216 protein-coding genes, 1 tRNA gene and 4 pseudogenes (2 of these 221 cut by a window edge) are annotated in these 226,026 nt (G+C 68.5%); 101 read left to right on the forward strand and 120 right to left on the reverse strand.

Annotated elements, in window-relative coordinates:
• Positions 1 to 9,641: the beginning of a non-ribosomal peptide synthase/polyketide synthase gene (locus ABTV10_RS22960; protein WP_499030766.1), read on the reverse strand. The gene continues 14,776 nt to the left of window position 1, outside the view; only the first 9,641 of its 24,417 coding nucleotides appear in the window; its start codon is at positions 9,639 to 9,641; its stop codon lies beyond the left edge, outside the window.
• A 225-nt stretch (positions 9,642 to 9,866) separates the two neighbouring features.
• Here ABTV10_RS22960 and ABTV10_RS22965 point away from each other — a divergent pair, with 225 nt between their 5' ends.
• The 7 genes from ABTV10_RS22965 (at position 9,867) to ABTV10_RS22995 (ending at position 17,389) form a co-directional block, all read left to right on the forward strand.
• The gene (locus ABTV10_RS22965) at positions 9,867 to 10,613 is read left to right on the forward strand and encodes a TetR family transcriptional regulator (RefSeq protein WP_433607898.1); all 747 of its coding nucleotides are present in this window, start codon (positions 9,867 to 9,869) and stop codon (positions 10,611 to 10,613) included.
• Positions 10,614 to 10,818: 205 nt separating this feature from the next.
• The gene (locus tag ABTV10_RS22970) at positions 10,819 to 11,976 is read left to right on the forward strand and encodes an acyl-CoA dehydrogenase (RefSeq protein ID WP_433607900.1); all 1,158 of its coding nucleotides are present in this window, start codon (positions 10,819 to 10,821) and stop codon (positions 11,974 to 11,976) included.
• Between the two features lie 99 nt (positions 11,977 to 12,075).
• Positions 12,076 to 12,255, forward strand: coding sequence for a hypothetical protein (locus ABTV10_RS22975; protein WP_433607902.1), 180 nt, complete (start codon positions 12,076 to 12,078; stop codon positions 12,253 to 12,255).
• Between the two features lie 150 nt (positions 12,256 to 12,405).
• Positions 12,406 to 13,254 carry a 3-hydroxybutyryl-CoA dehydrogenase gene (locus tag ABTV10_RS22980; RefSeq protein ID WP_433607904.1) on the forward strand — a complete coding sequence of 283 codons (849 nt, stop codon included), beginning with the start codon at positions 12,406 to 12,408 and terminating at the stop codon, positions 13,252 to 13,254.
• A 194-nt stretch (positions 13,255 to 13,448) separates the two neighbouring features.
• Positions 13,449 to 14,366, forward strand: a complete 918-nt coding sequence (locus ABTV10_RS22985; protein WP_499030770.1) for a LysR family transcriptional regulator — start codon at positions 13,449 to 13,451, stop codon at positions 14,364 to 14,366.
• Between the two features lie 125 nt (positions 14,367 to 14,491).
• Entirely contained in the window at positions 14,492 to 15,838 is a 1,347-nt protein-coding gene (locus tag ABTV10_RS22990; RefSeq protein WP_499030772.1) for an MFS transporter, read from the forward strand.
• A 63-nt stretch (positions 15,839 to 15,901) separates the two neighbouring features.
• Positions 15,902 to 17,389, forward strand: coding sequence for an amidase (locus ABTV10_RS22995; protein ID WP_433607910.1), 1,488 nt, complete (start codon positions 15,902 to 15,904; stop codon positions 17,387 to 17,389).
• A gap of 105 nt (positions 17,390 to 17,494) precedes the next feature.
• On the opposite strand, the gene ABTV10_RS23000 is transcribed toward ABTV10_RS22995, so the two are convergent.
• The 3 genes from ABTV10_RS23000 to ABTV10_RS23010 all read right to left on the reverse strand — a co-directional run bounded on the left by ABTV10_RS23000 (position 17,495) and on the right by ABTV10_RS23010 (position 19,626).
• Complete coding sequence (locus tag ABTV10_RS23000; protein WP_031937808.1) at positions 17,495 to 17,623, reverse strand: hypothetical protein; 129 nt, start codon at positions 17,621 to 17,623, stop codon at positions 17,495 to 17,497.
• Positions 17,624 to 17,810: 187 nt separating this feature from the next.
• Positions 17,811 to 18,518, reverse strand: coding sequence for a hypothetical protein (locus ABTV10_RS23005; protein ID WP_499030776.1), 708 nt, complete (start codon positions 18,516 to 18,518; stop codon positions 17,811 to 17,813).
• Positions 18,519 to 18,660: 142 nt separating this feature from the next.
• Positions 18,661 to 19,626, reverse strand: a complete 966-nt coding sequence (locus ABTV10_RS23010) for a CbrC family protein (protein WP_499030779.1) — start codon at positions 19,624 to 19,626, stop codon at positions 18,661 to 18,663.
• A gap of 315 nt (positions 19,627 to 19,941) precedes the next feature.
• On the opposite strand from ABTV10_RS23010, the gene ABTV10_RS23015 reads away from it, so the two are divergent.
• On the forward strand, positions 19,942 to 20,451 hold the full coding sequence (locus tag ABTV10_RS23015) for a hypothetical protein (RefSeq protein WP_499030782.1): 510 nt from the start codon (positions 19,942 to 19,944) through the stop codon (positions 20,449 to 20,451).
• A gap of 267 nt (positions 20,452 to 20,718) precedes the next feature.
• On the opposite strand, the gene ABTV10_RS23020 is transcribed toward ABTV10_RS23015, so the two are convergent.
• The gene (locus ABTV10_RS23020) at positions 20,719 to 20,856 is read right to left on the reverse strand and encodes a hypothetical protein (RefSeq protein ID WP_499030784.1); all 138 of its coding nucleotides are present in this window, start codon (positions 20,854 to 20,856) and stop codon (positions 20,719 to 20,721) included.
• A gap of 219 nt (positions 20,857 to 21,075) precedes the next feature.
• Between ABTV10_RS23020 and ABTV10_RS23025 the strand changes: the two genes are divergently transcribed.
• Entirely contained in the window at positions 21,076 to 21,900 is an 825-nt protein-coding gene (locus ABTV10_RS23025; RefSeq protein ID WP_499030786.1) for a CPBP family intramembrane glutamic endopeptidase, read from the forward strand.
• Here ABTV10_RS23025 and ABTV10_RS23030 read toward each other — a convergent pair.
• Positions 21,851 to 22,552 (reverse strand): response regulator, encoded by a 702-nt coding sequence (locus ABTV10_RS23030; protein ID WP_499030789.1) that lies wholly within the window; start codon positions 22,550 to 22,552, stop codon positions 21,851 to 21,853. The two genes, ABTV10_RS23025 and ABTV10_RS23030, sit on opposite strands and share 50 nt — an antisense overlap.
• Complete coding sequence (locus ABTV10_RS23035; RefSeq protein ID WP_499030791.1) at positions 22,549 to 23,808, reverse strand: sensor histidine kinase; 1,260 nt, start codon at positions 23,806 to 23,808, stop codon at positions 22,549 to 22,551. Before ABTV10_RS23035 ends, ABTV10_RS23030 begins: the two co-directional genes overlap by 4 nt.
• Before the next feature lie 197 nt (positions 23,809 to 24,005).
• On the opposite strand from ABTV10_RS23035, the gene ABTV10_RS23040 reads away from it, so the two are divergent.
• Together ABTV10_RS23040 and ABTV10_RS23045 are read left to right on the forward strand one after the other, a co-directional pair.
• Positions 24,006 to 24,530, forward strand: a complete 525-nt coding sequence (locus ABTV10_RS23040; protein WP_433607926.1) for a PadR family transcriptional regulator — start codon at positions 24,006 to 24,008, stop codon at positions 24,528 to 24,530.
• The gene (locus tag ABTV10_RS23045) at positions 24,523 to 25,581 is read left to right on the forward strand and encodes a BtrH N-terminal domain-containing protein (protein WP_499030794.1); all 1,059 of its coding nucleotides are present in this window, start codon (positions 24,523 to 24,525) and stop codon (positions 25,579 to 25,581) included. The genes ABTV10_RS23040 and ABTV10_RS23045 overlap by 8 nt, the downstream gene beginning before the upstream one ends.
• A gap of 1,092 nt (positions 25,582 to 26,673) precedes the next feature.
• On the opposite strand, the gene ABTV10_RS23050 is transcribed toward ABTV10_RS23045, so the two are convergent.
• Positions 26,674 to 27,666 carry an NAD-dependent epimerase/dehydratase family protein gene (locus tag ABTV10_RS23050; protein ID WP_499030796.1) on the reverse strand — a complete coding sequence of 331 codons (993 nt, stop codon included), beginning with the start codon at positions 27,664 to 27,666 and terminating at the stop codon, positions 26,674 to 26,676.
• A gap of 44 nt (positions 27,667 to 27,710) precedes the next feature.
• Here ABTV10_RS23050 and ABTV10_RS23055 point away from each other — a divergent pair, with 44 nt between their 5' ends.
• Positions 27,711 to 28,352, forward strand: a complete 642-nt coding sequence (locus ABTV10_RS23055) for a ScbR family autoregulator-binding transcription factor (protein ID WP_499030799.1) — start codon at positions 27,711 to 27,713, stop codon at positions 28,350 to 28,352.
• On the opposite strand, the gene ABTV10_RS23060 is transcribed toward ABTV10_RS23055, so the two are convergent.
• Positions 28,322 to 29,287, reverse strand: coding sequence for a ScbA/BarX family gamma-butyrolactone biosynthesis protein (locus ABTV10_RS23060; RefSeq protein WP_499030801.1), 966 nt, complete (start codon positions 29,285 to 29,287; stop codon positions 28,322 to 28,324). The genes ABTV10_RS23055 and ABTV10_RS23060 overlap by 31 nt on opposite strands.
• Positions 29,288 to 29,732: 445 nt before the next feature.
• Here ABTV10_RS23060 and ABTV10_RS23065 point away from each other — a divergent pair, with 445 nt between their 5' ends.
• From ABTV10_RS23065 to ABTV10_RS23075, 3 genes are all read left to right on the forward strand, one after another.
• Positions 29,733 to 29,942, forward strand: coding sequence for a hypothetical protein (locus ABTV10_RS23065; protein WP_433607933.1), 210 nt, complete (start codon positions 29,733 to 29,735; stop codon positions 29,940 to 29,942).
• A 346-nt stretch (positions 29,943 to 30,288) separates the two neighbouring features.
• Complete coding sequence (locus ABTV10_RS23070) at positions 30,289 to 30,717, forward strand: hypothetical protein (protein ID WP_499030804.1); 429 nt, start codon at positions 30,289 to 30,291, stop codon at positions 30,715 to 30,717.
• A 64-nt stretch (positions 30,718 to 30,781) separates the two neighbouring features.
• Complete coding sequence (locus ABTV10_RS23075) at positions 30,782 to 31,195, forward strand: hypothetical protein (RefSeq protein WP_433607937.1); 414 nt, start codon at positions 30,782 to 30,784, stop codon at positions 31,193 to 31,195.
• A gap of 104 nt (positions 31,196 to 31,299) precedes the next feature.
• Here ABTV10_RS23075 and ABTV10_RS23080 read toward each other — a convergent pair whose 3' ends face one another.
• The 4 genes from ABTV10_RS23080 to ABTV10_RS23095 form a co-directional block, all read right to left on the reverse strand.
• Positions 31,300 to 31,521, reverse strand: coding sequence for a hypothetical protein (locus ABTV10_RS23080; RefSeq protein ID WP_499030808.1), 222 nt, complete (start codon positions 31,519 to 31,521; stop codon positions 31,300 to 31,302).
• A 2-nt stretch (positions 31,522 to 31,523) separates the two neighbouring features.
• Complete coding sequence (locus tag ABTV10_RS23085; protein WP_499030810.1) at positions 31,524 to 32,672, reverse strand: 3-ketosteroid-9-alpha-monooxygenase, oxygenase component; 1,149 nt, start codon at positions 32,670 to 32,672, stop codon at positions 31,524 to 31,526.
• 131 nt (positions 32,673 to 32,803) lie between these two features.
• Positions 32,804 to 33,598: an RsiV family protein gene (locus tag ABTV10_RS23090; protein ID WP_499030812.1), complete on the reverse strand. Its 795-nt coding sequence runs from the start codon at positions 33,596 to 33,598 to the stop codon at positions 32,804 to 32,806.
• Between the two features lie 66 nt (positions 33,599 to 33,664).
• Positions 33,665 to 34,180: a WKL family lipoprotein gene (locus ABTV10_RS23095; protein ID WP_433607945.1), complete on the reverse strand. Its 516-nt coding sequence runs from the start codon at positions 34,178 to 34,180 to the stop codon at positions 33,665 to 33,667.
• A 229-nt stretch (positions 34,181 to 34,409) separates the two neighbouring features.
• Here ABTV10_RS23095 and ABTV10_RS23100 point away from each other — a divergent pair, with 229 nt between their 5' ends.
• Both ABTV10_RS23100 and ABTV10_RS23105 read left to right on the forward strand, forming a co-directional pair.
• Positions 34,410 to 35,663 (forward strand): acyl-CoA dehydrogenase family protein, encoded by a 1,254-nt coding sequence (locus ABTV10_RS23100; RefSeq protein WP_499030816.1) that lies wholly within the window; start codon positions 34,410 to 34,412, stop codon positions 35,661 to 35,663.
• Positions 35,660 to 37,123 carry an MFS transporter gene (locus ABTV10_RS23105; protein ID WP_499030819.1) on the forward strand — a complete coding sequence of 488 codons (1,464 nt, stop codon included), beginning with the start codon at positions 35,660 to 35,662 and terminating at the stop codon, positions 37,121 to 37,123. The genes ABTV10_RS23100 and ABTV10_RS23105 overlap by 4 nt, the downstream gene beginning before the upstream one ends.
• A gap of 7 nt (positions 37,124 to 37,130) precedes the next feature.
• On the opposite strand, the gene ABTV10_RS23110 is transcribed toward ABTV10_RS23105, so the two are convergent.
• From ABTV10_RS23110 to ABTV10_RS23145, 8 genes are all read right to left on the reverse strand, one after another.
• On the reverse strand, positions 37,131 to 38,549 hold the full coding sequence (locus ABTV10_RS23110; RefSeq protein WP_499030822.1) for an amidase: 1,419 nt from the start codon (positions 38,547 to 38,549) through the stop codon (positions 37,131 to 37,133).
• Positions 38,550 to 38,648: 99 nt separating this feature from the next.
• Positions 38,649 to 39,638, reverse strand: coding sequence for an ABC transporter ATP-binding protein (locus tag ABTV10_RS23115; protein WP_499030824.1), 990 nt, complete (start codon positions 39,636 to 39,638; stop codon positions 38,649 to 38,651).
• Positions 39,638 to 40,711 (reverse strand): ABC transporter ATP-binding protein, encoded by a 1,074-nt coding sequence (locus ABTV10_RS23120; RefSeq protein WP_433607955.1) that lies wholly within the window; start codon positions 40,709 to 40,711, stop codon positions 39,638 to 39,640. Before ABTV10_RS23120 ends, ABTV10_RS23115 begins: the two co-directional genes overlap by 1 nt.
• The gene (locus tag ABTV10_RS23125) at positions 40,708 to 41,814 is read right to left on the reverse strand and encodes an ABC transporter permease (protein ID WP_433607957.1); all 1,107 of its coding nucleotides are present in this window, start codon (positions 41,812 to 41,814) and stop codon (positions 40,708 to 40,710) included. Before ABTV10_RS23125 ends, ABTV10_RS23120 begins: the two co-directional genes overlap by 4 nt.
• Positions 41,807 to 42,760 carry an ABC transporter permease gene (locus ABTV10_RS23130; RefSeq protein WP_499030829.1) on the reverse strand — a complete coding sequence of 318 codons (954 nt, stop codon included), beginning with the start codon at positions 42,758 to 42,760 and terminating at the stop codon, positions 41,807 to 41,809. Before ABTV10_RS23130 ends, ABTV10_RS23125 begins: the two co-directional genes overlap by 8 nt.
• Before the next feature lie 66 nt (positions 42,761 to 42,826).
• Positions 42,827 to 44,437, reverse strand: coding sequence for an ABC transporter substrate-binding protein (locus ABTV10_RS23135; RefSeq protein ID WP_499030832.1), 1,611 nt, complete (start codon positions 44,435 to 44,437; stop codon positions 42,827 to 42,829).
• On the reverse strand, positions 44,434 to 45,024 hold the full coding sequence (locus ABTV10_RS23140) for an amidohydrolase family protein (protein WP_499030834.1): 591 nt from the start codon (positions 45,022 to 45,024) through the stop codon (positions 44,434 to 44,436). Before ABTV10_RS23140 ends, ABTV10_RS23135 begins: the two co-directional genes overlap by 4 nt.
• Before the next feature lie 332 nt (positions 45,025 to 45,356).
• Positions 45,357 to 45,707: a GntR family transcriptional regulator gene (locus tag ABTV10_RS23145; RefSeq protein ID WP_499030837.1), complete on the reverse strand. Its 351-nt coding sequence runs from the start codon at positions 45,705 to 45,707 to the stop codon at positions 45,357 to 45,359.
• Positions 45,708 to 46,222: 515 nt separating this feature from the next.
• Here ABTV10_RS23145 and ABTV10_RS23150 point away from each other — a divergent pair.
• Together ABTV10_RS23150 and ilvD are read left to right on the forward strand one after the other, a co-directional pair.
• Positions 46,223 to 47,827, forward strand: a complete 1,605-nt coding sequence (locus ABTV10_RS23150) for an ABC transporter substrate-binding protein (RefSeq protein WP_499030839.1) — start codon at positions 46,223 to 46,225, stop codon at positions 47,825 to 47,827.
• A 466-nt stretch (positions 47,828 to 48,293) separates the two neighbouring features.
• Positions 48,294 to 50,000 (forward strand): dihydroxy-acid dehydratase, encoded by a 1,707-nt coding sequence (gene ilvD / locus ABTV10_RS23155; RefSeq protein ID WP_433607969.1) that lies wholly within the window; start codon positions 48,294 to 48,296, stop codon positions 49,998 to 50,000.
• A 24-nt stretch (positions 50,001 to 50,024) separates the two neighbouring features.
• Here ilvD and ABTV10_RS23160 read toward each other — a convergent pair whose 3' ends face one another.
• Complete coding sequence (locus ABTV10_RS23160; protein ID WP_499030842.1) at positions 50,025 to 50,714, reverse strand: S1 family peptidase; 690 nt, start codon at positions 50,712 to 50,714, stop codon at positions 50,025 to 50,027.
• A 151-nt stretch (positions 50,715 to 50,865) separates the two neighbouring features.
• Positions 50,866 to 51,630 (reverse strand): DUF6319 family protein, encoded by a 765-nt coding sequence (locus tag ABTV10_RS23165; protein WP_499030844.1) that lies wholly within the window; start codon positions 51,628 to 51,630, stop codon positions 50,866 to 50,868.
• Positions 51,631 to 51,773: 143 nt separating this feature from the next.
• Between ABTV10_RS23165 and ABTV10_RS23170 the strand changes: the two genes are divergently transcribed.
• Positions 51,774 to 52,190: a hypothetical protein gene (locus tag ABTV10_RS23170; RefSeq protein WP_499030846.1), complete on the forward strand. Its 417-nt coding sequence runs from the start codon at positions 51,774 to 51,776 to the stop codon at positions 52,188 to 52,190.
• A gap of 66 nt (positions 52,191 to 52,256) precedes the next feature.
• On the opposite strand, the gene ABTV10_RS23175 is transcribed toward ABTV10_RS23170, so the two are convergent.
• The gene (locus ABTV10_RS23175) at positions 52,257 to 52,976 is read right to left on the reverse strand and encodes a TetR family transcriptional regulator (protein WP_499030848.1); all 720 of its coding nucleotides are present in this window, start codon (positions 52,974 to 52,976) and stop codon (positions 52,257 to 52,259) included.
• Between the two features lie 73 nt (positions 52,977 to 53,049).
• Here ABTV10_RS23175 and ABTV10_RS23180 point away from each other — a divergent pair, with 73 nt between their 5' ends.
• Positions 53,050 to 54,615, forward strand: coding sequence for an MFS transporter (locus tag ABTV10_RS23180; protein ID WP_499030850.1), 1,566 nt, complete (start codon positions 53,050 to 53,052; stop codon positions 54,613 to 54,615).
• A gap of 39 nt (positions 54,616 to 54,654) precedes the next feature.
• On the opposite strand, the gene casG (ABTV10_RS23185) is transcribed toward ABTV10_RS23180, so the two are convergent.
• Positions 54,655 to 56,298, reverse strand: coding sequence for a steroid-24-oyl-CoA synthetase (gene casG, locus ABTV10_RS23185; protein ID WP_499030852.1), 1,644 nt, complete (start codon positions 56,296 to 56,298; stop codon positions 54,655 to 54,657).
• A gap of 49 nt (positions 56,299 to 56,347) precedes the next feature.
• The gene (locus tag ABTV10_RS23190) at positions 56,348 to 57,496 is read right to left on the reverse strand and encodes a steroid 3-ketoacyl-CoA thiolase (RefSeq protein WP_499030854.1); all 1,149 of its coding nucleotides are present in this window, start codon (positions 57,494 to 57,496) and stop codon (positions 56,348 to 56,350) included.
• 356 nt (positions 57,497 to 57,852) lie between these two features.
• Between ABTV10_RS23190 and ABTV10_RS23195 the strand changes: the two genes are divergently transcribed.
• Complete coding sequence (locus ABTV10_RS23195; protein WP_499030856.1) at positions 57,853 to 58,770, forward strand: AurF N-oxygenase family protein; 918 nt, start codon at positions 57,853 to 57,855, stop codon at positions 58,768 to 58,770.
• 44 nt (positions 58,771 to 58,814) lie between these two features.
• Here the strand turns inward: ABTV10_RS23195 and ABTV10_RS23200 are convergent, their stop codons facing one another.
• Both ABTV10_RS23200 and ABTV10_RS23205 read right to left on the reverse strand, forming a co-directional pair.
• On the reverse strand, positions 58,815 to 58,952 hold the full coding sequence (locus ABTV10_RS23200; protein ID WP_499030859.1) for a hypothetical protein: 138 nt from the start codon (positions 58,950 to 58,952) through the stop codon (positions 58,815 to 58,817).
• 17 nt (positions 58,953 to 58,969) lie between these two features.
• On the reverse strand, positions 58,970 to 59,731 hold the full coding sequence (locus ABTV10_RS23205) for an SDR family NAD(P)-dependent oxidoreductase (protein ID WP_499030862.1): 762 nt from the start codon (positions 59,729 to 59,731) through the stop codon (positions 58,970 to 58,972).
• 183 nt (positions 59,732 to 59,914) lie between these two features.
• Between ABTV10_RS23205 and ABTV10_RS23210 the strand changes: the two genes are divergently transcribed.
• Positions 59,915 to 60,691, forward strand: a complete 777-nt coding sequence (locus ABTV10_RS23210) for an SDR family oxidoreductase (protein WP_499030865.1) — start codon at positions 59,915 to 59,917, stop codon at positions 60,689 to 60,691.
• A gap of 113 nt (positions 60,692 to 60,804) precedes the next feature.
• Here ABTV10_RS23210 and ABTV10_RS23215 read toward each other — a convergent pair whose 3' ends face one another.
• From ABTV10_RS23215 to casI, 8 genes are all read right to left on the reverse strand, one after another.
• Positions 60,805 to 61,647: a MaoC/PaaZ C-terminal domain-containing protein gene (locus ABTV10_RS23215; RefSeq protein ID WP_499030868.1), complete on the reverse strand. Its 843-nt coding sequence runs from the start codon at positions 61,645 to 61,647 to the stop codon at positions 60,805 to 60,807.
• 43 nt (positions 61,648 to 61,690) lie between these two features.
• On the reverse strand, positions 61,691 to 62,869 hold the full coding sequence (locus ABTV10_RS23220) for a lipid-transfer protein (protein ID WP_499030870.1): 1,179 nt from the start codon (positions 62,867 to 62,869) through the stop codon (positions 61,691 to 61,693).
• Positions 62,869 to 63,318 carry a MaoC family dehydratase gene (locus tag ABTV10_RS23225; protein ID WP_499030872.1) on the reverse strand — a complete coding sequence of 150 codons (450 nt, stop codon included), beginning with the start codon at positions 63,316 to 63,318 and terminating at the stop codon, positions 62,869 to 62,871. The genes ABTV10_RS23220 and ABTV10_RS23225 overlap by 1 nt, the downstream gene beginning before the upstream one ends.
• A complete protein-coding gene (locus ABTV10_RS23230) occupies positions 63,315 to 64,427 on the reverse strand; it encodes an acyl-CoA dehydrogenase family protein (RefSeq protein ID WP_499030875.1) in 1,113 nt (370 codons plus the stop codon). Before ABTV10_RS23230 ends, ABTV10_RS23225 begins: the two co-directional genes overlap by 4 nt.
• Positions 64,427 to 65,482, reverse strand: coding sequence for a bifunctional MaoC family dehydratase N-terminal/OB-fold nucleic acid binding domain-containing protein (locus ABTV10_RS23235; protein WP_499030878.1), 1,056 nt, complete (start codon positions 65,480 to 65,482; stop codon positions 64,427 to 64,429). Before ABTV10_RS23235 ends, ABTV10_RS23230 begins: the two co-directional genes overlap by 1 nt.
• Positions 65,479 to 66,645 carry an acyl-CoA dehydrogenase family protein gene (locus ABTV10_RS23240; RefSeq protein ID WP_499030880.1) on the reverse strand — a complete coding sequence of 389 codons (1,167 nt, stop codon included), beginning with the start codon at positions 66,643 to 66,645 and terminating at the stop codon, positions 65,479 to 65,481. The genes ABTV10_RS23235 and ABTV10_RS23240 overlap by 4 nt, the downstream gene beginning before the upstream one ends.
• Positions 66,646 to 66,911: 266 nt before the next feature.
• Positions 66,912 to 67,757 carry an SDR family oxidoreductase gene (locus ABTV10_RS23245; RefSeq protein ID WP_499030883.1) on the reverse strand — a complete coding sequence of 282 codons (846 nt, stop codon included), beginning with the start codon at positions 67,755 to 67,757 and terminating at the stop codon, positions 66,912 to 66,914.
• A 1-nt stretch (position 67,758) separates the two neighbouring features.
• Positions 67,759 to 69,423, reverse strand: coding sequence for a steroid-22-oyl-CoA synthetase (gene casI, locus ABTV10_RS23250; protein ID WP_499030885.1), 1,665 nt, complete (start codon positions 69,421 to 69,423; stop codon positions 67,759 to 67,761).
• 342 nt (positions 69,424 to 69,765) lie between these two features.
• On the opposite strand from casI, the gene casG (ABTV10_RS23255) reads away from it, so the two are divergent.
• From casG (ABTV10_RS23255) to ABTV10_RS23285, 7 genes are all read left to right on the forward strand, one after another.
• Entirely contained in the window at positions 69,766 to 71,430 is a 1,665-nt protein-coding gene (casG, locus tag ABTV10_RS23255; RefSeq protein ID WP_499030888.1) for a steroid-24-oyl-CoA synthetase, read from the forward strand.
• Positions 71,430 to 71,912 (forward strand): nuclear transport factor 2 family protein, encoded by a 483-nt coding sequence (locus ABTV10_RS23260; RefSeq protein WP_499030890.1) that lies wholly within the window; start codon positions 71,430 to 71,432, stop codon positions 71,910 to 71,912. The genes casG (ABTV10_RS23255) and ABTV10_RS23260 overlap by 1 nt, the downstream gene beginning before the upstream one ends.
• A gap of 43 nt (positions 71,913 to 71,955) precedes the next feature.
• Positions 71,956 to 72,324, forward strand: coding sequence for an EthD domain-containing protein (locus tag ABTV10_RS23265; protein ID WP_499030893.1), 369 nt, complete (start codon positions 71,956 to 71,958; stop codon positions 72,322 to 72,324).
• Positions 72,325 to 72,342: 18 nt separating this feature from the next.
• Complete coding sequence (locus ABTV10_RS23270; RefSeq protein WP_499030895.1) at positions 72,343 to 73,266, forward strand: TIGR03619 family F420-dependent LLM class oxidoreductase; 924 nt, start codon at positions 72,343 to 72,345, stop codon at positions 73,264 to 73,266.
• Complete coding sequence (locus tag ABTV10_RS23275) at positions 73,263 to 73,781, forward strand: nuclear transport factor 2 family protein (RefSeq protein ID WP_499030897.1); 519 nt, start codon at positions 73,263 to 73,265, stop codon at positions 73,779 to 73,781. The genes ABTV10_RS23270 and ABTV10_RS23275 overlap by 4 nt, the downstream gene beginning before the upstream one ends.
• Before the next feature lie 142 nt (positions 73,782 to 73,923).
• Positions 73,924 to 75,171, forward strand: a complete 1,248-nt coding sequence (locus tag ABTV10_RS23280) for a phytanoyl-CoA dioxygenase family protein (RefSeq protein WP_499030900.1) — start codon at positions 73,924 to 73,926, stop codon at positions 75,169 to 75,171.
• Between the two features lie 36 nt (positions 75,172 to 75,207).
• Complete coding sequence (locus tag ABTV10_RS23285) at positions 75,208 to 75,936, forward strand: helix-turn-helix domain-containing protein (RefSeq protein WP_499030902.1); 729 nt, start codon at positions 75,208 to 75,210, stop codon at positions 75,934 to 75,936.
• Here ABTV10_RS23285 and ABTV10_RS23290 read toward each other — a convergent pair.
• Positions 75,873 to 76,262, reverse strand: a complete 390-nt coding sequence (locus ABTV10_RS23290) for a VOC family protein (RefSeq protein ID WP_499030905.1) — start codon at positions 76,260 to 76,262, stop codon at positions 75,873 to 75,875. The two genes, ABTV10_RS23285 and ABTV10_RS23290, sit on opposite strands and share 64 nt — an antisense overlap.
• Positions 76,263 to 76,444: 182 nt before the next feature.
• On the opposite strand from ABTV10_RS23290, the gene ABTV10_RS23295 reads away from it, so the two are divergent.
• Complete coding sequence (locus ABTV10_RS23295; protein WP_499030907.1) at positions 76,445 to 77,221, forward strand: hypothetical protein; 777 nt, start codon at positions 76,445 to 76,447, stop codon at positions 77,219 to 77,221.
• 116 nt (positions 77,222 to 77,337) lie between these two features.
• A complete protein-coding gene (locus tag ABTV10_RS23300) occupies positions 77,338 to 77,760 on the forward strand; it encodes a hypothetical protein (RefSeq protein WP_499030909.1) in 423 nt (140 codons plus the stop codon).
• Positions 77,761 to 77,789: 29 nt separating this feature from the next.
• On the opposite strand, the gene ABTV10_RS23305 is transcribed toward ABTV10_RS23300, so the two are convergent.
• The 10 genes and pseudogenes from ABTV10_RS23305 to ABTV10_RS23350 form a co-directional block, all read right to left on the reverse strand.
• Positions 77,790 to 78,578 carry an SDR family NAD(P)-dependent oxidoreductase gene (locus ABTV10_RS23305; protein ID WP_499030911.1) on the reverse strand — a complete coding sequence of 263 codons (789 nt, stop codon included), beginning with the start codon at positions 78,576 to 78,578 and terminating at the stop codon, positions 77,790 to 77,792.
• Between the two features lie 79 nt (positions 78,579 to 78,657).
• The gene (locus ABTV10_RS23310) at positions 78,658 to 79,512 is read right to left on the reverse strand and encodes an IS3 family transposase (RefSeq protein WP_499028888.1); all 855 of its coding nucleotides are present in this window, start codon (positions 79,510 to 79,512) and stop codon (positions 78,658 to 78,660) included.
• Positions 79,509 to 79,838: a transposase gene (locus tag ABTV10_RS23315; protein WP_499035126.1), complete on the reverse strand. Its 330-nt coding sequence runs from the start codon at positions 79,836 to 79,838 to the stop codon at positions 79,509 to 79,511. Before ABTV10_RS23315 ends, ABTV10_RS23310 begins: the two co-directional genes overlap by 4 nt.
• A gap of 33 nt (positions 79,839 to 79,871) precedes the next feature.
• Positions 79,872 to 80,000: pseudogene (locus ABTV10_RS23320) on the reverse strand (hypothetical protein); the annotation flags it as partial.
• Between the two features lie 107 nt (positions 80,001 to 80,107).
• Complete coding sequence (locus tag ABTV10_RS23325; RefSeq protein WP_499030913.1) at positions 80,108 to 80,758, reverse strand: PaaI family thioesterase; 651 nt, start codon at positions 80,756 to 80,758, stop codon at positions 80,108 to 80,110.
• The gene (locus ABTV10_RS23330; protein ID WP_499030915.1) at positions 80,755 to 81,627 is read right to left on the reverse strand and encodes a MaoC/PaaZ C-terminal domain-containing protein; all 873 of its coding nucleotides are present in this window, start codon (positions 81,625 to 81,627) and stop codon (positions 80,755 to 80,757) included. Before ABTV10_RS23330 ends, ABTV10_RS23325 begins: the two co-directional genes overlap by 4 nt.
• Entirely contained in the window at positions 81,627 to 82,835 is a 1,209-nt protein-coding gene (locus ABTV10_RS23335) for a lipid-transfer protein (protein WP_499030917.1), read from the reverse strand. Before ABTV10_RS23335 ends, ABTV10_RS23330 begins: the two co-directional genes overlap by 1 nt.
• Before the next feature lie 11 nt (positions 82,836 to 82,846).
• The gene (locus tag ABTV10_RS23340; RefSeq protein WP_499030919.1) at positions 82,847 to 85,042 is read right to left on the reverse strand and encodes an acyl-CoA dehydrogenase family protein; all 2,196 of its coding nucleotides are present in this window, start codon (positions 85,040 to 85,042) and stop codon (positions 82,847 to 82,849) included.
• 43 nt (positions 85,043 to 85,085) lie between these two features.
• On the reverse strand, positions 85,086 to 86,249 hold the full coding sequence (locus ABTV10_RS23345) for a steroid 3-ketoacyl-CoA thiolase (protein ID WP_499030922.1): 1,164 nt from the start codon (positions 86,247 to 86,249) through the stop codon (positions 85,086 to 85,088).
• 204 nt (positions 86,250 to 86,453) lie between these two features.
• Positions 86,454 to 87,092, reverse strand: a complete 639-nt coding sequence (locus tag ABTV10_RS23350; RefSeq protein ID WP_433608034.1) for a TetR/AcrR family transcriptional regulator — start codon at positions 87,090 to 87,092, stop codon at positions 86,454 to 86,456.
• A 191-nt stretch (positions 87,093 to 87,283) separates the two neighbouring features.
• On the opposite strand from ABTV10_RS23350, the gene ABTV10_RS23355 reads away from it, so the two are divergent.
• On the forward strand, positions 87,284 to 88,852 hold the full coding sequence (locus tag ABTV10_RS23355; protein ID WP_499030925.1) for an FAD-dependent oxidoreductase: 1,569 nt from the start codon (positions 87,284 to 87,286) through the stop codon (positions 88,850 to 88,852).
• 26 nt (positions 88,853 to 88,878) lie between these two features.
• Here the strand turns inward: ABTV10_RS23355 and hsaA are convergent, their stop codons facing one another.
• The gene (gene hsaA / locus ABTV10_RS23360; protein WP_499030928.1) at positions 88,879 to 90,045 is read right to left on the reverse strand and encodes a 3-hydroxy-9,10-secoandrosta-1,3,5(10)-triene-9,17-dione monooxygenase oxygenase subunit; all 1,167 of its coding nucleotides are present in this window, start codon (positions 90,043 to 90,045) and stop codon (positions 88,879 to 88,881) included.
• 306 nt (positions 90,046 to 90,351) lie between these two features.
• Between hsaA and ABTV10_RS23365 the strand changes: the two genes are divergently transcribed.
• The 5 genes and pseudogenes from ABTV10_RS23365 to ABTV10_RS23385 all read left to right on the forward strand — a co-directional run.
• The gene (locus ABTV10_RS23365) at positions 90,352 to 91,506 is read left to right on the forward strand and encodes a 3-ketosteroid-9-alpha-monooxygenase, oxygenase component (RefSeq protein WP_499030930.1); all 1,155 of its coding nucleotides are present in this window, start codon (positions 90,352 to 90,354) and stop codon (positions 91,504 to 91,506) included.
• Between the two features lie 16 nt (positions 91,507 to 91,522).
• Positions 91,523 to 91,750: a hypothetical protein gene (locus tag ABTV10_RS23370; protein ID WP_499030932.1), complete on the forward strand. Its 228-nt coding sequence runs from the start codon at positions 91,523 to 91,525 to the stop codon at positions 91,748 to 91,750.
• A 28-nt stretch (positions 91,751 to 91,778) separates the two neighbouring features.
• Positions 91,779 to 92,570: an SDR family NAD(P)-dependent oxidoreductase gene (locus ABTV10_RS23375; protein WP_499030934.1), complete on the forward strand. Its 792-nt coding sequence runs from the start codon at positions 91,779 to 91,781 to the stop codon at positions 92,568 to 92,570.
• Between the two features lie 82 nt (positions 92,571 to 92,652).
• Entirely contained in the window at positions 92,653 to 92,793 is a 141-nt protein-coding gene (locus ABTV10_RS23380; protein WP_499030937.1) for a hypothetical protein, read from the forward strand.
• Positions 92,787 to 92,894: pseudogene (locus tag ABTV10_RS23385) on the forward strand (hypothetical protein); the annotation flags it as partial. The gene ABTV10_RS23380 and the pseudogene ABTV10_RS23385, both read left to right, overlap by 7 nt.
• 81 nt (positions 92,895 to 92,975) lie before the next feature.
• Here the strand turns inward: ABTV10_RS23385 and ABTV10_RS23390 are convergent.
• A complete protein-coding gene (locus ABTV10_RS23390) occupies positions 92,976 to 93,800 on the reverse strand; it encodes a DUF72 domain-containing protein (protein ID WP_499030940.1) in 825 nt (274 codons plus the stop codon).
• A 114-nt stretch (positions 93,801 to 93,914) separates the two neighbouring features.
• Here ABTV10_RS23390 and ABTV10_RS23395 point away from each other — a divergent pair, with 114 nt between their 5' ends.
• The gene (locus ABTV10_RS23395) at positions 93,915 to 95,078 is read left to right on the forward strand and encodes an alpha/beta hydrolase (RefSeq protein WP_499030942.1); all 1,164 of its coding nucleotides are present in this window, start codon (positions 93,915 to 93,917) and stop codon (positions 95,076 to 95,078) included.
• Between the two features lie 86 nt (positions 95,079 to 95,164).
• Here ABTV10_RS23395 and bphC read toward each other — a convergent pair whose 3' ends face one another.
• The 5 genes from bphC to ABTV10_RS23420 all read right to left on the reverse strand — a co-directional run bounded on the left by bphC (position 95,165) and on the right by ABTV10_RS23420 (position 100,276).
• Positions 95,165 to 96,070, reverse strand: a complete 906-nt coding sequence (gene bphC / locus ABTV10_RS23400; protein WP_499030946.1) for a biphenyl-2,3-diol 1,2-dioxygenase — start codon at positions 96,068 to 96,070, stop codon at positions 95,165 to 95,167.
• A gap of 40 nt (positions 96,071 to 96,110) precedes the next feature.
• Positions 96,111 to 97,283, reverse strand: coding sequence for an acyl-CoA dehydrogenase family protein (locus tag ABTV10_RS23405; RefSeq protein ID WP_499030948.1), 1,173 nt, complete (start codon positions 97,281 to 97,283; stop codon positions 96,111 to 96,113).
• Between the two features lie 40 nt (positions 97,284 to 97,323).
• Positions 97,324 to 97,524, reverse strand: a complete 201-nt coding sequence (locus ABTV10_RS23410) for a hypothetical protein (protein ID WP_499030951.1) — start codon at positions 97,522 to 97,524, stop codon at positions 97,324 to 97,326.
• 182 nt (positions 97,525 to 97,706) lie between these two features.
• Positions 97,707 to 99,398 carry an FAD-binding protein gene (locus ABTV10_RS23415; RefSeq protein ID WP_499030954.1) on the reverse strand — a complete coding sequence of 564 codons (1,692 nt, stop codon included), beginning with the start codon at positions 99,396 to 99,398 and terminating at the stop codon, positions 97,707 to 97,709.
• An 11-nt stretch (positions 99,399 to 99,409) separates the two neighbouring features.
• A complete protein-coding gene (locus ABTV10_RS23420; RefSeq protein ID WP_499030957.1) occupies positions 99,410 to 100,276 on the reverse strand; it encodes an alpha/beta fold hydrolase in 867 nt (288 codons plus the stop codon).
• 248 nt (positions 100,277 to 100,524) lie between these two features.
• Between ABTV10_RS23420 and ABTV10_RS23425 the strand changes: the two genes are divergently transcribed.
• Positions 100,525 to 101,064, forward strand: coding sequence for a flavin reductase family protein (locus ABTV10_RS23425; RefSeq protein ID WP_499030960.1), 540 nt, complete (start codon positions 100,525 to 100,527; stop codon positions 101,062 to 101,064).
• Between the two features lie 151 nt (positions 101,065 to 101,215).
• Here the strand turns inward: ABTV10_RS23425 and ABTV10_RS23430 are convergent, their stop codons facing one another.
• A complete protein-coding gene (locus ABTV10_RS23430; protein ID WP_499030962.1) occupies positions 101,216 to 102,109 on the reverse strand; it encodes an IclR family transcriptional regulator in 894 nt (297 codons plus the stop codon).
• A gap of 286 nt (positions 102,110 to 102,395) precedes the next feature.
• Here ABTV10_RS23430 and ABTV10_RS23435 point away from each other — a divergent pair, with 286 nt between their 5' ends.
• The gene (locus ABTV10_RS23435) at positions 102,396 to 103,277 is read left to right on the forward strand and encodes a TIGR03619 family F420-dependent LLM class oxidoreductase (protein WP_499030965.1); all 882 of its coding nucleotides are present in this window, start codon (positions 102,396 to 102,398) and stop codon (positions 103,275 to 103,277) included.
• Between the two features lie 50 nt (positions 103,278 to 103,327).
• Positions 103,328 to 103,825: a nuclear transport factor 2 family protein gene (locus tag ABTV10_RS23440; protein ID WP_499030968.1), complete on the forward strand. Its 498-nt coding sequence runs from the start codon at positions 103,328 to 103,330 to the stop codon at positions 103,823 to 103,825.
• A gap of 66 nt (positions 103,826 to 103,891) precedes the next feature.
• Here the strand turns inward: ABTV10_RS23440 and ABTV10_RS23445 are convergent, their stop codons facing one another.
• Entirely contained in the window at positions 103,892 to 105,508 is a 1,617-nt protein-coding gene (locus ABTV10_RS23445; RefSeq protein ID WP_499030971.1) for an acyl-CoA synthetase, read from the reverse strand.
• A 283-nt stretch (positions 105,509 to 105,791) separates the two neighbouring features.
• Here ABTV10_RS23445 and ABTV10_RS23450 point away from each other — a divergent pair, with 283 nt between their 5' ends.
• From ABTV10_RS23450 to ABTV10_RS23465, 4 genes are all read left to right on the forward strand, one after another.
• Complete coding sequence (locus tag ABTV10_RS23450; protein WP_433608072.1) at positions 105,792 to 106,733, forward strand: 3-oxoacyl-ACP reductase; 942 nt, start codon at positions 105,792 to 105,794, stop codon at positions 106,731 to 106,733.
• Positions 106,734 to 106,753: 20 nt separating this feature from the next.
• On the forward strand, positions 106,754 to 107,506 hold the full coding sequence (locus ABTV10_RS23455) for an SDR family NAD(P)-dependent oxidoreductase (RefSeq protein WP_499030974.1): 753 nt from the start codon (positions 106,754 to 106,756) through the stop codon (positions 107,504 to 107,506).
• A gap of 232 nt (positions 107,507 to 107,738) precedes the next feature.
• The gene (locus ABTV10_RS23460; RefSeq protein WP_499030977.1) at positions 107,739 to 109,280 is read left to right on the forward strand and encodes a GMC family oxidoreductase N-terminal domain-containing protein; all 1,542 of its coding nucleotides are present in this window, start codon (positions 107,739 to 107,741) and stop codon (positions 109,278 to 109,280) included.
• 184 nt (positions 109,281 to 109,464) lie between these two features.
• On the forward strand, positions 109,465 to 110,205 hold the full coding sequence (locus tag ABTV10_RS23465) for a VOC family protein (RefSeq protein WP_499030980.1): 741 nt from the start codon (positions 109,465 to 109,467) through the stop codon (positions 110,203 to 110,205).
• Between the two features lie 7 nt (positions 110,206 to 110,212).
• On the opposite strand, the gene ABTV10_RS23470 is transcribed toward ABTV10_RS23465, so the two are convergent.
• Positions 110,213 to 111,124 (reverse strand): amidohydrolase family protein, encoded by a 912-nt coding sequence (locus ABTV10_RS23470; RefSeq protein WP_499030983.1) that lies wholly within the window; start codon positions 111,122 to 111,124, stop codon positions 110,213 to 110,215.
• Between the two features lie 170 nt (positions 111,125 to 111,294).
• On the opposite strand from ABTV10_RS23470, the gene ABTV10_RS23475 reads away from it, so the two are divergent.
• A complete protein-coding gene (locus ABTV10_RS23475) occupies positions 111,295 to 112,434 on the forward strand; it encodes an NADH:flavin oxidoreductase (protein WP_499030986.1) in 1,140 nt (379 codons plus the stop codon).
• Positions 112,435 to 112,547: 113 nt separating this feature from the next.
• Complete coding sequence (locus ABTV10_RS23480) at positions 112,548 to 113,000, forward strand: DUF7832 domain-containing protein (RefSeq protein ID WP_433608082.1); 453 nt, start codon at positions 112,548 to 112,550, stop codon at positions 112,998 to 113,000.
• Positions 113,001 to 113,003: 3 nt separating this feature from the next.
• Here the strand turns inward: ABTV10_RS23480 and ABTV10_RS23485 are convergent, their stop codons facing one another.
• A complete protein-coding gene (locus tag ABTV10_RS23485) occupies positions 113,004 to 113,534 on the reverse strand; it encodes a ribonuclease H family protein (RefSeq protein ID WP_499030988.1) in 531 nt (176 codons plus the stop codon).
• A gap of 73 nt (positions 113,535 to 113,607) precedes the next feature.
• On the opposite strand from ABTV10_RS23485, the gene ABTV10_RS23490 reads away from it, so the two are divergent.
• Positions 113,608 to 114,540 (forward strand): DNA-3-methyladenine glycosylase family protein, encoded by a 933-nt coding sequence (locus ABTV10_RS23490; protein WP_499030991.1) that lies wholly within the window; start codon positions 113,608 to 113,610, stop codon positions 114,538 to 114,540.
• Positions 114,541 to 114,643: 103 nt separating this feature from the next.
• Here the strand turns inward: ABTV10_RS23490 and ABTV10_RS23495 are convergent, their stop codons facing one another.
• From ABTV10_RS23495 to ABTV10_RS23505, 3 genes are read right to left on the reverse strand one after another with little or no spacing between them, the layout of a single operon-like run.
• Positions 114,644 to 115,441, reverse strand: a complete 798-nt coding sequence (locus ABTV10_RS23495) for an SDR family NAD(P)-dependent oxidoreductase (RefSeq protein ID WP_499030994.1) — start codon at positions 115,439 to 115,441, stop codon at positions 114,644 to 114,646.
• Positions 115,434 to 116,477: a 2,3-butanediol dehydrogenase gene (locus tag ABTV10_RS23500; RefSeq protein WP_499030997.1), complete on the reverse strand. Its 1,044-nt coding sequence runs from the start codon at positions 116,475 to 116,477 to the stop codon at positions 115,434 to 115,436. Before ABTV10_RS23500 ends, ABTV10_RS23495 begins: the two co-directional genes overlap by 8 nt.
• Positions 116,474 to 117,640 (reverse strand): LLM class flavin-dependent oxidoreductase, encoded by a 1,167-nt coding sequence (locus ABTV10_RS23505; RefSeq protein WP_499030999.1) that lies wholly within the window; start codon positions 117,638 to 117,640, stop codon positions 116,474 to 116,476. The genes ABTV10_RS23500 and ABTV10_RS23505 overlap by 4 nt, the downstream gene beginning before the upstream one ends.
• 141 nt (positions 117,641 to 117,781) lie before the next feature.
• Between ABTV10_RS23505 and ABTV10_RS23510 the strand changes: the two genes are divergently transcribed.
• The gene (locus ABTV10_RS23510) at positions 117,782 to 118,558 is read left to right on the forward strand and encodes a helix-turn-helix transcriptional regulator (protein ID WP_499031001.1); all 777 of its coding nucleotides are present in this window, start codon (positions 117,782 to 117,784) and stop codon (positions 118,556 to 118,558) included.
• On the opposite strand, the gene fabG is transcribed toward ABTV10_RS23510, so the two are convergent.
• Both fabG and ABTV10_RS23520 read right to left on the reverse strand, forming a co-directional pair.
• On the reverse strand, positions 118,531 to 119,292 hold the full coding sequence (gene fabG / locus ABTV10_RS23515) for a 3-oxoacyl-ACP reductase FabG (protein ID WP_499031003.1): 762 nt from the start codon (positions 119,290 to 119,292) through the stop codon (positions 118,531 to 118,533). The two genes, ABTV10_RS23510 and fabG, sit on opposite strands and share 28 nt — an antisense overlap.
• A gap of 57 nt (positions 119,293 to 119,349) precedes the next feature.
• Positions 119,350 to 119,805 (reverse strand): DUF8021 domain-containing protein, encoded by a 456-nt coding sequence (locus ABTV10_RS23520; RefSeq protein WP_499031005.1) that lies wholly within the window; start codon positions 119,803 to 119,805, stop codon positions 119,350 to 119,352.
• Between the two features lie 249 nt (positions 119,806 to 120,054).
• On the opposite strand from ABTV10_RS23520, the gene ABTV10_RS23525 reads away from it, so the two are divergent.
• From ABTV10_RS23525 to ABTV10_RS23545, 5 genes are all read left to right on the forward strand, one after another.
• Positions 120,055 to 121,500: an aldehyde dehydrogenase family protein gene (locus ABTV10_RS23525; RefSeq protein WP_499031007.1), complete on the forward strand. Its 1,446-nt coding sequence runs from the start codon at positions 120,055 to 120,057 to the stop codon at positions 121,498 to 121,500.
• A gap of 66 nt (positions 121,501 to 121,566) precedes the next feature.
• A complete protein-coding gene (locus ABTV10_RS23530) occupies positions 121,567 to 122,019 on the forward strand; it encodes a nuclear transport factor 2 family protein (protein ID WP_499031009.1) in 453 nt (150 codons plus the stop codon).
• Positions 122,020 to 122,274: 255 nt separating this feature from the next.
• Positions 122,275 to 122,787 carry a nuclear transport factor 2 family protein gene (locus tag ABTV10_RS23535; protein WP_499031011.1) on the forward strand — a complete coding sequence of 171 codons (513 nt, stop codon included), beginning with the start codon at positions 122,275 to 122,277 and terminating at the stop codon, positions 122,785 to 122,787.
• The gene (locus ABTV10_RS23540; RefSeq protein WP_499031013.1) at positions 122,780 to 123,304 is read left to right on the forward strand and encodes a nuclear transport factor 2 family protein; all 525 of its coding nucleotides are present in this window, start codon (positions 122,780 to 122,782) and stop codon (positions 123,302 to 123,304) included. Before ABTV10_RS23535 ends, ABTV10_RS23540 begins: the two co-directional genes overlap by 8 nt.
• Positions 123,301 to 124,449 carry an oxidoreductase gene (locus tag ABTV10_RS23545; RefSeq protein WP_499031015.1) on the forward strand — a complete coding sequence of 383 codons (1,149 nt, stop codon included), beginning with the start codon at positions 123,301 to 123,303 and terminating at the stop codon, positions 124,447 to 124,449. Before ABTV10_RS23540 ends, ABTV10_RS23545 begins: the two co-directional genes overlap by 4 nt.
• 49 nt (positions 124,450 to 124,498) lie before the next feature.
• Here the strand turns inward: ABTV10_RS23545 and ABTV10_RS23550 are convergent, their stop codons facing one another.
• Genes ABTV10_RS23550 through ABTV10_RS23565 form a run of 4 tightly spaced genes read right to left on the reverse strand, consistent with a single transcriptional unit; the run spans position 124,499 to position 128,488 of the window.
• Positions 124,499 to 125,536, reverse strand: a complete 1,038-nt coding sequence (locus ABTV10_RS23550; protein WP_499031017.1) for an NAD(P)-dependent alcohol dehydrogenase — start codon at positions 125,534 to 125,536, stop codon at positions 124,499 to 124,501.
• On the reverse strand, positions 125,514 to 126,470 hold the full coding sequence (locus tag ABTV10_RS23555; RefSeq protein WP_499031019.1) for an alpha/beta hydrolase: 957 nt from the start codon (positions 126,468 to 126,470) through the stop codon (positions 125,514 to 125,516). Before ABTV10_RS23555 ends, ABTV10_RS23550 begins: the two co-directional genes overlap by 23 nt.
• The gene (locus tag ABTV10_RS23560) at positions 126,467 to 127,087 is read right to left on the reverse strand and encodes a TetR/AcrR family transcriptional regulator (RefSeq protein WP_499031021.1); all 621 of its coding nucleotides are present in this window, start codon (positions 127,085 to 127,087) and stop codon (positions 126,467 to 126,469) included. The genes ABTV10_RS23555 and ABTV10_RS23560 overlap by 4 nt, the downstream gene beginning before the upstream one ends.
• Before the next feature lie 57 nt (positions 127,088 to 127,144).
• Positions 127,145 to 128,488: a flavin-containing monooxygenase gene (locus tag ABTV10_RS23565; protein ID WP_499031023.1), complete on the reverse strand. Its 1,344-nt coding sequence runs from the start codon at positions 128,486 to 128,488 to the stop codon at positions 127,145 to 127,147.
• Positions 128,489 to 128,860: 372 nt separating this feature from the next.
• Between ABTV10_RS23565 and ABTV10_RS23570 the strand changes: the two genes are divergently transcribed.
• Positions 128,861 to 129,535 carry a TetR/AcrR family transcriptional regulator gene (locus ABTV10_RS23570; protein WP_499031025.1) on the forward strand — a complete coding sequence of 225 codons (675 nt, stop codon included), beginning with the start codon at positions 128,861 to 128,863 and terminating at the stop codon, positions 129,533 to 129,535.
• Here the strand turns inward: ABTV10_RS23570 and ABTV10_RS23575 are convergent.
• From ABTV10_RS23575 to ABTV10_RS23600, 6 genes are all read right to left on the reverse strand, one after another.
• Positions 129,532 to 130,182 carry a CoA transferase subunit B gene (locus ABTV10_RS23575; protein ID WP_499031028.1) on the reverse strand — a complete coding sequence of 217 codons (651 nt, stop codon included), beginning with the start codon at positions 130,180 to 130,182 and terminating at the stop codon, positions 129,532 to 129,534. The two genes, ABTV10_RS23570 and ABTV10_RS23575, sit on opposite strands and share 4 nt — an antisense overlap.
• On the reverse strand, positions 130,179 to 130,925 hold the full coding sequence (locus tag ABTV10_RS23580; protein ID WP_499031030.1) for a CoA transferase subunit A: 747 nt from the start codon (positions 130,923 to 130,925) through the stop codon (positions 130,179 to 130,181). The genes ABTV10_RS23575 and ABTV10_RS23580 overlap by 4 nt, the downstream gene beginning before the upstream one ends.
• Positions 130,922 to 132,106 carry a fumarylacetoacetase gene (gene fahA, locus ABTV10_RS23585; protein ID WP_499031032.1) on the reverse strand — a complete coding sequence of 395 codons (1,185 nt, stop codon included), beginning with the start codon at positions 132,104 to 132,106 and terminating at the stop codon, positions 130,922 to 130,924. The genes ABTV10_RS23580 and fahA overlap by 4 nt, the downstream gene beginning before the upstream one ends.
• The gene (locus ABTV10_RS23590) at positions 132,103 to 133,014 is read right to left on the reverse strand and encodes a hypothetical protein (RefSeq protein WP_499031035.1); all 912 of its coding nucleotides are present in this window, start codon (positions 133,012 to 133,014) and stop codon (positions 132,103 to 132,105) included. The genes fahA and ABTV10_RS23590 overlap by 4 nt, the downstream gene beginning before the upstream one ends.
• Positions 133,011 to 134,210 (reverse strand): homogentisate 1,2-dioxygenase, encoded by a 1,200-nt coding sequence (locus tag ABTV10_RS23595; RefSeq protein WP_499031037.1) that lies wholly within the window; start codon positions 134,208 to 134,210, stop codon positions 133,011 to 133,013. The genes ABTV10_RS23590 and ABTV10_RS23595 overlap by 4 nt, the downstream gene beginning before the upstream one ends.
• 266 nt (positions 134,211 to 134,476) lie before the next feature.
• The gene (locus tag ABTV10_RS23600) at positions 134,477 to 135,046 is read right to left on the reverse strand and encodes a MarR family winged helix-turn-helix transcriptional regulator (protein WP_433608128.1); all 570 of its coding nucleotides are present in this window, start codon (positions 135,044 to 135,046) and stop codon (positions 134,477 to 134,479) included.
• Between the two features lie 247 nt (positions 135,047 to 135,293).
• Here ABTV10_RS23600 and ABTV10_RS23605 point away from each other — a divergent pair, with 247 nt between their 5' ends.
• The 5 genes and pseudogenes from ABTV10_RS23605 to ABTV10_RS23625 all read left to right on the forward strand — a co-directional run bounded on the left by ABTV10_RS23605 (position 135,294) and on the right by ABTV10_RS23625 (position 142,155).
• Positions 135,294 to 135,977, forward strand: a complete 684-nt coding sequence (locus tag ABTV10_RS23605) for an IclR family transcriptional regulator (RefSeq protein WP_433608130.1) — start codon at positions 135,294 to 135,296, stop codon at positions 135,975 to 135,977.
• 296 nt (positions 135,978 to 136,273) lie between these two features.
• Positions 136,274 to 138,583, forward strand: coding sequence for a cytochrome P450/oxidoreductase (locus ABTV10_RS23610; RefSeq protein ID WP_499031040.1), 2,310 nt, complete (start codon positions 136,274 to 136,276; stop codon positions 138,581 to 138,583).
• 42 nt (positions 138,584 to 138,625) lie between these two features.
• Positions 138,626 to 139,972 carry an MFS transporter gene (locus ABTV10_RS23615; protein WP_433608132.1) on the forward strand — a complete coding sequence of 449 codons (1,347 nt, stop codon included), beginning with the start codon at positions 138,626 to 138,628 and terminating at the stop codon, positions 139,970 to 139,972.
• 128 nt (positions 139,973 to 140,100) lie between these two features.
• Positions 140,101 to 140,862, forward strand: coding sequence for an alpha/beta fold hydrolase (locus ABTV10_RS23620; RefSeq protein WP_499031043.1), 762 nt, complete (start codon positions 140,101 to 140,103; stop codon positions 140,860 to 140,862).
• 154 nt (positions 140,863 to 141,016) lie between these two features.
• Positions 141,017 to 142,155 (forward strand): annotated as a pseudogene (locus tag ABTV10_RS23625) (IS30 family transposase).
• A 61-nt stretch (positions 142,156 to 142,216) separates the two neighbouring features.
• On the opposite strand, the gene ABTV10_RS23630 reads toward ABTV10_RS23625, so the two are convergent.
• The 4 genes from ABTV10_RS23630 to ABTV10_RS23645 form a co-directional block, all read right to left on the reverse strand.
• Entirely contained in the window at positions 142,217 to 142,969 is a 753-nt protein-coding gene (locus ABTV10_RS23630) for a hypothetical protein (protein WP_499031046.1), read from the reverse strand.
• Positions 142,966 to 143,922 (reverse strand): ABC transporter ATP-binding protein, encoded by a 957-nt coding sequence (locus tag ABTV10_RS23635; RefSeq protein WP_499031048.1) that lies wholly within the window; start codon positions 143,920 to 143,922, stop codon positions 142,966 to 142,968. The genes ABTV10_RS23630 and ABTV10_RS23635 overlap by 4 nt, the downstream gene beginning before the upstream one ends.
• Before the next feature lie 208 nt (positions 143,923 to 144,130).
• Complete coding sequence (locus tag ABTV10_RS23640; protein ID WP_499031051.1) at positions 144,131 to 145,696, reverse strand: flotillin family protein; 1,566 nt, start codon at positions 145,694 to 145,696, stop codon at positions 144,131 to 144,133.
• A gap of 41 nt (positions 145,697 to 145,737) precedes the next feature.
• Positions 145,738 to 146,256: an NfeD family protein gene (locus tag ABTV10_RS23645; RefSeq protein ID WP_499031053.1), complete on the reverse strand. Its 519-nt coding sequence runs from the start codon at positions 146,254 to 146,256 to the stop codon at positions 145,738 to 145,740.
• A 382-nt stretch (positions 146,257 to 146,638) separates the two neighbouring features.
• Here ABTV10_RS23645 and ABTV10_RS23650 point away from each other — a divergent pair, with 382 nt between their 5' ends.
• From ABTV10_RS23650 to ABTV10_RS23665, 4 genes are all read left to right on the forward strand, one after another.
• Positions 146,639 to 147,034, forward strand: coding sequence for a hypothetical protein (locus ABTV10_RS23650; RefSeq protein ID WP_499031055.1), 396 nt, complete (start codon positions 146,639 to 146,641; stop codon positions 147,032 to 147,034).
• Positions 147,035 to 147,662: 628 nt separating this feature from the next.
• Positions 147,663 to 148,436, forward strand: a complete 774-nt coding sequence (gene lepB, locus ABTV10_RS23655; protein ID WP_499031057.1) for a signal peptidase I — start codon at positions 147,663 to 147,665, stop codon at positions 148,434 to 148,436.
• Positions 148,437 to 148,508: 72 nt separating this feature from the next.
• Positions 148,509 to 149,078: an RNA polymerase sigma factor gene (locus tag ABTV10_RS23660; RefSeq protein WP_499031059.1), complete on the forward strand. Its 570-nt coding sequence runs from the start codon at positions 148,509 to 148,511 to the stop codon at positions 149,076 to 149,078.
• On the forward strand, positions 149,075 to 149,806 hold the full coding sequence (locus ABTV10_RS23665) for a hypothetical protein (RefSeq protein ID WP_499031061.1): 732 nt from the start codon (positions 149,075 to 149,077) through the stop codon (positions 149,804 to 149,806). Before ABTV10_RS23660 ends, ABTV10_RS23665 begins: the two co-directional genes overlap by 4 nt.
• A 19-nt stretch (positions 149,807 to 149,825) precedes the next feature.
• On the opposite strand, the gene ABTV10_RS23670 is transcribed toward ABTV10_RS23665, so the two are convergent.
• The 6 genes from ABTV10_RS23670 to ABTV10_RS23695 form a co-directional block, all read right to left on the reverse strand.
• On the reverse strand, positions 149,826 to 150,314 hold the full coding sequence (locus ABTV10_RS23670; RefSeq protein WP_499031063.1) for a nuclear transport factor 2 family protein: 489 nt from the start codon (positions 150,312 to 150,314) through the stop codon (positions 149,826 to 149,828).
• A 65-nt stretch (positions 150,315 to 150,379) separates the two neighbouring features.
• Entirely contained in the window at positions 150,380 to 151,729 is a 1,350-nt protein-coding gene (locus ABTV10_RS23675; RefSeq protein ID WP_433608148.1) for an MFS transporter, read from the reverse strand.
• A gap of 42 nt (positions 151,730 to 151,771) precedes the next feature.
• Positions 151,772 to 153,241: an FAD-dependent oxidoreductase gene (locus tag ABTV10_RS23680; protein ID WP_499031066.1), complete on the reverse strand. Its 1,470-nt coding sequence runs from the start codon at positions 153,239 to 153,241 to the stop codon at positions 151,772 to 151,774.
• Entirely contained in the window at positions 153,238 to 154,023 is a 786-nt protein-coding gene (locus ABTV10_RS23685) for an SDR family NAD(P)-dependent oxidoreductase (RefSeq protein ID WP_499031069.1), read from the reverse strand. Before ABTV10_RS23685 ends, ABTV10_RS23680 begins: the two co-directional genes overlap by 4 nt.
• The gene (locus tag ABTV10_RS23690; protein WP_499031072.1) at positions 154,016 to 154,852 is read right to left on the reverse strand and encodes an SDR family NAD(P)-dependent oxidoreductase; all 837 of its coding nucleotides are present in this window, start codon (positions 154,850 to 154,852) and stop codon (positions 154,016 to 154,018) included. The genes ABTV10_RS23685 and ABTV10_RS23690 overlap by 8 nt, the downstream gene beginning before the upstream one ends.
• Before the next feature lie 70 nt (positions 154,853 to 154,922).
• Entirely contained in the window at positions 154,923 to 155,396 is a 474-nt protein-coding gene (locus ABTV10_RS23695) for a nuclear transport factor 2 family protein (RefSeq protein WP_499031074.1), read from the reverse strand.
• Positions 155,397 to 155,534: 138 nt separating this feature from the next.
• Here ABTV10_RS23695 and ABTV10_RS23700 point away from each other — a divergent pair, with 138 nt between their 5' ends.
• The 5 genes from ABTV10_RS23700 (at position 155,535) to ABTV10_RS23720 (ending at position 160,989) form a co-directional block, all read left to right on the forward strand.
• Positions 155,535 to 156,275 carry an IclR family transcriptional regulator gene (locus tag ABTV10_RS23700; protein WP_499031076.1) on the forward strand — a complete coding sequence of 247 codons (741 nt, stop codon included), beginning with the start codon at positions 155,535 to 155,537 and terminating at the stop codon, positions 156,273 to 156,275.
• 14 nt (positions 156,276 to 156,289) lie between these two features.
• Positions 156,290 to 156,802 (forward strand): GyrI-like domain-containing protein, encoded by a 513-nt coding sequence (locus ABTV10_RS23705; protein ID WP_499031078.1) that lies wholly within the window; start codon positions 156,290 to 156,292, stop codon positions 156,800 to 156,802.
• Between the two features lie 164 nt (positions 156,803 to 156,966).
• Positions 156,967 to 158,928, forward strand: a complete 1,962-nt coding sequence (locus tag ABTV10_RS23710; protein WP_499031080.1) for an acyl-CoA dehydrogenase family protein — start codon at positions 156,967 to 156,969, stop codon at positions 158,926 to 158,928.
• A gap of 33 nt (positions 158,929 to 158,961) precedes the next feature.
• The gene (locus ABTV10_RS23715) at positions 158,962 to 160,509 is read left to right on the forward strand and encodes a bifunctional 3'-5' exonuclease/DNA polymerase (protein ID WP_499031083.1); all 1,548 of its coding nucleotides are present in this window, start codon (positions 158,962 to 158,964) and stop codon (positions 160,507 to 160,509) included.
• Positions 160,510 to 160,776: 267 nt separating this feature from the next.
• Positions 160,777 to 160,989: a hypothetical protein gene (locus ABTV10_RS23720; protein ID WP_499031085.1), complete on the forward strand. Its 213-nt coding sequence runs from the start codon at positions 160,777 to 160,779 to the stop codon at positions 160,987 to 160,989.
• 15 nt (positions 160,990 to 161,004) lie between these two features.
• Here the strand turns inward: ABTV10_RS23720 and ABTV10_RS23725 are convergent, their stop codons facing one another.
• The 3 genes from ABTV10_RS23725 to ABTV10_RS23735 all read right to left on the reverse strand — a co-directional run bounded on the left by ABTV10_RS23725 (position 161,005) and on the right by ABTV10_RS23735 (position 164,494).
• Positions 161,005 to 161,757 carry an ANTAR domain-containing protein gene (locus tag ABTV10_RS23725; RefSeq protein ID WP_499031088.1) on the reverse strand — a complete coding sequence of 251 codons (753 nt, stop codon included), beginning with the start codon at positions 161,755 to 161,757 and terminating at the stop codon, positions 161,005 to 161,007.
• 84 nt (positions 161,758 to 161,841) lie between these two features.
• Complete coding sequence (locus ABTV10_RS23730; RefSeq protein ID WP_499031090.1) at positions 161,842 to 163,155, reverse strand: hemolysin family protein; 1,314 nt, start codon at positions 163,153 to 163,155, stop codon at positions 161,842 to 161,844.
• A gap of 112 nt (positions 163,156 to 163,267) precedes the next feature.
• On the reverse strand, positions 163,268 to 164,494 hold the full coding sequence (locus ABTV10_RS23735) for an erythromycin esterase family protein (RefSeq protein ID WP_499031092.1): 1,227 nt from the start codon (positions 164,492 to 164,494) through the stop codon (positions 163,268 to 163,270).
• A 76-nt stretch (positions 164,495 to 164,570) separates the two neighbouring features.
• Between ABTV10_RS23735 and ABTV10_RS23740 the strand changes: the two genes are divergently transcribed.
• The 3 genes from ABTV10_RS23740 to ABTV10_RS23750 all read left to right on the forward strand — a co-directional run bounded on the left by ABTV10_RS23740 (position 164,571) and on the right by ABTV10_RS23750 (position 169,288).
• The gene (locus tag ABTV10_RS23740; protein ID WP_499031094.1) at positions 164,571 to 165,302 is read left to right on the forward strand and encodes a MerR family transcriptional regulator; all 732 of its coding nucleotides are present in this window, start codon (positions 164,571 to 164,573) and stop codon (positions 165,300 to 165,302) included.
• Positions 165,303 to 165,405: 103 nt separating this feature from the next.
• Positions 165,406 to 167,634 (forward strand): MMPL family transporter, encoded by a 2,229-nt coding sequence (locus ABTV10_RS23745; protein WP_499031096.1) that lies wholly within the window; start codon positions 165,406 to 165,408, stop codon positions 167,632 to 167,634.
• Between the two features lie 139 nt (positions 167,635 to 167,773).
• Complete coding sequence (locus tag ABTV10_RS23750; RefSeq protein WP_499031098.1) at positions 167,774 to 169,288, forward strand: catalase; 1,515 nt, start codon at positions 167,774 to 167,776, stop codon at positions 169,286 to 169,288.
• A gap of 4 nt (positions 169,289 to 169,292) precedes the next feature.
• On the opposite strand, the gene ABTV10_RS23755 is transcribed toward ABTV10_RS23750, so the two are convergent.
• The 7 genes from ABTV10_RS23755 to ABTV10_RS23785 are packed head-to-tail and all read right to left on the reverse strand — an operon-like array spanning position 169,293 to position 173,443.
• Positions 169,293 to 170,159, reverse strand: coding sequence for a DNA-3-methyladenine glycosylase family protein (locus ABTV10_RS23755; protein ID WP_499031100.1), 867 nt, complete (start codon positions 170,157 to 170,159; stop codon positions 169,293 to 169,295).
• Positions 170,156 to 170,821 (reverse strand): alpha-ketoglutarate-dependent dioxygenase AlkB family protein, encoded by a 666-nt coding sequence (locus tag ABTV10_RS23760; protein ID WP_499031103.1) that lies wholly within the window; start codon positions 170,819 to 170,821, stop codon positions 170,156 to 170,158. Before ABTV10_RS23760 ends, ABTV10_RS23755 begins: the two co-directional genes overlap by 4 nt.
• Positions 170,822 to 171,103, reverse strand: a complete 282-nt coding sequence (locus ABTV10_RS23765; protein ID WP_499031105.1) for a metal-binding protein — start codon at positions 171,101 to 171,103, stop codon at positions 170,822 to 170,824.
• Positions 171,093 to 171,761 (reverse strand): 2OG-Fe(II) oxygenase, encoded by a 669-nt coding sequence (locus ABTV10_RS23770; protein WP_499035234.1) that lies wholly within the window; start codon positions 171,759 to 171,761, stop codon positions 171,093 to 171,095. Before ABTV10_RS23770 ends, ABTV10_RS23765 begins: the two co-directional genes overlap by 11 nt.
• A 41-nt stretch (positions 171,762 to 171,802) precedes the next feature.
• On the reverse strand, positions 171,803 to 172,390 hold the full coding sequence (locus ABTV10_RS23775) for a methylated-DNA--[protein]-cysteine S-methyltransferase (RefSeq protein ID WP_499031108.1): 588 nt from the start codon (positions 172,388 to 172,390) through the stop codon (positions 171,803 to 171,805).
• Positions 172,387 to 172,893 (reverse strand): RNA polymerase sigma factor, encoded by a 507-nt coding sequence (locus ABTV10_RS23780; protein WP_499031110.1) that lies wholly within the window; start codon positions 172,891 to 172,893, stop codon positions 172,387 to 172,389. Before ABTV10_RS23780 ends, ABTV10_RS23775 begins: the two co-directional genes overlap by 4 nt.
• Before the next feature lie 46 nt (positions 172,894 to 172,939).
• Positions 172,940 to 173,443: a methylated-DNA--[protein]-cysteine S-methyltransferase gene (locus tag ABTV10_RS23785; RefSeq protein WP_499031111.1), complete on the reverse strand. Its 504-nt coding sequence runs from the start codon at positions 173,441 to 173,443 to the stop codon at positions 172,940 to 172,942.
• Positions 173,444 to 173,569: 126 nt separating this feature from the next.
• Between ABTV10_RS23785 and ABTV10_RS23790 the strand changes: the two genes are divergently transcribed.
• A complete protein-coding gene (locus tag ABTV10_RS23790; RefSeq protein ID WP_499031114.1) occupies positions 173,570 to 174,073 on the forward strand; it encodes an SRPBCC family protein in 504 nt (167 codons plus the stop codon).
• Between the two features lie 1,431 nt (positions 174,074 to 175,504).
• Positions 175,505 to 175,846, forward strand: coding sequence for an Lsr2 dimerization domain-containing protein (locus ABTV10_RS23795; protein WP_499035235.1), 342 nt, complete (start codon positions 175,505 to 175,507; stop codon positions 175,844 to 175,846).
• 144 nt (positions 175,847 to 175,990) lie between these two features.
• Here ABTV10_RS23795 and ABTV10_RS23800 read toward each other — a convergent pair whose 3' ends face one another.
• From ABTV10_RS23800 to ABTV10_RS23830, 7 genes and pseudogenes are all read right to left on the reverse strand, one after another.
• Positions 175,991 to 176,407 (reverse strand): polysaccharide deacetylase family protein, encoded by a 417-nt coding sequence (locus tag ABTV10_RS23800; RefSeq protein ID WP_499031115.1) that lies wholly within the window; start codon positions 176,405 to 176,407, stop codon positions 175,991 to 175,993.
• 13 nt (positions 176,408 to 176,420) lie between these two features.
• A pseudogene (locus ABTV10_RS23805) lies at positions 176,421 to 176,804 on the reverse strand (polysaccharide deacetylase family protein); the annotation flags it as partial.
• Between the two features lie 62 nt (positions 176,805 to 176,866).
• Positions 176,867 to 177,433, reverse strand: a complete 567-nt coding sequence (locus tag ABTV10_RS23810) for an Lrp/AsnC family transcriptional regulator (protein ID WP_499031116.1) — start codon at positions 177,431 to 177,433, stop codon at positions 176,867 to 176,869.
• On the reverse strand, positions 177,394 to 178,245 hold the full coding sequence (locus ABTV10_RS23815; protein WP_499031118.1) for a universal stress protein: 852 nt from the start codon (positions 178,243 to 178,245) through the stop codon (positions 177,394 to 177,396). Before ABTV10_RS23815 ends, ABTV10_RS23810 begins: the two co-directional genes overlap by 40 nt.
• A gap of 114 nt (positions 178,246 to 178,359) precedes the next feature.
• A complete protein-coding gene (locus tag ABTV10_RS23820) occupies positions 178,360 to 179,817 on the reverse strand; it encodes a wax ester/triacylglycerol synthase domain-containing protein (protein WP_499031120.1) in 1,458 nt (485 codons plus the stop codon).
• A gap of 448 nt (positions 179,818 to 180,265) precedes the next feature.
• A complete protein-coding gene (locus ABTV10_RS23825; RefSeq protein WP_499031123.1) occupies positions 180,266 to 180,463 on the reverse strand; it encodes a hypothetical protein in 198 nt (65 codons plus the stop codon).
• Positions 180,464 to 181,592: 1,129 nt separating this feature from the next.
• Positions 181,593 to 182,096: a hypothetical protein gene (locus ABTV10_RS23830; protein ID WP_499031126.1), complete on the reverse strand. Its 504-nt coding sequence runs from the start codon at positions 182,094 to 182,096 to the stop codon at positions 181,593 to 181,595.
• Between the two features lie 777 nt (positions 182,097 to 182,873).
• Between ABTV10_RS23830 and ABTV10_RS23835 the strand changes: the two genes are divergently transcribed.
• Positions 182,874 to 183,818, forward strand: a complete 945-nt coding sequence (locus ABTV10_RS23835; protein ID WP_499031128.1) for a ScbA/BarX family gamma-butyrolactone biosynthesis protein — start codon at positions 182,874 to 182,876, stop codon at positions 183,816 to 183,818.
• Here ABTV10_RS23835 and ABTV10_RS23840 read toward each other — a convergent pair.
• Positions 183,788 to 184,429: a ScbR family autoregulator-binding transcription factor gene (locus ABTV10_RS23840; RefSeq protein ID WP_499031130.1), complete on the reverse strand. Its 642-nt coding sequence runs from the start codon at positions 184,427 to 184,429 to the stop codon at positions 183,788 to 183,790. The two genes, ABTV10_RS23835 and ABTV10_RS23840, sit on opposite strands and share 31 nt — an antisense overlap.
• 74 nt (positions 184,430 to 184,503) lie before the next feature.
• Between ABTV10_RS23840 and ABTV10_RS23845 the strand changes: the two genes are divergently transcribed.
• Both ABTV10_RS23845 and hppD read left to right on the forward strand, forming a co-directional pair.
• Positions 184,504 to 185,415, forward strand: coding sequence for an NAD-dependent epimerase/dehydratase family protein (locus tag ABTV10_RS23845; protein WP_499031133.1), 912 nt, complete (start codon positions 184,504 to 184,506; stop codon positions 185,413 to 185,415).
• A 271-nt stretch (positions 185,416 to 185,686) separates the two neighbouring features.
• Positions 185,687 to 186,862 carry a 4-hydroxyphenylpyruvate dioxygenase gene (hppD, locus tag ABTV10_RS23850; protein WP_499031135.1) on the forward strand — a complete coding sequence of 392 codons (1,176 nt, stop codon included), beginning with the start codon at positions 185,687 to 185,689 and terminating at the stop codon, positions 186,860 to 186,862.
• Positions 186,863 to 186,886: 24 nt separating this feature from the next.
• Here hppD and ABTV10_RS23855 read toward each other — a convergent pair whose 3' ends face one another.
• On the reverse strand, positions 186,887 to 187,699 hold the full coding sequence (locus tag ABTV10_RS23855) for a mycofactocin-coupled SDR family oxidoreductase (RefSeq protein ID WP_499031138.1): 813 nt from the start codon (positions 187,697 to 187,699) through the stop codon (positions 186,887 to 186,889).
• 155 nt (positions 187,700 to 187,854) lie between these two features.
• Between ABTV10_RS23855 and ABTV10_RS23860 the strand changes: the two genes are divergently transcribed.
• From ABTV10_RS23860 to ABTV10_RS23875, 4 genes are all read left to right on the forward strand, one after another.
• Positions 187,855 to 187,928 (forward strand) — tRNA-Met (locus ABTV10_RS23860).
• A gap of 189 nt (positions 187,929 to 188,117) precedes the next feature.
• A complete protein-coding gene (locus tag ABTV10_RS23865; protein ID WP_499031141.1) occupies positions 188,118 to 188,591 on the forward strand; it encodes a DUF309 domain-containing protein in 474 nt (157 codons plus the stop codon).
• A gap of 17 nt (positions 188,592 to 188,608) precedes the next feature.
• Complete coding sequence (locus tag ABTV10_RS23870; protein ID WP_433608219.1) at positions 188,609 to 189,253, forward strand: LON peptidase substrate-binding domain-containing protein; 645 nt, start codon at positions 188,609 to 188,611, stop codon at positions 189,251 to 189,253.
• A gap of 64 nt (positions 189,254 to 189,317) precedes the next feature.
• Positions 189,318 to 189,764 (forward strand): SRPBCC family protein, encoded by a 447-nt coding sequence (locus ABTV10_RS23875; RefSeq protein ID WP_433608221.1) that lies wholly within the window; start codon positions 189,318 to 189,320, stop codon positions 189,762 to 189,764.
• A gap of 6 nt (positions 189,765 to 189,770) precedes the next feature.
• Here ABTV10_RS23875 and ABTV10_RS23880 read toward each other — a convergent pair whose 3' ends face one another.
• Together ABTV10_RS23880 and ABTV10_RS23885 are read right to left on the reverse strand one after the other, a co-directional pair.
• The gene (locus tag ABTV10_RS23880; protein ID WP_499031145.1) at positions 189,771 to 190,745 is read right to left on the reverse strand and encodes an alpha/beta hydrolase; all 975 of its coding nucleotides are present in this window, start codon (positions 190,743 to 190,745) and stop codon (positions 189,771 to 189,773) included.
• Positions 190,746 to 190,837: 92 nt separating this feature from the next.
• On the reverse strand, positions 190,838 to 191,482 hold the full coding sequence (locus tag ABTV10_RS23885) for a TetR/AcrR family transcriptional regulator (RefSeq protein ID WP_499031147.1): 645 nt from the start codon (positions 191,480 to 191,482) through the stop codon (positions 190,838 to 190,840).
• A 301-nt stretch (positions 191,483 to 191,783) separates the two neighbouring features.
• On the opposite strand from ABTV10_RS23885, the gene ABTV10_RS23890 reads away from it, so the two are divergent.
• Positions 191,784 to 192,794 carry a tyrosine-protein phosphatase gene (locus tag ABTV10_RS23890; RefSeq protein WP_433608228.1) on the forward strand — a complete coding sequence of 337 codons (1,011 nt, stop codon included), beginning with the start codon at positions 191,784 to 191,786 and terminating at the stop codon, positions 192,792 to 192,794.
• Positions 192,795 to 192,859: 65 nt separating this feature from the next.
• On the opposite strand, the gene ABTV10_RS23895 is transcribed toward ABTV10_RS23890, so the two are convergent.
• Positions 192,860 to 194,005 carry an alkaline phosphatase family protein gene (locus tag ABTV10_RS23895; RefSeq protein ID WP_433608230.1) on the reverse strand — a complete coding sequence of 382 codons (1,146 nt, stop codon included), beginning with the start codon at positions 194,003 to 194,005 and terminating at the stop codon, positions 192,860 to 192,862.
• A 118-nt stretch (positions 194,006 to 194,123) separates the two neighbouring features.
• Here ABTV10_RS23895 and ABTV10_RS23900 point away from each other — a divergent pair, with 118 nt between their 5' ends.
• Together ABTV10_RS23900 and ABTV10_RS23905 are read left to right on the forward strand one after the other, a co-directional pair.
• Positions 194,124 to 195,131: an NAD(P)H-dependent glycerol-3-phosphate dehydrogenase gene (locus ABTV10_RS23900; protein ID WP_433608232.1), complete on the forward strand. Its 1,008-nt coding sequence runs from the start codon at positions 194,124 to 194,126 to the stop codon at positions 195,129 to 195,131.
• Positions 195,132 to 195,229: 98 nt separating this feature from the next.
• Positions 195,230 to 196,714, forward strand: a complete 1,485-nt coding sequence (locus ABTV10_RS23905; protein ID WP_433608234.1) for a flavin-containing monooxygenase — start codon at positions 195,230 to 195,232, stop codon at positions 196,712 to 196,714.
• Positions 196,715 to 196,762: 48 nt separating this feature from the next.
• On the opposite strand, the gene ABTV10_RS23910 is transcribed toward ABTV10_RS23905, so the two are convergent.
• From ABTV10_RS23910 to ABTV10_RS23920, 3 genes are read right to left on the reverse strand one after another with little or no spacing between them, the layout of a single operon-like run.
• Positions 196,763 to 197,578, reverse strand: coding sequence for a mycofactocin-coupled SDR family oxidoreductase (locus ABTV10_RS23910; RefSeq protein ID WP_433608236.1), 816 nt, complete (start codon positions 197,576 to 197,578; stop codon positions 196,763 to 196,765).
• A complete protein-coding gene (locus tag ABTV10_RS23915; RefSeq protein ID WP_433608238.1) occupies positions 197,575 to 199,107 on the reverse strand; it encodes a flavin-containing monooxygenase in 1,533 nt (510 codons plus the stop codon). Before ABTV10_RS23915 ends, ABTV10_RS23910 begins: the two co-directional genes overlap by 4 nt.
• 13 nt (positions 199,108 to 199,120) lie before the next feature.
• Positions 199,121 to 199,729, reverse strand: coding sequence for a TetR/AcrR family transcriptional regulator (locus ABTV10_RS23920; RefSeq protein ID WP_433608240.1), 609 nt, complete (start codon positions 199,727 to 199,729; stop codon positions 199,121 to 199,123).
• Positions 199,730 to 199,910: 181 nt separating this feature from the next.
• Here ABTV10_RS23920 and aztD point away from each other — a divergent pair, with 181 nt between their 5' ends.
• The 3 genes from aztD (at position 199,911) to ABTV10_RS23935 (ending at position 202,453) form a co-directional block, all read left to right on the forward strand.
• Positions 199,911 to 201,173: a zinc metallochaperone AztD gene (gene aztD / locus ABTV10_RS23925; protein WP_433608242.1), complete on the forward strand. Its 1,263-nt coding sequence runs from the start codon at positions 199,911 to 199,913 to the stop codon at positions 201,171 to 201,173.
• 163 nt (positions 201,174 to 201,336) lie between these two features.
• Positions 201,337 to 201,816, forward strand: coding sequence for an alpha-isopropylmalate synthase regulatory domain-containing protein (locus ABTV10_RS23930; protein WP_433608244.1), 480 nt, complete (start codon positions 201,337 to 201,339; stop codon positions 201,814 to 201,816).
• 16 nt (positions 201,817 to 201,832) lie between these two features.
• The gene (locus tag ABTV10_RS23935; protein WP_433608246.1) at positions 201,833 to 202,453 is read left to right on the forward strand and encodes a lipocalin family protein; all 621 of its coding nucleotides are present in this window, start codon (positions 201,833 to 201,835) and stop codon (positions 202,451 to 202,453) included.
• Between the two features lie 40 nt (positions 202,454 to 202,493).
• Here ABTV10_RS23935 and ABTV10_RS23940 read toward each other — a convergent pair whose 3' ends face one another.
• Both ABTV10_RS23940 and ABTV10_RS23945 read right to left on the reverse strand, forming a co-directional pair.
• Positions 202,494 to 203,000 (reverse strand): hypothetical protein, encoded by a 507-nt coding sequence (locus ABTV10_RS23940; protein WP_433764846.1) that lies wholly within the window; start codon positions 202,998 to 203,000, stop codon positions 202,494 to 202,496.
• Between the two features lie 152 nt (positions 203,001 to 203,152).
• Positions 203,153 to 204,643, reverse strand: a complete 1,491-nt coding sequence (locus tag ABTV10_RS23945) for an SDR family oxidoreductase (protein WP_433608250.1) — start codon at positions 204,641 to 204,643, stop codon at positions 203,153 to 203,155.
• 21 nt (positions 204,644 to 204,664) lie between these two features.
• Between ABTV10_RS23945 and ABTV10_RS23950 the strand changes: the two genes are divergently transcribed.
• Complete coding sequence (locus ABTV10_RS23950) at positions 204,665 to 205,318, forward strand: alpha/beta hydrolase family protein (RefSeq protein ID WP_433608252.1); 654 nt, start codon at positions 204,665 to 204,667, stop codon at positions 205,316 to 205,318.
• Here ABTV10_RS23950 and ABTV10_RS23955 read toward each other — a convergent pair.
• Positions 205,308 to 206,774: a glycoside hydrolase family 183 protein gene (locus ABTV10_RS23955; RefSeq protein ID WP_433608254.1), complete on the reverse strand. Its 1,467-nt coding sequence runs from the start codon at positions 206,772 to 206,774 to the stop codon at positions 205,308 to 205,310. The genes ABTV10_RS23950 and ABTV10_RS23955 overlap by 11 nt on opposite strands.
• Positions 206,775 to 206,875: 101 nt before the next feature.
• Positions 206,876 to 207,709, reverse strand: coding sequence for a mycofactocin-coupled SDR family oxidoreductase (locus tag ABTV10_RS23960; RefSeq protein ID WP_433608256.1), 834 nt, complete (start codon positions 207,707 to 207,709; stop codon positions 206,876 to 206,878).
• Positions 207,710 to 207,894: 185 nt separating this feature from the next.
• On the opposite strand from ABTV10_RS23960, the gene ABTV10_RS23965 reads away from it, so the two are divergent.
• Positions 207,895 to 209,013: a baeRF11 domain-containing protein gene (locus ABTV10_RS23965; RefSeq protein WP_433608258.1), complete on the forward strand. Its 1,119-nt coding sequence runs from the start codon at positions 207,895 to 207,897 to the stop codon at positions 209,011 to 209,013.
• 13 nt (positions 209,014 to 209,026) lie between these two features.
• Here the strand turns inward: ABTV10_RS23965 and ABTV10_RS23970 are convergent, their stop codons facing one another.
• A complete protein-coding gene (locus ABTV10_RS23970) occupies positions 209,027 to 209,776 on the reverse strand; it encodes a Clp protease N-terminal domain-containing protein (protein ID WP_433608260.1) in 750 nt (249 codons plus the stop codon).
• A 111-nt stretch (positions 209,777 to 209,887) separates the two neighbouring features.
• Between ABTV10_RS23970 and ABTV10_RS23975 the strand changes: the two genes are divergently transcribed.
• Positions 209,888 to 210,757, forward strand: coding sequence for an LLM class flavin-dependent oxidoreductase (locus ABTV10_RS23975; protein ID WP_499031157.1), 870 nt, complete (start codon positions 209,888 to 209,890; stop codon positions 210,755 to 210,757).
• A gap of 67 nt (positions 210,758 to 210,824) precedes the next feature.
• On the opposite strand, the gene ABTV10_RS23980 is transcribed toward ABTV10_RS23975, so the two are convergent.
• Together ABTV10_RS23980 and ABTV10_RS23985 are read right to left on the reverse strand one after the other, a co-directional pair.
• Positions 210,825 to 211,226, reverse strand: coding sequence for an RNHCP domain-containing protein (locus tag ABTV10_RS23980; RefSeq protein WP_499031159.1), 402 nt, complete (start codon positions 211,224 to 211,226; stop codon positions 210,825 to 210,827).
• 9 nt (positions 211,227 to 211,235) lie between these two features.
• A complete protein-coding gene (locus tag ABTV10_RS23985; RefSeq protein WP_499031162.1) occupies positions 211,236 to 211,571 on the reverse strand; it encodes an RNHCP domain-containing protein in 336 nt (111 codons plus the stop codon).
• 413 nt (positions 211,572 to 211,984) lie between these two features.
• On the opposite strand from ABTV10_RS23985, the gene ABTV10_RS23990 reads away from it, so the two are divergent.
• Genes ABTV10_RS23990 through ABTV10_RS24000 form a run of 3 tightly spaced genes read left to right on the forward strand, consistent with a single transcriptional unit; the run spans position 211,985 to position 213,250 of the window.
• A complete protein-coding gene (locus ABTV10_RS23990) occupies positions 211,985 to 212,452 on the forward strand; it encodes an SRPBCC family protein (protein WP_433608266.1) in 468 nt (155 codons plus the stop codon).
• Complete coding sequence (locus ABTV10_RS23995) at positions 212,449 to 212,787, forward strand: ArsR/SmtB family transcription factor (protein WP_433608268.1); 339 nt, start codon at positions 212,449 to 212,451, stop codon at positions 212,785 to 212,787. The genes ABTV10_RS23990 and ABTV10_RS23995 overlap by 4 nt, the downstream gene beginning before the upstream one ends.
• Before the next feature lie 19 nt (positions 212,788 to 212,806).
• The gene (locus ABTV10_RS24000; RefSeq protein WP_433608270.1) at positions 212,807 to 213,250 is read left to right on the forward strand and encodes an SRPBCC family protein; all 444 of its coding nucleotides are present in this window, start codon (positions 212,807 to 212,809) and stop codon (positions 213,248 to 213,250) included.
• Here the strand turns inward: ABTV10_RS24000 and ABTV10_RS24005 are convergent.
• Positions 213,228 to 214,481 (reverse strand): MFS transporter, encoded by a 1,254-nt coding sequence (locus ABTV10_RS24005; protein WP_499031166.1) that lies wholly within the window; start codon positions 214,479 to 214,481, stop codon positions 213,228 to 213,230. The genes ABTV10_RS24000 and ABTV10_RS24005 overlap by 23 nt on opposite strands.
• Here ABTV10_RS24005 and ABTV10_RS24010 point away from each other — a divergent pair.
• Entirely contained in the window at positions 214,471 to 214,881 is a 411-nt protein-coding gene (locus tag ABTV10_RS24010; RefSeq protein WP_499031168.1) for a MerR family transcriptional regulator, read from the forward strand. The two genes, ABTV10_RS24005 and ABTV10_RS24010, sit on opposite strands and share 11 nt — an antisense overlap.
• Positions 214,882 to 214,911: 30 nt before the next feature.
• Here the strand turns inward: ABTV10_RS24010 and ABTV10_RS24015 are convergent, their stop codons facing one another.
• The gene (locus ABTV10_RS24015) at positions 214,912 to 215,502 is read right to left on the reverse strand and encodes a TetR/AcrR family transcriptional regulator (protein WP_433608276.1); all 591 of its coding nucleotides are present in this window, start codon (positions 215,500 to 215,502) and stop codon (positions 214,912 to 214,914) included.
• Between the two features lie 105 nt (positions 215,503 to 215,607).
• On the opposite strand from ABTV10_RS24015, the gene ABTV10_RS24020 reads away from it, so the two are divergent.
• The 4 genes from ABTV10_RS24020 (at position 215,608) to ABTV10_RS24035 (ending at position 219,486) form a co-directional block, all read left to right on the forward strand.
• On the forward strand, positions 215,608 to 216,426 hold the full coding sequence (locus tag ABTV10_RS24020) for an enoyl-CoA hydratase/isomerase family protein (protein WP_433608277.1): 819 nt from the start codon (positions 215,608 to 215,610) through the stop codon (positions 216,424 to 216,426).
• On the forward strand, positions 216,423 to 217,193 hold the full coding sequence (locus ABTV10_RS24025) for an SDR family NAD(P)-dependent oxidoreductase (RefSeq protein ID WP_433608279.1): 771 nt from the start codon (positions 216,423 to 216,425) through the stop codon (positions 217,191 to 217,193). Before ABTV10_RS24020 ends, ABTV10_RS24025 begins: the two co-directional genes overlap by 4 nt.
• Before the next feature lie 114 nt (positions 217,194 to 217,307).
• On the forward strand, positions 217,308 to 218,096 hold the full coding sequence (locus ABTV10_RS24030) for an SDR family NAD(P)-dependent oxidoreductase (protein ID WP_433608281.1): 789 nt from the start codon (positions 217,308 to 217,310) through the stop codon (positions 218,094 to 218,096).
• Between the two features lie 91 nt (positions 218,097 to 218,187).
• Entirely contained in the window at positions 218,188 to 219,486 is a 1,299-nt protein-coding gene (locus ABTV10_RS24035; protein ID WP_499035236.1) for an MFS transporter, read from the forward strand.
• Here the strand turns inward: ABTV10_RS24035 and ABTV10_RS24040 are convergent.
• Both ABTV10_RS24040 and ABTV10_RS24045 read right to left on the reverse strand, forming a co-directional pair.
• Complete coding sequence (locus ABTV10_RS24040) at positions 219,483 to 220,412, reverse strand: NADP-dependent oxidoreductase (protein ID WP_433608285.1); 930 nt, start codon at positions 220,410 to 220,412, stop codon at positions 219,483 to 219,485. The two genes, ABTV10_RS24035 and ABTV10_RS24040, sit on opposite strands and share 4 nt — an antisense overlap.
• 53 nt (positions 220,413 to 220,465) lie before the next feature.
• Positions 220,466 to 221,617 (reverse strand): 3-ketosteroid-9-alpha-monooxygenase, oxygenase component, encoded by a 1,152-nt coding sequence (locus tag ABTV10_RS24045; RefSeq protein ID WP_433608287.1) that lies wholly within the window; start codon positions 221,615 to 221,617, stop codon positions 220,466 to 220,468.
• A gap of 272 nt (positions 221,618 to 221,889) precedes the next feature.
• Here ABTV10_RS24045 and ABTV10_RS24050 point away from each other — a divergent pair, with 272 nt between their 5' ends.
• Entirely contained in the window at positions 221,890 to 222,702 is an 813-nt protein-coding gene (locus ABTV10_RS24050; RefSeq protein WP_433608289.1) for an alpha/beta fold hydrolase, read from the forward strand.
• Positions 222,703 to 222,729: 27 nt separating this feature from the next.
• On the opposite strand, the gene ABTV10_RS24055 is transcribed toward ABTV10_RS24050, so the two are convergent.
• Positions 222,730 to 223,695, reverse strand: coding sequence for a DUF2889 domain-containing protein (locus ABTV10_RS24055; protein WP_499031174.1), 966 nt, complete (start codon positions 223,693 to 223,695; stop codon positions 222,730 to 222,732).
• Between the two features lie 191 nt (positions 223,696 to 223,886).
• Between ABTV10_RS24055 and ABTV10_RS24060 the strand changes: the two genes are divergently transcribed.
• Positions 223,887 to 226,026, forward strand: partial view of a helix-turn-helix transcriptional regulator gene (locus tag ABTV10_RS24060; RefSeq protein ID WP_499031176.1) — the 5' portion only. The gene runs 458 nt beyond the window's last position; the window shows 2,140 of its 2,598 coding nt (coding positions 1–2,140); it begins with the start codon at positions 223,887 to 223,889; its stop codon lies off the right edge, out of view.

The raw sequence follows: 226,026 nt of genomic DNA on the forward strand, positions 1-226,026 counted from the left end.
ACGAGCTGCACCACGTACGCGTCCGGCGCGTCCGCCGCCAGGTGCGCGTGGAACAGCAGGCCCGCCTGCAGCGGGCTCACCGGCCACACGTCCACCACGCCGCGCCGGCCCGCCGACAGCGCGTCGATCCCACGCTGGTCGAGGCGGACCAGATCCAGATCCGACGGCGTCAGCCCACCGGCCCCGGGGGTGCGCGCGTACGCCGCGAGTCCGTGCAGCGCATCGAGCCACAGGTCCGCGAGCCTGGCGACGTCGGATCGGTCGAGCACCCCCGTCGGGTACGTCCACGACGCCTGTAGCACCGCGCCGCGCACACCCACGGCGATCTCGACGACCGCGGTCACCGGCATGTCCGGAGGCCGGGTGAGGCCGAGGCCGGCGGCGGTCACCGGCATCCACGGCCGGGAGTCTGCGGGGGCACCGTCGTCCACGGTGAGCCGACCGAGATAGTTCAGCATGATCTGCGGTGACGCCCGCAGCCGGCGCCCCTCGTCGCCGTCGAGTTCGGTGAGCAGCCCGTACCCGATGCCGTGGTCGGGGGCGGCCCGCAGGTGTTCCTTGACGAGCTTGACGGCGATACCCGCGGCGGGACCGCCGGCGCAGGCGTCGTCGAGATCGATCCGCGACAGGTCCGGCCGCACCGGCTGAATCGTGGTGAACCAGCCCACCGTTCGGCTCAGATCGGCGCCGGGGACGGCATCCTCCTCGCGTCCGTGGCCCTCGATTCCGAGCAGCACGGGACCGTCGCCGCGGCCACGTTCGGCACACCACCGCGCGACCGCAGTCGCGAGCGCGGTGAGCAGGACGTCCTGGGCGGTGCCGCGGATCGCGGCGGGAAGACTCGTCACCAGCGCCGTCGTGGCCGAGGCCGGGGCGTCGACCCGGATCGCCTCCGTCGTCGCGTGCACGTCGCGGTCCAAATCCAGTGCCCGCCGCCCGACGGGCGGGTCGGTTCCGGCGACGACGCCCTCCCACAGCGGCAGTTCCCCGGTCCTGTTCCGCGCGGCGTCGCGGAGGGCGTGCGCCCACCGCCGCATCGACGTGCCGACCGGTTCCACCTCGGGGATCCGTCCCTCGGCCGCCGCGGCCCAGGCCGCCGCGAGGTCGGGCACGAGCACCCGCCAGGACACCCCGTCGATCACGGTGTGGTGGACCACGATCAGCAGTCGCCCGGCGCCGTCCGGCCTGGCGAACCACACGAGCCGGACCATGCGGGCCGCCGCGGGGTCCAGTCGGTCGGCCGCCGCCTCCAGTTCCGCGGCGGCGCGGCGGTCGAACCCTCCGTCGAAGGTCCGCACCGCACATCGGGTGACGACGTCGCGCGCGTCGACGGCGCCCGGCGCGAGAACCTCCATCCGCCATCCTGATTCGCCGTCCGCCAGCCGGGCGCGCAGCATGTCGTGCCGGTCCAGGAGCGCCTGCACCGCGACCACGAGGTCCCGCTCCCGGACGCCGACGGGCAGCTCCAGCAGCACGGACTGAGCGAAACGATCGATCCGTCGGCCCGCACGCCGCACCAGCCACGCGAGGATCGGGGTCAGCGGTACCTCCCCCACCCCGCCACCGTCGAGCTCCGGAAGTATCTCGGCCGCTTCCTCGTTCGAGGCCGCGACGGCCGCCAGTGCGGCGACGGTGCGGCGGTCGAACACGTCGCGGGGAGTCACGGACAACCCGGCCGCCTTCGCACGCGCCACCAGTTGGATCGACATGATGCTGTCGCCGCCGAGGTCGAAGAACGAGTCCTCCACGCCGACCGTCTCCAGCCCCAGCACGTCCGCGAACACACCCGCCAGCGTCCGTTCGGCCGGCGTGACCGGGCGCCGAGTGATCGATACCTCGGCGCCGACGTCCGGTTCCGGCAGCGCCGCACGATCGAGCTTGCCGTGCACGGTCATCGGAATCCGCGAGAGCACCGTGATGTGGCCCGGCACCATGTACGACGGCAATCGCGCCGCCGCCGCCTCGTGGAGGTCCGCGGTGTCGACGTCGGCGCCGGCGGCCGGGACGACGTACGCGACCAAGCGATCACCGAGCCGGCCCACCCGGCGAACGTCGGCGACGGCGTGCCCGACGTCGGGGTGCTGCGTCAACACCGCCTCGATCTCGCCGAGTTCGATCCGGTAGCCGTGGAGCTTGACCTGCCGGTCGCCGCGCCCGAGGTACTCGAGCGTGCCGACGTCGGTCCACCGCACCCGATCGCCGGTGCGGTACAGGCGCTCCCCCGGGCTCCCGCTCGGATCGGCCACGAACCGGGACGCGGTCAGCGACGGCCGGCGATGGTAGCCCCGGGCCAGCCCGGGACCGGCGAGGTACAGCTCACCGGGGGTACCGACCGGAACGGGCCGAAGCCGGTCGTCGAGCACCAGCGCGTGGAACCCCCGGATCGGGCCGCCGATCGTCACCGCGGCCCCCGGCACCAACGCGGCACTGGTCGTCCCGATGACGGTGGTCTCGGTCGGCCCGTAGGCGTTGAGCATCTCCCGGCCCGGCGCCCAGCGGGCGACGACGTCGGGCGGCAGCGTTTCGCCGGCGGCGAGCACGCACGCGAGGTCGTCGAGGCGGGCGGACTCGTCGTCGGCCGACACCGTCGGCGTCATTGCGAACGCCGTCGGCGTCATGGTGCAGTGCGTCACCCGCTCGGACGCCAGCAGCGCACGCAACTCCTCGCCGCCGTACACGGTGGGTGGGGCGATCACCATCGTCGCGCCCACACCGACCGCGAGTAGCAGTTCGAGGATCGACACGTCGAAGCTGGGTGAGGTGAGCTGGAGTATCCGGGACTCGGGTGTGGTCCGGCATCGCTCGTGCAGGTCCGCGGCAAACTCGGCGAGTCCCCGGTGGGTGACGGCGACGCCCTTCGGGACACCGGTGGATCCCGACGTGTAGATCAGGTAGGCGACGTCGTCGGGGCGGAGCGGCGCGGTGCGGTCGTCGTCGCGGATCGGATGGCCGGAAGAAACTGCGGTGGACGGATACTCGTCGACCAGCCACCACGGGACGGTGTCGACGAACGAGCCGCGCCGCTCCGCCGTCGTGAGCCCCAGCCCCGCCCCGGAGTCACGCAGCATCAGCTCGATCCGGTCGGGCGGGTGCGCCGGGTCCACGGGCAGGAAGGCGGCTCCTGCCTTCGCGGTGGCCCACACACCGGTGAGGTACTCGGGGCATCGCGGCATCCCCAGCGCCACCACCGATCCCGGGCCGATCCCCACGTCGATCAGCCTGCGGGCCAGCGCATCGGAGGCCCGGTCCAGGTCGCCGTAGGTGACGTCGGTGCCCGCGTACCGGAGGGCGGGCCGCAGCGGATCCGATGCGGCGGCCTCGACGAGCAGATCCGCCAGCGTGCGCGGGGCGATCCCCGGATCCCCCCGCACGGGAAACAGCGCCGCCCGTTCGTCCCGGTCCAGGATGTCGATGTCGGCGACCAGCGTGTCCGGGGAGGCCGTCGCAGCCCGCAGGATCCGGACGAGGCGATCGGCGAACCGCCGGACCGTCGTCGCCTCGAACAGGTCCGTCGCGAAGACCAGCCCGGCCGACATCCCGGCGGCCGAGCCGTCGTCGTCGAACTCCTCGGCCACGCTCACGCGCAGGTCGAAGGCGGCGACCTCGTCCGCGCTCTCGAACGGCCGCACCCGCAGGCCGGGCAGCTCGAGATCCGGACGCGCGACGGTGCGGAACTCGAGCAGCACCTGGAACAGCGGCGAATGCGCCGTCGACCGTGGCGGATCCACCGCCTCCACGATTCGTTCGAAGGGCACCTCGGCGTGCATGAAGGCGCCGAGGTCGGTGTCCCGGACCCGGTCCAGCAGGCCCGCGAACGAACACCCACGGGTGTCGCAGCGCAGCACGAGCGTGTTGACGAACATGCCGACCAGGTCGTCGAGCGCCGCCGAGCCGCGGCCCGCGATCGGGGTGCCGATTGCGATGTCGGTGCTCCCGCTGAGCCGCGACAAGAGCACCGCGAGCGCCGCGTGCATCACCATGAACACACTCACGCCCCGCTCGCGGCCGAGCCGGACGATGCGATCGTGCAACTCCGCCGGCACCGCGAACTCGACCCGATCGCCGCGCTGCGAGCGCACGTCCGGGCGGGGGCGGTCGGTAGGCAGCTCGAGCACCTCCGGCAGCCCGGCCAGCGTCTCGGTCCAGTAGTGCAGCTGTCGCGCCGACGGAGCGTCCGGATCCGCCGGTTCGCCGAGCCAGTCACGTTGCCACAGTGCGTAATCCGCATACTGGACGTCGAGCGCGGACCATGCCGGCGGCGCACCGCCGAGCCGCGCCACGTACGCCGCGGCGAGGTCGCGTGTGAGCGGGGTCAGGGAGAACCCGTCCGCCAGGATGTGGTGGAGGACCACCGTGAGCACGTGCTCGGTGCCGTCGAGCCGGAACAGGCAGGCCCGCAGCGGAATCCCTGCGGTCACGTCGAACCCCCGGGCCATCAGTGCGCGCATGCGGCGGAGCAGTTCCGCCTCGTCCTCGACGTCGACGACGTCGAGGACGGCGTCCTCCCGCCCCACGGGCACCACCTCCTGCCGCGGGCCGGCGATGTCGAGGGGGTAGACGGTGCGGAGGGACTCGTGCCGCGCGACGACGTCCGCGAGCGCCGCGTGCAGGGCGTGCTCGTCGAGTTCGCCGGACAGTCGCACCGACACGGAGATGTTGTACGCGGGCGAGGCGGTGTCGAACTGGTTGATGAACCAGATGCGTTGCTGCGACGGCGAGAGTGGAATGCGTTCGGGCCGTCGCCGCGCGACGAGTGGCGGCCGTGCAGGCCGGCCGGTCACGGCGGCGCGACGCGCGAGACCCGCCACGGTGGGCTCGTCGAAGACGTCCCGGATACCGAGCCCGACGCCGAGCACGTCGCCGACCCTCGCGGCCAGCTGCGCCGCGACCAGCGAGTTGCCGCCCAGCGCGAAGAAGTCGTCGCCGGCGCCGACGTGGTCGAGGCCGAGCAGCTCCCCCACCGTCGCGGCCACCGCCTCCTCGATCGGGTCGCTCGGTGCGCCCCGCGGTCGCTCCCCCGCCTCCGGCACCGGCAGGGCAGCGCGGTCGAGTTTGCCGTGGACCGTGGTCGGCAGCCCGTCGAGCACGACGATCGACGACGGCACCATGTAGCTCGGAAGCACCTGCGCCGCAGCCTCCCTCACCGCAGTCCGATCCACCGATCGGGAGTCGGGCACCACGTAGCCGAGGATCCGGATGCCGATCGGGCCTTCGTCGGCGGTCGCGACGGCGGACGCCACCCCCGGTGCCGCGGTCAGCGCGGCCTCCACCTCCCCGAGTTCCACTCGGTACCCGCGTATCTGCACCTGGAAGTCGGATCGTCCGGCGAAGCGCAGCGTGCCGGCCGCCGTCCACGTTCCCAGGTCGCCGGTGCGGTACATGCGGCCGCCGGGATCGACGGGATCGGCCACGAAGCGGGTGGAGGTGAGCCCGGGGCGGTCGAGGTACCCGCGCGACACCTGCGCACCGGAGACGTACAGCTCCCCCGTCACGCCCGGCGGCACCGGGTGCAGCCGGGCATCGAGCACCCGCACCGCCAGCCCCGGGACGGGGGTGCCGATCGATCCGGCCGGGGCACGCGCGATCGTCTCCGGGTCCAGTCGATCGTGGGTCACGTGGACGCAGGTCTCGGTGATCCCGTACATGTTCGTCAGCCGCGTGGCCGACGCCGGATGCCGCTCGAACCACCAGGAAAGATCCGCCGGGTCCAGCGCCTCGCCTCCGAGGATGACGTGCCGCAACGCCGGGAGTCGATCGGCCTCCGCCAGCTGCCGGAAGGCACTCGGGGTCTGGTCGAGGACCGTCACCCGCTCACCACGCAACAGCTGCAGGAAGTCGCGGGGAGAGCGGGCGGTGTCGTGGTCGACGAGGACGACGGTGCCGCCGTGCAGCAGGCCACCCCACAGCTCCCACACCGCGAAGTCGAACGCGTACGAGTGGAACATCGTCCACACGTCCGATGCGTCGAAACCGAACAGCGGCAGCGTGCGGTCCAGCAGCGTCACGACGCTCCGGTGCGACACCGCCACGCCCTTCGGCCGCCCGGTCGATCCGGACGTGTAGATCACGTAGGCAATCGAATCGGGCCGCAGCGGCGGTCGATCGGCGGCGGTCACCGCGCCGGCCGACCGTGCCGCGACCGCGGCGGCGACCACCGGGTCGTCGATGTCCACCACTGGAACGTCGAGCGCCGTCGACGCCAGCCGCCGCGCGCCCGCCGCGTCGGCCAGCACACACGCGGGCGACGAATCGCCGAGCACCAACGAGATCCGCTCGTCGGGGTAGTCCACGTCCACCGGGACGTACGCGGCGCCCGCGCCGACCACCGCGGCGAGCGCGACCGGCAGATCCGTCGTCCGTGTCATCGCGACCGCGACCCGGCTCTCGGGTCCGACGCCGCGCTCGATCAGCCACCGGGACAGCCGGTTCGACCGCTCGACCAGAGTCCGGTACGTCAACCGCTCCGACCCGGCCACCACCGCGGTCGCCTCGGGGCGGCGGGCGGACGCCCGCGCCAGCCGGTCCGCCAGTGTGGCGGGGACACCGACACGGTCGGCGTGCGCCGCGGACAGTGCACGCTCCGCGGCGTCGGTGACCGGGATGTCGCCGACCACGGCGTCGCCGTCCGCCGCGACCGTCGTCAGGATCCGCTCGAACCGCCGGGCGAACCGGGCGACGGTGTCCCGGTCGAAGAGATCGGTGGCGAAGTGCAGGGCGACCGACAGGCCGGCGGGCTCACCCGCCGGGTCGACGCGCTCACGCACGCTCAGCTGCAGTTCGAACTTGACGACGTTCGAATCCACTTCGCTCACTTCGGCGTCCAGCCCGGGGAGTTCCACCGACGTGGTCTCGGTGTTCTGCAGCTCGAGGAGCACCTGGACGAGCGGGGCGTGCGCGGGCGAACGTTCGGTCGCCAACGCCTCGACGAGCCGTTCGAACGGCAGCTCGGTGTGGGCCAGCGCCTGCAGGTCGGTCTCGCGCACGCGGACGAGCAGGTCGACGAACGACGCCCCGGGATCGACGTCCGTGCGCAGGACCAGGGTGTTGACGAACATGCCCACCAGGTCGTCCAGCTCGGGCGACGCCCGGCCGCCGACCGGGGTACCGATCGCGACGTCGCGGCCGGCTCCGAGCCGGGCCAGCAGGACGGCGAATGCGGTGTGCAGCACCATGAACAGCGTGCAGTCGCGGGCACGGGCGAGGTCGACGAGCCTGCGGTGGACGTCGGGACCGATCGTGAACGGGACCGTCGCACCCGCCGGCGACATCGTGGGCGGGCGCGGGCGGTCGAGCGGCAACGCGATCACCGGCGGAAGGTCGGCCAGTTGCGACGCCCAGTACCGCAGCCCACGGGTGGAGACCGAATCGGCGTCGTCCGGATCGCCGAGCATGTCCAGCTGCCACAGCGCGTAGTCCGCGTACTGGAGCGGCAGCGGACCCCAGCGCGGGACCAGTCCTTCGCGACGGGCCGCGTACGCCACCATGACGTCACGCGCGAGGGGCACCATTGACTGGCCGTCCGCGGCAATGTGATGCGCGACGACCGCCAGCACGTGCTCGTCGGGTGCGATCCGAAAGAGTCTGACGCGCAAGGGGAGTTCCCCGGTCACGTCGAATCCCGACTCGGCCTCGGCCAGCACCGCGGCCCACACGTCGCCGCGCCCGACCTCGACCGGCCGCAGATCCGGCGCGGCGTCCCGCGCGGGAACGATCACCTGATGCGGCCCACCCGCATCGGACGGGAACACCGTCCGCAGCGCCTCGTGCCGTTCGACGACGTCGGCGAGGGCCGTGCCTAGCGCCTCGGCGTCGAGGTCGCCGGTCAGGGTCACCGCGAAGGGAATGTTGTACACCGGGGACGACGTGTCGAGTTGGTTCACCAACCACATGCGCTGCTGCGCCGGCGACAGCGGCAGCCGGTCGGGACGCTCGCGGCGGGTCGGCGCCGGTGGCGCGGTACTCGACCACGACCCGTCCTCGCCCAGCGACGACTCGACGTACCCCGCCAGCCGCCGCACCGTGGGCCTCTCGAACAGGTCGCGCACCGTCAGCGTCGCCCGGAACGTCGCGTTCAGCCGGGCGACCACCTTGGTGGCGACCAGCGAGTCGCCGCCCAGATCGAAGAAGCTGTCCTCCGGACGCACGGCCCGTCCGGTGGCGAGGACGGCCGCGAACGTGTCCGCGATCGCCCGCTCGATCTGCGCGTCCGGGACGAGCGACTCGGCGCCGGGAGCGGCTTCGGCGGACACGCCGGCCTCCGCAGGGACCTCCGGTACCTCACCCGAGGACGGCGGCGCCGCGGCCGCGCGCAGCTCGCCGAGGGGTGTGTTTGGATCGGCGGCCACGAACTCCTCGAGCAGGTCGACGAACAGCCGGTGGTAGGTCCGCTGCTCCTCCGCACCGTACCGACCCGGGTTAGCCCGGAAATCGACGAATGTCCTTACGGGCGTGCCGGATTGGTAGACGTTGACCAGCAGGTCGTCGACCGGGCCGGAGGTGAGGATGTGGAGCTCCGTGCGGAGGTCGCCCATCACGATCTCCGGATGGAAGAACATCACGTTCACGATCGGCGCCGCCGGTTCGGTTCCGACGTCCCGCCGGATGTCGGCTCGGCTGCAGCGCTGGTGGCGCAGCGCCGCAACGACTTCGATCTGCACCCGGTCCGAGAGCGCCGCGACGGTGTCGTCGTCGCGGATCACCACCGGCAGCGGCAGGAGGTTGACGGTCATGCCGCCGGAGCGGCGCAGCACCGCGGTGGTCCGGGCCGAGACGGGGATGTTCACCAGCACGTCCCGCCGGGCCGTCATCCGGCTGAGGTAGTACGCGAACGCGGCGACGATCCGCGCGGCCGCGGATGCCCCCGCCGTCTCCGCTCCCTCCGCCCGCTCGAGCGCATGGACCGTCGACGCCGACAGCGATTCGCTCGCGAGTCGGCTCTCGGCCACCGCGGGCGCCGTCGAGTCGACCAACGAGATCCCGCGGACACCGGAAAGCCGTGCCGCCCAGTACTCCCGGTCCGCGTCGTGGCGACTCGATCCCCGGTAGCGTTCGTCGATCTCGAGGAAGGTGCGCAGGTCCGCCGCGGCCGGCGGGTCGGGTTCGCTCCCCCGCACCGCGGCGGTGTAGAGCTCGGCGATGCGGTAGAGCATCGTCGCGGCCGCATAGCCGTCGAGTGCGATGTGGTGACTTCGGCTGTACCAGAGGAAATGTCGATCGCCGACCTGGAGGATCACGGTCTCGACCAGCCGGTCGGCGGACAGATCGATCGGGGTCGCCATCTCGCGCCGCATCCACGCGTGCGCCGCCGCGGCCGGGTCGTGTTCGGAACGCAGGTCCATGAGCGTGATCGACGTGTCCGGCGCCGGACCCACGTACTGCCGCGGCTCCCCGTCGACGGTGACGATCTGCAGGAACGGCGACTGGAACTCGTGGGCCGCGCGGACGTTCGCGGCCCGCAGGAGATCGATGTCGAGCAGGCCCTCGATGTCGACGTACTGCGCGATGAAGAGCGGGACGTCGGGCACGAGCTGCTGCGCGAACCACAGGGCACGCTGCGCCTCCGACAGGGGGAATCGGGATCCCGCGCCGGCTTCGGCGGTGCCGGGCTCGGGCTGACGTCCTGCGGGTCCTGCGGAGTCCACGTATCGCCCCCCAGAGGGATCGGTTCGTCAGGTCTGGTCGGACCGTGGCCCGCGCCACCGTCGCCGAACGAACACTTCCCTCAGGCGGAAGCCGTTCCACGACGGTCAGCGCCTATGTGCAGTATCCGCCCACGCCGCAATACGGTCCAGATCGGCAGGTCAGGCGAGCCGGACGGATCGGTCGGGCGCACGGAGCGGGACGCGGGTGTGTGGATACTGGCACCCATGAGTGAGCGCGCCGAGGGCACCGGACCCGACAACAGCGTCGAACCCGCGGACTTCCGGGTCCACGTCGCGAACCAGGCCATCCGACTGTTCGCCGAGCACGGGTACGAGGCGACGACCGTCGACCAGGTCGCGGCCGCCGCCGGCGTCTCGCGGCGCACCTTCTTCCGGCAGTTCCGTTCGAAGGAGGACGTGATCTTCGCCGATCACGAATCGCTGCTCGAGCAGGCGTCGGCGTACCTGGCCACCACGGCCGAGGATCCGTGGGTGGCGGTGTGCGAGGCCGCCCGCCTGGTGTTCGACCGGTTCCGGGAGAACCGCGAGCTGTCGGTGCGGCGGTACCGGGTGGTCCAGCGGGTGCCGGCGCTGCGTGAACGCGAGTTGGTCACCGGGCACCGCTACGAACGGCTGTTCACCGACTACCTGCGCGGCGCGGTCCCGACGGCGAAACCGCTGGACGTGGTGGGTTTCGCGGCGTCCGTGACGGCGTGCCACAACTATCTGCTGCGGGCGATGATCCGGGGCGACGCGGCCGCCACCCCGGCCGAACTGCAGCGCACCCTCGCGGAGATCCGACGCAAGTTCGCGTCCGTGACCGGGGGTCCCGCCACCGCCGCGACCTCGCCCGACGGGACCGCGGTGACCGTCGTGACCTACCCGCCAGGCACTCCGCCGGAGGAGGTGGCGCGGCGCGTGCGGCTGCAGTTGGAGGTGGCGGCCCCACCGACCGCGCCACCCAACCCTTGACTGGCACTAAGTGCCATGGTTCACTAGGGCCATTCGTGGATCCACGTGCGCGATCGGCAGCTAAACCACCAGAACACGCCGACGAGTACGCCACAGCGCGACGAACAGCCGTGGCACTGAGTGCCCCAAGACACATCGTGTCACTCGGTGCCAGCAGACCGTTCCCGAACAACCGACCGTCCTGCACACCCGAGGAGCGACCCCCATGGCCGGCAATCCCGATTTCCCCCTCTTCCAGCTGAACGAGGAGCACGACGAGCTGCGGGCCGCGATCCGCGCTCTCTCCGAGAAGGAGATCGCGCCCTACGCGAAGGAAGTCGACGAGAAGGCCCGCTTCCCCGAGGAAGCCCTGCAGGCGCTCGTGAACTCGGGTTTCAATGCCATCCACGTCCCCGAGGCCTACGACGGCCAGGGCGCCGACTCCGTCGCGGCGTGCATCGTCATCGAAGAGGTCGCCCGCGTCTGCTGTTCGTCGTCGCTGATCCCCGCCGTCAACAAGCTCGGGACCATGGGCCTGATCCTCAAGGGCTCCGAGGAGCTCAAGAAGCAGGTGCTGCCCGACATCGCGAACGGCGCGATGGCGTCGTACGCGCTGTCCGAGCGTGAGGCCGGCTCCGACGCCGCGAGCATGCGCACCCGCGCGAAGGCGGACGGCGACGACTGGATCCTCAACGGCTCCAAGTGCTGGATCACCAACGGCGGCAAGTCCACGTGGTACACGGTCATGGCCGTGACCGACGCCGACAAGGGCGCCAACGGCATCTCCGCGTTCATGGTCCACAAGGACGACGAGGGCTTCGTCGTCGGCCCGCTCGAGCACAAGCTCGGTATCAAGGGCTCGCCCACCGCCGAGCTGTACTTCGAGAACTGCCGCATCCCGGGCGACCGCATCATCGGCGAGCCGGGCACCGGCTTCAAGACCGCGCTCGAGACCCTCGACCACACCCGCCCCACCATCGGTGCGCAGGCACTCGGTGTGGCACAGGGCGCGTTCGACGCAGCCGTGGCCTACACCAAGGACCGCAAGCAGTTCGGCAAGTCGATCGCCGACTTCCAGAACACCCAGTTCATGCTCGCCGACATGGCGATGAAGATCGAGTCGGCCCGCCTCATGGTCTACACCGCGGCCGCCCGCGCCGAGCGCGGCGAGAAGAACCTCGGCTTCATCTCGGCCGCCGCGAAGTGCCTCGCGTCGGACGTCGCGATGGAGGTCACCACCAACGCCGTCCAGCTGTTCGGCGGCGCCGGCTACACCACCGACTTCCCGGTCGAGCGCATGATGCGAGATGCGAAGATCACCCAGATCTACGAGGGCACCAACCAGATCCAGCGTCTGGTGATGTCACGCGCACTGCTCAAGTGACGCACAGTTCCGCTGCGACGGTTTCCGACCCCGCGGTCCCCGACGTTCAATGAGGGTTCGGGGCCGGTGCCGTGACCGACGCGGAGGAGTTGAGTTCACATGGGATCGATCAGCGTGCTCGGAGAGCTGGTGCAGGTCTTGGCCCAGTTGATGACCCTGATGGGTGGTCAGGGCAACGGTGGCGGAGGCCTGGGCGGCGGCGGCCTCGGTGGCGGAGGCCTCGGGGGCGGTCTGGGCGGTGGCCTGGGCGGTCTCGGCGGTGGCAGCCTCGGCAGCTGACCGGTTCGACGACACCCGCTCTACCCCGTCACCCCGGCGTCGGAGCTTTCGACGCCGGGGTGACGGGTGCGGGGCCGCCAATAGCAGAATGACCCTTGACAGCACGTCGCCCGAACGGCGATGTGAAGAAACGACAGTGGAGATTCGACTGTGGAGCTTGTGGGTGTGATCGGCGGCGGCACGATGGGTGCCGGTATCGCCGAGGTGTGTGCCAAGGCCGGAAGCAACGTCCTGGTCCTCGAGACCAAGCAGGAGTTCGCCGACGCCGCCCAGGCGCGCATCGCCAACTCGATCAGCAAGGGTGTCGCTCGCGGCAAGATCACCCAGGAGGAGGCGGACGCCGCCATCGCTCGGGTGCGGGTGACGCTGGACATCGAGGAGTTCGCGGACCGCGACCTCGTCATCGAGGCCGCCCCGGAGATCGAGGCCCTCAAGGCCGACATCTTCGGCAAGCTCGACAAGATCGTGAAGCCGTCCGGCATCCTGGCGACCAACACGTCGTCGATCCCGGTCATCAAGATCGCGAACGCGACCGAGCGTCCGTCGCAGGTCGTCGGTGTCCACTTCTTCAACCCGGTGCCGGTCATGCCGCTGGTGGAGATCGTGGTCAGCCTGGTCACCTCCGAAGAAACGGTCGCGGCCGTCACCGACTACGCGCGTAACACGCTGGGCAAGAAGGCCGTCCGTGCGGGTGACCGCGCCGGCTTCATCGTCAACGCGCTGCTCATCCCCTACCTGTGCGACGCCGTCCGCATGCTCGAGTCGGGCTATGCGACCGCGGAGGACATCGACGAGGCCATGAAGGGCGGCTGCGGCTACCCGATGGGCCCGCTCACGCTGCTCGACACCGTCGGCCTCGACGTCGCGCTGGCCGCGGCCGAATCGATGTACGCCGAGTTCGGTCAGCCCAACTACGCGCCGCCGGCCCTGCTGCGCCGCAAGGTCGACGCCGGACACCTCGGCCGGAAGGTCGGCCAGGGCTTCTACAGCTACAAGTAGCCCGACCGGACGGATCGAGCCCCCCATCGCCGCTGAGGCGGTGGGGGGCTTTGCCCTTCGCGGGCAACGTCATTCGCCGAAAACGCACAAACCTCCGGAACCGCAGCATCGCCTCGATTCGTTCGACGTTCTACGATTGCCTTTTCGCGAACCGCTGCAAGGCATTCGACACAACGGTCGGTCAGGGGAACCCGGTGGAGGATTTCACACTCGTCCAGCTCGAGTACTTCCGCGTGGTCGCCGAGACCGGCAGCATGACCGCGGCGGCAACCAAGCTGAACACCGCGCAATCGACGCTCTCGAGCGCGATCGCCTCGCTCGAGCAGCGCTTCGGCATCGAGTTGCTTCGGCGGATTCCGCGGCGAGGCGTCAAGCCGACCCCCGCCGGGAGTCGCCTGCTGGGCGCGGCGACGCGCCTGCTCGACGACGCCGCGGGCCTGACCTCCGTCGTACGGGGCGACGCGGACGAGGTCGCAGGCCGCATCCGCATCGCCGTGTACTCCCCGCTCGCCCCCATCTACGCGCCGCGTATCGTGGCTGAACTCGAGGGACGGCACCCAGGGCTGGAGGTGACGTTCGTCGAGGGCGACAACCACCAGCTCTCCTCCCACCTGCTGCGCGGGCAGGCCGAGTTCGCGCTCTGCTACGACATCGCACTCGGCGACGGCTGGGATGTCGAAGCGCTGCGCGACATCCCGCCGCACGCGATCGTTCCGCACGATCACCCGCTCGCACGCGCGCACCGCCCGATCCACCTCGACGAGCTCATCGACGAGCCGGCGGTGCTGCTCGACATGCCGACCGCGCTGCAACACTACGTCGGCTACTTCCACACGCTCGGGCTCGAACCCAACATCCGCCACACCGCGAAGAACTACGAGACCGTCCGCGCCTACGTCGCGGCCGGCCTCGGCTACTCGCTGCTCAATCATCGCTACGAAGCCCGTTCACCGGGAGCCTCCCCCGCCGTATCGCTCCCGCTCGCCGATCGGCTCGCGCCCGCACGGCTCTGCATCGTCCGCCCGTCGGGGACGATCGAGTCGCGCCGCGGCACCGTGTGCCGCTCGGCCGTTCGCGCCATCGTCGACCGCACCGACGCCGTCGTCGATTGATCCATCGACCGCATCGATGCAATGGTGCGGAAACTTCCGTTGGTGCTCCTCCGGCGAAGCTCGAACAATTCGAGTTCCATCCCAACGCCCTCCCGCCGCGGGACGCCATTCGACCGGGAGATCACATGTCAACGACGACGACTGACGGCCCGACCCGCCCCATGCAGAAGCGCGTCCTCGCGGGCGGCGCCATCGGGCAGTTCATCGAATTCTACGACTTCGGACTTTATGGGCTCAGCGCCCTTATCCTCGCGCACCAGTTCTTCCCCGCCTCTTCGAACGTCGCGGGACTGCTGGCCACCTTCGCAACCTTCGCCGTCGCCTTCGGCGCCCGACCGCTCGGTGGGCTCTTCTTCGGCGCGCTCGGCGACCGCATCGGTCGGCGGCCGGTGCTGTTCATCACGCTGATGGGCATCGGCATCGCCACCGCGGTGATCGGCCTCCTGCCGTCCTACTCGTCCATCGGCGTGCTCGCACCGTGCTTGCTGATTCTCTGCCGACTGGTGCAGGGCTTCTCCGCCGGCGGCGAGTCGGTCGGAGCGTCGGCGTTCGTGCTCGAACACGCACCCTTGCACCGCCGCGGTCTCTGGCTCTCGATCACGCTGGCGGCGACCGCACTGCCGGGCGTGCTCGCCTCCGCCCTGATGATCTCGGTCAACTCGGTGGTCGGCGCCGAAGCGTACGGCGACTGGGCCTGGCGCATCCCGTTCCTACTGGCGCTGCCTCTGTCGCTGTTCGGCCTCTGGATCCGCCAGAGCACCGAGGAATCCCCCGAGTTCCAGGCGGTCGTCGAGAAGGACCGGCAGCGTGAGTTCTCGCCGATCCGCGAGGCGTTCGCCGAGAACGGCCTGCGCATCTTCCAGGTCCTGGTGATCTGCGGGATGACGGCGCTGGCGTTCTACCTGCTCGCGGGCTACTTCGTGACTTTCCTGCAGACCCAGGCAGGCATGGACCGCGCCACCGCCCTCGGCTTCAATGCCGCCGTGATGATCGTGCTCTCGTTCGCCCTGCCGTTCTTCGGCCACGTGACCGACCGATTCGGTCGACGGCCCTTCCTCATCGCCGGGGCGCTGCTGCTGGCCGTGCTCGGAATCCCGGCGTTCATGCTGACGGCCACCGGCTCCATCGGACTCGCCGCAGTCGGGCTCGTGCTCTACGTGTTCGCGCTCGTCGTCTATGCGGGTGGCAGCACAACGACGTTCGTCGAAGCGTTCTCGACGCGTACCCGGTTCACCAGTGCGGCAATCGCGTACAACGTCGGCTATGCGGTGCTGGGCGGTACCGCCCCGTTGGTCGGAACCTGGCTCGCGTCCACGGGCGTCCCGTGGGCCACCGGCGCATACCTCTCCGCCTACGCGGTGCTGGTGCTGCTCGTCATCACGCTTACGCGCTACCCCGAGACCAACCCCCTCGTGCGCGATGGGGTCGGCCGCGGCCCCGCACCGGCCGAGGCGACGCCGGTCCGCGCCTAGAACAACCCCTGAACGCTCCCCACACGACACGACCGCACGTATTCGAAGACCGAGGAGACCACCATGACCATGGACACGCTCTCGTCCCCCTCGACGGCGACCCGACTCGAGTTCCTCACCGCAATCGAAGCCCTCGACGGGTTCCGGTCGGGCGCCTTCTCGCCGAGTGAGGTGCTCGCGGCGCACTGGGAACAGGCCGATCGAGTCAATCGCCCCGACGACGGCGGCATCAACGCGCTGTCCCACGAATATCGCGAGTCATCGATGCGAACGGCGCGGGAGGCCGACGATCGATACGCCCTAGCTCGCCGTGACGGCGCTCCGACGCCGCCGCTGCTCGGGCTCGCGGTGGCGGCCAAGGAGAAGCACGCGATCGCGGGCGAACCGGTGACGCAGGGCCTGCTCGCGCAGGCCGACGTTCGCGCCGAGGCGGATCTTCCGATCATCGAGCGCATCCGTGAAGCTGGCGGGATCATCCATGCCCGCACGACGACCCCGGAGTTCTCCTGTGCCTCGGTCACGCACTCGAAGCTCTGGGGCGTGACCCGGAACCCGTGGAATCCCGCCGCAGGTCCGGGCGGATCGTCGGGCGGCGCCGGAGCAGCGCTCGCGGCCGGGCTCGCCACCCTCTCCACCGCCTCCGACATCGGAGGATCGACGCGGATACCTGCCGGGTTCTGCGGCGTCGTCGGTTACAAGGCGCCGTACGGCCGCATCCCGGGCGCCGCGCCGCTGTCGGCGGACTGGTACCGCGGCGACGGGCCGATGGGGAGAACGGTGCTCGACACCGCACTGCTGGCGTCGGTCATGTCGGGCCAGCATCACAGCGATCACACATCCTGGGGCCCGCGCAACAACCAGGAACTCGTCGAGATCACCGCGCGCCGGTCGACCGAGCTGCACGGCGTCCGGATCGCCTTCGACCCGACGCTCGGCGGCTTCCCCGTCGACCCCGACGTGGCCGCGAACACCGCCGCCGTGGTCGCGGCCCTCGCCGGTGCCGGCGCCGAGATCGTCGAGGTGCACGCTCGCTGGGATGTGGAGCAGGTGCTCACCGCGTGCTTCACCCACTTCGGCCAGATTATGGGCAACGCCCTCGTCGACGCGGTCGACGGCGACCTCGACTCACTGTCGCCGTACGCTCAACAGTTCGTGCGCGTGACCGCGCGGGCGCGCGAATCGGCCTCTCTTTTCGACTCGATCCGGATGGACATCGAGATCCAGTCGGAGATCTCGCGGCTGCTCGACGGTGTCGACGCGCTCATCACCCCGACTTCGGCGACTGCCATGCTCCCGGCGGACGGAAACTTCCTCGACGGCATCACCCTCAACGGCACCCACTACGACAACTACATGGCCGCGCACATGACGATGCCGTTCAACGCCGCCAATCGTTGTCCGGTACTCGCGGTGCCGAGCGGTCGCGCGGCCTGCGGTGTGCCCACGAGTGTGCAGGTGGTCGGCGCCCCGCTCGACGAAGCGTCGGTCTTCCGCATCGGCGCCACGATCGAGGCGCTCATGCCGCCGCTCGGCACCGCTCCCAGGATGTGAGGATCGCGGCGTCGGCACTGCCGTTCGCCGGAAACGCGAAAACCTCCGGCCTGCAACCGACGACGAGGACGGTCTGCGGGCCGGAGGTTCCGACGGAGATTCAGCTCAGCTGAAGGCGTTCAGGGCGCCGACCAGGCCGAGGATGGCAGCAGCGCCGGAGAGCACGCCGCCGATGCCGCTGATGACCGGCTGGATCTGCTTGATCAGGGCGAGATCAGCGTCGGAAGAACCCATGACAAACTCCTCAAAGTGGATGTGTGTGTACGCGCGCTCTGCGCGCGTCCCGGTGTGTACTGCACGACGCCCACGAGATTACGTAACGGCGCCGCGCAGAGATTCTGCGAGACAGTCGATTTCGCTTCCGACCAGCTCGAATCTCCGTGAGTAATATTCACGTGACCCAGCAACGATCTTGGAACGATCAGGTGTCGAACAGGCGAACAGCAGCGGTCGAATCGGATCGGTCGCGGGAGCGAAGCGCCCGGACCACGCCCGAGAGCGGGGTGCTTCTGTCCGAGAAGTCGTAGTTGGGCGTCCGCCCGTTCCCCAGGTTGAAGTAGACACCGACCTGACCGAAGTCCGGAAGCACCGGAACGGCGGTGGACGTGTCGCCGACGATGCACGGATAGCTGGCGAACATCGCGGCGACTCGCTTCCGGTTCGATGCCGAGATCCGGAACCGGGTATCGATCAGGGAATCGGTCTCCATCTGGAAGTACGCGACGCCGGCGTCGACGAGTCGGTCCAGATGCCCGAGGCTGTCGAGCAGGGACACGTCGTCCTTCAGGATGAAGAACCCGTTCGCGATCTTCGGCACGGTGATCCGCCGCAGGAGGTCCAGCTGCTCGTCGACCGCCGAGATTTTCGCCGGATCCGCGGACGTGAACTCGAAGTAGGCGGGCCGCAGCGACTCGACGACGTCGACGACGTCGTCCGGGGAGTAGCCGGCCGACGCGTCGACGTGCAGCGCCGTCCGGCGACCGATCGTCTCCTGCAGCGCCGCGAACGCGGTCGCGTCGACCACCCTCTTGTCGGTTGTCCCGGGATCGCCCAGGCAGATCCCCACGAGGTCGGCGCCGCGCAGTTTCTCCGCCTCTGCGTGCGAGACGACCTGGTTCACCTTGATCACGAAGCCTCCCGCGTGCGCACCGATCCCTCGGATAGTAGGCCGGCGCACCCCGACTCCGGACCGCGCCGGCCCCTGCGACTCAGCTGTCCTGGTGGCGATCCCCCGTGGGCCGCGCTCCTCGTGGCGGTTGCGTCGGTTCGCCTCAGGATGCGTCGGCGTAGGCGAGGTGACGGCCGCAGTGACGGCACTGAAACAGGTAGGCGGACAGGTCGGAGTCCTTCTCGATCATTGGCCACAGGCGTTCTTCGGGCCAGCCCTGGGAGGAGAAACACGCCAGGGCATCAGGTAGGTGCTGGAGCTGATCCCAGCCAGCGCTGCCGAGAAACATGGCCGCATCGTCGCAGCACACCATCCACCGCTCGCCCTGCCAGCTCACGAAACCGGGTGTGCGGCAGTACAGCTCCTCCACGACTTCGGGCGGGACCTCGCCCATGATGTCGGAGACGAACTCCGACCCGAACCTGGCGTGAGCGCTGCCATCGGCGATGCACCATGGGCACAAGTGTTGCGGCTGCTCATTTCTGCCGTAGGGCATCGCCTCTTGCTCCCACCCGGTCCGAAGCCCGCAGCACGGACACACCACCGTCGGGTTCTCGGTGATCGCGCCCGTCGCAACCGGATCGGGATGGTAGGTGAACGACGGCAATTCCTCCCGAGCCCGCATACGCGACCCCCGCTCCGGCTCGGGCAACCGTCCCAGCGTCCCGGCGTCGATCGGGGTGTCCGTCGGCTCCGCTTCCCCGTTCTGCCGCCACAGCATCGGCCCGAGCCGGGTCGGGTCCGAGGTACCGGGCAACAGGATCATCCGTGTGCTCTCGCTCCACGTGCAGGCCACGACGACCGAGCCCGGCGGCACGTCCGCCGTAGCCCGCAGCCGCCGGGTGTGCCACGCAATGTCCTCCGCCGTCCTGGTGCGGGACTTACGGTCGCTGCGATCCAGCACCGGCAGGAACCGCCACTCCTCACGAGTCAGCCCGGCCCTGTCGTCCACCGTCCACCCGTTCTCCACCCCCAGCCGCTCCCCCAACCAAGCGGGCAGCTCGAACCCAATCGCGGCCTCGCAGGCAGCAATGTCGCTCTCGGGCGCAGGCGGCTTGCTTCGGTCCATGCATCCAAGTCTGGAGCACACGGCCGCCTCCACGCAGACGCGCTCGCCTACCGGCGTGGGCGGCGGGGCGTGGACCTGTCGGATATGAGCACGAGCACGACGACCGAAGCAGCGGCGACACTCCCCGACATTGATTCGAGCGACGAGCGCCGCGGACCACTGGGCTCGCACAATCACCCGCCGGTGGGGCGTGCGCCTGACCATCCCACCGGTGCCTGATCGGTGGTCCGGCCTACGGCCGATTCGGTCGCTCTTCGTGCAGGATCACGAATGGAGGATTCACCCACAACGGATGAAGGGGACATCAAGATGCGAATGGCTTCACGCGCGGCACTGGTCGCGGCGACTGCGATCCCGTTGGCTGTGGTGGCACCGGCGCTGGCGTCGGCGACCGACGCCAGCGAGGTCACCTACAGCTTCACGGTCGACAGGTCGACGGTCACCAACACGATCACGAACAACACCGGCGCGACACTGACGTGCGCGACCGCGCTCGCGCCAGCGCCGGGCGGCGTGCTGCCGCCGGTCGCGGACGTCATCGCCGCGGGCCAGGCGCTCTACGACCAGGGCGAGGTTCAGCCGGGCGTCACCACGCAGACCGTCACCGAGATCCCCGATGGCACCTACGTCATCCTCGCCACGTGCGGGCGCTCCGACAGCAACCCCGCGATGTGGGTCTCGGACTACCCCGGCATCGAGGACTACCTGAAGCCGTTCCAGATCCCCACGTTCACCGTCCATCAGGCGTCGACGGTCGTCACCGTCCCGAACACCGCCCCGTCGACCGCCAGCAGTGTGGATCTTGGCGTGGTGTTCGGCAGCTGACACGGTCGGATCCCGTTCGCGTCCGCGGCCCGCCCCACGCTCGGGGCGGGCCTTCAGCGGCAGTGTGCGACCTCACCCGAACAGGGGGCGGCAGGACTGCTCTCACCGCGGCTGGCACGCACGACGCGTCGACCCACAGCCACAGGTCCAGGCTGCTACGGCCGATGGCTGACGTGGCGGGGATACACACCTGGGCGAGCCACCGACCGTCGGCGACCTCGAGCCAGTTATGGAACGATTCGGTCCATCCTTCGAGGCCTGGCGCGGTCATTGACGCGAGAGCGGCGGGTCTGGGCCGCGGGCGGTCGACTCGACGTCGAGACTGATATCGATGATCCGGACGTGGCCCTCGAAGCTGGCGACGCGGGCGTCGATGACCGCCTCGATTCCTCGCGATCGGAGCATGCCTTCGGGTGCGCGGTGGCGCCGTCGCGTGTCGTAGGACTCGAAGCAACGATGCGCCGACAGCGGCGCGTGGTGTCGCGCGTGGCCGCCTCCTTCCCGAGGACTAGGCCCACGGTGGCAGACCGCGCCCTAGCAGCGGCGAAAACCCCACCCGGGGAGGATGTTCGGGACCGAACGCTCGTAGAGGCTTGGGGCCAGTCGTTCGACAGAAAGGTCCCCGTGTTCCCACGCCTCACCGATCGCACCGCGTCGATCGTCTATATAGTCCTCGTCCTGGCCCTAGCGCTGGTCACCGCGAACATCGCCGAGGGACTCGTCCTCGCATTCTCGCCGCTCTTGGTCGTGCTGATCATGCTGCTGGTGGTCACCAGGGATGGGTACTCCCGGTCCGGCTGGGGCCGACTCGGAATGGGAAAACTCGGCCTCCGATATTGGCCGTTCACGCTGCTGGCAACGGCAGGGGTGTCGGCATTGGCGATCGTGGGTGTCGCCGCCACCGGTGTCGGCAGTCTCACGGCCCCGACCGGTGACTGGCTGAGCTCATCGCTCGCGCTCTGTGTCACCGGCCCGATCCTCGCCTTTGCCGAGGAGATCGGCTGGCGGGGATACCTCCAGCCCCGCCTGGAGTTCCTCGGCGAGCGGCTGGCCATGCTGATGGTCGGGATCGTGTGGATCGGCTGGCATCTTCCCTATATTCTGCTGACCCCGTACTACCACGCCGACGGCCAGCGCGGCCTCGTGCTCGCCTTGTTCGCCGGCACCGTTATCGCCTTCTCGTTCCTGTTCGGCTACCTACGCGTGCGATCAGGCAGCGTGTGGCCGGCAGTACTCGCGCACTTCGCGCACAACGCGACCTTCGCGGTCCTGGCAACGTACGCAATCACCACCGCCGATCCCGTCGCGGTGAACGAGTACCTGGCCGGCGACACGGGCCTGTTCGTGCTGCTCGGAACCGCCGCGTTCGCCGTGATCCTGGCACGTCGGCAGAGCGCGGCTACAGCGACGCAGGCGGCGCACTCAGCCCCGCCGTCCGCGCGACGATGACCGCCTGCACACGGTCGCGCAGACCCAACTTGCGGAGCACTGAACCGAGATGGGTCTTCACCGTCGACTCGGCAACGTGAAGGCGGACCGCGATCTCCGCATTGGTCAGCCCGAGACCGACGGCGGCGAGGATCTCACGTTCGCGGGCCGTCAAGCCGGCGACCGCCGACGCCTCGGCCGGCACAGGTTCCGTGGCGGTCGCAGGTTCCCCGGTCAGTACGTACGAATCGACCAAGCGCCGCATCAGCCGTGGCGCGATCGGGGCCTCGCCGACCGCGGCCGCCCGGACAGCCGCCACCAGCTCCGCCGCCCCAGCATCCTTGAGGAGGAACCCCGACGCGCCCGCCCGCAACGCCGCGACGAGCAACTCGTCCGTATCGAACGTCGTCAACATCACCACACGCGGCGGGTCAGGGGCGGAGAGCAGCCGGCGTGTCGCCTCGATGCCGTCGATCCCGGGCATGTGGATGTCCATCAACACAACATCGGCTCGGTGCTCGGGCCGGTGGAGTGCCGCCACCGCGGCATCGCCGTCCGCGGCGCCGCCGACGACGCGCATGCCCACGGTCGCGTCGATGATCATCGCGAACCCGGTCCGAACGAGTTCCTGATCATCGACGAGGAACACCCGGATGGTCCCGTCCACAGTCACAATGCGCTCCGTTCGCCGGCCGGGGGTTCGATCGGGATCGTCGCCTGGACCGCGAATCCTCCCACCGCTCCCGGGCCCGCGCTGAACCGGCCGCCGAGCTCGTGAACCCGCTCGCGCATACCGTCGAGGCCGTGACCCGGTGTCGTTGCGGCACGCGCGTCTACTCCCCGGCCGTCGTCAGTGACACGCACCTGCAACCGGTCCGAACCCGACGCAACGAGCACATGAGCGCGCGCCGAGACACCCGCATGCTTGAGCACGTTCGTGAGCGATTCCTGCACGACGCGCACCGTCACGAATCGCAGCTGGGCCGGGAGCGTGTCGAAGGCCTCGGGATCGTCCGCCAGGTCGACCGGAAGCCCTGCCGCGCGAACGGAATCGACGAGCCACCGCAACTCGACGGCCGTCGCCCGGCCGTCGTCGCCGGAGTCGCGAGTGTCGACGTCACGCAGCACGTCGACGACGGTGCGCACCTCGGCGAGCGCGGATCGCGCGGTGCGCCCGATGACCTCGAGCGCCTCACGGGCGTGCGTTCGATGCCAGGTCTCGGCGTTGTCAGCCGCATAGGCGGCGCCGTCGGCCTGCACGATGACGACTGTGAGCGAATGCGCGACGATGTCGTGGATCTCGCGCGCTGCGGTCATTCGCTCGCGCTGCGCGACGTACCGCTCGAGCTGACGCTGTCCAGCCTCGAGTTCGGCAACAGCGGCGGTCAGTCGGAGCAGATTCTCTTCCCTGCCCCGCACGAGGTTGCCGATCACCCATACCAATGTGGCCCACACTGCGAGCACCGCCGCTGCCTCGAGCGAATTCTGGACGTACGCGGGCGGCGTGCTCCACCGAAATCCCGCCAGCACGGCACCGACCAGTACGGCGACGAGCACGAACACCCGCGCCCCGACCGACCGGACATGGGCGGCGACCGAGTAGACCACCAGGGCCTGAGCGACGTTGGCCGGCAGCGGAATCGGTACGACGACGAGTTGGATCACTGACATCGCGAGTGTCCACACGAGGATGAGGCCTGGGCAGTGACGGCGCAGCGCGAGCGGCGCGAGCGTGCAGACCGCGACGACCAGGCCGGCCCGACCCGCAAGGTAGGCGCTCGCCGCCGCGAGTGGAATCAGCAGCATGCAGGCAAGTACCGAATCCAGCAACAACGGGTGCCGCCGGGCCCATCGATACACCGCCGCAGCAAACACGTCACGCCGCTCACCGGCACTCCACAACGCCGGCGAGTTACTCGGAAATCCCACACTGTCTCCTGACGTCGGTGTCACGCACCTCCCGCACACCTGGCCGTCCGGTGTGACGGTCATTCCGTCGGCGTGAGATCCGCACCATGGCAACCGATTCCGGATACTGCCGCATCACCGGCGCCGGCCTCCATGTTCAGGCCACTCGGCGCCTGATCGCTTGACTCACATCCATATTCTAGCACTAGAATATGGATGTGAATTTGACGCCCGCAGAGCTGACTGTCCTGGGCTTGGTCGTCGAGCAGCCTCGGCATGGCTACGACCTGGAGCAGGTTATCGACCAGCGCGGTATCCGGGAGTGGACGGACATCGGCTTCTCGTCGATCTACTACGTGCTGACCAAGTTGGAGAAGCGTGGCCTTGTCAGTGCCGAAGAGGGGCGTTCTGGCGCGAAGTCGCGGCGAGTGTTCCGAGCAACCGAGGAAGGTCGGCACGCTGCGGCGAGTGGGGCGCTTGCCTATGTCTCCGTTCTCCGATCGGTTCCGCATCCGGTCCTCGTCGGACTGGCCAACCTGCCGCTACTTTCCGAGCAGGCCTACGACGACGCACTGCGCAGCAGGTTGACGCAGATCGAGGCCAGAATCGCGTCCGTCATGAAAGCCGAGGAGGAACAAGCGCCCCTTCCGCTTTCCGCTCGCGAAGTCTTTTCCTACTCCCTCACCCTCTTGGAAGCAGAAAGGTCGTGGCTCGCAGAGCGAGTCCAGGTATCCGATGAGTGACATGAACGGACTCGACCGGCACGACGAGAAGACGATCATTGATGGAATCTCTACTGTCGGCGGTCTGCATTGCGAGACGACAGCGCTGGGTGTGCTCCTCAGGCACGCCGGAGTCGAGCTTTCCGAACCCATGCTGTTCGGGCTGGGGAGCGGACTGTCATTCATCTACTGGGACTCGAAGCAACAGGAACTGCCGTTTCTTGGCGGCAGGGTGAAACCCTTTGCGCTCACCCAGAATCTGACGGCGCAACTGGGCTTGACGTTGCGGGTGCAGGAGACCGCCTCTGCGCAGAAGGCATGGGACCGGGTGCGGGCGTCGATCGACGAGGGGATCCCGGTAGGCCTCCAGCTCGACAGCCACGACCTGGACTACTTCGGATCCCGAGTGCACTTCGCCGGCCACGTCGTCGCCATGTACGGCTATGACGACGAGAGGGCGTACCTGGTGGACACCGCGCAGCAAGGCGGCCGCGTGTCGACGAGCCTGCAGAGCCTGGCTAAGGCACGAGCCGCACGGGGGCCGATGTCGGCCCGCCACCGGTCGTTCACCGTGGAGGTCCCAGCGTCGTACAACGATGCCGAGCGGCTCGTGCCCGCGATTGTCTCCGCGGTCACGGCGTGCGCCGAGGAGTTCCTGACGCCACCGATTTCCAACCTGGGCAATCGTGGCATCCGTACGGCCGCAACGCGCGTACGGTCGTTGCTCGATCGGGTCGCGGACCCCGAACGTGATCTCGCTGTCATCGGCACGCTGATGGAACGGGCAGGCACCGGAGGCGCCCTGTTCCGTAACCTGTACCGCGACTTCCTCACCGAGTGCCACGAACTACTCGAGGGCAGGCCGGAGGCGGAGCTGATCATGCAGGCGAGGCAGTATTTCGCCGACTCCGCACAAATGTGGACGAGCGTCGCGCAGCTCATCGAGCGCGCGGGCGCCACAGACAACCCGGAACACCTGACCGAAGCGAGCGGACAACTGGCGGACATCGCGGTGATCGAGACGATCGCGATGACTACGCTCCGATCCCTGAACGTGCCCGCACCGCTCTAATCGTCTGGGCGCTCCTGATTGTCACGCTCCCGCGTCACCTTGAAATCGACCACTGCGCTATGAGCAGGAGCCGTCTCAGCGGTGGCGGCCATGCGCTGGACAAGCGACGAGTGTTCGGTCAGAGTCACGGCCCGTGGTGAGCGGCGTCATCCTGCTCACCAGCACAGCCACTTGAAGTGGGGACGGCGCCGCGGATCGCACCTCTCGCGCGACGCCGTCCGGCACCCGCAACCCGCCAGGCCCAGTGACGGTGCTGCGGGCTGTCGCCCCGTCCAGGAGGAATCACATCTGCGGGGCAACAACTTTCGACGTTACTCGGATCGTTCTCCGGGTCAACATTCCGAAGCCGGCAGCGCATCCGGGCGATCGTGGCATACGCGGAGTCGACCAAGAACCGGCACCGTGTCGTCTCCGCAGCACAGACACGTCTCGCCGCCATCGCGCAGGAAATCACCGGTATCCGATCCATCGGTCCGCGTCCTGCAATACGCCTCCTGATACGTCGGATCTGCACGTCCGCGCACCGTTCATCCCGTTGCGCGATCGGCGATTTCGCGTAGCGTCGACTGTGGCCGCCGGCTCGGATCGACAGTGAAGGTCGGGCGGCACGTTCGGGGCACGCCACACGCTACGGCGCGGTGAGGTCGTGAGCGATCCGGGCGGCACTGGAACGGGTGAGCGGGGCGCACCCGTCCGGTGCCGTCCCTCAGCACGGCAGGATCTGTCGATACCACCCGCCGGCAGAGCCTGCAGCGGCACGATCCACAAGATCATGCCGCCCTCACCCCCCGACGATGGCACGACCGCAGGAACTGGTTTCGATGGTGGAAGAGTCGCCGCGAGTGAGATCTTCGGCGGCGGCAGCCGCCACACTTCTACCCCGAGCCGGCGGGGTCGCGACCAGATCCAGCAGAATCCTTCTTGCGGCATATGATCGGAATCATTGCGCAAGTCCGGGTTTCGAGTTCACAGCGATCCCGTTCGGGGTGCGAGGTATTCTTGCCGCGTGTCTGCCACCGCTGGCAGAAGCTGAAGTGATTGCCCCGGATCGTCGGATCCGTGTCGTAGAAGCACCGACGCTGAGAGCGCAAGCTAGTGAGTGGTGCGGGTGTCAGTGCAAGGGGCGGCCGGGGCTCTTCGAGTTCTGCTCCACAGCCGACTCGCGTCGATCGTATGATCGTGGCCGATGAGGTCGATCTGTCGGGCAGTCAGGCCGAGATCGCCGGCACGCGACAGCGCGTCGTCGTAGGTGAGAGTGCCGACAGGCCGGGGAGAGTCCGCGTCAGCAAATCGGATCGCCAGGTCGTGCACCGTTTCCGGCTCGGGGTGTGCAGCGTGGAACAATGCACCCTTGTCGGGGGTGGAGCAGCTCAGCGCCAGCTCCGCGATCAGCGCGCCGAGTTCGTCGACCTCGATCACAGAGAGCAGCGCAGAGCCGTGGTCGATCCATGCCTGTGTCCTGGCGAGGATGCTCTCCAGGCCGGGCCGGAACCACCTGTCGCCATGTCCGTACACGAACCCCGGACGGACGGTGGTTCCGCCGCGGGCGCGGACGAGTTCGTCGGCTGCGGCTCTGGCTGCGCTCAGTGCGGTGACCGGGTGTGGTGCCCGGCTGTCTTCGACGACGTTCCTGAACGGCCCAGGTCCGTAGACCCCGATGGTGCTGACGTTGATGACGTGTTCGATCTTGTGCAGTTCTGCGGCGGTCATCACGTTGTCGGTGCCGGTCAGATTGACCGTCTCGCAGAGTCGTTCATCGGGACCCGTGTAGCTGGCGGCATGGACGACGACGTCCACGCCCTCGAGGGCGTGGACCAGTGATCGCAGTTCCGCGATGTCAGCGGTGACGTAGCGAACGTCGGCATGCTGCACGTGGGGTGGCGTTCGCACTACGGCTGTGACTCGGCAGCCGGACAGAGCCAGCGCCCGTAGAGTGGCAGAGCCAATGAAACCGGCTGACCCTATTACTGCGATACTACGTAGCCAGTCTTCTTGTTCCATGCAAGTGTGTTCCATCGAGGCTATTTCGTTGTGCCGCAGATCGGTTTCGCTGCGGCGCGACTCAGCAAGCAGATGGTCGGTCATGAGACAGTCCGATCGGTAGTCGACGAAAGAGAGGATTCAACACGGTGGTCAGGCAGGAGAGAGCGATCGCAACCCGGCAGCAAATCGTCAAGGGCGCGGCCGAGATGTTCGATCGGGAAGGATACGAGCGCGCGACTCTGGCGGATATCGTCGATCACTGCGGTCTGACGAAGGGTGCGTTGTATTTCCACTTCAAGTCCAAGGACGAACTGGCCGCGGTTGTCATCGAGGAGCAGCACGCTGTTGCGATGAACGCGGTCAAGGCGATCAACGCGACCGCCGCACCTGCCCTCGAACAGATCGTGATGCTGTGTTACGAGATGGGCCGCGAGATGGTCGACGACCCCTTCGTCCGTGCCGGTATCCGATTGACTCTCGAGCTGAGCGCGGTGGCCGGGCCGCGGAAGCCATACCTCGACTGGATCACCAGTTGTGAGCAGATGCTCCGCGCCGCAGTCGAGGAGGGCGACGTCCTCGACACCCTCGACACAGCCGACCTCGCCTACTACATCATCTCCGCCTTCACCGGCGTCCAGCTGGTTTCGAACGTGCTCACGGCACGCGCCGACCTCGACGCCCGTATCGACCAGATGCTCACCTTCGTGCTTGCCACGATCGTCCCACCGCGGCGTCGCCGCAAGATCGACACCATCCGTCATGCGCGCTGGGTTCCGGCCAGCGCGTGATCGCGGGTCTTCGCCGGCAACGCCAGCCGCACACTGCCCAACGCGTGGACCTCAGCCCACTGTGAAAACTCGACATCGACCCAGGCATCGTCGTCTTCCCGAACTCGGGCCGTCACCGTGGTGGGCTCGTCGAGCTCGAGGAACCGACGGAAGCTGACGTCGATGACCTCGACGTCCGCGCACGGCTGACCCAACCGTAGCCGGGCGCTCTGACGCACGGCTTCGAGAATCAGAGCACCCGGCACATGGTCGAGGGGATGATCGAACAACACCGGGTGCGTCAGATCGCTACGCAACAACCACTTTCCGCCCCCCGCGCCCGCAGGGTGCGCTCCCAGGACGACCGCTCGCGGATCCGGCACACACACCGCGTCGGGGTGAACGGGCGTAGGCTGCGGCGCGAGCCCGATCACACGGGCCTCGCTCCCCTGCCACCGCGCACGCTCATACGCGGACGGAGACAACACATTCGCCGCGGCCGAACCGCGACCGACCGTCACATCGCCCATACGGAACTCGAACGTCACGGTGAACGCCGAGAGAATTCCGTTGCGCCGAGCCGTTTCCGTGACTCGGGTATCGATGGTGACCTCTGCCGGGCGTGACCCGATCGTGAGCAGGTCCACACTGGACTCGACCCGCATCCTCTGCATCGTGAACTTGTAGGCCAGCGGTACGGCGTATCGGACGTGCGCAAGGTAGATCGCACACTGCCGTATCGTCTCCGCGAGGAGCATCGTGTCATATCGCTCCGAGCAGGTCCGGTAGAAGGCATGCAGCCGTGGCCACTGCGCCCCGACAAGGAACCGGCCGTCACCAACGGGCACACAATCGGTGAGATACACCTCCGCGATCGCCTGCCGGTGCACGAACCGCCTCGGCACCGTTGACTGAAAATTCAGAACCACACCCATCCAACGCCCCCCTGCCAACATGCCAGCCGACCGGCTTTCTGAACGCGGACTATAGGCCAGACGTCCCGGCGAAATACCCTCTTCGTCGGAATCTGTTCCGAATCAACGGAAGAGGACGAATTTCTCGCGTCGGCTTTGCCTCGACGCCCTCTGCCGCTATGCTTGGTTCGTCGCATACCAGCTGGCCGGTTTCTGGGGTGAAAATGTAGACCGGCTTCAATCAGGTGCGATGAGCGGCGCCGCGAAGCGGTGCCGAGGGGAGGGAAGAGGGGGCGGGCGGGGCCGGACTAGTGGTGATCCGGCCCCGCCTCACGCGAGCGCAACCCTGATGCCGGGGGGGGCGTCTACACATTGCCACCGATGCCACGCGCAAGGACGACGGGACGTGCGAGCGCGGCCAGGCGACACCAGATCGGCCCTGCCCCGCCCCAGAGTCAGACCATAGTTCACAGTCTCACGGGGTGACATGGCGGAAGGACAACGACGGCAGCGCCGACCACGTAGCGCGAAGACCCTGGTCCTGACGCTCTCATGGCTGACGTGCATCGCAGTCGTAGTGTTCGTTCCCGGCACCTTCGCGCTGATGGCTGGTTTCAACATCGCCGCGGCAGCGGCGATCACCGGTTTCACGCTCGTGTGCGTACTGGTGGCCGCACTGCTGCTCAACCTGCGGTGAAACACAGTGACCTCGATCCCGGAACCGCACCGGCACCCGCACGCGGTGGACATCCAGCTCGGAAGACGCCGGCGCTCACGCCGATTGGCTCCGCGTCCTTGGACCCATCATGTTCTCCAAGTCTGTAGTAATCGATGCAGCGCAGGGCAGTTCCGCGATCTCGTCGCGCGCACGCCGGGCCCTGGCCGGTGCTGATCGGGCAGCGGGCAGCGGTCGGGATGGTCCGGGAATCCCCTTGCCGCAGGAACACTTTTGTCCGGTCAGTCAGACGAAGCGGTGGCTCGATGTGGACGACAGCTAACGTGGGGACACGTTTTCGTCCGGTCGCCGATCAAGGAGTTCCGACATGTCCCTGCCGATTCCCTCGATACGGCGCACCGGTGTCGTTCTCGCTCTTGCCGGTGCGACGGTTGCGCTCGGCTCGGCCCCCGCCGGTGCCGAGCCCGCCACCCCGTCGATTCCTCGCGGCTACCCCCAAATCGTCGACGACGTGCTCGGTCCACAGGACCCCGGCTTCTGGAACCCCGAAGTGCCGGGAACCCGCGTTCTGACTCCGGTCGAGCCTGGGGTGAGGGTGTATTGCGCAAGCGGCTTCGAGCCGACGCCCGGGTGCTCGACACTCGACATGCGAGATTGGTCCTCGCCGCAGCGGGACCTCGTGTTCGTCGACGTTCCCATGATTGGAAGGCCGCCACTGCGCGTGTGGATGGACGTCCTCCCCCGCTTGGACGAAGGCTCCCTGGGGCAACTGGCGGAACGCCTCCTCCCTCGTTGACACCAGGCCGACATGCGGCGGCATCTAGCTGATCGACACGAGAGCGGGGAAAATGCGGGTAGCGATGCGGTGCGTCCCTTTCGCCATCCTTCTCGCCGCCGTCACCGTGCTCGTCTACTTCAGCTGGGAGCCGGCCGCGCCGAGGCCTGCCGAAATCATCTGGCGCTCGGCACTACCGAGTTGCGGCGACGCGGCGCCTCGCCCGGGGACGGAGCCACAGGAGCCACTCACCCCGTCGGTGATCGACTGCCTGTCGGACGGTCGACAGCGTGGCGGCGGCGAGTTCGCGCTCACCCTCCATACGATCGAGGGCGACCCCATCGTGTACTACCTGCGTGTCGCGGCCGGCACGAATGAGGTCGAGGTGTTGGTCGACTCGTCGCAGGACCGGTTCGGGAGTGGCCCGGGCTGGGGCAGGGTCACCTGCACGATCGTCGAACTCTCGCCGGACCTGCTCCGCGACTGTATGGCCGGCTAGGGAGTCGTTCCAGATCCGGCCCGTCACTCGCGATCCCGCGGTTGGGTCCCCGCGCTCGCGGTACGAGCGCGGGGACCTCCAAGTCCGGTGCGTGAACGACGATCTCACTCGTCGTCGACGGTGATTCTCCCCTCCACCGCGGCACGGGCGATGGAGTCGCGCATGGCGGTGCAACTTCGCGAGCGCGCGGCGGGATCGGCCGACTCACCACCGAGTTCCTGACACGCGGCGCGTGCCTCGGCCGTCCACTGGACCGTGGTGTGCTGCCAACTGTTCTTGGTGACCAGCACCCGGCACCCGCACCGGTCGCACTCGACGGGATCCACGACTACGCCTGTTCCGCGCCGGCCCGGCGGGCGAGGTTGTCGGCGACTTCCTGCTTCCACGCCTCGACGGGCTTGGTGGTGTCGAGTTCGAACTCGAAGCGGTCCACCATGTCCGGGGTGATGTCGGCGACGTCGACGTAGAACTGCTCGTACCAGCGGCGGAGCTGGTAGACGGGGCCGTCCTCGTTGGTCAGCAGCGGGTTCTCGATGCGGGTCTTGTTCTTCCAGATCTCGATGTCCTGCTCGAATCCGACGCCGATGTATCCGATCATCGCGTCGACGAGCTGGTCGGCGATCTCGGCGGGCACCTGCTCGGTCTTCTTCACCGAGATGCCGTACATGAGCACGAACTTGTCCGGAGAGATCGGGTAGTGGCAGTTGATGAGAACGGACTCCACGTCGTACTTGTCGTAGTGGTAGACGAGGTCGTCGATCATGAACGACGGCCCGTGGTACGCGGCGACGGACGTGTTGCCGACCAGTCTCGGCACGTCCGGGTCGGTCCACTCGGTGACGTCCTCGCGCCCGACGCCCTTCTGCTCCTGGATCGCGACGTGCCCCTCGAAGACGTTCTTGAAGTATGTGGGGAACGAGTAGTGCACGTAGAAGAAGTGCGCCATGTCCACGACGTTGTCGACGATCTCGCGGCAGTTGGTGTCGATGACCAGCGACTTCCACTGCCAGTCGGTCCATTCGGCGTCACCGGTCCGCATCGCGGGGATCGCGACCTCCGGCGGCGGCGGGTTGCCCTCCGGGTCGTTCCACACGAACAGCAGCTCGTCGCGCTCCATGGTGGTCCACGCGCGGGTCTTCGCGAGCGGGGGCACGCGGCGGGCGTACGGGATGTCGGTGCACTTGCCGTTGCCGCCCCAGCGCCAGTCGTGGAACGGACACGCGATCGAGTCACCCTTGACCTCGCCCTGGCTCAGGTCGCCGCCCATGTGCCGGCAGTACGCGTCGAGGACGTTGAGCTTGTTCTGGCTGTCGGCGAACACGACGAGCTTGGTGCCGAACGCCTCGACGGAGTGCGGCTTGCCGTCCTTGAAGTCGGCGACGAGGCCGAGGCAGTGCCAGCCGCGGGCGAAGCGAGCCGGGGGTGTGCCGGCCTCGATGACGCGGATCTCGTCGGTGTCGGCATCCACGGAGGTCATGGTCAGTCCTTTCGTTCCACGGGGCACGCGTACGGGCTGTGCAGTGCTCCGCTCGGATCTCCAATCTCCTGTCGGGTGCGCCTGCGTTCCAGGCCTTCTCCCGTTGACCGGTCACTCGTTCAGCGGGCCGGTCAGCTCGACACCACCTCCACCAGGTCCGGCGCCACGACGTCGGTGAGCCGGTCCCACGGAACCGTCACCACGATCAGCCCGATGGCGTGCGGACCCACCTGGTAGTCGGTGAAGTGGATCTCCATCCCGGCCGGGGTGGCCACCCAGTTCGCGAAGTTCTCCCGCTTCGGCTCGATTCCCTCGCGCTGGAAGTCGGGGCCGGCGACCGTCGCGGGCAGCAGGCGCGCGGACTCCTGCGAGAGCCGGTCCAGGCCGGCCTGCAGATCCGGGAACAGCGCGTCGAGGGTGATCGGTTGCGCATCGTCGGCATCGATCACCACCGTCGCCACAAGCGGTGTCGGGTGCGCGCCCGGCGGATCGGCGTTCCACGACGTCACCAGCAGTCCGCTGAGCACCCGGGATCCGATGTGCACGACCGCCGACTCGTCCCGGGATTCGAGGGTGAACCGCTCCCCGGACCACCCGTCGATCTGGTCCTGCAGCGCCGCCCGCATCGACTCGTCGAACTCGCCCGCGACGGCCGGATCCCCGCCCTCGACCTGCGGCACCAGCACGTCGTAGCGGACCCGGCCGTTGTCCCCCGCGATCCGCACGGCCGTCGCGGTGTACCCGGCCTCGACCTCGGAGAGCGGAACGGCGCTCGGCGGAACCGACACCGTCGCCGGGGCGGCCGACACCGGCGCCTCCCCCGTTCCCGGCTGGCCGTCTGTCGTGTCCGAACAGCCCGCCACGGCGACCAGCATCCCGGCCGTGAACGTCGTGATCGCTATCCGGAGGATCGGAGTGTTCGCCATCGCCCCATCATCGCCCGCGACGCCGGTGGCATCAGGGCAACGCCGGGACGAGGGTCCGCTCGTTCCTCACGCACACGTCGGCGAGGTGAGTCCCGCCATGCTGACGATCCCGCAGGCGTTGTCCTTCGAGAGCTTCCACACCCCGTCCTCGGCGACGAAGTTGACGATGCTCTCCGGGACCGGCTGGCCGTCGAGCGTCATGACCACGGTCGCGGCCACCCTGCCGTCACCGAGGTCGGTCACGTCCGTCACCTGAGCGGACGCCTTGTTCGCCTTCGCCGCCGCGACCACCTGGTCGATCAGCTGAGGATCCGCCTCCGCGCCCTGGACGAGAGTGACCTTGTCGGCGGCCGGGACGGTCTCGTCGAACGCCCGCAGCAGGCTCGCGTTCAGTTCCGCGGTTGTCGGTGCCGGGATGGGCGGCTGCGACGGCGCAGTCGTGGTGGACGTGCTCGGCGGGCGCGTCGGCAACTCCTCACCTTCGCCGTCGGAGCACGCTGCGGTGGCGAATACAGCACCGCACATCACCGCCATCGCCGCCATCCGCCGATTCCGCTTCGCCCCACCACGCGTCGAGAACATGCCACTCCCCCATCGTTCGTTCGTCCATTCGATCGGGGCACGGTATCCCGGCACAAGCCCCGAATGCGGCGATCCAGGAGCACTCTCACAATCCCCACACGATTCGCTCGCGTCAGCCGGTCTCTGGACAGATGCCGCAACCCGGACGGCCCGTCCGACGAGCGGGGATATCCTGGCATCGGGTCACCGTTGGCCCTCGGCCGAGCCGGGGCGGAGAAGGGAGTCCCCCGTGGCAATCGACTTCACTTTCACCGAAGCCCAGAGCGCCCTGCAAGCAGCCACTCGGGAACAAGCACGCCGGATCCTGGACAATGTGGCCGAGCGGACCCGCCACCTGCCGACGCCCGGAGAACGGTTCCGGGCCACCCGCCCGGCCTACGAGCAACTGGTCGCGGAAGGCCTCCTCCGCAAGCTCATTCCCGCCGCGGTGGGTGGCGAGGGCAACGGGCTGGTCGACGCGGCGATCATCGCTGAGGAGCTCTACGCCGGCGACGCCAGCGTCGCGCTCACCGCGCTCGGTTCGCTCCTCGGACTGCTGCCGATCGCCCTCGCCGGCAATCCCGAGCACACCCGAAAAACCTTGCCGCTCTTCCTTTCCGGCGAAGGAGCCCCGCTGGCAGCCCTGTGCCACAGCGAACCGGGCGGAAGCGCCAACTTCGATGCTCCCGCACCGGCGGAAGGGGTGCGCACCACGGCCCGTCTCGATGGTGACGAATGGGTGATCAACGGCGAGAAGCGCTGGGTCTCGAGCGCCACCGGATGGGACGGCAACGGCGCGGACGTCCTGACCGTCGTCTGCCGGACCGACGAGGATCCCGCCACCCCGGCGGACCGGGCCCTGTCGGTGCTGCTGGTACCCGGTGGCGCCGACGGGTTCGTCGACCACGGGGCGATCGACATGATCGGCCACCGGGCGCACCTCGCCCCCACCTTCGCCTTCGACGACGTCCGGGTACCCGTCGGCAACGTCGTCGGTGCCGTCGGCGTCGGCAAGGCACTCGTCGAAGGCAGCTTCGCCGCCAGCGCTGCGCTGGTCGGAATCTTCGGGGTCGGACTCATGCGCCACGCTTTCGGGTACGCGCTCGACTTCGCACGGCGCGAACACCGCGCCGGCCCGCACCCCATCGTCGACTACCAAGCGGTCGGCTATGCACTCGCCGACGCCAAGACCGCGATCGAGGCCGCGCGCTGGCTCAGCTACCGTGCCTGCCACGCCCTCGACGCCCTCGAACCCGCGGCCCTGGAACTGGCCGTGCAAGCGAAGATCTTCGGCTCGGAAACTGCCGTCACCGTCGTCACCGACCTGATGCGTGTCGTGGGCATCGAAAGCTACGACACCGACAACCCCCTCGGCCGACTCCTGCAGGACGCCCTCGCCCTGCCCATCTTCGACGGCGGAAATCTCGGAGTCCGCCGCCGCCAACTCCACCAGCTCCTCCGCGCCCCCGAGTACGACCCCCTCGCCACCATCACGACGACATGACCGCCCCGGCGCTCCACCTGAAATCCGCACGGGGCCGGTGGGTCGTGGCGGCGACCGTCCTCGGCTCGTCCCTGGCGATGCTCGACGGCACCGTCGTCAATGTGGCGCTGCCCCGCATCGGCGACGACCTGGGCGCCGAGGTCGCGGGACTGCAGTGGGTGCTCAGCGGTTACACGCTCACCCTCGCGTCACTGATCCTGCTCGGCGGCGCTCTCGGCGACCGCCTGGGACGACGACGCGTATTCGTCTGGGGAACAGTGTGGTTCGCGACAGCGTCCGGCCTCTGCGCGCTCGCTCCCGACGTGGCCACCCTCGTGGGGGCTCGCCTGCTGCAGGGCGTGGGGGCAGCGCTGCTGACACCGGGGAGCCTGGCGATCATCTCCGCGTCGTTCGACGACGACGATCAGGGGGCGGCGATCGGCCTGTGGTCCGGGCTGGGCGGGGTGGCGGCCGCCGTCGGTCCGCTGCTCGGCGGCTGGCTCGTCGAGGTCGCCGGCTGGCGCTCGGTGTTCCTGATCAACCTGCCCCTCGCCGCCGCGGTGGTGTGGGTGTCGGCCCGGCACGTGCCCGAGACCCGGGATCCGCATCCACCCGAGCGGCTCGACTTCCCCGGGTCGGTGCTCGCGGCCGTCGCGTTGGGTGCACTGACGTACGGCCTGATCGAGCAGGAGGTGTGGGCGGTCGTGGCCGGCGTCGCGGCCATGGCCGCGTTCGTCGTCGTCGAGCGACGCTCGCGGTACGCGCTGGTACCGAGCTCCCTGTTCGCGTCGCGGGTGTTCGTGGCCGCCAACCTGGTGACGCTCGCGGTGTACGCGGCCCTCGGCGGCGTGTTCTTCCTGCTGCTGCTGCAACTGCAGATCGTGTCCGGCTACTCGCCGCTGGCCGCGGGGCTCGCATCGCTGCCGATCACGATCCTGATGCTGCTGCTGTCGTCGCGGGCGGGACGCTGGGCTCAGGTCCACGGGCCGCGGATACCGATGACCGTCGGTCCGCTGCTCGCCGCCGGCGGACTGCTCCTGATGCTGCGGATCGGCCCCGACGCGTCCTATCCGACGCAGGTCCTGCCCGCCGTCCTGGTGTTCGGGCTCGGACTGTCCGCGCTGGTCGCGCCGCTGACCACCGCCGTACTCGGGTCCGTGTCCTCGGACCAGGCCGGGATCGCGTCGGGCGTCAACAACGCGGTGGCGCGGACCAGCCAGCTGCTCGCGGTCGCCGCGTTGCCCGCACTGGCCGGGATCGGCGCCGACGCCCTGTCGGACCCCACGGCATTCGCCTCCGGTTTCCGGATCGCGATGCTCATCTGCGCGGGTCTGCTGATTGTCGGTGCGCTGATCTCCGCAATGATGATTCCCAGGCACGCCGTGGCCGAGGCCCCCGCGGAGGTGCCGGTGGGCGAGAACGTCGCGTGCCAACCGCACTGCGACGTCACCGCGCCCGCCGTCCAACCCCCGGCACACTGACGCGGACTCAGCCGGCGACGGCCGGCCACGCCGGAGGCGTGCTCCACGGGTACGCCGCCTCGATCTGCGACGAGACCCGGATCAGCAGATCCTCGCGTCCGTGCGCGGCAACCAGCTGGGCACCGAGCGGCATGCCGGTCGAATCCTCGCCCAGCGGAAGCGAAATGGCGGGCTGGCCACCACTGTTGAACGGACCCGTCAACGCACCGTAGACGCCGGCGTGCTTCCACATGGCCTCGAGATCCATCGCGTCGAGCAGGCCCAGCGGCGGTGTCGGACTGCCCAGCGTGGGCGTGAGCAGCAGGTCGTACTCAGTGAAGAACCGGCCGATCGCCCGCGCAGTCAGCTCGAGGGCCGAGTAGGCCGAGGACAGGTCGGCGACGGACTGCGACTTGCAGCGCTCGTACTGCACCCTGACCATTGTCTCGAGGTCGTCGTCGCGAAGGTCGCGTCCGAGTTCGGCGAGGCGCTGGTCGATCTCCACCGTCATCGGCGCGGCCATCAGGTATTGCATCGCCGCCGCGAGCGCCTCCGGGTGGAACGTCGGTGCGGCGGTTTCGACGGTGTGACCGAGCTTCTCGAGCATCACCCCGACGTTCGATGCGACCGTCGCGCAGTCCGGATGCACCGGTTCGCCGTTCGGCATGATGGTGGTGATGCCGATGCGCAGCGTGCCGGGGTCGGCACCCACCTCCTCGACGTACGGACGCGCGGGCGGTGCGATGCCGAACGGTGCGCCCACCGCGGGACCGGACGTGAGATCCAGCAGCAGCGCGGTGTCCCGGACACTGCGGGTCACCGCGTGTTCCACCGACAGCGGTCCGGCGAGCGGCGCACCCGACGGCATCCGGCCCCGGGACGGCTTGAGACCGACGAGGCCGTTCGCGGAGGCCGGGATTCGGATCGAACCGCCCCCGTCGCTCGCGTGTGCGGCGGGCGTGATCCCCACCGCCACCGCCGCGGCCGAGCCACCCGACGACCCGCCCACACCGTGTGTGAGGCGGCGCGGGTTGCGCGTCGGCCCGAACAGGACCGGCTCGGTGCTCGCGTTCTGGCCGAACTCGGGGGTGTTGGTCTTGCCGATGATCACGAGGCCGGCCCGCCGGTAGCGGGAGACCAGTTCGGTGTCCCGCTCGGCGACGCGGCCCGCGAACATGCGTGAACCGTTCGTGGTCGGCATCCCCGCGACATCGGCGTGCAGATCCTTGATCAGGAACGGGATTCCGCGCAGCGGACCGTCCGGCAGGCCCGCGTCGACCTCGGTGAGTGCCGCGTCCGCACGGTCGGCAATCACCGCATTGACGGCCGGGTTGCGTTCCTCGAGCCGGTGCAGCGCAAACTCCACCACCTCGCGCGCCGACACATCGCCGCGCGCGATGGATGCCGCGAGTCCGGTCATGTCCTGTTCGTCGAACAAACTCTCCATCGACTTCCTATCCCTCCCACCCGACCGCGTTTTGCGCACTTATCGCTCCCCCCGGCACCGGATTTCCAGCGACAAGTGCGCAAAACGCGGGGATGTGTGTCAGACGTTGTGGCATGCCACGTAGTGGTTGTCGTCGATCTCCCGCAGCAGCGGTTCGTCTTCCGTGCAGCGGTCGGTCGCGAGTGGGCAGCGGGTGCGGAATCGGCACCCGGACGGCGGATCGAGCGGGGACGGGAGGTCGCCCTCGATCTGCGGCGTCGCCTCGGTCTCGCCGCGATGCACATCGGGGTCGGGGATCGAGGCCAGCAGCAGCCGTGAATAGGGGTGTCGTGCCTCGTGTTCCATGTCGCGGCTGGGGGCGATCTCGCAGACCTTGCCCAGGTACATGACCATCACCCGGTCGCTGATGTTCTTGACGACGGCCATGTTGTGGGCGATGAAGATCATCGTGAGTTCGAACTCGGCCTTGGTCTGCTCGAGCAGGTTGAGGATCTGGGCCTGGACCGACACGTCCAGGCTGGACACCGGTTCGTCGCAGATGAGGACCTTCGGTTCGAGCATCATGGCGCGGGCGATGCACACGCGCTGGCACTGACCGCCGGACAACTCACCGGGCAGCCGCTCCCACACCATCTCGGGGTCGAGACCGACCGCCTGGAGGAGTTCACGCGCGCGAGTTTCGAGGCCTTCGGTGCCCCGCTGACCCCACATCCGCGGTCCCTCGGTCACCAGGTGCTTGACCTTGCGGCGCGGGTTCAGTGACGAGATCGGGTCCTGCATGATCATCTGCATCTGCGCCCGGATCTTGCGCAGCGCAGACGCACTGAGCGTCGTCAATTCGACGCCGTCGATTTCCACGCTGCCGGACTTCGGCGGCGGCAGCTGCAGCACCGCCCGGCCGGCGGTGGACTTGCCGCAGCCGGATTCGCCGACGATCCCGAGCGTCTCACCCGGCATCAGGTCGAAGCTGATATTCGACACCGCGTGCACCGTCTGACCCCGCCCCGCCGGGAACTCGACGACGAGGTTCCGGGCCGTGAGCACGGGCCCCTCGTCTGGGCGCAGGTGCGCGACTCCACTTCCGGCCATCAGATGCTCTCCACTTCCAATTCGCGATCGTTTGTGCCCGCGGCGGCCGGCATGCCGAGGTCGGCGACTCCGGCGCCGCCGCGCGGGAAGTGACACGCCACCTCGTGCGGATGCCGGGCTCCGACGGTGTCCGGGTCGGCCGTCAGGACCGGCGCGGTCTCCCGGCACTGGGGCTGCGCGTATGTGCACCGGGACGCGAACGCGCACCCCTGGGGCGGTGTCGTCATGTCGGGCAGACCACCGTCGATGGATTCGAGTCGGGTGTGCGGCTGCTGCTCGAGCCGGGGGACCGCGGCGAGCAGCGCCTCGGTGTAGGGGTGTCGGGGGCTCGTGAAGAGCTGCCGGGTCGGTGCGGTCTCGACGATCCGCCCCGCATACATCACCGCGACCCGATCGGTCTGTCCGGCAACGACTCCGAGATCGTGGCTGACGAGGATGCCGGCCATGCCCAGCTCGGTGCGCAGCGACTCGAGCAGCTCGAGGATCTGCTTCTGCACCGTGACGTCGAGGGCGGTGGTCGGCTCGTCCGCGATGGTCAGTTTCGGGTCGCAGGCCAGTGCCATCGCGATCACCACACGTTGACGCATGCCGCCCGACAGCTCGTGCGGGTACTGGTCGATCCGGCGCGTCGGCTCCGGGATCCGGACCTTGCGCAACAGCTCGATCGCGCGCTCGCGGGCCTGGGTCTTGTCCAAACCCAGATGCGCGCGCAGCGATTCGGTGATGTGGGTGCCGATCCGCTTGAACGGGTTGAGCGCCGACATCGGGTCCTGGAACACCATCGCGATGTCCTTACCCCACATCTGCTGCTGCTCCTTGCGGGTCAGCGCCTGCATGTCGCGGCCCATGAACCGCACCCGGCCGGTGACCGTCGCGCCGCCGCCGCTGGATACCAGTCCCATGATGGTCTGTCCCAGAACGGATTTCCCGGATCCGGATTCGCCGACCAGGCCGAGGGTCTCGCCGGCGTCGAGCGACAGCGTGACCTGCTCGACCGCCCGGAGTTGCCCCCGCTTGGTGCGGAACCGGGTGGACACCCCGTCCACCGTCAACAGTGGTTCGTTGCTGCTCACAGCTCCACCTCCCGGGTGCCACCGGTGCGTTTCTGGGCCTTCTCGCCGACCATGTTGAACGAGAACACCGTCAGGAACAGGAACAGGCCGGGCACCAGCACGATGTACGGGTGCTGGGCGAAGACGTTGCCCTGACCCTCGGAGATCATGTTGCCCCACGTCGGTGACGGCTGCTGGATGCCGAGCCCGAGGAAGCTCAGCGACGCCTCCGCGACGATCATCACCGAGATCATCACCATGCCCAGCGACGCGAGCGGCAGCGCGACGTTGGGCGCGATCTCCCGCAGCATCACCCGCCACCTGGTGGCGCCCATAGCCCTTGCGGCAAGGACGAATTCACGTTGGGAGAACACCAGTGTGTTCGCCCTGGCGATGCGGACCATGGACGGTATCGCCAGGATGGCGAGCGCGAGCGAGATATTGCGCAGGTTCGGTTCGAGCACCGAGGCCAGCGCGATCAGCAGGATCAGTGCGGGCACCGCCAGCAGTGAATTGGTGAGCACGCCGATGATCCGGTCGATCTTGCCGCCGAAGTATCCGGCCAGGATGCCGATCGCACCGCCGACGATCATGCCGATCAGCACCGCCGCGACCGCGACGATCAGCGATGAGCGGGCGCCGTAGATGGAGCGCGCGAGCATGTCGAGACCGAAGTTGTTGGTGCCCAAAGGATGCGACGAGAACAGACTCGGCTCGGCGTAACTCTTCGCACTCAGAGTCTTGGTGGTGTCCTGGTGCTCGGCCAGCGGCAGCAGCGGCGCCAGCACCGCCGCCGTGATCAGCACCACCAGCCACCCGCAGGACAGGATGAACGTCAGATCGAAATCCGACCCGAAGCGGGCCAACCCCAACCGGCGCACGCCCATGTACAGCGCGACGAGGCCGATCAGGAAGACCACCACCCGCGCCCCCATGACCAGCATGGGAGCCAAGCCGACACCGGCCGCGATCACACCCACGACGGTGAGGACCGTCCCGGCGCGGTACAGGTTTCGCCGCTCCGCCGCATCCGACGGGTCGACAATGGTCTCCGGATCCGACTCGTCGAGCACCCGGCCCGTGATGGCCGGCATCTCGATGTCGTCGGTAGTCGTCTCAGACATGGGCCCGCCTGCTCCTGGGGTCGAGGTATCCGTAGGAAATGTCGATGACACCGTTGGCGACGACGTAGATGACCGCGATCACCAACACCGCGCCCTGCACCATCGGCATGTCACCCTGCTGCGCCGCGCGCACGATCAGCGATCCCATGCCCGGCAGCGAGAACAGCGTCTCGACGATGACGGTGCTGCCGATCATCGAGCCGAGCACGATGCCGAGCATCGTGATCAACGAGAACGACGACGGCCGCAGCGCGTCGCTCAGCAGCAGCCGGGCGTTCGACATGCCCTTCGCCTTCGCCACCAGAATGAAGTTCTCGCGCAGCGTCGTCACCAGGTCGCTGCGCAGGATGCGGATGAACATCGCCATCTCCAGCAGGCTGATCGCGATCGCCGGCAGAATCGCGTGATACAGGTTCTGCGACAGGCTGTCCGAGATCCGAACCCACTGCGACCGCGGGAACCACCCCAGGTAGTTGACCATCACCATGATCAGCAGCAGACCCGACAGGAAACTCGGGATCGACAGCACAGCGAACGTGCCCGCACCGATCGCCCGGTCGATCCACCCACCCTGGTGCCGGGCCGAGTACAAGGCCAGCGGCACCGCAACGGCGATCGCGATGAACAGACCCATCACCGCCAGCTGGAGACTGACCGGGAGCGCAGCGCTGATGCTGTCGGTCACCGGCCCCTGCGGCGGGACCATCGAATTGCCGAGATCGCCCTGCAGCGCCCCCGACAGCCAGTTCCAGTACCGCGTCGGGAACGGATCGTCGAGCCCCATCTCCGCACGCACCCGCGCATAGTCCTCGGGCGCATGCCCCTCACCGAGAATCGCGACCGACGGATCACCCGGAATGAACGATACGAGGGCGAACGTGCCGAGACTGACGATGAAGAGCACCACGACCAGTTCGATCACCTTGTCGATCACTGTTCGCGCCATCGCATCATCGCCTCCTTCCTGTGTTCATGGGGTGTCCGAGTTCCGACTGTTGCCCCGGAGCCGATGTCAGGACGCGGAATCCGGAGCGAGCCAGGCATTTCCGAAGAGCATGATCCCGTCCGCGCTGGGAGTGATGCCGTGCGCATTCGCGCTCCACGGGATGAAGTACTTGCCGGCGCTGACGACGACCACCGGGTTCGTCTCGTTGACGAGGGTCTGGACGTCCTCGAGGACCTGGCGGCGGGCGTCGTCGTTCGGGGCGGTCTGCAGCTTGCCGAGCAGCGCGTCCATCTCGGGGTTCTTGTAGCCGAGGACGTTCGATGTCGACTCGCTGTAGAAGTTGCCGTACATGCGCACGAACGGGGACTCCTCGAGGATGTTGAAGCCCGCGTATCCGATGTCGTAGTCGTGCTGCACGTACATCGTCTTGACCAGATCGTTGATGCTCGTGGTGTAGACGATGTCGACGGTGAACCCGACTGCCTGCAGCATCGACTGGAACGTGAGCGCGCTCTGCTGGGTCGCGGGATCGTTCAGGCCGACGTACGTGAGCTTGCCGTCGTAGCCGTCGGCCTTGGCCTCGGCGAGGTACTTCTTCGCGGCCTCCGGGTCGTAGCCCGTACCGGCGACGTCACCGTGCCACTGCGACCACGACTGGAACATGTCGCTGCTGGGCATGCCGAAGCCGCCCTCGACGCGCTGGTTGAAGGTCTCCGGGTTGAACGCCGCCACGATCGCCTTGCGCACGCGCTCGTCGGACGCCGCCCGGCCCTCACGCTGGTTGATGTTGCCGACCCCGCCCATGCTCGTGGTGTAGACGTAACCGACGTCGCCGGCCTCGAGCGCGTTGTGCACCACTTCGGCATTACGCAGGTACGCGGCCTGGATACCACCGGTGTGCAGGGCGTCGAGCTTGGCCTGCTCGCTCACGATCGCCGGGAACCGCAGCTTGTCCAGGTGCGGCTTCCCGTTCCAGTACCCGGGGTTCGCGGCGAGCACCAGTTCGTCCTGCGACGCGAACTTCTCGACCGTGAACGGGCCGGCGCCCACCGCGGTGAACTTGCCACTCGCCATCGACGACGGTGCCACGATCATTCCCGGGCCGGTGGTGAACAGGATCGGGAACTCGTTCCACGGCTGCTTCAGCGTGAAGACCACCGTCGCCGCGTCGGGTGCCTGGACATCGGCCACCGACGCCTTCCACACCTGCGTGTGGGTGCCCTTCTTCTCCAGGTAGTGGTTGATGCTCCACTGGACCGCAGCCGCGTCGACCGGGGTGCCGTCGCTGAACTTCACACCGTCACGCAGCTTCAGCGTCCAGACGGTGTTGTCGCCGTTCGCCGTCAGCGACTGCGCCAACTGCGGCTGGTACTGCTTCGTTTCGGGGTCGTAGCGCATCAGCAGGTCGTAGATCGAGGCCATCTCGCTGCCACCGGTCGCACCGCCGTCCTGGCGGTCCGCCGGATCCAGGCTGCTCACACCGTTGTACGTCGCGTACGACAGCGTCCCGCCCGACGTCGGATCACCACCGTCGGACTGCTCACCGACCAGCCCCGTCGTGACATCGGAGGCATCGGTGGCCGAACCCGAACCGCCCGCGCACCCGGCCACCAACACAGTTGCGGCGGTCAACGCGGTGAAGAGCGTTCCGATACGGGCAAGTGACGATCGCTTCATGCGCACCTTCCTTCGTGAGATCCGTCGAGTGCCGAGCCGGGGGCCCGGTCGGCCGCGTATACGACGCGGCCGCCGACGACGGTCGCGAGTACCTCGATGTCCTTGATCGCCGGCGGATCACACGTGACCGGGTCGACCCCGAGAAAGCTCGTGACCCCGACGGATGCCATTCGTGCCAGTGCACGACGCAGCGAGTCGTCGAGTTCTCCGGCTGCGGGCATCGTCTCGCTGGGATCGACCACCAAGCGCATGGCCGGGATCGCACGGAACTCCCCGGTCGGGTCCCCCGCAGCGTCGCGGACGATCACGCCGCCTTCGGGATCCATTGTGTTGCGGTCGATTCCCTTGGAATGCATGACGATGGATTTGGCGTACACGCCGTGCCCGGACAGGGGCCGCACTACGACAGGGCGGCCCGCGAGGGACCCGATCACCGCATCCGATCCCACTGCGACGAATCGTCCGTCATCGACTGCGAAGGCGGTTGCGAGACCGCCGGACGCCATGGCCCGCACGACGCCGCCAGGGTAGATCCGGTCGGGAGGCTGCCCGTCCGGAAGCGGATCGGCTGTCGAACGGTCGCCCACGCGCCCCTCCTGAGATGTGCGTCACACGGTGATTCGAAGAGGTTAGCTCACAATAGAATTCATGTCAGTGTTCGAGGCGAAAGTACTGCCCAGTAGCTTTTCGACCGGGCCGGCGAGCTTGCAGGAAGGCCAGATCGGAGCAATCGACGACCCGACCGAGGTGGCGACGCGATACCGGCCGGCCGGGTGCGTGTGCACCCCCACCGCCTCCCAGGACGTCACTCGAACTGAAGTGCCTATGGACGACAATCAGTGTTGCACTGCCACTTTCGGCACCGAGTGCATCAGCGGTCGTGGATGGGACGACATCCGCCGGTGAGGCGGCTCGGCCTTCAGAACAACTCACTCCAGCAGACCGGTGCGTCCAACGATCCGCGCAGCTCACACGCACCCGACACGCGGTACCACTCGCCGTCGACGGGAACACCGAGACCCCCAGCCAGATCGGCGTCTGCTGCAACGACATCGCTCGCGGGATCTCGAATCCTCCTGCGCTGCACAAACGCCAGCATCTCGGCTCGGCCGGTGACGAAAGCCAGCGCCTGCCGCACCGTACCCCGAGCCAGCGAGCGGCTCTCGCACAGATCGAGCTCGGTGGGCAGCCTGTCCCCGATCCGGAACTCGCCCGCCTTGATCCGTGCGATCAGTTCCTGAGCGAGGATCACGTGCTGCGGATCCGTCACCGCCCAGGGGCTGTCCGCACATCTCCGGAGACGGGTAACGCGCGCCCTTCCTGTACATCGAAAGATCGCGCCGGTCGTCGTCGCCGCACGTGTCCGCCCGATAGAGTTGGCGACCTGCGAAAACGCGACTGGGAACTTTGTCTGTACAAACCTGCGTCCCGACAATCTAGGACGCATTTCTCATTTCCACAAGCATTTCGTGCGGATCGAGCCGGTCAACCGTTCGACAGTCCGAGCCCTCCGACTCGGGGCCGACCCCCACCTTCGGTCCCCGGCCGAATATCTCTGCGACAGTGTGGAATCACTGAACCGTCCGGGTCCTTGTGGACAGCAGTCGGGCCGGTTAGAGTCCGATTCTGCAACGGACCGAATGGCGGTGAGCGCCGGGCCGTCAGCACTCGGCGACCGGGCGCTCGGCCCTGCCGGGGCCCGAGAAATCAACTCGATCAGGCAGACGCGCAATTCAGCCCGTACCGACAGCGCGGGCGCCAACCCCGAACCGTGGAGGTTGCTTCATGAGTAAGTATTCGAGCAGGGTCGGCCGGATGCTGGCGATGGTCGCAGTCGGTGCCCTCGCTCTCGCCGGCTGCGCCGACGCCGAAGGTGACAGCCAGGACGGCTCGTCCGGCCCGACGACGACGGCGTACGGCATCCTGGGCGGCCAGGGCGACGGCGGTACGCCGGTGTCCGGCGGCACGCTGAGCTTCGCGTCGTACGCGCCGGTGACCAGTCTCGACCCGGCGGTGACGCAGCCGGCCGGCGCGACCGGCGGCACCGAGATGGCGGCGGTGTACGACGTGCTGATCCGCTACGACACCGGGTCGCAGAGCTTCCAGCCGCAGCTGGCGAAGTCGTTCGAGGAGAGCGCCGATCACCTGACCTGGACCTTGAAACTCCGGGACGGCGTGACGTTCAGCGACGGCTCGGCGCTCGACGCGGACGCCGTGGTAGCGAGCATCAATCGGTACAACCAGCGGCGCGGCGCGAATTCTCAGGTGTACACCCAGATGGTGCAGAGCACGGTGGCGCAGGATCCGTCGACGATCGTCTTCACGCTGAAGCAGCCGTGGCGCACGTTCCCCGCGATGCTGGCCTACGGGCACGGCATGATCGTTGCGCCGGCGTCCCAGCAGGGCGACAAGTTCACCCCGATCGGGGCCGGACCGTTCACGGTCGTCAGCCTGCAGCCGCAGCAGGAACTCCAGCTCAAGGCCCGCCCGGACTACTGGGGTGGCGCACCGAACCTCGACGGTCTGAAGTTCGTCGCCATCGCCGGTGAGCAGCCCAAGATCGACGCCCTGAAGACCGACGGCGTCGACATGATCTATCTCCGCAACGCCCAGACGGTGAACGCCGCCAAGGCCGAGTACCCCGGCTACATCGAAACCGTGAGCATGTCGATGGTCGGCCAGCTCAACGAAGCACCTGGGCGTCCGGCGGCGGATCCGCGTGTGCGCCAGGCGATCGCCTACGCAGTCGATCCCGAGGTCCTGAACCAGCGGGTGCGCGGCGGCGAGGGCATGCCGGGTACCGACATGTTCCAGCCCTGGTCGGAATGGTTCGGCGACACCACCGGGATCACCCCGGACGCCGCGAAGGCCAAGGAGCTGGTCGAGCAGGCCAAGGCCGACGGCTTCAACGGCAAGATCACCTACGTCGGCGTCAACGACCCGGATGCACAGCAGTTGGCCCTCGCCGTCCAGGCCCAGATGAACGCCGTCGGCTTCGACGTCTCGCTGGAGACCACCAGCAGCATCACGGACATGGTCAAGCGGCTCTACATCGATCGCAACTACGACATGAGCTACAGCGCCTACAGCATCTCGGACGTCGCGCCCGAGATCCGGTTGTTCAGCTCGCTGTCCAGCACGTCGACGAACAACATCCTGAGCTACAAGAGCCTGCAGATGGACGAGCTGCTCGGCAAGGTGCTCTCGGCCCCGGACGACACCGCCAAGCGCGCCGCGATCGTCGACATCCAGAAGCTGGTGAACAACGACCAGCCCTTCCTGTCGTGGGGCGCCGGTGTCAACTACGTCGCGTGGTCGGACAACGTGTACCGAGCCAACCCGACCGTCGACGGAATCATTCTGTTCGACAAGGCATTCAAGAAGAACTGATCCCACCTGCGCACGAAGGAAGTCCCCGTCACTCGACAGTGACGGGGACTTCCCCATTCGGGACAGCTCAGGCCGTCCTGGCCGGAGCGGGCCGCGCTCCCCGAACCAGACGGCCGGGCAGGGCGCCCGTGTGCTCGCCGTTCTCGAAGACCACCTCACCGGCCACGACGGTCGCGACGTATCCGGTGGCGGTGTCGGCGGTGTGCCGCTTCCCAGCTACTCGACGGGGAATCGGCCGTCGCCCTGACGATCCCGACCCCAGAGCGTCAGGAGCGCGGTGGGGAAGCTGGCGTCACAGATGGCTCCGCAGTGCGCCCCGCCGTACCGCAACCTGTGCGCGCAGATCTCGGCCGACGGCGACCGCGGCTTCACCACGACGTCCGAACTCGCCTGACGTCCGTCCGGCGCGGTGGTTACATGGACCAGAGCACGCCATCCGTGACGATCGATCGTTGGGAGCAGCGCCGTGACCACCTCGCAGAACACACCGGACATCAAGCCGCGCAGTCGAGACGTCACGGACGGGCTCGAAAAGACCGCCGCCCGCGGGATGCTGCGGGCGGTCGGCATGGGCGACGACGACTGGGACAAACCGCAGATCGGCATCGGGTCGTCGTGGAACGAGATCACCCCGTGCAATCTGTCCCTCGACCGGCTGGCGGGCGCGTGCAAGGACGGGGTGTTCGCGGCCGGCGGGTATCCGCTCGAGTTCGGCACCATCTCCGTCTCCGACGGCATCTCGATGGGGCACGAGGGCATGCACTTCTCGCTCGTGTCCCGGGAGGTGATCGCCGACAGCGTCGAGACGGTGATGCAGGCCGAACGGCTCGACGGTTCGGTCCTGTTGGCCGGGTGCGACAAGTCGCTGCCCGGGATGCTCATGGCGGCCGCTCGCCTGAACCTCGCGAGCGTGTTCCTCTACGCCGGGTCGATTCTGCCCGGCATCGCGAAGCTGTCCGACGGCACCGAGAAGGAAGTCACGATCATCGACGCGTTCGAGGCCGTCGGCGCGTGCTCGCGCGGACTGATGAGCCGCGACGACGTCGAGGCGATCGAACGGGCCATCTGCCCCGGGGAGGGCGCGTGCGGTGGCATGTACACCGCGAACACGATGGCGTGCGCGGCGGAGGCGCTGGGAATGTCGCTGCCCGGCAGCGCCGCTCCCCCCGCCACCGACCGCCGGCGGGACGGCTACGCCCGGCGCAGCGGTCACGCCGTCGTGGAGCTGCTGCGCCGCGGGATCACCACCGCCGACATCCTCACCAAGGAGGCGTTCGAGAACGCGATCGCGGTCGTCATGGCGTTCGGCGGCTCCACCAACGCGGTGCTCCACCTGCTCGCGATCGCGCACGAGGCCGAGGTGCCGCTCACGCTCGACGACTTCGCCCGCGTCGGTGCCCGCGTCCCCCACCTGGCGGACGTCAAACCGTTCGGCCGGCACGTCATGATCGACGTCGACCGCATCGGCGGCGTGCCGGTGATCATGAAGGCGCTGCTCGACGCCGGCCTGCTGCACGGCGACTGCCTCACCGTCACCGGCCGCACCCTCGCCGAGAACCTCGCCGAGATCGCACCACCCGACCCGGACGGGAAGGTGCTGCGGGCACTGACGTCCCCGATCCACCCGACCGGGGGCATCACGATCCTGAAGGGGTCACTCGCACCCGACGGTGCAGTGGTCAAGTCCGCGGGGTTCGATTCGTCCGTGTTCGAGGGCACCGCACGGGTCTTCGATCGCGAACGCGCCGCGATGGACGCCCTCGAGGACGGCACCATCACGGCAGGCGACGTCGTCGTGATCCGCTACGAGGGCCCCAAGGGCGGACCGGGCATGCGGGAGATGCTGGCGATCACCGCCGCGATCAAGGGCGCCGGACTCGGCAAGGACGTGCTGCTGTTGACCGACGGGCGGTTCTCCGGCGGCACCACCGGCCTGTGCGTCGGGCATGTCGCGCCGGAGGCGGTGGACGCCGGGCCCATCGCGTTCGTGCGCGACGGCGACCGGATCCGGCTCGACGTCGCGCACGGCGTCCTCGATCTGGTGGTCGACGAGAAGGAGCTCGCCACCCGCCGCAGCGGATGGGAGCCCCTGCCTCCGCGCTACACGCGCGGCGTCCTGGCCAAGTACACCAAGCTCGTCGGGTCCGCCTCCGTCGGCGCCGTGTGCGGCTGAGCCGCCGACGCCCCGGAGGCCGGATCAGATCGGTCGGTAGCCGGCCCCCACCCCGCCGGTCGCATTGATGTCGTTGATGATCGAGACCATGTTCGTGCCGAGCTCCGGCCCGAGGCACGCCACCCCGAGATAGGCGTTGACCATGGCGACCAGCGTGGTTCCGACGACGACCGGGGATCCCGAGTCGCCCTCGATGACGCACATCTGCGTCCACGTCTCCTGCGACTGGAGCACGTCCCCATAGACGACGCCGCACGTGTGTCCGGTGGTGCGGCCCTGCTTGCAGGCGACCGCCGGGAACTGTGCGGGGCTCCCGATGCCGGTGATCGTGACTTCCCCGATCGTGTTGACCGGCGTGACCTTCGCAGGATCGAACTCGATGACCGCGTAGTCGTAGTCCCGGTTGGACACCGCGAACTGCCCCACGACACCCGCGTCGGGCATGGCCTCGGGGACGACCGTCGAGCCGACCTGACCGCAATGCCCAGCGGTGATGCCGACGAGTCGTCCGGCGTTGTCGTGCCCGATTGTGGTCAGCGTGCACTCGTACATGTTGTCGATCACGATCCCGGACCCGCCACCGAGGACCGCCTTCGGCGGCGCGGCGGTGGCGGTACCTATTCCGAGGGTGGCGGCGATGACCGCCAGTGCCGCGAAGATCAAGGAAAGTCGCTTGAGCATGTCGCCCTCCGGTTGGCGCTGTGAATGTGCCATTCGGTCGATCACCGCCCACATGCCTGCGCAACGCACTGCCTGCACTCCTCGAGGCTCATGCCTTCGAGGCGGCGGGACACTCTATCGGCAACCTTCCCACCCGGAAGTCAGCCCTCGGGCTGCCTTGACCCGATCGTCACCTAATCGCCGACTAGGACGTCGCGCCCAGCGCTTCGAGCGTCCGGCGCGCGTCCTCGAGTTCCTTCGACAATGCGGCAATTCGCTGTTCCGCGGCCTCCCGAGCAGCGGAAATGACCGATTGGACCGCCTCGACGGCACCGGGCTCCCCGAGTTCACGCATCGCGCGATCGACCGCGTCCGGGGTGACGGGAACGGCCTTGCTCGGACGCTTGGCGCCGTGCGCGACGGTGACCGTCCACTCGTTTTCCGGGCCGGCATGGATCGTGACGCTCACCCCGCCCTGAGGCTTCTTCGCACGACGCGGCGACGACGCCGGCGCCGACGGGGTGGGCGCCGAGGCCGCGGTCGGTGCCGGAGCGGCGGCGGGCTTGGGCGCGGCCGGCAGCTTGGACGCGACCGGCGCCGGTGTCGGGGTGGGTGCCGGCGCGGACGAAACGGTCCGCGGTGTGGGAGCGGGTGCAGGCGCGGACTTGCGCGGCGCCGGCGTCGACGCGGCGGACCGGGCGGGCTTGGCCGGCTCGGGCGCCTTGCGCGTCATGCGCAGTTCCTCGGCTTCGAACGGCAACTCGTCGTTGACCCCCTTGGGGCGAATGACGACCGTATTCCCTTCCACCGAAACGACTTTCGCCGAACAACCCGCCTCGATCCCGAGACTGGGCGTGGCCTCGCGCAGATACACGGTGGCGCGCTTACCCTCGGCCACGGCCGCAGCCAGCGTTTCGAGGTTCTCCGTGGTGAGGTGATCCGGCACACCGGAGCGGCTGCGGGGCGGCATGATGAAGTTCCTCCTGAATACCTACAGAAAATTCTTGTACCGGCTACTTTTCCACAGCCCTCCGACAGCCGTCGCGGGCCATGAGGTGGTACAAACATCCTCGAGAACAGACCTACCGGTTCCTCTCGGGCGGTCGATTCGGAATGGGGCCTCGCGATCGATGTCGCGCCTGGCGACATCTCGCCGCGGCCACCGCGCGGCGGGCCGGCAGCGTCGGCGAGGACACCACCCACCGGACCGTCGCCGTGGGATTCGCCGACATGGTCGGCTATACGAGCCTCACCCGGCGGATCCGCGTCGACGAGGTGATGTTCGCGGCCGAGCACGCCGCGGACGCCGCACGCATCGCCCTCGCGCTGCAGGAGGCCACCCGCACGGACCCGGGCCTGGTGGTGAACATCGCCGCCCGCTCCGGGTCCGCGGCTACAACCGACTGTGCGCGTTCGCGCTGCGGCCCGGCCCCGGGACGGACGCCTGAGCGAATCAACTGCCGTTCGGCAGGCTGCCCTGGGGAATCTGGTATCCGCTGCTGCCGGCCGAACCGGAACCGACCACATTGAGAATCCAGTTGAGTGCATTCGTGATCATCGTGCGCCCCTCCCTCGTGACAACGCTCGCTCCCCGACTCAGGCCACCGTACCGTCGGTCTCCACCGCTGTCCGGTCTTCGATCGCCTCGGCGCCGCCCCGCGCGCGGTCCGCGGATCGCGCTGCCAGGAAGTCGTCGACGATCCGCACGCACGCGTCCGGACCGAGCGGCGCCAGGGTCGCCAACCGGGTGAAGACGAGCGGCCCCACCAGTTGCGCCAGCGCGAGGTCGTAGTCGAATTCGCCGAGCAGGGCCCGCGCTTCGTCCGTGCCGAGGACGCGGTCGAACGCCGCCCGATACTGCACGACGACGTGTTCCCGCAGCGATCTGAGCTCGGGCCGGTCGCGGCCGCCGCGGTCGCCGGACTCGAGATCCGACGCGCTCGAGTAGTTGTCGAGCGCGGGTCCCATCCCCAACCAGCACAGCGCGGTGACGTGCATCGGCGCGTCCTCGATCATCCGAGCCTGGACGGTGAGCAGCTCGATCAGCTGTCCGCGCAGGTCACCGGAGACGGGCACCTCGGGGGCCGGTGACACGAGCTTCCCGAACGCCGCGGCCACCAACTCGGTGCCACTGTCGAAATGCCGATACAGCGTTGCGCGAGCCACCTTCGCGAGCTTGGTGACGGCGTCGATGGTGACCGCCTCGGTGCCGCCCTTCGCGAGCAGGGTCGTCGCGGCGTCGAGCAACCGCGCCCGCGACCGTGCCTTCCGGGGGTCCTGCTCGGCGGCCGCCTCGTGCCTGCCATCGGTAACCATCCGTCACCACCTCTTGTGGAACCGTCAGTTCACCTACGATACTGGCAGTCTTGTTTCCCACGGGGAGGCCCGCATGGCTGGAGAGCGCACCGGAAACACCGACCGGTTGACCTGGGGCCAGATCTGGACACTCACCGTATCGTGCGCCGCGGTCGCGCTGGTCGTGGCCGCGATGGCCGCGCTCAACACCGCGCTCGCCGACATCGCCCGCGACACCGGCGCCACCCAGTCGCAGCTGACGTGGATCGTCGACGGCTACACGCTGGCCCTCGCGTGCCTGCTGCTGCCGTCCGGCGCGCTCGGGGACCGCTACGGCCGGCGCGGGGTGCTCGTGTTCGGCCTGCTGGTCTTCGGGCTCGCCGCGGCATCACCGATCGTCCTCGACACACCGACGTGGATCATCGCCGCGCGCGCCGTCGCGGGGGTCGGCGCCGCGTTCGTCATGCCGGCGACGCTGTCGATCCTCACCGCGAGTTTCCCCGCTGCACAGCGCGCCAAGGCCGTCGGCATCTGGTCGGGTGTGGCCGGCTCGGGCGGCATCGCCGGGCTGATCGGGTCCGGGTTGCTGCTGGAGAAGTGGTCGTGGCACGCGATCTTCATCGGCCTGGCAATGGCGTCGGCCGTGCTCCTCGCGCTGGCCTTCACCATCCCGTCCTCGCGCGACGACCACTCCCATCCCTTCGACGCCCGCGGCGCGGTGCTGAGCGCCGGATCCATCGGCCTGTTCGTGCTCGGCATCATCGAAGCCCCGCAACGCGGTTGGCTCGACCCGTGGGTGCTGGCCGCGATCGTCGGCGGTGTGGCCGCCGGGGCGGTGTTCGCGGTCGTCGAGACCCGCACCGAGCATCCGCTGCTGGACGTCCGGCTCTTCGGTAACCGATCCTTCGGTGTCGGCGCGGCGTCGCTGACGCTCCAGTTCCTCGCGACGTTCGGTCTGTTCTTCCTCATCGTCCAGCACCTGCAGCTCGTGTTGGGCTACTCGCCGCTGCAGTCCGCACTGGCGCTCGCACCGATCGCCGTGGTGGTCCTCGCGCTGTCGATGGCGGCGCCGTGGCTGATTCCGCTGTTCGGGCTGCGGGTTCTCACCTTCGTCGGACTCGCGGTGCTGGGGGTGTCGCTCGCGCTGCTCGGCCAACTCGACGCCGACAGCTCCTACCGCGACGTCGCCGTGCCCCTGGTCATCGCCGCCGTCGGGCTCGGACTGTGCACCGCCCCGGCCACCACCGCGATCGTCCAGAACACCCCGACCGCCAAGCAGGGAGTCGCGTCCGCGGTCAACGACGCCACCCGGGAGATCGGCGCCGCGATCGGCGTCGCCCTCGCCGGCAGCGTGCTCGCCGCCGGCTACGGGCGGCACATCCAACCCGCGGTCGACGCCGTTCCCGAACCGGCCAAGCAGCCCGTCGGCGACTCCCTCGCCGCGGCCCTCGAGGTGTCGGAACTGGCCGGGCCGCAGGGACAGCAGCTCGCCGAGTTCGCCAAGGAATCCTTCCTCCAGGGCATGCAGGAGGCCTCGACGGTGCTCGCCGGCGTCATGCTCGTCACCGCCGTCGTCCTGGGCGTCTGGGCACCCGGTGGTCGCGGCATCGCGTCGCTCACCGAGGCGCCCGACACCGAGGAACTCGCCGACGTCGACTGAGCCGGCCGGTTGCCCTCGGTCACGGCGGTTCCCGCCCCCTTACAGGGAGGCCAGGACGTCCAGCCGCTTCACCTTGCCGGTCGCGTTGCGCGGCAGTTCCCCAGTCCGGAACGCCCATCTGGTCGGCACCTTGTACCGCGCGATGCGTTCGGTCGCGAACGCCCGCAGGTCCTCGGCGGTGAGCTCCTCGCCCTCCGCGACCACGACGACGGCGCACACCTCTTCGCCGAGGTCCGCGTGCTCGACGCCGAGCACTATGCACTCGCGCACCGCGGGGTGTTCGGTCAGGACGTTCTCCACCTCGACGGGATAGACGTTCTCCCCGCCACGGAGTATGAGATCGGAACGGCGACTGCTGATCCGCAGGTAGTCGTCCTCCATGGTGCCCAGATCACCGGTCCGCAGCCAGCCCGAGTCGTCGATCGCCGCCGCGGTCGCTTCGGCGTTGTTCCAGTACCCGAGCATCACCAGTGGGCCACGGACGCAGATCTCGCCCTCGACACCGTCGGGCACGCGATTGCCGTGCTCGTCCCGGATCTCGACACTCATGGTCGGCACTGCCGTTCCGACCGTGTCCGGACGCTCGATCAGGTCCGCCGCGGTGGCAATGGTTGCCGCCGAGGATGATTCGGTGAGTCCGTAGGTGGTGCCGAGGGACCGGCCGGCCACCGGCAGCGTCGTGCGTAGCCGCTCCTTGAGCGCGGCCGACGACGGTGCCGAGCTGACCGAGATCGTCTGCAGCGACGACAGGTCGTAACCCGAGAGGTCCCCGTGTTCGACGAGCCGGCTCACCATGGTGGGGACGGCGCCCCAGTTCGTGACGCGCTCGCGTTCGATCAGCCGCAGCACCCGGCCGATGTCGAATCGGCCGGTGACGATGACCGCGGTGTCACCGAACGCGAGGCGTGGAACGGCGAGATTGTGCAGGGCAGCGATGTGGAAGAGAGGCGTCGCCAACAGGAATCGCCGACCACTCGGCGCCCGGCCCAGTTCGGTCGCCACGGCATCGTTGAACCGGTGGAAGTCCACCGCGGCGACCATGTTCCGCTGCGAGTGCGTGGCGCCCTTGGGTCGGCCGGTGGTGCCACTGGTGAAGAGGATGACCGCGGGATCCTCCTCGGCCACGTCGGGGTCGGGCAACTCCGCGCCCGGGTGGGCCGTGGACAGCGTCGGGATGTCGTGCTCGACGGACAGGACCGGCACGGCCACCGCGCCGAGCAGATCCCGGCGCGGCGCGTCCGCCACGATCAGGTTCGGCTCGGAAAGCGCCACGCCGTACTCGATCTCGCGCGCCGACCACAGCGAGTTCATGCCGACCGTGACGGCACCGAGCGCCGTGGCCGCCCAGAACGTCATGATCCACTCGGCGTTGTTGGCGGAGAGGATCGCGACCCGGTCGCCCTTGCCGATGCCGTATCGGGTGCGCATCTCGTGGCTCAGCGATGCGACGCGGTCGAAGTGCTCGGCGAAGCTCAGCCGCAGGTCGTCGCACACCAGGTACTCGGCGTCGCCGTACCGGACCGATTCGACCAGAATCCGGTGGAGCGACCGGTACCGGTTGCGGAACACCTGCATCGGCGCACCGCGCACCGGTTCCTCGACGATCTCGAACGCGGCACCCGGTGCCGTCAGTCGCGCAACCGCTTCCGCGCGCGGGTCCTGCACACGGGAAAGATCGGGCATCTCTATGTCTTTCGTGAGGATGATCGGACACCGCCGAGGGGCGCGGGCATCAGATGCGTTCGACGATCGCTCCCGACGCCATCGCTCCGCCCGCGCACACCGCGACCAGTGCACGTTCGCCGTCGCGACGCTCGAGCTCGTCGATCACCGCGCCGATCAGCCGGACACCCGACGAACCCACTGGGTGGCCGAGCGCGATCGCGCCGCCGTTGACGTTCAACCGGTCCTCGTCGATGCCATGCACCCGGGCCATCGACATCGGCACCGCCGCGAACGCCTCGTTGACCTCGAAGATGTCGATGTCCTTGACGGACAGCCCGGTTCGCTCGAGCAGGTACTCGGTGGCCTGGACCGGGCCGTCGAGCAGGAAGTGGGTCTCGGCACCGATGAGGCACTGCGCGACGATCCGTGCGCGTGGGCGCAGGCCGAGTCCCCGCGCCACCGTCTCGTCCATGAGCACCGCGGCGGCCGCACCGTCCGAGATCTGCGACGACGTGCCCGCGGTGTGCAGGCCGCCCTCGCGGATGGGGTTCAGGCGCGCGAGCGCCTCCATCGATGTCTCCCGCAGGCCCTGGTCGCGCGACACCACGGTGGGCACCGCACCGTCCGCACCGGGCGCCTTCACGGGGATGATCGCCCGGTCGAACCGGTTGTCCGCCCACGCGCCGGCCGCGCGCTGCTGCGAGCGGAGACCGAACGCGTCGAGATCCTCCCGCGTGAACCCACGTCGGAGCGCGATCCGGTCGGCGCCCTCGAACTGAGCGGGGATGTCCACGGTCCAGTCCGCGGGCTTGGGGCTGCCGACGTCGCCGCTGATGTTGGACAGCAGAGGCACCCGGGACATCGCCTCGACACCGCACGCCATGCCCGCGTCGATGACCCCGGCGGCGATCTGCGCCGCAATCAGATTCACCGACTGCTGGCCGGAGCCGCACTGCGCGTCGATGGTGGTCACACCGGTCCGCTGCGGCAGGCCGGCGTGCAGCCACGCGTTGCGGCTGACGTTCGACGCCTGCTCACCCGCCTGGGTGACGCAGCCACCGATGACCTGCTCGATCAGGTTCGGATCGAGATTCAGCCGCTCGAGCAGTCCCGACTGGACGGCGCCGAGCAGTTCCGCGGCATGGAGGCCGGACAGCCAGCCGCCTCGACGACCGATCGGCGACCTCGCGACGTCGACAATAACCGGGTTACCCATTGCGTCCTCCTCGAGCAGCACGAATATCTGGAATGCGATTCTTGATACAGAAGAATCCGGCGCCGTTGCCGCGCAAGTCTCACTGGGTGGTAACGACCGGCATCGAAATCCCGTTCCGATCACCGCTGTTCAGTGGGCGACCACCGTGAATCGACACAACGATGCCGTCGAACCCCGCGCGGTCATGCCGTCCCTGGACGCGAGGTGGCGCCCGCGGATGACAGAGCAGACGCGAGCGCGCTACCCATTGCCATCGTGACAATGCTCATTGTATGGTTCGACTAACAGTTACCAGCAGTCACACACAAATGGCTCGCCGCAACCGGGGCCGTGACCGTACGAGGGGAAGTCACGTCATGACCACTGCGACTCCGTCGACTCGCACAGCTCCGCCGGTATCCGATCGCGAGGAGACGGCGCGGCGACTGCTGGCGTCCTCGGCACGTAAGTCGTACGACCCGATGGTCGAGGTCGACTGGGAGGCACCGCTGCCCGCCGACAAGTTCGGCCTCACCCCCGAGTGGAGCACGCTGTACGGCACGCCGCTGTGGGACGAGATGACCGACGAGCAGAAGATCGAGCTCACCAAACACGAGGCCGCGAGCGTGTCGAGCGTGGGTCTGTGGTTCGAGATCCTGCTCATGCAGATGCTGCTGCGCGACGTCTACGGCCGCGACAAGCACTCCCGCCACGTTCAGTTCGCGCTCACCGAGGTGGCCGACGAATGCCGCCATTCGGTGATGTTCGCCCGCGCCGGCGAGCGCCTCGGGATGCCCGACTACGGTCCGATCCCGTTCATCCACAAGGCCGGTCGGCTCTGGGGAGGATTGTTCCGCGGGGCCAACGCGTACGCGAGCGTGATGGCGGCCGAGGAGATCCTCGACATGATGCAGCGCGACTTCATGAAGGACGAGCGGGTCCAGCCGATCACCCGGACGGTCAGCAAGATCCATGTCCTCGAGGAGGCCCGGCACATCCGCTTCGCCCGCGAGGAGGTGGCCCGCCGCCTGAACGGGGCATCCCGTGCGCGACGGGCATTCGAGCGCGTCAGCACCGCCGTCACGGTGTACTTCGTGATGAAGAGCATGATCCACCCGGACGTCTACACCAACGCCGGCGTCGACCGAGACCGCGCGCTGGCCGCCGCACGCGGAAACAAGCACCACCACGACATGATCCGCACGTCCGGCTCGAAGCTCATGAGCTTCCTCGACGGCGTCGGCCTCGTCGGCGGACCGTCGAAGGTGTTGTACAAGCGGGTCCACCTGCTCTGATGGCGGTACGGCGGTCGGGTCAGCCCACCGTCCACAACGGCGTCTCACCGCGGCACACCCGGGCCACGGCCATGCCGGTCCGCGACGACGATGTCGACCTGCGGTAGCAGTGCCCGCACCTCCGAGATGGTGCGGGCACCCCATCCGACGAGGGACCCGGCGTCGCCGACGGCGGCGCGCACCGCCTGTTCGAGCGCGGTCAGCCCCAGCGGGACTGGCCGCCGTCGAGCGGGATGGTTGCACCGCTGAGGTAGCCGGCGTCGCTGCTCACCAGGAAGACGACGGCCCGCCCGATGTCGCTCTCCGGATCACCGATGCGGCGCAGCGGGATACCCGCCTTGAACTCCTCGGCCTCCTCGGGGTACTCGTTGATCCACCATTCGAGCGCCGGCGACAGGGCGTGGGGCGCAATCGCATTGACGCGAATACCGTCGGTACCCCATTCGCAGGCCGCGGCGCGGGTCAGGGCCCGCATCCCTTCCTTGGTCGCGGCGTACGCGCCGTAGTTGCTCGCGTCCCACCGAACCGCCGCCGACGTGACGAGGTTGATGATCGAACCACCGCCGCGTTCCTTCATCGACGGGTAGCAGGCCCGCATCAAGCGCAGAGTCGCGAGCGGACCGGTGTCGAACGAGCGCTCGAACTCCTCGTCGGTGACGGACAGCAGCGGCCCGGGCTTGCAGTCGTTGGCATTGTTCACCAGGATGTCGACGCCACCGAAGTACTCGAGGGTGCGTGCGACCGCCGCATCGATGTCCTCGCCCTTGCTGACGTCACACGGCACCGCTAACGCCTTGCCGCCGTACGCCTCGATCTGTTCGACCGTCTTGACGAGCTTGGACTCGGTGCGACCCGAGACGGCGATCGCGACACCCTCCTTCGCCAACGCGTGCGCGATGCCCCGACCGATGCCCTGCCCGGCGCCCGTGATGAGCGCGATCTTGCCGTCGAGCTTGCCCATGTGTACTCGCTCTCGAAGTCTCGTGAACTGGGAAGACCTGTTGTGACAGACCTCCAGTCGACTATTCTCGACCAAGCATTTGCTTGAGCGCAGCGTTATCGCGAAATTGGCGGCGAAAACTTCTGGGCACCAAGGATCCTCATGGTGTACGGGCGCTGCGACACGACAGAAAGGCAGTTCGCAATGAACTACCCCAACCCGATCGACTTCTCCGGTCGCGCAGTGGTCGTCACGGGCGGCACCAAGGGCATCGGCTTCGCCATCGCCGAGCACTTCCTGCAGGCGGGCGCCTACGTACTGGTGTGCGCCCGCAATGAGCCCGACACCCTGCCGACCGTCGACGGCCGCAGCGCCGCCTTCCGTGCCGTGGACGTCCGCGAACCCGCCGACGCGACCGCCCTGATGGAGGACGCCGTCTCCCGCTTCGGCCGCCTCGACGTGCTGGTCAACAACGCCGGCGGCTCCCCCGACGCCGATGCCGCGACGGTGTCGCCGCGCTTCGTCGAGAAGATCGTCGCGCTCAATCTGCTGGCGCCGTACTACATGGCGCAGGCCGCCAATCTCGTTATGCGCGAGCAGGAGACCGGCGGCGCGATCGTGAACATCGGCAGCGTCTCGGCCCATCAGCCGCAGCCCGGCACCGCGGCGTACACCGCGGCGAAGGCCGGACTCCTCGGGCTGACCAAGGCTCTGGCGCTCGAGTGGGCGCCGAAGGTGCGCGTCAACCACATCACCACCGGACTGATCCGCACCGAGGCGGCGGCGTCGGTGTACGGCGAGGACGGCGGCGCCGCGGTCACGCGCACGCTGCCGATGGAGCGCATGGCCGTCCCGTCGGACATCGCCAAGGCGTGCCTGTTCCTGGGCAGCGACCTGTCGTCGTACGTCAACGGCGCCGACCTGGCGGTCCACGGCGGCGGCGAGTACCCGGCCCGCTACATGGCGACACAGGTCGACTGAACGATGTGAAACAGCTGCGGGAGCGCGATTGTGTCGAACGCTCCCGCAGCTGAAGTTTGGCCGAATGTCACACGCGTTCAGTTGAACATGTGACATTCGGTCGTCGGACGGGGTTAGTTAGCGAAGGCCACGTAGCCGCCGGAGATGGCCGGCTTGCCCTCGCGGACCAGCTCGAAGGACAGGCCCGACGCGTCGCCCCAGCCCTTCAGTTCCGCGGTGTCACCGGGGAACATCGGTGCGGCGAAGCGGCCCTGCAGCTCCGTCAGGTCCGCCGGGTGCACGCCGAGTTCCTTGGCGAGGGGCAGCGTCGACGCGGCGAGCGTGCACAGGCCGTGCATGATCGGACGCGGCTGACCGATGCCGGCGGCGGCGGCCGGATCGATGTGGATGTGGTGGCGGTCGCCCGTGAGCCGGTACAGCGCGGCCACGTTGAAGGCGGTCTCGAGCTGAGCCGTCACGTTGGCCTCTCCCTCCGGGGCCGGCGGCTTGGACGGGCCGCGCTCGCCACCGAATCCGCCTGCGCCCGGGGCGAACAGCGACCAGGTGGCGACGAAGTACTCGCACTCGACCTTGACCTCGAACACCGCCGCGGCGCCCTTGTCCCAGACCTCGCCGACGCTGGCCTTCAGCGTGACCTCACCGCTGCGGGGCAGCGGTGCGAGCACCTTCAGCTCCTGCGAACCGTGCAGCGCGGTCTTCATGTCGAAGGCACCGCGCTGCCCCAGCTCGTCGGGGGCCCACTGGGCCAGCGTCAGCGCGAACGTCGGCAGCACCCGCAGCCGGTCCTCCATCACGAGGTCCAGGTCGGTGGCCTTCGCGCCCACGGCGAGCGCGTACAGGATCGCGTCGCGCTCGTCGTAGGTCACCGTGCGGGTGCCGAGGTCGACCCCACGCCACGACGGCGGTGCCGTCACAGTTTGCTCAAGCCCGGCCGGCTTCTGCTCGACTGCCGTCATTCTTCGGTCCTTCCAGATCTTCTGTGTGCGGGATACCGCCGGGTCAGGCGGCGCCGAGGATCAGGCCGCTGGTGGGAACCGCGGTTCCCGCCGTGACGAGCACGTTCTCGACACCCTCGGGCTGGTTGGTGGACGTCCCACGCACCAGCCGGACCGCCTCCGCGATTCCGTTGACACCGTGCAGGTACGCCTCACCGACCTGACCGCCGTGCGTGTTGCTCGGCAGCCGTCCACCGATCTCCAGATTGCCCTCGCGGATGAAGTCCTTGGCCTCGCCGGGACGGCAGAAACCGAGTTCCTCGAGCTGCGGGAGCACCAGAGGAGTGAAGTGGTCGTAGAGGATCGCGGCGTTGATGTCGTCCGGCGTCAGACCGGCCTGCGCATAGAGCTGCCGGCCGACCAGACCCATCTCCGGGATGCCGGTGATGTCGGGGCGGTAGTAGCTCGTCATCATGTGCTGGTCCTTGCCCGAGCCCTGTGCGGCGCCCTTGATGATCGCGGGCTTGTTACGCAGCTCCTTGGCGCGCTCGGCCGAGACGATGACGAGGGCCTGGCCGCCGTCGGTCTCCTGGCAGCAGTCGAGCAGGTGCAGCGGCTCGGCGATCCACCGGGAGTTCTGGTGGTCATCGAGCGTGATGGGCTTGCCGTAGAACCATGCGGCAGGGTTGTTCGCGGCGTGCTTGCGTGCCACGACAGCAACCCGGCCGAAATCCTCACTCGTCGCACCGTACTGGTGCATGTACCGCCGAGCGAACATCGCGACCCACTGGGCGGGAGTCGCCAATCCCTGCGGGGTCAGCCATGCGTAGGCAGCACGATCTGCGGTGGAGTCCATCGGGCGGTCGTGCTGCCCCAGACCGAAGCGCATACCGGAGCGTTCGTTGAACGCACGGTAGACCACCACGACGTCGGCGACGCCGGTCGCCACCGCCATCGCCGCCTGCTGCACCGACGCGCACGCCGCGCCGCCGCCGTAGCCGATCCGGGAGAAGAACTTGAGCTCCCCGAGCCCGCAGTTGCGGGCGACGAGGATCTCGCCGTTGGTCTCCATCGTGAACGTGGTCAGGCCGTCGACCTCGGACGGGTCGATGCCGGCGTCGGCGAGGGCGGCGGTGACCGCCTCGCACGCGAGCTGCAGCTCGGAGCGGCCGGACTTCTTCGAGAACTCGGTGGCGCCGATACCGACGATCGCCGCGGCACCCGAGAGCGGGCTGACTGCCATCAGGCGTCCTTCCCTTCGCTAGCGGCCGGGTAGGCGACGGTGACGGTGCCGGACAGGTGGTTGCCGAGGCTGTTCGCGCCCACGACCTTCACCTCGACCAGGCCGTTCTCCTTCGAGACCACCTCGCCCGTCATCGTCATGGTGTCGCCCGGGTAGTTCGGGGCGCCCAGGCGGATCTTCACGCGGCGCACCGTCGCGAAGGGTCCGGCCCAGTCCGTCACGAACCGTCCCGCCAGCCCGTTGCTGGTGAGGATGTTCATGAACACGTCCTTCGAGCCGCGCTCGCGCGCCAACTCGGGATCGTGGTGCACGTCCTGGAAGTCGCGCGTCGCGATCGCCGTCGACACGATCAGCGTCCGGGTGAGCGGGATCGCCAGCTCGGGAAGCACCTCGCCGACCGTGATGTCGTCGTAGCTGCGGCCCGTCACGGCGCGTGCGGTGGCGGTCATCCGACCACCTCGACACCGGCGGCGAGCTGTGCGCCCAGGCGCGCCAGGTCGGACGCGGAGCCACCGAGGGTGGCACCGATCTGCTTGCCCCACAGCAGGTGCCGGTGCACGGGGTAGTCGGTGTCGACGCCCATGCCGCCGTGGAGGTGCGTGGTGCGGTGAACGATGCGCTGGCCGCCGTCGGTGGCCCACCACTTCGCGACCAGAACCGAGGTGCCGGGATCCGTGCTGTCGACGAGGTTCTGGGTGGCCTGCCAGAGGGTCACGCTCATCGCCTGCAGGTCGATGTAGCAGTCGGCCAGCTGGTGGTTGACGGCCTGGAACGTCGCGAGCGGGCGCCCGAACTGGTGGCGGCCGTTGAGGTACGTGACGGCCTGCTGGACGGCGCCGGAACCGACGCCCAGCTGGATCGCGGCGAGCGCGAGCTCCACCCGGTCCAGCAGCCACTGCGCGGTGGTGCCGTCGGCGGGGCCGAGCAGCTCCGCCGGAGCGGACTCGAGCGTCACGTTGCCGCAGATCTCCCAGTTGGTGGACTGCGTCTGCTCCACCGAGACACCCGCACCCGCGAGGTCGACGACGAACAGTGCCGCACCGGTGGGCGTGGTCGCCGAGACGATCGCGCGGTCCGCGACGTGCGTGATCGGGACGACGGCCTTGGCGCCGGTCAGGGTCCACTGGCCGCCGGCCTCGGTGGCGATGGTCTGCGGGTCACCCGCGACGTACGGGCCGAACTCCTCGAGACCGATCGTCAGGAAGCTGCTGCCGTCGGCGACACCCGGCACCAGCGCGGTGCGCTGGGCGTCGGTGCCGAACTCGGCGACCGCGAGGGCCGCGAGGGCCGACTGCCAGATCGGCACGGGCGCGACGTGGCGGCCCTGCTGCTCGAGCAGGACGTACAGCTCCGACAGGCCCATGCCGCCGCCGCCGAGGTCCTCGGGCAGGGCGATGCCGAGCAATCCCGTGTTCGCCAGTTCGCGCCACAGGTCGCGGTCGATGCGCTCGTCGCTCAGCTCGACCTGCTTGACGCGGTCGATGTCGGCCTTGCTGGTGAAGACCTCGTCGGCGAGGGTGCGAATTGCCTCTTGCTCTTCGCTGAAGTTGAAGTCCATCAGGAGTCCTCCCGTGCGGCCGGCCGGAACGCGGGCAGCGTCAGATCCGGGTCGGCGTCGATCCAGTCCAGTTCCACCGGCATGTCGATCTCGACGTCCTCCGGCGCGACGCCGGTCATGTTCGCGATCAGACGGGTGCCCTCTTCGAGTTCGATCGTCGCCACGATGAGCGGATACTCGAATCCGGGGATCTGCGGGTGGTGGTTGACGACGAAGCTGTAGACGGTGCCGCGGCCCGAGGCGTCGACGGTGTCCCAGTCGAGCGACTGACACGCACCGCACATCGGTCCGGTGGGGTGGCGCAGAACTCCGCAGTTGGTGCAGCGCTGGATCACCAGGCGGTGCTCCTTGGCGGCCTCGAACCAGAAGGCGTTGTCGGCGTTGAGCGCCGGACGCGGCCGCAGGCCGGGGATCGGCCCCGAAGACTTCTCTGCCTTCTCCGCCGGCTTCTCGGCGGCCTTCTCGCTGCCCTTCGGCTTGAAGCGCAGCGTGCGCCACCGCTGGGTCGCGACGACCTCGTCGTCTCCACTGCGTGCATTCGCGGCACCGCCGCTGTGTGCATTCGCGGCACCGCCGCTGTGTGCATTCGCGGCACCGCCGCGGCGGTACGTCTTGAGCGTCGTGACGAAGTGGCCGACGCCGAGGCCCGTCGTCTTCTCTTCGGAGATGTCCTCGATCACCTCGGTGAGCGAAACCCGGTCGCCGGGACGCAGTTCCGCGAAGAACTCGAAGTCCGAGTCGGTCGCGACGACGGACGTGAAGCCCGCGTCATCGAGCGTGGCGATCAGATCGGTCCACACCTGCGACGGATCGTTGTTCGCCATCTTGTCGTTGAAGGTGCGCATGGTCCACACCTGCGCCATGAGCGCGGGCGCGACGGCGCCGTCCCGACCGGCGGCCCGGGCTGCCTCGTCGTCGAGGTAGATCGGGCTGGTGTCGCCCATCGTCTCGACCCAGTGCCGGATCATCGGGGTGTTGACCTCGTCCGGACCCCACGTCGTGGGCGTCAGGACCTGACCCTCGAATGCCTTGAGCTTGGTGAGGAATTCGCTCACTTGACCCTCTTCTCACGCGCGAGGCCCAGGCCCATCGTGCCGACCATGTCGCGCAGGACCTCGTTGACGCCGCCGCCGAACGTGTTGACCATGCCCTGGCGGGAGATCTGCTCGATCTGACCGGCCAGCAGTGCACCCGGCGATTCGGGGCGGATACGGCCGGCGGCGCCGAGGATGCCGAGCAGCGTGCGGTAGACGTCGATGTGGGTCTCGGTGCCGTACGCCTTGGTGGCACCGGCGTCCGCGCCGGAGAGCGTGTCCGCCGCGACGGCCGCCGTCATCTTCCAGTTCAGCAGGCGCATCGCCTCGAGCTTCGCGTGCGTACGCGCGAACTCCTGCTGCACCCAAGGAATCTCGATGGCACCGTTCTCCTTGGCCCAGTCCAGGACCTGATGCCACAGACCGTAGGTGCGGCCACCGATCGCGGCCAGGCCGATGCGCTCGTGGTTGAGCTGCGCGGCAATCAGCTGCCAGCCACCGTTGATCTCACCGATGACGTCCTTCTGCGGGACGCGGATGCCGCTGTAGTACGTCGAGGTGACCATGAGGCCACCGACCGTCGGGATCGGCGACCACGAGAAGCCCGGATCGTCGGTGGGGACCACGAGGATCGAGATGCCCTTGTGCTTGGGGGCTTCCGGATCGGTGCGGCACGCGAGCCACACATAGTCGGCGGTGTTGGCGCCCGACGTGAAGATCTTGTTGCCGTCGACCACGAAGTCCTCGCCGTCCAGGACCGCACGGGTCTTGAGCGACGCGAGGTCGGTGCCGGCCTCGGGCTCGGTGTAGCCGATCGCGAAGACGATGTCGCCCGCGAGGATGCCCGGCAGGAAGCGTTCCTTCTGCTCCTCGGTGCCGTACTTCATCAGCGTCGGGCCGACGGTATTGACGGTGACGAACGGGAACGGGAGACCCGCGCGCTGCACCTCGTCGAAAAAGACGAACTGCTCCTCGATGGACCTTCCCTGTCCGCCGTACTCCGTGGGCCAACCGATGCCCAGCCAGCCGTCCTGGCCGAGCAGCTTGACGACCTCGCGGAAGTACTGGCCGCCCACGCCCTCCTCGCCGGCCTTCCGGCGCTTCTCCTCCGGCAACAGCGCCGCGAAGTACGCACGCAGCTCCTTGCGGAGCGCGAGCTGTTCGGGGGATTCCCTCAAATCCATCGTTACTCTCCCTAAGAACAAACGACTGTCAACGACGTCATAGCCAAAGCAGGCAGCCGCCGCGGGCGGGGCACCCGCGCGACCGTCTGCCTTCGTTGGACCGGAGGCTAGCCAGCGCACCGGATCACCGGGGCGCACGTCTCGCCCACCGGGAATCACCCGTGCGCGATTCCGATCAGACCAGCCCGCGGCGTCCGGGGCAAGCATTTCCTCGCGTCCACGACCACGACGGGCGTGCGCGCCGGCACTTTCGCGCCGTCGCCGCGTCAGCTCGCGGACGGACCAGCCATGTCGTCGACCAGCTTCGGCGCCCACACCACCCGGCCGAGGAACCGCTCGGCGTCGGGTGCGGTCGCGAGCCAGACCGCGGCGGCGGCCGGCACCGTCGCGGGCACCGAATCGAACCCGGCGTCCTCGATCTTGTCGGTTCCCCCGCGCGCCCTGCCGGACTCCGTGACGACGAAGCCGGGGCTGAGGTTGAAGGCGCGGATGCCGCGGCCGCGGTACTCGGCGTTGACGGCACCGGCGAGGCGACCGAACGCCGCCTTGGACGCGGCGTACGCCACGCCCCAGCCGCCCTCCCCGGGCGCGGCCGGCGGATCGGTGGTCGCCGACCCGGAGACGAGATTGACGACGACACCGCCGCCGCTCTCGACCATCGACGGCAGTACCCGCTGAATCAGCGCCAACTGGTGGAGGTAGTTGCCCCGCACCATCACCTCGGCGTCGTCGAGTCGGAGGTCGAGGATGCGCTCCATGTGACCGGCCGTCTGCGCGTAGGCGTTGTTGACGAGGACATCGATACGGCCCCACTCCCGCAGGACCTCGTCGGCGGCGCCGACGACCGAATCCCGGTCGAGCAGATCCATCCGGATCGGCAGCGCGCGGACGCCGCACGACTCGATCTCCGCGGCGGTCGTCTCGAGGCTGCCGGGCACCGCGATGAGCGCCTCGCCCTCGGCGCGGGTGCGCGGCGTGACGGCGCCTTCCCCTTCACGGACGGTGCGCGCGGTGATAGCGACATCGAAACCCTTGCGTGCGAACGCCAGAGCGGTCTCGCGACCGATTCCACGGCTCGCGCCCGTAACGAGGGCGACTTTGCGGGAGGTCATCTCACGCCCCCAGGAAACGCTGGCGGCCGAACGACACGAACTCGGCCTCGAGGGCGGCCTTGTCGTCGTCGGTCATCCGCTTGTAGACCGGCTCGCCGCGCCCCTCCCAGCGGTACACCGGCTCGTCGGTGCGCCACAGCTCGGCCTGCAGCTCGCGTTTGAGGACCTTGTTCGAGCCGGTGATCGGCAGGTCGGTGGAGACGCGCACGAACCGCGGCGTCGCCTTGGTGCCGAGATCGGCCTGGGCCGCAAGGTACTCGGCGAACTCGTCGGCGTCGAACGCGTCGAGCGACTCGACCTCGATCGCCGCCATCACCTGATCGCCCGACCGCGAGTCCGGGATCGCGTACACGCCCGTCGCGATGACCTCGGGGTGACGGCGCAGCACGCGCTCGATCACCAGCGCGGAGGTGTTCTCACCGTCGACGCGGATCCAGTCGCCCTTGCGCCCGGCGAAGTAGATGAAGCCCGCCTCGTCGATGTAGCCGAGGTCGCCGGTCCAGTACCAGCCGTGCTTGATGCGGTCGGCGTCGGCGGCATCGTTCTTGTAGTAGCCCTCGAACGCGCGCGCCCCCTCCTTGTTGATCATCTCGCCGATGGCCTCGTCCGGGTTCAGCACCCGGCCGTGCTCGTCGAGGATCGCGCGGACGCACTCCTCACGGGTCTCGGGATTCACGATGGCGATGCCGGCGTGCGCGGGACGGCCGAGGGCGGCCTCGGGGGCCGCGGGATCGAGCTTGACCGAGCCTGCCCCCTCCGACGATCCGTAGCCCTCGAACAGCTCGGCCCCGAAGCGGCGCACGAACTCGACCTTGTCCTCGGGCGAGGCCTCGGTGCCGAAGCCGCGCTCGAGCCTGTTGTCCTTGTCGTCGGGCCGCTCCGGCGTCGCCATCAGGTAGGCCAACGCCTTGCCGACGTACGTGAAGAACGTCGCGCCGAAGAACTTCACGTCGGGCAGGAAGCCGGATGCGGAGAACTTGCGGGCCTCCGGCAGGCAGACCGTCGCACCGTTCGCGAGCGCCGGCGCCCACAGCGCCATGAGCGCGTTGCCGTGGAACAGCGGCATGGGGCAGTAGTCGACGTCGTCGCGCTTGTGGCCGTACTTCGCGGTGTTGGCGTACGCCAGCCGCGACAGGCGGCCCTGGCTGCACTTGACGCCCTTGGACATTCCGGTGGTGCCCGACGTGAAGAGCAGCAGGTACAGGCTGAACTCGTCGATGCCCTCGGCGAGCACCGGCTCCACCCGGTGCGCATCGATCCGGGCGCGGTAGTCCGGCGCGTCGACGAGGACGAAGCGGTCCTCGTCCAGCCCCAGGTCGAGGCCCTTCAGCTTCTCCATGCCGACCACGTCGGTGACGATCAGCTGGCAGTCGACGTAACGGATCTCGGCCTCGAGCTCGGTCGCACCACGGGTCGGGTTGATGCCGACGATCGTCGCGCCGGCGAGCGCCGCGCCGCCGAGCCAGAAGAGGAACTCCGGCACGTTCTCGAGCAGGACACCGATGTGGAACGGACCGTCCACCCGAAGGGACTGCGCCAGCGAGCCGCACGCGGCACTCTCGCGAACCACCTCGTCCCACGTCCAGTCCTGCTCGCGGGTACGGAGACCGAGGTGCTCGTCGCCGACGCGATCGAGCAGCATCTCGGCAATCGTGCTGCGTTCCAACTCATTCTCTCCTGTCGAGGCGCCGGTGGGCGCGGTCCAAGGGGCTACCCGAAGTTCCGGCGTGGTGGCCGGTACCGAGGTCGATTCTCCGAAACCGACCACCCTGTTGTGCAGCGCGGCGGGTCCCACTCCTCGGGCAGCGTTCTCTCGCGAAAAGTAGCCCTGCGCTGTCGTGCAGATCACCGTTAGTCTCGCTGAGTGGTAACTCCCACCGCTGAAGCTTCCGGACGTGAGAAATTGCCGTGAGAAGCCCGTCACATTCCACACCCCGGGTCCGGGACCTGGGCGTTCGATCGCAAATGGTGACGAGAACGACACTGTGACGCCGAAGAAAGGTCACTCATGACTGCCCCCGCAGATCCGCAACTGCACCTGGATCAGGTCATGTCCCGCCTCACGGGCCCCGGCGGGCCGTTCGAGATCGTCGAGGAAACGGTCCTCGGTACCCGGATGCCGGTCATGAAGAATCGAAACAAGGCCGTGGGCGATCTGCTGGCCGAGTCCGTCAAGTGGGGCGACCGCGACTACCTCGTGACCCAGGACCGCCGGGTGTCCTACACCCAGCACGCCGCCGACGCCTACGCACTGGCCGCCGCCCTGCAGGAGCAGTACGGCGTGGCGAAGGGCGACCGTGTCGCGATCCTCGCCGCCAACACCCCCGAGTGGGTCACCGCGTTCTGGGCCACGCAGGCGCTCGGCGCCATCACCGTCGGGCTCAACGGCTGGTGGGTCCCCCGCGAGATCGAGTACGGCCTGCAGCACAGCACGCCCAAGGTGCTGATCGCCGACGCCAAGCGCGCGGCCGCCCTCGCTGACGTCGACACCACCGGCATCACGGTGCTGACCATGGAGGAGGACCTGCCCCGACTGTTCGCCGAGTTCGCCGGCGCGGAGCGCCCCGTCGTCGAGGTGGACGAGGACGATCCGTCCGTCATCCTCTTCACGTCCGGAACCAGCGGTCGCCCCAAGGGTGCGCTGCACTCGCACCGCAACCTGCTCGCCGTCGTCGACTACCACCGCTACAACGGCGCGATCGTGGCGGCATTCACGGGCAAGCAGTTCGATCCGAACGTGCCGACCCACATGCGCGACCTGCTCACCTCCCCGCTGTTCCACATCGCGAGCCTGCACAATCTGGCGGTGCCGCGCCTCGCGATGGGCGGCGCACTGGTCATGAACCAGGGCTCGTTCGACGTCGACCGGATCCTCGGGCTCATCGAGCGCGAACGGGTCACCAACTGGGGTGCGGTCCCGACGATGGCCTCGCGCCTGCTCGAGCACGGCAACCTCGACAAGTACGACCTGTCGTCGTTGACGGCGTTCTCGCTCGCGTCGGCGCCGTCGTCGATCGCGTTCAAAGAACGTCTGCGCGAACAGGTTCCGTTCGCTCGCAATGCGCTCGTCGACAGCTACGGGCTCACCGAGTGCAGCACCGCGATCGCGGTGGCCAGCTCCGCGGAACTCGAGGAGTACCCGGGCACGCTGGGCCGGCCGATCCTCACGGTGAGCATGGAGATCCGCGACCCGTTCGGCGAGTGGCTGCCGGACGGCATGGAGGGCGAGGTGTGTGTGCGCAGCCCGTTCGTCATGCTCGGATACTGGAACGACCCCGACGCGACCGCGGCGGCGATCACCGCGGACCGCTGGCTGCGCACCGGCGACTACGGCGTCGTCGAGGACGGCCGCCTGCGGCTGACCGGACGCCGCTCGGACCTGATCCTGCGCGGCGGCGAGAACGTCTACCCGACCGAGATCGAGCAGACCCTCGACGAGCACCCGGCGGTGCAGGAGTGCGCCGTTGTCGGCTCCCCGCACCCCGACCTCGGCCAGGAGGTGTCGGCGGTCGTCGTGGTCACGCCCGGCGCGACGGTCACCGAGGAGGAACTGCGCGAGTTCGCGGCCGAGCGGCTGTCGTACTTCAAGGTGCCGACGAAGTGGCGCATCACCACGGACCTGTTGCCGCGCAACGCCACCGGCAAGATGGTCCGCCGCGAGATCCACGTCTGATGACCGCCTGGACGGTTGAACGCCTGGGCGCCGTCGAGGCGATCCGCGACCTGGTCCACCGATACACGCACCTCATCGACGAGGCGCGTCTGGAGGAGGTCGCGGATCTCTTCGCCCACGCGGTGTACGGGCAGTGCGACGGGAACGGGACGCCGCTCGGGCCGGTGCGGGACTCCGACCCGAGCGGCGTGCTGGCCGCGTGCCGCGGCTTCATCCGGATGCACGGCACGCCGCCGCGTCCGCGGACCAAGCACGTGGTCACCAACCTGCGGGTCGAGGTCGCGGAGGATTGTCGCAGTGCAACGTCGCTGTCGTACTTCACGGTGCTGCAGGCCACCGAAAGCCTTCCCCTGCAGCCGATCCTGTCGGGTCGCTACTTCGACGCCTTCGCCGTGCTCGACGGCGAGTGGGTGTTCACGCAGCGACTGACCTGCATCGACCTGGTGGGAACCCTGAGCGAACATGCGCAGCGAACGCTGTGAGAGCCTTCGAATTCCACAGTTGATCTTTGATGAGGAAGTGCACGTGTTCAAAGCTGTAGCCCTGCTCGCCCGCAAGCCCGAACTCACCCGTGAGCAGTTCATCGAGCACTACGAAACCGTCCACGCGCCGTTGATCCTGCGCTCGTTCCCCACGATGACGGCCTACCGCCGCAACTTCGTCGATCTCACCGACAGCGTGCGGGCACCCGGCGTGGCCGATCCGGTCTTCGACGTCATCACCGAGATGTGGTTCGAGGACCGGGCGGGGTACGACGCCATGCTCGCCGCGCACGCCGATCCCGCGATCGGTGGACCCGTGGCACAGGACGCGAACTTGTTCCTCGACATGTCCAAGACCCTTCAGTTCGTGGTCGACGAGTACACGACGACAAGCGAGCTGCCGAACGCGTAGCCGCAGAACAGGAGCACCATGCAGGTCGGTCTCAACATTCTCGGAGCCGAGAACCTCTACGCCGGACGGATCCGCCCGGTGCTCGACATGGCCGCGGCGGCGGACCGTGCGGGAGTCGACATGATCTCCACCGGGGATCACATCGGCTTCGACGCGGCCGCGCACGCGGAACGTGTACGCACCCACAACTTCCCGTTCCCACTGGAACACGACTGGTACGAACCGATTTCGCTGCTGTCCTCGGTGGCGGCCGTGACCGAGCGGGCGCTGCTCAACGTGTCGGTCCTCATCGCGACCGTGCGCCCTCCGGTGCTGCTCGCGAAGCAGATCGCCACGCTCGACCGGATGTCCGACGGTCGGGCCGCGATCGGCATGGGCGTCGGCTGGCAGGAGGCCGAATACACGGCCACCAACATGCCGTTCGACGCCCGGTTCGGCCGCCTCGAGGACACCGTCCGCGCGTGCCGCGCGCTGTGGACCGAGGCGCCGGCCAACTTCGAGGGCCGCGAGTACTCGTTCGCGAACTTCCATTCGCTGCCGTTCCCGGTCCAGCGACGGGTGCCGGTGATCTTCGGGTTCGGGCCCAGCCGGCGCAATTTCGAGCGCATCGCCCGGGTTGCCGACGGGTGGACCGTCAATCCCGCCGACATGCAGACGTTCTCGGACAACGTCACGCTCCTGCGGGACGTATTCGAGGCGCACGGCCGCGATCCCCTCTCCCCCGTCGTGCAGGTGTCGGTGTCACCCGAACGCCGCGACGACGGCACCGTCGACTATGCCGCCACCGCCGACCAGACGCTGGCCTGGCACGCCGCCGGCGCCACCGTAGCGGTGTTCCGGCCTGCCACCTTCTGCACAGCGGGAGAAGAGGTTCCGCAGCTCATCGAGTGGGCGGTAGGACTGAAGTCCGACGTCGACGACACCCTGGAGGTACGACCGTGACCACGACAGACCGGGCACTTGCCGACCTGCTCGACAAGCAGGCCATCTACGAGGTGGTGATGCGCTACTGCCGCGGCATCGACCGACTCGACTTCGACCTGGTCCGTGACGCCTACCATCCCGACGCGGTCGACCATCACACCGGATTCGACGGCAGCGTGGACGATTTCGTCACGTGGGTCGAACCCAAGCTCCGCGCGATCGGCGGAACGATGCACCACATCGGCAATCATCTGGTGGAACTGCACGGCGACTTCGCGGTGAGCGAGGCCTACTCGACGGCGGCGCACTGGGGTGGCGGCGAGGGTATCGGCATGGTCAACTTCACGAGCGGCTGCCGCTACGTGGACCTCATGGAACGACGCGACGGCAAGTGGGCCATCGCCGAACGCTGGGCGGTCCGCGAATGGACCCGCTCCGACGCCGGCCGGCTCACCCTGCCGGAGGGCGACGGGCCCCGCGGCCGACGCGACGGCTCCGATCCGCTCGACGCGGTGCGCGCCCGACTGGGCTGAGGCGTCTCGCAGACCTCTCGCAGGCCTCTCGCACCGGGCCTGCGCTCTTCCCCGCCGGAATCTCCTTGACGGAGGACACGTCTCCCCTATCGTTCGATGGAACGACAGGGGAGACGTTGCGGGGTTCCCGGCGGGAGGGCGTATGCGTAGCAAACAGGGCACCAGGCTTCCGTGGGTCGAGGCGATCGCCGCTTCGTTCCCCCGGCATTCGTTCGTCACGTTCCACACCCACGATCTGCCGGTCCACAATGCAGACCGCCGAAACCTGGTCGTCGAGGACCTGACCGGGGTGCCGGCGATCGCGTTCCGTCTTCCCGGCGGGCCGGCGTTCACCTGGATCGCGTCCAGCGACGGTGTCACGGCGGTCGAGGGCGATGCGGACGCCGCCACCCTGGTCGAACTCGACGAGGACACGTTCTCGGCATATGTGAACGAATTGCTCACCGCGAGTGGGTGTGTCCGCACCGAGCGAGCCCGAATGGTGCGCGGGACGGTGCAGGACTGGAAGCGCTGGGAGCCCGCGACGCGCGCGCTGCTCACGGGCCGGGAGATCTATTCGAATGCGGTCCGGGACAGGCTCGTCGACCGCGACGGCACGCCGCTGGATCTGCACCGCAGCTTTCCCGGTGACGGGGATCGCGACGAGATGCGGCACTTCCTCGACACCGCCGGGTTCCTGCACGTCACGGGCGTGTACGGCGCCGCCGACATCGCCCGGCTGGGCGCCGAGGTGGAAGTGGCGCGGGCCGCGACGATGCCCGGCGACCCGTTCTCGTGGTGGTCGCTCAATGCCGCGGGCGACGAAGTGGTCACGCGGATCAACTATCTGGGCCGCCACTCCGAGATTCTCCGTCAGCAGTGTTTCGAGCCGAGGATGACCGAACTGGCCAGGCTCACCGACGCCCACTATCGGGTCTGCGACGATCGCCTCGACGGCCCGATGGTCTTCATCAAGTCCTCCGACGTCGTCAAGGGCGACGGCGACCTGGGCTGGCATACCGACGACGGCATCGGCGGGCACCCCGTCCTCTGCCCGCTCGTCCAGGTCGGCATCCAACTCGATCACGCCACCCCGGCCAACGGGCAGCTCATGGTGCTCGCGGGCTCGCACCGGTACGCCAAGCACTGGCTCGCGTGGGGCGAGGAGGGAGACCTGCCGGTGGTGCGGATCGAGACCGAACCGGGCGATGTGACGCTGCACTTCGGCGACCTCATGCACAGCACGCCGCCGCCCACCGGCCCCGACGCCGGCCGACGCGTGCTCTACTACAAGTTCTCGGAGCAGAAGACATTCGACTGGGTGCCGGCCGGCAGCCACTACAACGACGCCCTCTTCCACGCGGACAAGACCGGAAAGGTCTCCGCGCGGGCGGCCACCTACTCCGACTGAGCTGAGCCTGTCACCGCACCGTGCTGTACTGGGGCCGTGTACCGCGAGCACCCGTCACCGGTGGTCCCCGGGGCCACCGCCTGGCACACCGTCCGCACGACCGACGGTGAGGTGCTGCCCGACGGCTGCATGGACCTGGTGTGGCGGGACGGCGAGGTAGTGGTCGCCGGACCGGACACGCAGCCGTTCGCGGTGACCGCGTCGGCCGTGCCGAGCATCGGACTGCGTCTCCCGCCCGGAGTGCTTCCCCACCTGCTCGGCGTGCCCGCCGCACACCTGCGTGATCGGCGGGTTCCGCTGGCCGACGTGATCGGTCGCCGCTCCGCCGCACGGTTTGTCGGGCTGGACCCGCGCGATGCCGCGGACGTATTCGAGGCGTTCGCCCGGGCGCGGCTGGCGGAGGTGGGAGCGCCGAACCCGGTCGTGACCGGGACCGCCCGCCTGCTCGCCGCCGGCAGGTCGGTCGCCGACGTCGCGGACGCCGTCGGGTTGTCGGCGCGGGCGCTGCACCGACTCGGGACGCGCAGCTTCGGCTACGGGCCGAAGACCCTGTCCGGGATCCTCCGGCTGCAGCGGGCGCGGGACCTGGCGCGGCGCGGAACCCCGTCCGCCGTCGTGGCCGCCGAGTGCGGCTACGTCGACCAGGCGCACCTCATCCGCGAGTCCCGTCGCATCACCGGACGACCGTTCGGCGGTCTTCGTCAGCCGGGCAGCGGCGCGAACAAGTCCACCCCGTTGCCGTCGGGATCCTTCACCGTGGCGTAGCGCTGACCCCACGGGGCGTCGAACGGCTCGACCTCCCCGTGTCCGGCGTTCGCGAGCAGCACCCACACCTCGTCCACCCGAGCCGGGCTGTCGCATTCGAACGCAAGCGAGACGCGGGAGTCGCCGGTGGGCGGGGTGTACGGTCCGCCGAACGACTCGACCACCTCGACCGTGTCCCACATCAGGCGGACGCCCCCGGCAACCACCTCGACGTGCGGCTGCGTCTCGGCGTCGGCGGGGATGTCGAGACCGAGGAGGCGGTAGAAGCGCAGAGACGCCTCGAGGTCCGTGGTCACCAAACCGATTGCGTTCAACTGAGGGTTCATGCGCCCAGGCTAAGCGTCGATTGCGCGCGGCCGATTGGATCTTTCGGACAGACCGCGCTCACGGCACGGCCCCGACGCATCGGACGAAGAGACCAGTCGGGGGCAATTCTGGCGTTTCGTACAGGCGAAGCACCGGTCGTGGTGTCTCATGTATGCGCATCTACACAGGGAGGGAATCGTCCATGACACAGCACGATCCGCACACATCGACGCCGTCACAGGGGCCGGCGCGGGGCCGGTACGCACGGATGACGGTGGCTGCGGCCGCAACGGCGGCGGCCATGGTGGCGGCCGCTCCGGCGATCGCCGGAGCCGATCCGCTCGCAGACGCCGTCGCCGCTCCCGAGCCACCGATGTTCACCACCGCGGTGGACGGCAACGACGTCACCATCACGCTCACCGACCTGAACACCGACCAGTCGACGACGTGCACCGCCGCACTCGTCAACGTCGACAAGGCCACCCCGCTGCTGCCGGCCCTCGCGGCCGGCACGTTCCCGCCGCTCAGCGAGATCGACCCCTCCGTGTTCACGTGGGGTCCGTCGTCGACGACGACCGACTTCACCGAACGGGAACGCACGTATCAGGTGGACGACGTGCCCACCGGCTTCTACGCCACGGTGGGCATCTGCACCAACACCGGCGGTGTCGCGTCGGACTACGCGCTCTCCTTGATCGGCCCCTCCCTGGGGCTCGGCTCCGCCGGAAGTCTCGGTTCCACCGGCAGTTCCACCGGCAGCCTCGGCAGTTCCGTACATCCGGACGGCGCGACCGGCAGCCTCGGCAGTTCCGCCGGCAGCCTCGGCAGTTCCGCGGGCATCCTCGGCAGCGCCACCGGCAGTTCCACCGGCAGCCTCGGCAGTTCCACCGCCCATTTCACCGGCAGCCTCGGCAGTTCCACCGGCAGTTCCACCAACAGCCTCGGGAGCACCGACGACGGCATCTATCTCGAGAGCTGAGATCCCGAAAGCTCCTCGAAGAACAAACAATCAAGGCGAATCCGCCCGTTCTCACCACCAATGGACCGCTTGTCGTGTTCTATACGTCCACAACAACGACAGAAGGAGCTCGAATCATGGTGGTGAACGACCCGACGACACGACGGTCCCCGGCGAACCGATCGCGTGCGCGAGCGGTACTCGGGGCCGTCGTGCTGGCGGCAGGAACGGCGGCGCTGACCGCCTTCGCGCCGGGCACGGCCGGCGCGGACGTGCTGCTGCCCGAGCCGAGCCCGTTCGGCTCGCTCGGTTCCCTCGATCCGTCCGGCGGGATGCAGACCCTGCTCGGACAGTTCGGCGCCCCCAACATCACCCGCGTGGGCAGTGCGAACGTGATCATCGGCGGCCAGCCCACCACCGGCAGCCTCGGCAGCCTGGGCTTCGGCAGCCTCGGCTTCGGCAGCCTGGACCTCGGTAGCTCCAGCGGCAGCCTCGGCAGCACGTCCACGGGCAGCTTCGGCAGCTCGTACGGCAGCGTCCTCGACACCCCGTTCAACTGACGGGTCGGGCGCCCCAGGGTCGACGACGATCAGTCCACCTGGGGCGCCCACTGCACGCCGTTGATGTGACCGCCGCCGTCCACGAAGAGCGTGTTGCCGGTGACGTACCGCGAGTCGTCGCTCGCGAGGAACACCGCGACCGGACCGATGTCGTCGAGCGGATCACCGATCCGTCCCATCGGGTTCGCCTCCGCCATGGAGGCGGCCATCTGCGGATTGGCCTCCTTGACCCGGCGATACGCCTCACTCTGAGCACCGGGACAGATCACGTTGCAGCACACCTGCTTCGGAGCCCACTCGCGGGCGGCGGTGCGGGTGAGCGTGCGCAGGGCCTCCTTGGCGGCGTTGTAGTGCACCGAGTACATGTGTGCGTTCACGCCGTTGAGGCTGGCCAGGTTGATCACCCGGCCGGTGCCGCGCTTCTCCAGTTCGGGTAGCGCGCGCTGCATCGCCCAGAACGCGGCCATCACGGCCATGTCGAAGCCGCCGCGCAACTGCTCGTCGGTCATGTTCTCGAACCGAGCGAATCCCGAACTACGCCAAGCGTTGTTGACCAGGATGTCGAGTCGACCGAACCGGTCCACCGCGCCGTCGACCATGGCGTGCACCTGGTCCTTGTCGGTGATGTCGGTCTGCTGGAACTCGGCCTTGACGCCCCACTCGTCCCGCAGCCACTGCGCGGTCGATTCACCTGCGGCCGCATCGATCTCGGCCACCAATACGTTCGCACCCTCGCGTGCGAATGCACCCGCGATTCCCCGTCCGATGCCCATTCCGGCGCCGGTGACGACCGCAACCCTCTCGTCGAGCTTTCCCACAACGATCCCCTCTCCCAGAAGAGCTGAAGGGTCCCTTCACTGAACTGGTCCCCGATTGTTGGACTGGCTAAGTGGGAGCCTAAGCCGCGAGGGCCTGGGTCCGGTATTGCACCGGGCTCAGGCCCTCGAGTTTTGTGGAGATCCGTTCGGTGTTGTACCAGTCGATGTAGTCGTCGATCGCGGTGGTCAGCGCCTCGGTGTCGGGGTATCGGGTGTGGTCGAAGAGCTCGGCTTTGAGGTGGCCGAAGAAGTTCTCCATCACGGCGTTGTCGTAGCAGTTGGCCTTGCGCGACATCGATTGGGTCGCAGCGGCTTCAGCGAGCAGCCGTCGCCAGGACGAGTGCTGGTACTGGAATCCCTGATCCGAGTGCACGAGCGGGGCCTGCCCGTCGTCGAGGGTCGCGAGCGCGGCTTGCAGCGAACTGTTGGTCAGTTGCAGCGTCGGTGACGGGCCGATCGAGTGGGCGACGATCTGCCGGTCGAACAGGTCCATGACCGGTGACAGATACAGCTTGTCGTCGCCGATGCGGAACTCGGTCACGTCGGTGACCCACTTGCGGTTCGGGGCGTCGGCGGTGAAGTCGCGGTCGAGCAGGTTCGCCGCGATCGTGCCGACCTGGCCCTGATAGGCGACGTACTTGCGCTTGCGTCGGACCCGGCAGGCCAGCCCGAGCGTGCGCATCAGCGTCAGCACCGTCTTCTTCGCCACCCGCCAGCCGGCACGGGTCAGTGCGTGGTGGATGCGACGGTGCCCGTAGCGGCCGCGGCTGCGCACGAACGCCTCGGTGATCGCGGCCTTCAACTCGGCGTTCGGGTCCGGTGCCCGCAGACGCGCCTGGTGATAGAAGAACGTCGACCGGGCCACCCCGGTGGCCTCGAGCAGCACATCGATGCGGTGTTCGGCCTTGAGGGAGACGACGGCAGCGACCTTCACCGTCGTTGTTGCGCCCTCAAGGCCCGTAATTTTCCCAGGTAGGCGACCTGCGCCCGCAGCACCTCGTTCTCGCGGCGCAGCTGCTCGAGCTCACTGACCTCGTCCGGCCCGGGATCGGCGGGTTTCGGGGGACGCCCGGCCCGCTTCGGGCGCAGCCCGTCCTCGCCCTCGTTGCGGTACTTGCGCACCCACGTCTCGATCAGTTTCGGCGAGGACAGGTCGAACTCGCGGGCGAGGTCGACCTTCGCCTCGCCGGCGATAGCGCGGCGCACTACGTCGAGTTTCAACTCGAACGAGAACGACCGTCTGTCCCGAGGTTTGGCCACCAGAACTCCTCTTCCGCGAACCCGCCACCGGTCATACAACCGTCTGACGGCTGGCCGACCCACGCCCAACCTCGTCGCGACCGTGCGGTCACCCACACCGACCTCGAACAACGCTACAGCCACCACCCGCTGATCCTCGGACAGTGAACTTCGTGCACGCATAAAACTGCTCCCCGGACATCGGAACCGAATTTCTCAGTCCAACTTCCGGGGAGCAGTTCACACGCGCGGACAGCGCACGAAGGGACCCTTCAGCTCGAGGCTGACGGCTACCGCGGACGCGGCACCGAAGCGTCGATGAACAGTCCCTCCACCGACACGCACACCTCACCGGCGGCGTTCTTGATGTCGCCGACGGTGTGAATCTTGCGGCCGTCCACCGAGATCTGCTTGCCGGTCACGGTCAGCTCCTCGAACAGCGGCGTCGGCTTGTGGTAGCGCACGTTGAGCTGTGCGGTCATGCCGGCCTTGCCGCCCCACGCGTTCGCGACGCCGAGCACGTGATCGAGGATGAGCGACGAGACGCCGCCGTGAACGCACCCGGGCGGGCCCTGGTACGGCAGCGTCAGCGTGACGACACCCTGCACCGAGCCGTCGTCGAGCCCCTCGAGTACGAGCGGCGGCGCGATCGCGTTCTCGGGCCCGGTGATCGGGTCGTGTCGAGTGACGCCCTCACCGCTCCACATGTCGATCATCCGCTCGGCCACCTCGGGAGCGTGCTCCTCTAGATGGTCGGCGATGCTGTTCAGTTCCTCCGCGACACGGTCGAGATTCGCGTTGCCCCGGTCGGTGCGCAGCATCGCGTCGATCACCCGGCGGGCCGCGGCGGTCGCGCGATCGACCGGTGCATCCTGCGGCGCCGACGTCAGGACGGTGCGGTGCGGATGGGTGTGGGCTGTCGGGTGGTCACCGACGTTCACGAACGAACCTCCATGGTGGCGTGCGTCAGCACCGACTGGCCGTCGCGTTCGGGGCACGTCGCCAGCAGTGTGAGCGTGTTTCCGTCCAGCCAGACGGACGTCTCGATGGTCTCGCCCGGGTAGATCGAGCCCGCGAACCGCACCGAGTAGCTCCGTACGCGCGTGGGATCGCCGCCGAGCAGACCGTCGACGACGGCCTTGCAGACGACGCCGTACGACGCGAGTCCGTGCAGGATCGGACGGTCGAAGCCGGCCATCTGCGCGAACGCCGGGTCGGCGTGCAGCGGGTTCATGTCGGCACTGAGGCGGTACACGAGCGCCTGCTGCGTGGTGGTCGGCGAGACGAGGACCTTGTCGGCGTCACGCTCGGGCACCGCGTTGGTGACCTCCGGGCCGGCGTCGCCGCCGAAGCCGCCCTCGCCGCGCGCCCAGATCTGCATGCCGGTGGTCCACAACGCGTTTCCGTCGAGATCCGTCGCCGACTGCTCGAGCACGATGACCGCGGCCTTGCCCTTGTCCCACACGTCGGCGACGCGCGACGAGATCCGCGCGGAACCTGTGGTCGGGATGGGCGCGTGCAACGTCAGCGACTGACCGCCGTGCAGGATCTTGCGCAGGTCGATGTCGATGCCCGGCATGGTCATCCCGGCCGGCTTCAGCGTGCGGGCGGAGATGCCCTGGCCGGCGACCATCGCGAACGTCGGCAGGACCCGCAGGCCCTTCTCGTATACCCAGCCGAGTTCGGCGGGGTCGAGCGAGTCCACCCCGGCACCGAGGCCCAAGTGGTACAGCAGAACGTCACGCTCGGTCCAATTGGCCTCGCGCACAGTGGGTTCGGCCGACAGAGCGGTTTTCACATCGATGGGCACTACGACTCCTTGGAAATAGTCCCGGCCCGGTACAGCGTGACGACGCACGCGCCACCGAGACCGAGGTTGTGCTGCAGACCCACGCGGGCACCGTCGACCTGGCGGGCGTCGGCCTGGCCGCGCAGCTGCCACGTCAGCTCGGCGCACTGCGCCAGGCCGGTCGCCCCGAGCGGGTGTCCCTTCGAGATGAGGCCGCCGGACGGGTTCACCACGACCTTGCCGCCGTACGTGGTGGCACCGGACTCGACGAGCTTGCCGCCCTCGCCCGCCTCGCACAGGCCGAGGCCCTCGTACGTGATGATCTCGTTGATCGCGAAGCAGTCGTGCAACTCGATGACGTCGACGTCGTCGATCGTCAGACCCGACTCGGCGAACACCTGCGCGGCCGCGGCCTTCGTCATCGGCGCGCCGACGACGTCGATCATCGACTTGTCGGCGAACGCCTCGGCGGTGTCGGTGGTGAGGGCCTGCGCGACGATCTCGACGGCCTGGTCCTCGAGCCCGTGCTCGCGCACGAACCGCTCGCTGACGACCACCGCGGCCCCCGCACCGTCCGATGTGGGCGAGCACTGCGACCGGGTGAGCGGCGCATGGATCATCTTGTCGTCCAACACCTGCTGCAGCGTGTACTCGTCGCGGAACTGCGCGTAGGGGTTGTTCACCGAGTGCTTGTGGTTCTTGACCGCGACGGCGGCGATCTGCTCGGCGGTGGTGCCGTAGCGCTCCATGTGCTCGAGCGCGGCGTTGCCGAACAGCTGCGCCGTCATGGGGCCGCGGCCCCACTCGTGCTTGGCGGTCATCACCTTCAGGTGGTTGTCGAGCGTGGTGACCTTCGGCATCTCACCGGTGCCGGTGAGCGCGGTCTTGGTCATCTTCTCGAAGCCCACCGCGAGGGCGACGTCGACGATGCCGCCCTGCACCCACTCGCGGGCCATCATGAGCGCCGACGACCCCGTGGCGCAGTTGTTGTTGACATTGACGATCGGGATACCCGTCAGCCCGGTGTCGTACAGCGCGCGCTGGCCGGCGGCAGACGGCTGGAACACGTAGCCGACCGCGGCGCGCTGCACCTGCTCGTAGGAGATCCCGGCGTCGGCGAGCGCCGTGCCCACCGCCTCGGTCACCATGTCCGGGTACTCCCAGTCACGAGACTCGATCTTCTCGAACTTGGTCATGCCCACGCCGATGACGAACGTGCGATTGCTCATGCTGGTGGAACTCACTTTCCAGGATCGGGGTCGCGCGGCAGACCGAGGATCCGCTCGCCGATGATGTTCAACTGCACATTGGTGGTACCACCTGCGATCGACATGCACTGCGAGTTCAGGAACATTTGCGTGGCCGAGCGGCGGTGCTGATCACCAAGCAGGGCCTTCGGCCCGGCCCAGTCCATCGCGACCTCCCACACCTGCTGGATGTGTTCGACGCCCAACAGTTTCGCGATCGACGACTCGGCGCCGGGCTGTGCGCCGGTGAGCGAACGCAGCGTCGTGCGCAGCCCCATCAGGCCGCCGGACTGCGCGTCGCACAGCACCTTGCCCAGAACGGTCAGTTGTTCGGCATCGAGCCCGCCGGGGATCTCGACGGCGAGGTCGAGCAGCGCCTCGCCACCCGAGCCGAGGGACGAATCGTGCGACAGCGAGACGCGCTCGTTGGCGAGGGTGGTGCGGGCCAGCTTCCAGCCGTCGCCGGGCTCGCCGACCAGACACTCGTCGGGGACGAACACATCGTCGAAGAACACCTCGTTGAACAGCGACTCGCCGGTGATCTCACGCAGCGGGCGGATGTCGAGTCCGCTGTTGCGGATGTCGATCAGGAAGTACGACAGGCCCTTGTGCTTGGGAGCGTCGGCGTCGGTGCGCGCCAGGCAGATGCCCCAGTCCGCCTCGCGGGCCATGGACGTCCACACCTTCTGCCCGTTGAGTTTCCAGCCGCCGTCGACCTTGGTGGCCTTGGTGGACAGGCCGGCCAGGTCGGACCCGGCGCCGGGCTCGGAGAACAGCTGGCACCACACGATGTCGCCACGCAGCGACTGCGGGACGAACCGCTCGATCTGCTCGGCGTTGCCGTGCGCGATCAGCGTGGGCACCACCCAGTTGCCGATGACCATGTCGTGCGGGACGAGCGCGGCGCTGCGCAACTCCTCGGCGATGACGAGCTGGGTGACGGCGTCGGCGCTCTTGCCCCACGGCGCGGGCAGATGCGGTGCGGTGTAACCCCTCTCGGCCAGATACGCCTTCCTCTCGCCGCCGCCGAGACCCTTGGCGGGCGCGAGTTCGGCGCGCACGTCGGCGCGGATCCGCTCCGCCTCCGGCGGCAACTCGACGCTGAGGATGCGGCGGGCGCCGTCGAGGGTCAGCTGCGCGACCCGCCGCTTCCACGTCGCGGTGGACCCGAGCAGGATGCGCAGCGACTGCGCCCGCCGCAAGTACAGGTGGGCGTCGTGCTCCCACGTGAACCCGATACCGCCGAGGACCTGGATGCAGTCCTTGGTTACCTGGAACGCCGACTCCACCGCGACCGCACCGGCGACGGCCGCGGCCAGCGACGCCTCCGACGGGTCGACGTCCTCGCCCAGCGCGCGGGCGGCGTCCCACGCGGTGACACGGGCCTGCTCGGTGAGGCTGAACATGCGGGCGGCCTTGTGCTTGACGCCCTGGAACTGGCCGATCACACGGCCGAACTGCTGACGCACGCGCGCGTAGTCGGCCGCGGTGGTGGTGGCCCAGTCAGCCAGACCCGACGCCTCCGCCGCGAACAGTGTGGCGGCGATGTCGAGGACGCGCTGCGAATCGAGCTCCAGCACATCGCCGTCCGCGAGTTCGAGTCCGTCCACGGACACCTCGGCGTTGCGCCGGACCACGTCGTGGCTGGGCAGGTCGGTGACGTCGAGACGGTCGCGTGCCACCACGACGAACGCGAGACCGGACGCCGTGTCATCGGAGGTGGCGGCCAGCAGGAACACGTCGCCCACCTGACCGCCGAGGACGAAGCTGGACGTGCCCGACAGCGCAGCCGTGCCGCCGTCGCGTACCAGCTTCAGCCCGCCCGGCTGCAGCGACACCGCACCGAACCGGGTGCCGTCGGCCAGACCCTCCAGCTCGGCCGTGCGGCCGGCCTCGTTCAGGACCGCCGAGACGACCGCCGTCGGCAGGAACGGTCCCGGCACCATCGACCGGCCGAGCTCCTCGATGACGATGGCGAGTTCGACGAGGCCGTAGCCGGCGCCGCCGACCTCCTCCGGCAGATGCAGGCCCAGCATGCCGAGTTCGGCGAGCGAGCCCCAGTACGCGGGACGCGTCTCGGTCTTGGCCTCGACGGCCTCCCGGATCACGGTCGGGCTCGCATGGCGCGCGGCCCAGCCACGCACGGAATCCCGGAGTTCCCGGTCTTCGTCACTCAATCCAATGGTCATCCAAAAATCCTCGGAAGTAGATGCGGCTCTGCGGAATCGGGGGTCAGATGCGTTCGATGATGGTGGCGGTCGACAGCGCACCGCCCGCGCACATCGTGACGAGGGCGGTGGAGCGGTCCGAACGCTCGAGCTCGTGCAGCGCCGTGGTGATCAGGCGCGAACCGGTGGAGCCGACCGGGTGACCGAGCGCGATCGCGCCGCCGTTGACGTTCACCTTGCTCAGGTCCGCCTCGAGCACCTGCGCCCACGACAGCGCGACGGCGGCGAAGGCCTCGTTGATCTCGACGATGTCGATGTCGTCCAGCGACATTCCGGCCTTGCCCAGCACGTGGCGGGTGGCGTCGATGGGGCCGTCGAGGTGGTAGTACGGGTCGGCGCCGACCATGCCGGACGAGACGATCCGGGCGCGCGGACGCAGGCCCAGTGCCTTCGCCTTGTCCTCGCTCATCAGCAGCACCGCGGCGGCGCCGTCGCTGATCTGCGACGACGAGCCGGCGGTGTGGATGCCGCCGTCCATGACCGGCTTCAGCGCGGCCAGGCCCTCGGCGGTGGTCTCGCGCAGGCCGCCGTCGCGGGTCACGGTCGCGACCTCTCCGGTCGGCTCGCCCTCCTTCGTCACGACCGGAGCCTCGACGGGCACGATCTCGCGGTCGAACCGGCCCTCGGCCCACGCCTGCGCGGCGCGACGCTGCGATTCGAGACCGAACGCGTCGGTGTCGCCGCGTTTGATGCCGCGGTTGGCCGCGATGCGCTCGGCCGAGGTGAACTGGTCGCCCATGTCGACGGTCCAGTCCTCGGGGAACGGGATGCCGGTGCCGGGCGCGAGCGCCTGGCCGAGGAAGACCCGGCTCATCGACTCGACGCCGCAACCGATGCCGGCGTCGATCTGGCCGGACGCGATCAGTCCCGCGACCATGTGCACGGCCTGCTGCGACGAACCGCACGCGCAGTCGATCGTCGTGGCGGCCGTCGTGTAGAGCAGCCCCGCATGCAGCCACGCGTTGCGCGCGACGTTGTTGGACTGCTCGCCGGCCTGCGTGACGACGCCACCGACGATCTGGCCGATCTCCTCCGGAGCGACACCGGTGCGGTCCAGCACGGCGCGCTGCGCGGCACCCAGCAAGGTGGCCGGGTGCAGGCCCGACAGGGCGCCGCGACGGCGGCCGATCGGGGTGCGGGCGGCCTCGACGATGACGACGTTGGTCATGGACAGCTCCTCTGGGGTGCAGCGAGTACGTGTGAATCCACGAGCTGCCCCGCGAACCGGGAACTGCAACTCGTTCATTTTTGGAATGTATTCTACTTTCGGGATCTGGGCAATGGTGCGAGTGAACCGCGACCCCTGCTACGGCACAGACGAATCCGGCCCCACAGGAGAACCTGCGGGGCCGGGTTATGAAATTCGTTTCGGTTAAGCCGTCTCCACGGCCGGCGGTAACTGCGCGTTCGACAGATCGGCGAGCAGCAGGCGGCACGCCGTGCGGAGGTCCTCCTCCGCGTCCGGCACGGAGATCCGCCCGTTGAGGCACGACTGGATGATGCCGAACCACGCCGAGACCAGTAAACGCACCAGGACCGAGTCGTTCTCGGTGACCTGCTCGAGCCCGGCCGCCTCGAACAGCACGTCGCGGAACTGGCGGTCCACCCGCGCCACATCGGGGATCGCGGTGACCTTGGCGGTGCTCGTCGACTGGATCATCGCGTTCGCCAGCAGCGGCCGACGCAGCAGCGCCCGGGTGGCCCGGAGCAGGGTTTCGAAGATCTCGTCCTGCGGGGTGGGCGCCGGCTGGGCCCGCCGCGCGAACCCCTCGCTCATCTGGTCGATCTGGTCGACCATCACCGCGACGAACAGGTGCGTCTTGGACGGGAAGTACCGATAGAGGGTGCCGATCGCGACGCCGGCGAGCTTCGCGACCTCGTGCATCTGAACCCGCTCGAGGTCCTTCTCGGTGCCCAACTGAGCCGCCGCGTCGAGCATCCGCGCGAACCGCGCCCGCTGCTCGGCCGAACTCGGTTCGGCTGCGTCCCGCGCCTCCGCGACTCTCGGCACCGTCGATCCCCCTACCTTCTCTTCGTCCAGTGTGCGCCGCGGGGCGCGGCGCACACTGGAATGCTCCCACCCGACGTCAAATCAGGCGACGAACCACCACTCGTTTCCGCTCAGTGGGAGTCCCACTGTCCCGGAACAAGCACCTGCGATTGCGTTCCACATCGAACCTGAAATCGATGGAGGACACAACCATGCAGGATTGGACAACCGAGTGTGACGTCGTTGTCGTCGGCTCCGGTGGTGGCGCGCTGACCGGCGCATACACCGCCGCAGCGCAGGGGCTGCAGACGATAGTGCTGGAGAAGACCGATCTGTTCGGTGGCACGTCGTCGTACTCGGGAGCGTCCATCTGGCTGCCGGGCACCCAGGTCCAGGAACGCGCCGGACTGCAGGACTCGACGGACAACGCCCGCACCTACCTGCGGAACCTGCTGGGTGACGCCGAGAGCGAGCGGCAGGAGGCGTTCATCTCGACCGCGCCGGCCGTCGTGGAGCTCTTGGAGAAGGACCCGAACATCGAGTTCGAGTACCGTCCCTTCCCCGACTACTACAAGGCCGAGGGACGGATGGACAGCGGCCGCTCGATCAACCCGCTCGACCTCGACCCCGCCGACATCGGCGACCTCGCCGACCGGATCCGCCCCGAGCTCGACCAGGATCGCACCGGCCGGGGCCACGCCCCCGGCAAGCTCATCGGCGGACGCGCCCTGATCGGCCGCCTGCTCGCCGCCGTCCAGGGCACCGGCAACGCCGAGCTGCGCACCGGCACCGAGCTCACCGAGCTGGTCGTCGAGGACGGTCGGGTCACCGGTGTCGTCGCCGAGGCGAACGGCGAGCGGATCCGGATCAAGGCACGCCGCGGCGTGCTGATGGCCGCCGGTGGCATCGAGGGCAACGCCGAGATGCGCGAGCAGGCCGGCACCCCGGGCGACGCCGCCTGGAGCATGGGCCCGTTCGGCGCCAACACCGGCACCGCGATCGCGGCGGGCGTCGCGGTCGGCGGCGCCACCGCGCTGCTGGACCAGGCGTGGTTCTGCCCCGGCGTCGCTCAGCCCGACGGCTCCGCGGCGTTCATGGTCGGCGTCCGCGGCGGCGTGCTGGTCGACGCGCAGGGCGAGCGCTACCTCAACGAGTCGCTGCCGTACGACCGCTTCGGCCGGGCGATGGACGCCCACGACAAGGCCACCGCGGCGAGCCGCGAGAACCGCACAGCGGACGGGCGGGCCATCCCGTCGTACCTGATCTTCGACTCCCGCGAGGGTGGCGGACTGCCCGCGATCTGCATCCCGAACACCGCCCCGGCCGAGCACCTCGAGGCCGGCACCTGGGTGCAGGCGGACACACTCGAGGCCCTGGCGGAGAAGGCGGGCATTCCGGCGGACGCGCTACGTGCAACGGTCGAGCAGTTCAACGACTACGCCAAGCACGGCGTCGACGAGCAGTTCCACCGCGGCGAGGATCCGTACGACGCGTTCTTCTGCCCGCCGAACGGTGGCCCCAACGCGGCGCTGACGGCGATCGAGAACGGCCCCTTCTTCGCCGCGAAGATCGTGCTCAGCGACCTCGGCACCAAGGGCGGCCTGGTCACCGACGCCGACGCGCGGGTGCTCACCGCGGACGGCACCCCGATCGAGGGCCTGTACGCGGCCGGCAACACCAGCGCGTCGGTCAGTGGCGCGTTCTACCCCGGGCCCGGCGTGCCCCTGGGTACCGCGATGGTGTTCTCGTACCGCGCCGTCCGACACATCTTGGGCAACTGATCGACCCGTCGAGGACGGCCCGGTCGCTAGACCAGGTTGTCCTCGATCGGCAGTCCGAACGCGCCCCGGCCGTACATGGCGAGGGCGCGTTCGGCGTCGTTGGCGACGTGCACGCTGCCGGCGTGCGCGTCGCGCCACGCCCGCTCGATCGGATTGCCACGTCCCAGCGAATTGCCGCCCGCGGTCTTGAACAGTAGGTCGATCGCCTCGAGCGCCCGTTCGGTCCCGCGCACTTGGTCGCGTCGCACCCGCAGGCGCTTGCTCATCGGCAGCGGCTCCCCCGCCTCCGCCAGCTCGAGCAGTTCCCGGATGTTGCGGTCCGTCTGCAGGATGGCCGCGTCGATCTCGGACGACGCCCGGGCGACCGCGACCTGCGCGAACTGGTCCTCGGCGAACCGCCCGCCCCCGAGGCTGAGCCGGACCCGGTCCCGCATCGCCGTCAGGTAGATCTCGTAACAGCCGGCCACCGTGCCGATCACCGGGGCCGCGACCGCGCTGGTGAAGATCGCGCCGAACGGGAGCCTGTACAGCGGCGCGGTGTTGACCTTGGTCCCTGGCGCCCGCAACTGGGCCGCGTCGTAGTTGCGCAGCACCCGGTACTCGGGCACGAACGCCTTCTCGACGGTGATCTCGTTACTGGCCGTGCCGCGCAGGCCCACGACGTCCCACACGTCGTTGATCCGGTAGTCGGTACGCGGCACGACGACGGTCATGAAGTCGACGGGGCGGCGGTCCTCGCAGACCACGAGGGCGCCGAGCAACGCCCACGACGCGTGGTCGCAGCCCGACGAGAAGCGCCAGCTGCCCGACAGCTCGTAGCCGCCCTCCACCGGAACCAGTTCTCCGACAGGCGCATACGCCGACGAGACGAGCACCGAGGTGTCCTGACCCCACACCTCGTCCTGCGCCCGGACGTCGAACAGGCCCAGGTGCCACGGGTGCACGCCGAGCACCGACGCGACCCACCCGGTCGATCCGCACGCACCCGAGATCGCGCGAACCACCTCGTAGAACTCGACGGGGCTCGCCTCGAGACCGCCGTACCGCGCGGGCTGCAGCATCCGGAACACGCCGGCGGCGCTCAGGTCGCGGATCGACTGATCGGATATACGGCGGGAGTCGTCGACGGTCTGTGCACGATCGGCGATGGCGGGCAGTAACTCGCGAACCGACCGCAGAACCTCGTGGGCCATGTGGTGCTCCTCGGCGACCCCGGACCGGGTCGCATGTCGGGATTGGGGGGTACCCGCATGGTAGGGCCGGTTTCCGGAAACCCGTCCTGCGGGAGTCCCCTTCGGCGGTTCCGACCTGCGCCGGTCCTTCCGCCACCCGGCGGTCCCGCCCAGTGGGACTACGGAAATCCGGGTGATAGGTGTCACCTAGCGTGGCCGTCAATGCCACAGGTGCATCCTCCGCACGGAGACGCTCACCCGCGGCCAGCGCTCGACATTCGAACGCGTCTGAACTCGAAATTGCATTTCCCTGAAAGGACGGACGAAGTGACCCTCAAGTCCGAAGAGCCCGAAGTCCGCGAGATCGTTGCCGGCAGCGCCCCGACCCGCTTCGCGCGCGGCTGGCACTGCCTGGGCCTGTCCGAGTCGTTCAAGGACGGCAAGCCGCACTCGGTCCACGCCTTCGGTACCAAGCTGGTCGTCTTCGCCGACAGCAAGGGCGAACTCAACATCCTCGACGCGCACTGCCGGCACATGGGCGGTGACCTGAGCCAGGGCGAGATCAAGGGCGACGCGGTCGCGTGTCCGTTCCACGACTGGCGCTGGAACGGCAAGGGTCGCTGCACCGACATCCCCTACGCCCGCCGCGTCCCCCCGGTCGCGAAGACCCGCGCGTGGCACACCCTCGACCAGGACGGGATGCTGTTCGTCTGGCACGACCCCGAGGGCAAGGCGCCGGCCGAGGACGACATGTACGTCCCGCGTATCGAGGGCGCCACCAGCGACGAGTGGACCGACTGGGTCTGGTACACCACCGAGGTCGACACCAACTGTCGCGAGATCGTCGACAACATCGTCGACATGGCGCACTTCTTCTACGTGCACTACTCGTTCCCGACGTTCTTCAAGAACGTCTTCGAAGGACCGGTCGCCAGCCAGTTCATGCGCGGCGAGGCCCGCACCGACATGCGTCCGCACGCCGCCGGCACACCGCAGATGCTGGGCAGCCGCTCCGACGCGTCGTACTTCGGTCCGTCGTTCATGATCGACGACCTGACCTACGAGTACGAGGGCTACAACGTCGAGTCGATCCTCATCAACTGCCACTACCCGGTTTCGCCGGACAAGTTCGTGCTGATGTACGGCATGATCGTCAAGAAGTCGCCGGCCCTCGGCGACAGGGCGCTCGCGACCGCGCAGAAGTTCGGCGACTTCATCGCCAAGGGCTTCGAGCAGGACATCGCGATCTGGAAGAACAAGACCCGGATCGAGAACCCGCTGCTGTGCGAGGAGGACGGCCCGGTCTACCAGCTGCGTCGCTGGTACGAGCAGTTCTACGTCGATCGCGCCGACGTCACCCCGGACATGGTCGACCGTTTCGAGCACGAGATGGACACCACGAAGGCCGTCGCCGCGTGGCGCCAGGTGGTCGAGAACAACCTCGAGCAGAAAGCGCGGGCGAATGCAGCCGCTGGAGTGTGACCGCTGCGGGGCCTGCGTGCAGGTCCTCAAGCACAGCTGGGAGCACACCGCCGTGCAGTGGGACGAGACGGCACAGGAGAAGTGCCTCGAAATCCACGACTGGGTCGGTCGCGAAGGACGCCCCGGTGCACCGGTGATGCGGTGCGAGGCATTGAGTGCGGCGATCCAGGCCGCCGCAGTCGACGGCCGCCTCGCCATCACCAACGAGGAGCCCGTCCCCACCCCGCAGGTCGTCGACCACTGAGTCGCCCTGCCGACGAGAAGGATCTTTCATGATCGACAAGAATCAGTACGGACCCTGGGTCGTCATCGCGGGCGGCTCCGAGGGCGTCGGTGCCGCGTTCGCCGACGAGCTCAGCCGCGCCGGTCTCAACCTCGTGCTGATCGCCCGCAAGCCGGGCCCGCTCGAGGAGACCGCCGAGAAGGTCCGCGCCAACGGCGTCGAGGTCCGTACGCTGTCGCTGGACCTGCTGGCCGACGACGCGCTCGACCGGATCCGCACGGTCACCGATGACCTCGAGGTGGGCCTGCTCATCTTCAACGCCGGCGCCAACAGCTACGGCCACGAGTTCGTCACCGGCGACCTGGCCGGCTTCGGCGGTGTCGTGAACCTGAACATCACCAAGCAACTGGAACTTTCGCACCACTTCGGCGCGAAGATGAAGGACCGCGGCCGCGGCGGAATCATGCTGCTCGGTTCGCTGGCCGGCTACATGGGCTCCGAGCACCAGAGCATCTACGCGGCGTCCAAGGCGTTCAGCCGAGTGTTCGCCGAGAGCCTGTGGCTCGAGCTGGCGCCGTACAACGTCCACGTCGTCGAGCTCGTCCTCGGCGTCACCCGCACGCCCGCCATGGTCCGTGCCGGCCTCAACTTCGACATCCCCGGCATGATCGTGCAGGAGCCCGAAGACGCGGCCCGCGAGGGCCTCGAGCACCTCACCGACGGTCCCGTCTGGGTCGCCGGCGGCAACTACGAGGCCGCGCAGAAGCGCAGCGGCTTCCCCCGCGACAAGATGGTCAAGGGTGCGGCGGAGGCGATGCGCAAGCTGCTGAACCGCTCGTAGAACTCCAGATCGACAGGCTGTGGCTGCGACCGAAAGGTCGCAGCCACAGCCGTATTCGCACCCCGTCACGGAAGGAACACCGATGAGTCTCGAGATCCTGCTGGCCGACGCCACCGCGGATCTCGGGACCGGAATCCTGCACGGCCCGGGCGCGCTGGAGGCGGCGATCCGGCGTTCCTCGACGACTGCGGGCCCACCCAGCACCTGCTGGGAAACATGCTGATCGACGTGGATCCGGTGGCCGGCTCCGCCACCAGCCGGACGTACGTGTCGGATCTACACCTCGGCGTCGGGGACCTGCAGGGTCTGAGCTTCTCGACGCTGGGCGACTACCACGACGAGTGGCGGCTCACCGACGGCGTGTGGCGAATGAGCCACCGCACCAAGCTGAGCGACGGAAATCCTTCAGGATCGGTTGCCGAGCCGATCGAGCAACGCCATAGCATCGAACGGCGCGTAGCCCTTCATGTCGTTGTCGAAGTAGACGAAGGCGTCGAGCCCGTCGCCGGTCCAGCCGCGCACCTTCGCGGCCCAGTCGTCCAGTGCTGCGTCGGTGTAGCCGCTCGCATACAGTTCGGCGTCGCCGTGCAGGCGGGCGTACGCGAAGTCGGCGCAGGGTTCGTCGATCCGCGGATACCGGCCCGCGGTGTCGGCGAGCACCAGCGCGACACCGTGCTCGCGGGCGATCGTGACGACGTCGGGGACCGCGAAACTGGGGTGCCGCACCTCGAGCGCGTGCCGGATCGGACGATCGGCGTCCGTGACGGCGAGGACGCGGTCGTCGGACAGCTTGTCGTCGTGGCGCTCGGCGAGCGCACACGCGGCGGTGGTGGTCCGGGGCAGCTGCGCCAGGAACGTGTCGAGGCGGTCGGCGTCGAACTGCATGTTCGGCGGCAGCTGCCACAGGATCGGGCCGAGTTTGTCATGGAGGCCGAGCACGCCGGACGCGAAGAAGTTCGCGAGCGGGACCTCGACGTCCAGAAGCCTGCGCAGGTGGGTGATGTAGCGGCCGCCCTTGACCGCGAACACGAATCCGTCGGGCGTCTCGTCGCGCCACTTCGCGAAGCTCGACGGCTTCTGCAGTGCGTAGAAGGACCCGTTGATCTCGATCGACGTCAGATGCTCGGCGGCGTATCGCAGCTCTTCGCGGTGGACCAGTCCGGTCGGATAGAACCCGCCGCGCCACCCCGGGTACACCCACCCGGAGATGCCCACGCGGACGTCCGCCATGCGGCCGCAGTGTAGTCGCGTCGGTCCGGCGATTCCGGCGACTCGAGAACGACTGTCCGGGCGTCGGGGTACCGTCAGTTCGCTAGATCCGAGACTGTAGGGGGGATTTTCTCCATGTGGGGTTCAGATCCGAGACGTGCTGCGCGACGCCGACTGCAGCGGGGGCTGCTCGGCGCGTCGCTCGCAGCGCTGGTGGCGCTGCCGCTCGCCGGGGAGGCGGTGGCCGCGCCCGGAAGTGCCGGGACCGGCAGCCTCGGCAGCGCTGCCAGCGGCTCGAGCGGCAGCGCGGCCGCCAGCTCCGACAACGGCAGCGTGACCGCCGGGTCGGTGATCCCGCCCGCGCTCCAGAACGAGCATCCGACGCTGCCACCGCTGCGCGACGACATCACGGTCGCCGCGATCACCGGCGAGCAGCAGAAGTCGGAACAGTTCGTCCGGTTCACCGTCGCCTCACCGGCGCTGCGCCGCGAGGTCGGCGTGGAGGTGCTCCTGCCGAAGGACAACTCGGTCCCGCGCCCGTCGATCTACGCCCTCGAGGGTGTCGACGCGGGTGAGGACACGAGCGGTTGGGCCACCATCGGCGGCGCGCCCGCGTTCTTCGCCGACAAGAACGTCAACGTCGTGATGCTCAACGGCGGCGTGTCGGGGCTGTACACCGACTGGGATCGGGCCGATCCGACTGTCGGACTGCACAAGTGGGAAACGTTCGTCACCGAGGAGCTGCCGCCGCTGCTCGATGCCCGACTGCGCACCAACGGCGTCAAGTCGCTGCTCGGCATCTCGATGGGATCGCAGGGCGCGATGATGCTCGCGCACCGGAATCCGGGTATGTACCGCGGCATCGCGGTCTTCAGCGGTTGCTACTCGACCACCGACGACCTGGGCCGGCTCACCGTGCAGTCGACAGTGTCGTCGCGTGGCGGCGACATCGCGAATCTGTGGGGCGAGGTCGGCGGGCCCGAGTGGGCGGCCCACGACACGGTCCGCAACGCCGAGGCGCTGCGCGGCATGGACATCTACGTCTCGGCGGGATCGGGTGTGCCGGGTCAGTACGAGGATCCCGCGGCGTCCGACTGGTTCGACCGAGTGTTCATCGGTGGCCCCATGGAGGTGGCGGCCAATGCCTGCACCCGCGTACTCGACGCTCGACTCGACGAACTGAAGATTCCGGCCACCGTCGACTACGAGCCCATCGGCATCCACGGCTGGTACTACTGGCGGGACCGGCTGCCGAAGGCGTGGCCGACGCTCGCGCGATCGCTCGACCTCCCTGCCTGACAGCGACCGCAACTGCACGCGACAACGGGCCCTGCACGGACTGATCCGTGCAGGGCCCGTCTCGTGGAGCATCGTCTACCGGACGATCACGCCTTCGGGATGAACGCCTTCAGCGGCTCCGAGGCCGACCAGTCGTGGCCCCAGTAGCTGTCGGCGGTGATCTCCTCGGCGGTGTAGAAGGTCTCGTCGACCAGCATGCCCTCGGTGCCGAACTCGAGATCCCAGCCTCCGGGTGCACGCACGTAGAACGACACCATCTTGTCGTTCGTGTGGCGGCCCAGGGTCGACGAGATCGTGAAGCCGAGCTTGGCGACACGGTCCAGGGCCTGACCGACGGCGTCGAGGGTGTCGACCTCCGTCATCAGGTGCACCAGGCCGGGCTCGTCCGTCGGCGGCGCCGGGCACAGCGCGAGGCTGTGGTGACGCTGGTTGACGCCGAGGAAGCGGACGCGGCTGACACCGTCCTGGAGCCGGATGGCGCCACGCGGGAGGAAGCCGAGCACCTCCGTGTAGAAGGCATACGACTCCGCGAACTTCGGCGTCGGCAGCACGACGTGGCCGAGGCCCTGCTCGCCGGTGACCCAGCGACCGCCGAACGGCGTCACGACCGGGCTGTGGTCCAGCACCGGGCCGAAGAAGACCTCGACGCGGGTACCGGCCGGGTCGTCGAACGCGATGACCTTCTCGGCGTCGCGGTAGTCGGCCTCCTCGAGGGAGAGCTCCTCGACCGCGATGCCGGCCTTCTCCACAGCCTCGCGGACGCGCTGCAGCGCGAACTGGTCGCGCACCTCCCAGCCCACCGCCAGCGCCTTGTCGGACTCGCCCGGCAGGACGATCAGGCGGGCACGCCGCTCGTCGACCCGCAGGTAGAGGCCGTCCGGATCCGGGCCGCTGCCGACCGACATACCGAGGCCGTCGACGACGAGCTCGCGCCAACGAGCAATGTCCTGAGTCTGGATCCTGAGGTATCCGAGACCCCGAATTTCCGTCATATCAATCCGTCCCTGAGTGAGGAATTCAGTTGGGTTCGAACTAGATCATCGAGCGGTGGATGCCCTGCGGCTCACCACCGAGCTGCGTCAGTGCCGAGGCGTGGTTGATCGAGCCGGGCACGTGGATCGCGTGGGTCAGGCCGACGTGCGCGTCACGCCAGAAGCGCTGCAGCGGCAGCGTCACCTTCATCGCACCGCCACCGGCGCGAGCGAAGATCTCGTCGAGGGCGCTCACGGCACGCCACGCGGCGTTGGTCTGGGTGCGGCGGCCGATCGCGCGCTCCTCGAAGGTGACCTCCTGGCCCTTCTCGGTCTTGTCCCAGAAGCGGTCGACGGTCTCGAGGATCGACACCCGCGCGGCGTTGATCTCGTCGGCGGCCTGACCGATGGCGTAGAGGACGTACGGATCCTCCTTGATCGGCACACCGGTCACCGCGACGCGCTCCTTCTGCGCGGCGATGTACAGGGCGAGACCGCCCTCGCACATGCCGATCAGCGACGAGGAGATGCCGAGCGGGAAGATGCACGAGAACGGGAACTTGTACAGCGTCTCGTCGCGACCCGCGTGGCGCCAGCCGTTGCCCTGCAGAACGATGTCGGAGTCGATGGTGCGGTACTCCGGGATGAAGGCGTCCTTGACGGTGAAGTCCTTCGAACCGGTGCCGCGCAGGCCGACGACGTTCCAGCTGTCGTGGTCGACGGTGTAGTCCGCCTTCGGGACCAGCACGTGCAGGATCTGGCCGGTCGGGACACCCTTCTGGTCACCGACGAGAGCACCGATCATGACCCACTCGCAGTGGTCGTTGCCGGTGGAGAACGACCAGCGGCCGTTCAGGATGTAACCGCCGTCGACCGGCACCGCGACACCCATGGGGGCGTACGGCGACGCGATCCAGGTGTCGACGTTCTCTCCCCAGACCTCCTGCTGCGCCTTGGGATCGAAGAAGGCCATCTCCCACGGGTGCACGCCGACGATGCCGGACACCCAGCCGGTGGAGCCGTCGACGGCGCCGATGGCCATCGCCGTCTCAGCGAACTCGCGCGGGTGGGACTCGAGGCCGCCGAACTCCTTCGGCTGCAGCATCCGGATGACGCCGGCGTCGCGGACACGCTTGGCGTTTCCGTCCGAGAGGCGCATCAGCTTCTCGCCCTCGATACCGCCTTCACGGATCTCGTCCGCGAACTGCATGATGTTGTCCAAAACCTGACCCATAGCTATCAGCTCTCTCTCACGACCCTACGACGACGCGGGTCTAATACTTTGCGGCCAGACCAACTGCCTTCTCGATCAGCTGGTCTTCCTGTCCTCGGACAAGCCTGCGGCCACCGGGCTCGATGAGATTCTCGGCGATGCCGTGACGCTTGGCATGCGAATCGGCATGCGAATCGGCATGCTCGAGGAAGCTGGGGTGGGCACCGGCGCGGGCCGTCGTCGGTGGCAGACGATCGAGCATCGCGCCCTCCTGGTGCGAGTGGGGACCAACGCGCATTCGATCGCGCTGATCGTGTGTGTGGAACGGTCCCAGGAACCGGCCGGGAGAACAAAACATCTCCCGCTCAGCGGGACTCGAATTCGGCCACGTCAGAGCCTGTTTCCCAGTCCCGCTGAGTGGTCATTCGGGAACCCTTTTCCGGACTACTTCGCGTCCGGCGCCGACAGGCGGTCCGAGGCGGTGTCGGCGACGTGGTTCGCGGCCACGTAGCCGAAGACCATCGACGGGCCGATCGTGGCGCCGGCGCCTGCGTACTCGTTGGCCATCACGGATGCGGCGGTGTTGCCGGTCGCGTAGAGGCCGTCGATGACTGATCCGTCCTCACGGAGCACACGGGCTTGCGCGTCGGTGACGAGGCCGCCCTTGGTGCCGAGATCGCCGGCCTCGATGCGCACGGCGTAGAACGGGCCCTTGACGATCTCGTCCATGGCCGCGTTCTTCATCGTCGGGTCGCCGTAGTACTGGTCGTACGCGCTGTCGCCGCGCCCGAACTCCTCGTCCTTGCCGGTGCGGGCGTAGCCGTTGAACCGGTCGACGGTCTCGAGCAGGTTCTGCGGCGGGACACCGATCTTCTCGGCCAGCTCGCTCAGCGAGTTCGCCTTGTGCACAATGCCCTGGTCGTAGAAGCCCTGCGGGAACGGCGCACCCGGCAGCACCTGTGCGAACGGGTACCGCGAGCGGGCCTTGCTGTCCATGATGAAGTACGCCGGGACGTGGCCGCCGTCGAGCTGGTCATGCACGAAGTTCACGTACGGCGCCGACTCGTTGGTGAAGCGCTTGCCGTCCTGGTTGACGATCACCGAGGGCGGGATGGACCGCTCCGACACCAGCGGGATGACCGCGCCCATCGGATGCTTCACGGACGGCATCCACCACGCGTCGTCCATCAGGTCGACGGCCGCACCGAGCTTCTGGCCGGCGACGATGCCGTCGCCGACGTTCTCGCGGGCACCGGCACTGATGTTCGGGGCACCGTGCTCGGGCAGGTACTTCGCGCGCATCTCGTTGTTGTGGTCGAAGCCGCCGGTCGCGAGCAGGACGCCCTTGCGGGCGCCGACGCGCACGAGCTTGCCGTCCTTCTCGACGGTGGCGCCGACGACGGCACCCTTGTCGTCGACGATCAGGTCCGTCATCGACGTCTTCAGCCACAGCGGCACGCCGGCGTCCTTGAGCGCCATACGCATACGAGCGACGAGGGCGCGGCCACCGGTCGACATGTGGCGGCGGCGGATGACATTCGACGACACGCGCCACGCCGCGACCAGCGACGCCCTGCGTCCACGCCACGTGCGCTTGACCATCGCCAGATCGCGGTAGTCCTTTGACGTCACCCACAGGCCCAGCGGACCCTTGAGGCTGTTGGGACGCTGGTACTTCTCGTCCTCGCCGAGCTTGCGGGTGTCGAACGGGGTGCACTCGATGGTGCGACCGAGGGGGCGGCCGCCCTCCTCCTCCGGGTGGTAGTCGGAGTAGCCCTTGACCCAGTAGAACTCGATGTGCGGACTGCGCTCGAGCAGTTCCATGAGCGGCGGACCGTTGTCGACGTACGCGTCGAGGCGCTCGGCCGACACCTTGCCCTCGGTGATGATGTCGAGGTAACGACGGATCGACTCGCGGGAGTCCCGCTGGGCGCCGCTGCGCTGCAACACCGGAGCGTTGGGGATCCAGATGCCGCCGCCGGAGATCGCGGTCGAACCGCCGAACGTCTTGCCCTTGTCGACGATCAGAGCCGACAGGCCACGGTCGGCCGCGGTGATGCCGGCCGCCATTCCGCCACCGCCGCTGCCGACGATCAAGAAGTCGACGACGGTGTCGAAGGTCTGGTTCTCAGTCATGTTCGGTCAGTTCACTTCCGGTCGCGCAGGAGGAAGGAGAGAACTGCCGAGACCCACGCGTCGCGCGCCTCGATCATGGTCCAGTGGCCGCAGTTCGGGAACACGTGGAACTCGGCGTTGGGGATGTCGCGCATCGGCAGCAGGCCCATGTCGACGGGGCTCACTCGGTCGTCGCGCCCCCACGTGATGAGGGTCGGGGCCATGATCTTGCCGAACTGCGCCCAGTACGGCGTGCCGTCGGCCTGCGCGTTGGCGGCGGCCATCGCGGCGAACGCCTTCGAGCTGTACATGCGGCGAGCGATCTCGAGCGTCTTGGGCTCGGTCGCCAGGGCCCAGCGCTCCTCGATGAGCTGCTCGGTGACGACCGCGGGGTTGTAGACCATCGACTGCAGCCAGCGGATCAGGCCCTCGCGGGTGGGGTTGTCGGTGAACTCCATCAGCAGCTTGATGCCCTCGCCCGGGTTGGACGACAGGACGTTCTTGCCGACGCCGCCGATGGAGACCAGCTTGTTGACTCGTTCCGGATGCGCGATCGCGATGCGGGCGCCGACGACGCCACCCATCGAGTTGCCGATCATGTCGACCGCACCCAGGCCGAGGCCGTCGAGGAAGGTCGGAACGGCGCCTATCGCCTCGACCATCGGGTGGCCGTCACACGGATCGGACACGCCGAAGCCGGGGAACTCGAGGACGTAGCAGGTGAAGTGCTCGGCGAAGTCCGCGAGCACGCCACGGTAGTTCCGCCATCCCGTCACGCCCGGGCCCGAGCCGTGCAGCAGCAACAGCGGCGGGCCGTCGCCGGCCTGGTGGTACCGGAGAACGCCCTGATCGGTGTTCAGTTCCTTCAGCGTTCCCTCGTAGCTCAGCTCAGTAGTCATCGTCGCCTCTGTCCCTCACGTGTCATCCGGGTCACAGCCCATTCGGGTGGCAGGCTGCCAGGCCGCGCAGGCGTGGGCCATATCTCATCCCGATGAGCGAGACCAACCGCTCCCTGTCTGCGCCCGTCAGAGGCGGTTCCGCTCATTGAGACAGCAGTTCAGGGCCGCGAACGTGCAGCCATACGCTCGCAAACATCAACTTCGGCGCACTCGGCGTCGAGCGATCCCGTCGAATCGGAGGTGGCCCCATGCCCACAGAGCTGATTGCACACGAGAACTCGGCGGCAGCGCCGACCCCCGACGAGATGCGCCGCGTGATGGGCCAGTTCGCGACCGGCGTGACGGTGGTGACCGGACTGGACGACGAGGGCCCGGTCGGGTTCGCGTGCCAGTCGTTCGCGTCGGTGTCGCTCGAGCCCCCGCTGATCCTGATCTGCGCCGATCATCGCGGGCGCGCCTGGCCGCGGATCCGCGAGACGGGCCGCTTCTGCGTCAACGTCCTGCACGAGGAGCAGTCCGACCTGTGCTCGCGCTTCGGTTCCAGCAAGGGCCGCAAGTACGAGGACCTGGACTGGGAGCTGTCCCGCTGGAACACACCGGCGCTGCCGGGTGTCCTGATGCGCGTCCACGCGGAGGTGCACGACGTCCACATCGCCGGCGACCACGACGTCATCATCGGCCGGGTTCTCGAACTCGACACCGTGTGCGAGGAGCGCCCGATGGTGTTCTTCCGCGGCAAGTTCGGCATCCAGACCCCGATCCTGACCCCGGCGCGCGCCACCGCCTGACCCCGGCGCGCGCCACCGCCTGACCCCGGACGACCGAACGGGAACTCGGGGCACGGATCCGATCGCGGAGCGTGCCGAGAGTTCCCGTTCGTGCGGGTGGGGTGTTCAGGTGGGCGGCCGGATCCCGGTCAGATCCCCCGTCGGATCCCGCTCAGATCCACTGCCCGCTCTGGATCGACAGCAGGCGGTCCATGGCGTCGGCGGACCAGGTGTCCACGGGGGTGGTCGGCGCCCGCCGAGCACGTCGCGGCGCGCCGAGTTCGGGGTAGAGGGTACGCGAGACCTCTCGGGCGGCGTCGACGACGAGCGGTGCGACGCGCTCGAGCTGGGCGGTGCGGGCGTCGCCGCACAGCGAGATGCCGGCGACCGGGCCGTCGTGGCCGCGAACCGCGACACCGACGCATGCGACGCCGCGCACCGACTCGCCCCGCTCGAAGGCGAGGCCGCGCCGCTGCCGGATGCGGTTGAGCTCCTGGTGCAGCGTCGAGATGTCGGTGATCGTGCGATCGGTGCAGCGGCTCAGCCGCTCCTCGTAGAGGCTGTCGACGCGTTCGGGGTCCAGCCACGCGAGCATCGACTTGCCCCCGGCCGTCGAGTACGCGGGGCCGCGACCGCCGACCCGCGACGGCAGCGTCGACGCGAAGCGTCCACCCACCTTGTCGAGGTAGATGCTCTCGCTCCCGTCGAGGACCGCGAGGTGGACCACCATGCCGGTCTGCATGTGCAGTTCGTGCAGCAAAGGTGCTGCCGCGGCACGGATCTCGCTGTGTCCGCCGTCGCCGCCGCCGAGCCCCAGAGCGCGGCGGCCGAGGCAGTAACCGAACGAAGCGTGCTCCACCCAGTTGAGGCGGACCAGCTGGTCGAGGATGCGGTGCACCGTCGAACGCGGCAGCTGGGTCCGGCAGGCCACCTCTTCGAGCGTCAGCCGCGAAGCACGGCCGTCGAAGGCGTCGAGGATCAGGGTCATCCGTTCGACCATGGACGGCGGCAGTTCACGGCGCGGGGCCTCTGCAGCGGCCGGCTCACCGGTATCGACGACTGTCATAGACACCTCCAAGACAACATCCACACCCCAGGTCAGCGGGGCGAAACGGAGCAAAACTGAAATTAATTCTGACAGGCTAGCAGGTGGGTCCCGCGGGACGGGACGGATTCCCTGCCGATCGTTTGTCCGAATCGGACATCGCCATCATGGCGTGACCGGCATCACTTCGCACGCTCACGCGGGCAGGTCGGACGAAACTCCCGGTGACCGGAAACGCCGCAGCGGTCACCATCACGACGGAGTAGAACGAAGCGGTACCGACCGATCCAGCAACGGAGCTGTAGGGATGCACATCGGAATCGTCTCCCCCGTCGTGGTGCTGCACCCCGATGCCCACTCCGAGTGGGAGCGCGGGGCCGGCATCTCCGATCTGGCCCAGGTCGCCGAAACCGCCGATCGCCTCGGTTTCCACCATCTGACCTGCAGCGAACACGTCGCCGTGCCGGTGGACGTGGCGCGCGCCCGGGGCGGCACCTACTGGGATCCGCTGGCGACGTTCGGCTACCTCGCCGCCCGCACCGCCCGGATCCGCCTGGCCACGCAGGTGCTGGTCCTCGGCTACCACCACCCGCTCGAGATCGCCAAGCGCTACGGCACCCTCGACGTGGTCAGCGGCGGACGCCTGGTCCTCGGGCTCGGCGTGGGGACGTTGCGGGAGGAGTTCGAACTGCTGGACGCGCCGTTCACGGACCGCGGCGCCCGCGCCGACGACGCCCTCGCGGCGCTCCGTGCCGCGCTGTCCCGGAGCGTGCCCGAGTACGACGGGACCTATTACGAATTCCACGACCTGCTCGTCGAGCCGCACGCCGTCCAGGACCGCGTCCCCCTGTGGATCGGCGGCCGGACGATGCGCTCGCTGCGGCGCGCCGTCGACCACGGCGACGGCTGGGTGCCGTTCGGGCTGGGCGTCGACGATCTGGCCTCGATGCTCGGCAAGGTCGACGTCCCCGCGGGCTTCGAGATCGTGCTCGGCGCGGGTGCTCCGCTCGACCCGCTCGGCGACCGCGCCCGCACCGCACGCGCCCTCGAACGCCGCCGTGCGGCCGGCGCCACCATCGCCAGCGCGGCGGTGGCCGCGACGGGAGCGGCGCACTACTGCGATCAGCTCGAGGCCCTGCACGCACTGGGCGTCGAACTCGGTCTCGAGTTCGAGCCCGAACAGGGCTGACTGTCACACCCCCAGCACATCCCCAGCGGGACAACACCGAAGGAGATCCGATGACCGATATCGCGACCGACACCGCCGCGCTCGTCCAGTCCCTCGTCGAACGGGTTCAGCTGCTCGAGGACAAGCTCGCGATCCAGGAACTCGTCACCGCGTACGGCCCGGCGGTCGACGCGGGGGAGGCCGAGAAGGTCGGCGCGCTGTGGGCCGAGGACGCCGTGTACGACGTCGACATGCGCCTCATGGACGGTCGCGCCGAGATCATGGAGATGGTTCGCACCCGCCCGCACCAGGACTACATCAACGGCGGTTGCGGCCACCTCCTGGACCCGGTGAACATCGTCGTCAAGGGCGATACGGCGATCGCGACCTGCCACTCGCAGCTGCTGCGCCGCAACGAGAACGAGGATTCGTTCCGGGTGTGGCGGGTCACCGCCAACCGCTTCGAGCTCACGAAGATCGACGCCGAGTGGAAGATCCAGCGACGTACCTCACGCGTGCTCGACGGCCGCGCCGAGGCCCGCGAGCTGCTGGCCCGCGCCGGCAGCTGATCGACTGCTGGAACCGCGAAACGGCCTGCCCCTCACTGAGGGGCAGGCCGTTTCGCTGCGGTCGAATCAGTTGGCGGCTTCGAGAGTCGCCTTGGCCCACCGGTAGTCGGCCTTGCCTGCAGGCGAGCGCACGACCTCGGGGACCACGACCACCGTGCGCGGTACCTTGTAGCCCGCGATCTGGGTCCGGCAGTGCGCGATCACCTCGTTCTCGTCGAGGTCGTCGATGCCGTCACGGGCCGAGATGACGGCCGACACCCGCTGCCCGTACGTGGGATCCGGGATACCGGCGACGAGCGCGTCGAGCACGTCGGGATGACTCTTGAGTGCCTCCTCGACCTCCTCGGCATACACCTTCTCGCCGCCGGTGTTGATGCACGACGATCCGCGGCCGAGCACGACGATGGTTCCGTCCGCCTCGACGCGCGCGAGGTCGCCGAGCACGGACAGTCGCACGCCGTCGACGACCGGGAACGTTGCCGCCGTCTTCTCGGGGTCGCCGAAGTAGCCGAGCGGCACGTGTCCGGCGCGCGCGAGGTAGCCGACGTTGTCGGAGCCCGGCTCGATCGTGGCGAAGTCGGTGTCGACCACACGCGCCTTCGGCGACGGCGGCATCCGCAGCAGGCCGTCCTCGTCCTTCTTGAGTTCGCCGTCGTTGCCGGACTCGGACGAGCCGAACGCGTCCCGGAGGTAGACGTTCGGGAGCAACTTGTTGAGCTTGCCGCGGACGCTGGCCGACCACAGCGCGCCGCCGGAACCGATGATCCACAGCGAGCTCAGGTCGAACCGTTCGCCGTGCTCCTCGATCGCGTCGGCGAGCGGACGGGCGATCGCGTCGCCGACCACCATCACGGTGTTGATCTTGTGCTGATCGACCAGTTCGAGTGCCTCGACCGGGTCGTACTTGGACATGAGGACCTGCTTGGATCCCATGAACATGCAGGTGAACAGCGAGTACGACGCCGCACCGTGCATCAGCGGCGCGGTGACCAGGTAGGTCATGGCGAACTGGTTCGCGGCCGCCGCGGCACCGAGCTCGGCGGGCGAGAGGATGGGGTCGCCGCCCATGATGGCGCCCCCGGCGAGCGCGGCGTGGTAGAAGTCCTCGTGCCGCCACATCACACCCTTGGGCATGCCGGTGGTGCCACCCGTGTAGATGACGTAGAGGTCGTCGGCGCTGCGCTCCGCGAAGTCCCGCTCAGGCGACTGCTCGGCGACAGCCTCGTGGTAGTCGACCAGCGAAACACCTGCGGCGGCAGCCGCTTCCGCGAGGGCCGGGCCGGCCGCCTCGCCGACGAGCACGATGCGCCGCAGCTCCGGGCACTTGGGCAGCACCTCGGCGATGACGTCGCTGAACTCGCCGTCGGCGATCACGGTGGCCAGCTTGGCGTCGTTGTAGAGATAGGTGAGTTCGTCGGCGACGTAGCGGAAGTTGACGTTGACCGGGACGGCGCGAACCTTGAGGCAGCCGAGCAGCGATTCGACGAACTCGAGGCTGTTGCGCGCGTGCAGGCCGACGTGGTCGCCCGGTTGCACACCCTCCGCCGCGAGGTGGTGGGCGATACGGTTCGCGGCGGCGTCGAATTCGGCGAACGTCCGCGACTCGGATCCACACACGAGCGCGATCTTGTCCGGGACGGCATCGATCACGGCTTCGGTCAGATCAGCGAGATTGAGTGTCATGGCTGGCCCTTCGGGTGAATCGCACAACGAGCAACAGTGCGTTCTACCACAAACCCCGCCCCCGTGTGCCTGAGATCACAACCTCGTGAGTAGAACATATTTCTATACACCGATCAATAGCGGGCCGAGGAGATTTCGGGTTTCTCGGCGGCAGAGGTGCCTGCGCCGCAGCCTCCGCGAGAGACCGCCGCGCTCCGCGCGACGGAAACGGCACCAGCCCTTGTGTCGAAACTAGAATGAATACTAGTTTGGAGCGCATCGCACGTAAGGTTAGGAGCCTGACATGGACGAATCCCTGAGCTTGGCCGGTCGCACGGCCATCGTCACCGGCGCCGGGGCCGGCCTCGGCCGCGCCGAGGCACTCGCGCTCGCCGAGGCCGGCGCAGCGGTCGTCGTGAACGACATGGGCTCGGCGGCCCACGACGTCGTCGACGAGATCAAGGCCGCCGGCGGGCAGGCGCTCGCGATCACCGGCGACGTCTCCGACTGGTCGCTCGGCGGACGCATGATCGAGGAAGCCGTCGCGAACTTCGGATCGATGGACATCCTCGTCAACAACGCGGGCATCCTGCGCGACAAGATGATCTTCAACCTGTCGGAGTCGGACTGGGACGACGTGATCCGCGTGCACCTCAAGGGTCATGCCGCGACGTCGCACGCCGCTGCGGTGCACTGGCGTCAGGCGAGCAAGGACGCCGGCGGACCGATCTTCGGCCGCGTGATCAACACGTCCTCCGAGGCCTTCCTGTTCGGTTCGGCCGGACAGCCCAATTACTCTGCCGCCAAGGCGGGTATCACCGCCCTGACGCTCTCCACCGCGGCCGGCCTGTCCCGCTACGGCGTGCGCGCCAACGCGATCTGCCCCCGCGCCCGGACGGCCATGACCGCCGAGGCCTTCGGCACCGAGAACAACACCGGCGTGCAGGGTCTCGACCCGCTGGCACCGGAGCGCGTCGGCACCCTGGTGCGTTACCTCGCCTCGCCCGCGTCGGACGAGATCAACGGCCAGGTGTTCGTCGTGTACGGCAAGATGGTCGCGCTCATGGCCTCGCCGAAGGTCGAGAACCGCTTCGACGCAGCCGGTTCCGAGTTTTCCATCGAGGAGCTGGCTGGACAGATGACGCCGTACTTCTCGGGTCGCGGACCCTACGAGACCTACGCCGCGTACAGCGTCGCTGGTCTCGAGAAGATCGCGCTCGCCACCGACGCTCCCGCCGAAGTCTGAGCCGGGAACGACGGTTCGACATGAGGCTGGAGGGGAAGGTCGCGATCGTCACGGGCGGTGCCGGCGGCATCGGCCGCGCGATCACGCGGGTGTTCTCCCGCGAGGGTGCGAAGGTGCTGTTCGTCGATGTCGACGAAGACCAGGGTCGAGCACTCGAACAGGAGATCGCCGAGGCGGGCGGCGAGGCGAAGTTCCTGGGCGTCGATATCTCGCAGGCGGATTCGGCGACGACGATCCGAGACGCCGCCGTCGCGGCGTTCGGCCGGATCGACGTGCTGGTGAACAACGCGCACGCGTCCCGCCAGGCCCCGCTGCTCGAGCAGACGCAGGAGATGTTCGACATCTCGTTCGGTACCGGCTTCTACCCGACGGTCCACCTGATGCAGGCCTGCTACCCGCAACTGAAGGAATCGCAGGGATCGATCATCAACTTCGGTTCCAGTTCGGGACTCGAGGGCATGCCCACGCAGACGTCGTACGCGGCGGCCAAGGAGGCCATCCGCGGTGTCAGCCGCGTGGCCGCCAACGAGTGGGCCGCCGATCAGATCCGCGTCAACGTACTGTGCCCGTTCGCGGCCACCGAGGGTGTCGTGGCATGGCAGAAGGCGTTTCCCGAGCGCGCGGCGGCGACCGTCGCCAAGGTGCCGTTGCAGCGGATCGGTGACCCCGAGACGGACATCGCCCCGGTCGCGGTGTTCCTCGCGAGCGACGACTCGAGGTACATGACGGGCCAGACCCTCATGGCGGACGGCGGCAGCCTGAAGCTGCGCTGACGGCACCGGGATGCACCAATTTTCCGGTACCGCCTCGTAACCTCCTCTGTCGGCGGTATAAACCCTGGCAGCCTGCTGCGAAGCAAGCCGCCTACCAAACCGCCGACAGAGGAGTTCCATGACCGACAGCCGGGCGAACAGACGAACTGCAACTCAGGGGATCGGGAGTGTCTCCCGCCGCAGATTCCTTGCGGGAACGGGACTTGCGGCCGGAGCGGTCATGCTCTCGTCGGTGTCCACGTTTGCCTCCGCAGCCCCCCGCCGTGCCCTCGCCGACGGCGACCGTGTCCCGGCTCTCGTGATCGGCAGCGGGTACGGCGGCGCCGTCGCGGCCCTCCGGCTCACCCAGGCCGGCATCCCCACCCAGATCGTCGAGATGGGTCGGAGCTGGGACACCCCCGGGCCCGACGGCAAGATCTTCTGCGGGATGCTCAATCCCGACAAGCGCTCGACGTGGTTGTCCACCACCACCGATCAGCCCATCAGCAACTTCATGGGCTTCGGCATCAACAAGAGCGTCGAACGGTACGTCGGCCTGCTCGATTCCGAGCGGTTCTCCGGCATCAGGGTCTACCAGGGCCGCGGCGTCGGCGGCGGTTCGCTCGTCAACGGCGGCATGGCGGTCACCCCGAAGCGCAACTACTTCGAGGAGATCCTGCCGTCGGTCGACGCGAACGAGATGTACAACACCTTCTTCCCGCGCGCCAACGCAGGTCTCGGTGTCAACAACATCGACCAGGCCTGGTTCGAGTCGACGCCGTGGTACCAGTTCGCTCGCACGGGCCGCAAGACCGCTCAACGGTCGGGGTTCACAACGACTTTCGTTCCGAACGTCTACGACTTCGAGTACATGAAGAAGGAGGCCGCCGGCCAGGTCACGAAGTCGGCCCTCGGCGGCGAGGTCATCTACGGCAACAACGCCGGCAAGAAGTCGCTCGACAAGACCTACCTCGCGCAGGCCGCGGCCACCGGCAAGCTGACGATCACCACTCTCCACCGCGTCACCAAGGTCGCACCGGCGTCCGGCGGCGGCTACGGCGTGACGATGGAACAGATCGACGAGCAGGGCAACATCGTCGCCACCAAGGTCGTCACCGCCGACCGCGTCTTCTTCGCCGCCGGCAGCGTCGGCACCAGCAAACTGCTCGTCGCGATGAAGGCGCAGGGCCACCTGCCCAACCTCCCGTCGCAGGTCGGCGAGGGCTGGGGCAACAACGGCAACATCATGCTCGGTCGCGCGAACCACATGTGGGATGCGACCGGCTCCCAGCAGGCCACGATCCCGACGATGGGCATCGACAACTGGGCGGACCCGACCGCACCGGTCTTCGCCGAGATCGCCCCCCTCCCCGCGGGCCTCGAGACGTACGCCAGCATCTACCTGGCCATCACGAAGAACCCGAACCGCGCACGGTTCCAGTTCAATTCGGGCACCGGCAAGGTCGACCTGTCCTGGACCGTGGCGCAGAACCAGCCCGGTATCGAGATGGCCAAGAAGGTCTTCGACAAGATCAACCAGAAGGAAGGCACGATCTACCGGACGGACCTCTTCGGGGTCTACAAGACCTGGGGCGACGATTTCACGTACCACCCGCTCGGCGGCTGCGTGCTGAACCAGGCCACCGACAACTACGGCCGCCTGCCCGGGTACCCGGGCCTGTACGTCGTCGACGGCTCGCTGGTCCCGGGCAACGTCGGTGTCAACCCGTTCGTCACCATCACGGCGCTGGCCGAACGGAACATGGCGAAGGTCATCTCCACCGACCTGGCGTGAGTTCTCGCCCGCGTTCCCGTCGCCACGGACGGCGGGAACGCGGGCGGTGGCGACCATTTTGTTCTGCGCTTTCCCGTCCGCTGCCTCGGTGTTCTGCGATAGCCTCGTCCACGTGCTCGACGGTGCATGAGAGGACATCACGATGTCTCGACACGCGAGTTATTCGGAAGGCACGCCCAACTGGGTGGATCTGCAAACCCCGGACCAGGCGGCGGCCAAGGCCTTCTACACGACTCTGTTCGGCTGGTCGTACGACGACCAGCCGACAATGGAGGACGAGGTCTATTCGATTGCGGCGCTGCGGGGCGAACGGGTCACGGGCATCGCGCCGATGCCGCACGGTTCGCCCGCTGACGCAACCGCCAGGTGGAACACCTTTCTCGCCGTGGACGACGTCGACGCAGCGGCGGCCGAGGTGGAACCGGCCGGCGGGAGGCTGATCCTCCCACCGTTCGACGTCGTAAAGGCCGGGAGGATGGCTGTCGTCGGCGACCCCACGGGAGCCGAGGTGGCCCTGTGGCAGTCCCGCGACCACATCGGCGCAACCCTCGTCAACGAGACCGGAACCCTGATCTGGAACGAACTCGTCACCGATCGCCCGGACAGCGCGCTCCCGTTCTATCGGGCCGTCGTGGGACTGGGGTCGGCCACGATGCCCGTACCGGGATCGGTTGACTACACCGTGCTGCAGGTCGATGGCGACGGGGTGGGCGGCTGCGTGCCGCCGCCGCGCCCCGACGTCCCCAACCACTGGCATGTCTACTTCTGCGTCGAGGACACCGACGCCACGGTCGCGCAGGCCGTCGCGGCGGGCGGGCAGCTGATGGCCGACCCGTTCGACATGCCGTCCGTCGGCCGCATGGCGGTGCTGTCCGATCCGCAGGGCGCGGTGTTCAGCGTGATGCAGCCCGAGTCCGCCGACTGAGCACGCGTCAGGAGACGTCGAACAGTCGTGCGGGGTTGCCGTATGCGACCGCGCGCACCCAGTCGTCCCCGAGTTCGACTCGCTCGAGTGCTTCGAGCGCGTCGAGGTACGTGTACGGGATGTTGGGGTAGTCGCTGCCGAACAGGATGCGGTCGCCCAGGTCCCGCAGCCGGTCGACCGCGGCGCGCGGGAACGGTATGGCCTGCTCGGTGAAATCGGTGAAGGCCATCGTGGTGTCGAGCAGCATGCTCGGGTACCGCTCGGCGAGGTCGAGAAACTCGACGTACTCCGGCATCCCCATGTGCGCGATGATCAGCACGAGCCGCGGGTATCGCGCAAGCAGCGCCGCGATGCGGTCTGGACCGGTGAACCGGCCGGGTGCGGGGCCCGAACCGCAGTGAATGACGATCGGCGTTCCGCTGTCCTCGAGCAGACCCCACACCGGGTCGAGCAGCGGATCGTTCGGGTCGTAGTCCCCGACCTGGACGTGGGACTTGAAGACTCGGACGCCCGCCTCGAGGGCGTCGGCGACGTAGCCGGGCGCCGACTCCTCCGGATAGAAGGTGGCGGTGTGCAGGCAGTCGGGTGTGCGGGCGGCGAAGTCCACGGCCCACTGGTTGAGCCACGCCGCCATCTCGGGCTTGTGCGGATACAGCATCGAGGTGAACCGGGTGACGCCGAATGCGCGCAACTGCTCGACCCGCGCGTCCTCCTCGGTCTTGTAGCGGATGGGCCATTCCCGGCCGACGAGCGGGCCCGCGGAGTCGAAGTACGCCCACACCTTGTCCATCACGCTCTTGGGCATGAAGTGGGTGTGCACATCGATCAAGGCGGGCAGCCCCAGCCGGTCACGGAACGCGACCACACCGGCAACCTCCGACGCCCAGTCCTGTTCAGCCCGTTCAGCCGATTCGCACACCGTTCGCTCCCTTCGCCATGCGGCGCTCCGGCTCCCCGGACACCTCCTCAGACCCTAGCCGGGAGACGTTTGCGCTCAGTGAGACATCGGTTTGACGTGCCCGGAAATCCGCTGGAACGCTACCTAGCAATTGCTTGGTTTACGACGAATCCCGAGAAGGCACTGACGACATGACCACTTCATCTCCCCTGTTCCAGCCGCTGAAGGTGCGCTCGCTCGAACTCGCGAACCGCATCGTCATGTCGCCGATGACGCGGTCCTTCTCGATCGACGGCATCCCCGGCGACGACGTCGCCGGCTACTACCGTCGCCGCGCCGAGGGCGGCACCGGCCTGATCGTCACCGAGGGCGTCGCCATCGAGCACCCGACTGCGGTCGACAACTCGCGTGTCCCGCGCATGTTCGGCGAGCAGGCCCTGGCGGGCTGGCGCAACGTCGTCGACGGCGTCCACGCGGCCGGCGGCAAGATCATCCCGCAGTTGTGGCACGTGGGACCGCTGTGGGGCGCGATGAGCAAGGTCGACCCGACGTTCAAGGCGATGCGCCCGTCCGGCGAGTGGGGACCGCTCGGCACCACGTCGTACCCCGAGTCGTACACCTCGTGGGCGCAGCAGGTCACCGAGGCGATGACCGAGCAGGACATCCAGGACGTCATCTCGGCCTTCGCTCGCGCGGCGCGGGCCGCGATCGACGTCGGGTTCGACGGCATCGCCCTGCACGGTGGCCACGGTTACCTGCTGGATTCGTTCCTGTGGGCCGGCACCAACAAGCGGGACGACGAGTGGGGAGGCGACCTCGAGCGCCGCACCCGATTCCCCGTCGCGGTCGTGAAGGCGATCCGCGCCGAGATCGGCGAGGACTACCCGATCTTCTTCCGCTTCTCGCAGCACAAGCAGCAGAACTACACCGCGCGCATCGCCGAGACCCCCGAGGAACTGAAGACGATCCTCGGCGCCCTCGTCGACGCCGGGGTCGACGTCCTCGACGCCAGCATCCGCCGCTTCGACATCCCGGCATTCGACGGCAGCGAACTGTCGCTGGCCGGTTGGGCCAAGGAGGTCACGGGCGCGTTCACGATGGCCGTGGGCAGCGTCGGCATCGGAAAGTCCCTGCGCGACAGCCGCATCGAGGGTTCGGCGCCGGTCGTCGACAACATTCCCGAGCTCGAGAAGCGCATCGGCGGCGGCGAGTTCGACCTCATCGCGATCGGTCGCCTGCACCTGGCCGACCCGGCGCTGGCGTCGACGCTGCGCGACGGCGCTCCGCTGCCCGCCTTCGTCCGGGACGTCCACGAGGGGTCGCTGACGTAGCCGACGTCCGCTCGGCATGATCAGATGGTCGCCGCAACACTTCCTCCGAGGAGTGGCGGCGACCATCTCGTTTGTCGGGCGACAGCGCGGACCGACTCGAAGAAAGCGATCCCATGACGGACTCCATGACGAAGTACGACGACGCCGACTGGCACTACGGCGGCACCTTTCCCGAGGACCTGCCGAATGCGGCCGGGGGCACCCACATCGGCATGTTCGTGGCGTGGTGCCTGCTGAGCGGCTTCGCGGGTGAGGACGTGGAGGACGAACTCGAACCGCTCGAGTCGCGGGAGACGACACCCGGCGCCTTCCTGATGGACGTGCTCGACGAGAAGTTCGTCAGCGACGATCTCACCGCCGACGGCAACGCGTTCGCGGTCGCGTACTACGCCGGCGAGAACGACGACTCCCGGTACATCGCCGACTACCTCGCCGCGTTCGGCACGGCCGCCGCGGAGATCTACCGGGTGGAGGACAGCTGGGAGACGTACGACGTGATCGCGGAGCGGATCGACGACCGCTTCCGTGCCTGGGTGGACGCCGGGCGGCCGCGCTTCCTGGCCTGACGCTCAGAACAGCGTGAGAGCAGGCTCCGGCTCGCGCGCGGTCACCGAGGCGGGCGCCGCGGCAGGCTGCCCGAGGCCACGCCACGGCTGCGCCTTCTCCGGATCGGCGGCGACGGCGCGCGCCGCCTCACCGGCCAGTTTGTCGGCCATCTCGTTGAAGTGGTTCCCGACGTGACCGCGCACCCAGCGGAACTTCACCGGACCGGACCGCTCGGTGATCGCTCGGTCGATGTCCTGCACCAGCGCAAGGTTCTTGACCGGGCCGCCGGACGCGGTCTTCCAGCCCTTCCGCTTCCAGCCGGGCAGCCACTCCGACGCGCACTTGATGGCGTACTGGGAGTCGGACTCGATCAGCAGCGGCTCGGGTCCGGGATGCGCGACGATCGCCTCGACCAGCGCCCACAGTTCGGCGATCTGGTTGGTGCCGGAGACGTCACCGCCCGACCCGCTCGGACCCTCGTGAGCGACCCAGGCCCACCCGATGGCGCCACCGGGGTTCTTCAGGCACGAACCGTCGGTACTCACGATGATCATGGCTTCGGACAATACGTGGCCGCTACGACACGCGCCGGTCAGGTCCCGGCCCGGCGGCGATAGGCTGCCCGTGATGACCGGTACGGCCTCCGAAGTGCAGTTCGAGGTGTCGACGCGACGTCCCGTGGACCTCGCGTCGACCCTGTCTCCACTGCGCCACGGACGCTTCGATCCGTGCCACCGCACCGAGCCCGACGGAACCGTCTGGCGCACATCGCTGCTCCCGTCCGGGGCGGTGACCTACCGGCTGCGTCAGCTCGGCCCGTCCGCCGTCGACGCGCGGGCGTGGGGTCCGGGCGCCGCCGAGTTCGACGCCTACCTGCCGGGGTTGCTCGGCGAACACGACGCCGAGCGGGCCGCGACCTTCGCGCCCGCGCACCCCAAGCTCGCCGACGCGCACCGCCGGTTCCCGAACCTGCGGATCGTGCGCACCGCACGGGTGCTGGAGTCCCTCGTGCCGGCGATCCTCGAACAGCGCGTGCACGGCGTCGCCGCGCAGGCGTCGTGGCGTCGACTCGTGACGCGGTTCGGGGCGCCGGCGCCGGGACCGGCCCCCGACGGCATGCGGGTCCCGCCGGGCGCCGACGCGTGGCGGCGGATCCCGTCGTGGGAGTTCCACCGGGCGAACGTCGACCCCCGGCGGGCACAGACGGTCGTCGCCTGTGCCCGCGTCGCGGACCGGCTCGAGGAGATCGTCGACCTGGACCGCGACGCGGCGCACCGCCGGCTGCGGGCGGTCCCGGGAATCGGCGCGTGGACGGCGGCCGAGGTGGCCCAGCGCGCACTCGGCGACGCCGATGCCCTGTCGGTCGGCGATTTCCACCTCGCGTCGATCGTCGGGTGGAGCCTGCTCGGACGGCCCCTCGACGACGACGGGATGGTGGAGTACCTCGCCGACCTGCGCCCGCACCGCTACCGCGCGATCCGCCTGCTCGAGGTCAGCGGTCAGGCCCGCGAACCCAAGTTCGGGCCGCGGACGGCGATCGTCGACCACACCTGGCACTAGCCCGGATACGGCCTGAGCGCCCATTCCTCGGCCCAACCGGCGGGAAACCGCGCGGGGTCGGAAGGAATGGGCGCTCAGGCTCGGTCGGGCTCGATGGGCTGCGCTACCCGCCGAGCTTGGTGAAGTCCGGGTAGTTGGAGATCTCCCAGCCGCCGTCGACCATGAGGCTCGTCCCGGTGATGTAGCTGGCGTCGTCGCTGGCCAGGTACAGGCAGGGCGCGGCGATCTCGTCGGGGCTCGCGGGCCGGCCCATCGGGATGCGCTCGACGAACATGTCCAACAGCGGCTCGTAACCCATCACCGCGGCCACGAGCGGAGTGTCGACGAGGCCCGGCATCACCGTGTTGACCCGGATCCCGTGGCGCGCGAGTTCGACGGCCGCGTTTTTGCCGAACATCTCGACGCCTGCCTTGCCGGTCGCGTACGGGCTGCCCCCGATGACGGGCACGCGCCCGTTCAGCGACGCGACGTTGACGATGGCGCCGCCCTGCCCGTTCGTCATCATGTGCCGGGCCTCGTGCTTGGTGCAGAGGAACACACCCTTCTGCACGAGGTCGATGGTGAAGTCCCAGTCGGCCTCGTCGAGGTCGAGGATCTGACCGCCCTTCTGGGCGCCGGCCACGTTGAAGGCCATGTCGAGCGCGCCGAAGCGTTCGACCGCCACGGCGACGGCCGCGGCCACCGCGTCCTCGCTCGTGACGTCGGCCGGGGCGCCGACGAACTTCTCGCCGAGTTCCTTCTCCATGACCTCGAGCGCGTCGGCCGCGAGGTCGATCCCGACCACAGACGCACCCTCGCCGACCAGTCGCGTCGCGACGGCCGCACCGATCCCGGACGCCGCGCCCGTGACGACCGCGACCTTGCCGCCGAAGCGTGCACCCGTCGATTCCGGCTCAGACATCTCCCACCTCCACGAGTACCTTCATGCTGCGGCCCTCGGACACCGCCCGCACGCCGTCCGCCACGTCCGCGAGCGGGACGTGTTCCACCCACCCGTCCAGCGGGTAGGCGCCCTCCGCCATCCGGTCGATGACGGTGCGGAACTCCTTGCGCGAGTAGGCCAGCGACGACATCAGCCGCATCTCGCCGAACATCATCAGGTACGTGTGCAGCGGCACCTGCTCCTTGTACGTCGCCAGCAGGACCACCGCGCCGCGCGGCCGCACCGTCGTGAGCGCGGTCAGCACCGCGGGTTCCACACCGGCGCACTCGAACACGACGTCCGCGCCGGCCCCGTCGGTGCGCGCCCGCACCGCGGCGACCGGATCCTCCGCGCTCGGGTCGAGCACGTCGAATCCCAGCCCGGCGGCGATCGTGCGACGGGTCTCGGACATCTCGCTGAGCAGGATCCGGTCCACTCCCCCGGCCCGCAGGTTCAGTGCCGTCGCGATCCCGATCGGACCCGCCCCGATGACCAGCGCCGACTGTCCCGGCGCCACGCCGGACAGTTCGACGGCGTGCAGCGCGACGGCCAGCGGCTCGACCACCGCGGCCTGCTCGAGCGACACCGCGTCCGGCAGCACGTGCACGCTCTCGGCGGGGACGGCCGTGTACTCGGACAGCCCGCCGCCGTCCGCGTTGATCCCGTGGAAGGCGATCACCTCGCACAGGTGCTCGTGCCCGTCCCGGCACCGGGCGCACGTGCCGCACCGGTAGGTGGGCTGCACCGCGACCCGGTCACCGACGGCGATGTCGGTGACCCCGGCGCCGACGGCTCGGACCACACCGGAGAACTCGTGCCCGAGGATCTGCGGGCCGCACGCCCCGGTCAGCGGGTGCGCATGTTCGGAGACGCCGAAGGAGTGGACCAGGCCGAGGTCGGATCCGCAGATGCCGTTGTACGCCACGGCGATCAGGACGTGGCCGTCGCGCAGCTCCGGCTCCGGGACGTCCTCCACCCGGAGGTCCTCGACGCCGTGCAGGACCGCGGCCCTCATGCCTTGGCCGCCAGTTCGTCCTCGTACTTCTTCGTCATGTGCGCGATCGCCGCGTGCTGCGCCACGTTGTGGCCCTCGCGGACCTTCCCGGCGCGGGTCGCCGCGTCGAACAACGGCTGGGACTGCCCCTGGAAGTGTGGCGCCACTTGCTGCGCGATCAGCTCGAACGAGCGTCGGGTGGCGGCCGGGTTGGCCCAGTCGGTGCCCATGATCAGCATGGAGCCGAAGCCGCCGGACTGATCGATGAGCTTCTGGATCAGCTCGCGCGCCTGCGCGGGGGTGCCGATGATGCCCATGCCCGAGTGGTTCATGTACTGGATCATCTGATCCATGGAAGCGCCACCGGAGCCGAAGTGCGGGAAGGCCGCGACCTTGCCGAAGTAATCGATCCACTCGCCGAGGCCGAACCGCACGTCCTGCTGGGCCTGCTCCTCGGTCTCCGCGATGTGCATGGGGCACACCAGCCGCCACTGGTTGCGGTCGACGGTGGTCCCGAACTCGGCGGCCCGCTCCTCCATGATTCCGAAGTGGTGGCCGAGGGCGTCGAAGCCTTCGGGGGTGAGGGTCGCGCCGATCGACAGCAGGCCCAGCCCGTGCTTGCCGGCCAACCGCGGTCCGGTGGGCGAGGCCACGCCGGCGACGACGATGTCGAACATCGGATGCGAGTAGGGCCGCATCTGCAACTGGGCGTCGACCAGGTTGTGGGTCTTGGTCTTCGCCGTCACCGACTCGCCGTTCAGCAGCCGCATCACGATGTCGAGGTTGTCGTCGAGCAGTTCGCGACACTCGGTGGGGTCGAGTCCGATCATCGACGAGTCGGTCGGCAGCGAGCCCGGGCCGACACCCAGCATCACACGGCCGCGGGTGAGGTGGTCGAGCAGCACCATCCGATCCGCGGCCCACAGCGGGTTGTGATAGCTCAGTGAGGTGACGCCCGTGCCGAGCTTGATGCGCTTGGTGCGTTCGGCTGCCGCCGCGATGAAGATCTCGGGGCTCCCGATGATCTCGCTGCCAGCCGAGTGGTGTTCGCCGATCCACACCTCGTCGAAGTCGAGGCGGTCGAGATGCTCCACCAACTCGAGGTCGCGCTGCAACGCGACGGTCGGATTCTGCCCTGCTGCATGATGCGGCGCGATGAACGCACCGAACCGTAGCCTGCCCATGCGTGTACTCCTCGGGAAATCACTGAAACGCAGTCGACCCCGACGCTAGAATTCGGGCAGCCGGGGCGACAGTGCACTTTGGTGGACAGTTCCCGTATACCGCCTCGGCGCACGCCGTGTACTCGAATTGGTGGTGAACTCTTGACCGAGGTCTCGTTGCGTACCACCGACTACGAGCGCGTGTTCGCGGTGCTCGACCGTTGCGCGGACATCCGGACGGTGCCGGAGTTCCGTACACGGATCGTCGGGGCGATGACCGACGTGTTCCCCGTCCGGGTCGCGACGTGCTTCGTCGGGGACACGTATGAGAGCCAGTTCACCGACCCCGATGCCACCCTCGCCGGGGGTGCCGGGTGGGAGCACAAACGCGCTGCGTATCAGCAGAACTGGGCACGGTTCGACGTCTTCGGGACGCCGGAGGCGCGGCGTCGACTCGAGACGACACGGGTGGCGTCGCTGACCGACCTGCACGAGCTGCCGGAGGAGTCCGCGACCTACGTCCGCGACTATCTCGATGTGTGGCGTTCGGTCAACGCGCTGCACCTCGATCTGCCAGGGAACGCGCGGGCGCTCGTCGGTTTGTACGACGTCGACGAGAACGCACTGGGCCCTCGGGATTTCGCAGCGCTGCGTCTGCTGGCCCGTCAGTTGTCGGTGCTCACCCGAGGTCTCGTCGGTGTGCCCGGACGGGACCTGCTCGCCGAGCTGACCGAACGCCAGCGCGACGTAGCGAGACTGGTCGCCGACGGACTCAGCAACGCCGCGATCGCCCGTCGGCTCACCCTCACGGAGGACACCGTCAAGAAGTACGTCAGTCGCATCCTCGCGGCCACCGGGTGCGCGTCCCGCACGCAGCTCGCCCTCGATGTCCAACGCCAGTCCGTGCAGCGTCAGTCCTTCGGTCCGCCCGCCACGTAGATCACCTGTCCCGAGACGAAACCCGCGCCCTCGCTGACCAAGAACGATGCGGTGTGTGCGATGTCCGCGGGCAGTCCGACGCGGCGCACCGGCGTCTCGGCGGCGATGCCCGCCTGGAAGTCCTCGAACGACATCCCGAGGCGCTCGGCCGTCGCGGCGGTCATCTCGGTGACGATGAAGCCCGGCGCGATCGCGTTGGCGGTGACCCCGAACGGGCCGAGCTCGAGCGCGAGGGTCTTCGTCAGCCCCTGCATGCCGGCTTTGGCGGCCGAGTAGTTCACCTGCCCGCGGTTGCCGAGCGCGGAGGTGCTGGACAGGTTGACGATCCGGCCCCACTTCTGTTCCACCATGTACTTCTGCGCCGCCCGGGTCAGCAGGAACGCCCCGCGCAGATGCACGTGCATCACGGCGTCCCAGTCGTCGATACTCATCTTGAACAGCAGGTTGTCCCGGGTGATCCCGGCATTGTTCACGACCACGGTGGGCGCACCGAGTTCGTCGGCGATCCTGGCGACCGCGGCGTCGACGCCGGCCTCGTCGGACACGTCGGCGCCGACGGCGAGCGCGCGGCCGCCGGCGGCGCGGATCGCGGCGACGGTGTCACCGCACGCCGATTCGTCGAGGTCGAGGACCGCGACGGCGAGACCGTCCGACGCGAGCCGCTTCGCGATCGCGGCACCGATCCCGCGCGCCGCGCCCGAGACCACCGCCACGCGCTGATCGCCGTCCGTCATCGCCGTTCCCTCCGCTCTCCGGTGCAGTCCGTCCGCGAGGCTACGCGGAGATCGCCGTCACGACAGCGCGACCGGAGAGATGGTGGCGTGGATGCGGCCGATCGCGCCGCCCTCGAAGTCGAACGTCTCGACGATCTCGACGGTCATCAGCCGCTGCCCGGCGATGCCCGCGTCCAGAAGGTAGCGGGTGTGGACCGTGTCGCCGTTCTCGGTCATCGTCAGGTCGCGCACGCCCTGGATCACCCGGTACTGGACGCCGTGGTTCAGGTCGTTCGTCAGCTGCGGTCCGTTGAATCCGGTCTGGAGACCGGCCTCGACACGGGTCGCACCCGGCGTGAAGAGGACGGCGCTCGCGTCGTGGTCGACGAGCGCATCGATGTAGGCCCGGGCCATCGCCTGGTTCGGGGTGTCGGCAGTATTGGGCGCAGCGGATGCGACGGCGGGCGCGGCGACCGTCACCGCGGCCGCGGCCGCGGCGAGCAGGGACAGCGTCGAGGTCTTGGCGATTCGCATGCCGCATCGTAACGAGAACGCGTTCCACTCACCGGGGGAATCGTCGACCGGGACGAAGGTCCCGCGAGGAGGGAGCCCCACGACCTCCGGTCTTGGGCACCTCCTACCGGGATCACCGCCGCTCACAGGGGCCGATCGGCCCTTTCCGGCCCCGCTCCCGGAAAGCACTCCCGATCAACGAGACATCTCACTGTTACTGCCGACACAGCGCGTTTAGCGTCGTGACATCGGCAACGACAGGAGTTACCCGTGAGCGAGAACGTCACCGCCACCACCCCGGTCGCGCAGCTGCCCCTGATCCTCGGGGCCCAGAAGCGCGCGGCAGCAGAGCAGGGCACCGCGTCGGCGGAGATTCGCCGAGAACGCCTGCAGCGGATGATCGATCTCCTCGTGCGTCACCACAAGCCGCTCACGGAGGCGATCGACGCCGACTTCGGCGGACGCCTCGTCGCCTACTCGATCATGAACGACATCCTCGGGTCGCTCACGTCGCTCAAGCACGCGCGCGACTCGTTCGCGTCGTGGATGGGCAACGAGGAGCGGCCGCCGTACCCGCCCTACGATCAGTTGGACGCCCGGGCCTACGTCCAGTACCAGCCCAAGGGCTCGGTGGGCATCATCGGGACGTGGAACGCCCCGCTGTTCACGCTGCTGAGTCCCCTGGCGTGCGCGCTGGGTGCCGGCAACCGCGCGATCCTCAAGCCGTCCGAGATCGTCCCGCGCACCGCCCAGGTGCTGGCCGAGGCCGTGGCCGAGGTGTTCGACCCGGCCGAGATCGCGGTCGTCACGGGCGGTCCCGACCTGGCCGACGCGTTCACCTCGCTGCCTTTCGACCACCTCGTCTTCACCGGCAGCACCGAGGTCGGCAAGCTGGTCATGGCGAACGCGGCGAAGAACCTCGTCCCGGTCACGCTGGAACTGGGCGGCAAGTCCCCCACCATCGTGGGCCGCAGCGCGGACCTCGAGGGCGCCGCGAACAAGATCGCGATCGCCAAGGCCACCAACTCCGGGCAGATCTGCGTGTCCCCCGACGTCGTCTACGTTCCGCGCGAACAGCTCGACAGCTTCGTCGGCGCACTCGAGAAGTCGTACGCGGCCCTGCTGCCGACCGTCACCGACAACCCCGATGTGGTTGCGATCGTGAGCGACCGGCACCTCGCCCGTGTCGAGTCGTTGGTCGCCGATGCCCGCGATCGCGGCGCGCTCATCGTCGCCACCCCGGTCGACGAGAGCGCTCCGGTCGACGGTGACCGCAAGCGCCCACTGCGCCTGGTGGTCTCGCCGCCGGCCGATTCGAAGATCATGCAGGAGGAGATCTTCGGACCGGCGATCATCCTGCTGCCGTACGACCAGACCGAGGACGTCATCGCAGACATCAACAGCAGACCGAAGCCGTTGGCGCTCTACTACTTCGGCACCGATCCGGTCGAGCAGCACGCGGTGCTCACGCGCACGTACTCCGGCGGCGTCACTGTCAACGACATCATGATGCACCCGGGCATGCACGACGCGCCGTTCGGCGGCGTCGGCGCGTCCGGCATGGGGCACTATCACGGCCGGGAAGGATTCCTCGAATTCAGCCATGCCCGTACGGTTTTCGAGGCGCCCGAGCACGACCCGCGGGCCGAGTGGGGAACCCTCCCGCCGTACGGCGAGGGATTCCTCGCAGCCATGGAGGCCCAGGTCGTTCCCTAGCCGCGGTTCTGCCGATGAGTGGGAAGTCGCCCGCCGAGGCGCGCATAGGCAGGAAGAATGCTCGTCATGACCCGTGAACTGGCAGACCGCCTCGCCCTCTCGGACCTCGTCGCGCAGTACGCGATCGCCGTGGACCGCCGCGACGAGCTCGCCCTGACCGCGCTCTTCACCGACGACGCCCGGCTGGTGCAGCCGGCCGGGTTGGTCCGACGCGGCAAGGAGCCGATCCTGAACGGTGCGCCGTCGATCGCGGCGGGGGTGTTGGGCGCCGTGGCGCACCTGCACTCGACGCGACACGTGGTGAGCCAGCAGATCGTGGATCCGGCGGGTGATACCGCGCGCGGCGAGGTCTACTGCGAGGCGCACCACGTCTACGCGGTGGAGGGCGGACACCGCGACTACGTGGTGGCGATCCGGTACGGGGACGACTACCGCCGCGAGGCCGACACCTGGCGCATCGCCCGGCGTGAGCTGTTCGTCGACTTCACCTACGACTGCGGCGTCACCCTCCTGGGGTGACACCGGTCTCCCGGAATCATCGAGAGGCCCACCGGACGAGGAAATGGCCGCCCTCGCGGCGTTCCTGGCCTCCCCGGCGGCCGGTTTCATCACCGGCGCCTTCCACCTCGACGACGGCGGATACACCGCGATGTGACCGACAGTCCGGGAAGGCTTCCGCTGTGCGGGATTCTCCACTCACGTGTCGCCCGGCCGGATATGCTCCACCACCATCAAATGCTTGTTTGACGATGTAGTCGACCGGAGGTTGAACCGATGAGCGGTGCAGTCGAATCCGTCCCGACCGAGTCCGTAACCCTCTCCACCGAGGAGCGGTTGCTCGCGATCGAGGAGATCAAGCGGCTCTTCGCCGCGCGCCTGCGCATCATGGACACCAAGCAGTGGGACCTCTACGCGACCGTGCACACCGACGACGTCGTCAGCGAGTCGTGGGGCGCCGACAGTCGTGTCGTCGGACCAGCGGCACTCACCGCCGCCATTCGGAACACCCTGGACGGCAACGTCTTCGTGACCACGGTGCACCACGGCCACACCCCCGAGATCACCCTCACCTCCGACACCACGGCCACCGGAATCTGGGCCATGGAGGACGAACTGTGGTGGACCAACGGCGATGTCGAGGAACACCTCCACGGCTACGGCCACTACCACGAGGAGTACCGCAAGGTCGAGGACCGGTGGCTCATCAGCTACCGCACGCTCACCCGCCTTCGGGAGGACCACTCCCCCAACTTCTACGATTCGACAGAGAGGTCCAGCCATGGATGAGCCCACCGGTGCATTGACTCTGAGCGCGGCAGAGCAGTTGCTCGCGATCGAGGAGATCAAGAAGGTGTTCTCGGCGCGCCTGCGCGTCATGGACACCAAGCAATGGGACCTCTACGGGCCCCTGCACACCGAGGACGTCGTCACCGAGACGTGGGGCGGGCTCCCCGACGACAAGCAGCCGACGGCAGGCGGACAGTCCAACCGTGCCTCCGGGCGCGAACACCTCACCAACTCGATCCGCGGCATGCTCGGATCCTCGACGCACGTCACCACGGCGCATCACGCGCACACCCCGGAGATCACCCTCACCTCCGACACCACGGCCACCGGAATCTGGGCCATGGAGGACGAACTGTGGTGGACCAACGGCGATGTCGAGGAACACCTCCACGGCTACGGCCACTACCACGAGGAGTACCGCAAGGTCGGGGACAACTGGCTCATCAGCTACCGCAAGCTCACCCGGCTCCGCGAAACCCACACCCCCAACTTCTTCGACTACATGGGAGCCCTGTGACCGCCGCGGCCACCGACATGTCCGCCCTCTTCGAGCCGCTCACGGTCCGCTCCCTCGAGCTGAGGAACCGGATCGCGATGTCGCCCATGACGCGTCACGGCTCGCCGGGCGGCGTCCCCACCGGCGAGGTGGTCGCCTACTACCGGCGCCGCGCCGAGGGCGGGACCGGACTCATCGTCACCGAGGGGGTCGCGATCGAGCACCCCTCGGCCGTCGACGCCGACACCGTGCCGGTGATGTACGGCGAAACGGCCCTGGCAGGTTGGCGCAAGGTGGTCGACGCGGTCCACGAGGCGGGCGGCAAGATCGTTCCCCAGCTGTGGCACGTCGGACCGCTGTTCGGCGCGATGGGCCCGGTCGGCGACGTCACGCCCATGCGCCCGTCCGGGCACTGGGGCAGCGTCGGCAATACGATGTACTCCGACGAGTACGTCGAGCAGATGCGCCCCGTGACGGCAGCGATGACCGAACAGGACATCGCGGACGTGATCGCGGCCTACGCCGCCGCCGCGCGCAACGCGATCGACGTCGGATTCGACGGCATCGCCCTGCACGGCGGACACGGCTACCTCCTCGACGCGTTCCTGTGGGAGCCGACCAACCAGCGCGACGACGAGTGGGGCGGAGACCTTCGGCGCCGCACGCGATTCCCCGCCGAGGTCGTCAAGGCCATCCGCAGGGAGATCGGCGACGAGTACCCCATCATCTTCCGGTTCTCGCAGCACAAGCAGCAGGACTTCGCGTCGAAGATCGCGCAGACGCCCGAGGAACTCGGCGTGATCCTGAACGCCCTGGTGGACGCCGGCGTCGACATCCTCGATGCGAGCATCCGCCGCTTCTACGCGCCCGCGTTCGAGGGCAGTGATCTCTCGCTGGCCGGCTGGGCGAAGAAGGTTACCGGTGCCACCGTCATGGCCGTCGGCAGTGTCGGTCTCGACAGCGCTCTGAACGAACAGGTCATCGTCGGGCTGCCGCAGATGTCCAACACCATCCCGGAACTGATGCGCCGCATGGACGAGGGCGAGTTCGACCTCGTCGCGATCGGCCGCCTCCACCTGGCGGATCCGGCCATCTCGCAGCGACTGCGCGACGGCGACCCCATGCCGGAGTTCGACCGCGCACTGCACGAGGGTCGTCTGTACTGACCGCTCCCGCACCGACGGACCGCGGGGGAACGGTCCGTCGGTGTGCCGGTCAGCTCCTGCCCGGCACCAGGATTCCCCGGCCCTTGATCTTTCCGGCCTCGAGCGCATCGAACGCCGCGACGGCGTCCTCGAGGGGGAACGTCTCGGCCTCGATCGTCACGAGCCCGCGGCGCGCGAGGTCGATCACCGCGCGCTGGTCCGCGCGGGTACCGGCGTAGCTGGTGCGCACCGTCGCGCCCCACGGCAGCGCGAAGCCCGACCACTCGAACGTCCCGCCGCCCAGTCCCAGCACACGCAGAGCGCCGTCGCGCCCGATGACCTGGGTGGCGATGTCGACGGTCGCCTGCACGCCCACGCAGTCGAAGACCGCGTCGACGCCGATCCCGTCGGTGAGCTCGAGGATCTTCTCGACGCACGACGCGTCGCTGGCGAAGGCATGGTCGGCGCCCAGCGTGGTGGCCAGTTCGAGCTTTTCCTCCGCCGAGTCCACCGCGATGATGCGCGTCGCCGACGTCGCCGCCAGGATCTGCACCGCGGTGTGCCCCAGGCCGCCGATTCCGATCACCACTGCCGTCGTACCGGGCCCGAGTCGGTCGCGGGCACCGTCGATCGCGTGATAGGTCGTCAGACCGGCATCGGCCAGCGGACCGGCGGTGACCGGGTCCAGGTCACCGAGCGGCTCGACGTACCGCGCGTCGACCTGCATGTACTCGGCCATACCGCCGTTCGCCGCGAGCCCCGGACACAGGGGCATACCCTGTCGGCCCATCGACCGCTCGCAGGAATTCTCGCGCCCCTGAACGCAGGCCCGGCACGTCCCGCAACTCCACACCAGGAAGACCAGGACGGCGTCGCCGACCGCGAAGGACTCGACCCCGTCGCCGAGAGCGGCTATCCGCCCGGCGGTTTCGTGCCCGAGCGTCATGGGCGGGGGGATCATCGTCATCGGCGAGTGCCGCATGTGGATGTCCGAGTGACACAGTCCCGACCCGGCCACCTCGATCAGGACCTCGCCGGGTCCGATCTCCGGAATATCGGTGTCGACGACGGCGATCCGGCCGTAATCAACCAGCTGCAACGCGCGCATCGGCATCCTCCTCGATCGACGATGCGGCATCGACGGCGAGATGCCTACGCAGGAACATGATCTGGTGTTCGAGAGCCCGGTCGAACCACGGCTTGCCCGGGTAGACGTCGAAGTGGTCGCACGGATAGCGGCGCACCTCGGCCCGGGCCTGCTCCGCCGCCTTGGCCGCGGCGTGCGGGGGTGCGCTGCGGTCGAGGTCGCCGATCTGCACCAGCAGCGGCGCCGTCACGTTCTTCGCGAGCGTCGACGGTCGGTACGAGCCGATCTCGAGGAACGACCGCGCACTGACCTCGTTGCGCCAGCTCGGGCCTGCGATGGACAGGTAGTCCTCGTAGATCCCGGGCAAGGCGAGCGCCGCCACCTCACCCGGCCGCGCGGTGAGCGGGATGGTGACGCCGACGCCACCACGGGCTGCCGAGATCTTGTCCCGGACGGCCGCCAGTGAGCTCTTTGCCAGGTGGCCGGCGCTGTACTGGCGCATCGACGCCGTGGACGCCGCCAGGGCGTCCACCGCCGGCGTCAGCGCGATGAGCGCGGCCAGGCGCGGGTCGCTCGCTCCCAGACTGAGGACGTGGCCGCCGGACAGCGACACGCCCCAGGCGACGATGCGGCCGGGATCGACCCCGTCGAGGCGGCGCGCCATTGCGATCGCGGCGGCATAGTCCTCGAGCTGACCGCGGATCGAGATCGTCTGCCGCACTTGCCCACCGCTGCGGCCGAATCCGCGGTAGTCGAACGCGAGGACGTCGAGACCGGCGGCGGCCAGCCCCTCGGCAAATCCCTCGAGCCCGGAGTCGACGGTCCCGCCGAATCCGTGTGCCATCACGACACACGGCCTCCCGGCCGCGGTCAGGAAGGCGTCACCCTCGCCTGGGTAGTGCCAGGCCGAGACGGTGCTCCCCTGCACGGGGATGTCCACATCGGTACGTGTCACAGCTTGCTCCCATAGATTGTGTTGAGCCACACCGTAACCAGGGCCTCGCGGGCGGTTTCCGGGTCGAGTGCCCCCGGACCGCCCCGCGAGAGACCCTCGACGGCACGGTCGTTCATGTCGAGTAGAACCACAGCGAGCGCCCGGCTGTCCGGTCCGTCGGCTGCGCGTCCCGACTGCCGTTCGGCGTCGATCACCGACGCCACCGGATCGATGAAGCTGAAGCGGTCGAGATCCCACATCTCGCGCACGGCGGGATCGGAGTCCCGCGCGTCGCGCAGGGCCCGGTACAGATTGGGGTGACGTTCCCAGGTCCCGATCACCTCGGTGATCAGGCCCTCGATCATCTCCCTCGGGCTGCCCTCCCGTCCGAGGTACGCACCTGCGCCGTCGCGCATCTCGCCGTAGACGGTTCGGGACAGGGCCGCTACGGCCTTGGCCTTGTTGTCGAAATAGAAGTAGAACGCCGACCGCGTGACACCCGCGGCGCGCGAGATGTCACTGATGCTGATCTCGTCGAGGCTGTGATCCTCGAGCAGGCTCTCGACTGCGTCGAGGATCGCGGCCCGGCGCTCCTCCCCCTTGTTCGCCCTCCGGGTACCGGCTTCGTCGGTGGGCACGGGGTGGCGACTGCTCATATGTCGGCTTTCGGGTCGGTTACGGCGTACAGGTCCCCATCATGCCGGGGCCGGGACGCCCGCGAATCGGACCGGTCCGTCCCTGCGCACCCGGGCGAGCCCGGCGGGCAGCTCCTTGGTCCGCATCTCGTGCTCGTAGATGTAGTAGTCCACCTGCTGGGTGTGCCGGGGCCGGTTGTTGAAGTGCCCCACGAAGCGCGCCTCGTCCTCCTTGATGACGCGGTTCATCTCGTCGGCCGACGGCGGTCGGTAGGTGCCGGCCAGGTACGCCGCGAGCGTGCGGGACTGGCATTCGACGAACGGGAACAGCGTCGGCGCCGACTGCGCGAAGCCGATGAAGGCCAGATCGTCGAATCCGGGCTTGAACATGCGCTTGTACAGCGGGAAGTTGTTGCCGGGCGCGCTCAGGAAGTCCTCGTCGAAGAACGGGAACGTGATGTTGTAGCCGGTCGCGTAGATGATGACGTCGAAGTCCTGGCTGGTGCCGTCGACGAAATGCACCGTCTCGCCGTCGAGTCGCTCGATGTTCGGCCGCGCATTCAGGTCGCCCGAGCCCAGGCGAATGTACAGCTCCTGCGACTGCGTGGGATGCGCCTCACCGAAGTGATGGTCGGGCTTGGGCAACCCGAACTTCTCCGGGCGACCCGACAGGAAGATCGGACCCCGTCGACCCATCCGGCGCTGCCACGACAGCGGGATCTGCGGGATCGTCTGGATCAGGGTGTCGGCCGGGACGCCGAACGCGTACTTGGGCACGACCCAGGCGCCCGAACGGGTCGAGAGCGTGACCTTGTTCCGCAGGGTTCGGTGCGAGAGCTCCACCGCGATGTCCGCCGCGCTGTTGCCGAGGCCGACGATGAGAATTCGCTTGTCCCGCAGGTGCAGCGGCGTCTCGGGATCGATGTACGCGTGGGAGTGGATCGACTCCCCGGTGAACTCGCCCGGAAAGTCCGGGAGTCGGGGGTCCCAGTGGTGCCCGTTCCCGACGACGAGGAAGTCGAAACGGCGAGTCTCGCCGTCCTGCGTCAGGATCTCCCACCCGCCGTCCGGCAGGCGCTCCGCATGCTCGACGCCGTTGCGGAAATGGATCCGGTCGAGAAGCCCGAAGGCGTCGGCGTAGTCGTCGAGGTACCGCTTGATGTCGGTGTGGTGCGGGAAGTCCGGGAGCTCTTGCGGAATCGGGAAGTCCTTGAACGACAACCGGGTCTTCGACGTGTCGATGTGCAGTGAGCGGTAGGCGCTCGAATGTCCGTTCGGATTTCCGAACGCCCAGTTGCCGCCGATCCGGTCGGAACTCTCGAAACACTCGTAGGGGATGTCGTAGTCGCTCAGCATCTTGCCGGCGGTCAGACCGCTGATCCCGGCTCCGATGATGCATGTCATGGGTTTCGCCATCATGCTCCGTTCAAAGTTCTGCCTGGACGTGGGCGCTCCGTCGAAGCCGCCCACAACACGTTCAGTGAGGTACTTCACAAGGTAGGCAGAAAATTGACACGCGTCAATAGTTGCGAGATCGACTGCCCCGCCGAAGAAAACCCCGTTCGCCGACGGGAAGGCAACAATGCCGGGCGCCGCGCCGTTGTCTTCGCGGAACGACGGGCGTCACCGGCACCGTCGACGCGCGCGGATCCGGCCGCATCGCCGACAAGTCGTGACCGTGTCCAGTTCGAGAGGTTTGTCCTCGCGACAGCGGCGCGACGGGGTAGTTTGTTTGTACTGACCGGTCGGAATGCTGGCGGGAACCCCGGGGGCGACATGACGGACGAGCGAGAAATCATCACTCGGCGTGAGGAACGGAAGCAGCGGACACGCGAGCGATTGATCGAAGCGGCACGGACACTGTTCTCCGAACAGGGTTTCGACCACACCACGATCGACGACATCGCGGCGGCCGCGCACGTCTCGCGCGGCACGTTCTTCAACTACTTCGAGAACAAGGACGCCGTCCTCGCCGCGCTGCACGGTGGGCACATGGACAAGTTGCCCGGGATCATCGACGACCTACTCGCCCGGGACCTGACCACCGCCGAGCGAATCGAGTCGCTCTTCAACGACGTCGTGGAGGCCGCGGTCACCCTCGAACAGTACTTCCGCGCGACCACCCGGGAACTCGACCGGGATCTGGCGACGCCGGCGATCAGCGCCGCCCGGACGGAACGGTTCATCGTCGCGTTCGGCCGGGTCCTCGAGGCCGGCATCCCCCGCGGCGAGGTGCGAACGGACTACCCGCTGCGGTTCCTGTCGCAAATGGTGACCGCCGTGTACGTGACGACGATCCGGTACTGGCGCCAGGACACCGTCTTCGACATGGAACTGGAGTTCCAGCGCGCCGCCCGGTTCATCGCCGAGGCCGTCGCGCCGCCCCGGGCCGGGAACCCGTCCGGCCCGAAGGGGGGGAGTTCCGGGCCGGACGGGAAATTGGGGAGTTAGGCTGCCTCGCCCGCCAGGTCGACGGCCAACTCGGCGCCGGTCGCGGCCTGCACCTGCTCGACGGTGACGTCGGGCGCGAGTTCCCGCAGCACCAGCCCGCTGTCGGTGACGTCGATGACGGCCAGGTTGGTGATGATCCGCTGCACGACGGCCTGACCGGTCAGCGGCAGCGAGCACTGCTCGACGATCTTGGCGCCGCCATCGCGGTCGGTGTGTTCCATGACCACGATGACGCGCCGGGCACCGTGCACCAGATCCATGGCGCCGCCCATGCCCTTGACCATCTTGCCCGGCACCATCCAGTTCGCCAGGTCCCCGGTCCGCGAGACCTGCATGCCCCCGAGGACCGCGGTGTCGATGTGGCCACCGCGAATCATGCCGAACGACAACGCCGAATCGAAGAACGCCGCACCCGGGTTCACCGTCACCGTCTCCTTGCCCGCGTTGATGAGGTCGGGATCGACCGCATCGTCGCTCGGGTAGGGGCCGGTGCCCAGGATGCCGTTCTCCGAGTGCAGCACCACCTTCACCCCGTCGGGCAGGTAGTTCGGGATCAAGGTCGGCAGCCCGATCCCCAGGTTGACGTATTCGCCGTCGATCATCTCGGCCGCGGCGCGCGCGGCCATCTGCTCCCGTGACCAGCTCATGCCGACACCGTCCGCTTCTCGATTCGCTTCTCCTGCACCCCGGTATGCACCACACGCTGGACGAACACCCCCGGCAGATGCACCTGCGCCGGATCGATCTCGCCCGGCTCCACCAGCTGCTCGACCTGCGCGATCGTGATCCGGCCGGCCATCGCGGCGAGCGGGTTGAAGTTCATCGCGGTCTTGTTGAACACCAGATTGCCCTCGGTGTCCCCGACCTCGGCGTGCACCAGCGCGAAGTCCGCGACGATCGACTCCTCGAGCACGTACGTCTTGCCGCCGAACTCGCGGGTCTCCTTCGCCGGCGACGCGACCGCGACCGACCCGTCCGGGTGGTAGCGCCACGGCAGCCCGCCGTCGGAGACCGGGGTCCCCACACCGGCCGGGGTGTAGAACGCGGGGATCCCGGCACCACCGGCCCGCATCCGCTCGGCCAGGGTGCCCTGCGGGGTCAACTCCACCTCCAGCTCACCCGACAGGTACTGGCGCGCGAACTCCTTGTTCTCACCCACGTACGACGCGGTGACCCGACGGATCTGCCCGGCCGCCAACAGGATCCCCAGACCCCACTCGTCGACGCCGCAGTTGTTGGAGAACACCTCGAGTCCCGTGACGCCCCGGTCGGCCAGACCACCGATCAACTCCGTGGGGATGCCGCACAGGCCGAAACCACCGACCGCCAGCGAGGATCCATCGACGATGTCGGCGACGGCCTCGGCCGCGGTTGCGAAGACCTTGCTCATCGGGCATCACCGGTGGCGGGCAGGATGCGGGCACGGACCTCGCCGAAGCCGATGCGTCCGCCGTTCGCGCCGGGCGCGGTTGCCGAGATCGAGATCTCGTCCCCGTCCTCGATGAACGTGCGCTGCTCGTCACCGACCGTGACCGGCTCGGCGCCGCCCCAGGTCAGCTCGATGAAGGCGCCTCGTTGAGCCTTCTCGGGACCCGAGATGGTGCCGGAACCGAACAGGTCACCCGTGCTGGCGGCCGCACCGTTGACCGTGGTGTGCGCCAGCATCTGTGCGGGCGACCAGTACATCTGGGCGTAGGGCGGGCGGGAGACGACGTGACCGTTCCACTCGACCTCGAGGTCGATGTCCAGACCCCACTTCTCGTCGCCCTGCAGGTACGGCAGCGGCGTCGGATCCTGCACCGGGGTGTCGACGCGGGCGGCCTCGAGCGCCAGCAGCGGAACCACCCACGCGGAGATGGACGTCGCGAAGCTCTTGCCGAGATTCGGGCCCAGCGGGACGTACTCCCACGCCTGGATGTCGCGGGCCGACCAGTCGTTGAGGATCACGGCGCCGAAGCAGTGCTCGGCGAACTGGTCCGGGGTGATCGAGGAACCCATCGGGGAACCGACGCCGACGATGAAGCCCATCTCGGCCTCGATGTCGAGCCGAATCGACGGACCGAACGTGGGGGCCGCGTCGGCCGGGGCCTTGCGCTGACCGCACGGGCGCACGATGTCGGTGCCCGACACCACGACGGTGCTGGACCGGCCGTGGTAGCCGACCGGCAGGTGCTTCCAGTTCGGCATCAGCGCAGCCGAATCCGGTCGGAACAGCCGGCCGAGGTTGGTGGCGTGGTTCTCCGAGGCGTAGAAGTCGACGTAGTCGGCGACCGCGATCGGCAGGTGCATCGTGACGTCGTCGACCGAGAACACCGCGTCGTCGGCGACCTCGCCGGACACCAGTTCGGTGATCTGCGCACGGACCTCGACCCAACGGTCACGCCCCTGGGCCATGAACGCGTTCAGCGTCGGCTGGGCGAATACGTCATCGCCCAGCGCCTTCGCGAGATCGACGACGCTGTCGCCGACGCGCACGCCGACCCGCGGGCCCGCGTCGGCGGTCGAGAACACGCCGTAGGGCAGGTTGTCGATACCGAACAGGGAGTCGGCAGGAATCGAGATGACGGTCATGCGCGGGATCCTTCGTCGATCGAGTTGAAATCCACCGAACCCATAGGCGCGGAGAGTCCGGTGGATGCTGAGGGCACCAGTCCGAGGCCGACCAGTTCGGTCAGCGGGTCGCTGATGCTGCAGGTGCCGAAGGACAGGAAGGTCGCGCGCAGCGCGTCCACCGCCTCGGGCGACAGGCCGTCGAGTTCGCCTGCCAGGCGCTTCCCGTCACGGTCGGCCAGCGTCGATGCGATCTCGTCGACGCTCGCGCCACCCGCGGCCCGGTGCGCCGCGAGCATGACGTTGAGGAAGCCGTGCTGTTCGAATCCGGTGTCCGGGTCCGTGTTCCGCACCGCGTGGTGCAGGCCGGCGGTCGCCTTGAACCGCACGCCCGTCCCGACGACCGTGTGGATCGCGGCGGCCAGTTCGGCCTCGTCCGGGTACGCGGCGGCCACGACGCCACCGGTCCGGAACTTCGCCGCGTACGCCGTTCCCGCCATCCGGGCCAGGATGGCGGGACGACGGTCGTCACGCGGGACCTCGACGAAGATGTCGACACCCGGTGCGGCCGAGGCGATCTCGTCCAGCGCGGCGAACAGTGCCTCCGGCGTCTGCCCCTCGGGCACGGCGATCTCCATCGCGACGAGCTTCACGCCGTCGATCGCGCGCAGCTGCTCGAGCGCGGCCGGAACGGCGTCGGTGCCGCCGGGCACGGTGAGGCTCAGCTGGAGGACACCGTCCTGCTCGGCCGCAATCGCGGGCAGCTCATCCAGCCGCGGCGCCGGGAACACGAACGGTCCCACCAGCGCGGCATGCTCACTGCGCTCGTGCACGAGGTGCGCGGGCACCGCGGCCTCCATCGGCGCGTTCCCCGGAGGGAACAGCGCCGCGTCGTCGCACAGACCCTTCAGCAGCGGCGAGATGGTCACTTGTTCGGCCCCCGTCCGGACCACGACCACGCGTAGGCCTGGTCCTCGCACGCCAGGGCGCCCTCACCGAGCTCGAGCGGGCGGAAGGTGTCGACCATGACGGCCAGCTCGTCGAAGAACTCGACGCCGATGCTGCGCTCGTATGCACCCGGCTGCGGGCCGTGCGCGTGACCACCGGGGTGGATCGAGATCGAGCCCTGGCCGATGCCCGAACCCTTGCGGGCCTCGTAGTCGCCACCGCAGTAGAACATGATCTCGTCGGAGTCCACGTTCGAGTGGTAGTACGGCACCGGGATCGACAGCGGGTGGTAGTCGACCTTGCGGGGCACGAAGTTGCAGATGACGAAGTTGTTGCCCTCGAACGCCTGGTGCGCCGGCGGCGGCTGGTGCACGCGGCCCGTGATGGGCTCGTAGTCGGAGATGTTGAAGGTGTACGGGTACAGGCAGCCGTCCCAGCCGACGACGTCGAAAGGATGGTTCGGGTACACCATGCGGGTGCCGACGATCGCGCCGCCCGCGCGATGCTTGACCAGCACCTCGACGTCGGTGCCCTCGGAAACGAGCGGCTCGGCGGGGCCGTGCAGGTCGCGCTCGCAGAACGGCGCGTGCTCGAGGAACTGGCCGAACTTCGACAGGTAACGCTTGGGCGGAACGATGTGGCTGTTCGCCTCGATTGCGTACGCGCGCAACGGCTCCGAACCCTGCGGCACCCAGCGGTGGGTGGTCGACATCGGGATCAGCACGTAGTCGCCCTGGCGGGCGTGCAGCGCGCCGAACACGGTTTCGACGATCGCCTCGCCGGACTCGACGTACACCATCTCGTCGCCGAGCGAGTTGCGGTACAGCGGCGACTCCTTGGCGGACACCACGTACGAGATGCGCACGTCGGCGTTGCCGAGGATCAGCCGGCGGCCGGTGACGACGTCGGTCTCGGCCCAGATCTCCTCCGGGAAGAGGTCGTGGAGCTTGAGGTGCCGCGGCTTGAGCGGGTGGTTCGGGGTGGTGGTCTGGTCGCGCAGTTCCCAGACGGTCGCGTCGACGATGGCCGACGGGATGTGTCGGTGGTACAGCAGCGACGAGTCGGAGGAGAACCCCTCCTCGCCCATCAGCTCCTCGAAGTAGAGCTGGCCGTCCTCGTCCCGATGCTGGGTGTGCCGCTTCGGCGGGATGTTGCCGAGCTGTCGGTAGAACGCCATGACCGGCCTCCTGATGTGGTCGCGCCCGTTTCACTGCCGGGCTGTGGTCCTCACCGTCGGCGGAACAGCAGCGCGGGCCGTGGCTTGCCGGGACCGCCGATTCCTCTCCGAGGTTAGTAAACAGATTAACTAGTTTCGGGGCGTGAGCGCAACCACACGAACGGTCTCGTCACCCGCCCGCGCCCGGCCCCCACGATTCGCGCACTTATCGGTCCCCGGAGGACCCCGGAAACACCGACAAGTGCGCGAATCGGGAGAGGTTGGCGTCAGTTGCGGCCGCGGACGTCGAATTGGCTGCGGTTGGTGATGAGCTTGTCCAGCAGCATGACGAGAACGTGCTGCTCAGCCTCGGTGAGGACGCTCGCCCACGCATACTCGCGCTCGTTGTGCTCGCGGTAGGTGGCGGCCATCTCGGCACGCCCCTTCTCGGTGAGCGAGAGCTGCACCGAGCGTCCGTCGCGCTCGTCGGGCGTCCGCTCGAGCAGGCCGGACGCTTCCAGCGTCTTCGTCAGGTTGGACACGGCCGCGCGGCTCATACCGGTCAGCTTGGCGGCGCTCTTGGGCTCGATCGGGCCGGCCAGCCAGGTCACGAACAGCAACCGGAACGCCGACCACGAGAGCCCGCGGGGCCGATGCACGGACGATTCCAGGTCGTAGGTGACCACGTTCGCGGCCCGGTTGAGGGTCAGTAAAACCTGCGTGGCCAGCTGGTGCGTGGACCCGAACTCGGTGCTGAGCCGGCGGTTCGCGAGGTCGATGAACGACCAGAAGTCGAGCGAGCCGGGCGCGATCGCGTCCTGCGCCACCTGCGCATCGCGCCCTTCGTCCCGGCTCATGCGGCCACCCTATCGCGGTACGCGTCGGGCGCGCGCAGCACGGATCGTCCTGGATAGCTCACCTAATTAGTATATCTATGAACTATTTTCCCCGACGTCCGGTACGCCCCGGACGGCTGCCGTCACGTGCCGCGTCGCGCGCTGTGCCGCAACGGGTTACCGCCCCGAGCGAAATAGTCTGTACAAAGAGATCCGACACGACGGCATCCCGCCGGCCCCGGACCGGACGACCCGAACAGGACCCGACATGAGCACGCTTCAGACCCTCGACCGTGGTCTGCGCGCGCTCGACATCGTCGCGCAGTCCCCGACCGGGATCTCGGTGGCCGACCTCGCCAAGGAGCTCGACGTCCACCGGGCCATCTGCTACCGGATCGTCGCGACGCTCGAAGCGCACGCGCTGGTGGCACGCACCGGCGACGGACTGGTCCGGCTGGGCATCGCCGCCGCGGTCCTGTCCTCCCGGTTCGAACCGCAGTTCTCGAAGGACGTGCAGCCCCTGCTCCACGCACTGGCCGACGAGACCCGCGCAACTGCTTTCGTCTCCGCAGCTCAGGGCCAGAAGTGCGTCGTGATCATGGTGGCCGAACCGGAGGGCACGCTGCTGCGGGTCGGCTACCGGGTCGGGAGCAGCCACCCGCTGGACCGCGGCGCCGCCGGGATCGCGATCCTGGCGTCGCGCCCCGAGTCGCCCGGCGATTCCGACGCGGTCCGCCAGGCCCGCGCCGACGGCTACAGCCTCACCCGCGGGCAACTCGAGCACGGCGCGGTGGGCATCGCGTCGGGCATCGTCCTCCCGGAGGGAATCGACGCGAGCACCGGGCGCGAACGCAGCGTCGGCGTCGTCGCGATCGACGGTCTCGACACCGACCGGGCCGCGGCCGCGGTGATGCGCACCGCCCGCGGCATCGAGGGCCTCCTCACCGCCTGACACCTCCCGGCCGCGCCGCTCCTCCACACCCGCCCCCTCCCGCGCGTTTTGCGCACTTATCGGTCCGGCGCCTGCCCGCCCGAGACCGACAAGTGCGCAAATCGCGAGCGCGCCGAAGCACTGGCCCCGCGCCGCCCTCTCCGCCACGGCCGCAGAACAGACCACCTGCGTGGTTATGCGGATCGCACTTGACCTCCAATGTGACCGCACTTACTCTGTGCGGAGTTCGCTCACCGATACACGATGTGCGTTATTAGTAACTTCGCAGCTCAGTGCGAGTTTTAGGACAGACGGAGATGCAACTCATGAGCGTGTGCCCGATCGATCACACGGCCCTGCAGAACACGGGCTGCCCGGTTTCCGCGAATGCCGCCGCCTTCGATCCCTTCACCGGCCCGTACCAGGTGGACCCCGCCGCGTCGCTGCGCTGGTCGCGCGACGAGGAGCCGGTGTTCTACAGCCCCGAGCTCGGATACTGGGTGGTCACCCGGTACGAGGACGTCAAGGCCGTCTTCCGCGACAACATCCTCTTCTCGCCGTCGATCGCGCTCGAGAAGATCACCCCGGTGTCGGACGAGGCAACCGCAACGCTCGCGAAGTACGACTACGCGATGTCGCGCACCCTCGTGAACGAGGACGAGCCCGCGCACATGCCGCGCCGACGCGCGCTGATGGACCCGTTCACCCCCGCCGAGCTCGTCCACCACGAGCCGATGGTCCGCCGCCTCACCCGCGAGTACGTCGACCGCTTCGTCGAGACCGGCCGGGCCGACCTCGTCGACGAGATGCTGTGGGAGGTCCCCCTCACCGTGGCCCTGCACTTCCTCGGGGTGCCCGAGGAGGACATGGACACGATGCGCAAGTACTCGATCGCGCACACCGTGAACACGTGGGGCCGACCGGCCCCCGAGCAGCAGGTCGCGGTCGCCGAGGCGGTCGGCAAGTTCTGGCAGTACGCCGGCCAGGTGCTCGAGAAGATGCGTCAGGACCCGTCCGGACACGGCTGGATGCCGTACGGCATCCGGGTCCAGAAGGAACAGCCCGACGTCGTCACCGACTCGTACCTGCACTCGATGATGATGGCGGGAATCGTTGCGGCACACGAGACCACGGCGCATGCTTCGGCGAACGCCTTCCGCCTGCTGCTCGAGAACCGCAGCGTGTGGGAGGAGATCTGCGCCGACCCGAGCCTGATCCCCAACGCCGTCGAGGAGTGCCTGCGTCACTCCGGTTCGGTCGCCTCCTGGCGCAGGCTGGTCACCGCGGACACCACTATCGGTGGCGTCGACATCCCGAAGGGCTCGAAGCTGCTGATCGTCACGTCGTCGGCGAACCACGACGAGCGGCACTTCGAGGACGCCGACGACTTCGACATCCGTCGCGAGAACTCGAGCGACCATCTCACGTTCGGGTACGGCGGCCACCAGTGCCTGGGCAAGAACCTCGCCCGCATGGAGATGCAGATCTTCCTCGAGGAGCTCACGACGCGTCTGCCGCACATGGAACTGGTCCCGGACCAGGAGTTCACCTACCTGGCCAACACGTCGTTCCGCGGGCCGGATCACGTGTGGGTGCAGTGGGATCCGACCGCGAACCCGGAACGCGCCGATCCGGCCACCCTCGATCGCCGTCAGCCGGTGACGATCGGTGAACCGTCCAAGATCTCGCGGCTGGTGACCGTGGAGGCGATCACGCCCGCGGCCGACGGCGTCGTGCGCGTGACGCTGTCCGATCCGACGGGCAAGTCGCTGCCCAAGTGGACCCCGGGCTCGCACGTCGACGTCGAGCTCGGTGAATTCTCGCGCCAGTACTCGCTGTGCGGCGACCCGAACGACCTGTCGTCGTACGAGATCGCTGTACTCGAGGAGCCCGAGAGCCGCGGCGGGTCGCGCTACGTGCACCGCACCCTGCAGGCCGGCGACACCCTGAAGATGCGCGGACCGCGCAACCACTTCAAGCTGGACCCCGACGCCGAGCGCTACATCTTCGTCGCGGGCGGCATCGGCGTCACGCCGATCATCGCGATGGCCGACCACGCGAAGGCGTCCGGCAAGGACTACGAGATCCATTACTGCGGAAGCGATATCGCGACGATGGCGCTGCTCGACCGGCTGACGGCCGACCACGGCGACCGGCTCGAGGTGCACTCGAGCGCGGCCGGCAACCGCCTGGACATCCCGGCACTGCTCGCGACGCCCGTCGACGGGACCCAGATCTACTCGTGCGGCCCGGAGCGCCTGCTCTCCGCCCTCGACGAGGCCACCGCGCACTGGCCCGAGGACTCGCTGCACGTCGAACACTTCACGTCGAACCTGGCCAAGCTCGACCCGGCCAACGAGCACGCGTTCGAGGTCGAACTGCGTGACTCCGGTCTGACCATCCAGGTCGCCGCCGACCAGACGGTGCTCGACGCGCTGCGCGCGTCGAACATCGACATCCAGAGCGACTGCGAGGAGGGGCTGTGCGGATCGTGCGAAGCCCCCGTCCTCGACGGCGAGGTGGATCACCGCGACATGGTGCTCACCAAAACCGAACGGGCTCAGAACAAGTCGATGATGACCTGCTGCTCGCGTGCGTGCGGCAAGAAGATCACCCTCGCGCTCTGACCCACCTCCCCAGAATCTCTTCAGCACCCGAAAGGATCCGTCATGGGATCTCCGACCGTCACCGGGCCCGCCGTGCCGGGCTCGTCTGCGAGCGACCAGCCGCCCAAGTCCAGCTTCAAGCGCGTCCTCACCGGCAGCATGGCCGGCGCCGTGCTCGAGTGGTACGACTTCGCGATCTACGGCATCCTGGCCGCCACCGTCCTGGGCCCGCTGTTCTTCCCCGGTGACAACGGCGTCGCGAAGCTGCTGCTCGCGCTGGCGACGCAGGGCCTCGGCTTCGTGGCACGCCCGTTGGGCGGCATCGTCTTCGGCCACCTGGGCGACAAGTTCGGCCGCAAGCCGATGCTGGTGGCCACCTTCATCATGCTGGGCAGCGCGACCGCGGCGATCGGCCTGCTGCCGACGTACGACCAGATCGGCATCTGGGCGACGGTCCTGCTGGTGGTGCTGCGCATGATCCAGGGCTTCGCGCTGGGCGGCGAGTTCGGTGCCGCGGTGCTGCTGGTGAGCGAGTACGGCGAACCGAAGAAGCGCGGCTTCTGGGCGTCGTGGCCGCAGGCCGGCGCCCCGATGGGCACCGTCCTGGCGACCGTCGTCGTCTCGATTCTCGGCCTCTTCCTCACGGACGACGCCTTCGACCAGTGGGGCTGGCGTGTGGCCTTCCTGTTCGCGATCCCGCTGCTGATCGTCGGCTTCTGGGTGCGCCGCGGCGTCGAGGAGTCCCCGGTCTTCAAGGCCGCGCAGGAGCAGGCCGCGAAGGCCCCGGCGGCACAGGAGCGTTCGAGCATCCTCGAGGCGCTGTCCCGCCCGCGTGCGGTCCTCACCGGCCTGGGCATGCGCCTCGGCGAGAACATCGCGTTCTACGTCTACACGGTCTTCGTCATCGCCTACGCCACGACGTACCACGGCTTCCACCGCGGCGACGTCATCCTGGCCGTGACGTTCGCGTCGCTGTTCCAGTTCGTCGGCATGATCGGCGGCGGCGCGTGGTCCGACCGGGTGGGCCGCAAGACCGCGATGCTCGTGCCCGCGATCATCCTGGTGGTGTGGGCGCCGGTGTTCTTCTGGCTGGTCCAGCTCGAGAGCCTGCCGATGCTGTGGCTCGGTGTGTGCGTGGGCGCGTTCTTCCACGGCATGCTCGCCGGCCCCGAGGCCGCGTGGATCACCGAACTGTTCCCCACCCGCTACCGCTACGCCGGTTCGTCGCTGGTGTTCCAGGGCTCGTCGATCATCGCCGGCGCGCCGGCTCCGTTCATCGCGGTCTGGCTCATCGAGAACTTCGGTGTCGGTATGGTTGTCGGCTATCTGGTGGTCACGATGGCGATCACGGTGATCGCCCTCGCGCTCAGCCGGGAAACCAAGGGCGTGGATCTCGACGACGTCGCATGACCGAGACCGTTCGGTCGACCGACACGACCTGACACCCGGGCCCCGGTCCCTCCCCTCGCGGGTGGGACCGGGGCCCGACCCGTTCCACATCGGTTCACACAGAGGGCGTTACAGACAGGAGAACTCGAATGACCATCGCGCACAAGATCGTCGGTCGCGGACCCATCAAGGTGATCGCGCTGCACGGCTGGTTCGGCACGTCGGAGGGCTGGGGCCTGCTGCCCGAACTCGTCGACCCCGAGGCCTACACGTACGCCCTGATCGACTACCGCGGCTACGGGGCCCGCAAGGACGAGGCCGGCGAGTACACGCTCGACGAGATCTCCGCGGACACCCTCGCCCTCGCCGACGAGCTGGGCTGGGACCGCTTCGCGCTGATCGGCCACTCGATGGGCGGTGCCGCGGCGCTGCGCGTGCTCGCCGACGCCCCCGAGCGGATCACCGCGGTGATCGGCATCAGCCCGGTGCCGGCGTCGGGCGTCCCGTTCGACGCGGACAGCGAGGCGCTGTTCACGGGCGCCGAGAACGAGGACGGCAACCGCTACGCGATCCTGGACTTCACGACCGGTAACCGGCAGTCGGCGTACTGGCTGCGGCAGATGACGCAGTTCTCGGTGGACTTCTCCACCCGTCCGGCGTTCGGCGCCTACCTGCGCTCCTGGGCGGGAGCGGATTTCGTGGCCGAACTGCCGCGGACGACCATCCCGATCAAGACGATCGTCGGCGAGCACGATCCAGCGCTCGGCGCGGAGACGATGAAGGCCACGTGGATGGAGCAGCTGCCGCAGTGCGAGCTGGACGTCCTGGCCAACGCCGGACACTACGCGATGTTCGAGGCCCCGGTCGCGATGATGACCAGCATCGAGAAGGCGCTCTCGCCGCTGCAGTGACGATCGATGACCGGCCCGCCCCTCGGTGCTTGGGTGCTAGTGGTCGTCGCAACACCCCAGCGTGGGGAGTGCGATGGAGTTCCAGATCCGGGACCGTTCGGTCATCCGGGGGCAGCGTCCTCTGTCCGAGGAGCGGCGTGTCTACTTGCAGCTCATGCGGCAGGGTGTGAGCAACGCGGAGGCCCGCCGGATCGTCGGCATCAACCGCCGGACAGGTAGACGGTGGCGCAACGGGCGTGCCCCGTCCGGTGGTACCAGCGGGGCACCACCGATCACAGCGGTAGCACTTCCACCTGGGCCCTCCCGCTTTCTGTCTGAAGCCGACCGCATCCATATCGCGGATCGTTTGCGGGAGAATGCCGCCATTCGACACATCGCGGCCGAGTTGGGGCGCAGCCCATCGACGATCAGCCGCGAGGTCCGCCGCAACCGGCATCCGGCCAGCGGCCAGTACCGGCCATATGCCGCTCAGACCCGCGTCGATGCTCGCCGGCCCCGTCCAAAGACCGGCACGATCGCTCGAAACCCCGTGCTGCGGAGGTTCATTCAAACCCATTTGGACAAGCGGTGGAGCCCGGAGCAGATCTGCCAAGCTCTTCAGGCAGCCTTCCCCGTACAACCGGAAATGCACGTGGTCCACGAGACGATCTACCAGGCCTTGTATGTCCAGGGACACGGAGAGCTACGCCGCGAACTGGCCAAGGCACTGCGGACCGGACGCGCTCGCCGCAAGACACGCCGCCAGGCCCAGCGGCGTCAACCGCATTACCGCGATCCGATGGTGATGATCAGCGACCGCCCCACCGAGGTCGAGGACCGGGCGGTGCCTGGTCATTGGGAAGGCGATTTGATCATCGGTAAGGACGGCGCGTCGGCCATCGGTACGCTGGTCGAACGGGCCACGTGCTACGTGATGCTGGTCCATCTTCCCCACGGACGCAGCGCCGACCGTATGCGCGATGCCTTGGTGGAGACCGTCACGACGTTGCCCCGCAAGTTGACTCGGTCGCTGACCTGGGATCAGGGCGCGAGATGGGCGCCCACCACTCGTTCACGATCGCGACCGACATCCCCGTCTACTTCTGTGATCGCGCTAGCCCTTGGCAGCGTGGATCGAATGAGAACACCAATGGTCTGCTGCGGCAGTATTTCCCGAAGGGAGCGGATCTATCCGTCCACGGTCGCGAGCACCTTGACGCCGTCGCCGCTGAGCTCAACGGCCGACCCCGCAAAACACTCGACTGGGACACCCCAGCCGAGTGTTTCGCGACCGTCGTCGCGGCCAGCAGCTAGCAACTGTATGGCTGCAGATCGGGGCACCCCGATGCGGAAGAGCTTCCCGCTCGTGGAGTTGTCAGGCGTCGCGCTTGTTCACCGCGAACAGAGCGGCGCCGAACACGATCGCGACGAACGCCGCGAAGTAGAGCAGCGAACCCCACGGGCCCCAGCGGAAATCGAAGTTCCCGCCACCGCCCAGGAAGTGGCTCACGTTGTTGAACGGGCCGAACTCACCGAGGTACTTGCCCACCTTGGGGATCATCGTGGCGAGGCTCTCGATGACCAGCGGCCACAGCAGCAGCAGCGAGATCGCGCCCGCCGACTGGCGGATCAGCGTGCCGACACCGACCGCGAGGACCGCCAGCAGCGCGTAGAAGATCGGGACGCCGAACACCTCTCGGCCGTTGCTGTCCGCTCCGAGGTCCAACGTCAGACCGGCCGTCGCCTGCGCCACGAAGTACGACGCCAGCGCGATGACCAGGCCGAGGACACCGGCGATGATCGCCAGCAATAGCGCCTTGACCGCGATCACCTGCGTGCGGTTCGGGATCGCCTGGAATGTCGTGCGGATAACGCCGAAGCGGTACTCGGTGGTCACCGCGAGCGCCGACATGATCATCACCAGCATGGACCCGAACTTGATGGCACCAACCTGCGTGTCACCCGCAGTGAAGTCCCCCATCGAGGTGTCGCCGGACTCCATGAGCGATTTGAAGGCGACGCCCATGACGGCCGCGAGCCCGACGCTCACGACGACCGCGATCAGGCTGCACCACATCGGCGACTTGGTGGACGTGAGCTTGATGCGCTCTGCATTCAACACGCTCATCGGAGCGCACCTCCCATGTTCTGCCCGGCTGCGCCGGCGATCTGAGCGTGGTACTGCACGTCGTCACCGGTGAGCTTCATGAACGCGTCCTCGAGGGAGCCCCGCTGAGACGACAACTCGTGCAGCACGATTCCGTTGGCACCGGCGAGCACGCCGATGTCGTCGGTCTCCGACTCCGGCACCAGCAGTGCGGGCGCCCCATCCTCACTGGAGTCCTCGCGGACCGCGAAGCCCTGCGCGGTGAGCACGCTGCGCAGGGCGTCGAGCTGGGGGCTGCGCACCCGCACCGACGACTCCGACGCGCGGTCGACGAAGTCCTTGACGCTCGTGTCCGCGATCAACCGGCCGCGGCCGATCACGATGAGATGCTCTGCGGTCAGCGACATCTCCGACAGCAGATGGCTCGAGACCAGGACCGTGCGGCCCTCCGCCGCCAGGGACTGCATGAATTTGCGGATCCACACGATGCCCTCGGGATCGAGACCGTTCACCGGCTCGTCGAACAGCAGCACCTTCGGATCGCCCAACAGCGCCCCGGCCAGGCCCAGTCGCTGCGACATGCCCAGCGAGAAACCGCCGGCCTTCTTGCCCGCGACCTCCGTCAGGCCGACGAGGCGCAGCACCTCGTCGACGCGCGACATCGGCAGCGAGTTGGCGGCCGCCATCCACTGCAGGTGCGCCTTCGCCGAGCGGTTCGGGTGCACCCACTTGGCGTCGAGCAGCGCGCCGACCGTGCGCAGCGGCTGCTTGAGCTGGTGGTACGGCACGCCTTCGATCAATGCGGTGCCCGACGTCGGCGCATCGAGGCCGAGGATCATCCGCATGGTCGTCGACTTGCCGGCACCGTTCGGGCCGAGGAAGCCCGTGACGATTCCGGGCTTCACGGAGAACGTGAGATCGTCCACCGCTCTCGTCGACCCGTAGGCCTTCGTCAATCCCCCCACTTCAATCATGAGCAACACTCTGCCCGAAACGCCCCTACCTGCGCATCGGTCTCGGGTCTACACCCGAGTCATACCCAGGGATGACATACACCCCGAGACGGCGTCGACACCGCATAGCCCACCGCGCGCTCCGCTAACCTCGTCACACAACAGTCGTGTTGCAACGACCGCTCGAATCCACCGTGTCGACGGCGCGGGCCGTTCACTGTGCCGCGGCTCAATCCCGGGTCGGGTCACCGACACCGTTGCTGCTGACACCCACGGATGCCGGCGATTCGGTCCGCTCGGGGCGCTGCCCGATGGAATTGAGCATTCCGGTGATGTCGACGCCGGAGGATTGGAGGGTCTCGATCACTCCCGCGATCGTCGACGGGCTGATCCCGAGGATCGAGCCGACGCTGCCGGAGACGCCGTCCGCGCCGCCGACGATGGAGATCCGGTCGATCTCACCCACCGGCTTGGCGGCCGCGTCGGTCGCCTCGACGAGCGCCTTGAGCACGTCCGGGAGCATCAGCATCTGGGCGGCGGCCGGCGTGTAGGCGTTGAGCGCCTCGGCCACCTTCCGCTTGCCGTCGGCCTCCGCCTCGAGCCGGGCCCGCAGACCGTCCGCCTCGGCCTGCTGCTCGGCGCGCAGTGCCTCGGCCGCCACCGTGCGGCCCTCCGCCTCCGCCGCCAGGCGGGCCTTGATGCCGTCGGCCTCGGCCTGCTGCTCGGTGCGCACGGCGTCGGCAGCGAGCTTGCGGGCATCGGCCGCGGCCTCACCCGAGCGCCGCGCGGACTCGGCGGCGGCCTCGGCGCGGAGGATCGCGGCCTGCTTCTCGCCTTCGGCGCGGGCGATGGCGGCCTGACGCTCGGCCTCGGCGGGGGCGATGACGTCCGCCTGCAGCGCCGCCTTGGCCTGTTCGGCGCGTCGCTGATCGACCTCGATCCGGGCCTCGACCTGCGCGGCCTCGGCCTGCTCCTGCGCGATCCGGACGGCCTTCTCGGAGGTCGCCCGCGCGAGCGGGCCGGCCTGGTCGGCCTCGGCGTTCTCCGCCTCGGTGCGGGCGCGCAGCTTCGCCAGCTCGACGTCGCGGGCCTGGTTCGCGGTCGCGATGGCGGTGTCGGCCTCGGCCTGCGCCACCGCGCCTTCCTGCCGGGCCTTCGCGGACTGGATCTGGGCGTCGCGGTCGGCGTTGGCGGTGCCGATGGCCGCGTCCCGCTTGACCTCGGCGATGCGGCGCTGACCGAGGGACTCGAGATAGCCGTTGTGGTCGCTGATTCCGGCGATCTTGAGAACGTCGACCTCCATGCCGATGCGCGCGAGGTCGCCGCCGGCTTCCTCGACGACACTGCGCGCGAGGGTCTCGCGGTTCGAGTTCAGGTCCTCGACGGTCATGGTCGCGGTGATGCCGCGGAGCGAGCCGGCGAGGATGTCGTTGATCTGTCGGCGGAGTTCGTCGAGGTCGGAGGTCAGGAAGCGCTGAACGGCGGTCTGGACGGCCTCGTCCGCCGAGCCGATACGGACCAGGCCGACGGCCTCGACGTTCACCGGGACGCCGTCGTTCGACAGGGCGTTCTGCAGGTCGATCTTCACGTTGAACGGCTCGAGCGACATGATGTCGACACGCTCGATGCCGGGGATCTTGAAGCGGGCGCCGCCGCGCACGACCTTCGGGGTGCCGCGGCCGGTGAAAACGGCAACCTCGTTCGGCGGCACCTTGACGTAGTTGCGGATGTAGATGAAGGGCAGTCCGACGAAGACCACCAGGGCAGCCACGACGGCGCCCACGATTGCGACCATGAGAGTTCCTCAGTTCGATTCGGGCAGTGCAGAATCCGATCTCAGTCGGGGATAGCGACGACGTGCACGTTGTCGTCGTCGACGTCGCCGATGTAGACGGGTGTGTTCACCGGCAGCGGTCCCGGTTCGGCGGAGACAGCGCGAGCCCGGACCCGGCTTCCTTCGATGTCGGTGAAGGAGATCTCGCCCCACTGGCCGGGTTCGATGGCGATGGTGACGGTGCCGGTCAGGCCGATGTAGCTGTGCCGTCCGATGTGCGAATTGGACTGCTGCCGCAGCAGGTAAGGGAGCAGGACACCGCGGGTGAGGAAGACCAGGACGATCGCGCACCCGGCGGCAGCGATCGCCGCGACGCCACCTGCGCCGCCCGCCAGCAGGGTGGCGCTACCGCCGAGACCGACGCCGAACAGCGCCGTGGCGGCGGTCGTCAGGCTCAAGAACGGCAACCCCTCCGCCGCATCGCCGGCGCCCGGCCCGTCGGATCCGACCTCTCCGACGATGATCATCCCGACGAGACCCACCAGACCCATTGCGAGACAGGCAAGAAAGAAGATCGTCACTATCGCCCCTCCCCCGGACAGTAGATTCGCCCTCGACCATATCGCAGTGGCTGTCGCGGCTGTTCCGGGCATCAACCCGACACCACACACGCCGGCTGCATATACGACACGGCCTCCCTCACCGGCGCCGGTGCCGGTACCGGTGCCGGTGCCGGTGCCGAGCAATCTTGCGCGAATCGCACCTGGCGCTGAGCTACATCGGTGGCGGTGGCGCCCGCAGCTGAGGCCGGCATATGTTCGACCGGTTGCCGGCGGCTGGGCTCAAGTCCACGCCGCAGTCAAGGCCGACTGAGAGAATGGAGGCATCCTGATCGCGGCTCGAAGGCACATCGACCAACAATCGTCGAGATCTGCTCACCGCGACACGTGCTATCCCTTGTTCATGAGGATCCTGCTCGCGGTTTGTGCCGCCGCCCTGGCTCTGTCAGCCTGCTCCAGTCCGGAGGATCAGAGTTCCGACGCAGGTACCCCGCCTGAGCCGCCGACCACATCGGTCGCCGGCGCGAACACCGACACGCAATCCCAGACCGGCACATGGGTGCGCCGCTCCGACTGGAGTGGAGTGAGCGACCTGACCGGCCAAGCGCTTTACGACGAGATGTGCAACCAGCGGACCGAGTACTTCGCCCTCATGGGCGACCCAGTCAACCGGGAACAGTTCGCGCGAGAGCAAGTCGAGCAGATGCGCTCAGATCCGGCGTGGAGAGAGACGTTCTCACCAGCCGATCAGAAGCGAATGGTCGACGCGGTACTCGCGGCCGGGAAACGCGAATGCTGACAGCAACGGCGGCCCGTGCCGAGTCAGCCTGAGCGCCTCGAGCGACACACCCGACACCAGTGAAATGAGATGTCTGTGTTCAAGTTTGACCATTCCGGCGGGCATCGATCGATCTCGCGCCGAATCGACTCCGTCGATAAGTTCGCGAGGCCACTGGGCAGATTCGATGGGCTCACGCGCTCGACCCTGACGGTGACGAAGGTGCCCGAAGGCCGCTACTACGAAGACCTCTCCGAGGACGAGAGACGCAGATGGAGCAAGCGTACATCCAGGCCGCCGGGTCGGCCGACGCGATGTCCGTCGAAGTCCGGCGCCTCGAAGGTGCCACCTACCGGCTCTATGTGGTCGGGCGGCCAGGCGCGCGGGCGGGCGGACCCGACACCGAGATCCCGTTCCACGAGGGGCGGCATAGACTGCACGTGTACACCGACGAGGTCTTCACCGCCGGCGACGCCGCTCCGATCTTTCTCAAGTGGTGCCGGACCGGGTCCGTCGATCCGCACCAGCACCAGCTGCGAGAGTTCGATCTCGACGCGTTCTATCGGCGCGGAACCGAGACGGACCAGGCCCCGCCCGCATCGAGCCGAAACTGCCGCCGCAGATCCGTCACCTCGAATAGGTTTGGCGGATGGCGGAATCCGGGGGGACCGATCCTGAATCCTGCGATCGTGAGTCGGGTGACCGCGTCGACGACGATCGGCGTGAGGCGCCGACACCGCGGCGACACTCGATGTGGCGCGAGCTTCCGATACTCGTCGCCGTCGCGCTGCTCCTCAGCTTCCTGCTGCAGATGTTCGTGGGCCGGGTCTACCTGATCCCCTCGGAATCGATGGAACCGACGCTGCACGGTTGCGCGGGGTGTACGGGCGATCGGATCGTGGTGGACAAGATCACGTACCGCTTCGGCGACCCCGAACCGGGGGACGTCGTGGTCTTCGAGGGTCCACCCTCGTGGAACGACGGTTACCGGTCACGACGATCGGCGAACGCCGTTCTGCGCGGGATTCAGAATGCCGGTTCGGTCGTGGGCGTGGTGCCGCCGGACGAGAACGATCTCGTCAAACGCGTTGTCGCAGTGGCCGGTCAGACGGTCCAGTGCCTGCCCGGCGACGACGGGGTGAAGGTTGACGGCAAGACGTTGGTCGAGCCGTACATCGACAGCGGGACATCACCCGGCAACGCCGTCCCGTGCCAGGGCGTGTTCTTCGGCCCGGTGGTGGTGCCCGAGGACAGCGTGTGGGTGATGGGCGACAACCGGGCCCACTCCAAGGACTCGCGCTTCCACATGAACGACGAGCTCCACGGGGCGGTCCCGGTCTCGAACATCGTCGGCAAGGTGCGGCTGATCGTGCTTCCGCCGTCGCGGTGGGGCGTGGTGCACGCGGTCGACCCGCAGCAGTAGGCGAAGGGTGGCGGTCGGCATCGGATTCGCAGGTCTCTGTAAGAACCGGTACCCGGCCGGACATTTCTTCATATGAGAGAGGAATCGCACGGGTCACCGCCGCCGGGAGACAGGGAACGCTTCACCTCGCTGTGGGACACCCACGCCGGGCGGGTGTTCGCGTACGCCTGCCGGCATGTCGACCACCACACGGCTCAAGAAGTGGTGTCCGAGACGTTTCTCGTTGCATGGCGGCGACTTTCGGACGTACCCGATCCGGCGTTGCCCTGGCTGCTGGTGGTCGCCCGGAACACCATGAACAACGGCCGGCGCACCGTCCGCCGCCATGATGCGCTGGCCGCGGAGATGGCTCGTGTCGAGCGGATGGCAGCGCCCGCGCCCGGCACGGACGTCACCGCGACGGACCGCGCAGAAGTCCTCGAGGTGCTGGCAACACTCACCACCGTCGAGCGGGAGGCTCTGCTGCTGACCGCGTGGGACGGGTTGAGCGCCACCGAGGCGGCCCGCGTGGCGGGGTGTTCCGTCCCGGCAATGCACGTCCGACTCTTTCGTGCCCGGCGCCGGCTACGCACCGGCCTTCCCGTCGAACCCGTCACCCCCAACTCGCTCCGCGCCACCTCCGAACCCAGGAGTGCCCGATGACCAGAGACCTGCTCGCCACCGTCGCAAAGATCCGGCCGGACGCGCACGCCGACGACCTGTGGCCGAAACCGCTGCAGGTAGCCGAGCGCGAGCGCATCATGGCAACCGCCGTCCTCCCCGTGGTTCCCCCGACGCGTCGCCGGCGAACGGGCGCGGTCGCTCTGGTCGCGGCGATCTCCGCGGTGGGCGGCGTCGGCGTCGCCGCGGCCGGAGGTCTCATGCCGAAAGCCTTCACCGACGCGTACGCAAACTGGCTCGACTACCCGCACAGCAGCGGGGTGAACCCCGCCACCGCGGAGCGGGTCGCCTCGATTCCGGGTCCGGACGGAACGGTATTCAGCGTGTTCGTCGCGCATGGTGCCGATGGGTGGCGATGCATCGCCCCGGTGTTCGAATCCGCCGCAGATGCCGAGCAACCCGGTCCGGTGAACTTCACCGAACTCGGAGACAGCTGCGTGCCCGCCAGCAACTCGAAGACGTTCGTCGATGCTGTCGGTTCGGAGTCGTTCGGTGACGGTGCCGGCTTCTTTGTGGACCCGAACGGATTCATCTACGACGCTGCCGCTGGAGCCGCCGTGCGAGCCGAACTCCACACCGCGACCGGGGAGATCCTTCCCACCGTGCTGGCAGAAGGCCGCTTCTACGGCTGGGGACCGCTGCCGCCCGGATCACCGCGACCGACCCTCGTCGGGTACGACGCCGAGGGGAACGTCATCGGTCGCAGGTGAGCACGGGAGGCCTTGCCGGTCAGGGCTTCCCGGTGAAGACCGGATCCTCGGCGGACCGACGGGATCGGACCCAGGAGGGGTCGAGGCCGTCGTCGATCGTGTCGGTCACGGACTCGTCGAACACGACGATGCGGTCGGCGATGCGCCACTGCCCGTCGCGTCGTTCGAAGCGGTCGACGTAGCGGCACTTGATGGTGGCCCGCGACTGCGGCTCGCCCGGCCGCGCGGGGGCCTGCCGCAGGTAGCACAGGCAGTAGGACTCCACGTTCGCGGTGTCGCCGTCGAGGTCGATCAGCACGTTGGTGATGTAGTGCAGCGACGAGTCGATGGTGGCGTGCCGGGACTTCATGTCCTCGATCAGGCCGTCGACGGTGCCGACGTAGCCGCCGTGGTTGTCGATCGCGTCGGGGAAGTAGCAGTCGGCCACCCGGTCGAAGTCCTTGCGGTCCACCGCCCGTGCGTAGCGGTAGAGAACCTCGGTGATCTCCTGCTTGTCGATGAGGGTCATGTGCATCTCCTGTCGAACGAACGGGCCCTGCCGGTGCGGTCACCGGCAGGGCCCGACGAGCCGTACTAGTCGGCGCGGAGCTCGATGCCCTTGGTCTCCTTGACGAAGAACACCGCACCGAGGGTGAGCAGCGCGCAGAACACGAAGTAGCCGGCCGGCGCGAGGCGGTTGCCGGTGACGTCGATCAGCCACGTCGCGATGAACGGGGCCGTGCCACCGAGGGCCATGTTGGTGATGTTGTTGCCCAGGGCGAGACCGCTGTAGCGGACCGACGCCTTGAGCATCTCGACGTACGTCACGTACGACGCACCGTTGACCACCGACACCGTGATGAACAGCACCGACTGTCCCACGACGGCCTGCCAGATGCTGCCGCCTGCCATGAGCATGAACATCGGGATGCCCAGCACGACGGCGGCGATACTGCCGGCGAACAGCACGGGCTTGCGGCCGTAGCGGTCGGCCAGGTAGCCCGAGATCGGCAGCGTGATGACACCGAGGACCAGGGCCAGGGACGTGGACAGGAATGCGACGGTGGAGGACTGCCCGCCGGCCTTCTGCAGGTAGGTCGCCGCGTACACCGAGGCGATGTAGTAGCCGCCGGTGATGAGCGCACCGAGGAAGATGATCTTCACGAGGGAGGCGCCGGAGCTGGTGAGCAGCTCCTTGACCGGGACCTTGACGGTCTCGCCCTTGTCCTCGAGCTCCTTGAACTGCGGGGTGTCCTCCATGTGGTTCCGGATCCAGATGCCGACGACACCGATGACGACACTGAGCAGGAACGGAATTCGCCACGCCCACGACATGATCTGGTCGTGCGTGAAGACCGAGGTGAGCGCCAGCGCGGCCAGCGAGGCGACGAGCGAGCCGATGTAGGTACCCGAGTTGACCATCGAGGTCTGGAAGGCGCGCCACTTGGCCGGAGCGGACTCCGACACGAAGGCGTTGGCGCCGCCCAGCTCGCCACCGGCCGCGAAGCCCTGGAGGCAGCGCGCCAGCACCAGGATCGCGGTCGCCCACACGCCGAGCGTGACGTAGGTGGGCATCATGCCCATCGCCGCGGTGGCGACGACCATCAGCAGGATCGTCCAGGAGAGGGCGTTCTTGCGGCCGTACTTGTCGCCGATGTGGCCGAAGAAGATGCCACCGGGCACCCGCAGGAAGAAGGCGACGGCGAACGTCGCGAACGTACCGAGCAGCGCGGCCGTGTCGTTCTCCGAGACGAAGAACAGCGACGCGATGATCGTGGCCATGTAGCCGTAGATGCCGAAGTCGTAGTACTCGACGACGGTACCGACGATGGCGGCCCGCACCACCTTGACGGTGGACTGCTTCTGCTCGGCCGGCGCGGGATCCGGCCCGCGGGCGGGATCGGGGTTACGAACCGCGGGCTCCACAATGTCGTTCATTGCCATGGATGGTCCTTTGTAAGTGTTCGGTGTGCAACACGCTCGGTGTCAGATTCCTGCAGTTGTCATTGCCGTCGACGTCGGGGAAACCGTCGACTCGCCGCGGGCGGTGCGCGCGGCGCTCGTTCCGGCGATCCGGCCCATCGTGAGGGCGTTCGCCACGGCGTTGCCGCCGCCTACGTACCGGAGTCCGAGGATTCCGGCCCCGGCCTCTCCGGCTGCGAACAGTCCGTCGACCGGACGCCCGGCCTGATCGAGAACTGCTGCATTGCTGTCGATCTCGACGCCCGCGTGGGTGCAGACGAGTTCCGCGGGGAGCAACCGCGCGGCGTAGAACGGGCCCTCGGCAATCGGGTCCGGGTTGGCGGTGGAACCCTTGTTCGCCAGGGTGCGGTGACGCAGGAAGTCGTCGTCCACGCCGTTCGGCAGCTGGTCGTTCCACCGCGCGACGGCGGCCTCGAGTGCATCGGCGGGCACGCCCATGGCCCCGGCCAGGTCGGCGAGGGAGTCGGCCCGCAGGGTGCATCCGGATTCGACCTCGTCGAGAACCCGCTCTGGAGCCCAATCAGCATATCCGACAGGAAGATTGACGCGAGCCTTTTCGTCGAACACGACCCAGGCACCGCCCTCCTGCGCGTCGATGATCCCGGTGGAGACCGCATACGACGCGTCCTCGTCCATGAAGCGGCGGCCGTCACCGTTGACGTAGATCCGCGACTTCGGCGGGAAGCCCGACTGCCAGTGGTGGAACCGCTGGAAGTACACCGTCGGCAGCATCAGGCCCCAGCCCTCACCGGTGACGGCGGCGCCGACCTGCTCGCCGAAGCGCAGGTGATCGCCCTGGCTGCCCGGCGCGGCCACCACGAACAGGGAGTCGCCGCCCTTGTTCGCGAACGGGTACAGCTGGTCGACCAACTCCTTGTTCTGCGCGAAGCCGCCGCTGGCGATGACGACCGCGGACGCGCGGACCTCGATGTCGTCGGCCACGACGCCGACCACGCGGCCGTCCTCGACGACCAGCGACTGCACGCGGGTGTTGAGGACCACCTCGACACCGCGCTCGCGGCGGGCCTTGTCGAGCACCTGGATCAGACCGTAGCCCTGATCCTTGGGCACGTGCCCGCGCCAGACGTCCTCGACGCCCGCCTGGCACAGGCCCGGCATGTGCGCGTTGGCGGACTCCCGGGCGGGGATCTCCACGCCCAGGCCGATGAGCCATTCGAGCGTCGGCCCCGCGTGCTCGCAGAACGCCCGGATCAGGCCCGGCTTGAGCAGCCAGTGGTTGAGATCCATGTAGTGCTGGAAGAACTTCTCGGCGGTGTCCTCGATGCCGAGGCCGCGCTGGACGCTGGTCCCGGCTGCCGTGAACAGTCCCGCCGACAGCTGCGTCGAGCCGCCCAGCTCGGTCTGCGACTCGAACAGCAGCACCGACGCGCCCTGCTCCGCCGCGGACACCGCCGCGGCGAGTCCCGCGCCGCCGCCGCCGATGACGACGACGTCCCAGTTGTCTTCACTCATGAGAGGGCACCTCCCGTCTCGGCGAGGATGCGGTGGTAGAGCCCGTTGGACACCAGGCCGCCGTCCACCGTCACCTCGCTGCCGTTCATGTACGTGGACCGGTCGGACAGCAGGAACAGCACCGCGTTCGTGATCTCGTCGACGGTGCCCATCCGTCCGGCCGGGATGCTCTGCAGCGACGCCTGGACGAAGGCGTCCGCTCCCCCGACGAGAGCGGTGCCGACCAGGCCGGGGTGCACCGAGTTCACCCGGATGCCCCACTGCGCGAACTGTCCGGCCGCCGACTTCGACAGCCCCGTCAGGCCCCACTTGCTCGACGCGTACGCCGGCGAGAAGTAGCCGACCTGGCCGGAGATCGACGAGATGTTCACGATCGACCCGCCCCCGCTCTCCCTCATCAACGGAGCGGCGGCCTTCATCCCGTAGAACGGCCCGAACAGATTGATCCGCATGGTCAGCTCCCAGACGTCGTCCGGGGTGTCCATGAACTCGCGCCGGCGGCTGATCCCGGCGTTGTTCACCAGACCACCGAGTTCTCCCTCGGCGGAACGGATCTCGTCGATCACACGCGCCCACGCCGCCGGGTCGGCGACGTCGAGGTGGTGCGCCGATGCGCTGCCCCCGGCGGCCTCGATCTGGGCCAGCACCGCCGAGGTGTCCGCGACGTCGGCGACGCACACGTGCACACCCTGCGCGGCCAGCGCCTTCGCATGGTTGGCGCCCATGCCGCCGGCGGCGCCGGTGACCAGGACGACTCCGGGGTACGACGCTGCGTCAGACATGGCGCGACCCACCGTCGACGGCGATGGAGTGGCCGGTGACGTAGCGGGCGCTGTCCGAGAGCAGGAACAGCAGCGGCCCGAACACCTCCTCGGGCGAGCCGAGGCGGTGCAGCGGCACCACGTCGAGGGCGTGCGCGAGCGCGGCCGGGTCCTCCTGGACCCAGCGGGTCATCTCGGTGTCGATGTAGCCGGGCGCGATCGCGTTGACCCGAATCCCCTTGTCGCCGAGCTCGACCGCGAGCGACTCGGTGAGGTGCGCGACGGCGGCCTTGGACGTGCAGTACGCGCCGCGACCCCGGCGGATGCGCACCGCCGACACCGACGACATGTTCACGATCGCACCGCCGGACGCCATGTGACGGGCCGCGGCCTGCGCACCGAACAGCACTCCCTCGACGTTGACGTCGAGGACCGCGGCGATCTGCTCGGGCGAGATCTCCCCCACGAGGGCGAACGGGAAGATGCCGGCGTTGTTGATCCAGAAGTCGATGCGGCCGAACTCCTTCAGCGCCGTCTGCGCGACGGCCTCGTGTTCGTCGGCCTTCGTGACGTCGATGCGGGCGCCGACGACACGGCCCGGGGTCTCGGCGAGCGAGTTCGCGGCGAGCGCGTCGTTGATCTCCTGCGCGGTCGCGGCCATCTGCTCTTCGTTGATGTCGGCGCCGACGACGTTGACGCCGCGGGTCGCGAGACCGGCCGCGAAGGCCGCGCCCATGCCGCGGGCGGCGCCGGTGACGACCGCGACCTTGCCGGCCATCTCCGGGTACAGCGCCGTCATCTGCGACGCGTCGGTGCGGCCGGGGTTCTGGGTGTCGACGTTTTCAGCCATGATCTGGTGTTCCTCCAAAAGCAATGTTCTGCAAAAAGATTCAGGGTGCTCGTCTGCCGGTCCCGAGACGTCAGGACTGCGGGGCCTGATCGTCGCGGCGGACAGCGCGGCGCGCGATGCGCCACCGGCCGTCCTCTCGCACCACACGGTCGGTGACAGTGGTGAACCGCACGAGACGGGACTCGCCGCCGATCCGTGTCGCAACGATCTGCAGGTAGGCGCGGACCTCGAGTTCGTCGTCGCCGCGGGATTCGACGGCGATGTTCGTGAGCACGTGCCGGTGCACCTCGCCCGCCACGGACGCGTTCGCGAAGAACCCGCGGGCGAAGTCGACGAGCGCCGCCGTCCCGGCGACCGGTTCCGGGTAACTGGGCGAGTGGAACTCGCCGTCGGCGGTGAAGGTGGCGGCCCACTCCGCCGCCGAACCCTCGTCGATGAGCTGGCTCTGACGGCCGTACAGCTGGTGGATCTCCACGAACACTGCCGCGTCGATGTCGGCGGCGCCCACGGCGCCCGCGGCGCCCTCGATACCGGTCTCGGTCATGAAACGAACTCCTCGGTCACTCTCCGGCGCCTCCCGAACGGGATTGCACCGCCTCGCAATGTGTGCGATAATCGAACGCATAGTGCGATTAAGAAGAAGAGTAGGTGTCTCGCCTCACACACGTCAAGGGAGGGATCCATGGCATCGGTCGGTTCCGATGAGCGAATCAACGAAAGCCCCGGGCGAATCGGCGGTGTCCAGCTCGATTCACGGATGTCGAAGACGCTGCACAACGGGCTCGAGATCCTCGAATTGCTGACGCAGCACAAGTACGGGTTGACGATCACCGAGATCGGCGAAGGAATCGGGGTGCACCGCACCGTCGCCGACCGCCTCGTGCGCACACTCGAGGCACACCGACTGTGCCGACGCACCGAACACAAGCGCATCCTGCTCGGCGCGGGACTCGTCACCCTCGCGGGCTCGGTGGAGCAGGACCTGCGCGAACTCGCGCGCCCGGTGCTCGAGGAACTCGCGGACGCCGTGGAGGCAACCGCCCACCTCGCGGTTCGGGAGGGCGAGGATGCCGTCCGCGCGCTCATGGTCATCGAGCCGCGGAACTCCCGCGCCCACGTGGGATTCCATCCCGGTCAGATCGATCCGATCAACCGCGGATCGGCGGGCCTGGCGATGCTCGCCGCACTGCCGCCGCGGGAAGGGGAACGCCCCGAGGTCACCCGCGCCCGCGAGCGCGGATTCGCGGTGACATCGGCGGAGGTCACCCACTCGGTCACCGGCATCTCGGCCGCGTTGCCGAACCGTCGTCCCGCCGACCTCGTCAGCATCGGCGTCTCGGTGTTCGACTCGTCGAACGAGGAGAAGCTGGGCGAGGCCGTCATGGCCGCCGCCCGGCGGCTGGGAGCACTGCTACTCCGCTGAACAGCATCGAGCACATGCTCGACCCAGACGAACTGGAGAACACCATGTCCGACATCGAGGTTCAATTGATCGACATCCCCGCGCAGACGCTGGTGACGCTGCGCGGAACGGTGCCCGACTACGCCGCCGAAGGGCAGCTGTGGGGCCGTTTCATGCCCGAGCTTCAGCGGCAGAAGGTCGCGACGACCGGTCCGGGTGGCTGCATCGAGCACGACGGCGAATTCCGGGAGTCGGACGTCGATGAATCGGTGTTCATGGAGGCTGCGACCGGCGTCGAGGTCCAAGCCCCGCTCCGCGCGCTGCACTTCCCGGCTCGCCGCGCGGTGCGCGCAACCGTGACGGGCCCGTTCGCCGAGGTGATCCCGCAGGCACACGAGCGGATCGCGGCCTTCATCAGCGACAACGGTCTCCGGATGGCCCGCACCGACGACGACGTCTCGACCCACCATTTCAACGTCTATCTCACCGACCCCAGCCAGGTGCCCGAATCGGAGGCCGTGACCTCGGTGACCGTCCCGGTCGTCTGACTCACCGCGGACTGGCGCATCGTGTACGCCGGGGCCTTGCCGAGCTGACCATCGTTACCGCCGCATCGATTCTGGCACGGGTTCCGCAAACCCGAATCGAGGAGAATACTCGCCAGTAGCTTTGTCGATAGGTTCTCCGATCGCTCTCTTCGAGGAGGCGGATCATGGTTGCACCGACCGAGGTGACGGAAGAACAGGCGCGGGCGGTCGCCGAGGAAGCCCGTGAGGAGGGCTGGGAGAAGCCCTCCTTCGCCAAGGAGCTGTTCCTCGGCCGGTTCCGGCTCGATCTGGTACATCCCTTCCCCCGACCCACGCCCGCCGAGGAGGCGCGGACCGAGGCGTTCCTCGCCGAGCTGGAGGAGTACTGCCGCGGCCTCGACGGGTCGGTGATCGAGCGGGACTCCCGCATTCCCGACGAGTACGTCGCGGGTCTGGCCGAACTGGGTTGCTTCGGCCTCAAGGTACCCACCGCGTACGGCGGCCTCGGCCTGTCCCAGGTCGCCTACAACCGCGCCCTGATGGTGGCGTCCTCCGTGCACCCGAGCATCGCCGCGCTGCTGTCCGCGCACCAGTCCATCGGCGTGCCAGAACCGCTGAAGTTGGCCGGTACCCCCGAGCAGAAGGCGGCCTTCCTGCCGCGCTGCGCGAAGGGCGCCGTCTCGGCCTTCCTGCTGACCGAACCCGACGTGGGCTCGGATCCGGCCCGGATGGCGTCGACCGCCATCCCGATCGACGGCGGCGCCGCCTACCAGCTGGACGGCGTCAAGCTGTGGACCACCAACGGCGTGGTGGCGGAGCTGCTCGTGGTGATGGCACGCGTGCCGCGCAGCGAGGGGCACCGCGGCGGGATCAGCGCGTTCGTGGTCGAGGCCGACTCGCCCGGCATCACCGTCGAACAACGCAACGCCTTCATGGGGCTGCGGGGAATCGAGAACGGCGTCACGCGGATGCACCAGGTGCGGGTCCCGGCCGAGAACCTCATCGGGCGCGAAGGCGACGGCCTCAAGATCGCGTTGACCACGCTGAACACCGGCAGGCTGGCGCTGCCCGCGATGTGTACAGCGGCCGGTAAGTGGTCGCTCAAGATCGCCCGCGAGTGGTCCGCCGAACGGGTCCAGTGGGGTCGGCCGGTCGGCGAGCACGGCGCGGTCGCGGCCAAGATCTCGTTCATCGCCGCCACCACCTTCGCGCTGGAGTCCGTGCTGGAACTGTCCGGCCAGATGGCCGACGAGGGCCGCAACGACATCCGCATCGAGGCGGCGCTGGCCAAGCTGTGGGCCAGCGAGATGGCCTGCCGGATCGCCGACGACCTCGTCCAGATCCGCGGCGGGCGCGGCTACGAGACGGCCGCGTCGCTGGCCGCCCGCGGTGAACGCGCGGTGCCGGCCGAACAGCTGATGCGCGACCTGCGCATCAACCGGATCTTCGAGGGGTCGAGCGAGATCATGCGCCTGCTCATCGCCCGCGAAGCCGTCGACGCGCACCTGTCCGCCGCCGGCGACCTCGCCGATCCCAAGGCCGACTTTCAGCACAAGGCCAAAGCTGCGCTCGGGGCCAGCGGCTTCTATGCCAAGTGGCTGCCGCACCTGGTTTCCGGCAAGGGACAGCTCCCCAACTCCTACAGCGAGTTCGGTTCGCTGGCAACACATCTGAGGTTCGTCGAGCGCAGCGCCCGCAAGCTCGCGCGCTCCACGTTCTACGGCATGGCGCGCTGGCAGGCCGGCATGGAGAAGCACCAGTCCTTCCTCGGTCGCATCGTCGACATCGGCGCCGAACTGTTCGCCATGTCGGCGTCCTGCGTGCGCGCCGAGATGGAACGCACCGACGATCCCGTGCGGGGCGCGACCGCCACCGATCTGGCCGATGCCTTCTGCCGCCAGTCCCGGCTGCGCATCGACCGACTGTTCGCCGCGTTGTGGGACAACACCGACGCGACCGACCATCGGATCGCGGGCAACGTCCTGGGCGGCGAGTACACCTGGCTGGAGACCGGGGTGCTCGACCAGACCGAGGGCACCGGCCCGTGGATCGCGTCGTGGACGCCGGGCCCCTCCTCCATGGCGAACGTGGCCCGGCGCTACCCGCCTGGAACACCGGACGACGCGGCGGAGAAGCCCACCGCGTAGCCGGTGTCGGTGCCGTCGCGCACACTGGTCGCCGTGAGAACGGTGCTGGTACCCGACAGCGACGGTGCCACGCTGATCCGGACCGACGAGTCCGGCACGGTGCTCGGTGCGTCCCGACGCGTGTCCGACGTCGCCGCCGCGGTCCGCGAGATCGAGGCCGCCGAGCGTCCCCGCTGGGTGTTCGAGGACACCGCGCGGGTCTGTCCGCCGCTGCTGTCGGCGGGCGTCCGGGTGGCGCGCTGTCACGATCTGCGGCTCACCGGCGCGCTGCTCGACATGCGGGCCGGTCGGTTCACCGTCGCCCCGGACGTCCCCGTCGACGACCGGCCCGGGCTGTTCGACGCGGTGCCGTCGACCCCGCCCGAGGTCGTCGTCGAGCGGCACCGGCGCCAGCAGGCCGCGGTGGCCGACGATCCGCGGCTGCGCCTGCTGGTGGCCGCGGAGTCGGCGGGCGGGCTCGCGGCGGCGGAGATGAGCCACGACGGGTTGCCGTTCTCGACCGCCGCGCATCGCGCGCTGCTCGAGCGCGCGCTCGGTCCGCGCACCCCCGACCACGTGCCGCCGGCCCGGCTGCGCGAGGTGGCCGACGAGGTGGGGGCGGCGTTCGGGCGGCCGGTCAATCCGGCGTCGCAGCCGGAGGTGGTGGCGGCGTTCGCCCGCGAGGGCATCGAACTGGGCTCCACCCGCAAGTACCTGTTGCGCGAGATCGACCACCCGGCGGTCGAGCCGCTGTTGCGCTACCGCGACCTGGCGAAGCTGCACAGCACCAACGGCTGGGCGTGGCTGGACGCGTGGGTACGCGGGGACCGGTTCCGCCCGGTGTACGTACCCGGCGGTGTGGTGTCGGGGCGGTGGGCCAGCCGCGGCGGCGGCGCACTGCAGATCCCGAAGGCGTTGCGGTCGAGCGTGATCGCCGATCCCGGGCACACGTTAGTGATCGCCGACGCCGGCCAGCTCGAGCCGCGGATCCTCGCGGCGATGTCCGCGGATCCGCGCATGATGACGGCGGCGGGCGCCGACGACCTCTATTCCCCGGTCGCGGCGGAGGCGTTCGGTGGTGACCGCGCGCAGGCCAAGGTCGCGATCCTCGGGGTCCTCTACGGCGCCACCGCCGGTGACGCCCGCGCACTACTGACCATGCTGCGCAAGCGTTTTCCGGTGGCCGTGCAGTTCGTCGAGGACGCGGCCCGGGCCGGCGAGCGCGGCGAGGTGGTGCACTCGTGGCTCGGCCGCGCCTGCCCACCGCCGTCGGACTCGTGGTGGTCGAACGGGGACGCGCACGCCCGCGGTCGGTTCACCCGCAACTTCGTCGTGCAGGCGACGGCGTCCGAGTGGGCGCTGTGCCTGCTCGCGGATCTGCGCCGACGGCTGACCGATTCGCCCGACGACGGCGAACTGGTCTTCTTCCAGCACGACGAGGTGGTGGTGCACACCCGCCGCCCCGACGCCGCGGCCGCGCACGTCCTCGCGGCCGCCGCGGCCGCGACGCGCCTGCTCTTCGGCGATACGCCCGTACGGTTTCCGATGGAGGTAGAGATTCGGGACTGTTACGCGGAACCGACCCCGTCGAACGTCGGGTAACGATTCGACATCTGGGCATTGCACACCGTGTCGTTCGACCGTTACCTTGGGACGCAAGGTTGGGCAGTCAGCCGGCGTCGGGGGAACACGTACCGCCGCACTGGCCACCGCTTCGTGTTCCCCTCCACTCAGTTTCATCGTGAGGGCACCCATGACTCATCGTTCTGTTCCTCGTTTCCGGATCGATCACGACCGTGCGCGCGATCGTGACGTCCTGTCCGAGCTGTCCCTGCCGCGGGAATGGCGCCGTCTCCAGGAGGTGACCCGATGATCATTTCGCCGCCGCAAACACCATCGGCCGACATTCACGAAACGACGCCGCAGCCTACCCGTGAGCGGTGGTCCACGGCCCGCGTCGCCGGTCTCTCCGCCGCTTCCGTCACGGCGGCGACGCTGCTGCTCGGCGGCTCGGTCTTTCTCGCCGCTCTGGCCGCCGCGCTGATCCTGATCAGCGTGGTGCTCGCCGGCCTCCTCATCTGAGGTGCGGCGCCGCCGCTAGGACCGATCCGTCTTGTCGATCTTGCCGAGTAGCTGCTGCGCGACGTCACGAAGCTTGGTGTTGTGCTGTTGCGAGGTCCGGACCATCAGGTCGAAGGCGGCCTTGGGGCCGACCCCGTGCAACGCCATCACGGCACCGATCGCATGGTCGATCGACGCCCGCGAACGCAAGGCGTCCTGCAATTGCCGCACGGACCGGCGGGCCTCGTCGTACCGGTGTGCCTGGTAGAGGGCCACCATCGCAGCGGTCGTGAACGCCTCGAGCAGCGACTCGTCCAGTTCACGGAATCCGTCGTCGTCGGGGCTGTACAGGTTGAACGAGCCGCTGACGCGATCGTCGAGCGTCAACGGGGATGCGATGAAACTGCCGACCCCGTGGCTTTCGGCGACGTCGGCGAGTTCGGGCCATCGGCGACGAACCTCCGCACGATCGATGTTCTGGGAGACCTTCTCGCGCGCGGACCGCAGACACGGACCGTCGTCCAGCGCGTACTGCGTGCTGTCGATCTCGCGAACGCGGACGTCCGTGGCCGCCGCTGTCTCGGCCTTGTTGTCCCGGAGAATCGTGACCCCACCCATCTCGGCGCCCGGCACGATCCGGACGGCACTCTCGACGAGCGACGCCAACACCCGTTCCAGTTCGTCGACGTCCTCCAGCAAGCCGGACAGCTCGTGGAGCGAGAGCGTGATCTCGTCGACGCTGTCCTTCAACTCCGACTGTTCGTCCGAAGCTGCCCGCTCGTCATCCATCCCGCATCACCTGGATCTGCTGCCTCGACCCGGAACTAGACCCGCGATTCGATTCTATGCCCGCCTGCCGTCCGATCGTTCGGATCACCGCGACTGGTTCTCGGCGGGCGGCCGCTGCCCCGAGAGCCGCAGCGCGGCGATCCGGCGACCGTCCAGCTCCGTGACCGTCAACCGGTACCCGTCGACGTCGACACGGTCTCCCAGCCGCGGCAGCCGCTGCAGGCGGTGCAGCACGTAGCCCGCGACGGTCTCGTACGGACCCACGGGAACCGTTGCGCCGGTTTCCTTCTCGAAATCCTCGACCAGGAGCAACCCGTCGATCTCCCGGCCCCCGTCGCCGGCGACGACGGACCCGGACGACGGTAGCGGGTCGAACTCGTCACGGATCTCACCGACGACTTCCTCGACGATGTCCTCGAGGGTCGCGATGCCGGCCGTGCCCCCGTACTCGTCGACCACGAGGAGGATCTGTTCGTTGCCGCGGCGCATCAACGACAAAGCGGCCAGCGCGGGCTTGGATCCGGGCAACTGCAGGATCGGTCGACACAGCTGACCGACGGTGGGCGTCCGGTCGAGATCCGCGAGCAGCAGATCCCGAACGTGAACGAACCCGACGATGTCGTCGAGCGAGGTACCCACGACCGGGTACCGGCTGTGGCCCAGGGCCAGGGCCTCGCCGCGCGCCCGACGAACCGGGATGTCCGCGCTCAGGAAGTCCACCTCGGTGCGCGGGCGCATCACCTCGGTCAGGCTCCGCTGCCCCACGTCGAACACCTCGGAGAGCACGCGACGTTCCTCGTCCGCGATGCCACCGTGACCGAGGACCAGTTCACGGAGTTCCCCGGGCGTGATCTCCTCGCTCTTGCGGGTCGGATCCCCACCGAGAATGCGAACGAGCACGTTGGTCGAGACCGACAGGAACCAGATCACCGGACGGACGAGGCTCGCGAACCGGTCCAGCGGCGGCGCCGTGACCAATGCGACGCCGGTGGCGTTCTGCAACGCAATGCGTTTCGGCACGAGCTCCCCGAGCACCAACGACAGGTACGAGATCACCAGTGTCGTGCCGATCAGCGCCACGCCGTCCGCCGCAGCGACGGACAGCCCCCAATCCTCCAGCGTCGGGGCGAAACTCGGGGCGAGCGTGGACGCGCCGAACGCGGCGGAGAAGAAGCCGGCCACGGTGACGCCGATCTGGACCGAGGAGAGGAACCGGTTCGGGTTCCGGGCCAGGCCGGCCGCTCGCCCTCCCCGGTGGCTGCGCTGTTCGAGGGCGCGGATCTGGCCCTCGCGCAGTGACACGAGCGCGATCTCGGTCGCAGCGAACACGCCGCCCACCACGATGAACATCAGGACGAGAACGGCGTCGAGCACCGTGCCGCCGTTCACGGCCGACACCGTCGATCGGTTGGTCGGTGGCGGTGCATGGTCCTTTCACCTCGCCGGGGCGCAGCCGCGCCCACACCCCGAGACTATCCCCCACTCGGCGGCTCGACCGACCCTCGAGTGGCTACCAGTACCGGTGCTGCCGTCCGTCGGTATCGGTGATGAACACGACCGCGTCGGCACCGTCCAGCTCCGCCGGGTTCAGTGGGATGTGGCCGCGGACCATCGGTTCGCCGGTGCCGGTCGACGGGGGCAGTGCGGCGCGCAGGGCCTGCGTCGGGAACAGTGCGCGGCGGCTGGTCGCCGCGGCGAGCGCGCCCTGCAGGGTGTCCGGATCGCGGTGGAGGCTCGCGTCGGTGGCCACGAACACGTAGCGCTCACCGAGGGTGAGTTCGGCGAGTGCGCCTGCGCTGCACCAGTTCACGTCGTCGCCCCCGACCGACATGCGGGACCCCGAACGCTGCAGGTGCACGTTGTGCGCGAACACCAGGCTCGGCCCGCGGCGCTGCTCCTGGGCGACGATCGCGAGCAGGTTCTCGGCCATCATCTCGGCGCGGAGGCTGAGCAGGGTCCCGATGCGATCGGGCGTGGAACTGGCCATGGCCGCGTGATAACGCAGTAGGCCCTGCGCGGTGCGCGCGTGTGCGACGGCGTGGTCGTAGCCGGCCGGGTCCGCGGCGCGCAGGCCGGGTGCCGCCCGGTGCAGGGCGCTGGCGAGATCGTCCGCGACGATGCGCAGCGCGCGAGCGCGCTCGGAGTCGCCGACGGACGCTGCCGGGTCGAACATGGCCGCCTCGTTGGTCCAGGCCCGGTCCTCGCGGTCGTCGCCGAGCAGCGCGTCGAGGTCACGGACCGACTCGGGCCGCAGCGCCTCGGGCAGGTAGTCGGCGACCGCGGACAGTGCCCGCCGCGGGCTCGGGGCACCGGCGAACTCCAACGGCGCGTCGAAGCCGTGGAAGCGGACCTGATCCTGCGGCGCGCGTCCGGCGTTGTGCGCGCGGAGCCATTCGACGAGTTCCCGGTTGCCCGGCACGGCGCCGAACCCGTGACTGAATCCGGTCGCGAGCACCGTGTCGATCTCTGTCGCCGCCCCGGCGACGTAGTCGTCGACCACGGACGCGGCGAAGACATCGGTCTCCAACACGATGGACCGGTACCCCCGCTCGACGAGGTGACCGAGGAGGTCGTTGCGCAGCAACGGGAAAGCCTCCACCCCGTGTGTCGGCTCGCCGAGGGCGAGCAGGGCCGGCGGCTCGGTCCGTGCGGCGAGCAGTTCGTCGACGGCACGGCCCAGGCTCGCCGGGTCGTCGAGTGGGCGGCCGATGGCGCGTAGCGATGTGGCAGTGGACATGAACACCCCTTCCGAAAGGAACTGCCCTCGACGCTATCGTTGAAGATTCGAGTGAAACTTTTCCGATTTCCACCTGGTGTCCCTTGCTCGAAGCCTCAATCGGAGGTTCAACCTGCGCCCCATCGACCTGGCCCGGGAACACGGATTGTCCGCGCAGGCGATCCGCAACTACGACGATGCCGGAATCCTCCCGCCCACCGCACGGAGCGATGCCGGGTACCGGCTCTACACACCCCTGCACGCGCAGGCCCTGCGCGCCTTTCTCGCATTGCGCGGCGGCCACGGGCACCAGCCGGCGACGGAGATCATGCGCGCGACCAACCGGGGCGACACCGAGTCCGCCTACCGGCTGATCGACGCCGCGCACGTCGCGCTGCTCGCCGAACGCAACACCCGCACCGAGGTCGCCGCCGCCCTGGGCGCCCTGTCCGCCGGCGCTGTCGCCCCGGTCCACGGTCCACCGCTGACCGTGGGTGAACTCGCGCGCCGGCTCGGCGTGCACCCTGCCACGCTGCGCACCTGGGAGACCGAGGGCATCCTGCGCCCCGAACGCGACCGGGCAACGGGCTACCGCGAATACGGGCCGGACTGCGTGCGCGACGCCGAGATCGCCCGGCAACTCCGCCGCGGCGGGTACCGGCTGCGTCAGGTGGCGCAGTTCGTCGAGTCGCTCCGCGAGGCCGGCGGGGCGGACGCGTTGGGCGCCTTCCTGGACTCCTGGCAGAACCGGCTGACTGCGCGCAGCCGCCACCTTCTCGCCGGCGCGGCCCAACTCGACGCGTACCTGGCCCTGCGCGAGCAGACGTAGCGCGGGTGCGGGGTCGGCGCTGATCGCCTTACCCGCGCGGCGCTCCCGTGCTGTACTGGTCTGCATTGGTTGCCGACCACGACGTCGTACGAGGAGCACCAATATGACACGAGTGGAGTCCACCGGCGGGACCCCGCCGGGCACCGCCGCCCACGCCCGCCGCGGCTGGCCGGTGTTCACCGTCGTCGCGCTCGCGGTCGTCGCGTTCTTGCTCGGGGGACTCGGTGGTTCGTTCCAGAGCAAGCTCACCGACATCCAGAAGAACGACAATGCCTCCTATCTGTCGTCGTCGGCGGAGTCGACGATCGTCGCGAACGAAACCGCGAAGTTCGTGAACCTGGAGACGATTCCGGGCGCCGTCGTGTTCCACCGCGACGGCGGTCTGACGGACGCGGACAAGGCGGCGATCGACCGCGCGCGCATCGCGATGGCGTCGGTCCCGGGCGTCGACGCGTCCGGTGTCGTCCCCACCCAGTACTCGACCGATGGCACCACCGCGTCGGTGTTCGTGCCGTTGATCGCCAAGGAGAACGGGACCGCCGTCACCGGCCCGGAGCTCGCGGCCGCCGAACAGAACGTTCTCGACGCCGCGAACAACGCGGTGAGCCCCGATCTCCAGGTGCTGCCGGCGGGTCCGGGTGGCCTACTGGCCGCGTTCATCGACGCCTTCGAAGGACTCGACACCACCCTGATCGCGGTCGCCCTGCTCGTCGTGGTCCTGATCCTGCTGGTGGTGTACCGGTCGCCGGTGCTGTGGTTCTTCCCGCTGTTCTCGGCGCTGCTGGCGCTGGGCCTGTCGTCGATGATCATCTACCTGCTCGCCGACCACGAGATCCTCACGCTCACCGGGCAGAGTCAGGGCATCCTGTTCGTCCTGGTGATCGGCGCCGGCACCGACTACGCGCTGCTGCTGATCTCCCGGTACCGCGAGGAACTGCACTTCCACGACAACCGCTTCGACGCGATGATCAAGGCCTGGAAGGAGTCCGCGCCCGCCATCACCGCGTCCGCGGTGACCGTCGTCCTCGGTCTGCTGTGCCTGGGCTTCTCCGAATTGAACTCGAACAAGAGCCTCGGCCCGGTCGCGGCGATCGGAATCGCGTGCACGTACCTGGTGATGATGACGTTCCTGCCCGTAGCGCTGTCGGCGGTCGGCCGCTGGGTGTTCTGGCCCCGCAAGCCCCAGGTCGACGGTGCGACAGACATTGCGACACACGGGCTGTGGGGACGGATCGCCGACGTCGTCGGGCGGCGCGACCGTCCCGCGTGGATCGGGGCCACCGCCCTGCTGGTGGTGCTGTTCGCGGTCGGCATCGGCAGCCTGCAGACCGGCGGGCTGACCGCGACCCAAAACTTCACCAACGAACCCGACGCGATCCGCGGCCAGGCGCTGTACGACGCCAACTTCGACCAGGGTGCCGGGGCACCGGCGGTGATCACCGCGAACGCGTCGAGCGTCGACGCGGTCGTCAAGGCGGCGAGCAGCGTCGACGGGGTGCGCCAAGGCCCGGGGTCGGTGTGCGTCCAGGTCGACATCGCGAAGGTCAAGGCGTTGCTGCAGAGCTCCGGCGGCGCCGCTCCGCAGCAGCTGCCGCCGGGCTGCCCGCCGGCGCTGCTGAACGTGGCACCGATCGACGGGCGGACGGTGATCAATGCGGCACTTGCCGATTCGTACGATTCGCCCGAGGCGCTGCAGACCGTGGAGCGCCTGCGGGACACGCTGCATGCGCTGCCGGGCGCCGACGCACAGGTGGGCGGCAGTTCGGCCGCGACGCTCGATCTGCGCACCGCGGCGGTGCACGACCGGAACCTGATCATCCCGATCGTCCTCGTCGTGATCTTCGTGGTGCTCGCCGTGTTGCTGCGGGCGTTGCTGACGCCGCTGATCCTGATCGCGACGGTGGTGCTGAGCTTCGCCGCGACGCTCGGGGTGTGCGGATTCTTCTTCACCCACGTCTTCCACTTCGCGGGTGCGGACCAGGCGTTCCCGTTGTACGCGTTCGTGTTCCTGGTGGCGCTGGGCATCGACTACAACATCTTCCTCATGACCCGGGTGCGCGAGGAGACGTTGACGCACGGCACCCGCGCCGGAGTGCTCCGCGGGCTCGCCGTCACCGGCGGGGTGATCACCTCGGCGGGCGTGGTGCTGGCCGGCACGTTCGCGGTGCTGGGCGTGCTGCCGCTGGTGTTCCTGGCGGAGGTGGGCTTCGCGGTGGCGTTCGGCGTGCTGCTCGACACCATCGTCGTCCGCAGCGTCCTGGTGCCGGCGCTCTCGCACGACATCGGCAAGACGATCTGGTGGCCGTCGAGGCTGGCGAAGGCGCGGGACTGAGCGACCGGTTCCGGCGTCGCGCATCGGTTGACGGATCGGCCGGGAAGTGGTCGGCTGGTAAGTGATGGATGGCGCGCTCGGTACGCGCCGCCTCGTTGTCTCTACCGCACGGACACGTGACTCGTAGGGAAGGAAAGAGATGTCGAACTACACCACCGACGACTCCGGAATTCCGGTACCTAGCGACCAACATTCGCTGACCGTCGGACCCGACGGGCCGATCCTGCTCCAGGACTACTACCTGATCGAGAAGATGGCCCAGTTCAACCGCGAACGTGTGCCGGAGCGGCAACCGCACGCCAAGGGCGGCGGCGCGTTCGGCACCTTCGAGGTGACGAACGACGTGAGCGCCTACACCAAGGCCGACCTGTTCCAGCCCGGCAAGAAGACGGAGATGCTGGCCCGCTTCTCGACGGTCGCCGGCGAGCGGGGCAGCCCGGACACGTGGCGCGATCCGCGCGGATTCGCCCTGAAGTTCTACACCGAGCAGGGCAACTTCGACATGGTCGCGAACAACACCCCCATCTTCTTCGTCCGCGACCCGATGAAGTTCCAGGACTTCATCCGATCGCAGAAGCGGCGGGCCGACAACAACCTCCGCGACCACGACATGCAGTGGGACTTCTGGACGCTCTCCCCCGAGTCCGCACACCAGGTGACGTGGCTGATGGGCGATCGCGGCATCCCCCGCACGTGGCGGCACATGAACGGCTACTCGAGCCACACCTACATGTGGGTCAACGCGCAGGGCGAACGGTTCTGGGTGAAGTACCACTTCAAGACCGACCAGGGCATCGAGTTCTTCACCCAGGACGAGGGCGACCAGATGGCCGCCATCGACACCGACTATCACATGCGGGATCTGTGGGAACACATCGACGGCGGCGACTACCCCACGTGGACGTTGAAGATGCAGATCATGCCGTACGAGGAGGCGAAGACCTACCGGTTCAATCCGTTCGACCTCACCAAGGTGTGGCCGCACGGCGACTATCCGCTCATCGATGTGGGCACGATGAAGCTCGACCGGAACCCGGCCGACTACCACTGCGAGATCGAGCAGGCCGCGTTCGAACCGAGCAGCTCCGTCCCGGGCACCGGGCCGAGCCCGGACAAGATGCTGCTGGGCCGGTGGTTCTCGTATCCGGACGCGCACCGGTACCGAATCGGCTCCAATTACAAGGAGCTGCCGGTCAATTCGCCACATGCGGCGCCGCTGGGGTCGTACACCAAGGACGGGCAGCTGCGACACCACAATCCCGGGGACCCGGTGTACGTGCCGAATTCGAAGGGCGGCCCGCACGCCGATGTGTCGGTCTCCGGCGAATCTCCCGGTTGGTACACCGACGGCGAGATGGTGCACCAGGCGTACACGCTCCGCAAGGACGACGACGACTGGGGGCAGGCCGGGACGATGGTGCGCAAGGTGCTCGACGACGCGGCCCGCGCGCGGCTGGTGTCCAATATCGTCGGGCATCTGCTCAACGGGGTGAGCGAGCCGGTTCTGCTGCGCGCGTTCGACTATTGGCGCAACGTCGACAAGGATCTGGGCGACCGCGTCGAGCAGGGGGTGCGGGCCAAGCAGGGCGAGAAGGACCCGAAGGCCGCGGGCCAGGCGAACCCGGCGCGGGAGTCCGCGCAGGCGAAGGCGTGACCCCTCAGAGGAAGGCCTGACTCGTCCACAGGTGGAACAGGGCGTAGGCCCGCCACGGCCGCCACGGCTCCGATGCCGTGGCGGCCTCGCGTGGCGTCTTCACACCGAGCGCGCGGCGCAGGACGAGGTCGCCGGACGGGTAGGCGTCGCGGTCGCCGAGCACCCGCACCGACAGGTAGTCGACGGTCCACGGCCCGATGCCGGGCAGGGCGAGCAGCCGGGCCCGGAACTCGGCCGGGTCGGCGTCCGGCCCCAGGCACAGTCCGTCTGCCGCGGCGGCGGCGAGCGCCTGGACGGTGCGGGCGCGGGCGCCGGTGAGGCCGACGGCCTTCTGGACGACGAGCGGGTCGAGACCGGCCAGTTGCTCGGGTTCGGGGAAGCTCACGAACCCGTCGAATTCGGTGGGGGTGCCGAAGGCCGTCACGAAGCGTGACCCGAATGTTCTTGCCGCCGAGAGCGACACCTGCTGGCCGAGAACCGTGAGCACCGCCGTCTCGAAGCCGTCCACCGAGCCGAGGACTCGCAGTCCCGGCCGCGCGGCGACGTGATCGGCGAGCGCCGGATGCGTAGAGAGCGCCGCGTCGATGGCCTGCGGGTCTGCGTCGAGGTCGAGCCAGCGGCGCACCACCGTTTCGACGTGCGGGACGTCGTCCGGGTGCGACACGCGGACGGTCGCCGCCACGTGATCGGTGCCGTCGAACCGCACGCTCACCACCGCCGGCCCGTGCGGGGCCGGAACGACGCGGGTGTGGGTGCCGGTGTCCGGGTCGTGGTGTTCGAGCCCGTCGACGGCGTGCGCGGCGAGGGCGCCGAGCATCGGGGCGGTGGTGAACGGTGGGCGGAACGACAGGTCGAGGGCTACATCGGTCATCGTTCGTCCTCCAGTCCGGTGACGCGCAGGGTGATGTTGAGCCGACCGCTCGTCAGCCCGCATTCCGGGTCGGCGGTGCCCGGAAACACCTTGGGCACACCGTGGTACGCGAAGCGGGACGGTCCGCCGAAGACGAACAGGTCCCCCGACTCGAGGTCCACGTCGGTGTACGGCTTGCCGCGGGTGCCGGGGTTCCCGAAGCGGAACGTGCACGTGTCGCCGATGCTCAGCGACACCACCGGCGCATCCGATCGCTCCTCCTGGTCGCGGTGCATGCCCATGCGGGCGGTGTCGTCGTAGAAGTTGATCAGCGCGGCGTCGGGGTCGTAGGCCGCCGCGGCCTGCGGGTCGTCGTAGGCGTCGGCGACGGCGCGTTTCCCCAACTGCGCCAACCACTCCGGCACCGGCAGCGCCCGTCCGCCGCCGGCGTCGTCGGCGATGCGGCTGTAGCGGTACGGTTGCCAGTGCCATCCCAGGCACACGGTCCGCACCGACATGGCGTGCCCGGTGGGCAGGCGGGCGGCCCGCATCGGCACCGGTCCGCGCGCCCACTCGCGGCACGCCTCCACCAGTCGGCGCTGCGCGTCCAGATCGAGCCAGTCGGGGACCAGCACGGCACCGGGGGCGACGGTGCGGCGGGGCCGGGGAATGAGCGCCGACATCTACCGAGTTCCCTTCCGGTTGTGGGCCTTCCAGGCGTCGTATTTGTCGCGCAGGCACACCGCGCACGGCCGGTAGCCGGCGGCGATCGCGGTGTCCTCGTCGGCGAAGAAGACGCGCTGGGTGACGTACCCGCCGCGGGCGATGGCGCGGGCGGCGCCCGGGCAGTCGAGTGTGCCGTAGATGCGATCGCGGCGATGGCCGCCGAGTGTGCCGGGAGTGCCACTCTCGTACGGCTTCCCGTCTCGGCCGATCAGCGTGTACATGCCCGGCTCACTCCGCATCGTGCAGCACCAGGCCGAGGGTGCGCCGGGTGCCGCGGCGCACCGTGCTGACGCCGTGCCGCATCGGGGCGGCGGACCACCCGCGCACCGACTGCACCGGGCGGTCGCTGGTGGTGAACACGAAGGCGTGTCCCTGCCGCAGCACGGTCGCGGTGCCGCGGGACTGCGCGCGGGCGCGTTGCTCGACGAGCAGGAATTCGCCGCCGTCGTGGTCGACGCCGGGTTCGTCGAGCCCGATGACCACCTGCAGCGGAAACACCAACTCGCCGTACAGGTCCCGGTGCAGGGCGTTCCAGTCGCCGGGTCCGTACCGGAGGATCAGCGGGGTGGGCCGCACCTGCCCGGCGGCGTGGCACATGGCGAGCCACTCGTCGAGGGTGTCAGGCCACGGCGCCGGCCGGCCGAGCCGCCACGCCCACTCGCGTGCCACCGGCAGCAGTTTCACGTAGAACCGGGCCCGCAGCTCGGCGATCGGCGCCGGCAGCGGGTAGTCGAAATACCGGTACTGACCGGAGCCGTACCGGTGTCGTGCCATGTCGACCGTGGACCGGAACAGGCCCGCGTCGTCGTAGAGGTCGGCGAGCGCCCGGCACTCGTCGGGCGCGAGCACCGGACGCGCGCTCTGGGCGCCGCCGAACCTGTCGAGTTCGTCGAGCATCGTGGTCCAGTCGAGCGCATCGACCCGGTCGGTCAGGGATGTCACGCCGCCTCCAGGGTCAGGAGCGCGCGCTTGGTGTCGGCGCCGCCCGCGTACTGGCCCATGCTGCCGTCGCTGCGCACCACCCGGTGGCACGGCACGAACAGCGGCAGCGGGTTGGTGGCGCAGGCGGTGCCGACGGCGCGCACCGCGCGGGGGCTGCCGGCGGCCTCGGCCACCTGCGCGTAGCTGGCGGTGGTGCCGTAGGCGATGTCGGGCAGCCGGGTGAGCACGGTGCGCCGGAACCCGCTCGACAGCCGCAGGTCGAGGGGGACGTCGAAGCGGGTGCGCCGGTGCGCGAAGTACTCGTCGAGCTGGCGGGCGGCGGCGTCGAGCCGGGCCGGGGCCTCGAGGATGCGGGGGCTGACCTGCTCGGCCAGCATCGCCAGCACGGCGTCGTGGTCCTCGCGCGGGTAGGCCACCCGGACGAGTCCGGTGTCGGTGGCGGCGAGCAGCAGCCGTCCGACGGGGGTGTCGACGGACCGGTAGGCGATGTCGAGCAGCCCGTCGCGGTCGGCGGCCGCGGTCAGGCGGGCATGCAGGCGGCTCAGGTCCGAGGGATCCACGGTCGGGGTGGGGATGACGCTCATCGGATGGCTCCTTCCTGTGCGAATGGTGCGGTGTCGGCCGGGTAGGTGCGGCGGAGCCGGGCGATGCCGTCGGCGCCGGCGCGGCGGGCCGCGGCGGTGCTGTTGCCGAGGATCGCGGCGACCTCCGCGTACGGCAGTCCGGCCAGGTGGTGGTAGACGACGGCGGCCCGCTGCGTGAACGGCAGGTCGGCGAGCGCGTCCCACAGTTCGTGGTTCCACGTGCCGGGCAGATCCCGCGGCGATGCCCGATCGGGCAGGTCGTCGGTCGGGACGGGGGTCCGCTGCCGCACCCGGTGCACGTCGACGGCCTTGCGGTGCGCGATGGTCACCAGCCACGCCTCGACGTTGGCGTCCGGCGTCAGGTCGGGGTACGCCCGCAGCGCCGCCAGGAACGTCTCGGACCAGGCGTCGTCGGCGTCGACGGGACCGAGCAGCGCGCGGCACACCCGCAGCACCACCGGCCCGTGCTCGGTGACGATCTTCTCGAACGGTTTCAGTCCCACACCGGGTAGACGCTCCGCGGCACCGGAACGTGAGGTTCGATCTGCGTCAGAACAGTCCATCCTGGATTCCCACGGACGCGGGGCGTTCCAGATCCAGCAGGAACCGCTTCTTCTCGAGCCCGCCCGCGTAGCCGGTGAGCGAGCCGTCGCTGCCGATGACCCGGTGGCACGGGACGATGATGCCGACCGGATTCCGCCCGTTCGCCGCGGCCACCGCGCGGATCGCGGCCGGGTTGCCGAGGTGCTCGGCGAGCTGCAGGTACGTCCAGGTCTCGCCGTACGGGATGGTCCGCAGCGCCGCCCACACCCGCTGCTGGAACTCGGTGCCCCGCGGCGCGAGCGGCACCGTGAACTCGGTGCGCTCGCCGGCGAAGTACTCGGCGAGTTGCGCGGTCACGTCGTCGAATCCCTCGTCGACGCGGGGGCCGAACCGGGTGCTGTCGGGCAGGTGCCGCTGCGCGTGCATGTAGAGCCCGCACAGGCCGTCCGGGGTGCGGACCAGGGTCAGCGGCCCGACGGGCGAATCGACGACGGTGTGTTCGGCATCCACGACTCCGATCCTCCCAGCAACCCCCGACAAGCCGCGACATCCAGGATTCGGCCTCGTCCGACGCCGCGGGGAGCACAGACTGGACGGGGGCGAGTTTCGGAGAACGCGAGGGAAGGGGCGAACCCGATGGATCCGCAACCCCGAGGCACGCTCGACCGCGCGGCGGACGGCGTCGACCTCCACGTCACCCGCACGTTCGACGCCCCCATCGCCGATGTTTGGGCGTCGATTACCGAATCGGACCGCACCGCAGGATGGTTCGGCCCCTGGGAGGGAGAGCCGGGTGCGGGCAACACGATCCGCGTGCAGTTGGCGTTCGAGGAGGACAAACCGTGGAGCGAGATGCGCATCGACGCCTGCGATCCGCCGCGGCGCCTCGCGCTGTCCGTGACCGATCCGGGTGGGTCGTGGCGGCTGTCCGCCGATCTGCGTGCGGTGGGCGGAACCACTGAGCTGACGCTCACCCATCTCGGCATCCCGGTCGACACGGTCAGCGAGGTGGGCCCCGGGTGGGAGTACTACCTGGACATGCTGGTCGCGGCGCGGCAGGGCGGGACGCTCCCCGAGTTCGGCGACTACTTCCCCGCCCAGAGCGGGTACTACCGGGGACTGGCCGCGGCACTGGGGTAGTTCTCTTTGGGGGATCACAAGGTGTGGTGCGACGTTGTACCTAGTACACCAGCGGGGTTATCCGACAGTTCTCAGGGCGTGTGGGGCTGTGGCTCGTGTCGACCGACGACGGCCAACGAAGCCATCAGCGCCTATCAACGAACAGGGCGGATTCGTCGACTGCGGGTCATCCTCCAGCGCATGCGCACGATGAGTCTGGCAGGACCCGGGCAGCTGATGCGCGGACTTCCCGACGATTTCGCCCTGTTCCCCGGGGATGTCCGGGACGACGCCGTGCACCCCGTGTGCGCCCCAAGCTGGTAGCTGTCGACGACTTGCTTTGCGAACTCTGCAAGGATGACTCTTTGCACGGATACGACACACAGATGACGCCGACCGTGGGGTTCTTGATCCGGTACGGCCGACGAGTGGCTGACACTTACATGCAGCGTGTACGCGTAAACCTGAACTAACGTCCGAATATTCGTCTTCTATTTCGATTGAATTGTACCTCAGTACAAAATAGTCGCCTGCGCAAGGCGAGTGTTGATGTAACTTCCATTTACTCACATCTGCGGGTTTGGGGAATTTTCTCCAAACCCGCACGAGAACCCGTTACAGGCCCTTAATGTCTGATCTCGATCCGAGGAGTGTCGCCGAGTTCGCCTCTCGAATCGACGCAGAACCAGGGGTGCGAAACCGGGAAAAACCCCGAACCCGCACACGTCTGGCATGGCACTTCAACTTCACGAAGTAAGGAACAGTCAATGCTAGGTGAGTTCGTCAGAGCGATGATGGCGCTCGTCACCGGGATAGCCCCCGCACTGGGTGGTTCGCTCGATGGCCTGAATGCGATGTCGATGAACAGTTACTCGAGTGGGGAGTAGGGCACATGGGATCCGTAGCCGAAGCAACGGCGTCACTTGGACAGACCGTGGAACAGATGCTGCCGATGCTGTTCGCCGCATTGGTTGCAATTCCACTTCAATTGTCCTTCGGCTTTCCACTCTGAAAAAGAACTGAGGCAGAGAAGTGTCACTTCAAGCATTCAGCAGCGACCTGGTGTCGGTGATCCTGAAAACCTGGATGGCGGCGAGCGGGCCGATCACCACTTTCTCGATCGCCCTGTCCTAGAAAGGAGAAATAACAATGTCATCAAATTTCTGGACGGGACTGGTCCATCTCGCGGACGGACTCATCCTCATGACGCTGTTCGGACTAGACACCGCCTCCTCACAAGGCGCTGGTTGGTCGAGTCTCGCGTCTGCCAGCGGAGCCTGACTCCGCACAGTCGGACCTGAGCACGTGCTGCCAGTTGATCGACCGGCTAACGCCGACGAGTCGAGTGGGCTGGTGGCCGAGAACAGAAGAACAAGGTTGGGGCTGACACGGCTGCCGTGTCAGCCCCAACCGCGTTCAGCAAGGGGGACGGCAGTGGTTTTCAAAGTGATCGTGGAGACGTTCGATGATCTCGACGGGAAGAAGATCGATTTCAGAGGAGAAACGATCGAGTTCTCCCTCAATAGGATCGAGTATGCGATCGACCTGCGCGACGGGAACGCGACGCAGCTGCGCGGTCTGGTGGGCGGCTACATTCGGCACGCCCGCCGCGTCGGCGGCCACAAGCGGTGGGCCGCAATTGGGCCTACAACCAGTACCGGACTAGACGAGGTCCGGGCGCGCGCACGAGTCCTACCTCTCGGATCTGCTGCGCAGCCGCGAACAACTGCGCAACGTCTTCGATGCGGCCGTGCGCCAAGTCCTCAGGACCATGGTGATCGCCATGAACTTTGACAGTTCGCGCCTCCCGGCATACGAACCACTCGAAATGCCGACGGCCGCCAGAGACCTCCTCGCCTGGACATGAGGCCGTTCCACCACATCTGTGGTGATTTGCTACTGTCGCGACGAGAGCCACTGAGCTGCAATCACTATGCATCAGATCGAATACTCCTCGCGCTCCCCCGGAGAAGCGAGCGGCGGCGTGACGGGCCGGCGGAGAAACACGTCGTCGAGCGTGACCATCGACAGGTTCCGATCACGGATGATGTCGACGAGCTGACCGTAGACGTGGGTGACCGGCGGGTGGTTGGCGTGTCCGATCACGATCGCCTGAGCGACGAAGTACTTGCGCGCGCACTCGAGCAGGTACTGCTCGGTGATCACCCCCGAATCCGACAGCGAACCCGCCCACAGAACCGGCACGGTGTAGCCGTGGTCGGCCGCGATCTTGTCGACCGCGGGGTTCCGGTACCCGTACGGCGGCCGGTAATAGGGGGTGCCGTCGACGCCGAAGGTGTTGCGCAGGAACGTCTTGGTGCTGTCGAACTGGGATGCGGCGGCGCCGGCCGACAACTTCGTCAGGGTCGGGGTGGTCCCAGGTGTGGTTGCCGAGTTGGATCTGGCCGCTGTCGACGAGCGGGCGCAGCGCGTCCTTGTGCATTGTCCACGAGTCGTAGACGGCGGTGACGAAGAAGGTGAACCGCGCGCCGGTGTCCTTTGCGAACTGAAGGTAGGCGGCGACGACGTCGGGGTCGGTGCCGTCGTCGACCGTGAGCGCGAGGTTGTTGCCCGGACCGGGAATGGCGGTGACGGGGCCCGGCGGGACGGGGACGCGCGCCGACGGCGGTGGCGGGCCGGGCAGCAAAGGTGTCGGTGGGGGCGCGGGCTCGGCTGGTGGTGCGGATTGGGAAGCGGCTGATCCCGCGACGGTGCAACCCGCCGTCAGCGATACGGCGCCCGCCGCCAACATCGCCAGGAACGTTCGTCTGTCCACGCGGCGAAGTGTAGGGTCCGGCTGCCGGCGCTGCTCGGTCACGTGCCACGCCTGCGTGAATTGTCGTGATCTTGTGGGCGAACAGTTTTCGCGATCAGCGGCAGTGTCCGGAATGCGACGATTTCGGACAGCACCACCACCGACACCGACCGCGCGACCGTCGCCGAGTGGTGCAGTTCGATCAGCAGCGCCTGCAGGTCGTCGTGCGACGCCGCCGCGACCCGGCACAGGACGTCGCCGACGCCGGTGGTCGCCCACGCCTGCACCACCTCGGGGTACTCCTCGAGTTCCTTCGTCAGCTGCCCCAGCGAGCCCTGCGCGATCTCCAGCGTGACGAACGCCTGGACGGGGTATCCGGCTGCGCGCAAGTCGATTTCGGGTCCGTATCCGGTGACGACGCCGGCCTCCTCGAGGCGACGCAGCCGGGCCTGCACGGTGGCCCGGGCGACGCCGGCCCGACGCGACAGCTCGAGCATCCCGATCCGCGGTTCGGCGCGCAGCCGCGCGATGAGGTCGACGTCGAGTGCGTCGAGTCGGTGCCCACCGCGGTCCATGATGCTGCCGGTCAGGGGGCGACGCGGGAGCGGGCGATGATCACCGGGCATTGGGCGTGGTAGAGCAGCGACTGGCTGGTGGACCCGAGGACGGCGGCCTCGAACCCGCCGCGGCCGCGGGTGCCGACGACGATCGAGCGTGCGGTGGCGCTGAGCGCCACCAGGTGCTTGGTGGGTCCGGCCTCAGCGATAACGGTCTCGACGCTCACGGACGGGAACTTCGCCCCCCATGTCGCGACCAGTCGGTCGATCCGGCCGCGGGCCTCCTCGTCGGCCTCCTTGCTGCCCCGGCGGCGGCGGGCGTGGATGGCCATCATCTCGGCGTGCCGGATCGACGCCTCCTGCATCGCGGTTCCGATGACGATGTCGGCGCTGTCGGAGTGGTCGACGCCGGCGATGATCGCGCCGGAGGTGGGCGGTGTGGGGCTGCCGTCGGCGCCGCGGATCACGGCCACCGTGCACTTGGCGTGGTGCGCGAGCGACAGCGCTGTGGAGCCGAGAACCATGCGGGCGAAAAATCCGGTGCCGACCGATCCGAGGACCAGCAGGCTGGCGTGTTCGGACAGGTCGACGAACGCCCTGTTGACGCGGCCGCGGAGGAGTTCGACCTCGACGTCGACGGTGTAGTCCTCGACGGTGGCCGCCTCCCGGCCCGCTTTCAGCGAACTACGCCCGAACGCCTCCTCTTCTTCGAGGTCGTCGGCGACGAACGGGAAGTCGTTCTCGGTGTCGATGACGTGCACCAGTTTGAGTGGCACCTTGCGGGCGTGTGCCTCGACGGCGGCCCACCGGACCGCGTGCAGTGCGGCGTCGGATCCGTCGACGCCCACGATCACCGGCCTGGTCTCGTTCGCTGGTGACATCGTCCACTCCGATCGCCTGGTGTGGTGCTGCACGTTCGGTTTCAGACTAGCGGCGAAGGCCCTCGGGTGACGTGAGCTTGAACAGGCAGGTTGTGCCGCCCGCGGCGGATCCGGTCAGGAGGCGATCTCGTCGGACGGGGTCCGTTTCGCCGCGCCGGCCGCGGCATCCTCGAGTTCGGCGAGACTCGCGCGGATCAGGTCGAGGTAGTGGTCCAGGTCGGGCATCGTGGCGACGTCGGCAACGACGGTGAGCATGAGGTTGCCGCCGGCTGCGGTGACGACGAAGTGGCGCAGGCCGTCTCCGTCCACCGGTGGTTGCGCACCGAGCACCGCCACACCGGGCGCCCCGTTCAGGGTCAGACCCTCGACCGAGAAGGGCATGTTGCTGGCCATCGTGTGCTGGTAGCGGGGGCGGCCGAGGTCGTGGGTGTTCTTCTTGCGCGAGTACGCGATCAGCCTCAGTAGGGGTGGCGGCGCGGTCTCGACCGCGGCGGCGAGGCGACGCACCGAGAGATGCGCGGTGCGGGTCTTCTCCGACTTCGACGACTCGACGATCCGCGCCACCCGTTCGAGCGGATCCGCGATGTCGGTGTGCATGTCGACGCCCATGACTGCCAAGCGGTTTGCCGACTCCCACGCCTCCATCTTGCGCATGGATCGCGGGACCATGGCAACGAGGGAACCCTTGTGCGGTTCATCCTTCTCGGCGAGGTACCGCGCGAGGGCGCCTCCGACGACTGCCAGCAGGACATCGTTGACCGTTGCACCCGGTACTGCTTCTTTGATTCGTCGAATCTGGCTCGCATGCAGCGTTATCGGCGCTATCGAGCCGGACCCGCTGACCTTGCCGTTGAAGCGAATGGCGGGCTGCTCGCGGAGATGCTCCCATTCGCCGACTGTCTCTGCCTCGGTCACTGCCCGGCCGGCGGCACGGTTGACGGGGACGTCCTTGGCAAACCGGAGCAACTGTCGGGGGAGATCCAACACCGCCTTCACGAACATCCGCCCGCGCAGGAACGGCACCGCGCGCTCGTTGTCCACGGGCCGGACATTCTCGGAGAAGATGTTGTCGCCCAGTTCCAGGACAGCCATACCGTCGCCCGCGCTGTGGTGTGCTTTGAGTACCACAGCAGTGAGTCGGCCGGGCAGATCGTCGATTCCCCGCACACCGGTGAGGAAGTGAAGTTCCCACGGCGGGCGGGACAGGTCCATCCGTGTCGTCAACAACCCGTCGAGCCGATTTTGCAGTGGGGCCCAGCCGGATTCGGTGATCTCGGTGACCCGCACGTGGTCATGAACATCGAGATCCGGGGCAGGCGCCCAGTACGGATGTTCGAGGCCCAGTGGAACGCGTCGGATCGTGTGCGTGAACATGCGGTGGTGGCCGAGCCGCGCGATGACCCATTCGATCGCCTGTTCCTGCGAGAACTCGGCCTCAGGGTGCTCCACGGTGTCGAAGAGATACACGGCGAGGAGATGGCCCAGGTGTCCGTCGGACTCGTTGTAGACGAAGTCGGCGTCACGTGGGTTCAAGTGGCCGATCGCTGGGGCGAGCCACTCGGACAATTTCATGGGCACTCCTCGCGCGGTGGTTTCCGGGGGCAGATTCGGGATTTCCGGAATTCCAGGCGACCACGTTCAGATAGCACGTGAAACCCGAGCTATCCCGAGACTGGTGCTCGCCTCGAGATAACTCGGTTCCACAAGTGGGGCGGCATTCCGTTATCCCGCTCCGCACCCGGCAGTGGAGTCGCCGACCCACTCCACCTGGAATGATCATTTGGTGGGTGGGTCCTTCAGGATCTTACTTCCCGTGTGCGTGAGACCGAGGATCGTTCCTAGCGAACCCATCATGCTTTCGAAGTACCGCTGCAGCATCGCGGATACCCTCCTTTAGTTCCGAGGACTGACGGACAGCGCGTTCAGGTACTGGGCGAACGTGGCCACCAGATCGACAGATCCGAACTTCACGATGTCGGAGCTGTAGGTGACAGACAGATCGAACATGTTCTTTTCCTCCCTATGACAGGCCGCCGACTGAGCCAAGGACCGCCTGGATGCTGCCGTTCGTAGCCGCCGAACCAGCGGGCCAGACTGCGATGGCATCACCAACGACCTTGAAGACGGCATTGGCCACGCCGTTCAAAAGGCCCAGCGGTTCAATCAGCGATCCGACATCAACGCTTGTGATGAGGTCGATGAGACTTCCGGTATCCACTATCTTTCACTCTCCTTACGGTTGTCGACGGACTAATTAGGCCGGAGGGGGGAACCAGTCGAAGTCGACCGACGATTTCAACGACCCAAACATTACGAACCCGATGATGTCCCTTACGAGTTCCGCCTGGAGCACCTCGGCGAGCGATCCCAGTTTCATCATTTACTCCTGTCGTCAGAGAATCTCGGAAGCAAACTGCGGTCGCCGTCAGCTGAGGCCGACGACATCGGCCAGCGAACCCGTGACGCCATTGACGCCAGGCATCAACGACCCGGACCACACATTGGTCAGTAGCCCATCAAGCAACACCTTTGTCGCGTTCAAGAACGACACACTCATACGAAATCCCACCCTCTCATCAGTGTTGGAACCACCAATTCGACATCGGCACAGCCTCGCATCCGCATTCCACAGAACGATGTCAGGCAGCGCGCAGAACGCTCCAACAATCCCCACGCCGAGGCCCCCGATTGCCCCATCCTGACACCCTTTGCGGCCGTGATGGCAATGAATCTAACCCACACAGGTCCATTTTGTGCAGCTTTTCACTGAGGATCATCGAGATACTATGAATGTTGTCCATTTTGTCCAGGACCGACAGCCGAGCAGGCCCGCTACCTGGCGGTTTCAGCGAACCTCGCCCCATGGAGACCATCGCAACACAACTCCTTCGAGCCCTCTTTAGACACCAGCCATCGCCGGCTACGCGCCAGAAACGCCGGGTGATTTCGTTGTACTCGAGTACATTCTTGAACAAATACGCGTTTGCGGGCGACGGGCCTCATAGTGACTTCAACCCCGGAGGGCACTGGTACACAAGGTCATCCCGCCGAGTCCCAACCGAGTCGAATGCCCGCTGCGAGACAGAGACAGCATACGGTCAGACGTCGACAGACTCCACATGTTAGACGCAGCGTCTCCCTCCCCACTGGAAGAAGTTTTCCGCAACATCTGTTGTACAGCAGCCCATTTCATCAACCTAGCGACGGGATCATCGAGGGCAACTTTCGCCAGGTGCTGCCGTTGCGCGCCCAGGCCCCAACATCGGAGACCGATGTTGGGGCCTGGTCCGGATCGGGTCAGCTGATGGCAGTCATGGCAGAGCCCAGCACCCAGATCATCACGATTCTCAGGAGACTACGACGTTGAATCCTGTCGCCTGAGTACCGAAAATTCCTCCGACCCGATGGTTCAGGAAGGCGGTCTGATCAATGACGCCGCCGTGCGAGACGGTGGTTGTGGTGTAAGGCGCGGGAAGCGGAGTACTCACGGACAACGTCACGTTGCCGCCGCCCGTGATTGCCCCGACCATCCCCGCGTTGCCGGTCAAGCAGAACTGACCGTTCGCACCTGACGTGACCGGGCCATAGCTAGCCACTGGGACCGGGTTGCCCTTCTCGAAGAGTTTCCCAGTCACCTTCACACCCTGGACCACCGTTGCGGTATCAGGGATGCCGCTATTGGGGGACGGATGATTATCCGCCATGGGCGCACCTGCGTACACAGTCCCGCACATCGTGTAGCTCGGACCCGGGACGGGGTCGGCGATGACGGCGTGCGCGATGCCGGTCCCTACCATCGCCAAGGCACCGACACCGGCTGCGATTGTGGAGACCCTCTTCGAAATACCCATAGTGCTTCCTTTCGCGAGTGTGTTCACTGCTGCACTTGTGCGGCTCGAGATGTGACCTCGGTTTGCACGCCCGTCCGTGTCAGCGCTGGGCGCCGACACGCGCCTGCCCCCTTGTGGCCCCGCCTGCGGGCAGGGAGTTCTGATGAGGCACCGCTCCGTCACCGGGAGTCCCACGGGGACGAAAGAACGCCTCTTATAGGATCATTCAGCACTTTGACTATCGGAGCGGAAGGCGCTCCAGATAGCTTCGCTAGCCCTCGATCAGGATCCGATCCTGGGTTCCCAAGGCTCTGCCAACGGGTGACTCGTGGGTCGGTCCTTGACAATCTTGTGTCTCATTGAGGCCCCTAACGCCGTGTGACGAACCAAGCGCCGAACGATCACAGTTGCGAATGTGGTCGATCACAGTTCGACCACCGAAGGGCACACTACCCACAACCGGAGCGCCCGTCCGCGGAATCGACGAAGTAACCGGTCACCCGGTATTCATTACAGGCGTCTCGCCTTGATGAACAGGGGATTCACCCCAATCCATGGTGCCAGCGATGCTCCTTGGCCCCACCGCCCGCACCGAAATGAGGCGAAGTGGGTGCCGCACTGTGGGCGCGGGTCGAGAGGATGCCTGCGATCGACGAGAATCCCACTGACGCCTGGGTGGCTGCCGGTCTTCAGCGGGACTCGCACAAGCCGATGCCGCCTTGCGCCGACCGATGTCTGATTCATCGAATCCCCAGAAAAATCCGGACGGTTGACCTAGTAGGGGCTACTCTCCATGAGATGTTGCAGGCGTTGAACTTTGAATCAACGGTGCCGAGGCGGTTTGTGCACCGTCAGTCCGTGTCGGAGGTGTATCTGACCGACGGCGTTCCCGTAGACGGGCCCGGTCGGTATCGCCTTGGCGCGCAGTGGCCGCGCCAACATGCCTTTTATCGAACGTGCACAGACCGCTACGACACGATGCTTCTTGCGGAGACAGCTCGCCAGTGCGCCATCTACCTCGCGCACATCCATCACCGCGTACCGCTAGGGCGACGGTTCACCATGCAGACCATGCGAGTCGAGTCGAATCTCGACCGGCTGACGATAGGATCGTGCGCGGCTGAGGTCGTGATCGATGCACGAGTGACCGAGCAGGCGCGCAGAAAAGGACGACTATCTGCGTTCAGCGTTGACACCGACTTCCATATCAACAGTGAAGTGGTTGGGCATGCGCTAGCAATCGCAAGTGTCCTCACTCCGGACGAGTACGACCAGGTGCGGTGGAGCGGGCACCGGACACCGTCGGTCGGTGATGTCCCGCATCCAGTTTCGGTCCCGTCGACCACGGTGTGCGCTCCCGATACTCGGTCGGTTGTCCTGGGTGCGCACCCTTCGGGCGACCACGGGCGATGGCTGCTTCGAGTTGACCCGAGCCATCCAGTCCTGTTCGACCACCCGTCCGATCACGTGCCGGGCGCTGTCGTTCTGGAGGCTGCCCGTCAGAGCGCCCGGCTGTGTCTCGGGTGGTCCTGTGCAGATGTCGAGTCGATCGCGATGGGGTTCCGCCGGTTTCTCGAGTTGGACGAGCCGACCACCGTCGCGACAACGCTCAGGCACGGCGAGGACGGCGGCGTCGACGTCGAGTTCTCGCAGTGGGGCGAGTCGAAAGCATCAGGAACCGTGCGTCTGTCGTCGCCGATAGCCGACCGGGGTCACGCGCTCGTAGGATCCCACCGGGCATGACGGTACCGGTCAATCTTGTCACGGCGCCGCGGCGCGACGATCGCTGGCAGGATGAACATCAGCATCTGGTCGAGCCGGGACTCGAGGTCGCCGCGCTGACTGAGCACGTTCGACACGAGCTGGACCCCGGTGAAAGCCGCGACGAAGTAGCTCGCGAATTCCGCCGGATCGATGGTGTCGAGGACATCACCCTCTTCGATCGCCGAACGGAAAACGTGATCGATGCCCTCGATCCAATCACGATAGGGCTGTGGCGGTCCGCCCTCGGCGCTCAACTCGAGAGTCAGGCGAATGCCGGCTCTGACGGTGGGATCCTCGACGATCTGCCGACCCATCTCGTGGCAGAGCATCACCAACTGTTCGAGCGCCGGTGCGTCCTCCTGACGGATGACGCCGACCGCGTTCATCGAGATTGCGTGCTGCTCTTCGATCACAACAGCAGCGAGATCGTCCTTCGACTTGAAGTGGAAGTACAACGCGCCCTTGGTGACACTGGACAAGTCGACGATCTCGGCGAGGCTGGCGCGCTCGTACCCGATTTCGTCGAACCGCGTGGCGGCAGCCCTGATGATCTGTTGCCGCGTCGCGACCGCACGCTGCTGCTTCACCATTACGTCGATCCCCTCTCCATTCGGCTCCGATCTACGATCGCATGCTCGGCCGCTGACCCGTCTGGCCACCGGCAATGACGCCGGCACATGCGGGAAGGGGCGGTCGCCTTCCTCACGTCGCAGTGTTCGGGGCGTCCGGTTTCATCGGCTCTGCCACTCTACGGGCTCTGGCCGCATCCGGCTGCGAGGTGACCGCCGTGGTGCGGCGGGAGCCGGCGTCACCGCGAACCGACATCCGGTACGCCCTGGCTGATCTCGGCGACCCGCACACGCTGGCGCGGGCGCTCGTGGGTGTCGACGTGATCGTCCATGCTGCCGGCTACATCGGCCCAGACGCGCACCTCTGCGAGCAGGTCAATATGGTCGGGACCCGAAACGTGCTCGCAGCGGCCGATGTTCACGGGATCGACTTCCTCATCAACCTCAGCACCATTGGTGTCTACGGTCCTGGGCCGTTCAGGGATGTCACCGAAGACACCCGCGAACCGAATCCTGTCACCACCGTCAGTGCCGCCCGAGCGGCGGCCGACCGGATCGTCCGCGCCCGCGGCGGAACCACCGTCCGGCCCGGCTTTGTCTACGGACAGGGCGATCGCTGGTTCCTGCCTGGCCTTCGGCACATCCTGGACAAGACACAGGCATGGGTCGACAACGGAGCCGCACTGCTGTCGATCATCTCCATCGACGAGCTCGGCAGCCTGATCGCCGACCTGGCGTTGACCTGCTCCGACAACGACAGAGGCGCGCTGTATCACGCGGCGCGCCCTGAACCACTCTCGGTGTACGACATCGCAACTGGATTGGTAGGAAAGGATCTAGTCGCCCCTGACACCAGGTGCACGTATATGGAGGCGTTGGCACTTGCGGCCGGGGTCGGCCTCACCGCTCGGCAAGTCGATCTTGTCGGCCGTGACCACTCGATCGACTCGACCAGAGTGTGGCATCGAACGGGCCGGACGCCCTGCATAGGCACCCGGCTGACATGAGATGAGGCGAAGGTCTGATTCGTTTCCATCTCCGCACCGGACTGGCCGAGAACGGACGCTGCGAGACGCGGCGAAGCGTTGACCGTCTCGAACGGCAACGCGATGCTGAAACTATTTCCACCACCGCCCCACCGCGCTACTGAACAAATTGACCAGCCCAAGAAGCGTTCGACCCCGCAGATCGTCCACTCCGGACAGCGAAACCAGTCGATGTTGCTGGCGCAGACGCGCAGCGGTGTGATCGAGGCACGCCGTCACTGGAGGTCCACTCATGACCGTCGAACAGTCCCTCGGCCGCCTCGATGACGAGGCGCTGCGCCAACTCCTCGGGATCGTGGAGCACGATCCGTCCGCGGATCCGTTCCCCGTGGTCGGCTGGGACGCGATCGTGTGGGTGGTGGGCAACGCGACGCAGGCCGCCGCCTACTACCACGCAGTGTTCGGCATGGAACTCGAGGCGTACTCCGGACCCGAGACCGGCAACCGCGATCACCGCGCCTTCGTATTACGCAGCGGTGCCGTCCGATTCGTGCTCACCGGCGGCGTCGACCCGTCCAGCCCCCTCCACGACCACCACCGCCGGCACGGCGACGGCGTCTACGACGTCGCGCTCGAGGTCACCGACGTCGACCGCTGCATCGCACACGCGCGCAGCCAGGGGGCACGCGTCCTCGTCGAACCGCATGACATCTCCGATGAGCAAGGCACCGTCCGCACCGCGGCCATCGCCGCCTACGGCGAGACGCGGCACACCCTCGTCGACCGCTCCCGCTACACCGGCCCGTATCTGCCCGGATACGTCGCGCGCTCGAACGCCTTCGGCACCGGCCCGCAGGTGGTCCAGGCGCTCGATCACGTGGTCGGCAACGTCGAACTCGGCAAGATGAACGAGTGGGTGGACTTCTACCACCGCGTCATGGGGTTCACCGACCTCGCCGAGTTCGTGGGCGACGACATCGCCACCGAGTACTCGGCGCTGATGAGCAAGGTGGTCGCCAGCGGCAACCACCGGATCAAGATCCCGCTCAACGAGCCGGCGGTGGGCCGCAAGCGCTCGCAGATCGACGAGTTCCTCGAGTTCTATTGCGGCCCCGGCTCACAGCACCTGGCGCTGGCGACGTCGGACATCCTCGGTGCGGTGGACCGGCTGACCGAGGCGGGCGTCGAGTTCCTGGCGACACCGGCGTCGTACTACGAGGATCCCCAGCTGCGGGCCCGCATCGGCGAGGTGCGCGTCCCCATCGAGGAACTCGAGCGGCGCGGCATCCTCGTCGACCGCGACGAGGACGGCTACCTGCTGCAGATCTTCACCACACCGATCGGGGACCGTCCCACGGTGTTCTTCGAACTGATCGAGCGGCACGGCTCGCTCGGGTTCGGCAAGGGCAACTTCCAGGCCCTGTTCCTCGCGATCGAGCGCGAGCAGGAGCGGCGCGGCAACCTGTGACCGCGCCGCCCCGTGCGCGTCGGATCAGATGGACGTGATGCCCAGGTCCAGCACCATCTGCGAACCGGTCACGGTGCGCGACCGATCACTGGCCAGGTAGAGCACCGCCTCCGAGACGTCGTCGACGCTGCACTTGTCCAGCCCGGCGAGCGGCCACTTGTAGTTGTCGAGGTAACGCGGGTACTGCATGAGGATCTTGCCGACGTTGGCGTCCTGACCCATCGGGGTGTCCACCGCGCCCGGGTGGATCGAGTTGACGCGAATTCCGAACTCGCCCAACTCGATCGCCGCGGTCTTCGTCAGGCCCACCAGGCCGTGCTTGGCGGAGGTGTAGTTCGACGTGCCGGGGCTGGCCTTGAGGCCGGCCGCCGAGCTGACGACGATGATCGAGCCGCCACGGCCTCCGTCGATCATCGCGGGCACCGCCGCCTTGAGGGTGCGCCACACGCCGTTGAGGTTGATGTCGATCATCGTGGTCCACTGCTCCTCGGGCATCTCCCAGAAGCGGTTCCACGTGGAGATGCCGGCGTTGGCGACCACGATGTCGAGCCGGCCGAAGCGCTCCACCCCGGCGTCGACGGCGGCCTGCAGCGCCGCCTGATCGCGGACGTCGCCGATCGCGGTGACGATCTCGCGGCCCTCGGCGCGCACCAGGCGGGCGGTCTCCTCGAGATCCTCGGGCGTCGCCGCCGGGTAGCCGACGTCGTCGGAGACGGCCGCGCAGATGTCGAGCGCGATGATGTCCGCGCCCTCGCGGGCGAAGCGCACCGCGTGGTTGCGGCCCTGTCCGCGCGCGGCGCCGGTGATGAAGGCGACCTTGTTCTCGAGCAGTGCCATTGCGAACCCCTCCGGATCCCTCGCCGTGCAGTACCCCCGCACATTAAGGCGGCGACTCAACCCCGCGGACCGTCGTTCCGGTGACCGGGAACACAGCCGCGGATCGCCTCGATGGTAAATCGGCCCCGAAACGTCGTGTAAGCTGAAATTACCGACGCGGGGTGGAGCAGCTCGGTAGCTCGCTGGGCTCATAACCCAGAGGTCGCAGGTTCAAATCCTGTCCCCGCTACAAATGAAAGACCCGGTATCGCACCAGCGATACCGGGTCTTTTCTTTTGCCCCGATGCCGGCGCCGCGCCCGAAGTGACCTCCCGCGCCCGCGATTGCGCGGGCGGGAGACGAGTTCGGACGCGGGAGCAGCACCCCACCGCACCGCAGCCCCTCCCCCGAGACCCCCACCGGCGACTACATTTCTTCTATGGCCGACCGCGATCGGGACACCCTCGGCAAGCCGCGCAACGCCCGACCCCGGGACCGGCTGGGCCGGCCGCTCGAGTGGGGTGAGGAAGGGTTCCCGACGATGCCCGACGACCTGGACCTGGAGCCGGGCGAGGCGATCACCGAGGCGCAGCGCCTCCTCGACCACCAGTTGCCGTTCCACGCGCACGAGGTCCTCGAATCGGCGTGGAAGAAGGCGCCGCACGAGGAGCGCGGGCTGTGGCAGGGTCTGGCGCAGCTGGCCGTCGCGGTCACGCACCAGATGCGCGGCAACCCGACCGGCGCGGTGTCGCTGCTCCGCCAGGGCCGGCACCGCATCGTCCCGTTCGAGGACAACCCGCCGCACGCCCTCGACATCACCGGCCTGGTCGCGTGGGCCGACCACCTGATCGTCGAACTGGATCGAGACACCCCACCGGAAACGGTGCCGGTTCCCCGCCTCCGGATGCCCTGATGAGCAATCCTGGTGAAATGACCGTTATGCCGATGTTCCCGCTCGGCTCGGCACTGCTGCCCGGGGAACGGCTGCCGCTGCACGTGTTCGAGCCCCGCTACCAGGCGCTGGTGCGCGACTGCCTGTCCGCGACCGAGGGCCCGCGGTTCGGCACCGTCCTCATCGCCCGCGGCCACGAGGTGGGCGGCGGCGACGCCCGCAACGACATCGGCACCGCGGTCCGCATCGTCTCGCACGTCGGGATCGGTGACGGCCGGTGGGCGCTGGAGTGCGTCGGCGAGGAACGGATCCGGGTGCGGCACTGGCTCGGTGACGACCCGTACCCGCGCGCGGAGGTCGACCTGTGGCCGGTGGGCCCGGAGGGTCGCCTCTCCGACGACCAACTCCAGCACCTCACCGACAAGATCACCGAGCTGTACATCGTGCTGACCCGCATCCGCGAACTGCGGGACTCGCCGCCGCCCGCGCCGCCGCGCCTGTTCGACGTGCTCGAGCAGCCCGGCGACCACCTGTACGCCCTCGCGTCGTGGGTGCCGATGGGCGCCGCGGACAAGTTCGCGGTCCTGGCCGCGGAGAGCGCGGACGACCGTCACCGGGCTGTGGCGGACGCGATCGACAACGCCCGCGAGATCGCCGAGTTCCGGCTTTCCGGACGCCGGTGACGGGGGTCACATCCGACGTGTACTAGCGTCCGAGCTCCGGGGAGTTCACGGGGAGGGAGAACACATGATCCACGTTCGACACCGGGCGGTGGCGGTCGTTCCGGTCGATCTGGCGTTCGCCCACATCGACGACTACCGGAACGTGCCCGACTGGATGTTCGGCATCACCCGGTTCGACCCGATCGGCGACCTCGACCAGGGGCTGGGCGCGCAGTACGACGCGGCCATGCAGATCGGCCCCAAGACGATGAAGTCGACGGTCGAGATCACCGAATGGGAGCGGGACCGCGTCATCACGCTGTCGTCGGTGGCCGGGTTCGGTAACCGGTCCAGCTGGATGTTCGCGCCGGTCGGCGCCGACCGCACGGAGCTGTCCGTCGACTTCGGCTACGAGCTGCCCGGCGGGCTGGCCGGCCGCGCGCTGGGCAAGCTGATCGAGCCGTTCGTCGTCACCGCGATCCGGCAGACCGAGGCCAACCTGCGCAGACGGATCGAGACGCTGGGGCCGTAGCGGCGCTCACGCCGAGTGCCGGCCGCGGTATCCCAGTGCGCGGCGGACGAAGTCGAGGCTCAGCGCGATCGTCATCGACGCCTCCTTCAGGACGGTGCCGAACACCGGGTAGGCGTGGATCTGCCCGCTCCACACGTGGGTCTCGACGGCCTGCCCGGCGTCCTCGAGCAGGCCGGTCATCGCCTCGACGTCGGGCCGCATCAGCTCGTACTGCGCCACGCTGAAGAACACCGGCGGATACAGGTGCGGGTCGGCCTCGATGGGCGAGTCGGCGCCGACGATCGGCTCCGGACCGCCCGCCCACAGGTCCTTGAGGTTCTCCACCTGACTCATCGGCAGGTACGCGTCGCGGCGCATGTAGTCCGGGTCGTGCTTCTCGAGCGCCAGGTTGAGCAGCGGCGAGTAGCCGATCACCGCGGCCGGGGTCACCATGCCGCGCGTCGCCGCCAGCTCGGCCACCTTCATCGCGAGGTAGCCGCCGGCCGAGTCCCCGGCCAGGATGATCTTCGTCGGGTCGTCGCACCGGCCGAGTAGGTCGGTGTAGGCGGCCATCGCGTCGTGGATCGAGGTGCCGATGCCGCCGTGCGGCAGCTGCCGGTACTCCACCGAGACCACCGGGATCCCCGCCCGCGCCGCCAGCACCGCACACAGGCTCCGGTGACTGGCCAAGCCGCAGAACACGAACGCGCCGCCGTGGAAGTAGAGGATGGTGGCACCGGCCAGCGCGTCGGCGGCCTGACGGTGGTGGGTGATCCGCTCGCTCGGAACCCCGCCCAGTGTCATGGGTTCGACGGTGACCCCCGTCGGCTGCGGCAATCGGTCCACCAGCTTGTCCAGGCGTCCCAGCGCCGCGAGCCCGCGATCGGTCATCGGCCACGCCGCGAACAACGGTTTGACGAAGATGCGCGCGAACCAGAACACCAGCCAGGCCCGCAGGCTCACCTTCCAGTGCCTGATGATCGTCGTCTCGCGCGTTCGCATACCGCCCCCAGTCGTCGTTCCGCACAGGGTGGCAGGGCGCACCCCGTCCGCCACCCTAGAGTCCGACGCTGCCCGGCGCAGCGACTCGCTCGTCACACTTGCGGAACCGGCCCCCGATCTCTCGAAGTCGCCGCCGGCACCGGCGCGGGCAGGACGCCGTTGAGGACGATGTCGACGAGCGTCGACGCCAGCCGCTCCTGATCCTGGACGTCCCGCGACGACTGCGCGAAGATCGCGGCACCCGCGATCACGTCGAGGAGGGTGTCGGGGTCGATGCCCTCACGCACCTCGCCGGCCGCTGCAGCCTCGGCCAGCCGGCGCCCGAGTTCCTCACGGATCACCTCGAGCTGGTCCGTCGTCAGCGCCCTCCGCAGTTCCGGGTCGCTGCGGCCCTCGCTCATCAGCCCCGGCACCGCCTCGCGCGCGGCCGCGTCGCCGAACAGCGCCACCGCGCCGTACGTCAGCCGGCTGATCTCCTCGGCGATCTCGAGATCGTCGGACACGCCCTCGGACTCCATCACCGGATACACCGCGTCGTGCACGATGTGCGCCTTCGACGGCCAGCGCCGGTAGATCGCCGGCCGGCCCACACCGGCGCGGGTGGCGATCGCGTCGATCGTGGTCCCGGCGTAGCCGTTCTCGATCAGCAGCTCCCGCGTCGCCCGCAGCACCGCCTCGTCGATCGCAGGGTCTCGTTGCGGCCCGAGCCGATGCTGGGCTTGCCGCTTCCTGGACATTCCACCGAACCCCTTGCGTCGCGTTGTGATGGCCGTTACATTCCGTAACGGCTTAGTCGTTACAGATCGTATCGACTCGAGCTCGCACGCGCCCTGTCGACACCCAGGGACGCGGAAGGAAAGACCTCTATACCTGCTCTGCTTCAACGCTTTTCAACGCCCGAGAGGCGCCCCGCACCTCCCCCGCCATCCGAGGGGGCTCCGAGTTCCGCGTTCACCACCGACGACCGGACCCCGCACGGCATGCAGCAGGGCGTCGGCGCCGGATTCTCGAGGCGCGACCCCATGAAAGGAAACCCCCATGCAAGCTGGAGCCAGCCCGTTACGTGTGCGGACCGCCCGATCCGCCGCCGCCCTGCTCCTCGCCGGAGGAATGCTCCTCTCCGGCACCACGATCGCCTCGGCAGTCGGCACCGGCTCACTCGGCTCGCTCGACACCGGCTCACTCGGCTCGCTCGACACCGGATCGCTCGGTTCCCTCGGCACCGGTTCGCTCGGTTCGCTCGGCACGGGATCCGCCGAGGCGCTGGATCCGACCGCGAAGCTGGCCTCGATCACCAACTTCCGCGACGTCGCCGGAAACGACGGCGCCGGATACGCCACCGCGAGCGGTGACCACCTCAGGCGCGGTGTCATCTACCGCTCGAACGCGCTGTCGTCCGCCAGCGACGCCGACCTGGCGACCCTGTCGTCGCTGAACATCAAGCACATCTACGACCTGCGCGGCCCCACCGAGATCAACAATCCGCACGTCGGGGGTCCCGACAAGCTCCCGGCGGGCGCCATCTACAAGAACATCCCGATCGAGTTCGGCGACCTGGTCGCGCTGGCGACGACGATCACGTCGCCCGAGCAGGGCCGGCAGTTCATGATCGACGCCAACCGCAGCTACGTCACCGAACCGGCGAAGCGCGCGGGCTTCAAGCAGGTGCTCACCGACATCGCGAACAGCGACGGGCCGGTGATCTTCCACTGCAGCGCCGGCAAGGACCGCACCGGCTGGACCGCCGCGATCCTGCAGAGCCTGGCCGGGGCGGCACCGGCGACGGTCATGGACGACTACCTGCTCAGCAACGAGTACCTGGCCGAGACGACGGCCGCCACGCTCGCCCAGATCCGCGCGACGATGGGGCCGGCGGGTGAGCAGGTCGCGCGCAACCTCACACCCGTCCTGGCCGTCGAGAAGAGCTACCTCGAGGCCGGACTCGAGCAGATGCACACCACCTACGGCGACGTGAACGGGTACCTCACCGAGGGCCTCGGCCTCGACGCCGCGACCGTCGCGAAGCTCGAGCGCAAGCTCACGGCGTAACCATCCGCCGGGCCGTGGTCCGGACGGTCACGCGCCATCGTCGGCCGTCCGGACCACGCTCGTCGTCACACCTGCAGGAGCGGGACCAGCAGTTCGTCGTCGGTGAGCGCGCCGTGCTGACCACCGAGCAGCGACATCCGCGGCTCCACCTCGGTGCGGACCACCGCAGCCCCGCCGCGGGCGATCGCCACCACGTCGCCGATGCGGCGCCGCGCGGCCGGCGTCGGATCGGGCCCGAGCAGCCCGGCCGCCACGACGTCGTCGCGGGTGCCCACCCAGGCCCGCTCCCCGAGCACCTCGCGCCACCGGCGCAGCACCGCGACGGTGCGGCCGGGCTCGGCGTGAACGTACCGGCAGCGGGCCTCACCGGTGAGCGCCGCGACCCCGTCGGACAGGTCGGGGGTGGTGTCGACGTCGATCCGCTCCGCCGGGTCGACCGTGGCCATGCCGTGGTCGGCGGTCACCAGCAGGTGCACGTCGGGGCCGAGTCGCGCGACGAGGTCCTCGACGAACCGGTCGACGATGGTCAACTGCGCCACCCAACCCTCGGTTCCCGGCCCGTACACGTGCCCGAGGGTGTCCATCTGGCTCAGGTAGCAGTAGACGAGCGTCCGCTCGCCGGCCGTCGCGGCGTGGACGGTGGAGTGCAGCAGATCGCCGTAGGCGACGGTGCCGACGAACCGGGCACCGCGCAGCGTCGCGCGGGTCAGGCCGCTGGCCGCGAATTCGCGCGGCAGCACCGTCGTCGCGACGACGCCGGCGGTCGTGGCCCGCTCGAAAACGGTGGGGGACGGCTGGATCCGCTCCGGCACCACCCGCGTCGACGCGTCCCGCCGATCCCCGACGCGCTGCCACCGCAGCCAGTTGAACGGCCCGCCCGCCTCGGCGACGTCGGAGACGTAGCCGGTGATGCCGTGGCTGCCCGACGGCAGCCCGGTACCGAACGACGCCAGCGACGTCGCGGTGGTGGTGGGGAATCCGGCCCGGATCGGACGCGCCTCGATGCCGTTGAGGAACGGTGCGGCATCGAGGTTGCGGCGCAGCAGGTTCCAGCCGAGGCCGTCGATCAGCAGCACCACCGTCCGATCGGTCTCCGGCAGCCCGAGCCGGTTGTGCTCGCCGGGGACACCCGACGAGGCGAGCACCGACGGCAGCACGTCCGCGAGCGTGGGCTCGGCGTACACGTCGCGCAGCGGAAGATCACCCGACACATACCCGACTGTAGGCGCGCACCGATGCCGAGTTCGGGGAATCGACACCGCAAACCCTCCGACAGTGCCAACCTGAAGTGATGACCTGCCCCGACGTGCGCGCACGAGGTGATTGCTGATGGCCCGACCAGTCCGCGTCGTCGTGCTCGGCTCCGGGTCGTGGGGCACCACGGTGGCGGGGCTCGCGTCCCGCAACACGCCCACGCTGCTGTGGGGGCGCAGCCCCGAGACGGCCGACGAGATCAACACCGAACACCGCAACTCGCGCTACCTCGGCGACCACGTCCTGCCGGACAGCCTGCGCGCGACGTCCGACATCGTCGAGGCCGCGAACGAGGCCGACGTCCTGGTGGTGGGGGTGCCGTCGCACGCGATCCGCAGCACGCTCAGCCTCATCTCCAACGAGGTCCGGGCGTGGGTGCCGGTGCTGTCGCTGGCGAAGGGCCTCGAGCCCGGCACCCGGCAGCGGCCCACCGAGGTGATCTCCGAATGCCTGCCGGGCCATCCCGTGGGGCTGCTGGCCGGGCCGAACATCGCCACCGAGATCGCCGACGGCCTGGCCGCCGCGGCGGTGGTGGCCACGCAGGACGAGGACGTCGCGACGGCGCTGCAGCCGCTGTTCGCCTCCAAGGTCTTTCGCGTGTACCGCAACACCGACGTGCTGGGCTGCGAACTCGGCGGGGTCCTCAAGAACATCGTGGCGATCGCGTCGGGGATGGCGGACGGCCTGGGCGTCGGCGACAACACCCGCGCGATGGTCCTGGCCCGCGGGCTCGCGGAGATGACCCGCCTGGGCGAGGCGATGGGCGCGAACCCCCGCACGTTCGCGGGACTCACCGGGGTGGGCGACCTGATCGCGACCTGCATGAGCCCGCGGTCGCGCAACCGGCGCGTCGGCGAGTACATCGCCCGCGGACTCACCGTCGACCAGGCGGTGGAGGAACTCGGACAGGTCGCCGAGGGCGTCAAGACCGCCCCGACGGTGATGGAACTGGCGCGCGACTACCGCGTCGAGATGCCGATCGCGGCGGAGGTGGAGGCCGTGGTGGCGGGCCGCCGCACGCCCGCCGACGCCTACCGTGGCCTGCGGAAAGTCCAGCCCGGAGGCGAGGACGAGGTGGCGTGAGCCGCCCGACCGATTTGTCTTGAACACCGTTCAAGTTGCACACTGCTGACGTCGGGCGGTGAGGGAGGCGCTGCACAGATCTCGAGGCAGGAAGCAGTGTGTCCCAGCAGGCGTCGCAGCAGCAGGTTCGTCACACCCGGGTCCTCGTCGTGGGCGCCGGATTCGCCGGCCTCGGGATGGCCCTGGAGCTGACCCGCCGCGGCGAGCGCGACTTCCTGATCCTCGAGAAGGCCGACGCCGTGGGCGGCACGTGGCGGCAGAACACCTACCCGGGCTGCGAGTGCGACGTCCCGTCGGTGCTGTACTCGTACTCCTTTGCCCCCAAGCATGATTGGTCGAGCTCGCACGCCGCGCAGCCGGAGATCCTGGACTACCTGTCCGCACTCACCGAGCGTCACGGCGTGGGCGACCGCATCGAGTTCGGCACCGAGGTGGCCGGCGCGCGCTGGAACGAGACCGATTGCCGCTGGCACGTTTTCGACCGGTCCGGACGCGAGTTCGTGGCGCGGTACCTCGTCATCGCGTCAGGTGCGCTCAACGTGCCGCGCCTCCCCCGCATCCCCGGCGCCGAGACGTTCGCCGGGCAGGCCGTGCACTCGGCGGCCTGGTCCGACGACGTCGACCTGACCGGCAAGCGCGTGGCCGTGATCGGCACCGGTGCCAGCGCCGTGCAGGTGGTGCCCCGGATCGCCCGCGAGGCCGCGAGCCTGCACGTGTTCCAGCGGACCCCCGCCTGGGTGCTGCCGCGTCGGCAATTCCGGGCGGCGATGGCCGTCAGTCGCCGGAGCACGCTGGCCCGCAAGGTCTTTCGTGCGGGCACCTACTGGGGCGCGGAAACCCTCGCGATCGGACTGGGCCGCAGCCCCCGGTTGCTCGGGTTCACCGAGGCGCGCGCCCGCCGGCACCTGCGCCGCCAGGTGCCCGACGCGGACCTGCGCGCGGCCCTGACCCCCGACTACCGGATCGGCTGCAAACGCATCCTTCGCTCCAACGACTTCTACCCGGCACTCGGGCGCGAGAACACGACGCTCGTCACCGACGCGATCACCGAGATCCGCCCCGACGGCATCGTCACCGCCGACGGCACCCACCGCGAGGTCGACGTCATCGTCCACGCGACGGGCTTCCGGGTGGCCGGCGCGCTGAACCGCCTGCAGCTGGTGGGCCGGGACGGGGTGAGCCTGCTCGAGCGCTGGCAGCGCGGCGGCGTCCGCACCCACCTGGGCATCACCGTCTCCGGACTGCCCAACGCGTTCTTCCTCTCCGGCCCCAACACCGGGCTGGGACACAACTCGGTGATCGTCATGATCGAGGCGCAGATCGCGTACACGCTCGACGCGATGCGCCTGGCCGACGACAGCGGCGCCGACGCCCTCGACGTGCGCGCCGACGCCCAGGACGCGTTCGACGCGGCGCTGCGCGAACGCCTCACGCGCGGCGTGTGGAGCACCGGCGGGTGCTCGAGCTGGTACCTGGACAGGTCCGGCTCCAACCACGCGCTCTGGCCCGGCTCCTCGTGGGGGTACCGGCGGCGCACCCGGCGGGTGGACGCGGCCGACTTCGAGCTGCTGCACGCCGCGTGACATGCGCCGAGGCCGCCGACCGTGCCGGGAGCTGCCCGTCAGGCGCGGTCAGCGGGCCAGGAAGCCCTTGTCCACCGGGATCTGCGCGCCGCTGATGACGGCGGAGGCGTCGTCGGCGAGCCAGACGACCGCTTCCGCGATCTCCTCCGGCTCCACGAGCCGCTCGGTGTCGAGCAGGTTCGGCGGATAGCTGTAGACATACGCGGGATGCTGCTCGAAGAGCTTGTACATCGAGGTGTCGTTGCCCAGCGCGGTGTTGGTGGCGTACGGCAGCACGACATTGGCGCGGATGCCGAACTCACCGAGCTCGACCGCCAGTGCCTTCGTCAGGCCGACAACCCCGAACTTGGTGGCCGCGTAGTGGCCGCATCCGGGCGGCGCCTTCACCCCCGCGGACGAGCCGACGGTGATGATCGAACCGCCGTTGCCGGCCGCGATCATCGCCGGAACGGTCGCCTTGATCGTGTTCCACACACCGGTCAGGTTGACGTCGACGGTCTCGCGGAACTGGTCGGCCGAGATCTCCCAGATCCGACCCCAGTTGCACACGCCGGCGTTGGCGACCACCACGTCGAGACGGCCGAACGTGTCGACGGCCTCGGCCACCGCCGCTTCCTGAGCGGCCAGATCGCGCACATCGAGCTCCCGGATCAGCGCCTTCCTGCCCTCGGCTTCGACCAACCGGGCGGTCTCGGCGAGGTCATCGGGCTCCGCCATCGGATAGCCGCTGAATTCGGCGACCTGCGCGCAGACGTCGACCGCAACGATGTCGGCGCCTGCCTGCGCCAATCGCACCGCGTGTGCTCGCCCTTGCCCGCGAGCGGCACCCGTCACATACGCGACATTCCCTGAGAGTGAGCTCATGCTGTTACCTCCGTGAATGTGTAGTCGTCGAACGATGAGAAACGGCTGAACCAGAACGCGCCGCTGATGGTCTGCGGCCGGTAGTAGAGGGCTTCGCCCTGCGAGTTGACGAAGTAGGTCCGCAGCCCGGGGTTGCAGTCCACCGTGTAGGTGCTGATCGCCTTGCCGTGGCGCCGCATCTTGTGCACCCACCGGCTGAACGCCTCGGCGCGCACCTGCACCACCGTGGCGCCCCGTCGTCCGGCCTCCTCGATGACTCGGACGACGTGGCGGGCGCTCAGATCCACGAACGTGTGCCATGCGACGCCGACGTATCCCTGTGGCGCCACCAGTGACCAACGGTTCGGCAGCCCCGGGTGCGCGCTGCCGCCGTAGCTGCGCAGACCGTTGTCGCGATAGTCGTCGGCCAGGTCGAATCCGCAGCGGCCCACGATCGCGCCACTGCGGTAGGTCTCCGGATCGGTGAAGAGCCGGTAGCCGGTGGCGGCGACGATCAGGTCGTAGCGGCGCTCGGTTCCGTCCGATGTGCGGATGCCGTCCGCGGTGACCCGGTCGATGGGGTCGACGACCAGCGACACCGACGGGTCGGCGAGCGCGGTGAAGAAGTTGCTGGACAGGATGGGTCGCTTGGCGAGAATGCCGTACTCGGGAACCAGCACGGCACGATCATCGTCGTCGGCCACCTTGCGCTGCAACAGAATCCGGTACAACGCCCGCCAGATGCGGTCGTACTGGGGCATCGCCTTCGCGAGAACGGTTCGCGGCAGCAGCGGCAGCACGTTGCAGACGAGCTGCAACGGCAGCTCCATCACGGCCAAGGACAACACGTTGATCGCGCCACCGACCCCGGGTAGCGAGAGCAGGCGGTGGGCTCGGGGCGACAGCGACGCGTCGGGTTTCGGCAGGATCCAGGCCGGAGTCCGCTGGTAGATGTCGACCGACCGGGCGCGGTCGTAGATGGCCGGGACGATCTGAACGGAGCTGGACCCGGTGCCGATCACGGCGACCCGCTTGCCGGACCAGTCGTAGTCCGGGTCCCAGGCGTTGGGCCGCAGGACGGTTCCGGCGAACTCGTCGATTCCCGCGATGCCGCCGACCGGTTTGGCGTCGACGTAGCCGCCGACGGCGTTGATGACGAACCGCGCCCCCACCGGGGCGCGGCCCCGGATGTGCAGCACCCATCGCCGGTCCTCGTCGTCCCACACCTCCCGCTCCACGGTGTGGCCACCACGAAAGTGTTTGTACAGGTTGAGGTTCTGGGCGACCCGGAGGTTGTACTCCTGAATTTCCGCGCCCGTCGGAAAGAGGCGTGACCAGTCGGGTTTGCGCGCGAACGGGAACTGGTAGAACAGCGTGGGCACGTCCACGCTCAGACCGGGATAGGCGTTGTCGCGCCAGCTGCCGCCGAAGTCGTCGGCGCGCTCGAGGATCACGAAGTTGTCGATCCCCGCGCACTGCAGGTGGTAGGCGGCGGTGATCCCGCCCGGGCCGGCGCCGATGATGGCGACGTCGACGTTCTCGCATGTCATCGCTGGCCCCCGTTCATGGCGTGCGCCGCGGCGCGAACCCGTCGATCAGCAGGTCACCGACGCGCCCGCGCGCGTCGTCCGCCCCGGCGAACCCGGCGACCTCGAGCGGAAGCAGCTCCAGGCTCAGCAGCACCCGGACGATCCAGTGGCCGACGAAGGTCGCATCGAGGCTGCTGTCGACCTCACCGCGCTCCCGCGCCTGGGTCACCAGCGGCGCCCAGAATGCGGCCCAGGCGCGGCAGAGTTCGTCGCCGTAGTGATCGAGCAGCGTCGCGATGATGGTGTCGGTGCGCAGCGGGGGCGCGAGCGCCGGCGGGGTGGTCGCATGTTCGTAGATGACCGCGGCCGCCGCACCGATCTGGTTCCGCAGCGGCTCTCCGGGAGGTACGACCATCGCCAACCTCTCGACGAAGGAACTGCACAGGTAGGCCAACCCAGCGTCGATGGCCGCTTCCTTGTCGCCGAAGGCGTTGTACACCGTCCCGCGGGAGACCCCGGCACCCTTGGCCACGTCACTGAGCCGGAATCCCCGGACTCCGTTGCGGCTCAACAGTTCTGCCGATACCTGCACCAGCTCGACGGACGGCTTCCTCGACCTCGACCGATCCTCTTCGTTGAACATGTTGAACACTATGCGTCAAAGTGTCCCGGCGTCAACACTTTTCGACGGGGAGCATCCGCACATTTCACCCGAAAGCCGTTGCCGCACACACCCCCGGCCCGACCAGGACGCCCCCTCGGCATGCACGAATGCGCACTTCAACCTTTGACAATCATTTTCATTAGGCGATAGACCTTGCGGCATGATCCGCATCGATCCCACTCCCCGACGACTCGCCCTCGCCGCATCGGTCGCGACGTGCGCGGCCCTGCTCGCCGGCTGCTCCGGCGCCGACGACGGCACCACCACCGAGATCGCGGCCGCCGCGGCGGGCCCGGAGTCCACCTCCGCCAAGCCGGCCTCGGCGCGGTCCGCCGTCCCCCGCCTCGCCCTCACCTACGACGGCGGCATCCTCGTGCTCGACGCCGAAAGCCTCTCGGTGGTGGGCGAATCCGAGCTCGACGGGTTCAACCGCATCAACCCGGCCGGTGACGAGCGGCACGTCGTCGTCACGACCGAGGACGGTTTCCGGGTGTTCGACACCGGCACGTGGTCCGAGGCGCACGGCGACCACGCGCACCACTACACCGCCGCCCCCGCGCTCACCGACGTCACGTTCGAGGCCGACAAGCCCGGACACGTCGTCCACCACGCGGGCCGCACCGTGCTGTTCGACGACGGGACCGGGCGTGTCGAGTCGTTCGACCCGGCGACGCTCGCCGACGGCCGTCCGCAGACGACGACGTTCACGACCCCGGTCGCCCACCACGGCGTCGCCGTCGAACTGGCCGACGGCCGCCTGATCACCACGCTCGGCGACGCGAAGACCCGCACCGGCATCGTCGTGCACGACGCCGCCCGCACCGAGCTCGCCCGCAACGAGCAGTGCCCGGGCCTGCATGGCGAGGCGGTCGCGGCCGACGAGGCGGTGGTCTTCGGCTGCCAGGACGGCCTGCTGATCTACCGTGACGGCACGATCACCAAGGTCGCGAGCCCCGACCCGTACGGGCGGATCGGCAACCAGGCCGGCTCGGAGTCGTCCACCGTGGTCCTCGGCGACTACAAGAGCGACCCGGACGCCGAACTCGAGCGTCCGCAGCGGGTGTCCCTGACCGACACCGCGACCGGTGAGCTGCGCCTCGTCGACCTGGGGACCAGCTACACGTTCCGCTCGCTGGGCCGCGGGCCGTTCGGCGAGGCGCTGGTCCTCGGGACCGACGGGGCGCTGCACGTGATCGACCCGGCGACCGGCGCCGTGGTGCGTCGGGTGCCCGTCATCGCCCCGTGGACCGAGCCCGAGAAGTGGCAGTCGCCGCGTCCGGCGCTGTTCGTGCAGGGCTTCACCGCGTACGTGACCGACCCGGCGACCAACCGGATCCACGCGGTCGACCTCGAGAAGGGCGAGGTCACGACCACTGCCGAGCTGCCGCACACCCCGGACGAGATCACCGGCGTCCGCGGCTGAGGGTTGCGTGAGCCGGGGAGTCGCGCTTAGACTCCCCGGTCATGCAGCGCATCGAGGTAGTAGTTCACCGCCGTAGCGGGGTCTGAATCGGACCGACCCCTCGCTGCGGGTCGTTGAGCTATTCACCGTCGGTCCTTCCTTCACTTCAGGAAGACCTCGAAAAATGCGCACCTCCCAGGCTCTCGCCACCACCACCGCTTCGTTCTCCGACGATCCGTTCTCCCGCCGCTTCGGCTCCCCGCTGCCGCGCGACATGCGCGCCCAGGCCCAGGGCCTGAGCTGGGCGGAGTTCACCCAGCGCTTCAGCCCCACGGGCGGCCCCATCCGCCTGGGCAGCTGGGAGGCCACCGGCCAGAGCGCCGGTTGCACCACCTACACCGCGACGCTCGGCCTCGGCGACACCATCGGCTCGGCATCGGCCACCGCCACCGGCCCCATCGCCGCGCTCACCTCGATGCTGTACGACGCCGGCTTCCAGATCGAGATCCTCTCGTTCCACCAGCAGCGCACGTCGGAGGGCACGGCGACGTTCATCCTGGCCGAGCACGACGGCGAGCGCCGCTGGGCGATGGCGATCGGCGACGATTGCATCTCGTCGTCTCTGAACGCGATCATTGCAGGAGCGAACCTGCTGCACCGCTGAGAACGGGAGGGTCGTCATGCCGGTCATCAGGACACTCACGGCCGCACTGTTCGCCGCTGTGGCGGCGGCGACGGTAACCACCACGGCCCCTGCGTCGGCCCAACCGCCCGGCTCCGCGGACCCGTGGCAGCCACTGCCACCCGTCCCGTCGTTGGACATCGCACGGTACGTCGGCACGTGGCACCAACTGGCGGCCGTCCCGCAGCCGTTCAACCTGAACTGCGCCCGCGACACCCGCGCCACGTACGCGGTGATCGACGCGTCGAACATCAGCGTCGACAACAGGTGCACCACGTGGACCGGCGGCACCGACGGCGTCACGGGAAACGCGCGCGTCAACGACCCGACGACGAACGCTCAACTACACGTGAGCTTTCCGTCGGTGCCCATGCAGGGCTCCCCGGACGGGCCCACCAACTACGTCGTCACGTACATCGCCGGCGACTACTCGTGGGCCCTCGTCGGGGATCCGGCCCGGTCCTCCGGATTCGTGCTCTCGCGCACCCCCGCGGTGAGTGCAGAGGGCTGGCAGCAGATCCGCAGCGTCGTGGAGTCGCGCGGCTACAACTCGTGCCTGCTGCTCACCTCGCCCACCACCGGCGGACGCGCCGACATCGCCCCGCTCTGCACGGTCTGATCGGGCGCGGGGCTTCGGTCGCGCCGAAGGGACTCGAAGCCTAGGGAACCTCGAGCACCCCGAACCCGGCATGGAGCTGCACCTGCGGCCAGAGGTCGCTCCGCGGTGGATGGACCGAGTCGGAGACGTCCGCGGACGCGACGACCGTGCCGCTTCCGGTCGCTGCAGTGGCGGGAACGTACCGGCACAGCTCGTCTGGCGTGGGACGTCGACCGGACCCGTCGGCCGTCAGTGCACGAAGAACGGTGTCGCCGGTGGCGCCCGTCGCCAGGTTCCGCCACGCGATCGACACATCGATGCAGTCGAGCGTGGAGTAGGTGGTGACTACCGTCGCCGACGGCGCCACCGCGAAGGTCACCACCCCCGGTGCCACCGCCGTCGACGACGGCGTCACCGCCGCAACCTTGTTCGGCACCCAGCAGATGAAACCCACCGTGCTGCACGCCGATACGAACGTCACCGGAACCTGGAACATCGCAGGCTCGGACGAAACCGGAGTTGCGGTCGCTATACCCGACGAGCCGAGCGGCATCGCCAAGGACGCCATCACCATCGCGGTACGGACAAACGGGCCACAAGCGACGGAACAACGCATGGCAGCACCTCCGACGAAGGAGACTTCCGAACTCCGAGCCAGTGTCAGCGTACGCGTCGGAGTCCGGCCCGGTCCCGCGAACGGCGCGCGCGCTCGGGACCACATTATTGTTTCGTGGCCGCCGCATACTCCCGCGCCGCGGCTCCGGTGATGTTGGTGAGCATGCCCTTGAAGATGATTCCGTGGAACGGCACGAGCGAATACCAGTAGAGCCGTCCGGCAAGGCCTTTCGGAAAGAAGATCGCCCGCTGATCCAGGCGCGAGCGGTACGGCCCGTCCGCCCGCACCCGCCACTCGAGCCACGCTCCGCCCGGCGTGCGCATCTCGGCCCGCAAGCGCAGCAGCGAACCCCGATCGATCTCCTCCACCCGCCAGAAGTCCAGCGGGTCACCGGTGTTGAGTCGTCGCGCGTCCCGACGGCCACGGGTGAGGCCGACGCCGCCGACGAGGCGGTCGAGCCAGCCGCGGACCACCCACGCCAGAGGGAACGAATACCAACCGTTCTCGCCGCCGATACTCTCGAGAACGTGCCACAGGGTGTCCGCGTCGGCGTCACAACCGCCGCTGCGCTCGTCGGTGTAGACGGCCTCGCCGGCCCATTCGGGATCGGACGGCAGCGGATCCGACGGCGCCCCCACCGGCGACGCGTTGGCCCAGTTGGTCTCCACCTCGCCGTCCCGGATCCGTCGCAGCGCCAACCGGATGGCCTGGCGGTACGGGATCAGCCCGGGTGCCGGCGGCGCGATGACGGCGTCGACGTCGTGGTCGGCGGCGACGGCGTCGTCGTGCAGGGATTCGATCAGCGCTCGACCCAGCGAGCTGGGGATGGGCGTGACCAGCCCGATCCACAGTCCCGCGAGCCGCGGCGTGAGCACCGGCAGCACCAGCACCCGCCGTCGGCGCAGCCCCGCGACCTCGGCATACACCTTCATCATGTCGCCGTAGGTGAGGACGTCGGGACCACCGATGTCGTAGGCGCGGCTGCTCGGCAGCGGCGCGTCGGCCGCCTTCACCAGGTAGTACAGGACGTCGCGCACCGCGATCGGTTGGATCCGGTTGTTCACCCACCGGGGGGTCGTCATCACCGGCAGGCGGTTGGTCAGGTGCCGGATCATCTCGAACGACGCCGACCCCGACCCGATCACCACCCCGGCCTGCAACACCAGCGTCGGCACACCCGACTCCATGAGGATGCGGCCGACCTGCGCCCGGGAACGCATGTGCGGGGACAGTTCGGTGTTCTCCGGGTGCAGACCGCCGAGGTAGACGATCCGGCCCACGCCGGTCTCGCGGGCGGCGGCCGCCATGTTCGACGCCCCCACCCGCTCGGTCTCGACGAACTCCCGCGCCCCGCCCATCGCGTGCACCAGGTAGTAGACGACGTCGATGCCCTCGGTCGCGGTGCGCACAGAGTCCGGATCGCCCAGGTCACCGCGGACGATCTCCACCCGCCGCGCCCACGGGATGTCGCGCAGTTTGTCGGGAGAGCGCACCAGGACGCGCACGTCGTGGCCAGCGGCGAGCAAACGTGGGACCAGGCGGCCACCGATGTACCCGGTGGCGCCGGTGACCAGCACCCGCAGCCGCTGCACCATCCCACGGTAACCTCGATGTTCATGAGTGCGCTCGGCGAATCGTTCGACATCGACGACGAAGGCGTGCAGGGCTACCTGCATCGCCCCGACGCGGATCCGGTGGGCAAACTCGTCCTCGCCCACGGCGCGGGCGGCGACTGCGACGCAAAGCTGTTGCAGGCCATGGCCGCCGGCTTCGCCGAGCGCGGACTGCTGGTGCTGCGCTACAACCTGCCGTTCCGGCAGCGGCGCGCGTCCGGGCCGCCCAACCAGGCCCACGCCGGCCAAGACCGGGACGGCATCGTCGCCGCTGCCGACGCGATCCGCGGCCTCGCCGACGGCCCGATGCTCCTCGCCGGCCACTCGTACGGCGGACGCCAGTCGACCATGCTGGCCGCCGAACGCCCCGACGTCGCGGACGGTCTGGTGCTGCTCTCGTATCCGCTGCACTCGCCGGGCAAACCGGAGAAGCAGCGCACCGCGCACCTACCGGACCTGCGGACGCCGTCGCTGTTCGTGCACGGCGACCGGGACCCGTTCGGCACACCCGACGAGATGCGCACCGCGCTCGACCTCATTCCCGCCGAACACCGGCTGATCCTGATCGAGGGCGGCCGTCACGGCCTCGACCCCGACCGCGCCGACGTCGTCGCACGGACCGTCGAGGCGGCGGCCGACCTGTTCGCTATTCGTTGATCCGGGCCCGCATCAGGAAGACGTTGTAGTCCGACCACGTCGAGATGGTGAAGTACAGGTCGTTGCCGCGCGACCACGGGTGGATGAAGCCGCCGTACAACTCGGGGTAGTCCAGCACCGACACCATGGGCGCACCGTCCGACCACTCGCCCTGCGGCGAATCCGATTCCCGCAGAACGATTGCCGTCTTCGCGGTGTCGAGGTACGACATCTGCCACCGGCCGGTGGACTCGTCGAAGCGGACCGACAGTTCCGCGACGGGACCGTGCACGATCGGCGTCGCGGCGGTGTACCCACCGACCGGCGTCCAGCTTCCGTTGCTCCAGTACTGGTAGGCCGACTTGTTGAGCACCTGGTCCTTGGGCACCCGCGCCAGGCCCACCGCCGCCAGACGGGTGTTGGGTGTACCGAACATGTACACGTAGTCCCCGGCCGGCACCATGGCCGCCACCTGAAAGGTGGTAACACCGAAGATGTTGTCCCACTTGGCATACGGATCCTTGACCCACGTGGAACCGCCGTCGTCGGAGTAGGCGATGCCGCCGTGGTTGGTCCACCACGTGCCGGGGATGCTGTTCCACGTGCGGATTGACATGTAGCTCATGAACTGCCGGTCGCCGATCGCGAACCCCGATGTGGGGATGGTGGTGATCTCGACGTTGTCCATCTTGCGGCTGCTGAGCAGTTCGGCGGCGTGGCACCGGCTGTCCTGCACCATCGAGTCGAAACTCATTCCGTCCGAGAGATCCTGGTCGGTGCTGAATGCGAGGACGTTGCTGCGCCAGTCGTCGCCCTGCCCGCCGGGCGGGTGAAACCCCTTGCCGATGGTGTCGCCGAACGCGATCGCGACCTGCCCGGGCGCGCTCTCCCACATGATGCCCAGGTCGGTGCCCTGCACCTGCCAGCGCTTGTCGGTCCGGTTCACCGAGCCCGCACCGGTCAGCTTCGCGACCCGGTCCACCGTGCCGATCCGCGGCGTCGGCGGGGCCGGGGTGCGCGGCGCCGACTCGACACCAGGGTCCGCCGGATCCGGCGGCGCGGGCAGCGGGCCGGGGTCGGGCCCCGGGATCGGGATGCCGAGGTGGAACGGTGCCGGCTTCAGCCCGATCTGCGGGATCCCCAGGTCGGTCGACAGCGACGACGGTGGGGCCGCCTCGTCCGTCAGGTCCGGGCACGGATCGACGCACGGATCGGCCGGCAGCGGTTCGGACGCGATCCGGGTGGCCGGTGGCTCCGGCGCCGGGTAGGGCACCGGCGTGATCACCGGGTACGGGACGGGCACCTCGAGACGCTCGGGGACGATCGACTCGAGGTCGTGCGACAGCTCCGACGCGCACGGCCCGCTGCCCGGTGCGCCGCCCGGCAGCGGCTCGGCGGCCGCCGTCCCGGCACCGCCCGCCACCACCGCGGACCCGAGCAGCGCCACCGCCGCCATCGCCGTCAGCCTGGTCGACATGGATCCCCCGATCCGTTCGCATCGTCATCCGTCGGGCGCGAACCCGCCTGTGTCCGACCGGAACATAACACCAAGATCACCTGACGGTGGTGCCGCCGGCGTCAGGGCATGAGCGCTGAGCTGCCGGCGCTGACGTCCAGCGACGTCCCGGTGACGTAGCGCGCCTGCTCCGATACGAGATAGAGCAGCGCGTGCGAGACGTCCTCCGGGGCCATCCACGGCACCCGCATCGGCGTGATGGAGGCGTACCGCGATTCGACGGTCTCCCGCGTCGGGCTCTCGATGTCCGGGGCGAACAGTCCGTAGAACGCCTCGTTGTGGACCATCGGCGTGTCGACCGACCCGGGGCACACCGCGTTGACGGTGATCCCGTACCGGGCGAGTTCCAGCGCCAGGGTCTTCACCAGCCCGATCACGCCCCACTTGGCGGCCACGTAGTGCGACAGGTTCGGGGTGCCCGTGTGGCCGCCCATCGACGACGTCGCGACGATGCGTCCGTATCCCTGTTCGATCATGTGCGGAGCCACCGCGCGCAGCGTCTTGAAGACACCGGTGAGGTTGGTGTCGACCACGGCGTCCCACATCGCGTCGGTGAGCTCCCACGTCTTCGCGAACGCGCACACGCCGGCGTTCGCGACGCAGATGTCGATCTTGCCGAGTTCGGCGATCGCGGCCGCGACGGCCGCGTCCACGGCCGCGCCGTCGCGCACGTCCACCACCGCAGTGCGGCACCGGACGCCGAGCGCCTCGACCGCCCGGCGGGTGTCGTCGAGTTCGTCGACGGTCGCCAACGGGTACGGCACGGTCGCGACGTCGGCGCAGATGTCGATGCCGAACACGTCGGCGCCCTCGGCCGCGAGGGCGAGCGCGTGCGCCCGGCCCTGTCCCCGCGCCGCACCGGTCACGAACGCCGTCCTGCCTTCGAGCTGTCCCATATCTCCTCCAAGTATCAACTGCCCCAGATCATTACCGATCGAAGCCGGATGCGGGCCAGGACCTCTTCCATTGAGCGGGCAGAAGACCGGGGTGCGCCGCGGACTCCCGCGCCGCGAACAAACCCCTGCCGGGACGTCGCCCTCCTGGGTACGCTGAAAACGACCAACTACCGGGAGGTCGAGGAATGCTCTACAGCGATATTCCGAGTCATGCCGAGATCCGACGGCTCGCCGGGGTGGAGGGTCCGACCTGCATCTCGATCTACACGCCCACCGAGGACGACATCCAGGATCCGGGCAAGAGTCGACTCGAGTTCACGAACCAGGTCAAGTCCGCGGTCGAGCAGGTCGACGATCCGAAGGAACGTGCGGCGTTCGAGCAAGCATTCGAAGACTTGATCGCCGACGAGGCCTTCTGGCGCTATCAGGCACGCTCCCTCGTCGTCCTCGCCACCCCGGACCGGCTACGCCGCTATCGGCTCCCCAATCGACTCGGATCGACCGTCATCGTCAGCGACCGCTTCTACATCAAGCCGATGTTGCGGACGGTGACCTTCCCGCAGACCGCCTTCGTGCTGGCCCTCGCCGAGGGATCCGTGCGCTTGATCGAAGTCACCGCCGACCAGCCACCGACGACGATCGACGTCCCCGGCCTGCCCTCGGACGCCGCCAGCTATGCGGGCGTGTCGTCGCTCGGGCGCACGCCCCCGGGCCGGGTGCACGGTCGGGTACAGGGCGACGAGGGCCGCAAGCTCCGCGTCCACGAGTACGTGCGCGCGATCGACCACGCGCTCCGGAGCGTGCTGACGGGCCGCGATATTCCCCTGATCCTCGCGGCCGCGGAACCGACCGCCTCGCAGTATCGCTCGGTGAACAACTATCACAAGCTGCTCGACGAGGGGATTCCCGGCAATCCGGAGGAGATGACCGACGGGCAGATCGCGGAGACCAGCCGGAAGGTGCTCGACAAGTACTACGCCCAGCAGCTCGCCGAGACCCGCAAGCAGTTCGACGACCTGCGTTCCAAGGGCCGGGCCCAGGTCGAGATCTCCGACGTAGCCCGGTCGGCGACGTTCGGCCGGATCGAGACGCTGATGGTCGACATCGAAGGCATCGTGCCCGGCACGATCGACCCCGACAGCGGAACGGTCACGCTGGCCGAACTCGACGGCGACCACTCGTACGGTGTGGTGGACGAGATCGCCCGCCGAGCCCTGCTCACCGGCGCCAAGGTCCTCGCCCTCCGGACCGGGGACGTGCCGGACGAAGTGCCGGCCGCGGCGATCCTGCGGTTCGCCGAATGACCTTCCCGGGGAACTACTTCTTCTCCTCCTGCTGCTGAGCTGCCAGGAACACGGCCAGGGTCTCGACGACGAACGTGTCGGCGGCCGCCTTGTCGAAGCCGAGTTCGGACAGAACCCCGGCGCCGTGCTCCTGCTCGAGCAGCGCCAGCAGCAGGTGCTCGGTGCCGATGTAGTTGTGCCCCAGCCGGAGCGCCTCGCGGAAGGTCAGTTCGAGGACCTTGCGGGCGCCCGCGTCGAAGGGGATGAGGTCGGGCAACAGGTCCGCCTTGGGCGGCAGCACGGCCAGCGCCGCCCTGCGGACCGTGTCGACGTCGAGGCCCTGCGCGGCAAGCATTTTCACGGAGAACGCCTCGGGGTCCGCGAGCAGGCCGAGGATCAGGTGCTCGGGCGCGATCTGGTCGTTGCCCGCGGCCCGCGCCTCGTTCTGCGCGGCCATCACCACATTGCGGGCGCGCGGGGTGAACCTGCTGAAGCCCTGATCGGCATCGAGGTCGGACGGCTCGCCCGGCCCCTTGGGCACGAAGCGCTTCTGCGCGGCCTGCTTCGTGACCCCCATGCTGCGACCGATGTCGGTCCACGAGGCGCCGGAGCGTCGCGCCTGATCCACGAAGTGCCCGATCAGGTGGTCGGCGATGTCGCCGAGGTGTTCGGCGGCCAGCACCGCGTCGGTCAACTGTTCGAGCGTGTCGGTGTGGACCTTCTTGATCGCGTCGATCAGGTCGTCGAGTCGGACGGGATTCGTCATGGGCACCGGATTCGTCATGCGACAACCGTAGGTTGACGGCACAGAACCGTCAACCCCAGGTTGTCGATTGCGTTTCCGGGCCCGGCGGGGCCGCCGCCTCGTAGGGTTGAAGGAGGAGCGTTCGATACCGTGAAGGAGTCCGTAATGCCCGACTACGGCAACGAGATCCGCTTCGGGTGGTTCCTCATCCCGGACGCGCACATGCCCCAGGCCGCGCTCGACACCGCCGCGGTCCTCGACCGAGCCGGCTTCGACCTGGTCGGCATCCAGGACCACCCGTACCAGGCGGGCTTCCTCGACGCCTGGACGTTGCTGTCTGCGATCGCCGCGCGCACCGAACACCTGTCCGTGCTCCCCGACGTCGCGAGCCTGCCCCTGCGCCCGCCGGCGGTGCTCGCGAAGGCGGCGGCCAGCCTCGACCTACTCTCCGCCGGCCGGGTCGAACTGGGCCTGGGCGCCGGCGCGTTCTGGGACGGGATCGCCGCGATGGGCGGCCCGCGCCGCTCCCCCGGCGAGTCCGTGCAGGCGCTGCGGGAGGCCGTCTCGGTGATCCGGCTGATGTGGAGTGGCGAGCGGTCGATCCGGTTCGACGGCGACTTCTACTCCGTGGACGGGGTGCATCCGGGACCCGTCCCCGCCCACCCGATCGGGATCTGGATCGGCGGCTACAAGCCCCGCATGCTCCGGCTGGTCGGCGAGATCGGGGACGGCTGTCTGCCCTCGCTCGGCTACATCGACGATCACGGAATCGCCACGGCGAGTGCTACTGTCGACGACGCCGCGACCGCCGCGGGCCGCGACCCGGCGAGCATCCGCCGCGTCCTCAACGTCGGCGCCGACATCCCCCTCGAGGACCTCCCGCGGCGCCTCACCTCGCTCGCCCTGGACCACGGCATCGACACCTTCGTCCTCGGCGGGCACCCGACCGAGGAGTCGCTGACCTACCTCGCGCAAGAGATCTTCCCCCGGGTGCGCGACGGTGTCGCCGCCGGTCGCTGAGGGACGCGAGGCACGGGGGTTCGAGCCTCAGGTCCCCGCGGTGACGAACCCGCGATCGACCGATTCGTCAGCGAATCCGGCCGAGCCCCGACAGCGGGCGCACCGCGATGCGCACGAGCGCGAGCGGATTGTCGTCGCCGGCCACCCGGTTGGCGCCCATCGCACCGCACGCGCTACACCGGTGAATGATCACCCATTCGCCGCCGTCGCGTACCGAGATCGAGATCGGGTCCATCCGACCCTTACACGACGACGCACGGTCACCGGGCCGCTCCCGGTCGACGTGCTTGCTGCACAGGCACGTCGGGCAGTGGTTACGGTGCGCGGTGCCCGGGGCCCGCATCGGTACGTCCAGACCGCAACCGAGACAACGAAACGACGTCCCGCGGCGCGCGGGACCGTCCCGGTGGGCGGGTTTGGCACGTTGTGGACGCGTGATTCTGCCGTTCCTGCGTGACAGGTCGATCACCCCGCCGCGTCAGAGTTGCGCGAGGTGCTCGAGCGGAAACGGCGGCTGCGCCAACGGTTTCACCGCTATGCGGATCAACAGCAGCTGGTTGTCGTCCTCGGCGACCGGATGGGCGCCGAGGTGGTCGCAACTGGTACACCGTTGGATCAGCATCCAGTCGCCGTCGCGGAGGACGGCAACCGCGATCGGGTGCGTGCGCGCACCGCACTGCCCGTGCACCCCGGCCAGACAGTTGGGACAGTGGGTTCGGGGTTCCGCACTCGGAGCGGCCAGAGACACCGCGAGTCCGCAACGGACGCACGTGAAGGTGGACAGGTGTGCAATTGGTGTGCCACTTGGGAACACGGGAGTTCTCCTCTGTGAGATCGATCAGGCGGCAATGTCGGCCGAGCACGATCGATCCCGCGGAAGACTCACACCGGACAGGAGATCCGATGGCGGGTACGGATCACCGGCCCGAGCGGTTCGCGGGATCGCGAAGGAGCTCGGCGGCTGTCCGGGGCATAATTCACCACTTCCATCTGCGTAGGTGCCGGCCCTGGGCCGGATGCGTCGAACGATAGGCAGTGCGCGGGTCGGCACGCAATCGAATTACGCCGCGGAATCCCACCGGGCCGTCGGTGGCGCACCGCTGCATCGGTGGCGTTCTCGCCGAGCAGCGAGCCGCCCATGCAAGAAAAGAGCAACGATTGGTTGCGTGTGCGGCCCGCGACCGATAGCCTTATGCGCAACCAAACGTTGCGATAGAGGGAGTCGGCGTGGAGTACGGACGAATCGAACGCTCTGTGTACATCGAAGCCACGCCGGACGTGGTGTACGAGGTCATCAGCAGCCCTCAGCACTTGAAGGAGTGGTGGCCCGACGATGTCGTCGGCCTGGAACCGGTCCCCGGATCCGTCGGCGAACTCGTGTGGGGCGACCGGACCTCGCCCGACGGGCACGTCGCCCGGATCACGGTGGTCGACGCGCAACCACCCCGACTGTTCTCCTTCCGCTGGGTTCATCTCGTCGACGACGCGGCGGCCCCCGACAACACGCTGTTCGTCACATTCGAACTCACCCCCTCGGGAGAGGGCACGACGGTCCGGATGACGGAAACCGGATTCCGCGAGATGGGTTGGGAGGCCGCGGTTCTCGAGGAGCAGTACCACTCGCACATCGAGGGGTGGGACCGGTATCTCCCGCGCCTCGTCGACTACGTCGGCCGACTGGGTGCGAGCCGATGAATTCCGTTGTCGACGACGGCCTCTGGTCCGCGATCGGTGACCCGACACGGCGCCGGATGCTCGACCTGCTGCTGGCGGACGGCGAGGGGACGGCGACCTCGCTCAGTGAGCAGCTACCCGTGACCCGCCAGGCCGTCGCGAAACACCTCGGCGTCCTCGACCGCGTCGGCTTGGTGCATGCGACACCCGTGGGCCGGGAGAGGCTCTACCGGGTCGACGACGCACAACTCGCCCGCGCCGTAGCGCAGCTCAATGCCGTCGGGTCGACGTGGGACGCCCGGCTGCAGCGCATCAAGCGGATCGCGGAAGAAATCCAACGCAACAGTCGAAAGTGAGAAGAGAGAGGAGCGCGAAATGGTCGACATTCTGCACAGGGTAGGGATCGAGTCGCCGTCGGTGGACGACGTCTACGCGGCGTTGACCACGGTCGACGGACTTGCCGGCTGGTGGGCCAGCGACACCGACGGAGACCCGAACATCGGAGGGACACTGCAGTTCCGATTCGGAGGGGGCGGATTCGATCTGAAGGTGATCGAGCTCCAGCCCGCGAAACGAGTGGCGTGGGAGGTGATGGAAGGACCCGAGGAATGGGTCGGTACCCGAGTGACGTGGGACCTCCGCCGCGACGGTGACCACACGATCGTCCTCTTCGCGCACGAAGGATGGCGGGAACCCGTCGAGTTCATGCACCACTGCAGCACCAAATGGGCGCTCTACCTGATGAGCCTGAAATCGCTGGTCGAAACAGGCACGGGCGCACCGGATCCCCGAGACGTCAAGATCGACAACTGGAACTAGGACCGGCCCCCCGGAGAGGGGCGGCAGGAACGGTGTCGCGATTCACCCCTGCCGCCCTCTCTGGAGTTCGGCAGGTCAGAGCCAGAGCGGCGACGGTGAAGGCAACGCCCACCCAGAGCGTGGCGCTGAGGTCCCCGCTTCGGTAGTAGCTTCGACTGCCGATCGCTGTCGCCGCCGCGATCCCCAGCGTGATTGCGGACGTGTGAAATGTGTTGACGAGCATGGTGGGTTGGGCGACTGCGAGAACGCGATCGACGAGCAGGGGGTTGAGGGCGATTCCCGTTCCGCCCAAAAGGATCGTGGCCAGGGCGACGATAGCGACATGGTCTGGGCCGGCGAGGCAGAACACGAGCGCGACGAGCTGCGTTGCCAGACCTGCCAGCAGCCATCGACGGGCCGAACCGGGCGTGACTCGGCCCGCGAACCTGTTGACCGTCAGAGCAGCGACACCGAAACCCAGCATCACCCAGGTCGATGACACCTCACTCAGACCGCTCCGCCGCAGGACCGGGTCGATGAACGCAAAGACCGCGAACGCACCGCCGATGGTCAGAAAGCTCGCGCCGTAACGGATCCACAGTGCGCGACCACGCAGAGCATGGCGGCCGTCTTCGGTCACCGTCTCATCCGGGCCCAATGCCGGAACGGTGACCATGACTGCTGCTGCCATGATTGCGGCGCCACCGCCCAGCACGTAGAAGGAGACCCGCCACCCGAAGAACGTGCCTACCAAGTGGCTCAACGGCAGACCGAGCAGAGTCCCCACCATGAGTCCCGTCAGGATCGCTGCTGACGTGCGGGTCTGCTCCAACCTACTTCCCAATCGCATGCCGATCGACAACGACATGCCGAAGGCCGCCCCGGACAACGCTCCGGTCACCGCCCGCAGCACGAACAACGGACCCGTCGAGCCCACCCCGCCCGCGACCGCCTCGGTCACGGCGTACACACCCAAGACGAGCACCAACCCCCGCTTGGCGGGCAGCCTGCGTAGCAACCAAGCAACAGCGGGGCCGCCCAGACCCATGCCGAGGGCGTAGACCGTCACCAGCATGCCGAGGGTGGCGGTCGCGACGTGCAAGTCCGAGGCCATGTCGGTCAGCATCGCTGCGACCTGGAACTCACTCGTGGTGACGACGAACAGCGTGATTGCCATTACGACAACTGGCAGACGCCGAGACAAGGAAACCATAGCGCCGATCATCAACCTTAAGATCAGTGTGAAGGTCAACTTTCAGAGGCAGGAAGGTCGCGTCGTGCGTATCGGAGATGCAGCCAGCCAGGTGGGAGTGCCCGCGCACCGCCTTCGGCACTACGAAGCCAGCGGTTTGCTTGTGCCCGACCGCTCGAGAGCCGGCTACCGCGAGTACACCCCGGCCCATGTAGCGCGCGCCGAACAGATCAAGGCATTGCTGGACGCTGGGTTCAACACAGGCGACATCACTGTGATGATGCCCTGCCTGGAACCGAACCCCGACGACGATCGCAAATGCTGTTCGGTCACCCGGGCGCGGCTCACCGAACGCCTTCACGAAGTGCGTCAGCGCCGATTACAACTGCAAAAGACCGAGGCAGCGATCGCCTCATGGCTCGACTCGCCGCCGGACCCCTCGATCGAGTCGACGCGCTGACAGTGTCAAGAACGTCCTGACCCGCAACACCTAGGCGAGGATGCCGTCGAGCACCGTTCGCACCAGGTGGGCGACGAGCTCGTCCTCGTCCCACTCCGGCCGGGTGAGGGTGAGCATCATGACCGCGCCGCGAAGGACGTCCAGCACCACGCCGCCGTCCGCGTCGGGCCGGATCTCTCCGGAATCGATTGCCCGACGGAACACCTCGACGTAGCGTTCCCGCACCGGCCCGATGAACCGAGTTTCGGCGAGTTCCATCAGTTCCGAATCGGCGACCATGTCGGCGATCAGCCCGGGCATGCCACGCCGGTACTCGGGCAGCGACTGCAGCGCGACCATGTCCCGCACCATCGCGGCGAAGGTCTCGGCGAACGGGGCGCCCTCCGGAACCGCGCTCGCCGACAGCGGTTCCCGCCGGAACAGGGTCTCTTGCACCAGCGCCGCCTTGCTCCCCCACCACTGGTACAGCAGTGGGCGACCGACCTCGGCCCGGCGCGCGACCGCGGCGAGCGTGAGCGCCTCGTAGCCGCCCTCGATCAGCAACTCGGCGGTCGCCGCGAGCACCGCCCGGTGCCGGGCGGGGTCGCGCGGCCTGCCCCGTGCGGGACCGTCCTGGGCCACTGCGGCGCTCCTTTCTCGGAAAAGTGCTGACAAAATTACCTTACATGGTGTAAGCCTAAGAGCCGGACGAATCGACGTGTCCGTTCCGAACGATGCGGAGCCCGAATGACTTTGATCGAAGTAGCGCGCCCGGACCCGGCCGTCGCGATACTCACCCTGAACCGCCCGGATCGCCTCAACGCCCTGAGCTTCGCGCTCGTCGAGGAACTGCACGGGGCACTCACCGCCCTCGAGCACGACAACACCTGTCGCGTGGTGATCCTCACCGGGGCCGGGCGCGGCTTCAGCGCCGGGCTCGACCTGAAGGACCCGATCCGCACGGCACCGACCGCCGCCGGCCTGACCGGGCCGGCCGCCGGCATGCGCACCCAGGAGTACATCGCCTCGCTCGTCCCCCGCCTCCAACGACTCCCCCAGACGGTGATCGCCGCGATCAACGGTCCGGCGTTCGGCGGCGGCCTGGCGGTGGCGGCCGCGTGCGACCTGCGGATCGCGTCGACCTCGGCGCGCTTCGGCGTGCAGTTCATCAAGATCGGTATCTCCGGCTGCGACATCGGGATCAGCTACACCCTCCCCCGCCTGATCGGCGCGGGACGCGCAACCGAGTTGATCACCACCGCCCGGGAGTTCGACGCCGCCGAGGCGGAGCGGATCGGGTTCGTCACCCGCGTCGTGCCCGACGCTGAACTGCTGGACACGGCACGGGAACTCGCGACCACCCTGTGCGGTCACAGCCCGTTCGCGCTGGCGATGACCAAGCAGGTGCTCACCGCGAACGCCTACGCCGGCGGCGTCGATGCCGCGATCGCCCTCGAGAACCGCACCCAGATCCTGGCCGGCACCGGCGGCGAGTTCGCCGAAGCCGCAGCAGCATTCATCGAACGCAGACCGCCCGCGTGGGCGCAGACGGGAGAACGAGCATGAACCGAGAAGAACTGCATCAGCTCTTCGACCTCTCCGGCCGCACCGCGGTCGTCACGGGCGGCACCCGAGGCATCGGCCTGGCGATCGCCGAGGGATTCGCGGCCGCCGGTGCCGACGTCGTCGTCGCCAGCCGCAAGGCCGACGCGTGCACCGAGGCCGCACGGCATCTGCGGGAGATCGGCGGCAATGCGCTCGGAATCCCGGCGCACATGGGAGAACTCGACGACCTCACGGCGCTCGCGGAGGGCGCGGCGAACGAGTTCGGGGGCATCGACATCCTGGTCAACGCCGCCGCCAACCCGCTCACCCTGCCGCTGGGCGAGTTCACCCCGGAGGCGTGGACCAAGTCCTACGACGTGAACCTGCGCGGCCCGGTGTTCCTGACCCAGGCGGCGCTGCCCTACCTCGAGGCCAGCAAGCATGCCGCCGTCATCAACGTCATCTCGGTGGGCGCGTTCATGTTCTCGCCGAAGGTCGCGATGTACGCGGCCGGCAAGAACGCGCTGCTGTCGTACACCCGCTCCATGGCCGCGGAGTTCGCGCCGCGCGGGATCCGCGTCAACGCGCTTGCCCCGGGTTCGGTCGACACCCAGATGGTCCGCAACAATCCGCCGGAGGCCGTCGAGGCGATGCGGCAGATGTCGCTACTGCAGCGCATCGCCGACCCTGACGAGATGGTGGGCCCCGCGCTGCTGCTCGCCTCCGACGCGGGCAGCTACATCACCGGGCAGGTGATCATCGCCGACGGTGGTTCGGTGGTGCACTGACGGATCGATGTGACGCGTGCCACTGGGTGAGAAACGGGCTTCCTCCGGTCCGTTTCTTCGGTCATGGTCGACCCGGGCCGGACCGTCCGGCCCGCAACGGATTTCGGAGGACGCATGGCACGACTCGACGGCAAGGTCGCGATCATCACCGGAGCGGCGCAGGGCATGGGTGCGGCGACGGCTCGGCTGTTCGTGGCCGAAGGTGCACGCGTGGCGCTCGGTGACGTCCTCGAGGAGCAGGGCCGCGCCCTCGCCGAGGAACTGGGCGAGGGCGCCTTCTTCGCGCCGCTGGACGTCAGCAGCGAGGACTCGTGGAGGGCGTTCACCGAGCGGACCGTGCAGCAGTTCTCCACGATCGACGTTCTCGTCAACAACGCCGGCGTCATGCACTGGGCGCCGATCGAGGACATCGACGTCGCGAAGACCGAGCGCCTCCTCGACGTCAATGTTCTCGGAAACCTGCTGGGGGCCAAAGCGGTCGTGCCGACGATGAAGGCAGCCGGCCGGGGCGTCATCGTCAACATCTCGTCGGTCGACGGCCTGCGCGGCGTCAACGGCCTGGCCGCGTACACGGCCAGCAAGTGGGCGGTGCGCGGACTGACCAAGGCGCTGGCGTACGAACTCGGCCCGGCCGGCATCCGGGTGTGCTCGGTGCATCCCGGCGGAGTCGACACCACGCTCGGCAACCCGGGTGGCCTGCGCGGCGACGAACTGCAGAGCAAGTACGTGGGTGTGCCGCTCCAGCGGATCGGCGAATCCGAGGACGTCGCGCGCGCCACGCTGTTCGTCGCGAGTGATGAGGCGTCGTACATCTCCGGTGCCGAACTCGCCGTCGACGGCGGCTGGTCGGCCGGCACCTACTACCCGGGTCTGCCCGGAACGCCGGCCGCCCTGCTCCCCTGACGGTCCGGTGGCGGTCCGGTGGCGGTCCGGTGGCGGTCCGGTGGCGGTCGCCGACGCGGCGACCGCCACAATGTAGGCCGTGAGTCCCGAGATCGCCCCGCCCCGTTCCACCCCCAAATCCACCCGCACCGGGCGCGTACCTCGGATCCACCCGGCGTGGCTCGCCGCGGCCGTCGCGTTCCTCGCGTTGGTCGGCGCCGCCAGCTTCCGGGCCGCACCGTCCGTGCTCATCGACCCGCTGCACGACGACTTCGGCTGGTCGCGCGCGAGCATCTCGGCGGCAGTGTCCGTCAACCTCGTGCTGTACGGGCTCACGGCCCCGTTCGCGGCGGCCCTGATGGAACGGTTCGGCATGCGCCGGATCGTGGCCGCGGCGCTGGCCCTCGTCGCGCTGGGCAGCGGCCTGACGGTGTTCATGACCACGACATGGCAGCTGGTCCTGTTGTGGGGCGTGCTGGTCGGTCTCGGCACCGGGTCGATGGCACTCGCGTTCGTCGCGACCGTCACCGACCGCTGGTTCGTCGCCCGCCGCGGACTGGTCACCGGAATCCTCACCGCCGGTGGGGCGGCCGGCCAACTGGTGTTCCTGCCGTTGCTCGCGATGCTCGCCGAGCGCTACAACTGGCAGACGGTCTCGCTCACGGTGGCGGCCGCCGCCCTCGCGGTGGTGCCTCTCGTGCTGCTGTTCCTGCGCAACCGCCCCGAGGACGTCGGGACGACGCCGTACGGCGCGCCGTCCGACTATGTCCGGCCGGCCGTCCCGGACGTCCCCGGTGGCGCCGTCGGACGTGCTCTCGGTGTCCTGTGGTCGGCCGCGCGGACTCGCGTGTTCTGGTTGCTGGCAGGCACGTTCGCGATCTGCGGCGCCAGTACCAACGGCCTCGTCGGCACGCACTTCGTGCCGGCCGCGCACGATCACGGCATGCCGGTGACGGCCGCCGCGAGCCTGCTGGCGGTGATCGGTCTGTTCGATCTGGTCGGAACCATCGCGTCGGGATGGTTCACGGACCGGTTCGATCCGCGGAGACTGCTGGGGATCTACTACCTGCTACGCGGCCTGTCTCTGATGGTGCTGCCGCTGCTGTTCGCCGCGACGGTGCACCCGCCGATGATCGCGTTCATCATCTTCTACGGCCTCGACTGGGTCGCGACGGTTCCCCCCACGGTCGCGCTGTGCCGCAAGCACTTCGGCGCCGACGGCCCGATCGTCTTCGGCTGGGTGCTGGCGTCGCACCAGATCGGTGCGGGCCTGGTGGCGTTCCTGGCCGGACTCGTGCGCGACCGCTTCGGCGGCTACGACGCGGCGTTCTACGTAGCCGGCGCGCTGTGCGCCATCGCGGCCGTCATGTCGTTGGCGATCGCGAAGTCGCCGCGGACGCGGTCAAGCTAGGGAATCAGCACGAACTTCCCGCGCGCGTGGGGCTCCTTGAAGGCGCGATGCGCCGCGGCGGCCTCGACCAGCGGGAAGCGGGTTCCGACCGCCACCTCCAGCCCGCCGTGGCCGGCCATGTCGATGAGGATCGGGCGCGCCTCCCGGCGGATCCGGTCGCTGTTCTCGTTGCCCGCACCGATCGCGAGGAATCCGTCGCGCGCCGCCCGTTCGAACGCGACGATCGTGACGATGCGGTCGAGGTGGGCGCCCAGCGCGAGCGAGGCGTCGACCACGTCGTCGGTGCCGACGGTGTCGATCACCGCGTCGACGCCGTCCGGGGCGAGCGCCCGGATCCGCTCCGGCAGCCCGGCGCCGGGCAGAACCGGCGCCGCGCCGAGAGTGCGCAGAAAGTCGTGGTGCTTCTCCCTCGCCACGCCGACGACGATCGCGCCGCGCGCCGCGGCGAGCTGCACCACCAGCTCGCCGACACCACCGGCCGCGCCCTGGACGACGACGACATCGCCCTCCCCGACCCGGGTCACGGTCAGCGCGTCCACCGCGGTACCGCCCGCGACCAGCAGGCACGCCGCGGCCTCCCACGACACCGATTCCGGTTTGGGCAGAACGTCCTCCGCGGACGCGAGCACCCGTTCGGAATAGGCGCCGGCCCCCGCGTAGACAATCACTTCCTCCCCGACCCGGACATCCCCGTTCTCATCCCCGACGGCGACGACGACACCCGCTCCCTCGACGCCGGGACGGACCGGCAGCCGCGTGGGATCCCTGCCGAACTCCCCGCTGTACAGCTTGTAGTCGATGGGGTTGACGCCGATCGCACGCATTTCCACGACCACCTGGCCGGGACCGGGGTCCGGGAGGTCCTCGTCGATCACTTCGAGGACCTCCGGCCCACCGTATGCGTTGGCCACAACGGTTTTCGCCATGACCGGACAACCGCGGGGCGCCGACCGTTATTCCCCGCGGCCGGCTTCGATCGCTAGTTCGAAGTGGCGATCTCGGCGGCGCGGCGCTCCATGTTCTCGGCGACCTCGCGCTTCCACGCCGCGACCGGCTTGGAGGTGTCCATCTCGAACTCGAAGCGGGCCACCATGTCCGGGGTGATGTCCGCGACGTCCACGTAGAACTGCTCGTACCAGCGCCGCAGCTGGTACACCGGGCCGTCCTCCTCGCACAGGAGCGGGTTCTCGATCCGGGTCTTGTTCTTCCAGATCGCGACGTCCTGCTCGAACCCGATCGTGATGTACGACGCCATCGTCTTCGCGAGATCCTGGGCCTTCTCGCCCTGGATCGCGTCGGTCTGCTTGACCTTGATGCCGTACATGAGGACGAACTTGTTCGGCGTGATCGGGTAGTGGCAGTTGATCAGGATCGAATCGATCGAGAAATCGGGGTAGTGGTACGTGAGCTCGTCGATCATGAAGGACGGACCGTAGTAGGACGCCACCGAGTCGTTTCCGGTCGCGGCGGGCTGCTTGCTGGTGGCCCGGACCATGTCGTCACGGCCGACGCCCTCGTAGTACTGGGTTGCGATGTGGCCCTCGAAGACGTTCTTGAACTTGATCGGGAATCCGTAGTGCACGTAGAAGAAGTGCGCCATGTCGACGACGTTGTCGATGATCTCGCGGCAGTTGGTGTCGATGGTGATCTGCTTCCAGACCCAGTCGGTCCACTCCTCCCCGGGCTGGCTCATGTCCGGGATCGTGACCTCCGGCGGCGGCGGGTTGCCCTCCGGGTCGTGCCACACGAACAGCAGGCCGTCCTTCTCCATCGTGGTCCACGCCCGGGTCTTCGCGAGCGGCGGCACGCGGCGGGCGTAGGGGATGTCGGTGCAGCGGCCCTTGCCGTTCCAGCGCCAGTCGTGGAACGGACACGCGACCGCGTCGCCCTTGATCTCGCCCTGGCTCAGGTCGCCGCCCATGTGGCGGCAGTACGCGTCGAGCACCTGCAGTTCGCCCGTGCTGTCGGCGAAAACGACCAGCTTGGTGCCGAACGCATGCACCGAATGCGGCTTACCGTCACGAAGTTCACGCGTCAAACCCACGCAGTGCCAACCACGGGCGAATCGCGCCGGGGCCTCGCCGGCGTCGATCATCCGAACTTCCTCGTTGTCCGTCTCCATCGTCGTCATGACCGCTCCCCGAGCCCCTTCCAGTGAAAACGTCCGAATAATCAACTACTCGTTTGATCATGTGTTCCGGTTCACACTGGAACACGTGTCAGTCGAGGGTGGCACGGATCTCACTGAACGGGACCGATTCGGACTGTTCGTCCTCGATTGGTGACCAAAGTCCATATCGTTACGGCCCGCTCCGGCGATTGTCGGCCGGTAACGCCGCCGGGGAGGGCATGGTGAGGACCGAGTAGTGGGTGCCCGTTCCACCATCCGGAAGGACGTGAACCATGCCCGACACCCCGCCTGTGATGTTCATCCACGGTCTCTGGCTGGCCGCGGCGTCCTGGGACCCGTGGCGAGCGAAGTTCGGGGCGGCCGGATTCCGCACCGTGGCACCCACGTGGCCCGGCGAGACGCCGAGCATCGACGACACGCGGGCGCACGCCGAGGACCAGGCCGGCAACGGCATCGACGAGGTCACCGCACACTTCGCGGAGGCCATCGCCCCACTCGGCCGCAAACCGATCGTCGTCGGCCACTCGTTCGGCGGGCTGATCGCGCAGAAACTCCTGGCCGCCGACGTCGCCGTGGCAGCCGTCGCGATCGACCCCGCCCAGATCCAGGGGGTGAAGGCGCTGCCGTTCGCGCAGTTGCGGTCCACGTTCCCCGTGCTCGGCAATCCCGCGAACGCCAAGCGGAGTGTGACCCTCACCCCGGACGCGTTCGCGTACGGCTTCGGCAATGCACTCGACCGCAGCGAGTCCGACGCGCTGTACGAGCACTGGTCCATCCCGTCCCCGGGCCGTCCGCTGTTCCAGGCGGCCTTCGCGAACTTCCTGCCGGGTTCGCCTGCGCACGTCGACACGAACGTCGAACGGGGTCCATTGCTGATCCTCGGCGGAGGCCAGGACCACTCGGTGCCCGAGTCGGTGAGCCGCTCGGCGCACCACCGATACCACAAGGCGCACACCGACAACGACTATCTCGTGTTCGCCGACCGCGGGCACTCGCTCACCATCGACCACGGCTGGCCGGAGGTTGCCGACACCGTCCTCGAGTGGTTGGCGGAGAAGGGGTTCGGCGCCCCCGTCAGCCAGTGAGCGCTACGGCGTCAACTCCCGGCGGACCTAGCGCGCGATGCTCCGGAGCAGGTCGTTGAGGTGGGTGCAGGTGTCGACGCCGCGGAACTCGCGACGCACCCGCCCCTCGACCTGGTCGAGCGTCGTGCCGACCAGCCGGCCGGCGCTCGGCACCGCGCCCGGGCAGTCGAACCACGGCAGCACGCGCGGTGTCGCGACGGCCTCCCGGATCACCCCGGTGGCCGCGTCGGCGACCACCGTCAATCCGTACTCGTGGATCACGGTCTCGACGCCGTCGGCCCGGCCGTACGTGTCGCGGAACATCGCGTCGATGTGGATCGCGCCGGCGGCGACCCACCGGTCGATGCGCCGCCGGCGACGCATCGAGTGGACGGCGAGCGTCCCCGGGGACCGCCCGAAGGCGTCGTCGACGGGTGGCGCGACGGGACCGTCGGCGACGGGACCGCGCCCGCGCACCCCGATGGTGGCGATCAGCGCGCCGTTCGCGGTATAGCCCGCGCACTGGTCACCGACGGGGACATATCCGGTACCGGCGGTCACATGTTCGTCCTCCGCCTCCCGGGCGGCGGACACCGCGTGCCCGGAGATCAGCGTGCCCATCGGGACGTCGTCCAGCAGCAGGGCCAGCGGCGAGGGCACCCCGCCGGCAGCGTCCGCCACGCGACCGCGGAACCCGGCGATCGCCGGGTGGCCGACGAGGGACTCGAGCCCGGGCACCACCGGCGACGACTCGATGTCGGTCAGGCGCCGGCCCCGGTGGTAGTCCACGGCGGCTCGTAGAGCGACGGATTCACGCACCGACGGCTGCCGGTACGTGTCGATCTCGAAGTCCCACGCGCGACCGTGCAGTGCGAGCGCCCCACCGGTTCCGTGCGGGCGGTCCATGTCGAGCCATGCGATGCGTCGGACGGAATTCGGACGCACCGGCGGGGAGTCGGTCCGCGGCTCGCGCGCCGAGCCGTGCAACGCCGGATCCGGTACACGCTCACTCATGTCGACGACGGTGCCCCACGGCGGCCGGGCGGGCAATGCACGGTCTCATCCCGCGGGAACCGCAGGCCACGACGACGCCCCAAACCGTAGTTTGCAATGATCGAGATCGAATAGGTTGATGGCGCGACTGTTCCGCCCGCCATTCCGACAGGGCGGGCTCAGCCATGACAGAGCCGGGGGGGTGCTTCTAGATGACACGGCGCGACGACCGCGGTTCGAGCCCTGCGCCGAGCCGCAACGCCGCATGGGCGCCTCCGCGCACGCGACTGCTGGCCCGGCTGGACCGGAACTCGCCCATCACCGTCATCCGGGCGCCACGCGGGTTCGGCAAACGCGAACTGGTCCTGTCGTGGCTGGAGGCCGATCGATCGGACTTCCGGGCGGTCCTGTGGATTTCGGCACCCGAGGGCTGCACGGACTCCGAGATCTACTGGCAGACGGTGGCAGAACAGATCCACGCCTCGGGCATCCTTGCCGGAGAATCGATTCCGAACACACCGCCGACCTCCGGCGCCGAGGAGGTTCGCGAGAACCTCGCCCGCAGCGGCGCACCGGTTCTACTGGTGCTGCACCGCATCGACCTGGTCGCGGACGAGCGAATCGAGGAGGAGATCCTGCACCTGCTCGACCGCTGCCACAACGTGAACATCGTTGCCACCGCGTGTGGGCGCTCCCTGTTCGGCGATCCGATCCTGATGGAGCCGACGCACGAACTGATCCTCGCGCGCGACCTGCTGTACACCCTCGAGGAAGCCGAGGAACTGTTCGCGCACGCCGAAATCGACCTGAGACCCGGAGAATTGGAGTACATTCTCGCGCGCGTGTCGGCGATGCCGGCACTCATGCGGATCGCGGTCGTCGTCGCCAAGAGCCTCCCCAGCGTCTCGGATCGCCGTGCGCTTCTGTCGCACCGTCTCGACACCGCCATCGACCGCTTCGTGCAATCGTCTGTCCTCCAACACCCTTCGATTGACGCCGACCGCGATTTCGTCATCGGCGTGGCGGCCGCTCGGGTGATCACCCCCGAGGTCGCGAGCCTGTTGACCGGCGTCGACGACGCCGCACGGCACCTCGCCGCTCTCGAAACCGCCGGAATCGTCAATCATTGCGAGACAACGACGGAGGACGCCTGGGAGCTGACGCCCGCCGTCCGCGAACGACTCCTCGCCCTCCAGGAACGAACTGGACTCGAGCCCGCACGCCGGCTGACCGCACTCGCGCGCAACGCGGCGGTTCACGGCGACGTCGCCGAGGCGCTGTCCTACGCCGTCGAGGCCCGCAATTGGCCACTCGCGATCGAACTGCTCGAGGAACACTGGGTCCGCCTCGTCGGCAGTCATTTCGCCCTCCTCCGTTCCGCACTGCGTGAACTGCCGCCGGATCTCGTCGAGGCGCGTCCCGTCATCAAGGCCGGGCGCGACCTGTTCGTCCTCCTCGGCTCGCACCCGACGATTCCCGCCGACGCGCTGCCGCAGGATCCGGCAGCGCTCGAGAAGCTCGGGGCGACCGACGAGGCCAGCGATGCCCTCGCGATCGGCTGTGTCCAATCGCTCATGCTGCGACTGGCCGGTGAGCACGATCGAGCCGCCGAGATGACCCGACGCCTCTCACACCTGGTTCGCGGGGCACTCGAGGCACGTCCGGACGACGTCGGGCCCCAGCTGCCGATCATGCGACTGCAGTGGGGCATCACGTACCAGCTGGCGGGCGCCTTCGCGGAATCGGCGGTGGAGTTGCGGCTGGCGCACCGCAGCGCGCTGGGGCAGCGGGTCGACTTCATCGCGCTCAACGCGGCCGGCAACTCGGCGATGAACTGGGCGGTCATCGGGGAACCCCGGCGAACCGAGGAGTGGCTCGAGCTCGAGGAGGCACATCCGGACACGGAGGGCTGGTTCGAACCCATGATCAAGGTGGGCGGGCTGGTCGCACGGACCCTCGTCGCGCTCGACCGCCTCGATCTCGTCGGCGCCGGAAAATGGCTCGACGAACTGGGGGAAGCGTCGGAGCGAGAGGAGCTGTGGCCGTACATCACGTTTGCGCACTGCCGCTACGCGCTGGCGACCGGGCAGGCGTACACCGGTATGGCCGTCCTCCAGCGGGCCGTCACGTCGCACTCGGCGGCGATCCGCAACGGCTCCGCAATCTCGCGGCTCATGACCGCCCTCGAGATAGAGCTGCGGTTGGCGCTCGGCGAAGGCAACCGGGCGCTGGCCATCCTCGAGGCCCAGCCGGTCGAAGCACCTCTGATCGTCGCCACCGCCGCCCGCGCACACCTGTTGACCGGTGCGCCCGCCGCCGCGTTGGCGCTGTGCCGCAAGTGCGACTGGTTCA

It is taken from the genome of Paraburkholderia sp. RHO2, assembly GCF_050955445.1.
Classification (GTDB): Bacteria; Actinomycetota; Actinomycetes; order Mycobacteriales; family Mycobacteriaceae; genus Prescottella; species Prescottella agglutinans_A.

Bases quoted from the DNA above. Each gene is read 5' to 3' on its own strand.
- ABTV10_RS23680 (WP_499031066.1), bottom strand. From the start codon at position 153,241: ATGAGTGAAGACAACTGGGACGTCGTCGTCATCGGCGGCGGCGGCGCG.
- ABTV10_RS23205 (WP_499030862.1), bottom strand. From the start codon at position 59,731: ATGGGCAAGCTCGACGGCAAGATCGCGCTCATCACGGGCGCCGGGCAG.
- ABTV10_RS24050 (WP_433608289.1), top strand. From the start codon at position 221,890: ATGCCCGACACCCCGCCTGTGATGTTCATCCACGGTCTCTGGCTGGCC.
- ABTV10_RS23020 (WP_499030784.1), bottom strand. From the start codon at position 20,856: ATGCTCCGATCGCGAGGAATCGAGGCGGTCATCGACGCCCGCGTCGCC.
- ABTV10_RS23475 (WP_499030986.1), top strand. From the start codon at position 111,295: ATGACCACTTCATCTCCCCTGTTCCAGCCGCTGAAGGTGCGCTCGCTC.
- ABTV10_RS23965 (WP_433608258.1), top strand. From the start codon at position 207,895: ATGCTCTACAGCGATATTCCGAGTCATGCCGAGATCCGACGGCTCGCC.
- ABTV10_RS23490 (WP_499030991.1), top strand. From the start codon at position 113,608: ATGACCGGTACGGCCTCCGAAGTGCAGTTCGAGGTGTCGACGCGACGT.
- ABTV10_RS23735 (WP_499031092.1), bottom strand. From the start codon at position 164,494: ATGTCCACTGCCACATCGCTACGCGCCATCGGCCGCCCACTCGACGAC.
- ABTV10_RS23845 (WP_499031133.1), top strand. From the start codon at position 184,504: ATGACGCCGGCACATGCGGGAAGGGGCGGTCGCCTTCCTCACGTCGCA.
- ABTV10_RS23340 (WP_499030919.1), bottom strand. From the start codon at position 85,042: ATGACCATTGGATTGAGTGACGAAGACCGGGAACTCCGGGATTCCGTG.
- ABTV10_RS23430 (WP_499030962.1), bottom strand. From the start codon at position 102,109: ATGACAGTCGTCGATACCGGTGAGCCGGCCGCTGCAGAGGCCCCGCGC.
- ABTV10_RS23180 (WP_499030850.1), top strand. From the start codon at position 53,050: ATGGCTGGAGAGCGCACCGGAAACACCGACCGGTTGACCTGGGGCCAG.
- ABTV10_RS23640 (WP_499031051.1), bottom strand. From the start codon at position 145,696: ATGGTCGCAATCGTGGGCGCCGTCGTGGCTGCCCTGGTGGTCTTCGTC.
- ABTV10_RS23580 (WP_499031030.1), bottom strand. From the start codon at position 130,925: ATGAGCAAGGTCTTCGCAACCGCGGCCGAGGCCGTCGCCGACATCGTC.
- ABTV10_RS23550 (WP_499031017.1), bottom strand. From the start codon at position 125,536: ATGCGCGCGTTGCAGCTGGTTGATTACGGCCGGATCGCCGTCGTCGAC.
- aztD (WP_433608242.1), top strand. From the start codon at position 199,911: ATGATCCGCATCGATCCCACTCCCCGACGACTCGCCCTCGCCGCATCG.
- ABTV10_RS24000 (WP_433608270.1), top strand. From the start codon at position 212,807: ATGGTCGACATTCTGCACAGGGTAGGGATCGAGTCGCCGTCGGTGGAC.
- ABTV10_RS23765 (WP_499031105.1), bottom strand. From the start codon at position 171,103: ATGCGGAGTGAGCCGGGCATGTACACGCTGATCGGCCGAGACGGGAAG.
- lepB (WP_499031057.1), top strand. From the start codon at position 147,663: ATGGCGGAATCCGGGGGGACCGATCCTGAATCCTGCGATCGTGAGTCG.
- ABTV10_RS23910 (WP_433608236.1), bottom strand. From the start codon at position 197,578: ATGAGCTCACTCTCAGGGAATGTCGCGTATGTGACGGGTGCCGCTCGC.
- ABTV10_RS23610 (WP_499031040.1), top strand. From the start codon at position 136,274: ATGCAACTCATGAGCGTGTGCCCGATCGATCACACGGCCCTGCAGAAC.
- ABTV10_RS23175 (WP_499030848.1), bottom strand. From the start codon at position 52,976: ATGGTTACCGATGGCAGGCACGAGGCGGCCGCCGAGCAGGACCCCCGG.
- ABTV10_RS23890 (WP_433608228.1), top strand. From the start codon at position 191,784: ATGCAAGCTGGAGCCAGCCCGTTACGTGTGCGGACCGCCCGATCCGCC.
- ABTV10_RS23530 (WP_499031009.1), top strand. From the start codon at position 121,567: ATGACCCGTGAACTGGCAGACCGCCTCGCCCTCTCGGACCTCGTCGCG.
- ABTV10_RS23190 (WP_499030854.1), bottom strand. From the start codon at position 57,496: ATGGGTAACCCGGTTATTGTCGACGTCGCGAGGTCGCCGATCGGTCGT.
- ABTV10_RS24045 (WP_433608287.1), bottom strand. From the start codon at position 221,617: ATGACGACGATGGAGACGGACAACGAGGAAGTTCGGATGATCGACGCC.
- ABTV10_RS23710 (WP_499031080.1), top strand. From the start codon at position 156,967: ATGGTTGCACCGACCGAGGTGACGGAAGAACAGGCGCGGGCGGTCGCC.
- ABTV10_RS23085 (WP_499030810.1), bottom strand. From the start codon at position 32,672: ATGACCTCCGTGGATGCCGACACCGACGAGATCCGCGTCATCGAGGCC.
- ABTV10_RS23685 (WP_499031069.1), bottom strand. From the start codon at position 154,023: ATGTCTGACGCAGCGTCGTACCCCGGAGTCGTCCTGGTCACCGGCGCC.
- ABTV10_RS23970 (WP_433608260.1), bottom strand. From the start codon at position 209,776: ATGACGAATCCGGTGCCCATGACGAATCCCGTCCGACTCGACGACCTG.
- ABTV10_RS23380 (WP_499030937.1), top strand. From the start codon at position 92,653: ATGAGTCTCGAGATCCTGCTGGCCGACGCCACCGCGGATCTCGGGACC.
- ABTV10_RS23090 (WP_499030812.1), bottom strand. From the start codon at position 33,598: ATGGCGAACACTCCGATCCTCCGGATAGCGATCACGACGTTCACGGCC.
- ABTV10_RS23150 (WP_499030839.1), top strand. From the start codon at position 46,223: ATGAGTAAGTATTCGAGCAGGGTCGGCCGGATGCTGGCGATGGTCGCA.
- ABTV10_RS23720 (WP_499031085.1), top strand. From the start codon at position 160,777: ATGATCATTTCGCCGCCGCAAACACCATCGGCCGACATTCACGAAACG.
- ABTV10_RS23440 (WP_499030968.1), top strand. From the start codon at position 103,328: ATGACCGATATCGCGACCGACACCGCCGCGCTCGTCCAGTCCCTCGTC.
- ABTV10_RS23485 (WP_499030988.1), bottom strand. From the start codon at position 113,534: ATGATCATCGTGAGTACCGACGGTTCGTGCCTGAAGAACCCCGGTGGC.
- ABTV10_RS23415 (WP_499030954.1), bottom strand. From the start codon at position 99,398: ATGACTGAGAACCAGACCTTCGACACCGTCGTCGACTTCTTGATCGTC.
- ABTV10_RS23870 (WP_433608219.1), top strand. From the start codon at position 188,609: ATGACCGTTATGCCGATGTTCCCGCTCGGCTCGGCACTGCTGCCCGGG.
- ABTV10_RS23600 (WP_433608128.1), bottom strand. From the start codon at position 135,046: ATGAGCCGGGACGAAGGGCGCGATGCGCAGGTGGCGCAGGACGCGATC.
- ABTV10_RS23605 (WP_433608130.1), top strand. From the start codon at position 135,294: ATGAGCACGCTTCAGACCCTCGACCGTGGTCTGCGCGCGCTCGACATC.
- ABTV10_RS22995 (WP_433607910.1), top strand. From the start codon at position 15,902: ATGACCATGGACACGCTCTCGTCCCCCTCGACGGCGACCCGACTCGAG.
- ABTV10_RS23745 (WP_499031096.1), top strand. From the start codon at position 165,406: ATGACACGAGTGGAGTCCACCGGCGGGACCCCGCCGGGCACCGCCGCC.
- ABTV10_RS23820 (WP_499031120.1), bottom strand. From the start codon at position 179,817: ATGAAATTGTCCGAGTGGCTCGCCCCAGCGATCGGCCACTTGAACCCA.
- ABTV10_RS23880 (WP_499031145.1), bottom strand. From the start codon at position 190,745: ATGCGAACGCGCGAGACGACGATCATCAGGCACTGGAAGGTGAGCCTG.
- ABTV10_RS23420 (WP_499030957.1), bottom strand. From the start codon at position 100,276: ATGACTACTGAGCTGAGCTACGAGGGAACGCTGAAGGAACTGAACACC.
- ABTV10_RS23620 (WP_499031043.1), top strand. From the start codon at position 140,101: ATGACCATCGCGCACAAGATCGTCGGTCGCGGACCCATCAAGGTGATC.
- ABTV10_RS23955 (WP_433608254.1), bottom strand. From the start codon at position 206,774: ATGTCGACCAGGCTGACGGCGATGGCGGCGGTGGCGCTGCTCGGGTCC.
- ABTV10_RS23725 (WP_499031088.1), bottom strand. From the start codon at position 161,757: ATGGATGACGAGCGGGCAGCTTCGGACGAACAGTCGGAGTTGAAGGAC.
- ABTV10_RS23125 (WP_433607957.1), bottom strand. From the start codon at position 41,814: ATGTCTGAGACGACTACCGACGACATCGAGATGCCGGCCATCACGGGC.
- ABTV10_RS23000 (WP_031937808.1), bottom strand. From the start codon at position 17,623: ATGGGTTCTTCCGACGCTGATCTCGCCCTGATCAAGCAGATCCAGCCG.
- ABTV10_RS23480 (WP_433608082.1), top strand. From the start codon at position 112,548: ATGACGGACTCCATGACGAAGTACGACGACGCCGACTGGCACTACGGC.
- casG (WP_499030852.1), bottom strand. From the start codon at position 56,298: ATGCCCGATCTTTCCCGTGTGCAGGACCCGCGCGCGGAAGCGGTTGCG.
- ABTV10_RS23700 (WP_499031076.1), top strand. From the start codon at position 155,535: ATGGCATCGGTCGGTTCCGATGAGCGAATCAACGAAAGCCCCGGGCGA.
- ABTV10_RS23195 (WP_499030856.1), top strand. From the start codon at position 57,853: ATGACCACTGCGACTCCGTCGACTCGCACAGCTCCGCCGGTATCCGAT.
- ABTV10_RS23375 (WP_499030934.1), top strand. From the start codon at position 91,779: ATGATCGACAAGAATCAGTACGGACCCTGGGTCGTCATCGCGGGCGGC.
- ABTV10_RS23755 (WP_499031100.1), bottom strand. From the start codon at position 170,159: ATGACCGATGTAGCCCTCGACCTGTCGTTCCGCCCACCGTTCACCACC.
- ABTV10_RS22990 (WP_499030772.1), top strand. From the start codon at position 14,492: ATGTCAACGACGACGACTGACGGCCCGACCCGCCCCATGCAGAAGCGC.
- ABTV10_RS23355 (WP_499030925.1), top strand. From the start codon at position 87,284: ATGCAGGATTGGACAACCGAGTGTGACGTCGTTGTCGTCGGCTCCGGT.
- ABTV10_RS24040 (WP_433608285.1), bottom strand. From the start codon at position 220,412: ATGGCGAAAACCGTTGTGGCCAACGCATACGGTGGGCCGGAGGTCCTC.
- ABTV10_RS23770 (WP_499035234.1), bottom strand. From the start codon at position 171,761: ATGCTCGACGAACTCGACAGGTTCGGCGGCGCCCAGAGCGCGCGTCCG.
- ABTV10_RS23390 (WP_499030940.1), bottom strand. From the start codon at position 93,800: ATGGCGGACGTCCGCGTGGGCATCTCCGGGTGGGTGTACCCGGGGTGG.
- ABTV10_RS23935 (WP_433608246.1), top strand. From the start codon at position 201,833: ATGCCGGTCATCAGGACACTCACGGCCGCACTGTTCGCCGCTGTGGCG.
- ABTV10_RS23930 (WP_433608244.1), top strand. From the start codon at position 201,337: ATGCGCACCTCCCAGGCTCTCGCCACCACCACCGCTTCGTTCTCCGAC.
- ABTV10_RS23335 (WP_499030917.1), bottom strand. From the start codon at position 82,835: ATGAGCAATCGCACGTTCGTCATCGGCGTGGGCATGACCAAGTTCGAG.
- ABTV10_RS23595 (WP_499031037.1), bottom strand. From the start codon at position 134,210: ATGGCGTTCTACCGACAGCTCGGCAACATCCCGCCGAAGCGGCACACC.
- ABTV10_RS24030 (WP_433608281.1), top strand. From the start codon at position 217,308: ATGGCACGACTCGACGGCAAGGTCGCGATCATCACCGGAGCGGCGCAG.
- ABTV10_RS23575 (WP_499031028.1), bottom strand. From the start codon at position 130,182: ATGAGCTGGTCACGGGAGCAGATGGCCGCGCGCGCCGCGGCCGAGATG.
- ABTV10_RS23065 (WP_433607933.1), top strand. From the start codon at position 29,733: ATGGCGGAAGGACAACGACGGCAGCGCCGACCACGTAGCGCGAAGACC.
- ABTV10_RS23410 (WP_499030951.1), bottom strand. From the start codon at position 97,524: ATGCTCGATCGTCTGCCACCGACGACGGCCCGCGCCGGTGCCCACCCC.
- ABTV10_RS22970 (WP_433607900.1), top strand. From the start codon at position 10,819: ATGGCCGGCAATCCCGATTTCCCCCTCTTCCAGCTGAACGAGGAGCAC.
- ABTV10_RS23165 (WP_499030844.1), bottom strand. From the start codon at position 51,630: ATGCCGCCCCGCAGCCGCTCCGGTGTGCCGGATCACCTCACCACGGAG.
- ABTV10_RS23130 (WP_499030829.1), bottom strand. From the start codon at position 42,760: ATGGCGCGAACAGTGATCGACAAGGTGATCGAACTGGTCGTGGTGCTC.
- ABTV10_RS23520 (WP_499031005.1), bottom strand. From the start codon at position 119,805: ATGCGAATCGCCAAGACCTCGACGCTGTCCCTGCTCGCCGCGGCCGCG.
- ABTV10_RS23170 (WP_499030846.1), top strand. From the start codon at position 51,774: ATGGGGCCTCGCGATCGATGTCGCGCCTGGCGACATCTCGCCGCGGCC.
- ABTV10_RS23270 (WP_499030895.1), top strand. From the start codon at position 72,343: ATGCAGGTCGGTCTCAACATTCTCGGAGCCGAGAACCTCTACGCCGGA.
- ABTV10_RS23535 (WP_499031011.1), top strand. From the start codon at position 122,275: ATGAGCGGTGCAGTCGAATCCGTCCCGACCGAGTCCGTAACCCTCTCC.
- ABTV10_RS23060 (WP_499030801.1), bottom strand. From the start codon at position 29,287: ATGTTGGCAGGGGGGCGTTGGATGGGTGTGGTTCTGAATTTTCAGTCA.
- ABTV10_RS23650 (WP_499031055.1), top strand. From the start codon at position 146,639: ATGAGGATCCTGCTCGCGGTTTGTGCCGCCGCCCTGGCTCTGTCAGCC.
- ABTV10_RS24020 (WP_433608277.1), top strand. From the start codon at position 215,608: ATGACTTTGATCGAAGTAGCGCGCCCGGACCCGGCCGTCGCGATACTC.
- ABTV10_RS23835 (WP_499031128.1), top strand. From the start codon at position 182,874: ATGTTGCAGGCGTTGAACTTTGAATCAACGGTGCCGAGGCGGTTTGTG.
- ABTV10_RS23260 (WP_499030890.1), top strand. From the start codon at position 71,430: ATGACCGCCTGGACGGTTGAACGCCTGGGCGCCGTCGAGGCGATCCGC.
- hsaA (WP_499030928.1), bottom strand. From the start codon at position 90,045: ATGGCCCACGAGGTTCTGCGGTCGGTTCGCGAGTTACTGCCCGCCATC.
- ABTV10_RS23160 (WP_499030842.1), bottom strand. From the start codon at position 50,714: ATGGCACATTCACAGCGCCAACCGGAGGGCGACATGCTCAAGCGACTT.
- ABTV10_RS23675 (WP_433608148.1), bottom strand. From the start codon at position 151,729: ATGGCAATGAACGACATTGTGGAGCCCGCGGTTCGTAACCCCGATCCC.
- ABTV10_RS23690 (WP_499031072.1), bottom strand. From the start codon at position 154,852: ATGGCTGAAAACGTCGACACCCAGAACCCCGGCCGCACCGACGCGTCG.
- ABTV10_RS23445 (WP_499030971.1), bottom strand. From the start codon at position 105,508: ATGACACTCAATCTCGCTGATCTGACCGAAGCCGTGATCGATGCCGTC.
- ABTV10_RS22965 (WP_433607898.1), top strand. From the start codon at position 9,867: ATGAGTGAGCGCGCCGAGGGCACCGGACCCGACAACAGCGTCGAACCC.
- ABTV10_RS23565 (WP_499031023.1), bottom strand. From the start codon at position 128,488: ATGACATGCATCATCGGAGCCGGGATCAGCGGTCTGACCGCCGGCAAG.
- ABTV10_RS23455 (WP_499030974.1), top strand. From the start codon at position 106,754: ATGAGGCTGGAGGGGAAGGTCGCGATCGTCACGGGCGGTGCCGGCGGC.
- ABTV10_RS23070 (WP_499030804.1), top strand. From the start codon at position 30,289: ATGTCCCTGCCGATTCCCTCGATACGGCGCACCGGTGTCGTTCTCGCT.
- ABTV10_RS23500 (WP_499030997.1), bottom strand. From the start codon at position 116,477: ATGAGGGCCGCGGTCCTGCACGGCGTCGAGGACCTCCGGGTGGAGGAC.
- ABTV10_RS23240 (WP_499030880.1), bottom strand. From the start codon at position 66,645: ATGGATTTGAGGGAATCCCCCGAACAGCTCGCGCTCCGCAAGGAGCTG.
- ABTV10_RS23695 (WP_499031074.1), bottom strand. From the start codon at position 155,396: ATGACCGAGACCGGTATCGAGGGCGCCGCGGGCGCCGTGGGCGCCGCC.
- ABTV10_RS23920 (WP_433608240.1), bottom strand. From the start codon at position 199,729: ATGTTCAACGAAGAGGATCGGTCGAGGTCGAGGAAGCCGTCCGTCGAG.
- ABTV10_RS23045 (WP_499030794.1), top strand. From the start codon at position 24,523: ATGAGTGACATGAACGGACTCGACCGGCACGACGAGAAGACGATCATT.
- ABTV10_RS23220 (WP_499030870.1), bottom strand. From the start codon at position 62,869: ATGGCAGTCAGCCCGCTCTCGGGTGCCGCGGCGATCGTCGGTATCGGC.
- ABTV10_RS23665 (WP_499031061.1), top strand. From the start codon at position 149,075: ATGACCAGAGACCTGCTCGCCACCGTCGCAAAGATCCGGCCGGACGCG.
- ABTV10_RS23505 (WP_499030999.1), bottom strand. From the start codon at position 117,640: ATGGGCAGGCTACGGTTCGGTGCGTTCATCGCGCCGCATCATGCAGCA.
- ABTV10_RS23405 (WP_499030948.1), bottom strand. From the start codon at position 97,283: ATGGGTCAGGTTTTGGACAACATCATGCAGTTCGCGGACGAGATCCGT.
- ABTV10_RS23750 (WP_499031098.1), top strand. From the start codon at position 167,774: ATGTCGAACTACACCACCGACGACTCCGGAATTCCGGTACCTAGCGAC.
- ABTV10_RS23635 (WP_499031048.1), bottom strand. From the start codon at position 143,922: ATGATTGAAGTGGGGGGATTGACGAAGGCCTACGGGTCGACGAGAGCG.
- ABTV10_RS23010 (WP_499030779.1), bottom strand. From the start codon at position 19,626: ATGGACCGAAGCAAGCCGCCTGCGCCCGAGAGCGACATTGCTGCCTGC.
- ABTV10_RS23435 (WP_499030965.1), top strand. From the start codon at position 102,396: ATGCACATCGGAATCGTCTCCCCCGTCGTGGTGCTGCACCCCGATGCC.
- ABTV10_RS23915 (WP_433608238.1), bottom strand. From the start codon at position 199,107: ATGACATGCGAGAACGTCGACGTCGCCATCATCGGCGCCGGCCCGGGC.
- ABTV10_RS23050 (WP_499030796.1), bottom strand. From the start codon at position 27,666: ATGACCGACCATCTGCTTGCTGAGTCGCGCCGCAGCGAAACCGATCTG.
- ABTV10_RS23075 (WP_433607937.1), top strand. From the start codon at position 30,782: ATGCGGTGCGTCCCTTTCGCCATCCTTCTCGCCGCCGTCACCGTGCTC.
- ABTV10_RS23945 (WP_433608250.1), bottom strand. From the start codon at position 204,643: ATGGTGCAGCGGCTGCGGGTGCTGGTCACCGGCGCCACCGGGTACATC.
- ABTV10_RS23215 (WP_499030868.1), bottom strand. From the start codon at position 61,647: ATGACGGCAGTCGAGCAGAAGCCGGCCGGGCTTGAGCAAACTGTGACG.
- ABTV10_RS23615 (WP_433608132.1), top strand. From the start codon at position 138,626: ATGGGATCTCCGACCGTCACCGGGCCCGCCGTGCCGGGCTCGTCTGCG.
- ABTV10_RS23940 (WP_433764846.1), bottom strand. From the start codon at position 203,000: ATGGCGTCCTTGGCGATGCCGCTCGGCTCGTCGGGTATAGCGACCGCA.
- ABTV10_RS24025 (WP_433608279.1), top strand. From the start codon at position 216,423: ATGAACCGAGAAGAACTGCATCAGCTCTTCGACCTCTCCGGCCGCACC.
- ABTV10_RS23570 (WP_499031025.1), top strand. From the start codon at position 128,861: ATGACGGACGAGCGAGAAATCATCACTCGGCGTGAGGAACGGAAGCAG.
- bphC (WP_499030946.1), bottom strand. From the start codon at position 96,070: ATGACGGAAATTCGGGGTCTCGGATACCTCAGGATCCAGACTCAGGAC.
- ABTV10_RS23015 (WP_499030782.1), top strand. From the start codon at position 19,942: ATGGCTTCACGCGCGGCACTGGTCGCGGCGACTGCGATCCCGTTGGCT.
- ABTV10_RS23960 (WP_433608256.1), bottom strand. From the start codon at position 207,709: ATGGGACAGCTCGAAGGCAGGACGGCGTTCGTGACCGGTGCGGCGCGG.
- ABTV10_RS23450 (WP_433608072.1), top strand. From the start codon at position 105,792: ATGGACGAATCCCTGAGCTTGGCCGGTCGCACGGCCATCGTCACCGGC.
- ABTV10_RS23885 (WP_499031147.1), bottom strand. From the start codon at position 191,482: ATGTCCAGGAAGCGGCAAGCCCAGCATCGGCTCGGGCCGCAACGAGAC.
- ABTV10_RS23830 (WP_499031126.1), bottom strand. From the start codon at position 182,096: ATGGGTATTTCGAAGAGGGTCTCCACAATCGCAGCCGGTGTCGGTGCC.
- ABTV10_RS23210 (WP_499030865.1), top strand. From the start codon at position 59,915: ATGAACTACCCCAACCCGATCGACTTCTCCGGTCGCGCAGTGGTCGTC.
- ABTV10_RS23790 (WP_499031114.1), top strand. From the start codon at position 173,570: ATGGATCCGCAACCCCGAGGCACGCTCGACCGCGCGGCGGACGGCGTC.
- ABTV10_RS23630 (WP_499031046.1), bottom strand. From the start codon at position 142,969: ATGAGCGTGTTGAATGCAGAGCGCATCAAGCTCACGTCCACCAAGTCG.
- ABTV10_RS23095 (WP_433607945.1), bottom strand. From the start codon at position 34,180: ATGTTCTCGACGCGTGGTGGGGCGAAGCGGAATCGGCGGATGGCGGCG.
- ABTV10_RS23230 (WP_499030875.1), bottom strand. From the start codon at position 64,427: ATGGACTTCAACTTCAGCGAAGAGCAAGAGGCAATTCGCACCCTCGCC.
- ABTV10_RS23395 (WP_499030942.1), top strand. From the start codon at position 93,915: ATGTGGGGTTCAGATCCGAGACGTGCTGCGCGACGCCGACTGCAGCGG.
- ABTV10_RS23670 (WP_499031063.1), bottom strand. From the start codon at position 150,314: ATGACCCTCATCGACAAGCAGGAGATCACCGAGGTTCTCTACCGCTAC.
- fabG (WP_499031003.1), bottom strand. From the start codon at position 119,292: ATGACGGACGGCGATCAGCGCGTGGCGGTGGTCTCGGGCGCGGCGCGC.
- ABTV10_RS23855 (WP_499031138.1), bottom strand. From the start codon at position 187,699: ATGGCACTGCTCGAGAACAAGGTCGCCTTCATCACCGGCGCCGCGCGC.
- ABTV10_RS23760 (WP_499031103.1), bottom strand. From the start codon at position 170,821: ATGTCGGCGCTCATTCCCCGGCCCCGCCGCACCGTCGCCCCCGGTGCC.
- ABTV10_RS23425 (WP_499030960.1), top strand. From the start codon at position 100,525: ATGCCCACAGAGCTGATTGCACACGAGAACTCGGCGGCAGCGCCGACC.
- ABTV10_RS23110 (WP_499030822.1), bottom strand. From the start codon at position 38,549: ATGGAGAGTTTGTTCGACGAACAGGACATGACCGGACTCGCGGCATCC.
- hppD (WP_499031135.1), top strand. From the start codon at position 185,687: ATGACCGTCGAACAGTCCCTCGGCCGCCTCGATGACGAGGCGCTGCGC.
- ABTV10_RS23345 (WP_499030922.1), bottom strand. From the start codon at position 86,249: ATGACCAACGTCGTCATCGTCGAGGCCGCCCGCACCCCGATCGGCCGC.
- ABTV10_RS23865 (WP_499031141.1), top strand. From the start codon at position 188,118: ATGGCCGACCGCGATCGGGACACCCTCGGCAAGCCGCGCAACGCCCGA.
- ABTV10_RS22975 (WP_433607902.1), top strand. From the start codon at position 12,076: ATGGGATCGATCAGCGTGCTCGGAGAGCTGGTGCAGGTCTTGGCCCAG.
- ABTV10_RS23135 (WP_499030832.1), bottom strand. From the start codon at position 44,437: ATGAAGCGATCGTCACTTGCCCGTATCGGAACGCTCTTCACCGCGTTG.
- ABTV10_RS23540 (WP_499031013.1), top strand. From the start codon at position 122,780: ATGGATGAGCCCACCGGTGCATTGACTCTGAGCGCGGCAGAGCAGTTG.
- ABTV10_RS23495 (WP_499030994.1), bottom strand. From the start codon at position 115,441: ATGTCTGAGCCGGAATCGACGGGTGCACGCTTCGGCGGCAAGGTCGCG.
- fahA (WP_499031032.1), bottom strand. From the start codon at position 132,106: ATGACCGTCATCTCGATTCCTGCCGACTCCCTGTTCGGTATCGACAAC.
- ABTV10_RS23295 (WP_499030907.1), top strand. From the start codon at position 76,445: ATGACACAGCACGATCCGCACACATCGACGCCGTCACAGGGGCCGGCG.
- ABTV10_RS23705 (WP_499031078.1), top strand. From the start codon at position 156,290: ATGCTCGACCCAGACGAACTGGAGAACACCATGTCCGACATCGAGGTT.
- ABTV10_RS23775 (WP_499031108.1), bottom strand. From the start codon at position 172,390: ATGAGCGTCATCCCCACCCCGACCGTGGATCCCTCGGACCTGAGCCGC.
- ABTV10_RS23290 (WP_499030905.1), bottom strand. From the start codon at position 76,262: ATGAACCCTCAGTTGAACGCAATCGGTTTGGTGACCACGGACCTCGAG.
- ABTV10_RS23810 (WP_499031116.1), bottom strand. From the start codon at position 177,433: ATGCCCGGTGATCATCGCCCGCTCCCGCGTCGCCCCCTGACCGGCAGC.
- ABTV10_RS23950 (WP_433608252.1), top strand. From the start codon at position 204,665: ATGAGTGCGCTCGGCGAATCGTTCGACATCGACGACGAAGGCGTGCAG.
- casG (WP_499030888.1), top strand. From the start codon at position 69,766: ATGACTGCCCCCGCAGATCCGCAACTGCACCTGGATCAGGTCATGTCC.
- ABTV10_RS23840 (WP_499031130.1), bottom strand. From the start codon at position 184,429: ATGGTGAAGCAGCAGCGTGCGGTCGCGACGCGGCAACAGATCATCAGG.
- ABTV10_RS23660 (WP_499031059.1), top strand. From the start codon at position 148,509: ATGAGAGAGGAATCGCACGGGTCACCGCCGCCGGGAGACAGGGAACGC.
- ABTV10_RS23900 (WP_433608232.1), top strand. From the start codon at position 194,124: ATGGCCCGACCAGTCCGCGTCGTCGTGCTCGGCTCCGGGTCGTGGGGC.
- ABTV10_RS23225 (WP_499030872.1), bottom strand. From the start codon at position 63,318: ATGACCGCCACCGCACGCGCCGTGACGGGCCGCAGCTACGACGACATC.
- ABTV10_RS23245 (WP_499030883.1), bottom strand. From the start codon at position 67,757: ATGACCTCCCGCAAAGTCGCCCTCGTTACGGGCGCGAGCCGTGGAATC.
- ABTV10_RS23875 (WP_433608221.1), top strand. From the start codon at position 189,318: ATGATCCACGTTCGACACCGGGCGGTGGCGGTCGTTCCGGTCGATCTG.
- ABTV10_RS23115 (WP_499030824.1), bottom strand. From the start codon at position 39,638: ATGGCCGGAAGTGGAGTCGCGCACCTGCGCCCAGACGAGGGGCCCGTG.
- ABTV10_RS23280 (WP_499030900.1), top strand. From the start codon at position 73,924: ATGCGTAGCAAACAGGGCACCAGGCTTCCGTGGGTCGAGGCGATCGCC.
- ABTV10_RS23105 (WP_499030819.1), top strand. From the start codon at position 35,660: ATGACCGCCCCGGCGCTCCACCTGAAATCCGCACGGGGCCGGTGGGTC.
- ABTV10_RS23995 (WP_433608268.1), top strand. From the start codon at position 212,449: ATGAATTCCGTTGTCGACGACGGCCTCTGGTCCGCGATCGGTGACCCG.
- ABTV10_RS23300 (WP_499030909.1), top strand. From the start codon at position 77,338: ATGGTGGTGAACGACCCGACGACACGACGGTCCCCGGCGAACCGATCG.
- ABTV10_RS24055 (WP_499031174.1), bottom strand. From the start codon at position 223,695: ATGAGTGAGCGTGTACCGGATCCGGCGTTGCACGGCTCGGCGCGCGAG.
- ABTV10_RS23815 (WP_499031118.1), bottom strand. From the start codon at position 178,245: ATGTCACCAGCGAACGAGACCAGGCCGGTGATCGTGGGCGTCGACGGA.